Origin of the sequence: Xanthomonas fragariae (assembly GCF_900183975.1) — a bacterium.
Classification (GTDB): domain Bacteria; phylum Pseudomonadota; class Gammaproteobacteria; order Xanthomonadales; family Xanthomonadaceae; genus Xanthomonas; species Xanthomonas fragariae.
In genome coordinates, this window is record NZ_LT853882.1 from 794,786 (window position 1) to 1,025,471 (window position 230,686).

Below are 230,686 nucleotides of genomic sequence, written 5' to 3' on the forward strand. Positions count from 1 at the left end.
GGTCCTAGCGATCGGACAAAACGGTCCGCATCGTCAACAGACACAGGTAGCACGCGTCGATCGCGGCAAACTAGATGTGGACGTCGGCGAGCGCGATGCGTGTCGCAATGCATCCCATCCGGTACGGTTGTCGTCGCCGGCTACCCAAAACGTCGACATCCGAATGTCGCCAAGCCATCGCTGCGCGCGCTGCGTAGATCGCAAAGATCGTGCGATGCGGCGGATTGGGCCGCGGACGAGAAACTAGCGGGGTGCGCCAAAATGCGTAAAAAGCAGGAGCCCCGGTCTCCTGGATGCGGCCAGCGGTGGTACTTTGATGTGCAGGCGTCGCGGCAGCTGATGACCTCTGCCGGTTGTCTCGCAATTTGTCCCGTTGCTATACTTCCGCGGCTCGACGAGGCGCAACTGCGCTCCCCATTCATTCACACGTAGGTAACGGTAGTGCTGAACTCCGTTGACGCGGGTCGGCGGTTGATGCTGCGCGCTGCGGTATATCCGCTTGCCGCCGTAGCCATAACCAGTCTGGGGTTGCTGTTGGTCGGTCTCCGTTACTCTGCCGGTCTGGCGTTGGCCGGATTTGCAACGGTGCTGGGCGGCTGGATTGCGGCACGTACCGCGCTAGGTGGCGGTATCCAGGCAGTGGGCACTGCCATGGTCCGGTTGATTCTAGCGATGGTGCTGAAGTGGGTATTGGTTTTCGCGGCGCTGGCGCTTGGTTTCGGCCTGTTGCGACTGCCTCCTCTGGCTTTGTTGGCGGGTATCGCCATCGGGCTGATTTTTCAGGTTCTGGCTCTGGCCAGACGTTGATTCGAACTTAAAGGGCTCCAGACACATGGCGGGCGAGGCAGCAACCCCTACCTCCTACATCCAGCATCACTTGCAGAACCTCATCTATCCGGTTCGCGATGGTGGCGGTACGTTTTGGACCATCCACGTCGATACCCTGGTCATGGCAATGTTGACGGGTCTGGTCATGGTCTTCGCGTTCTGGACGGCGACCCGCAATGCCACAGCCGGCGTGCCGGGCAAGTGGCAGGCGTTCGTGGAAATCTGCCTGGAGTTCGTCGACCGGCAGGCCAAGGACACCTATCACGGCAGCAGCAAGCTGGTGACCCCGATCGCGATCACGATCTTCTTCTGGATCCTGTTGATGAATCTCATCAAGATGGTTCCGGCAGATTTCATCGCCATCCCGCTGGGTTGGGCAGGCATCCATTCCTGGAAGCCGGTGCCCACCGCCGACGTCAATGCCACCTTGGGCATGTCGATCAGCGTGTTCTTCCTGATGATCTTCTTCTCGCTGCGCTCCAAGGGCGTAGGCGGCATGACCAAGGAATTCCTGACGGCGCCGTTCGGCAAGTGGATGCTGCCGTTCAACCTGCTTTTGAACATCGTCGAGTGGCTGAGCAAGCCGATTTCGTTGGCGATGCGACTATTCGGCAACATGTTCGGCGGCGAGATCGTCTTCCTGCTGATCTGGGTGCTGGGCGGTGCGGGCATCGCCGGCATGGTTGCTGGCGGCGTATTCGGCCTTGGCTGGATGTTGTTCCACCTACTGGTGATTCCGTTGCAGGCTTTCATTTTCATGATGCTGTCGATCGTTTATCTGAGCCTTGCCGAAGACAGTCACTGAGTTTCGCTACACCCTTCATACATACGCTTCATCCCGATTCATCCATCACCCTTAGAAACTTTCGTTCGGAGATCACCATGTACCTCGCCGTCCTGACCAACCTCGCTCAAGTCCAGAGCTCCACCGTCCTCGCCGTCGGCATCATGATCGGCCTGGCCGCGCTGGGTGCCGGCCTCGGTCTGGCCATCATGGCTGGCAAGTTCCTGGAGTCGGCCGCGCGCCAACCGGAATTGATCCCGGTGCTGCAGGTGCGCATGTTCATCACCGCCGGCCTGATCGACGCCGCGTTCATCATCAGCGTCGCTGTCGGCCTGCTGTTCGCCTTCGCCAACCCGCTGGCCCAGGTGTTCATCGAGCGTCTGTCGCAGGCTGCCGGCTGATCCAGCGGTAGCAGGATGTGGAGGCAACCGCGCGCGGTTGCCTCCACGGATGAAGGTCGGAAAGCGTCGCCATGCGGTGGCGCTTTCACCCCTAAAGAGCGATTGAGCGACCCATGGACATCACCCTTACCATCTTTGCCCAGGCGCTGGCCTTCGCCGGTCTAATCTGGATCGTCGCGACCAAGATCTGGCCGCCGCTGTTGCGGGCGATCGAAGAGCGTCAGCAAAAGATCGCTGAAGGTCTGGCTGCGGCCGATCGTAGTCAGAAGGATCTGGCGCAGGCGCATGAAAAGGTCAACGAAGTACTGAAGGACGCACGCACCAAGGCCAACGAGATCATTGATCAGGCCCATGCGCGCGCCAACCAGATCATCGAAGCGGCCAAGCATGAGGCGATTGCCGAAGCCAACCGTCAAAAGGAGCTGGCGCAGACCGAAATTGACGCGGCCGCGACCCGTGCCCGCGAGGAACTACGCAAGCAGGTCTCCGTGCTGGCAGTCAGCGGTGCCGAAAAGCTGCTCAAGCGCGAAATCGATGCCAACGCCCACAAGGCGCTGCTCGACGAGCTGGCGGCGGAGATTTAATCGATGAGTCAGGCGCTCACACTTGCCCGTCCCTACGGCCGGGCCGCGTTTGCAATCGCGCGTGAGGGCGGCAACTTCGCGCCCTGGTCCGATGCGCTGGCGTTTTCGTCGCAGGTGGCCGGCGAGCCGCGCGTGGCCGCGCTGTTGCTCAACCCGGCCTTGAGCCAGGAACAGGCAGTAGCGTTGCTGGCCCCGCCGCAGGCGGGCGAAAACTATCTGCGTTTCCTCGGCCTGCTGGCCGATGCGCAGCGGCTGTCGCTGCTGCCGGAAGTCGCAGGGCTGTACGAGCAACTGCGTGCCGACGCCGAACACGTTGTCAAGGCGACGGTGACCTCGGCAACCGCAATGAATCGGACAGAGCTCGACACGATCGCTACTGCGCTGAAGAAGCGTTTCGGCCGCGAGGTGGACATCACCACCGCGGTGGACGCTTCGTTGATCGGCGGCGCGGTGATCGACACCGGCGACGTGGTCATCGACGGCTCGCTGAAGGGCAAGCTCGCGCGTCTGCAAAGCTCGCTCGCCCACTGAATTCACATAAACGCATGGCCCTCGCGGCCGGCATCTAGGACTGAACGATGGCAACCACGCTCAACCCCTCCGAAATCAGCGACCTGATCAAGACCCGCATCGAGGCGGTCAAGCTGTCCGCAGAGTCGCGCAACGAAGGCTCCGTGACCAGCGTGTCCGACGGCATCGTGCGCATCTTCGGCCTGGCCGACGTGATGCAGGGCGAAATGATCGAACTGCCGCCCGCTCCGGATGGCAGGCCCACCTTTGCCCTTGCGCTGAACCTGGAGCGCGATTCGGTCGGCGCCGTGGTGCTGGGCGATTACGAGAACCTGCGCGAAGGCGACGTGGCCAAGACCACCGGTCGCATTCTGGAAGTGCCGGTGGGTCCGGAGCTGTTGGGTCGCGTGGTCAACGCACTGGGCGAGCCGATCGATGGCAAGGGTCCGCTGGGCGCTACCCAGACCGCACCGGTGGAGCGTGTTGCGCCGGGCGTGATCTGGCGCAAGTCGGTCGACCAGCCGGTGCAGACCGGTTACAAGTCGGTCGATGCGATGATCCCGATCGGCCGTGGTCAGCGCGAGCTGGTCATCGGCGACCGTCAGACCGGCAAGACCGCGCTGGCGATCGATGCGGTGATCAACCAGAAGGGCACCGGCATCAAGTGCGTATACGTGGCGATTGGTCAGAAGGCCTCGACCGTTGCCAACATCGTGCGCAAGCTCGAAGAGAATGGCGCGCTGGCGCATACCGTGGTGGTGGCTGCGACCGCGTCCGAGTCGGCCGCGATGCAATACATCAGCCCGTACGCCGGCTGCACCATGGGCGAGTACTTCATGGACCGCGGCGAAGACGCGCTGATCGTGTATGACGATCTGTCCAAGCAGGCCGTGGCTTACCGTCAGATCTCGCTGCTGCTCAAGCGCCCGCCGGGTCGTGAAGCCTATCCGGGCGACGTGTTCTATCTGCATTCGCGTCTGCTCGAGCGCGCTGCGCGCGTCTCCGAGGAGTATGTGGAGAAGTTCACCAATGGTGCGGTGACCGGCAAGACCGGTTCGCTGACGGCCCTGCCGATCATCGAAACGCAGGCCGGTGACGTCTCCGCATTCGTGCCGACCAACGTGATCTCGATCACCGACGGCCAGATTTTCTTGGAGACCGACCTGTTCAACGCCGGTATCCGTCCGGCCGTCAACGCCGGTATCTCGGTGTCGCGCGTCGGTGGTGCTGCACAGACCAAGATCATCAAGAAGCTGTCCGGCGGCATCCGTATCTCGCTTGCGCAATACCGCGAGCTGGCTGCGTTCGCGCAGTTCGCTTCGGATCTGGACGAAGCCACCCGCAAGCAGCTCGAGCGCGGGCAGCGCGTCACCGAGCTGATGAAGCAGAAGCAGTACGCGCCCATGTCCATCGCCAACCAGGCGCTGTCGATCTATGCCGTCAACGAGGGTTACCTCGATGAAGTGCCGGTCAACAAGTTGTTGGCGTTCGAAGAAGGCTTGCACGCCCACTTCGCCAACACCCAGGGTGAGCTGATCAACAAGATCAACACCACCGGCGGTTGGGACAACGACATCGAAGCTGCCTTCAAGAAGGGCATCGAAGAGTTCAGGACCACGGGCACCTGGTAAGAGCCGGGATTCGGGATGGGGCATTCGGGATTTGTAAGAGCGGTGGTTCGGGGGGGGGCTGAGGCCCATCTCGAATCGCCACTCCCAAATCTTCAGATTCAGGTATTTCGGGGTTTGTAGGTGCGGTGAGTCAGGGGGCTTTAGCCAATCCCGAATCACCACTCCCGAATCCCACGAGCGGAGCGAGCAATGGCAGGCGGACGCGAAATCAAAACCAAGATCAAGAGCGTGCAGAACACCCGCAAGGTGACGCGCGCGCTCGAAATGGTCTCAGCCTCCAAGATCCGCAAGGCGCAGGACCGCATGAAGACCTCGCGCCCTTACGCCCAGGCGATGAAGCAGGTGATTGGTCATCTGGCGCAGGCCAGTACCGATTACCAGCATCCGTTCCTGGTCGAGCGTGAGCAGGTCAAGCGGGTCGGTTACATAGTGATCTCTTCGGACCGTGGCCTGGCCGGGGGTCTGAACAACAACCTGTTCCGCAAGATGCTGGGCGAAGTGCGTCCGTGGCAGGACACGGGTGCAGAGATCGACGTGGTGACCATCGGTCAGAAGGCGTCGGCATTCTTCCGGCGCATCAAGGTCAACATGGTCGGCAGCGTGACGCATCTGGGCGACAGCCCGCAGATCGATCAGCTGATCGGTGTGATCAAGGTGATGCTGGATGCATTCGTCGAGGGCAAGGTGGACCGCGTGTATCTGGTCTACAACCGCTTTGTAAATACGATGACTCAGAAGGCCAGCTTCGATCAGCTGTTGCCGCTGCCCGCCGCCGAGCACAAGGTGGCCCACCACGATTGGGATTACCTGTACGAACCCGATGCCGCGACCGTGCTGGAACACGTGATGACGCGTTACATCGAGTCGCTGGTGTACCAGGCCGTGCTGGAAAACGTGGCTTCCGAGCATGCCGCGCGCATGGTGGCGATGAAGGCTGCCAGCGACAACGCCAACAAGATGATCGGCACCTTGCAACTGGTCTACAACAAAGCGCGTCAGGCGGCGATTACCCAGGAAATTTCGGAGATCGTCAGCGGAGCCGCCGCCGTATGAGAACAGCCCGGATTGGGGATTCGGTATTGGCTGAAAGCGCATCAGACCGCGCTCTTACGAATCTCCCATCACGCATCCCAAATCACAAAATTCAACGAGCTGGCATCGGCCACTCGGACAGAGCAAAGCTAACCGGAGCAGCAAAATGAGTCAGGGCAAGATCGTTCAGATCATCGGCGCGGTCGTCGACGTCGAATTCCAGCGCAATGAAGTGCCGAAGGTCTATCACGCGTTGAAGGTCGAGGGCACCGCCATCACCCTGGAAGTGCAGCAGCAGCTCGGCGACGGCGTGGTGCGCACGATTGCGCTCGGCTCCACTGACGGCCTCAAGCGCAACCTGCTGGCCACCAACACCGAGCGCGCCATTTCGGTGCCGGTCGGTGCCGGTACGCTGGGCCGCATCATGGACGTGCTAGGTCGTCCGATCGACGAAGCCGGGGACGTGCAGGCGTCGGACCATTGGGAAATCCACCGCGCTGCACCGTCGTATGAAGACCAGTCCTCCAGCACCGAACTGCTGGAAACCGGCATCAAAGTCATCGACCTGATGTGCCCGTTCGCCAAGGGCGGCAAGGTTGGCCTGTTCGGCGGCGCTGGCGTCGGCAAGACCGTCAACATGATGGAATTGATCAACAACATCGCCAAGGCGCACTCGGGTTTGTCCGTGTTTGCCGGCGTGGGTGAACGTACCCGTGAGGGCAATGACTTCTACCACGAGATGAAAGACTCCAACGTGCTGGATAAGGTCGCGATGGTGTACGGCCAGATGAACGAGCCGCCGGGCAACCGTCTGCGGGTTGCGCTGACTGGCCTGACCATGGCCGAGTACTTCCGCGACGAGAAGGATGAAAACGGCAAGGGCAAGGACGTGCTGCTGTTCGTCGACAACATCTACCGCTACACGCTGGCCGGTACCGAAGTGTCCGCACTGCTCGGCCGTATGCCGTCGGCAGTGGGTTACCAGCCGACCCTGGCCGAGGAAATGGGCGTGTTGCAGGAGCGCATCACCTCGACCAAGAGCGGTTCGATCACCTCAATCCAGGCCGTCTACGTGCCTGCTGACGACCTGACCGACCCGTCGCCGGCGACCACGTTCGCCCACTTGGATTCGACCGTCACGCTGAGCCGCAACATCGCTTCGCTGGGTATCTACCCGGCCGTGGATCCGCTGGATTCCACCAGCCGCCAGATGGACCCGCTGGTGATCGGCAACGAGCATTACGACACCGCCCAGCGTGTCCAGCAGACCTTGCAGAAATACAAGGAACTGAAGGACATCATCGCCATCCTGGGCATGGACGAGCTGAGCGAAGACGACAAGCAGTCGGTCTCGCGCGCGCGCAAGATCGAGCGCTTCTTCAGCCAGCCGTTCCACGTGGCCGAGGTGTTCACCGGCTCGCCGGGCAAGTACGTCTCGCTGAAGGATACCATCCGCGGCTTCAAGGCGATCTGCGACGGCGAGTACGATCATCTGCCGGAACAGGCGTTCTACATGGTCGGCAGCATCGAAGAAGCCGTCGAGAAAGCCAACAAGATGAGCGCCAAGGCGTAAGAGCCGGGATTTGGAATTCGGTACGGCGGTGATCGGGAAATGTGGGCGAGGGGGGTGATGACGGCGAATGCCGCTGTTGCCGATCCCCGATCCCCGATCCCCAATCCCCGCCTCACAACGTGAGGCACCCACCATGAGCACTATCCGTTGCGACATCGTCAGCGCCGAGAAGGAAATCTTCCACGGTGAGGCGACCCTGGTCGTGGCCACCGGCGAGTTGGGCGAGCTGGGCATCGCGCCCAAGCACGCGCCGCTGATCACACGCTTGAAGCCGGGCAAGGTGGTGGTCACCACCGCCAGTGGCGAACAGTTGGACTTCGCCATCTCCGGCGGCATCCTGGAAGTTCAGCCGCAGGTAGTGACCGTGCTGGTCGACACCGCGGTGCGTGCGCAGGACATCGACGAGGCCGCCGTGCGCAAGGTCAAGGAAGAGGCCGAGCGTCTGCTGGCCAACCGTGGCGACACGGTGGACGTGGCCCAAGCGCAGCGCCAGCTGGCCGAGGCGACGGTGCAGTTGCAGGCGCTGGAACGTTTGCGTCGTACGCTGAAGCACTAAGTGCGATTGCGTGCGCCACTTTGGACGGCGCGCGCAAACGTGATAGCAGATGCACCGCCACACGCAGGTGTGGAGTGGAAACGCCGACCTCGTGTCGGCGTTTTCGTTTTTGGAGATGCACGTGCGTGGCGCGGCGCACGTACACTGTGGCAGTAGGCACACTGCCTGCCTTGCGCTGTGCCGACGTCTGAAGGCGGCTCAGCAGTCACTCATGCATGTTGAGGAATCCGCAATGACCCGCTTGATCGCTGGCATTCGCAGTTACGCGCTCACCGGCCTGCTCGCCGTCGCGCTGCTGGGTTGCGCGTTGCCTGCCCGCAGCCAGCCGCCGCTGGATCCGTTGCTGGATCGCATCGTGCAACGCAACGCGATCGGCGATGCAGTGGCGTTGAGCAAGTGGGACAGCGGCAAGCCGGTGCTGGACCAGACCCGCGAGGCGGCGGTGCTGCAGAGCGTGCGCGATCAGGCGCCTGCGCACGGGCTGGATGCCGACGATGCGGCGCGTTTCTTCGCTGCGCAGATCGAAGCAAACAAGTGGGTGCAGTACGCTTTGTTGAATCACTGGCGCGAACGCGGAAGCGCGCCGGACACCGCACGTCCGGATCTGGCCGCGCTGCGCGCACACCTGGATCAACTGCAGGGCGAATTGCTCGATGCATTGGCCGACGTTGCGACAGCACGCGCAGCGCCCGACTGTCCGACCAGCACCGCGCGTGTAGCAGCGCATTACGCCGCGCGATGGCAGTTGGACGCGCTGCATCGTGCTGCATTGGTACGCAGTCTTGGCGATTTCTGTCACTGAGTCGAGCGGGGCCCCATGACAGAAAACGATGGCAGCGACGCTGCTTCGGTTATTTGTCCGCGCGATGTGTTCGTTGCCGATTCTTCTATCAGCGATACACCACATGCCGGCCCAGAAAGAACGACACGATCGCCAGCCCGCCTTCGACCAGTGGCTTGGCCAGCCAGGCCTGACGCAGGCCGATTAGCTCGACCGTCATCGATAGCAGCCAGGTGCTGATCAACGTCAGCGCCAGCCACATCAGCGCGAAGCGTCGGAAGCGCTGCCATCCCAGACGCGCGCTGCCTTCCTGGGCAAAGGTGTAGCGGCCATTGAGCCAGAACCCGAGCATCGCGCCGCTGATGCGTCCTAGCAGATTGGCCGGCACTGCAGGCATGCCTGCAGCGGTGGCGGCGACGAAGATGCCACAGTCCACAGCCAACTGCAGGCCGCCAATCATCATGAACTGGCTGCCTTGGCGGAACAGACTCATGCGTGCCTGGTGATCGAGAGAGGGCGCTTATGCTAACGGCAGCAGCGCTTAAACGCGTCATCACCAAAAGACGGCCACGCGGTGACGACGCACCGCCGAGACAGCGACTAGAATTTGACCATCTATTCGCTTTGGAACGTTTCGATGACTTTGCCCCTGCATGTCGTGATCCTGGCCGCGGGCGAGGGCAAGCGCATGCGCTCGTCCCTGCCCAAGGTGCTGCAGCCGCTGGCCGGCCAGCCGATGCTGGCGCACGTGATTGCCACCGCGCGGCAACTGCAACCGGCCGCGATCCACGTGGTGTACGGACACGGCGGCGATCAGGTGCAGGCGGCGTTCGCAGCCCAGAGCGACCTGCACTGGGCTGGGCAACGCCAGCAACTGGGCACCGGGCATGCGGTGCAGCAGGCGATGCCTGCGATTCCGGATGCGGCGACGGTGCTGGTGTTGTACGGCGATGTGCCGCTGATCCAATCCGACGACTTGCTGCAACTGCTGCGCGCACCCGGACGTATGGCAGTGCTGGTGGCCGATGTGGCCAATCCCACCGGTTACGGGCGCATCTTGCGCGATGCGGAAGGCAAGGTTGCGGCGATCGTCGAGCAGAAGGATGCCAACGACGAGCAGCGCCGCATCCGCACCATCAATACCGGCATCCTAACCGCCGAATCCACCGCGCTGCGACGCTGGTTGGCGGGTTTGTCGAACCAAAATGCGCAGGGCGAGTTCTATCTTACCGACGTGTTTGCCAGCGCCGCCGCCGATTTCACCCCGGCCGACATGGTGCATGTGGCCGACCCGCAGGATGTGGAAGGCGCCAATGACACCTGGCAGCTCGCCCAGCTCGAACGTGCCTGGCAGGCGCGTGCGGCGCGTACGTTATGCCTGCAAGGCGTGCGCATGGCCGACCCGGCGCGCTTGGACCAGCGCGGCAGCGTGCAGGTGGGCCGCGATGTGCAGCTCGATATCGATGTGATTCTGGAAGGCGATGTGACGCTAGGCGATGGCGTGGTCATCGGCCCGTTCGTGCGGCTGCGCGACGTTACCCTGGGCGCCGGTACACAGGTGCGCGCGCATTGCGATCTGGAAGGCGTGGTGACCGAGGGCGCGGCAATGATCGGCCCGTTTGCGCGCTTGCGTTCCGGCACCGTGTTGGCCGATGGCGTGCATATCGGCAACTTCGTGGAGACCAAGAAACTCACCATGGGCGTGGGCAGCAAGGCCAACCATCTGACCTATCTGGGCGATGCGGTGATCGGCAGCAAGGTCAACATCGGCGCCGGCACCATCACCTGCAACTACGACGGCGTGAACAAGTCGCAGACCACTATCGGCGATGGCGCCTTTGTCGGCTCCAATAGCGCGCTGGTGGCACCGATCGAGATCGGCACCAATGCCACTATCGGTGCGGGGTCGGTGATCACCCGCGATGCACCGGCCGGCCAGCTCAGTGTGACGCGCCCGCGTCAGACCGTGATTGAAGGCTGGGAGCGACCTACCACGAAGTAACGCGGTTTGCCGCACTGTGCAGGACGTCGCAACGCGTGCTGCCCGGCCACGGCAAAATGAATGTTAGCGTCACGAGTGCTTAAGAGGTCCAGGATGAAAATGCGATGCTGCTCATTGCGGGCGACGCTGGTACTGACGTTGGCAGCGCTGCTGCCGGCTGCTGCATCTGCACAGACCTACCGGCTGTATCTGGCGCCCAATGGCAACGATGCTGCGGCAGGCACCAGCGCCTCGACAGCGCTGCGCAGTCTGGCTGCCGCGCAACAGCGCTTGTTCGAGCGGCAGCCTGCCGGCACGGTGGAAGTGGTGATCGCAGCAGGCACGTATCTCACGCAATCTGTGCAATGGACGTTCACCAACGGCGCGCCCATCCGCTTTAGCGCTGCCTCTGGTGTCGCCAGCCCACCGGTGTTCGATGGGCGCGGTGGCGCAACCTGGTTCACGCTGAAAGGCGGTCGGGATACCGCCACCCGCCTGACCTTCGAGGGCTTGAAGGTCAGCAATTACTGGATGGCGCTCGATCTGGGCAGCAGCAAGCGCAGCGACGACGGCAATAGCGGCAACGTCATCCGTGACATGACCTTCGAGCGCATCGGTGGCGTCTACGGCAGCAGCAGCGAGGCGGCCTATTCGTTTGCGGCGATCCGGCTGCAGAACTCGCGCGACAACCGCATCGAACACAACCGGTTCGTGTCGATAGAAAACGATACCAAGACATCTGGTTACATCCATGCGGTTTATCTGGCGCGTCACTCGTCCGGAAACCGGATCGAAGACAATACCTTCACCGACGTCAACGGCGATGTCGTGCGCACCCGCGATGCGTCGGACAACACCTACGTCGGCGACAACCGCTTCGTCAGGGCCGGCAAGTACGCGGCGTTTTCGGACTGGATAAAGCCCGAGGTCGAATGCCCTTCGCAGGGCGGGCAGTTTGTCGACAATACCGTGGGCAATGGCTATTACGGCACGATTGCCGCCACGCGCACCACCGGCGCAGACGATGCTTGCGGAGCCTTGAAAAAGCCGCGTATCCAGGAGCGCGGGACGTTTCGGCCCGAATAAAAGGACGGCCAAAACCGCTGTCGGTGATGCTGTATCAGCACTGCAAGGTGCTCGCCGCCGTAGCTTACGCACGCTCGGTCTGGGAGCGTGCCAAGTGAGTGTGTCAGCGATGCGCGTCGGCAAGTGCTGCGTTGCAGCAGACCCACCAGAGGTCATCGCGATGAACTAGGCCACCATTGCCGATGGCAGCGACAAGGTCATGCACAATCCGCCATGTTCGCGGTTGTGCAGCGAGATGCGTCCGCGATGGGGTTCGGCGACTTCGCGGGTCAGAGCAAGGCCCAGGTCGGTGCCACTGCGTTTGGTCGAGTAGAGCGGCATCAGTGCGTTGTGCAGCACCGCTTCGATCATGCCGTTGCCGCGATCGAGCACTTCGATGCGTAGCCACTGCGCCACACGCGTCACGGGCAGTGGACATCACTGTCGGTCGGGTGGCTGCGCTTCGCTGCGGGCTTCCTAGGCATTCTTGAGCAGATTGAGCAGATTGAGCAGAGCCTGTTAGAGCTGCGCGGCGTCGATCCGGGCACGTCGTCGCGATGCTGGCCTTCGAGCTTGCGGCCGTCGTGCAACAGTTTGCGTGCGAGGTTATTGGAAAAGCCGATGCGGCGGACGTCATCGCTAACGGCCACCATCAGCAGCATCGCCACCGGCGTGTTCTGCAACATGGTGTCGAGCATTAATTCGCGCCGCACCAGTTGCGCCAGTTCGTCGCTGCCGCGCCAGTACACACCGAAGATGGAACGGAGAACCTGGTCCTGGGCAGAGGTATCGCGCATCATGGCCGGCTGGCTCGGTGGCGTTACTGCAATCGAGCAGGACGCGTGCCAATCGCCAATTAGAGCGGCTAACAAAACGACTGCGCTCACCGCCAGGCGGGCGCGGCCGGTGCGCGGAATCGGCATGCACTACTCGTACACTGCGGTTCCTCCGCGCCGTCCGCACCCACCTGGCGATTGCTCGCTACGTCTTGTTAGCCACTCTTAGTTGAAATCGATGAGCTTTGTGCTCGTCAACGACTGTCCGCAGTGTCCGCCGACACGCTGTCCTGACACGGTCATGCGGCGGACAAGAGCGGACACGCTAAAATGACCTGCTTAATTCCTCAAGGGATGTTCTATGTGCGGCATTGTCGGAGCGATCGCCGGGCGCGACGTGGTCCCGGTCCTGATCGAAGGACTCAAGCGCCTGGAATACCGCGGCTACGATTCCTCCGGCATTGCGGTGCTCGATGGCGCGCAAGTGCGCCGTGTACGTCGTACCGGACGCGTGGTGGAGATGGCGCAGGCGGCGCAGGCGGCGCAGTTCGGCGCGACGCTGGGCATTGGCCACACCCGCTGGGCCACCCACGGGGGCGTCACCGAAGCCAACGCGCATCCGCACATCAGCGAAGGCGTGGCGCTGGTGCACAACGGCATCATCGAGAACCACGAACAGCAGCGCAAGAAACTGCGTGCGCTCGGCTACACCTTCGAGTCGCAGACCGATACCGAAGTCATCGCGCATTTGATCGATCACCATCTTGGCAGCGCAGGCGACCTGCTGATCGCACTGCAGCGCACCGTCAAGGAGCTCACCGGTGCCTACGCATTGGCGGTGATGAGCCAGGCCGAGCCGGAACGTTTTGTCTGTGCGCGCATGGGTTGCCCGTTGCTGATCGGTGTAGGCGAAGGCGAGAACTTCGTCGCCTCCGATGTCTCGGCGATCATTCAGGCCACCCGCCAGGTGATCTTCCTCGAAGAGGGCGACACGGCCGAACTGCGTCGCGATGGCATGCGCATCTTCGATACCAACGATGCGCCGGTCGAGCGTCCGCTGCATCTGTCGGATGTGTCGCTGGCATCGCTGGAACTGGGTCCGTTTCGCCACTTCATGCAGAAGGAAATCTACGAGCAGCCGCGCGCGCTTGCCGATACCATCGAAGCGGCGATCGATGCGAAGGGCTTCCCCGCGTCGTTGTTCGGGGCGAACGCCGAAGCGGTGTTGCGCGACATCGAAGGCGTGCAGATCCTGGCATGCGGTACCAGTTATTACGCCGGCATGACCGCACGTTACTGGATCGAAGCCATTGCCGGGCTGCCGTGCAGCGTGGAGATCGCCAGCGAATACCGCTACCGCGCCGCATACGCCAACCCCAAGCATCTGATCGTCACCATCTCCCAATCGGGCGAAACGCTGGACACGATGGAGGCGCTGAAATACGCCAAATCGCTGGGACATCTGCACACGCTGTCGATCTGCAACGTGCCGGAGAGCGCGATCCCGCGCGCCAGCGAACTGGTCTGCTACACGCGTGCCGGCGCCGAGATCGGTGTGGCCTCGACCAAGGCATTCACCACCCAGTTGGCGGTGTTGTTCCAGCTCACCATAGTGCTGGGCAAGTTGCAGGGTCGCATCAGCGAGACCGAAGAAGCGGACTATCTAGAGCAACTGCGCTTTCTACCTGGCAGTGTGCAGCACGCTTTGAATCTGGAGCCGCAGATCATGGCCTGGGCCGAGCGGTTTTCGGCCAAGGAGAACGCCCTGTTTCTCGGTCGCGGCCTGCATTATCCGATCGCGCTGGAAGGTGCGCTCAAGCTTAAGGAAATCTCTTATATCCACGCCGAAGCGTATCCGGCCGGCGAGTTGAAGCATGGCCCGCTAGCGCTGGTGGATTTAGCGATGCCGGTGGTGGTGATTGCGCCGAACGACCGGCTGCTGGAGAAGGTCAAATCCAATATGCAGGAAGTACGCGCACGTGGCGGCGAGTTGTTCGTGTTCGCCGATCAGGACAGCCACTTCAGCCAATCCGAAGGCGTGCACGTGATCCGCACCCCGCGCCACGCCGGCGTGCTGTCGCCGGTGATCCACACCATCCCTGTGCAGTTATTGGCGTATCACGCTGCATTGGCGCGCGGCACCGATGTGGACAAGCCGCGGAATCTTGCCAAATCGGTGACGGTGGAGTAGCCCTTGCATTATCCGGCGCTGATGACCGGCCTGTGCCTGTGTTTTTCTATGCGCTGATCGGCAAGCAACTCAAGGCAAAGCGACGTTTCCAGAAGCAATTGCTCGAACACGCATGTTCGCGAGTGGTGCCGCCTCCCGCTGCCGGCGAGGAGACTGACGTGGCAGCGTTACTGAGGTCGCTTCGGCGCTTTCGTGGAGTCGCCCAACAACCCGGTATTAGGGCTTTCGGCCACGAATGCGACGTGCAAGATGCCCTGCATGCGCTGTTGAATAGGCATTGCGCACGTGCTGCGGCCATGCAAGGGTGGCGATGCTGTCCCCTTGTCAAACGCTTGTCCGTTGGCCCGATTTATGCATGCGCTGTAGGCGAGGATTACACAACGCAGGAGGACGTATGCACGAGTCTTTCAAGCAAGGCGCGCCGGCCGAGGTGTGGCAGGCGCTGGTACGTGAGGCGGGGCAGCGGATTGCGCGGCCGCTGGACGAATCGCGCGAGCACTATCTGGTGTTTGTGTTGCTGCGTTTCCAGCGCGATGCGCATCTGCTCTCGCGCACGCAAGCGCTTGCGTGGCTGCATGCGCAGGAGCAGAGCGGCAGCGTGCGGGCCGATCTGCTGCGCGATGTCGGCGACGGCTGTCTGTTGATCGCGGGATTGTTCCCCGGCGTAGCGCAGCGCCGCAGGCTCAGCGTGGATTACTTCATCGACCTGGGACGTGGTGCGTATTCCGACGTGGCCGACAGCCGCTGCAGCGATGCCGGCCTGTTCGTACAATTGGCCGAAAGCTACCGCGACCTGGTGCGCACACTTGCCGCACTGCGCACGCCACGCGATTGGCGGCCGGGTGCGGGCGGGATCTTGCGTGCCTGACTGGTGCGTGCCGGGGCGGCCCCGACCCACGCGTCGGGGCCGCCCCGGCTGTCATGACCGCGTTGCGCACGCACACTATCCAGGCAAGTCGACCCTGGCAAGTCTGGACCGCAGCTGGCGTCGTTTTTGTAAGCGTCGCCAGGTGGCGCCAAGGGTTGTCGTCGGCCTTCGTGGGTTCGTGCAGATTGATATGGAGGGATCTCAATCATCCGCATCCTGACTCCCCAGCCCAGATGCCACGTGGGTAACGCCAGTTGTGTTGCCCGAGGCGTGTTCCAGGTCTGGGGCTTACGCTCGGTATCGACCTCGTCGCCTTTCTCGCTACCGCCAAACTCGCCAATGTTGGGTTCTATGCCTTGCAGCTTCCATGGCGTCCTGCTGCCAGGTTCGCTGGTCATAAAGGTGGCGTGCGCCGGGGTTGCCTTGGTATCCGGCGCGGGAAAGTGATTCTCGCGCTCGGCACCATTCATTGATTGGCAAATTCATAAGACAGAGCGCCATCAGCGTCCACATTGCTGATGAAGTACAACAGCACGCTGTGGGGGGCGGAATGGCTGCAATTGTTGGGTCGCATCCTGCATGCGAGAAGCGCCATTTTCTGAAGGTTTATCGGTAGCGGCTGTGGCCGTAGTCGGTGTTGCCAGCTTGGCAGCGGTATCCGGAGTGGCCGGCTTGCATGCGGCAATCGTTGCTGACGCAAGGAATGGACCAGTGAAATGTTCCATACAAGCATCGGATCGCATCCATCGCAAAGGTTAACGAAGAGTCTGTTTCAGCTCGATCGTGTTTCCGGTACTCGCGTAGTTACCTCGTCAGCTCCCTGGTGGAGGCCCGGTGCCGGGGGACAGTGCTCGCCATGTCCTTCGCCCGCATCTTTGACAGCGCTGCCTGCAAGAGCGCCAACAGGCAGCTTGGCCTCGCGTCGTTACGCCAGCGGTGTATTGGAAATGATCTCCACCCAATAGCCGTCCGGGTCCTTGATGAAGGCTAGGTGCTTCATGCGACCGTCTTCCAGGCGCTTCTGGTAGGGCACGTTAAGGGTGTCCCAGCGTGCGCAGGCGGCGTGGATGTCTGGGACCGAAATGCAGATGTGTCCGAAGCCGCGTGGCTCGCTGTTGCCGTCGTGGTAGGCCCGGCCGTCCTGGATTTCGGTGCCATGGTTGTGCGTGAGTTCCAGCACGCCCGGGATGCCGGCCATCCACAGGCGACGCTCGGCATCGTCATCGGGGATCGTGGTGTCTTCCGGCAGCAAGGCGAGAAAGTACAGGCTGAACTTCGCATCGACAAAGTCGCGTGCATCGAGCAGGCGGAAGCCGAGTATGCGCGTATAGAAATCCAGTGACTGTTTGGGGTCCTTGACGCGCAACATGGTGTGGTTGAATACGAAGCCGAGGGTCTCGGCCGGCGCGGCGGTGGCGCCGGGCACGTGTTGCAGATCGGTCAAAGGCATGATGGCTCCTTGATGGAATTGGGGCGCAGCTCTGGCTGCGTTGGGCGCTGATTTTAGCCAGGCAAGGGTGGTCGGTATGTCTGCACGACAAGAATCAGTAATCTTGCCGCTGTGTTTTGTCGTCGATCGCAAGAGGCAGAATGCCCGAGGTCAAGGTCGTGGCATGGGCCGAACGATCGGGCCATCGCGCACGCTGTTGTTGCCTCAGAACCATATACGCAGGCCAGTAACGAACCGGCTATCGCGCGGCGGCTCGTCGTCCATTAGGGCCCGTTGGGCGGTATCGCCGAACCTGCGGCTGTGCACCCAGCCGAGGTAAGGTGCGAAGCGGCGGGTGACTTCATAGCGTAGACGAATGCCGGCCTCGACCTGTTGCAATCCGCTTCCAACGCCACGCCGGTCGTCATCGGTCAGTGCAATGTTGGCTTCCACATGTGGTTGCAGGATCAGTCGGTTGGTGAACAGTACCTCATATTCGCCTTCCAGCCGCACTGCTGCGCGGCGACCGCTGCCGATGTAGAGCGTAGCTTCGGTCTCGACCTTGTACGGAGTCAGTCCTTGCAGGCCGAGGGCGGCCCAGCTGCGATGCTTCCCTGCGCCGATCTCCTGGCGTGCGCCCATCAGTAGATCCCACCATGGCGAGATGGCATGGCCGTAGAAGGCTTCTACTGCGGCGGGCTGAGCGCGTCCAGCCTGCCGCTCGCCTTCGCTGCGCAACCAGAGCCGGTCGATGTCGCCACCGATCCATGCACGTGCCTCCCACTCTTGACCACTGCCGCGATCAGTGCCGAAAGCTTCCAGGCGATCGAGCAGCACATAGTGGTTGATGCTCGTCGAATGCATCGCATGGTGCTGCAACGGCGCAAACGCGGCTGCAATGTCTTCGGCGGTGGGCGTGGGGAGCGGTTCGCGTGGCAGTGAAGTATTGGTCGGCGATGCAGGTGGTTGTATTTGTGCTTTAGCGGGCAGTGCGCGATCCATCTTCATGTGCTCCATCGGTGCGCGGTCCATTGCCCCGTGGTCCATGGCATGCCCGTGATCGTCATGCGCGGATGCATCCATCGCCTCATGCACATGCTCCTGCGCTCCGCTCGATGCGCTGACAAGCAGTGCGACCAGCAACACGTGTTGAGTGCGAAGTGCGCTCATACCTCCACCCGCACTTCGCGCATCATGCCCGCTTCCATGTGGTACAGCAGATGGCAGTGATAAGCCCAGCGGCCGAGTGCGTCGGCACGCACGCGATAGCTGCGGCGTGTGCCGGGCGGCATGTCGATGGTGTGCTTGCGCATCTGGAAATTACCGTCGGCGTCTTCCAGATCGCTCCACATACCGTGCAAGTGGATGGGGTGCTGCATCATGGTGTCGTTGACCAGCACGATGCGCAGCCGCTCGCCGTACCGCAGACGTATGGGTTCTGCCGAGGCGAAGGCGATACCGTCGAAGGACCAGGCAAACTTTTCCATATGCCCGGTCAAGTGCAGCTCGATCTCGCGCCCGGGCTCGCGCCCGTCCGGGTCGTCGAACACGCTGTGCAAATCGGCGTAGCAAAGCACGCGGCGGCCGTTGGCGCGTAGCCCGATACCGGGATCGTCCAGTCGCGGTGCAGCGGCATTGCTACGCATGTCGATCAAGGGATGGCCGTCTTCGCTTTCCGGATGGCGGGGTGTTTTGGTCTGCGGCGGTTCGCTTGCATGCCCGTGCATGTGCATTGCCGGTATCGGCATCGCGTGCGCTGCATGCGGATCGCTCTGCTCCCCATCATCCCCATGCATGGCGTGGCCCCCATGTGCCATGCCATCGCCATGTCCCATATCGCGCATGGTCAAGATCGCGCGTGGGTCCAATGCAGGAATCGGCGCCTGCAACCCATGTCGCACCGCCAGCGTGCCGCAGGCGAAACCAGTTCGTCCCATGTCCTGCGCAAACAACGTAAATGCATCCTGGCCGAGCGGTTCGACAATCACATCGAAGGTTTCGGCTGCAGCGATACGCAACTCGTCCACGCTGACCGGATGCACGTATTGGCCGTCGGCTGCCACCACGGTCATGCGCAGACCGGGAATGCGAATGTCGAAATACGTCATCGACGAACCGTTGATGAAACGCAGCAACACCTTCTCGCCGGGCTTGAACACCCCGGTCCAGTTGCCGGCCGGGGCAACGCCGTTGAGCAGGTAGGTGTAGGTATTGGCGTTGACGTCGGACAGGTCGGTCGGGGTCATGCGCATGCGCCCCCACATGCCGCGATCGGCCAGCGTGGCGCGCAAGCCGGCTTGGTGTGCATCGTGCAGGAAATCGCCCACCGTGCGTTGCGCGTCGTTGTCGTGGCTGGGCATCTGTTTGAGCCGGCGGAACAGCGTGGCCGGGTCCAGGTCGGTCCAGTCCGACAGCAGCACCACGTGCTCGCGATCGTGCCGATACGGCGGTGGTGTCAGCGGGTCGATGACGATCGCGCCGTATAGCCCGGCCTGCTCCTGAAACATCGAATGGCTGTGGTACCAGTACGTGCCGGATTGACGCAGCGCGAAGCGGTAGTGATATTCCTGGCCCGGCGAGATGCCGTCGAAGCTTATGCCCGGTACGCCATCCATGGTGGCCGGCAGCAGCAGGCCGTGCCAATGCACGGAGGTAGCTTGGTCGGTCAGCGCGTTGCATACGCGCACGCTCACCGTGTCGCCCTCGCGCCAACGCAGCGTGGGGGCGGGCAGGCTCTGGTTGACGGTGATGGCCGGACGCGTGCGCCCGGTGAAGTTGACCGGCATGCGGCCGATCTGCAGGGTCTGACCACTGCCGCGCAAGACCGGCGTGCTCACCGGATTGGACGCGCGCGCATCGCTGCGCCACAGGCCGGTGGTCGCGGCAACGCCGCCCAGGGCCAGGCCCTGCACAAAGCGGCGCCGGCTCAGGCCGCCGCTGGATGATGCATCGAAAAAGTGGGGATCGAAAGACATGACATCTCCGGCGCGCTCCGTTAACAGAGCGGGCGCAACGCACGACTAAAAGAACCCTCGCAATACGCACGCGGGGCCGCCGATGACGGCAAGGCCGTCAGCGCTCAGGCAATGGGAGGTCGAACCGGTTGTTCCGGCACCGGGCTGCTGCGCCCTTCGGCCCGGGTGGCGGGCAACGCCGCGTGACCGAGCAGGCCCGCGGGCACCGCAGGCAAGGTCGGCAAGGCGGGACTGCAGTGCTGTAGGCAGTCGCAGCTACCCAGTTTGCGGCAATCGGCCGCATGCGTGCGCCTGGTCTTGTCGGATAGCTGCATTGCCGCGTGCGGTAGCATGCCGTCATGGCACGGCAGCGCGGCCGGTATGGTCGCGTGCGCTGTTGACGCAGCCTGCGCCATCGCAGCCGATGCCACCTGTGGCATCGCCATGGCCACCGACGCCCACGCACCGATGGCCGTATTGGCGACTAGGCACAGGCACAGCAGCAGTCGGAGCAGGCAACGCAGCACAGGCGGTCGGGGTAGATGACAGGTGCGGCGAGCATATCATCGGCCTCCAGTTGTCCGCCCGATGACCTGGCCGCCGTGGGCGCGGGCCCGGCAGCGGTAGAATTGACGCTTCTTTCATAGCCCAGTCCTGCCATGTCGCAGCGCCAGTGGGTGGCCGCCGCCATCCAGAAGATCGAAGCCGATTTCAACCGCTCGGCCGACACCCATCTGATTCCGATGGACCTGCCGGGCTATCCGGGCATCGAACTGTACTTCAAGGACGAATCCAGCCACCCGACCGGCAGCCTCAAGCATCGGCTGGCGCGCTCGCTGTTTCTCTACGCACTCACCAATGGCTGGCTGCGCGCCGGGCGTCCGGTGATCGAAGCGTCCAGTGGCTCGACCGCGATTTCCGAAGCGTATTTCGCGCGTCTGCTGGGTGTGCCCTTCATTGCCGTGATGCCGGCGTCGACCTCACCGGAAAAGATCGCCGCGATCGAATTCCAGGGCGGCCGCTGCCACCTGGTCGAGCGCGCCTGCGACCTGGACAGCGCCTCGCACCAGCTCGCACGCGAGACCGGTGGGCACTTCATGGACCAGTTCACATACGCCGAGCGCGCCACCGACTGGCGCGCCAACAACAACATCGCCGAATCGATCTTCAAACAGTTGGCCGAGGAGCCGCATCCGATTCCCGATTGGATCGTGTGCAGCCCCGGCACCGGCGGCACCAGCGCCACGCTTGGCCGGTATGTGCGCTATCGGCGCCACGCCACCCGCATCCTGTGCGTGGACCCGGAAGTATCGGTGTTCTTCGACGGCTATTGCCGCGCGGTGGACGGGCAATGCCCCAGGGAGCTGGCCATCACCGGAGGCTCGCGCATCGAAGGCATCGGCCGCCCGCGGGTGGAGTCGAGCTTCATCGCCAGCTGCGTGGACGTGATGATCAAGGTGCCCGATGCCTTGAGTCTGGCGGCGATGCGCCATGTCAGCGCCACGCTTGGTCGCCGCGTCGGTGGCTCCACCGGCAGCAACTTCGTCGGTGTGCTGCAGGCCGCGCAGCGCATGCGCGACGCGGGCCGCCGAGGCTCCATCGTTACCATCCTGTGCGATGCCGGCGCACGTTACGCGCACAGCTATTACAACCCGGCCTGGTATGTGGAACGCCAGATCGATGTCACCGCCAGCGATGCTGCCATCGCCATTGCAGTGAATGGCGGCGACTTGCCGCAGCTGCCTTGTGCTGGGCTGGAATGACCGCCATCCCCTCGTAGGTGCCATCCAAACTGTTGCGCATCGCGACGTTTTGCCAGCCACTTTTTTGACTTCTTGATCCAGTCCACCGCCGGAACGTTCCATGACCAACCCGCTGCTCGACCTGTCCGGACTGCCGTCCTTCGATGCGATTCGCCCCGAGCACGTGGGCCCTGCGATCGATCAACTGCTCGCTGACGCCGAGGCGGCAGTGAAGGCGGCCGAACGGGTCAGCCCGGTGCGTTGGGACAGTTTTGTTGTGCCGCTGGACGATGCCACTGAGCGGCTGTGGCGCGCCTGGGGGCAGGTCGGGCATCTGCAGGCGGTGGTCAACACCCCCGAGCTGCGCGAGGCCTACAACAGCAACTTGCCCAAGGTGAGCCGCTTCGGCAGCGCGCTGGCGCAGAACCTGGCGCTGTATGCGCAATACAAGGCTTTGTCGGCATCGCCCGAAGCCGCGCACTACGACGACGCACGTCGCAAGGTGCTGGAAAACGCGCTGCGCGATTTCCGCCTCGGCGGTGCCGAGCTGGATGACACTTCAAAGGCGCGTTTTGCGCAGATCCAGGAAGAGTTGTCCGCGCTGGCAGCCAAGTTTTCGCAGAACGTACTCGACGCCACCGATGCGTGGTCGTATCTCACCGAAGACGAAACGCAATTGTCCGGTTTGCCGGCCGAAGTGGTCGCTGCCGCCCGCGCTGCTGCAGAAAAAGACGGCGTGGCAGGCTGGAAACTTACCTTGCAGATGCCGTGTTATCTGCCGGTGCAAAGCGATGCCGATAGCCGTGAGTTGCGCGCGCTGCTGTATCGCGCCAATGCCGAGCGTGCGTCCGAATTCGGCGACCCGGCCTTGGATAATAGCCCCAATATCGATCGCATTCTTGCCTTGCGCGCCGAGCTGGCGCAGCTGCTCGGGTTTGCCAATTACGCGGACTATTCGGTCGCCACCAAGATGGCGCAGAGCCCGGATGAAGTGATGGGCTTTCTGCGTGACCTGGCCGTGCGCGCAAAACCTCATGCGCAGCGCGATCGCGCAGAACTCGACGCCTTCGCACGCGACGAACTCGGCCTGGACGCACTCCAGGCCTGGGATCTGGCGTACGTCAGCGAAAAACTCAAGCAGGCGCGCTACAGCTTCTCCGAGCAGGAAGTGAAACAGTACTTCACCGAGCCCAAAGTGCTGGCCGGCCTGTTCGATGTGATCCACAGCCTCTACGGGCTCACCGTCAAACCCGACAGCGCGCCGGTCTGGCACCCGGATGTGCGGTTTTATCGCCTGGAAGATGCGCAAGGTGGGTTGGTCGGCCAGTTCTATCTGGACCTGTATGCGCGCGAAGGTAAGCGCGGTGGAGCGTGGATGGACGATTGCCGCAATCGCCGCGCCACTGCCAATGGCGTGCAGACCCCGCTGGTGTATCTGGTGTGCAATTTCGGCCGCGGCAGCGGCGATGCACCTGCCACGTTCCGGCATGGCGAAGTCACCACGCTGTTTCATGAAATGGGCCACGGCCTGCATCAGTTGCTGACGCGCATCGGCGAGCTCGGCGTAGCCGGCATCAATGGCGTGGAATGGGACGCGGTGGAGCTGCCGAGCCAGTTCATGGAGAACTTCTGCTGGGAATGGAAGCGCGTGCAGGCGATGACCGCGCACCTACAGACCGGCGAACCGCTGCCGCGCAACCTGTTCGATCGCCTGTTGGCCGCGCGCAATTTTCAGAGCGGCATGTTCACCGTGCGCCAGCTGGAATTTGCGCTGTTCGACATGCAACTGCACAGCAGCTTCGACCCGGCCCAGGACAGCGTGCTGCAGTTGATCGAACGTGTGCGCGACGAAGTGGCGGTCAATCGCCCGCCGGCATGGAATCGCTTCCCGCATCAGTTCAGCCATATCTTCGCCGGTGGTTACGCCGCTGGTTACTACAGCTACAAATGGGCCGAGGTGCTCAGCGCCGATGCGTATGCCGCCTTCGAAGAAGCGCCCGAGCAGGTGGCCGACATCGGCGCACGTTTCCGCCATGAAGTACTGGCGCGCGGCGGCAGCCGCAGCGCGGCAGAAAACTTCCGCGCTTTCCGTGGGCGGGCGCCGAAGATCGATGCATTGTTGCGCCATAACGGCATGGCGGGCTGAGCGTAAGGTCTGCTGTTTTCCTGTCGAGTCGACCGCCGTCGTGCGCGGCGGCGCTGACATGCAAGACTTCTTGCAGCCCGCTCAGATAATGGTCCAGGCGTGAGCACTGCAGCGTTGCACCGTCAAGTGCGCGGCGCAATATCAAGTTCGAACACGTAATGCACACGGGTCGATTCGCCGCTGCAGCAGCGAACGGTTGTCTGGCTCAGGTGCCCTGCTCATCCTCTGAAATCCGCAAGTCGCCGCACACTGCGTGGCGTTCGCCCACCTGTGGCAGTACGCCCGGAAATCCCAAGGCATAGGCGTTCAGGTCGACCCATGCCGGGTTCAGTGTCGCCACCAATCGCCGCTGCCAGGCGTGCGGCCAGCGACGCAGCTGTTTGGCGCGGGCGCTGGCAAACGCCGGATCGCTGCAAGGTTCGAACCACACCAACAGCAGCGGTACCATGCGTTTCTCGGGCAAGGTCGCCTGCTGCTGCAAAATGATGCGCCGGCGCGTTTTCTCGATGTCGCTCAGCCCAGTTGCCGTGTCGATGTAGAACGCCTCGCGCTGCGCATGTGCCAGCAGGTAAACCACGCACGGGCCATGTTGCAGGCCGTGCCAGTCGGCGTGTTCGAATGCTGCAAATTCCGCTCTGACCGGGGGGCGCGTATCAGCCATCTCCAGCACATCCCTCTCCAACAAAGCGGGTGTGCGCAGCCAGCGTCATCGCCGGTTCGGCCAGGTTCTGGTCGTTTTCTTCCTGCCGCGCCGTTGACGTCGGGCGGGTGTTCATCGCTTGCAGCGGTTCATTGGCGTCATCATGACTGGATTATCCCAGAACCGGTCCAGGCGCGGTCGGCCCATTCTGCCTTGCCTGCGCCATCGCTTCCTGTTGGTGACCACCACGGGGCAGGGCGGCAGCCTATAAGCGGCGAGCCGATGGTCGCCGTCAGCTGCCGTTATCCAACAGCTTGCGATGTAACACCCAATGCGCACCGCGCAGGTGCCGCACAGCTCACCCTAAAACAGCTCACCCTAAATCTGTGCGGCATCTGCAACGCGTCAGCCATCACACCCGGCCGAACACCAGTGCCGCGTTGGTGCCGCCGAAGCCGAAGCTGTTGGACATCACCGTGTTCAACGAGGCCTGATGCGTTTGGCGCAGGATCGGGAAGCCTTCCGCGCGCGGGTCGAGCCCATCGATATGCGCCGAGGCGGCCATAAAACCGTCGCGCAGCATCAGCAGGCTGTAGATCGCCTCGTGCACGCTGGCTGCGCCCAGCGAATGGCCGGACAGCGCCTTGGTCGAGGACAGCGGCGGTACGTTGTCGCCGAATACCTCGCGCACGGCACCCAGCTCGGTGACATCGCCCAACGGTGTGGAGGTGCCGTGGGTGTTGAGGTAGTCGATCGGCTGCGTAAGTCCTTGCATCGCCATGTGCATGCAGCGCACCGCGCCTTCGCCGCTGGGGGCGACCATGTCGGCGCCATCGGAGGTTACGCCATAGCCGAGCAGTTCGGCATGGATGCGCGCGCCGCGTGCGATGGCGTGGTCGTAATCTTCCAGTACCAACATGCCGCCGCCGCTGCCGATGACAAAGCCGTCGCGCTGCGCGTCGTATGGGCGAGATGCCACTGCGGGGCGATCGTTGAAGCTGGTGGACAGCGCGCCCATCGCATCGAACATCACGCTCATGGTCCAGTGCAAGTCTTCACCGCCGCCGGCGAACATCACGTCCTGCGCGCCATGCCGGATCAGATCGGCGGCCGCGCCGATGCAATGCGCCGAGGTCGCACACGCGGCCGACAACGAATAGCTCACGCCGCGAATCTTGAAGGCGGTCGCCAACGACGCAGACACTCCTGAACACATTGTGCGCGGCACCATGTACGGGCCGACCTTGCGCACGCCGCGGCCGCGTAGCAGATCGGCGGTTTCCACCTGCCATTGACTGGAGCCGCCACCCGAGCCGGCAATCACGCCGGTACGCAGGCTGCTGACCTGCTCGGCATCCAGCCCGGCATCGGCGATCGCATCGCGCATCGCCAGATACGCGTACGCCGAGGCATCGCCCATGAAGCGCTTGAGCTTGCGGTCGATCAGGCTGTCCAGATCCAATGCCACCGCCCCGCCCACCTGACTGCGCAGGCCGGCCTCGGCGTGATCGGGCAACGCGGTGATGCCGGAGCGGCTCTCTCGCAGCGCGCTGGAAACGGTGTCCAGGTCATTGCCTAGACACGAAGTGATGCCCATTCCAGTGACGACGACGCGGCGCATCAGAAGTTCTCCGTTGAAGTGAACATGCCCACGCGCAGATCCTTGGCGGTGTATATCTCGCGCCCGTCCACCCGCATGCGTGCGTCGGTCTGCGCCATCACCAGCTTGCGGTTGATCACGCGGCTGACGTCGATTTCGTAACTCACTAAAGCGGCGCTAGGCAGCACCTGGCCGGTGAACTTGACCTCGCCGCAGCCCAGCGCGCGGCCGCTGCCTGGCGCGCCGATCCAGGTCAGGAAGAAGCCGGTCAGCTGCCACATCGCATCCAGGCCAAGGCAGCCGGGCATCACCGGGTCGCCGATGAAGTGGCAGCCGAAGAACCACAGGTCCGGACGGATCTCCAGTTCGGCGCGAATCACGCCCTTGCCGTGTGCGCCGCCGGTGTCGCTGATCTCGGTGATGCGGTCGAACATCAGCATCGGATCGTTGGGCAGACGGCCGCTGTCGGGTCCAAACAATTCTCCACGCGCGCTGGCCAGCAATTGATCGCGCGAGTACGTATTTTGACGGGTCATGACAAACGTTTCCTGCACGGAGCGAAAGACGAGGCCGTGAAGGGTGCATGAGGTGGCGCGGTTCAATCAAACGTTTTATCCGTACGCATGCGTGCTGTTTTTAGCCGATTGCGCACTGCGGCAAGTGATCGGTGATGGCCAGATCAGGGGCGTTCACGCACCCGAAGCGCGTGGCCATTGCGTACGTGTGGCCGGAGCGCAGGAACTGTTATGCACACATGATCCGTGCCGATTGAGCGCCGGTTGCGCCCGTTTGCCGGCAGCGCCGTCATGTCGATTGCCGCGCAAGCTGTAAGACGCAGCTGACTTATCATGTGCGCACGCCTGTGGAGAGAAACCAGCTCGATGCGCAAGATCTTGCACGTGGACATGGATGCGTTCTACGCGTCCGTGGAGCAACGTGACGATCCGTCGTTGCGCGGCAAGCCGGTGGTGGTGGCCTGGCGAGGCGCACGCTCGGTGGTATGCGCAGCTTCGTACGAAGCGCGTACCTTCGGCATTCGTTCGGCGATGCCGGCCATGCGTGCCGAGCGCCTGTGTCCGGATGCGGTGTTCGTGCCGCCGGATTTTGCACGCTACAAGGCGGTGTCGCGGCAGGTGCGCGAGATTTTTCATCGTCACACCGATCTTGTCGAGCCGTTGTCGCTGGACGAGGCGTATCTGGATGTGACCGAAGCCAAGACCGGCATGCAGCTGGCCACCGAGATCGCGCAGCTGATCCGCACGCAGATCAGCGAAGAAACCCAACTCACCGCTTCGGCCGGCATCGCACCGAACAAATTCCTCGCCAAGATCGCCTCGGACTGGCGCAAGCCCGATGGCCAGTTTGTTATCGCACCGAGTCGTATCGATGCCTTTCTGTTGCCGCTTCCGGTCAATCGTATCCCCGGCGTCGGCAAGGTGATGGGCGGCAAGTTGGCCGCGTTGGGCATTGTCACCGTCAGCGATCTGCGGCTGCGTCCATTGGAAGAATTGCAGGCGCATTTCGGCACCTTCGGGCAGAGCCTGTATCGTCGCGCGCGCGGCATCGACGAGCGTCCGGTCGAACCGGATCAAGAGGCGCAATCGATCTCTTCGGAAGATACCTTCAGCGAAGACCTGGCCCTGGATGCGCTGGATCCGCATATTCTGCGTCTGGCCGAAAAAACCTGGCTCGCCACGCGCCGCACCGAGCGCATCGGGCGCACGGTGGTATTGAAGTTGAAGATGTCGAATTTTCGTATTTTGACGCGCTCCTACACACCCGATCCGCCGCCTGCGTCCTTGGAGGCGCTGGCAGAGATCGCATTGGCACTGACCCGGCGCGTGGAATTGCCCGCGCAGACGCGTTACCGCCTAGTCGGTGTCGGCCTGAGCGGTTTCAGCGATGTGGAGGAGGGCGCGGTGCAAGGGCAATTGTTCGGTGACGTGCCGCAGGCGGAGTGAGTGCGTAGTGCGTGCGTTGCTGCAGCACTACGCACGTGCCATGTCGAACGGCCTCTGTTCGGCGATGACGGTGACATGCCCCGAATCCTGCACTCCGTACACTGCGGCTTTCCCCCCGCATGAGGTCGTCCGAATGTTTCCGTATCCACTGGTAATTTTTGACCTGGACGGCACGCTGGTGGACAGCGCACCCAATATCGCCGAAGCACTCAACGGTACATTGCAGGAACTGGGGTTGCAGCAGTTCAGCCAATCCACGATACGCACCTGGATCGGCGAAGGCGTGCATGTGCTGCTTACCACCGCGCTACGCGAAGCCGGCAGCAACCGCGATGCCGTTGCGGAAATGCCGGTGATGATGCGTCATTATGAAATGAGCCTGCTGCACGACCCACAGCTGTATCCGGGTGTTGCCGAAGCGCTGGCAGGTTTGTGCGACGCAGGCGCCACGCTGGCGTTATGCACCAATAAACCGTCGCGTTTTATCGCACCACTGCTGGAGCATCTGGGCATCGCCGCGCATTTCAGCAGTGTGCTCGGTGGTGATTCGCTGCCGCAGCGCAAACCCGATCCAGCACCGTTGTTGCAGCTGGCCAAGCAGTTCCAGCACACACCGCAGCAGTGCTTGATGGTCGGCGATTCGGCCACCGATGCCGCGGCCGCACACGCCGCCGGCATGCCCTTGGCGATGGTGCGCGGCGGCTATCTGCGTGGTTTCGATGTGCAGAGCTCCGGTGCGGTGGCGATCATTGATGACATGCGGGAATTGCTTGCGTTGAAGTGAATCGCCCCGGCTTTCCTAGAGACCTTGCGGCCATAATTCACAGCAGCAATAGGGGTGTTTACGAGCAGCAAGCGATACACGCAAGAGTTCAAGGTCGAGGCGGTCAGGCAGGTCACTGAGCGTGGGCACTCGATAGCCGATGTGGCAAGTCGGCTCGGCATATCGATCCACAGTCTCTATGCCTAGGGAAGGTCTGAACGACGCACCAGACCTCTAAAATTCGAGCCTGCTGCGTGCCAATAGCGCACAGAGTTGATGCGTACGATACGATTTCTACGGTTTCTTGCGGCGTTGGCTGGCGCCAGACAGCATTATCCCCTGGCCGGCAGCAACTGCCGGCGCACCATCCACAGATTGGATAGTGCGAACAGGGTCAGCACATGCGCGGTGTTCTTGGCCAAGCCGCGATAGCGGACCTTGGTGTAGCCAAACTGGCGTTTGATCACGCGGAATGGATGCTCCACCTTCGCACGCACACTTGCTTTGAAGTATTCCCAACATTCTTCCTGACGGCGCTCGCGTTTGTTGCCAATGGCTTGAATCGTCGAACGCTTGGCGGCAATGAAAAAACCAGCCTTGCAGGTCTGCAGTTCTTCGCGTTTGTCCGCACCGGTGTAGCCGCTGTCGCCGAACACACTGTCTTCTTTGCCGTGCAGCAATGCGTGGGTCACCGTGACATCGGCCACATTGGCAGCCGTACAACGGACGTGGTGCACCAGCCCGGAAAACTCATCCACGCCGATGGGTGCCTTCATCCCGAAATACCACTGATTGCCTTTCTTGGTCTGATGCATTTCAGGGTCGCGCGCGCGGTCGGTGTTCTTGGTCGAACTGGGCGCAGCGATCAGGGTTGCATCGACGATCGTGCCGGACCGCAGGCTCTGACCCTTGCGCACCAGATCCGCGTTGACGGCCTCCAGCATCCGCGCTGCAAGGCCATGGGTTTCCAGCAAGCGGCGAAAGTTGAGAATCGTGGTCTCGTCGGGAACATTGTCCAAACCGCCGAGCCGGGCAAAACGGCGCAAGGTCGGGATCTGGTACAACGCTTCTTCCATCGCCGGATCGCTCAACGCATACCACTGCTGCAGCAAATGAATCCGCAACATCGTCGCCAGTGCGTACGGCTGTCGACCAGGCCGCCCCGACACCGGATAGTGCGGCGCGATCAGTCCGAGCAAATGCCTCCACGGAACCACCTGCTCCATCTCGGCCAGGAAGATCTCGCAGCGAGTCTGCTTGCGCTTGCCCAAACCTTCAGCGTCACCGAACGTCAGTTGCATGGATGACTCCTCAACGTAGGTGTGTAGTGTCGCGCATTTGAAGTGCGTTGTTCAGAGGTTCCCTAGAGCGTGTTATGAACTTTGAAAGAGGGTGGCTGCATTTCCAAGCATCAGGATCGTGAAGACGACGAAGTGCAAACCGGCCAAGGTTTCCGGCAATCGCTCGTAGTCGCGTGCCAGCCGTCTGAAACGATTGGCCCATCCGAAGCTGCGCTCGACAACCCAACGGCGCGGCAGCAAGACAAAGCCTTTTTTCGCTTCTTGCAGCTTGATCACTTGCAACTCAATGCCTTCTTCCGTGGCCGCCTGCGCCGGTTCTTGACCGGTGTAGCCCTGATCAACAAAGGCGATCTTGACCGTTTCACCGGTCACGTGTTGTACCTCTTGTGCCAACGATCGGACTTGCGCGCGCTCCTGCTCATTAGCCGGCGTCACCTGGACAGCGAGCAGATGTCCAAGCGTATCGACGGCCATGTGTACCTTGCTGCCTTTCTTGCGTTTATAGCCATCGTATCCAGCACGCGGCCCGCTTTCGCAGGTGGACTGCAGCGTGCGAGCATCGAAAATGACCGCGCTCGGCTGGCCTTTTTTCCCTTGCGCCACACGCAAGAGTGAGCGCAGATCACTGACCATGGCCTCAAAGCAGCCCGCTTGCAGCCAGCGCTGTGTTTGCTGATACACCGCTTCCCAGGGCGGAAAATCGTTGGGAAGCAATCGCCATGGTGCGCCGGCGCGCGCGATCCACCGCAGTGCGTTGAACATCGCGCGTAGCTCATACTTGCGCTGCGGTGCCTGCACGTCCATCAGCGTCAAATAGGGAGCCGCAAAGGCCCATTCTTCGTCGGAAATATCGGTGGAATAAGGCTTACGAGGCTTCATCCGTATACGTTAGCGTGACAAGGGCAAAGTTCATAACACGCTCTAGTGGAAGCTATGCTTGGCGGAAGCATGACACGACTCCATCACCCACGCATCCGGCGGCAATCGATCAGGCGTCCGAACTGCGACGGGTCAAGTCGGAGTTGCGGCGGGTCACCGAAGAGCGAGACATCCTGAAAAAGGCCGCAGCGTACTTTGCCAAGCTGTCCGGGTGAGGTACGCGTTTATGCTCGACCATGAGCGGGAATTCGGCCTTCGAAGCATGTGTAAGGTGTTTGGCCTGCACTCCAGCGGGTATTACTCCTGGCGGAGCGCGTGGGTGTCGACACGGGCCAACGATGACGCGCGTGTCCTGGGCCTGATCAAGCAGTCCTGGCTGGAAAGCGGCGGGGTATACGGTTACCGGAAGATCACCCTTGATCTGTGCGACTTGGGTGAAACGCAGTCGCCGCGAGCTTGTTCCAACTCCTCAAACTCGAGCGCATCAAACGCAGGATTTACGTGACTGGCGATGAAGCCAAGTCCGACGTCTTCAATTACATCGAGATTTTCTACAACACCAGACGTCAGCACGGATACAACAACGGTCTGTCTCCGGTAGAGTTCGAAAAGCAGCAATCAAAATGAGGCTTCAGAGTGTCTATAGAAACCGGGGCGTATCAAGACCCTGTCAGCCACTGGACGCGCAGGAATCAGCGGTTCCACCCGCTGCCAGAACTCATCGGTTACCACCCAGGACGCTACACGTTTGGCCATGATCTCGATCCAGCACCGCCCACCATGCGGCTCGAATCGATAGGTTACCTATTTACGGATATATTCTTAATCATCGCGCGTCTCGCCGGGTGTCGCATCGTCATCGGCCGTATCGATCATGTCGCTATGCGCATCGTCGTTGTCGGCACGCGCGAAATGCACGGTTTCCACCGACCCACCGATTGCGCGGCTGCGCACCGGCAACAGCGCATTGGCTGCTTCGTATTCGGCGAGTAATGCATGGCGTCGGGCTTCCGGCACTTTCTGCCAATGGCAATCGGCCAACGCGCCTTCCAGTGAGTACAGCAGATTGAGGCTGGGCTTGAAGCCGGCACGGCGCACTTTGACGAAGGCGTCCACCGCACCTACCGCCTGCAAATCCTGCTGCGTGCGCAGCCCAACCTGGCGCAGCCATGCCGCGCTCTTGGGGCCGATATTGCGCATCCGCTCGGTGGTCACGCTAAGGCGTCCACAAAGACCTGTGCAATCGCCTCCAGGCCGCGCTGGTCGTCCGCGTCGAAGCGGCCCAGCTCAGGGCTGTCCAGATCCAGTACACCGATCAGCGCATCGCCCTTGACCAGCGGAATCACCAGCTCCGAGCGCGATGCCGAATCGCAGGCGATGTGCCCGGGGAACGCATCCACATCGGCAATGCACTGGCTCTGCCGGGTGCTGGCGGCCGCGCCGCATACGCCGTTGTCCAACGGAATGCGCACGCACGCCGGCAAGCCCTGGAACGGCCCCACCACCAGTTCGAGGCCATCGTAGAAATAGAAGCCGGCCCAGTTGAGCGACGGCAACGAATGGAAGATCAGCGCGGCCAGATTGGCGGCATTGGCGACGAGATTCGGCTCGCCGTAGACCAGTGCCTGGGCCTGGGCGATGAGCTGGGCATAGTATTCCGGCTTGCTGCCGGTCAGCGAGGAGGTTGTGAACATCGGTAAAGTTTAGCAGTGGCCGTCCGCAGCGTTGCACCGGCGCTACCCATTGCCGTAGCAGGTCGAGAATACGGTCGATACCGCAAGCAGCCAACCGCAGGTAGCGGGAAATACGAAATCAAGTGCGGACGGGCAAGAATGGGGACGCTCGGCAGGGAGCATGCCAATTTCACACTTCGGTTTCGCGTACTGTGCACAGCGGCTCGCGCTCGGCCAATGCATTTGTCAGCCGTGCTCAGCCAAGCGTTCGGATGTGCACGCTATGCTGCGCGCCCTCAAGGCAATAGCGGCGCGGCCGCAGGAACGAACGCATGCAGCTTCCAGCGTTGTATGTTACCGGCACCGATACCGGCATCGGCAAGACCATGGGCAGCACCGCATTGCTGCACGCATTGCGCGCGCGCGGGCACACGGCCGTGGGCATGAAACCGGTCGCCAGCGGCTGCGAGCACACCCCGCACGGCTGGCGCAACGAAGACGCGTTGGCCCTGCAGGCCGCCAGCGACCCGCAGCCGGACTATGCCACCCTCAATCCCTATGCCTTGCCGGCACCGCTGGCGCCGGAGTTGGCCGCGGCCGATGTCGGCGTGACCCTGTCGCTCAAGCCGATCACCGGCGCCTTCGCGCAATTGCGCGCACAGGCCGAGGTGGTGGTAGTTGAAGGCGTCGGCGGCTGGGCCGCGCCACTGAGCGCCGATCTGGACCAAGCCGACCTGGTTCGCGCGCTGCAGCTTCCGGTGGTGCTGGTGGTCGGCATACGGCTGGGTTGTATCAACCATGCGCGCCTGACCGCCGCGGCGATCGCCGCCGATGGGCTGGAATGCATCGGCTGGATCGCCAATGAGGTCGATCCGCACATGGAGCGCGTCGATGAGAACATCGGCATGCTGCGCCAGCGTCTGGCGATGCCGTGCTGGGGCCGGATTCCTTGGCGGCCGGGTGCCGATGCAGCGATCCAGGCGCAGGGGCTGCAATTGCCGATCTGAGCAGAAGCGCTGGTCGGTAATGGCGTCGCCACCTAGAGAGTGGTCGGTAGCCGGATCGCACTGTCACGCATAGAGCACCACGCGCATGCCACCTGTGACAGGTGCGCGGTCCTTCGATCGACCACTGCAAACGCGCCTCCCTGTCGCGCTGACAAAGATTTGGCCAGCCAGGCAGGCCAAACAGCAGACAATAAAAAAGCCCGACAGAGGGAGGGATCTGTCGGGCCGGATTGCACGGGGGGAGGGACCCATGCAAAGACGCTGAATTGTGTTGGCCGTTACTTGCGCCTGGTCTTACCGGTACTGGATTGCTCGCTCTTGGCGTCGAACTGCCGCTTGGCCAGCTGGCCGAGTGCGTCCGATGCCTTCAAGCCCAGGCCGACTACTTCCTGATTGGCCGAGGCCAGACGTTCCAGATTGTCGTGGGCCAGTTGCAGTCTCTTCGGCCAGAGTGTCTTGTAGGCGTCCAAGCCGTGTGCCTGCGCAACCTCACCGAAAAAACTGGTGGTCGCGCTGACATTGCGTTCGAGCGTCTTCAACTGCAGGCCAAACGCGCTTTTCGCATGCTCCATCGCCAATTGGTTGGCACGTGCCGCTGCGGAAGCAAAGCTGCGGAAGCAAAGCTGCTGAAGCCATTTTCGAACTGCGCCGACATTGCGAATCCCTTAGGGAAGGCTGTGACCGTTGTTGCGTTGCAGCATACGCTAATAGTGTTGCGATGCAACACGTTTGCTGAAAATTTCCTAAACGGCTTCAAGCGCCTTTGTTCAAGCGCTTTTGCAAGTCAAAAGGTTACTTAACGTCGGAAATAACAAAGCCGCCCCAAAGGCGGCTTGGCATCACACGAGTGCGCCAGTCGATCAGCCGCGATAACGGCAGCCGGATGTGCAGGTCTCATGCACCACGATCTCGCTCAGGCTCGGCAGCGCCGGCTTGAGCTGCTGCCAGATCCAGATCGCCAGACGCTCGCTGGTCGGGTTTTCCAGCCCCTCGATATCGTTGAGGTAATGGTGATCCAGGCGGTCGTAGATTGGCCGAAACGCGGCCTTGATGTCGCCGAAGTCCATGATCCAGCCGGTCTCGGCGCCCGGTTCGCCGCTGACGTGCAGCTCGACCCGGAACGAGTGCCCATGTAGCCGGGCGCACTTATGGTCCGGTGGCACATTGGGAAGCCGGTGCGCGGCTTCGAGCGTAAAGACTTTGAAGATATCCATGGCGTGATGGGCAAACATCGAACGAGATTAAAGAAGGCGCCCAGGACGTGGCCAGGGCGCCGATGGACGTACACGACAAGGGCCGCATCGCGGCCCTTGTCGTCAACCGCCTGAGGTCAGACGCCGCAGCTGGCCGGCCGGCCACTGCCGCCACGCCCACCATCGCGACGGCCTGCACCCGCACCGGCGGCAACACCGGCCTGACGCGGCCCGCTGCTGCGCTGACCACCCGGCTTCTTCGGGCCGGCATGTGCATGCGCATAACGCGGTGCATCGCCATGCGGACGACGGGCGTGGCTCTTGCGCGGAGCGCGCTCGCCACCCGGCTGTTCGGCACGGCCCGGCGCACTGTTGCCCCAACGGATCGGGGTCTGCGGCTCGTAGCCCGGTACGTCGCGAATTTCGACATCGCGGCCCAGCATGCGCACGATCTGACGCAGCAGCTTGGCTTCGTCCTGCGCCACCAGCGAGATCGCTTCGCCGGTCGAGCCGTTACGGCCGGTGCGGCCGATGCGGTGCACATAATCCTCAGCCACCATCGGCAGGTCATAGTTGATGACCTTTGGCAGCTGGTCGATATCGATACCGCGCGCAGCGATATCGGTGGCCACCAGCACAGTCACGCGGCCGGCCTTGAAGTCGCTCAAGGCACGCATGCGCTGACCTTGACTTTTGTTGCCGTGGATCGCTGCGGTCTTGATGCCGGACTTCTCCAGGAACAGCGCCAGCTTGTCGCTGCCATGCTTGGTACGCGCAAACACCAGGGTCTGCTCGCGGCTGTCCTGCGCCAACAGGTGCAGCAGCAGATCGCGCTTGCGCGCGCCGTCGACCGGGTGCACGCGGTGGGTAATGCTCTCGGCCACGGTGTTGCTAGGTGTGACCTGGATCTGCATCGGGTTGCGCATGAACTCCAGCGCCAGCTGCTTAATGTTCTCTTCGAACGTGGCCGAGAACAGCAGGGTCTGACGGTCCTGGCGCGGCAGCTTGGTCAGGATGCGCTTGATCGACGGCAAAAAGCCCATGTCGAGCATGCGATCGGCTTCGTCCAGGATCAGCACTTCGATGCCGGACAGGTCCACGCTGCGACGCTCGATATGGTCGATGAGGCGGCCCGGACAGGCGATCAGCAGGTCCACGCCACGACGCAGCGCGTCGAGCTGGTTGCCCATGCCCACGCCGCCGTAGATCACCGCGCTCGGGATACGCAGGTATTTGCTGTAGCCGCGCAGGCTGTCATGTACCTGGGTGGCCAGCTCGCGGGTGGGGGTCAGGATAAGCGCGCGGGGCTTGCGCGGGGCGTTGACCGGCTGCGGCGAGGTGCCCAGATGCTGCAGCAGCGGCAGGCCGAACGCGGCGGTTTTGCCGGTACCGGTCTGCGCGCCGGCCAACAGGTCATGACCTGCCAACACCAGCGGAATCGCTTGCTGCTGGATTGCAGTGGGGGTTTCGTAGCCCTGCTCGGCCAACGCGCGCAGCAGGAAGGGCGCAAGGCCCAGGGATTCAAAAGACATCAGGAAGCTCCAAGGAAAGCGTCGCTGCCAGGACAGGCCCGGAGCGCAGACGCATTGCAGATGCAAAAAGGTGAGGCTCGGAGCGTTCCCGTGAACCGCGCTGCGAGATGGTGGATCGACCCAAGAAACGAGCGATGGGTTTGTCGGCACCACGAAAGGCGTCGGGTGGGGCGGGCGAGCGGATCAATCGATCCTAGTCTCGCCGGCTGTCCCTAAGGGAAACGGACGGCCGCATGCAGACCCGGTAAGCATACGCGCGTTTGGCGCGCTGCACAAAAGGCCAGGACTGCGGTTGGGCTCCGGGTCAGTTATTTCAGATGCAACCACTGGTGTGGCAGGCCGTACAATCGGCCGATCAGCCACAGCACAGGATGGTCATGAAGCTAGGTTCCCTGAAGGAAGGCGGCCGCGATGGCAGCCTGATCGTGGTCGCGCGCGATCTGCGTACGGCAGTCCGCGCCACCGGCATCGTGCCCACGCTGCAGCGCGCGCTAGAAGATTGGAGCAACTTCGCGCCGCGATTGAATGCCCTGTCCGCCTCGCTCAACGATGGCAGTGCCGATGGCGTGTTCGATTTGGATATGCAGGCGTTGGCCGCGCCGTTGCCGCGTGCCTATGAGTTCGTCGACGGCAGCGCCTACCTGCCGCATGTGGAACGGGTGCGTCGCGCGCGCAATGCCGAAGTGCCGGAAAGCTTCTACACCGACCCGCTGATGTACCAGGCCACCAGCGCCGGGTTCTACGGCCCGCGCGATGCGATCAAGGTGATCAGCGAAGACCACGGCATCGATCTGGAAGCCGAACTGGTAGTGATCACCGACGACGTGCCGATGGGCGCCTCGCCCGAGCAGGCGGCCGCGCATATCCAGTTGGTCGGCCTGGTCAACGACGTCTCGCTGCGCAATCTGATTCCGGCCGAGCTCGCCAAGGGCTTTGGTTTTGTGCAATCCAAGCCGCGCTCTGCGTTGTCGCCGGTATGCGTCACCCCCGACGAATTGGCCGATGCCTGGCGCGACAACAAGGTGCATTTGCCGCTGGTCACACACGTCAACGGCGTCTGGTTCGGCGCGCCCGAAGCGGGGCAGGACATGCAGTTCGACTTCGCCCAGCTGATTGCCCATGCCGCCAGGACGCGGCCGTTGTCGGCTGGAACGATCGTCGGCTCCGGCACCATCGCCAATCAGGACACCACGTTGGGTGCCTCGTGTTTTGCCGAACAGCGCGTGGTGGAAGCCCTGCGCGAGGGCACGCCAAGCACGCCGTTTATGTCCTTCGGCGACGTGGTACGGATCGAAATGTTAGATGCCTACGGCGCCAGCATCTTCGGTGCGATCGAACAACGCGTCGAACGCCAGCCGCTGCCATGAGCTATTCGGTAGCGTTGGCGAAAACTAACCTACAAGGCCGCGCATGAGCGCGCACCTGGAACTGTTTTCGTACTGGCGTTCCAGCGCCGCCTATCGTGTGCGCATCGGCCTGCAGTTGAAGTGGCTGGCCCACGTGACGCATCCGGTGCATCTGGCGCGCGCTGGTGGCGAGCAGCACGCATCGGCGTATGCGCAGCTCAATCCGCAGGAACTGGTGCCTACATTGCGGCATGGTGCGGTGGTGATTCCGCAGTCGCTGGCGATCCTGGAGTATCTGGAAGAAGCGTTTCCCGACACTACACATCTGCTCCCAGCAGCGCCGGCCGAACGCGCCCGCGTGCGCGCATTGGCGCAGGTCATCGCCTGCGATGTGCATCCGCTCAACAACCTGCGCATCACCCAGTTCTTTGAGCATGAATGGCAATTGGATGCTGCGCAACGCCAGGAGTGGACGCGTCACTGGATGCAGCGCGGTTTTGCGGCGCTGGAAGCGCAGTTGACTACCGATCCGCACACAGGCAGCTTCTGCCATGGCGACACGCCGGGCCTGGCCGATTGCGTGCTGATCCCGCAGCTCTACAACGCGCACCGTTTTGAGGTCGCCCTGACGCCGTATCCCACTCTGCAACGCATCGAACAGGCATGCCTGGCATTGCCGGCATTCGATGCGGCGCGACCAGAAACACAGCTGGATGCGCCGCCGAGCAGCTGATTGGTCGAACTAAGAGTGGCTAAAAAAACGTAGCGAGCAGTCGCCAGGTGGGTGCGGACGGCGCGGAGGAACCGAAGTGTGCGCGTGGTACATGCCGATTCCGAGCACCGGCCGCGTCCGCCTAGCGGTGAGCGCAGTCGTTTTGTTAGCCACTCTTAAAGTCAGTGGAACGTGCAGTGACGGCGGACTGCTCGGCACTGCGCACGTGATACGCGAGAGTGCAGGAGCGCGCCAGCGTGCACAAACCGCCTGACGATGTCCGAGCCGGTGCCCGCTGCTACGTAGAGCTCGCACAGAGCTGTGACTGCGGCGACGTTGGACGTGCTCAGGTGCGCACGGTGTCGCTTGCAGAACTACATACGCCAGACAGATCCGGCAGGCGCGCAGGCAATGACGCGCCTGCCGGCTCAAACCTCGCTTAGATAAACCCGTGACTGATCTTCGGCGCCGCTGCCGTTTCGTAATCCGCATACGGGTCGTGCTCGCCGGAGCCGCCTTCGGACAGGCGGAACTTCAGCGCCAGGCCATCGCGCGAGTCGGCTGCGCGCAGTGCTTCCTCCTGCTCGATTTCGCCAGATTTGACCATCCGGAACAGGCATTGGTCGAAGGTCTGCATGCCTTCTTCCAGAGATTCCTCCATCGCCTGTTTGACCTCGTGCACCTGGCCGCGACGCAGCAGGTCGCGAATCATCGGGGTGTTGAGCAGCACTTCGGTAGCGGGGCGGCGGCGTCCGTCCGCGCCCTTGACCAGCCGCTGAGAGACGACGGCGCGCAGATTCAGCGCCAGATTCATCAGCACATTCTTGTGCGCGCTTTCCTGGAAGAAATTGAGGATGCGCTCGATAGTCTGGTCGGCATTGTTGGAGTGCAGCGTCGCCAGACACAGGTGGCCGGTTTCGGCGAAGGCGATCGCCGCCTCCATGGTTTCGGCGTCCAGGATTTCGCCGATCAGGATCACGTCCGGCGCTTCACGCATCGCGTTCTTTAGCGCGCTTTGGAAGGTATGCGTATCCAGACCTACCTCGCGCTGATTCACGATCGACATCTTGTGCTTGTGCAAATATTCGATCGGGTCCTCGATAGTGAGGATGTGCCCGGTAATGGTGCTGTTGCGGTGGTCGATCATCGAAGCCAGCGAGGTCGACTTACCCGAGCCGGTCGAGCCGACCACCAGCACCAGCCCGCGCGGCGTCATGATGATGTCCTTGAGCACCTGCGGGAGATTGAGTTCTTCGATGCTTGGGATCCTGCTGCGGATGGCGCGGATCACCATCCCCACCTCGCCGCGCTGTTTGAACACGTTCACGCGGAAGCGCCCGGCGTCTTGCAGGGCGATGGCCATGTTGAATTCCAACTCGTGCTCGAACCGCCGCACTTGTTCTTCGTCCATCAACGAGTATGCGATTTTCCTGACTATTCCCGGTGGCAATCCCGTATTGCCGAGCGGGTAGAGCTTGCCTTCGATCTTGATGTACACCGGCGCGCCGGTGGTCAAGAACATGTCCGAGGCATTCTTTTCGGTCATCAGCTTCAGGAAGTAGCCGATATCCATGCGCAATGGTTCCCCAACAAACAGCAGCGTCTCGTTGCAAGTGCGCCGCAGGCTTCCGACAATGGCCGTGCTCGAGACCTCTCGCTACGGCTCCCCTAATGACGGCTAGCTTCGCATACTTGCGGCGATCCCTGTATGGCATCGCCTGTTTCATGGTTCTTTCTTCTCCTGTCGCCGCCCAGGTGGCACCGGAGCTCACCGCCGCCGAACAGGCCGTGCAACGCGCCACCCAGGCCGATGCCGACCAATATGCCCCTGATCTGGTCAACCTGGCCCGCCAGGAACTGATGCAGGCCCAGCAGGCGCAACTGGACAAGCGCCAGCGCAAGCAGGTGCCACAGATCGCCTTGCGCGCAGCCGCCAACGCCGATTTGGCCAAGGCACGCAGCGAAGAAGTGGTGGTCGCCGCCCAGCTGGAACAGCGCCGCAAAGAAGTTGCGCAGCTGCAGAACAGCCTTAATACCGGGGAGGGTGGCCGATGAAACTGCATCCACTTCTCTATCTCGGTGTATTGAGCTTGGCCGCACTGCCGCCGCTGGCGATGGCCGCGAAAGACGACCCGCAGGCCGACGCGCTTAACCGGCGCCTGGCTGCCTTGCAAAACGACCCGCAGGCCAACGAGTTGGCACGCTTCGAGCGGCTGCAGGCGCAACAGAGCGTGGCTGCCCTGGCCGAAGCCAAGCGCCGCGACCGTGACGAACTGGTGTTCCTGGCCGATCGCCGGGTCGAAATCGCCGAGCTCACCGCCCGCACCGCACTGGCACGACGCGAGCTGGAGCGGCTGGAAGGCACCCGCAACGATCTGCTGATTGAAGCCAGCCGCCGTGACGCCGCGCTTGCGCGTCAGGAGGCTGAGCGGTTGCGCGTGCAGGCGCAGATCCAGGCCGAGGAGGCCGAGCGCATGCGTCAGGCTGCCGAACAGGAAACGTTGGCCCGCCAGGACGCGGAGCTGGCGCTGACCAGCGTGGCCGGCAAGCAGACTGCCAAACTCAATACGGCCCAACAGAAGGCCATGCAGTTGGCGCACGAAGAAGCCGAACTGGTCTCCGGTGCCAAATTGCCGGCCACCAAGTTCGACAGCCGCGGCGAAGTGTTTTCGCTGAGCAGTGGTGCGTTCGGTGGCAAGGCTGCACTGTCCGGCGATGCGGCAGGGCAGGTCAAGGCGCTGGCCGAATATCTGAACATCGTCAAGAAAGGTCGGGTGAGCATCGTCGGCTTCGACAGCGATGCAGCCACTGCCAATAAGCGGGCCGAATCGGTCCGTGACGCTCTGGTCGCCGCTGGCGTTGCCAGTGCACGTCTACAGGTGATCGGTAGCAAGGCCGCCGCCAGCAAGACGCGCGCTGCCGATGTCGTTGTGTCGCCGTAACGCAAGTGCTTGGAAGTTAAGGTATTTTAACCCGGACATGACGCCTGGTTGAACCCCGGTCACTGATTGACGCAGCGGACGGCAAAAGTACCCGTTCTGGCCTTGAACCCCCTCCGCGACCGGCGTAGGGTCGTATTCCTGGGCAGTACACCGTTGCCTGGACGTACGGAGGGCCGGGCCAGTGACGCAAGCGCACGCATTCACGCAATTGGGTGAGAAAACCGGTGGTTCAGCCCGCGCGTATGCCGTTGTAGTTTTGGCTGTTGTGACGCCCGAGCCCTCCATCCCGAAGCAGCGCCCCGTCCCGCCAGCGGCCGGGGCGTTTTTGTTTTAAGTGTCAGGAGGTAACGCCATGTTCGAAGGGCAACCGCAGACCGAAATCGACGCGTTGGTCAAGTCCGATCCCGAGTTCAAGCAGCTGTACCAACGCCACAAGCTTTTGAACAAGAAATGCATGGATGCCGAACTTGGGGTGCTCCCCATCGATGACGTGACCTTGGGCCAGATGAAACGCGAAAAATTGCAGGCCAAAGAAAAGCTCACCCGGATGTACGACCAGCTCACACACTGATCTTTCCCCACCGTTAGAACAAGTTCACCGTCGCGGGCGGTGGCAGCCTCCTCGTCGGCTCGCCACCGTCCGCGTCTTTACTTTGTGCGGCTTTTCGAGCACTTGCTGAGTACGCTCGTTCATAGGTGGGCGCAATCGCTTCAAGTCTGAATGAGCATTCCCTAGCCGTTCGTCGGATAATGGGCGGCCTAGCCCTGTGCGACGCAGTGACGACATCCCGATGGCGATCCATTCCTCCGTACTCGAACTGATCGGCAACACGCCGATCGTCAAGGCACAGCACCTGGACACCGGCGTCTGCGAGCTGTTTCTCAAGCTGGAGGCGGCCAACCCCGGTGGATCGATCAAGGACCGTATCGGTCTGTCGATGATTGAAGCAGCCGAACAGCGCGGCGATCTTAAGCCCGGCACCACGCTGGTCGAAGGTACTGCCGGCAACACTGGCCTGGGTCTGGCGCTGGTCGCGCAGCAGAAGGGCTACCAGCTGATCCTGGTGGTGCCGGACAAAATGAGCCGCGAGAAGATCTTCAACCTCAAAGCCATGGGCGCCCAAGTGGTGATGACCCGTTCGGACGTGGCCAAGGGTCACCCAGAGTACTACCAGGATCTGGCCGCCAAGATTGCATCCGAAACGCCCGGCGCCTACTTCATCAACCAGTTCGGCAACCCGGACAACCCGGCCGCGCACCAATTCGGCACCGGCCCTGAGATCCTGGCGCAGATGGACGGTCAACTGGACGCGATCGTGTTCGGCTGTGGTAGTTCCGGCACCATGACCGGCCTGTCGCGCGCTTTCGCCACCGCTTCGCCGCACACCGAATTGGTATTGGCCGACCCGGTCGGCTCGATCCTGACCCATTACATCGAAGAAGGCACGGTCAGCGAAAAGTCCGGTAGCTGGCTGGTCGAAGGTATCGGTGAGGATTTCCTGCCGGATATCTCCGACTTCTCGCGAGTCAAGAAGGCGTATTCGATCAGCGACGCCGAGAGCTTCCACACCGCGCGCGCGCTGCTGGCCAAGGAGGGCATCCTCGGTGGCTCGTCCACCGGCACCCTGCTGGCTGCCGCGCTGAAGTATTGCCGCGAACAGACCACGCCCAAGCGCGTGCTTGTGTTCGTCTGCGATACCGGCAACAAGTACCTGTCCAAGATGTACAACGACTACTGGATGCTGGACAACGGCTTCCTGGAGCGCCCGCAGTACGGCGATCTGCGCGATCTAATTCTGCGCCCGTACAACAAACGCGACACCGTGGTGGTCGGCCCCAAGGATCTGCTGACCACCGCCTACCAGCGCATGAAGCTGTACGACGTCTCGCAACTGCCGGTGATCGACGACGGCGAGCTGGTCGGCATCGTCGACGAAAGCGATGTGCTGCTGCATGTGTACGGCGACGAGGCGCGCTTCCGCGACCCGATTTCCACCGCCATGGTCAGCAAGCTCGATCGTCTGGATCTCGCATCCCCGATCGAAGCGCTGCTGCCGGTGTTCGACCGCGGCCAGGTTGCCATCGTGATGGACGGCAATCAGTTTCTCGGTCTGATCACCCGCATCGACTTGCTCAACTACCTGCGCCGCCGCGTGCAGTGATCCTGCATCGCTGCTCGCGCGGATGAGACGCGCGGTACGGACATTCAGACCTGCTTGTTACAATCGGCCACCTTTTCCGGGAAGCTTCATGTCCAATCGCACCACTACCAGCCACGATGCCGAGCGCGACCTCTCGCTTGCAACGCTGGCGATCCACGGAGGGCAGTCGCCGGATCCCAGCACCGGGGCGGTGATGCCGCCGATCTACGCGACGTCCACCTATACGCAGTCCAGCCCGGGCAAGCATCAGGGGTTCGAGTATTCGCGTACCCACAATCCCACGCGCTTCGCCTACGAGCGATGCGTGGCCACGCTGGAAGGCGGCACGCGCGCGTTTGCGTTCGCTTCCGGCATGGCCGCCACCTCCACGGTGATGGAATTGCTGGACGCCGGTAGCCACGTGGTGGCGATGGACGACCTGTATGGCGGCACCGTTCGCCTGTTCGAGCGCGTACGCCGCCGCACCGCCGGCCTGGATTTCAGCTTCGTCGATCTCACCGACCCGGCCGCATTCGACGCCGCGATTCGCCCCGACACCAAGATGGTGTGGATCGAAACCCCGACCAACCCGATGCTCAAGCTGGTCGACATCGCCGCCATTGCCGCCATTGCGCGCAAGCACGGTCTGCTTATCGTGGTCGACAATACCTTCGCCTCGCCGATGCTGCAGCGCCCGCTCAGCCTGGGCGCCGACATCGTCGTGCACTCGGCCACCAAGTACCTCAACGGTCACTCGGACATGGTCGGTGGCATTGCAGTGGTGGGCGACAACGCCGAGCTGGCCGAACAACTGGCGTTCCTGCAGAACGCGATCGGTGGCGTCCAAGGCCCGTTCGACAGCTTCCTCGCCCTGCGCGGCCTCAAGACACTTCCCCTGCGTATGCGCGCGCATTGCGAGAATACGCTGGCGCTGGCGCAATGGCTGGAAACCCACCCCGCAATCGAACAGGTGATCTACCCCGGCCTCACTTCGCACCCGCAGCACGCACTTGCGAAGAGCCAGATGTCCGGCTTCGGGGGTATCGTCTCGATCGTTCTCAAGGGCGAGTTTGATGCGGCGAAGCGTTTTTGCGAACGCACCGAACTCTTCACCCTGGCCGAATCCCTCGGCGGCGTGGAAAGCCTGGTGAATCATCCCGCCGTTATGACCCATGCCTCCATTCCGGTCGACCGTCGCGCAAGGCTTGGTATCAGCGATGCGCTGGTGAGGCTGAGTGTTGGAATTGAGGATGTTAAGGATTTGCAGGGCGATCTGGAACGTGCGCTTGAGGCGTCCCGTTCTCCATGACGGCTTCTCCGCAACGTCAGGGCATCTTTGCTTCCTGGCGGACCGGGTTGGCTGTACTGCACCTGCAGTCATGGGTGCGACAGCAGCCTTGGCTGAAGCGTATCTATCGGTTGTTTCCGCACAGTTTGCGCGATCGCGTATCCGCAGTTCTGTCTGCCAGGTCTGTAGTCCAGACGCGCTTTCAGCGGACAGCGGCTTGGGAACAAGCCAAGAAAGAAGGCGACGTGTTTTTGCGGATCGGGAACGAGAGCGTCCCGCCCACGTTAGGTGCTTCAGTGGGAATAAATATCCTCGGTTATATTCGCGGCGAATTCGGGTTGGCAGAAAGTGCCAGGATGTATGCGCGTGCGCTCATCAATGCGGGGGTTCCGGTGTCGTTGTATGACCTGGATATGGGGCTGCCACACTCCTGGCAGGACCGGAGCATGGATGGCTTTATCGATCAGCGCATGCCGCATCGGGTCACCGTCGTCTTCGTGAATCCTGACCACCTGGAGGCCGCGTTAGAGCATGTCGGTCGCGCATGCATGGAAGGGCATTATGTGATCGCCTGTTGGTTCTGGGAACTTGAAGTGATCCCCCGGAGCTGGCTAAGCGCCATCGAGCTCGTGGACGAGATCATGGTCGCCTCACAGTTCATCGAAAACGCCTTTCGTCGCATTACAGATAAGCCGATTATGCGGCTGCCCCTACCATTGTCGGACCGGCGTGATAGTGGCCTGCAGAGGCATGACTTCGGGCTGGATCCGGACAATTTCATTTTTCTTTTCACTTTCGACTTTCATTCGTTCGTTAACAGGAAGAATCCCCAAGCCGTTGTACACGCGTTTCAACAAGCGTTCCCGAACGGTTGTGAGAACGTCGGTCTCGTTTTGAAGTCAAGCAACGGCCATATGTATCCTGAGCAGATGCGTGAGCTCCTCACACTTGTGGTGGGGGATTCCCGGATCCTGCTACGCGACGAGGTGATCGAAAAAATGCATGTCCGTGCACTTCAGCGATGCTGCGATGTATATGTTTCGCTTCACCGTGCTGAGGGCTTCGGACTAGGGCTGGCCGAGTGCATGTCGCTGGGTAAACCTGTAATCGCGACCGGATGGTCGGGCAACATGGAATTCATGACCGAGAGCAACTGCTGTCTTGTAGATTACGATCTGGTCCCCGTTGCAGGGGGGTATCCCGATTCTGATGGTGCTTACTGGGCCGAGCCGCGAGTTGCCAGTGCGGCTGATGCAATGCGTCTGCTTGCAAATGATCCTGAGCGCGCGCGGGCGCTCGGCGTGGTGGCAAGGGACAACATCTGCTTGCAACTTTCACCGAGCGGCGCGGCGCGGCGCCTGTTGGCGAGGGTTGCGGAAGTAACCGAGGCGATGAACTGACCGCACAGGCGACGTCGTGGCCTCGTCCAGGCACGCAGCGATTGGCGTACAACCGCTCAACAAAATAGTAAATAATTTCAGAGGTAGCAACGTTGGACATGATCCGGTCCGTATGGACCTTCCGTTACTTCATCCTGTCATCAATCAGGAACGACCTGCGTCTCCGTTTTGTACGGAGCAAGCTGGGCGCATTGTGGATGATCATCCATCCGCTCATGCAGGTACTTATCTTTGCGACGATCCTCTCTGAGGTTTTGGCGGCGAAGCTGCCCGGTGTCAATAACAAGTTTGCTTACGCACTGTACCTGATGGCCGGAACACTTTGCTGGACTCTGTTTGCCGAATGCATCGGGAAATGCGCCTCGTTGTTCGTGGATAACGGCAATCTCATGAAGAAGCAGGCTTTCCCGCGCATCTGTCTTCCGCTCATTGCCGGTGGCACCGTTCTGGTAAACAACCTTCTGCTGTTCTTGGCAATCTTCATCGTCTTCGCCGTGTTGGGTCACACCTTGGGCCCGGTGGCAAGCTGGCTGCCGTTATTGATGCTTCTGACGCTTGCATTCGCCATGTCGATAGGTCTGCTGCTGGGGGTCTTCAATGTTTTCGTACGCGACATCGGGCAGGTTGTGCCAGTCGTTCTGCAGGCTCTGTTCTGGTTGACTCCTGTCGTCTATACCATCGATATCCTCCCAAAGCAGACGCAGGAGCTATTCAAGCTCAACCCATTGTTTCCGCTTGTCAGCGCGTATCAGGGGGTTCTGCTCTACGGGCGTTCTCCTGAGTGGATTGATCTTGTGCCTTTGATGGTGGCGACGGTCGTGCTAGGTGCTATGTCGCTGGTCGTTTTCCGCCGTGCAAGCGCAGAAATGGTGGATGCACTATGAGCGCAATGCTGATAGTCGAAGGACTGGGAAAATCCTACCGTGTCTGGGGGAGCGAATGGCTGCGTGCCGCCAGTTGGTTCGGTGTGCAGGTCAAGCCACGGGAGGAGCATTGGGTTCTGAGAAATGTCGGGTTTTCGATTGCTCCTGGCGAGTCGATCGGGATTATGGGGCGCAATGGTGCTGGCAAGAGTACGCTGCTCAAGTTGATCACGGGAACTTCCCAACCTACCGAAGGACGAATCGTTCGTCGCGGGCGTATTGCCGCGATCCTGGAACTCGGTATGGGGTTCAATCCTGAGCTCAGTGGCCGGGAAAATGCACGCCACTCCGCGGGTCTGATGGGATACGCGCGCGATCAGATCGATGCAGTACTGCCGCAGATCCAGGATTTCGCTGAAATCGGAGAGTACTTTGACGAACCGGTGCGGACGTATTCCAGCGGTATGCAGGTGCGTGTCGCTTTTGCGGTCGCTACTGCTTTTCGCCCCGACATTCTGATTGTCGACGAGGCATTGTCGGTAGGTGATGCTTATTTCCAGGCCAAGTGTTTCAAACGCATCCAGTCATTTAAGGATGAGGGCACGACGCTTATCCTCGTTAGCCATTCGGCTGGGGATATCGTCAAGCATTGCGATCGCGCGATTTTAATCAAGGAGGGTCGAGTTTATGCCGACGGGCCCTCTCGCGATGTATCCAACCTCTATCTGGACGAGCTGTTCGGCCAGAAGCCTGCTTCACTCCAAGCCGATACCAATGACGCGACGCGAGCCATGGCCGACGGTAGCGAGGATGTCTTTCACACCCGGCCGTACTACAACGTAAACGAGCACCGTTGGGGACACGGCGGGGCGAGGATCCTCGATTACGTGGTTGTCAGCGAGGGGCAGGAGTTCCCACCACGTTTGGAAAGCGGCTCAAGGACGGCGTTTTATGTGAAGATCGCGTTTGATCAAGATTTCGACAATGTTGTTCCAGGCTTTCTCGTAAAGACGATCGAAGGATTGTTTTTGTATGGGACCAACTCTTTCCTGTCCAGCGAGGGCAGGGTAGGCATGTCAGTCAGGGCTGGCGAAGTGATCGTCTGCAAGTTCACCATGCCGCTAGACCTGAATGAAGCGAACTATCTGGTGTCGCTTGGCGTGTCCAGTGGCGACCCGCTGACCGAATTGAAGCCATTGGATAGACGGTATGACTCCATCGTTCTTGATGTCGCCAGAGGCATGTTGTTCTGGGGAATGATGGACCTCAAGGCCGATTTCGAGATCGTGGAGGCATCTAAGTGAGCCTCTGGCGTTCTCATATCAACTCAGAGACCAGAGAGTCATGACCGAATCAGAAAGTATCAGCGCGTTGGTGACGGCGCTGCCGGAAAAGTATCAGCCGATCTTTGGGCACCCAGAGCTTTCGGAGGGTAGCTCGAGGGGGTGCGAAGACCGGCTTACCCTGATTGCACAGTGCGCGAAGCGGATGCAGGATGCGCTCGGACGCCCACTCCGCGTGCTTGACCTCGGCTGTGCACAGGGCTTTTTCTCCTTGAGTTTGGCGGCGGATGGTCACCGGGTCCATGGTGTGGATTTCCTTGATCGGAACATTGCGCTGTGCCAGGCGCTCGTTCGCGACAACTCTGCACTTGAAGCCACCTTCGAACACGCAACGGTTGAGGAAGTGATCGAGCGGCTAGAAGACAGGGCATACGACCTGGTGCTGGGCCTGAGCGTGTTCCATCACCTCGTGCATGCCCAAGGCATTGCACGCGTCAACGGGCTGTGCCAGAAGCTTGCTGATTCCACCGAAGCGGGCATCTTCGAGATGGCCTTGCGCGAGGAGCCGCTCTATTGGGCCGGTTCTCTACCGAGCGAGCCAGCGGAACTGTTGGCAGGCTATGCCTTTACCCGGCTTTTGTCGCGCCAGACGACCCACCTGTCGGCGATCGCGCGGCCGCTGTACTTTGCGAGTAGCAGGTTCTGGTACGTGGACGAGGTCGTCGGGAAATTCGATTCCTGGTCGTCGGAGTCGCATGCCCATGGCATGGGCACTCACCAATACAGCAGGCGGTATTACTTCGGTGGCGGCGTCTTCGTGAAAAAGATGACGCTCGGTATGGGCGACCGCGCGCAGATCAATTTCAAAGAGTTCCGCAATGAGGTCGATTTCCTCCGAAACCCTCCCGATGGTTACGGCGCTCCTCGGCTGATCGCAGCGCTGGACGACCGCTTCGACCTTTTCCTGGCCAGGGAGATGATGAAAGGCCGCTTGCTTTCGGAGCTGATCGACGATGAGACGCTCTACGATGCCGACCGGGTCGTATCGGAGCTGTTGGATCAGCTAGTGGCGCTTGAGCGCGCACGGCTATATCACAACGATGTGCGCTGCTGGAACGTGCTCATGACCCAAGACGGGCATGCCGTGCTGATTGATTACGGTGCCATTTCCCCCGAGGCTACAGATAGTTCCTGGCTGGACGATCCGCTGCTGGCTTTCCTGATTACCGTGAAGGAGATTCTCGAACGCCGCATCGTGCCTACCAGCCCGAGCCGCGAACCGGCGCTGGATCTGATGTCGCTGCCTTTCCGATATCGGAATGCATTCGTTCGCTTGTTTGGGCGGGCACGGGCGCGCTGGACCTTTCAGGAACTGCAGGACAATCTGGCGTCGCCGGAGCCGGTGTCCGATGAAGTGCCGGAGTGGATGTCGATCTATCAGTACCTGCAGCAATCCCTGCGCACCTACAGCGGGCATGTGCGTGCGTTGTACATGCAGAGTGAACACGAACACGCTGCATTGATGGCAAGCGAGTCTTCGCTGGCGCGCGTCCGCGACGATGCGCAACAGGGTCAGGAAAAGTTTGTCGCGCTTCAGCTCGAGCTCGAGATGGCGGCTAACCGTTACCACGATCTGGAGGAAAATAGCCGTCGTATGGCGGAGTGGTCCAAAGAGCTCGAAGAGCACGCGAAGGATTTGGAACAAAGCGCCCGCCAGCTGAGTGAGCAGGCAGCGACACTGGAGGCCCGGGCTGTTGAGGCCGAGGCGAGCAGGAACGGGTTCCGCGAACAGGCCGCCGAACTCCAAGCGCGCGCCGCCAAGTTCGAGGCCAACAACCTGCAGCTGTCCGACCGCATCGCCGAGCTTGAGATTGAGCTGGAAGAACGACAGCGCGCTTGCGAGCTTGCAGAGTTGTTGGCGGCCAATGTCGGCAGACTGACTGCAGAGCGAGACCAGTTGCAGGAAGAAATAGCTCAAAAGCAGCTGTCCAATGGACGCTTGGAAGCCGACATTGCGGAGCTTCAATCCACTGTCGCCTCCCTCCTGCAGCGGATCGAGCGTTTCGAAACATCAGGCGAACACGACCGGCGTCGACTGAAGGAGCTGCAGGCAAATCTGTCGCAGCGCAATCAGGACGTGGAAACGGCGCGCGCCCGGGTCCGCGAGCTTGAGTACTCCGTCAGTGCGCTAGAGGAGCTCATTGCCGAGTTCTATACCAGCCGGTCTTGGCGCGTCACCGCGCCGCTCAGATGGGTTACCACCAAGGTTCTCAGGCGTGATAATCCTTCGGCACAGATAGTGCCAAGAAAGACGGAACCGGCCAATGCCATCGTTTATGGCGGAGACTTGCCAAGTCCTGCCGAGGCGGCGCTGGAGAAGCGGCTGGCCGCGCTCGACCAAATTGGGCGCCGAGTAAGGAAACCCGAGCAGTAATTGACGGAAGTCTTCGCAGCGGCAAGGGCAATATCGAAAGGGGACTCAGTTTTGAAAAGAATTATCGTACTCGGCGCGCAGGTGCCGTTTGTTCGCGGAGGCGCCGAGCTCCTCAATGAAGAGTTGGTGCGGCAGATCAATCTGTGGGGCATGCAGCGCCACGTCGTCGCTGAACTGGTGCAACTGCCCTACAAGTGGTATCCGGAAACCGAGATCCTCTCCGCGATGCTTTCCTGGCGACTGCTGGACCTCAACGAGAGCAACGGACAGAAGATTGACCTGTGCATCTGCACCAAGTTTCCAACGTACGCGGCGTCGCATGCCAACAAAACGCTGTGGCTTGTGCACCAGCACAGGGTGCTTTACGACCTCGCGCACACGCGCTTCGATCAGCCCTATCTGAGCAGCAGGGAGTCTGCTGTGCGCGATGCATTGCGTGTGTCGGATAAGGACATGCTGTCCGACATCCACTCGCGTTTCACAATTTCTCAGACAGTTACTGACCGGCTGACGCAGTATTGCGGCCTATCTTCGGAAGTGCTCTATCCGCCATCCAAGCTGGCGCCGCACATCAAGTCGGGCGAGTACGGGGATTTCGTGCTGTGCATCGGTCGTCTTGAATCGATCAAGCGGCCGGACCTGTTGATTCAGGCAGCCCAGCACGTACCGCATGCGAAGGTTGTCATCGCCGGAACCGGCGCAAGCGACTACGCACGCTCGCTGGCGCCGCTAGTGCGCGAGCTGGGCCTGGAAAAAAGGGTCGAGCTGGCTGGTTTCATCGAAGATGCCCGCTTGCTTGAGCTGATCGCCAATTGTCGCGCAGTGTTCTACTCGCCGGTCGACGAGGACTATGGCTTCGCGACTCTCGAGAGTTTCGCCGCGCATAAGCCGGTCATCACCGTCGATGACAGCGGCGAAGTGTGCCGTATCGTGCGGTCCACCGGCAGCGGCTGGGTGACCGGTCCGACCCCGGAGGCCATCGCCGAGAGCCTGTTGGACTGCTATGCCAAGACGCCCGCGCAGCTTCGCATGTTGGCTGAGGAAGGCCATCGCCTCAGCGAGACCATCACCTGGGACCGTGTGATCCGTCGCCTCGTGGAGAGCCGGCTTTGAGTGCTCCGTTCCGAGTCGCAATGGTCGGTCCCCAGCCGCCCGACCGGTCCGGCATTGCGGAGTACGCGGCTGGCCTAGTCGATATGTTGCGTGATTGTGGCTTGTCGGTTGATACAGTCACCGCCGCGGATGTCGAGCAGCAAGGCGCATCGCAGATCGTTGCCAGCCTCCGCACGGCGGATGCGGTCGTCTATCAAATGGGAAACCATCCGACGTTCCACGGCTGGATGCTGCCACTCATGGCTGCCGTGCCGGGCATCGTGCATTTGCATGATCTGGTGCTTCACCAGATGGCGGCTGGCGTGTTGAGCGATGCGGGTCGACTGGACAGCGCCAATTACGCCGGCTTGCTGGAAAAGTGGCATTCAACCTCACAGGTCAGAGCTGCAACGGTGGCCCTTCGTCTCGGCACGCCGATATGGAGCCGCGACCAAGTAGTTGATTACCCGCTTCATCAGATCGCAACCCAGTATGCGACTGAAATGGTCGTGCATTCCCAGTACTCTGCGGATCGGATAGCACGGGATTTTCCTTGGCTCCCCGTCACCGTGGTGCCCCAGCTTTATCCGCTCGTTGCACCCCATCGCGTTCGCGGCCAGCTGAATACCATCGCGCTTCTTGGCGGAGGTCAGGTGAACCGCCGCTTCGATTGGGTCGTGCAGGCGCTGGTCATGATCGACAAGGCTCTGGACGAGCCGCTCACGCTGGAGATCGCAGGGGAAGTCGAGCCCGCGGTGGCGCGCCAGCTCGAGGCGTTAACAAGGCTGCGCAACGTACGACTGATCAACCATGGCCGTGTCGACGACGAGAATTTCTGCAAGGTGTTCGAACGAGCCGACCTGATGATCGCCTTGCGGCAGCCCACCATGGGCGAAGCGTCTGCTGTGGTCTCCAAGGCCATGCAGGCCGGGCTTCCGACAATCGTGTCCGACCATGGCTGGTATGCCGAGCTTCCCGGCTGTGTGAAAAAGATCGCTCCCGATGGTGGCTGCGCAACCGCGTTGGCGGAACTGCTGCTGCACCTGGCGCAGTGTTCACAGTCGTATGGCCGCTGGGCGGAGGAATGTGCCGACTTGGCCGGCCGACCTTCGCTATCCCCCTTCGCGGCGGCGGAGCAGTATGCGCGGCTATTGCGCACCCATCGCGTCTTCTCCGATTTCCGCGACAGGGTGGCAGACGCGATAGCGAGCATGAGGGTGGACGCCGACTCCCCGCTCGGCAGCGAGCTGCAGCGGATCGACGTTCGCGCCGGCCTGAAGGGGGATCGCTGGGTGGATGTGGCGCTGGCAGTTCTTGACGACCAGAAGCTGGACTCGCATGCCCGGATCACCGGCGAAACGGTCGGGCCGTATCCTTATACAGAGCCCCTGCCTGACACGGCATTCCAGGGTTCCGCGGCCGTGGTTGACGCTGATCTCAGCGTTGTGGAGGCCTCGAACGTGATTCCCTTGCGCGTTCAGCTTACCAATGAGGGGGATTTCCCCTGGCTCAGCCCGTCTGACCGCACTATCAAGCCATTTGGAATATATCTGGGCTATTTCTGGCATTCGTCCGACCCTTCGCTGGAGCTGGTCGAGCAGGCTCGTCATTTTCTGGAGGATGTAGTACGCCCGTCGTCATCCGGTATCCATGAGATGATTATCCGTACGCCTGACGTTCCCGGGGAGTATCAGCTGGAAATTGATCTGGTCCAAGAATCCGTTTGCTGGTTCAAACACAGGGGCTTTATGCCTGCGCGTGCCAGCGTGCACGTAGAGGCGGGCTCGCCATGAAAAACTTATCCATTCATAAAAAGTCCTCAATCATGAAAAAAATGAAGAAATCCCGTCGTGTCGTTGGCGCAGCCATCGCGCTTGCTGCGGCGATCGTTGTCACTGGCTGCTCCAAATCCCCGAACAACAACGCCCAGCAGTCAGCCGACGCGCAGCAGTCTGCGGCGGCGGCTCCGGAAGTTGAAGGCATCTCGGCCCCAATCCCGCAGGACCAGGTGGGTGCTCGATACGCTGTATCGGCTGAGCCTGTGCTGTTTAAAAACGGTGAGATCCTGAAAGTTGTGGTCAATGTCACCAATACCGGAAAAGTCGCGGTTAACTCGAAAGGCAAGATGCCGGTCAACCTCGCCGTTTCGCTGGTTGATGGTGCCGGTGCGATGGTAAAACAGGAGTTCGTGCGCGTTCCGCTGCCGCCGCAGGGTATCCCTGCTGGCGGATCTGCTGACGTCGTCGCTGAGGTTCCGGCCCAGGCCGTGGCAGGCAACACGCTGCGCTTCGGTCTCGTACAGGAGGCGGTCGCATGGTACAGCGACTACAAGATCCAGCCGTTGGACTACGGCCCGTTTAATAGCTGCAAAGATCAGGGCAAGCCGACCCTTTGCGGCAAAGATGGAAAGCCGCTCACTATGCAGTGACGGTAACGCCATCGACGCGAGCCTGCTGCGCCAGGCTTGGAACTGGAACTATTTCGTAAATAAGAGACTGTGTTAATGAAGACTGCGTTGATTACTGGAATCTCTGGTCAGGACGGGGCTTACCTGGCCCAATTGCTCCTGGACAAGGGGTATCGTGTGTTCGGCACCTATCGCCGAACGAGTTCCGTCAATTTCTGGCGGATCGAGGAGCTGGGAATCGCAGCCCACCCGAACCTTCATCTGATCGAATACGATTTGACCGATCTGGGTTCAAGCATCCGCATGCTTGAAAGCGCTGGCGCCACAGAGGTCTACAATCTGGCTGCTCAGAGTTTCGTCGGTGTGTCGTTCGACCAGCCGACGACTACCGCGCAGATTACCGGTATCGGTCCGGTTCACCTGCTCGAAGCGATCCGCCAGGTTAATCGGGATATTCGTTTTTACCAGGCGTCGACTTCGGAAATGTTCGGCAAGGTGCAGGCGGTTCCGCAGATCGAGACCACGCCGTTCTATCCGCGTAGTCCTTATGGCGTGGCCAAGCTTTATGCGCACTGGATGACCGTTAATTACCGCGAAAGCTACGACATCTTCGGTTCGAGCGGCATCTTGTTCAATCACGAAAGCCCACTGCGTGGACGCGAGTTCGTGACGCGCAAGATCACCGACTCCGTCGCGAAGATCAAGCTCGGCCTGCTGGACTGCATGGAGCTGGGTAATCTCGACGCGAAGCGGGATTGGGGTTTTGCACGCGAGTATGTCGAAGGAATGTGGCGGATGCTTCAGGCAGACGAGCCGGACACATTTGTGCTTGCGACGAATCGCACCGAGACCGTGCGTGATTTTGTGAGCATGGCGTTCAAGGGCGCCGGGATCGATGTCGAGTTCCGCAACAGTGATGTGGACGAGATTGCTGTGGATGTGCAGACGGGTAAGACGGTGATGAAAATCAATCCGAAGTTCCATCGTCCTGCCGAGGTGGAATTACTCATCGGCAATCCAGAAAAGGCCGAGCGCGTACTGGGCTGGCGTCCTGAGACGAGCCTGGAGTCGCTTTGTCAAATGATGGTGGAAGCAGATCTGAAGAGGAACGAACGTGGTGCTTCCTTCTGATATTGCTGGAAAGCGGGTATTGGTCACTGGTGCGTCCGGTTTTACCGGCCGCTATGTGGCCGATGAACTAAAAAACCTGGGCTGCGAAGTGCTGGGGCTTGGCGGGTCGGATCAACCCGCGCCGCGCTGGGCCGGCGCCCTGGCGCCGGTTGACCGCCATTACCTGGCCGACCTGCGTAATCAGGACGCTTTGCGTGAGGCGCTGAAAGCGACCCGTCCGGACATCATCATCCACCTGGCCGCGCTTGCGTTCGTGGGGCACGGTAGTGCGGATGATTTCTACAATGTAAATCTGGTGGGTACGCGCCACTTGCTGCAGGCAGTGGACGAGGCTGCAATCTCTCCTCGACGCCTGCTTATCGCCAGCAGCGCCAACGTTTATGGCAACTCCTCGGAGGGACGCTTGGACGAGTCGGTGGTCCCGACGCCGGCAAACGATTACGCCATCAGCAAACTGAGCATGGAGTACGTGATTCGGCTTTGGCAGAGTCGGTTGCCCATCATCGTGGTCCGGCCGTTCAACTACACCGGCAGGGGGCAGTCGGAAAACTTCCTGATCCCCAAGATCGTCTCGCACTTTGTCAGGCGGGAGCCGCGGATCGAGTTGGGAAATCTGGATGTGTCGCGTGATTTCGGCGACGTCAGGGCGGTGGCATCCGCCTACGGCAAGCTGTTGCAGTCATCCGACGCCATCGGTCGTACGGTCAATGTGTGCTCCGGAACGGCCTATTCCCTTCGGGACGTGATCGACCTGTGCACACAGATCACTGGCCATTCGTTGGAAGTCTCGGTGAATCCGAAGTTCGTCCGTAGCAATGAAGTCAAGATGCTATGCGGCGATAACCGGTTGCTGCAGGAACTTGCAGGAAGTTGGACGTCTCCGCCGCTGCGCAAAACCCTGGAATGGATGCTGGAAGAGGGCTGAGCGAAGCTCGGCAGCTTGCTGGGCTTGGTGATCTATCTGCGCGTATGTACGGCGCAGACGCAGAGAAGCTTGAAGTAGGATGATTGATGCGGCCAGACGATTTGCGTCACGTTGAGTCTGACGTGACGCAGGCTGTTGATTGGTCGGCAGGCATACGACCAAATGGTTGACCTGGAAATTTCAATGCTCCACCGCGCGCGCTGTCAGCCACGTTCAGAGGCGCCCAACAACTACATCTAGTGAGTCAGGTGCAAGTGTACTTGGTGGCTTGCCCAACCATGGCCAGCGGCTACTAGGGCGTGCGGACTGCCAGCTGCAAAGACCTGAGTGAGATGCCCAGAGTACGCGTGTCCGAAGACAGTCCAAGTTCAACTGGGGAGGCGGGGCGATCGTAGTGCAGTTCGACGCTGACCTCATCGCCAGCCGCCAACGTTGGCAAGGCAACGCTGATCTGCTGCGGCTCTGGCGCGGATGCTGTCAGCGTTTGATGCTGCCAGTTTCCGCCATTGACGCGAATGCTGACCTCCATGGATTGGCGTTGCGGAGCCCATAGGCCGCCAACCTGCAAGACAAGCTGGGTGCCCGCTGCCGCCGATTTCTCGATTCGCACCAAAAGCCCCGAATCTTCGCCGATGGACCATACTCCGAATGGTTCATCGCTGGACCAGCCATTTGTCAAAAAGGGCCGCAAATCAGCAGGACCTACTGTCTTACCTGCCGAAAGCATGGCGGGTTTCATCGAAGCGGCATCCAGGGAAGACTCGGTCTCCCTCGCCGTACAGCCAGGAAGTAACACGCATAAGACGGCAGCCAGCACGGCAACCCTAATACCGTGGTTTGCGGTAATCATTTTGAATCCTGGCGGCTAATGATGTGGGAAGGAGTGCGCATGTCTTTTAGTTGGCCGACTCTATTGGCGCGACCTTGATCCAATCGAAAGCCATACCGATTCCGTAGGAGTGATTATCGACGGCGAGCAGGAAGGTAGCCCGATTGTCGCCATTCTTCAGGAAGGACGAGGGCAATTCCCCGTAAAATTCATTGGCATTGATCCAACGTAGTGGGATCACATGGTCGTTCACTGAAACGGCGAGCTGCTCGGGGTGTATCCCGGGCGCAATGGCCCTGACCTTTCCGCGAACCCGATACGTCCCGCCAGCGGGTTTAAGGCGGAATTGAAGCCATGGATTCTCCACCACGTTCCACGAGAACGAGGCACGTTCTGCGGAACCTTCGGGTTGCCACTGGGCATCCTGCCATCCTCGACCGGGTGCAGGCACGTCCAAATTCCACCAGCGGCCGAAATCCCATCTATAGCTCGGCTCTTGGTCCCTGTGGCGGAACTGATCGAAAGCAAGTAACCAGGGAGGCGGATCGAGCATGGCGCGATAACGTCGCGAAACGGTGTCGTTGCGCAACGAAAGCTCGTCTTTACGTGCATCGACCAGCGGCACGATGCCGTTTTCGGGAATGCGTACGACCTGCGTCGTGCTCTTGTCTGCGCGATACAGAACGCTTTGCGGCGGCGACGTATAGCCGGGCCCATCAACGGTTGCGCCTGAGCTGAACTCCCAGTGGTCGGGGTCCTCGGCACATTGGCCGGTGCGACCTCTTTCATCCGTGCGTTGCCAGTCGTTCTCAGGCTGATTGCAGATCTGCACCCGGTTGATCGGCTTCCCGTACAAGTACGTCAGCGCGTTCATCATGTTTTCCCGGAGCATCCAAACGCTATTGATCCGGTGGGAGCCATCGAGAATGAGGAGATCGCGCTCGTTGGCAATGTCCGGCAGGCTTACCGCCACGTTCTTGAGGACCTCGCGCTCTGTATCGGAGATCTGTTCGTAGTGATGGAACTGGAACATCTGCGCCGCCATGCCCAATACGATCAGCACGGTTCCCAACAGCACCGCCAAGGTTCGACGCCCTCCAGAGAAGAGCATGACCAGAGCCACAGTTGCCAGTGCCCCGCCTGGCGTAGCGAAAAGGAAGGTGCGTTGACTGATGCTGGTATGCGCTGGAGACGCAAGAAAGGGAAGATAACCGACGGCAGCAAACACCACGCCAGTGAAGAGCACCCGCAGCGACCAGAGTACGCCGATGTGCTTTCCCGACGTTGGCGTTGACGCAGGCTCGCGCACGTAGCGGAGCAGAGCCACTGCCATCAACGCAATGGCTGAGAGATACCAGAAGCTACGGTACTCGACGAAGAGAATCCGCGCCGCGTCGATCCAGCCGCCCACCACGCTGCGCCCGATGCCCGTGTAGAACATCACGTGGGCGCGGTCCTTGAGCAGGGCAATACCACCCGCCTGACCCTTCAACACGTCACCCTGGTAGGTCGAGCCGTGTTTGGCAACGTAGTAGATGTAAGCCGCACAAGCCAGGACGCCAATGCACCAGACCAGCGAAACGTGCCAGCGGCGTAACAGCACCCGGATCGTTTCCACCAACCCCAACCGACACCACAGTAACAGCAGAGGCAAAATCGCGTATCCCAATGCCAACTCGTAGATCAGCGTGGCGATAACGAACATGGCGGTGAACGCAAGCGACAACAGGATGGCCCTGGTCCTGCCGGCCATTTGCTCACTTTCATATGCGTGCACGATCCCAATCACGCCGGCCAAGGCCAACCCGACAGACCAATTGATATGGAAGGAACGGAACGACAGCTGCATTGTGTCGGCAGGATAGATGACCACCAGCAGCGCCAACAACACGGCATATAGCCGCGAGCGCAGCAGCCACCAGCCCATGATTCCGCCGCACACGCCCTTCAACACCAAGGCCAGCATCTGCAGCAGATGCATGGCGAAAAAGGAATCGGGGGATAGTTGGTGCGCGATCGCGTTCGGCAACAACATGAGGGGCCGCATGCGGTGGGTGGGAAGTGGCCCGCCCTCACCGACGACATAGAACACGCCGTGGCGCGTGAACAGGCTCAGAAGATCCCATTCCTCGATGTGTCCCATCATGTTGAAGCCGAAGGGAAGCCAAAGCAGCATCACGATCGCCATGGAGCAAGCGATGAACAACATGGTGCGTTGGAAAGCGTCGTTGCGGGTAAGGAGGTTGGGCATTCGATGGCTTGTTTGGTTGCAGTTGCGGCGTAGATTGGATTTAGATGTGACCGCGACGTCGGTTGCGCTTGAAGACCCAGAAGTTCATCACGAGAAATACCACGACGGGCACGACGACGGCCGAAAACGCAATGCCCCACGCGTAATGCAGGTGCAGGCTGTTCACAGCCACGTTCATTCCGATGATGGAGAGGGCGAGGTTGAAGCTGTGCAGCAAGATGAAGCGCAAGCCTTCAGAGCTCAGATGGCCAGAGGACACGAACGTAAAGCTGCGGTGCGCGACGAAATTGATTGGCACCAACACTACGTAGCAAAGCGCCGTCGCGATGGTCGGCTTCATACCGAGCTTTGACACAGCCAGCCAAGTGAGCGCACTGAAGGCGAGCGTACTGGTGCCGCCAACGATGCAAAAGCGAAGAAAGCGTGCGGCCAGGGCGTGATGGCGCTGCGGTATCACTGCACGCTCTCTTGCTCTGGGTCAACGTTGAGCTGCTGACCCTTTATGTATTGGGGACGATTGCTGACGTTCAGCAGCACACGGCCTACATACTCTCCCACAATGCCCAACGCGAGGAGCTGGATGCCGCCCATGATCAATACGGCGACGATCAATGAGGTCCAGCCGATCACGGTGTGTGGCCAAAGCAGCTTCTGAAAGATCAGCACGATGGCGCACAGGAAGCCGAGGCCGGAAGAGACGATTCCCGTCAGCGAGGCTACCCGCAATGGCGTAATCGAGAAGCTTGTCGCCATCTGCATCCAGAGCGAAATTGATTTGCGCAGACTGTATCCAGACTTGCCGTCGCTTCGGGCGTAGTGCTCCGCTTCTATGGTGGCGATGTTGTCGGTGCTTTGAACGATAAGCCCATCGATATAAACGAAGGGTCCGCCATAGCGCAATATCTGATCGCGCACCTCTCTGATCAGGCCGCGAAATGGCGAAAGATACAGTCCGCGAGGTTTGCAGAGCAGCCACGAAGCCATGCGGTCGTTGAACCGGCTGCCGAGGCGCTTCCAAAGAGCGTGTCGCCTGCTCTTGAACTGCACATAGCAGACATCCGCTCCACGACGCAATTCTTCCACGACGCGCCCGATGTCGGCTGGCGAATGCTGCAGATCGTCGTCCATGGTGACGATGTAGCGGCCGCGCGCCACACCGAATCCAGCCATTAACGCATTGTGTTGGCCCGCGTTCTTGCGCAGCCGGACTCCCTTTAGCCAGGGCCGGGAAGCGCAAAGCGCTGTTATGACCTGCCAGGAATTATCCGGACTGCAGTCGTACACCAGTACGACTTCGAACTTGTCGGTAAGCGACGTCAGCGACTCCTCGAGTTTCTCTGCAAGCGTGGGCAGGATGGTCGCGCTGCCGTAGACCGGGATGACGACGGAAATATCAAGTTGCATCACTCGTTCCGTAGTATTTGCGGATCAGCCTGGCGATGTATCCGGGAGAGGAATCAATGCCGGTGGCTTTTGCATAATGCACAAACGGTGCCGAATCAGGTGTGGCACCGCCCCCTCGGTCCACAAAATCGATCGTTGCTTTCCTGCCCAACGTGGCTTCCAGCAGCGAGACCAGCTCGAGCAAGGTGATGTTCTCTGGCGGAGCCAGATCGAGCACGGCATTGGTCTCGAGGCGGTTCTCAATCAGGTGATGGGTCAACCGGGAAACATCTTCCACGTCGATCAGGCAGCGCACTGCCTTGACCCATATGCGTAAAGGCGCCGCATTGCGGATACCACGGGCGAGGTAGTTGGACAAGGTGTGTGGGTTGTCGGTGCGGCCCACGACCTGAGGCAGGCGCAGAATCAGATACTCGCCCCGTTGCGTGATCAGCCGTTCCATTTCCAGCTTGTGGCGCACGTAGTGGGTTTCGGCGCGGTCGACGTCTGTCACGCTGCACGTGCTGAAGTAGACGAACCGGCCCTGAGCATCGTCCAGGGCCTTCACCAGTAGTCGTGCTTCCCTTTCGAATGCCACAGGATCGGTTTCAGACGAATTCGACACCCCAGAGGCGAATACCGTGGCATCGTGCTTAGCGAGCCGATCTACTTCGAAGGATCTGGCCAGCAGGCCGTTACCGATGATCACTTAATTACCAATTCCCATTTATCAACTTTGCCCGTACACAGCGCCGGACAACGACAAGGCCACCGGCGCTGTACGATCATTCCATATCAACACTCGCTCCGGCCGTAGCCTGCCCCATCAGGTGTGAATGCGGCGGGTAGTGCCATGGCTACGCTGACAACGCAGTATACCGTCCGCTGTGGCGGTCGTCGTAAACCCTGCGAGTAGCCGTTAGCCCAACGCCTTTTTCAGCTCCGGCAACAGCGCGAACAGATCTCCCACCAATCCAATATCGGCAATCTCGAAGATCGGCGATTCGGGATCCTTGTTGATCGCCACGATCGTGCCCGCGTCCTTGATGCCGGTCAGGTGCTGGATTGCGCCACTGATGCCGATGGCGACGTAGAGCTCGGGCGCGATGATCTTGCCGGTCTGGCCGACCTGCAGCTCATTGGGCACGTAGCCCGCGTCTACCGCGGCGCGCGAGGCACCGACGGCGGCGCCGAGTTTGTCCGCCAGGCTGTAGATATGCTGGAAATTCTCGGCCGAGCCGACCCCGCGACCGCCGGAGACCACGCGTTTGGCGCTCTGCAGGTCGGGACGGTCGGAGCTGCCTGCGGCCAGGCTGATGAAGCGGGAGTGTGTCGGCAGCGTTGCATCGACCGTGACTGGCTCTACCGCTGCATTCCCGCCAGTCGCCGCTTCCGGCCACGAGGCGCTGCGCACGGTCGCCACCACGATTTGGTCGGCCGGCGCCTGTACCGTGATGATCGCGTTGCCGGCGTAGATCGGGCGCTTGAAGGTATGCGCATCTTCGATCGACATCAGGTCGGAGACCTGGTTGACGCCCAGCAATGCTGCCACGACCGGCATCAGATCCTTGCCGAAGGTCGTAGAGGGACCGAAGACATGGCTGTAACCCTGACCGGCGAGCTGGGCAACCTGCGGGCCGAGCACCTGTGCGATGGCGTGTTCGTTGGCAGCATTGGCCACCGTCAGCACGCGTGCAACGCCCGCCAACTGCGCGGCCTGGGCGGCAACCGTGGCCGGATCTGCCGCCAGCACGACGACGTCGATGGATTCGGCCGACACCGCCAGTGCTGCGCTGAGGGTCTTGGCGGTGGCCGCATTGAGCTGGCCGTTGAGATGTTCGGCAACAACGAGAACCTTGGCCATTACAACAACCCCTTCTGCTTGAGTGCGGCCACCAGTTCGGCGGCGTCCTTGACCATCATGCCGCGGCTGCGCTTGGACGGCGCGGCGTAGTGCGTGGTGCTGAGGCTGTCATGCACAGCGACGCCAAGGTCGGCAAATGCCAACGTCTCCAGTGGCTTGCTCTTGGCCTTCATAATGTCAGGCAGCTTGATGAAGCGCGGTTCGTTCAGGCGCAAATCGGTGGTGATCACCGCCGGCAGATCCACTTCCAATGTTTCCAGGCCGGCGTCCACTTCGCGGGTCACCGTGGCTTTGCCACCGGCGACGACCAGCTTGCCGGCAAAGGTCGCCTGGGGGCGGCGCCACAGCGTGGCGAGCATCTGGCCGGTCTGGTTGGCATCATCGTCGATTGCCTGCTTGCCCAGGATAACGAGGTCCGGTTGTTCTTTCTCGACCAGCTTGAGCAACGTGTGCGCTGCGGTCAGCGGCTGGACGGCCGCGTCGGTGACCACATGGATGGCGCGATTGGCGCCCATGGCCAGGCCGTTACGCAGATGGGCGGCAGCGTCGGCCGGCGCCAGTGTGGCGACGACAACTTCGGTGGCGATACCGGCGTCGCGCAGGCGCAGCGCCTCTTCCAGTGCGATTTCGTCGAACGGATTGGGCGACAGCTTGACGCCGTCGGTGACCACACCGGAGCCGTCCGGCTTGACCTGAATGCGGACGTTGTAGTCCACCACGCGCTTGTAGGCGACGAGGATTTTCATCGTGTACGAGATCCTTCAACTATTGCGGGCAGGCCCGGCCGCGGTGGCGGGCCCGGGATTGCCGTCATTCTAACCGGGCAAGGTGCACCATGCGATGGCGTATGGATGCGGCGGCGGCGCACTTGGATGCGTCGTTGGGTCAATGCTTAGGCCCGATATTGCTCTGACCGTATATCCTGTGAGGCCTGAAAACGCAGCGCGGTTCGCGCGCGACCAAGAGGGTAGACAGTGGCGACTTGGCTAGTAACCGGCGGTGCCGGCTTCATCGGCGGCAATTTTGTTCTTGAGGCGGTGTCCCGCAGAATCCGCGTGGTCAATCTGGACGCGCTCACCTATGCAGGCAATCTGAACACGTTGGCACCGTTGGAGGGAAATCCCGGCCATGTCTTCGTCAAGGGCGATATCGGCGACGGTGCGCTCGTCACCCGCCTGCTGCAGGAGCATCAGCCGGACGCGGTGCTGAACTTCGCCGCCGAAAGCCATGTGGACCGCTCGATCGAAGGCCCTGGCGCGTTCATTCAGACCAACGTGGTCGGCACCTTGGCCTTGCTTGAGGCCGTGCGCGATTACTGGAAAGCACTGCCGGACGTGCGTCGTGATGCGTTCCGTTTCCTGCATGTGTCCACCGACGAGGTCTACGGCACGCTGGGAGAGACCGGCAAGTTCACCGAAACCACGCCGTACGCGCCAAATTCGCCGTATTCGGCATCCAAGGCGGCATCGGATCATCTGGTACGTGCGTTTCACCACACCTACGGGCTGCCGGTGCTGACTACCAACTGCTCGAACAACTACGGTCCGTACCACTTCCCTGAAAAACTCATCCCGCTGGTGATTGCCAAGGCGTTGGCAGGCGAGCCGCTGCCGGTGTACGGCGACGGCAAGCAAGTGCGCGACTGGCTGTTCGTCAGCGATCACTGCGAAGCGATCCGCACCGTGCTCGCGAAAGGCCGGATCGGCGAGACCTATAACGTGGGCGGCAACTCCGAGCGCCAGAATATCGAGGTCGTCCAGGCGATCTGCGCGCTGTTGGATCAGTATCGCCCGCGTGAAGACGGCAAGCCGCGCGCGAGCCAGATCACTTACGTCACTGACCGACCTGGACATGATCGCCGTTATGCAATCGATGCTTCCAAGTTGAAGAACGAATTGGGCTGGGAGCCGGCGTACACCTTCGAGCAGGGTATCGCGCAGACGGTGCAGTGGTATCTGGCCAACCAGGCTTGGGTGCAGGGCGTTCTGGATGGCAGCTATCGGCTGGAACGCATCGGCGCCGCGGCATAAGCGAGCCCCTCGCAAGCGTTTGTGCACTCGTGTGCGGGCTTTAACAGGAATACCTCATGACACAACGTAAAGGCATCATTTTGGCGGGCGGGTCTGGTACGCGCCTGTATCCGATCACCAAGGGCGTCAGCAAGCAGCTGCTGCCGGTGTACGACAAGCCGATGATTTATTACCCGCTGAGCGTGCTGATGCTTGCGGGCATTCGTGACATTTTGATCATCAACACGCCGCACGAGCAGGCGCTGTTCCAGTCGTTACTGGGCGACGGTGCGCAGTGGGGGGTCAATATCCAGTACGCCGTGCAACCGAGCCCGGACGGGTTGGCGCAGGCCTATCTGATCGGCCGCGATTTCGTCGACGGCAAGCCGAGCTGTCTGGTGTTAGGCGACAACATTTTCCATGGACACGGTTTGACCGATACCTTGCGTCGCGCCGATGCCCGCGAGCAAGGCGCAACGGTGTTCGGCTACTGGGTCAACGATCCTGAGCGCTATGGCGTTGCCGAATTCGATCAGCAAGGCAAGGTCATCGACATTGCCGAAAAGCCGGCGCAGCCGCGTTCCAATTATGCGGTTACCGGTCTGTATTTCTACGACGGAAAGGCCAGCGACTACGCCGCTGCCTTGAAACCGTCGCTACGCGGCGAGCTGGAAATCACCGATCTCAATCGTTGTTATCTCGATGCTGGCGACCTGCACCTTGAGCCCTTGGGGCGCGGATATGCGTGGCTGGATACCGGCACGCATCAGTCGTTGCACGAAGCGTCCAATTTCATCGAAACCATCCAGATGCGCCAGGGTCTGCAGGTGTGCTGCCCGGAGGAAATCGCATTCGGCCAGGGCTGGATCGATGCTGCGCAGTTGGAGCGGCTGGCAGCGCCACTGTCGAAAAATGACTATGGAAAATATCTAAATGCATTAGCCAAGCGCGGGGTCGTCCTTTGAAGGTGATTGAAACGACGTTGCCTGGCTGCGTCGTCATCGAGCCAGCAGTCTTTGGTGATGAGCGGGGGTGTTTTTTCGAAACCTGGAATGCGGAGCGCTTCGGACAGCACGGCCTCCCGACGAATTTTGTGCAAAGTAACGTCTCCACTTCCGCCAAGGGTGTGCTGCGCGGTCTTCACTATCAATGGCCTCGCCCGCAAGGCAAATTGGTAAGCGTGCTTGAAGGCGAGATATACGACGTTGCGGTGGATATCCGGAGTGGATCCCCCAACTTTGGACATTGGACTGCAGTCATACTAAGTGCAGAAAACCGACGTCAAGTCTGGATACCCGAAGGCTTTGCGCATGGCTTCGCAGTGCTCTCGGAGAAAGCACTGTTCAGCTATCTCTGCACTGACGTCTACGTCAAGGAAGCAGATGCCGGCGTACGTTGGGATGACGCTGCGATCGGTATCGATTGGCCGATCAGCGATCCGTTGCTGTCTGCAAAAGACGCCAATGCGCCGTTCCTGGGCGATGTGCCGGTCGATCGCTTGCCGGTGTATACGCCGTGACCACATTGGTGTTTGGTGCGAACGGGCAGGTTGGGACGGAACTGCTACGCGCACTGGCGGTCGAAGGCGCTGTGCAGGCAACCACCCGCAGTGGTCGGTTGCCTGATGGCAGCGCTTGCGAAACGGCAGACTTTGACGCGCCGCAAACGCTGACATCCTTGCTGGATCGGATTGGTCCGGCGTGTGTGGTCAACGCGGCTGCCTACACCGCAGTGGATCGCGCCGAGCAGGAGCGCGATGGCGCGATGCGTGCCAACGCGCAGGCGCCAGGCGTGATTGCAGTATGGTGTGCCGCTCACAACGTTCCACTGGTGCATTATTCAACCGACTACGTCTTCGATGGGCAGGGCACCGCGCCTTATCCGGAGGACGCGCAAACCTCGCCGCTGGGCGTGTATGGCGAAACAAAACTCGCTGGCGAACAAGCGATTCGTCGCTCCGGTGCGCAACATCTGATTCTGCGCACAGCTTGGGTCTACGCATCGCATGGTGCGAATTTCCTGCGCACCATGTTGCGGGTGGGTGCCGAGCGCGACGAGCTGCGCGTGGTCGCCGATCAGATCGGGACACCGACGCCTGCTGCACTGATTGCTGATATCACTGCGCAGTTGCTGCGCCAGCGCGCGCTCGAAACGTCGGGCACCTGGAACCTCACTGCTGCAGGGCAGACGAGCTGGCATGGCTTCGCCGAGACGATCTTCGAGCAGGCGGTCAATGCAGGCATGCTGCAGCGCGCGCCACGTGTGGTGCCGATCACCACCGCAGACTACCCGACACCGGCAAAACGCCCGGCCTATTCGCGGTTATCGATCGAAAAACTGCAGCGTGATTTCGATATCGTGCTGCCGGATTGGCGAGTCGGCTTGCAGCATGTGATTGCCGAACTGGCTGCTGCCAAGTAGTAACGTTGTAACTCAGGTGGGTGGCAACAACATTCCTCGCCGAGACAAATAAACGCCCTACACGCAAACAGCCGGGAATTCCCGGCTGTTTGCGTGTGTCGCAGCGTCCTGAAAGCGAACGATCAAGTGCGTCCGTAGGTATCTTCGAAGCGCACGATGTCGTCTTCCCCAAGGTAGCTGCCGGACTGCACTTCGATCAGTTCCAGCGGCAATTTGCCGGGGTTCTTCAGGCGATGGGTGACGCCCAGCGGGATGTAGGTACTCTGGTTTTCAGTCAGCAGCAGCACTTCATCGCCACGGGTGACTTCAGCCGTTCCGCTCACCACAATCCAGTGCTCGGCGCGGTGGTGATGCATTTGCAGGCTGAGCGTGGCGCCCGGCTTGACGGTGATGCGCTTGACCTGGAACCGCTGACCCATGTCGACCGCATGGTAGTGGCCCCACGGACGAGAGACCTTGCGGTGCCACGTCGCCTCGGAACGGCCGGCCGACTTGATCTGTCTGACAACTTCCTTGACGTCTTGAATGCGGTCTCGGTGTCCGACCAGCACCGCGTCGTCGGTTTCCACCACCACCACATTTTCCAGGCCGACCATGGCGATCAGGCGCGAGCCGTACGCGTAGGTGTTCTGGCAATCCAGCTGGATGACATCGCCGTGGTGCGCGTTACCCTGACCATCCTGCTCGGAAACGTCCAGCAGCGAGGACCAGGAGCCGACGTCGTTCCAGCCGGCATCCAATGGAACCACCACTGCATCAGCGGTCTTTTCCATCACCGCGTAGTCGATCGAATCCGACGGGCTGGCCGCGAACGCTTCTTTGTTCAGACGGATGAAATCGGCGTCGCGTTCGCCGCCTTCCCACGCCTTCTGGCAGGCATCGGCAATGGCAGGCTGGAACTTGCGCAGCTCTTCCAGGTAACGCGAGGCGCGGAATAGGAACATGCCGCTGTTCCAGTAGTATTCGCCGCTGGCCAAGTAGCCTTGCGCGGTGGCCAGATCGGGCTTTTCGACGAAGCGCTCAACCGTGGTCGCGCCCGTGCCGGCACCGCCCTTGATATAGCCGTAGCCGGTCTCGGGCGCGGTCGGCTTGATGCCGAAGGTGACCAGCTTGCCCTGTTCTGCCGCCGCCGCCGCAACGGTTACGGCCGCCTGGAAAGCGGCCTCGTCACGAATGACGTGATCGGACGGCAGTACCAGCAGCAGCGGGTCGCCGCCGTGACGGGTGGCTTCGAGCGCCGCAACAGCAATGGCCGGTGCAGTGTTGCGGCCCTTGGGCTCCAGCAAAATGGCCGAAGGCTTCACGCCCAACTGCTGCAACTGCTCGGCGACCATGAAACGGTGTTCTTCATTGGCAACCACGATGGGAGCGTGCGCAGCTACCGGGGCAGAACGCAGCCACGTCTCCTGCAGCATGCTGTGTTCGCCGACCAGCGGCAGGAACTGCTTCGGATAAGATTCGCGCGACAACGGCCACAGGCGTGTGCCGGAACCGCCGGATAGGACAATAGGTAGGACGTCGCTCATGGGCGGGGGAAACTCCAAAGTGCGTCTATGGGTGGGAAAGGGGATGAATCAACCGCGCAGCAGATCAGAAATTTCCTGCGTGCGTGTTTCCAACAGGGCGGCATCGCCGCGCGTTTCTACGTTCAGACGCAGCAGCGGCTCGGTGTTGGAGCTGCGCAGGTTGAAACGCCATTGGTCGAAATCCGCGCTGATGCCATCGGTGTAATCCAGTTCCGGCGACAGCGAGGCGTAGTGTTCCATCACACGGGCGACCGCTGCCTTGGCATCGTCCACCTTGAAATTGATCTCGCCGCTGCAAGGAAACTTCTGCATGCGTGCTTCGACCAGATCCGCCAGCGAACGACCGGACTGCGACACCAGCTCGGCAATCAATAACCATGGAATCATGCCGGAGTCGGCGTAAGCGAACTCGCGGAAGTAGTGGTGCGCGCTCATCTCGCCGCCATACACGGCGTTTTCGCTGCGCATCTTTTCCTTGATGAAGGCATGGCCGCTCTTGCACAGCACCGGAATGCCGCCGGCATCCTCGACCATCTCGACCGTATTCCAGGTCAGGCGCGGGTCGTGCACGACCTTGCTGCCCGGTTGCTTGGCAAGAATGGCCTGTGCCAGCAGACCGACCAAGTAATAGCCTTCGATAAAGCGGCCGGTGTGGTCGAAAAAGAAGCAACGGTCGAAGTCGCCATCCCACGCGATGCCAAAGTCGGCGCCGTGTTCCTTGACCGCCTTGGCGGTGGCATCGCGGTTTTCCGGAAGCAGTGGGTTGGGAATGCCGTTGGGAAAGTTGCCATCGGGCTCATGGAAGACGCGCACGAATTCGAACGGCAGATGCGGCGCGAGCAGATCGACGATCAAGCCGGCGCCACCGTTGCCGGCGTTGACCACCAACTTGAGCGGCTTGAGCGTGCTGCGGTCCACGTAGCTGAGCAGATGCTCCAGGTAGGCGGTCTTGTCGGTGCGGCTCTGCTCGCTGGCGGTGGGTTCGCCTGGCGCCGCCGTATCGGCCGCAACCGTGTCACGGATCGCAAAAAGGCCGGTGTCGGAACTGATCGGTCGCGCCTGCTCGCGCACCAGCTTCATGCCGTTATAATCCATCGGGTTGTGGCTGGCGGTGACCATCACGCCGCCAGCTGCCTTGAGGTAATCGGTCTGGAAATAGACCTCCTCGGTGCCGCACAGGCCGATGTCGATCACCTCGCGGCCGCTGGCGCGCAGGCCGGCCGAGAGCGCTTCCTGCAGCCCGGGGCTGGCCAGGCGCACGTCATGGCCCAAAATCACGGGCCCTTGATCCAGCTGTGCCGCCAGCGCCACGCCGATGCGGCGAGCCAAGTCCTCGTTGAGTTCATCCGGCACGCGGCCGCGAATATCGTAGGCCTTGAAGGCGGGTAGCGTCATGGGCAATTCCTGGAGTGGGGGACGGATGAGTTTAGCGGCTGCGCCGCGTCTTGGGGATGGCAGAATTGCGACCGAGGACAGGGAACAGTCAGCGGCTAGAATGAGCGCTTCACACCAGCGGGTGAGGGCAGTGATGCGCAATGATGCACGTGGCGCGGCAAGCGGTAAGCGCTATACCGATGCCAAAGCGGCGCTGGATGGGGTGCTGGCCGATGGTCAAACGTTGGCGGTCGGCGGTTTTGGATTGTGTGGAATCCCGGAGGCATTGATTGCAGCCGTACGCGCCAGTGGAATCAGCGGTCTGACGGTGATCTCCAACAACGCCGGCGTCGATGGCTTTGGGCTCGGTCAATTATTGGCCACCCGCCAAATCCGCAAGATGATTTCGTCCTACGTGGGCGAAAACAAGGAATTCGAGCGGCAATATCTGGCCGGCGAACTCGAACTGGAGTTCAACCCACAAGGCACATTGGCCGAACGCCTGCGCGCTGGCGGTGCCGGGATTCCAGCGTTCTACACAGCGACCGGCTACGGCACCATCGTTGCCAACGGTAAGGAAACCCGCGAATTCGACGGCAAGCATTACGTGCTGGAAACCGCTCTGCATGCCGACCTTGCACTGGTCAAAGCTTGGCGCGGCGATACGGCCGGCAATCTGGTGTTCCGCAAGACCGCGCGCAATTTCAATCCGGCCTGCGCCATGGCCGGTCGCGTCTGCATCGCCGAGGTCGAGGAAATCGTGGAGTTGGGCGCGATCGATCCCGATCAAGTTCATCTGCCAGGCATCTATGTCGACCGCCTGGTGCTCAACGCCACGCCGGAAAAACGCATCGAACAGCGCACCCTGCGCGAAGGACAGCAGTGATGGCCTGGACCAGAGATCAGATGGCCAAACGTGCGGCACGCGAACTGACCGATGGCGCTTACGTCAACTTGGGCATCGGCCTGCCGACGCTGGTGGCCAATCATATTCCCGATGGCGTGGACGTGTGGCTGCAATCGGAAAATGGCCTGCTTGGCATTGGCCCATTTCCCACTGAAGATGCAGTCGATGCTGACCTGATCAATGCCGGCAAGCAGACAGTCACTGCGCGCGCCGGTGCGAGTTATTTCGGTAGCCACGATTCGTTCGCGATGATCCGCGGCGGTCATATCGACCTGGCGATCCTCGGCGCGATGCAGGTCACCGAGCACGGCGATCTGGCCAACTGGATGGTGCCCGGCAAGATGGTCAAGGGCATGGGCGGTGCAATGGATCTCGTTGCCGGCGTCAAGCGCGTCGTGGTGTTGATGGAGCATGTCGCCAAAGACGGCAGCCACAAGATCCTGCGCGAATGCGACCTGCCGCTGACGGGCGTCGGCGTTGTCGACCGCATCATTACCGACCTTGCGGTGTTTGATGTCACCGGGACCGGTTTGATGCTGGTAGAGGCTGCGGAGGGGCTGGAACTGGAGGAGCTGCGTGCCAAAACCGGTGCTGCAATCCGAACGTCCGGAACATGAGCTTCACGCCGGATGGCCTTCTGGTCATCCGGCTGAAACTGCACCACGTCCAGTGAAGCGATCTTCGAGTTGCAATTCTGCCAGCCAAGGAGCCTGCCAGCGCCCTGATCCGATGCACTGCAGCGGGATCTGAATCGATACTTGATCGAGTTCCAACAGGAAGCTTTCGTCTTGCGCAACGTCGCAAAAGTTTTCAATAAACGCCAGGGCGCCTTCGTGCACTTGCGCGATCGTTGCCCACTGCGTTGCCGACACTTCTTGATCCGTATAAACGGCCTGATAGGCATCGGCCCCTGCTGTAAAGTGCGAAAACTGCGGCGATGGGGCAGTTAACAGAGTCTCAAGCAGAAGATCGTGTCGCAGAATGATTGACTGAGTCGGATCGCTCTCTGTGCGTCCGTCGAAATAGCGCGCTCCGGCCCAGCTTTCGGAAGTGATTTTTGTCGCGCGTTCAGTCAGTGCAAAGTAAGCGCCACCCAGCGGCTGGCCTATCAATCTGGTGAGATTGGCCTGAATGCTGCCGGAGTAGCCGATATCTGCAACCAATGCGGAGTTATCGCCTGTCATCTCCTTCCAGTAGCGCAGGTACGTTTGTCTTTCCTGACGGGCAAGTTCGAGGAGATCATCTGTAGCTGGAGCCATCAATTCCATGAGTTCACCGCGCATCTCGGGCAGATACACGTCGCGCCGCATCGTCAAAAGCCCCAATCGGCGCTCGAGTATTTCTGCTGCAGAAATTCCCAGGCGGGCCTCTATCAGGTCTTTCAAGGTGCCTGTATAGGTACTGTCCAATAGCAGGGCAAGATCGTCCAGCGTATGTAGAGACGGTGTTCCAGTTCCACGGCGCGATGCAAGCAGATACTTGCCGTGCAACCCGCTCAACGCCTGTGAGGTTTGCCTCAGTCGCTGGAATGCTTGTTCCAGCAGATAGCCTTCCCGACTCAAGAACAAGATCGTGTCGACATCGCGTTGTTTTGCCAGGCGAGTCAGCCAAGCAAGATAATCCAAAACCAGTGGGCCGAGAACTATGTAGCCGAGGCACGCGGGCGATAATGTGGGAAGCGGCGCAAGCGCTTCCGGTTTGCGGTCGGCAATATCGGCGAATCGATTGGCCAACAGGCCTAGCCATAACTGGTCTTGCCATCGTGTTGCCGAGCCGGACGGTGGCCTGAGCATACGCAAGGCGGGAATCACGTCAAACAACACTGAGGGCCGCAGCACATGTACCGGTGTCAGAAATTTATGCATCTGTGGACGTTGAATGTCGCTGTGTTCGTTGTCGCCTAGATGCAGCCACCGCGAGGGAGGCACAGTCTCTACCTCAGGCAGCTTTTCCCATGCGCTGTCATTATCTTTGCGCCAGCCGGTCTCGCATGACACGTACCACGCTGCCGGCAGAGCGGCGACTTCTGCAGGAAGGATTTGCCGCAGTGTGGAGCTGTCCAGGTACATGTCCGATAGCGCAACCATTCGGACACCGCGTCTTTGCAATTGTGCGACCGCTGCGATCACGCCTTGGCGTGGACGTAGCAGTTTGGCTTCGACTGCAATTTCCATCGCTTGCAGCGCGTTGATCGGGAGCGCCCGCGAACCGGGAAGGGTTGCAAGCGTGACGTAGATGGCCGACAAATCCACATCGGCACCGTGTTGGTGTCGTGCCTTGGATTCGGCAAGCCCACGCAGTTCAACAAAGTTCTCTATGCCGAAGTCGCGTGCGATCAAGTGTGCAAGGTAGGCGCGTGCGCCTTCCGGAAACAGAAACGGCCTGACCACCAAGGTGTCGAAGATGTCTAGCGATACCAGCCGAGCCTGGAGAGAGGAAAGCGTCAGTTGGGTAGCAAGCGGCGTATCGAATGCAGCCTGCCAGTTACGCTCACCTTCGCTACTAAGCGCCAGCGTGCCATCGGCAGGCAATACCCCTATGCGATAACGGTGCTGCCGTGCGATCGCAACGAATAAGCGCTCCATTGCATGATGCACTGTGCCATCGATCTGGCCGTGCTCTTCTGGAAAGTCTTGGAGCTCAAGGTCGAGTGCGTACAATGGCCGCAATGCGTCAACCTTCGCCCAGAACATCGATCCTGCCGGGAAGTCGATGTAGTCCGAAGGGTGAATATCGAATCCAAGTCGTTGCGCCAGTTCGCGGCAGACGTCGAAGTTACTGAGCCATGTATGTGCCCACAAGGGCACCCCTGCGTAACTCTCCGGGTAAAGCATTCCAAGCCGTGGCTCGGCCTGGAACATTCCTAATTGCCAGGCGATGCGCTCCGAGCTACCCATCAGCGACGAGATGAGATATCGCCGCCAATCGCCTTGTTCGCTGCCCGTGTACATTGATTTTTTTGTGTGCAGGTGGCCGACAATGTCCAACGCCAGTATCTGCTCGCGGAAAGTCACCAATAGCGGTGCAATGTCACGGCCACGATTGGGAACGATGCGCACGTCGAGTTGCTCAAGATGCGGTAGCCGGGAGAAGCGGTCACGTGCCCGACGGGCCGCTGCTTCATCCATCACTGACACCAGCAAGTCATAGCTGATCGGCATGTGCTTCAGAGCTTGCGCCAACTCATCGATCAGGTCGGGATAGAAGACGTGCACCATCACGCCAACCTTCAACTGCAAGTGCGAGAGCGGCACAGGTGTGACGAATACATATTCGTCAGATGGATGCGGCGCGGCTGACCGTCTGCTGCCCGCAAGCCGCACCCTTTGCAGGAACCCCCGCACTCCCAGGGCGCGAATCACCTTGAACACTCTGAGCGCGACGGCCATCGCACCTGAGACCCCGCCGCCATGGAGTGCGATCGAACGACGCGCCACAACCAGCAGTTTGGAAAAACGGCTGGTCATGCGGATTTCCGATGCCTGTTAGTCACAGATTCTGGTAGTTCGGGCCCGAACCACCCTCCGGTGTGACCCAGTTGATGATCTCGTAGGGGTCCTTGATGTCGCAGGTCTTGCAATGCACACAGTTGGCGGCGTTGATCTGCAGGCGTTTGCCGGAGGGGCTGGTGGCGTCTGCGACCATTTCGTAAACGTTGGCCGGGCAGAAGCGTGTGCAGGGGTTGTCATATTCGGCGACGCAGCGTGTGGCGCAGATCGTGGTGTCGAGAACCTGCAGATGCACGGGCTGGTCTTCATCGTGTTCGGTGGCGGCGAAGTAGACCGCTTGCAGACGATCGCGTGGTGCGAGCTCGCGTTGTCCGTAGTCGCGCTTGGGCTGCTCGTAGTCGCCGATCTTGTGCAGGGCCGACCAGTCGGGTTTGTTTTTCAGCGTCCACGGCGAGGCGCCCTTGAGCGCGGTTTCCCAGGCGGCATTTAGCAGGCCGAACCACAAGCCCTTCTTGAAGCCGGGCTTGATGTTGCGCACTTCCTTCAGCTCGGCCATTGCATCGGAGGCGCGCAGCGTGGCATCGAAGCCTTGCGCTGCCAGTTGCGATTGCACCAGATGCTCGGCCGCCAGCATGCCGCTGCGGATCGCCTGGTGGGTGCCCTTGATCTTAGGAACGTTGAGCAGGCCGGCGGTGTCGCCGATCAGCAAGGCGCCGGGCATCTCCACTTTCGGCAGCGACTGCCAACCGCCGGTGACGATTGCGCGAGCGCCGGCCGAGAGGATGCTGCCGCCTTCGAGCAGGGATTTGATCAGCGCATGGTTCTTCCATTGCTGGAAGGCCTCCCACGGCTGATATTTCGGGTCGCTGTAGTCCAGTCCGCTAACGTAGCCGAGCGCGATCTGGTTGTTGTCCAAGTGATACAGAAAGCTGCCGCCGTAGGTGCGGTTGTCGGCCGGCCAGCCGAGCGTGTGTACGATCTTGCCGGGGCTGACGCGGCCTTCGGGCACCTGCCACAGCTCCTTGATGCCGATCGAATAGCCCTGCGGGTCGGAGTCGGCAGTCAGGTCGAACCGCTTGAGCAGGCGCTTGGTCAGATGGCCGCGTGCGCCTTCGGCCAGCACGGTGACCCTGGCGCGGATGTCGATGCCGGCCGTGTAGCCAGGTTTGTGCGATCCATCCTTGGCCACGCCCATGTCGCCGATGCGCACGCCCACCACCTGACCGCTGTCGTCATGCAACGTTTCGGCGGCGGCAAAGCCGGGGTAGATTTCCACGCCCAGCGCTTCGGCCTTTGGCGCGAGCCACGCGCACATCGCACCCAAGCTGACGATGAAGTTACCGTGGTTGCGCATGCCCGGTGGCACCACCGGGAACTTGCGTGCGCTGTCCTTGCCGAGAAACCAGAATTCGTCGTCGGTGGCGGCCACGCAGATCGGCGGCGGGTTGTCGCGCCAGCCCGGCAACAAGGCATCCAGCGGGCCGGGCTCGATCACTGCGCCGGACAGGATATGCGCGCCGATGATGCTGGATTTTTCGATCACGCATACGCTGATGGTCGGATCGAGCTGCTTGAGCCGGATCGCAAAGGCCAGCCCGGCCGGGCCGGCGCCGACGGTGACGACGTCGTACTCCATCACGTCGCGCTCGACCGGCTCTGGCGCACGTGCGCCGACTCCTGCTTCCGACATTGTTCCGCTCCCGTTGGCTCGATGGCTGACAGGCATTTTCCGGGATTCGGTGTGATGGCGGCAAATCGCGGTGATTCATCCTCTGCCATCGGCACGGCTGAGCGCGCACGTGCTAGCGTTTCAGGCATGAAGATGCGCGTTGCACTGCCTGGGGCGGAGATCAGTTGGTGTCGCGGTTGGTTGCAGGGCACGCAGGCCGATGCACTGATGCAGGTGTTGCTGGCGCAGGTGCAATGGGACGTGCACCGCATCTGTATTTTTGGACGGCTCGTGGATTCGCCGCGCTTGAGCAGCTGGATCGGCGATCCGCAGGCGAGCTATCGCTATTCGGGCACGCAATTCGCGCCGCAGCCGTGGCTGGAGGTGCTGCAGCCATTACGTACGCGCCTGCAGAAGGAGACCGGGTATTGGTTCCAGCGTGCTGGTCAATCGCTACCGTGGCGGCAGCGATGCGATGGGCTGGCATAGCGACGACGAGCCGGAGCTGGGGCCGCAACCGCTGATTGCGTCATTGAGCCTGGGCGCGATGCGCCGCTTCGCGTTCAAACATCGCGACGATGCTACGTTGAAGCAGACGCTGGAGTTGGGGCATGGCGATCTATTGCTGATGGGCGGCGACACCCAGCGACATTACCGACATGCCTTGCCGCGCACCGCAAAGCCGATCGGCGAGCGCATCAATCTGACGTTTCGCCAGATTGCGCTGCGCGTCCCCGAGCGCTAGGTTGGCTCTCGCTGTTACAGCGAACGCGGCAAGCGTTCGGTGTCATGCTGCCCGGTAATCAAGGTCCAACCGACCAGTTCGGTCGTGACCTGCGTCATCGCCTGTTCGAATGCCGCCGCAACCGCAGCAATATCGGTGCCACTGGACGGGCGCGCGACCAGGAAGGTGCGCGAGGCCACCACGCGTTGATCGGAGGCGTGCAGCAGTTTGGCGTTGAGTTCGATGGTAGCCGACGGCAGCGACTGGCCGGCATAGTCGGACTCGAAGCGGCGCAGGTCGATCGCCAGCCTGTAGTCCGAGCGAATGCCGATGCCGATGCGCGCGACCGCGGCGATTTTGCCGGAATCCTCGAACGCGCGCACCACGCTGTCTTCCAGCATGTCGGTGGCCGGTTGTGCCCAGCCGGCGCCGTGATACACCTGCAACTCGCCCGGGGTCGGGCGCACATTGATGCGCGGGCTGTCGATGACGCGCGCCGAGCTGGGCTTGGAGACCGACAGCTGCCAGGTCACCTGCGGCCAGGCGGGATTCGGGGCGACCCGCACGTTGGGGGCGTAGATCGTGGCCGGTTTCTGGTCGCCGCCGGTCAGGGCCGAGCAGCCGCCCAGCGCCAGTAACGAGACGCTCAACAAGGGACGTAACAGGCGCATGGCAGTCATTTCGGTTCGAACTCCTTCGGTGCATCGCGGCCGAGCAGGTAGCGCGCAGGGTTGTTGTCCAGTTTGTCGCTGACCCGGCGCAGGTCGCGGATCAGGCCGCGCAATTCGGTAAGTGTGGGGCCGAGCTGGCCTAGTCCGTCATTGGCAAAACTATTGATGGCCGCGCGGTTCTCGCCAAGGATGTTGTCGGCGTTGCCGGCTGCAGAATCCAGCTTGACCAACGTGGCATCGAGCTTCTCCAAGATGCCCGGCAGCTGCTGTACCAGATTCTGATCCAGCCGCTTGATGGTGCCGTTGGTGGTGGTCAGGGTGGTGTCGAGATTGCGCGCGGCATTGCGCGCGCTGACGATCAGCGCCTGCATGCCCTCGTCACGATCGGCGATGCCGCCGCTGATCTTTTCCAGGTTCTGCAAGGTGGCAGTGATGCTGGCGACGTTTTTGTCCGACAGCATCTGATCCATGCGCTCGACGATGCGGTTAGCGATGTCGGTGATGTTTTGCAGCGCCGACGGCGTGGTCTGGATGATCGGTGCATCGCTTTTGTCGAGGGTGGTCAGCGACGGCGCTTCGGGCGTGCCGCCGGAGAGCTGGATGATCGACGGGCCAGTCAGGCTGGTGATCGCCAGCTTGGCGCGGGTGTCGCTCTTGATCGGCGTGGTGGAGTTGACCCGCACATGCGCGACTACTTGACGCGGGTCGTTCGGCGCCAGCGTCAGCTCGGTGATCGAGCCGACTGCGATGCCGTTGTATTGCACGGGGCTACCAACCGACAGGCCGGTCACCGCCTCTCGGAATACCACCCGGTATTGCTGCCAGGTGCGGTCGGAGGAGTATTTGGCCGCCCAAAGACCGAACAGCAGCAGGGCCAGGCCCGCTACGATGGTGAAGGCGCCGATCAGGACGTAATTGGCTTTGGTTTCCATGCTCAGGCGGTCTCGGTGGAGTCGATCTTGGCCGCGCGTGCGGCGCGCGCGCGCGGACCGTGGAAATATTCCTGGATCCAGGGGTGATCAATCTGTTCGACCTCGGCCAGCGGCGCGTTGGCGATGACCTTGCGATCGGCCAGCACCGCGATGCGGTCGCAGATGGCGTATAGCGTATCCAGGTCGTGGGTGATCAAGAACACGGTCAGGCCCAGTGCCTGCTGCAAGGTCCGGATCAACCGGTCGAAGGCGGCTGCGCCGATCGGGTCCAGCCCGGCGGTTGGCTCGTCCAGGAACAGCAGCGGCGGGTCCAGTGCCAGCGCACGCGCCAGGCCCGCACGTTTGCGCATGCCGCCGGACAATTGCGACGGCAGCTTGTCCAGCGCGTCGGCCGGCAAGCCTGCCAGCTTGATCTTCAGCAGCGCCAGCTCGAAATGCCAGCGCTCCGGGAACTCGCCGTGATGTTCTTTTAGCGGCACCTGCACGTTCTCACCGACCGTCATCGACGAGAACAACGCGCCGTCCTGAAACAGCACGCCGGTGTTGCGGGTGATGTGCTGGCGGTCGGCGAAGCGGCCGGAGCGCGCATCCGCACCCAGCACATAGATGCTGCCTGCATCAGGCTCGCGCAGGCCCAGGATGCTGCGCATCAACACCGACTTGCCGGTGCCCGAGCCGCCGACCACGCCGAGGATCTCGCCCTGGCGCACGTCCAGGTCCAGGTCCTCATGCACTGTCTGGCTGCCGAAGCGGTTGGTCAGCCCGCGCACGGAAATGGCCAGTTCGTCGTCGGTGTCGATCTCCGGATGGGTGATTGGGGATTCGGGATGAGTCACAGCGCATTCCCCATATGTCGGGGCACGGTGCACGCGCCCGCTTTGGCTAATCTCAGATTGCGAATGCCCAATCCCTCCCTCACCTCACCACCCCATCTTCATAAACCACAGCGCTGCGATCGCGTCGAGGATGATGACCAGGGAAATCGTCTGCACCACCGCCGAGGTGGTGCGCTCGCCGACCGACTGCGCGGTGCCACTGACCTTCAAACCTTCAAGGCAGCCGATCAGTCCGATCACCACCGCAAACAACGGTGCCTTCGACAAGCCGACCAGGAAATGTCGCAACTGGATGGTGTCGTTCATGCGCGCCAGATACATCTGCGGCGGAATATCCAGATCGAATGCGCCCACCGTCACGCCACCGGCCAGGCCGGCGATCATCGCGATGAAGGTCAGCAACGGAAGGGTCAGGATCAAGGCGAGCAAGCGCGGGATTACCAACAGGTCGATCGGGTCCAGGCCCAGGGTGCGGATCGCATCCACTTCCTCGCGCGATTTCATCGCACCGATTTGCGCAGTAAAGGCGCTAGCAGTTCGGCCGGCCAAGACAATTGCGGTCAGCAGCACGGCGAATTCGCGCAGGAAGGCGATGGAGACCAGTTCCACCACATAGATTTCCGCGCCGAAGTCGCGCAGGATGGTCGAGCCCAGGAACGCGATCACCGCGCCAACCAGATACGACAGCAGCACCACCAGCGGCACCGCATCCAGGCCGACTTGCTCCATGTGGTGCACGGTGGAGGTCAGGCGGAAGCGGCGCGGCTCGTGGATCAGCCGCATGATCTTGACCAGGTTCTCGCCTAGGAAACTGTTCAGTTCCAGGATGTCCTTGCCCACCCCATGGGTGGCGCGGCCCAGGCGATCCAGCGCGGCGACAAAGCCGTAATCGCGCTTAGGCTTGGGGCGCTCGTCGTTGAGTTCCTCGATGGTGCACACCAGTGCCTGGTGCTCATCGCGGAAATCGATCGCGTCTTCCTTCAAGCCCATACGGCTGGCGAAGCGCAGCAATTGCAGCACGCCGGCCGAATCCAGTTGCCTGATGCCACGCGCGTCGATGCGCCGAACGCCATCGGGCACGGCCTGCAGCAGCTCTGCCTGGGGCAGAGCGGTCGCAAGGACCCAACTGCCAGCGAGGCGGACCTGTGCGTGATCTTGCGAGTCTTGTTCGATGCGTGGAGGTTGCGGCTTGATCATTTGGGGCCTGTCCGTAGCTCCAGCATACAGCGGCTGGCGTGAGCAAATGTTGGGGGCGCTTCTCAGCCCGTGCGTTGTACTGCCATTCAGAACGCCGGCTGCGCGCGCAGCGGCATACACTGACAGTCTCGCCAGAAGGCGTTTCTCCGATCCGACTCGCCACGCATGTCCGCTGCCACCATCGTCCTCCAGTCCGTCAGCGCTACCTACGCCCAGCGCGTCGCCTTTGTCTCGGAAATCGCCGGGCGCCTGCATTCCTATGGCACCACCTCGCAGCGTCTTGAGGCCGCGGTGATCGGTTTGTCGCAGAAGCTGGGTCTGGACTGTGAGCCCTTGTCCAATCCCACCGGCATTATTTTGAGCTTCAGCGACCCGACCAAGGTGATCGGCTCCAGCGACATCACCCGCGTAATTCGGCTGGCCCCAGGCGAAAACGACCTTTACAAGCTCAGCGTGGCCGATTACGTGGCCGACAGTGTGGCCAATGGGCGCATGAGCATCGCGCAGGGCCACACCGCGCTGCGGCGGCTGGACGGCGAGCTAGATCGACGCGGCAAGACCATGCAGGTACTGGCATTCGGGCTGGCCGCAGCCGGCGTGGCCGGGTTATGGAAGCTACCATGGCTGGATATCGCCACCGCCGGTGCGATCGGCATGTCGATCGGCTTGCTGACCCAATACACCGACAAGCGCGCGGCGACCAGAGAGGCTGGTGAAGCACTGGCCGGCTTGCTGGCCGGTGTGGTGGCAGCGGTGGTGGCCTCGCTGCTCGGGCCGCTGAACCTCAATACGGTGATCATTGCCTCGCTGGTGGTGCTGCTGCCGGGCATGTCTTTGACCAATGCGTTCAACGAGTTGGCCAGCCAGCATTGGGTGTCCGGCACCGCGCGCTTGGCCGGTGCGGTGACCACAGTGCTCAAGCTCACCGTCGGCGCGGTGATTGCGGTGACGCTGACCCAATTGGTAGGCTTGCATCCGCAGGTAACCGCGTCGCGACCGCAGGCCGACTGGGTGGAATGGGCTTCGCTGCTAGTGGCCGCCTACGCGTTTGCTGTGTTGTTCAAAGCCAGTCGGCGCGATTATTTATGGGTAATGGCGGCGGCTATGTCCGGTTATGTCATTGCGCGTCATGCAGGACATGCCTGGGGTGGTCCGGCCGGTGTATTTGCCTCAGCCATGGCATTGACGGCCGCCGGGAATCTGTTTGGGCGGGTGGTGCACAAACCAGGTGCGCTGATCCGATTACCCGGCATCATCATGCTGGTTCCTGGTAGCGTCAGTCTGCGTGGCTTGTTGGCTCTGGTGCAGCAACAAGATGTCAGCGTCGGACAAAATGCGCTGTTGGCGGTCACCAATATTGTGATGGCGCTGATGGCCGGGTTGCTGTTTGGCAATCTGCTGATTCCGGCCCGTAAGAATTTATGACGGGCAGAAACAGAGCGCAATAAAGACGCCGGGATTGCCGGCGTTTTTATTGGTTTGAATCAAGCGGCCTTAGACTTCTTGGTGGCGCGCTTGGTGGCGGCTTTCCGCAGCGAGGTCTTCTTTGCCGGTGCCTTCTTGGCGCCAGCCTTGTTGATCAGAAAGTCTTCCACCTTCTTGCCGGCGGCGGTCAGCTCGGCCAGCCAGCGCGGCTGCTTGCCACGGCCGGTCCAGGCTTCCTGGGGATTGGCAGGGTTGCGATACTTCGGCGGAACCTTGCCCAGTTTGCGGCCAGCGCGCGGACCCGGCTTGCTGGCAGCGGGCGGACGACCCGGGCCTGCACTGGCGGAAGCGCCAAACAACTCTTCAATGGAATAACCCTGGGCTTTTGCAGCGCGGGTCAGCTGAGTGCGGACCTTGGCAATCGGGGTGCGCTTGGCAACCGCGGTCTGCTGCTTCTTTGCATTTTTGATCAATGCAACCAACTGCTTGGCCGACAGGCCGCTAAGATCGATCGACATCACTACTCCGGAAGATGAGGGGAAAAGAAAGCCGGTCCGTGGCACTGCTGACCATCATAATGTCAGAAAACCTGGGTGACAAATGCACCCAAATAATTCGGCGTGTTGTGTTCATCCAATTGAAGCGGCTCCAGGCGGTTTGATCAACGGCCCAAGCGGGAGAATAACCCGGCCTTATCCAGGTTTTCTGCCGTATCGGCGGTACGGGCGCGATATTCAAATGTGCCTGCCGCCACTCCGCGTTCTGAGACGACCACCCGATGCGGAATGCCCAACAGTTCCATATCGGCAAACATGGCGCCCGGGCGCAGCCCGCGGTCGTCCAGCGCCGCATCGATGCCGGCGGCGATCAATTCGTCCAGCAATGCCTGGGCCGCGGCAATCACCTGCGCGTCCTGCTTGGGGTTGATTACGCACACCACCAGCTGCCACGGCGCCATCGGCGCGGGCCAGACAATGCCGGCGTCATCGTGGTTTTGTTCGATAGCCGCAGCCACGATGCGCGAAATACCGATGCCGTAGCAGCCCATCTTCATCACCGCGACCTTGCCGTTCTCGTCGATCACGGTGGCCTGCAGCGCCTGCGCGTACTGGCTGCCGAGCTGGAACACATGGCCTACTTCGATGCCGCGGGCCAAGCGCAGTTCGCCGCCATCGGCCGCGCGCTCGCCTTCGACCACGTTGCGCACATCGGCCACGGTTTCCGGTTCCGGCAGGTCACGGCCCCAGTTGACGCCAACCAGATGCGCGCCGGACACATTGGCGCCAACCACGAAATCAGCCAACGCGGCGACATCGCGATCAGCGACCACGCGCACCGGGCGCGCGGTGTTCATCGGTCCCAAGAAGCCGGGTTCGCAACCCAGGTGCTCGCGGATTTCGGTTTCGTTGGCGAGGCGGTAGTCGGCCATGCCTGCGACCTTGCCCAGCTTGATCTCGTTGACTGCGTGATCGCCACGCACCAGCACCAGCACGAAGCCGGCCGCCGTCATTACCGCCACCGACTTGACCGTACGCTGCAGCGCGATGCCGAGCAGCTGGGCGACGTCTTCGCAGGTTTTCTGGGTGGGGGTTTCGACCTGACGCATTGTCTCGCCAGCATCCGGGCGCGCAGCAGGCGATGCAGCGCTGGCGGTTTCCACATTGGCCGCGTAATCGGAGCCGGTGGAGAACGCTAGCGAGTCTTCGCCGGATTCGGCAATGACGTGGAATTCCTGCGAGGCGTCGCCGCCGATCGCGCCGGAGTCGGCCTGCACAGCGCGGAAGTCCAGCCCCAGGCGGGTAAAGATGCGGTGGTAGGCCGCCTTCATGTTGTCGTATTCGCGCGCCATATCCGCATCGGTAAGATGAAACGAATAGGCGTCCTTCATCAGGAATTCGCGCGCGCGCATCACACCGAAGCGCGGGCGGATCTCATCGCGGAACTTCGTCTGGATCTGATAGAAGTTCAGCGGCAGCTGCTTGTAGCTGTTGATCTCCTGGCGCGCGAACTCGGCTGCGGCTTCTTCGGCGGTCGGGCTGTAGCAGAATTCCTGCTCCTTGCGGTCCTTGATCTTGAGCAGCTGCCCGCCGAACTTTTCCCAACGGCCGGTAGCGTCCCACAGCTCGCGCGGCTGGATGGTGGGGAACAGCACTTCCAGCGCCCCGGCGCGGTTCATCTCCTCGCGCACGATGGCCTCGACCTTACGCAGCACACGCAGGCCCAACGGCGACCAGGTGTATAGCCCTGAGGCCAGCTTGCGGATCATGCCCGCGCGCAGCATCAGACGGTGGCTGACCAGCTCGGCGTCGGCCGGGGTTTCCTTGGTGGTGTGCAGGTGGAACTGGGAAAGACGCATCGGGCTTCGCTTGGGCGGAAAGCTGCTAGTTTGCCAGTGTTGTGTCTTGCCGGTCATCGCCGACGGCGTTGCGCGGTCGCGGCAGGGCGGGAAGGGCCGGTGCGTGATCGGTCTGGCTAAGCACACGAAGGAAGCTTTGAACGACTCGTCCATGCGCCTTCGATCGACAACTGTGGCGAACGCCGCGACGGGTAAATGCTTAATTTTCAAGCATGGAAAATCGCCGCGTTTGAGCAACATTCCAAGTTCACTCGCTACGCCATGAATTGTTCAGAGGTTCCCTGACGCAACGACTGCATGGTCGGCGGTCTGGCGCGGCCGGTGCTGGAAACCGGCATGTACCACGTGTAGGCAGCAGTTCGTCCGCATCGTCCACCCACCACGGCTGCTCGCTACGTGTGGTTGGCCGCTTCGGACTCAGGTGGCCGGGCCACCGCCCTCCGCAGGCGTGCAATAGGCCTTGGCGGCAGCCTCGGCAAGATTGCGCTGGGCGGCGCGGGCCTCAGGATCCAGCGAGGCGCCCGGCTTGCCGTCGGTGCCGGGGCCAATGGTGACTTCGCCCTTGCCGCTGAGCAGTTCCAGGTTGCGGCGTGCGGTGAGGCAGTCGGCCGATTCGGGCGCGGCAGTCTCCGGCGTGGCTGCGGTGCCGGCTCGGGCGTCGATGCGGCGCGCTTCGTAACGCTGGCCTCTCGGCGGCGGGGTTTCGGTGTAGTGGGTCACGCCCTTGGCGTCTTTCCACTTATAGAGATCGGTCGCGCCGGCGGCGGCGCTGACCAGCATCAACAGGCCGCAAAGCCTGAACGACAACTGCATGTGGCTTCCCCTGGATGATTCCCCCGACAATTGCAGCATCCATGGCCTGCCCTGGCAAGTGATCTGGCGCTGTGGCACTGGAAGGATGAAGGGCGCGCTACCGCCGGACGGACCTCAGGCCCTACACTTGTCGCATGGATGAAATGAGACCGCCTCCGCGCTCGCGCACGATTTACCTGCTGCCGAACCTGTTCACCACCGCCGGGCTGTTTTCCGGTTTCTACGCCATCATTGCCGCCGCCAATGGGCAATTCGTCCAGGCGGCCATGGCGGTGTTCGTGGCTGCGGTGATGGACGGGCTGGACGGCCGGGTCGCGCGCCTGACCAATACCAGCAGCGAATTCGGCGTGCAGTACGACTCGCTGGCCGATCTGGTCAGCTTCGGCATGGCCCCGGCACTAGTGATGTACCACTGGTCGCTATCGGCGCTGAAGTACGACAGCAATGTGATGGGCCGGGTCGGTTGGTCGGCTGCCTTTTTGTATGCGGCCTGCGCGGCGCTGCGGCTGGCGCGTTTCAACACCCAGGTGGGAGTGGTCGACAAGCGTTGGTTCATCGGCCTGGCCAGCCCGGCTGCGGCCGGCTTGATGATGGCCTTCGTTTGGGCATTTGCCGACGACAGCCTGGGTTTCGATGGAGCACAGCTGCGCTACCTGGCGTTGGCAATCACAGTGGTGTCTGCCTTGCTGATGGTTAGCCGGATCCGTTTCTGGAGCTTCAAGGGCGGTGCGCGTGGTCCGCGCGCCGACCGCGTGCCGTTTCTTGCACTGGCCGTCGCTACGGTGGTGATCGCGCTGCTGGTGATCGATCTGGCCCGTTCGTTGCTGGTAATCGGCATGCTGTATGCGCTGTCCGGCCCGCTGATGTGGCTGTGGCGGCGCTGGCGGCGCACGCCCGAGTTGCCATGATCGGGCTGTCATGAGCGAGCTGTTATGAGCGAGTGGTCATGAGTGAGATGGCGTCCGAGCTGATGTGGTCCGATTTGCAGGTGTCGTATCTGCAAGCCTTGGGGCACACCGTGTATCTGGATCGCGATGCGGTCGATGCCTTGCCTGCACCTGTCGATGTGGTCGACAGCGCACCGGCATCCGCACCTGCACGGCTGGAACGAGTGCCGCACTCTGCGTCTGTCGCTGCCCCTGTCGTACGCCGCACGGCCCCGGCCCCGGCTGGGCGGGCCGGGGCGCCGCGTGCTGTCCATACGACTCAGGCTGCTGCGCCACAGCGGCGCAGTCGTGTCGGCATGCCGGATCGTCTGCAGATGGCGTTGCTTCGTGCCTCTGGCTGCAATCCGGGCGACCCGGACACCCAAGCCTTGATGGCGTCCTGGCCGCTGGCCGATCTGCGTGGTAATCCGGCCGCCAAGCGCGCGCTGTGGCCGCAGCTGCGTGCGCTGCGGCGCCGTTCGCATTCGGCGTGAGCGCATTGAACGTAACCCATCAGCCCACCGCACTGCGCGCACTGCGCGAGAGCGATCTGGATGTGGTGATGGAGATTGAGCATCGCGCCTATCCGTTTCCGTGGACGCGCAACATCTTTCGCGACTGTCTGCAGGCCGGCTATCCCGGCTGGGTGATGGAGCAGGACGGGCAGGTCATCGGCTATGGCGTGATCAGCATCGCCGCCGACGAGGCGCATGTGCTCAACGTCTGCATCGCACCGGAGGCGCAATCGCAAGGCCATGGTCGCGTGCTGTTGCGCGCGCTGATCAAGGGCGCCTGCGATCGCGGTGCACGGCGTGCGTTTCTGGAAGTGCGGCCATCCAATCCGTCGGCGATCGCGCTCTACCATTCCGAAGGCTTCAACGAAATCGGGCGGCGCCCGCGCTACTACCCATCTAACACCGGGCGCGAGGATGCGTTGGTGATGGCGATCGAATTGTTCTTCGAAGGGTTTTCTTGAGCGCAATCAGCATGTGCTGATGGGTGTGCTTTGGTGTAGTTGGTGCCATCTGTGCTGTGGTCTGCAATGGATCTCATCACAACGCGCGCATGTGCGGTGTCGCATCGATCGAATGAGCTGCTTGCCACCGACCTATAGCGTAATGTACCTGCATTCTCAATGGTGATTTTTCGCCATGTTCCATCGCGTGGTCTTCAGTTGTTCTGATCGCATAGCCTGATCGCACTGCATGCGGCTTGATGTCGATGCAGCTTAGTGCGACGGATATACGCGTCAAAAACACGCGTGCTTGTCATCGCAGTGGCACACAGTGCTCGACCTGCATCCATCTGTACTGCGTTCAAATCATGCCGCACTGCAGTGTCCTTCTCGCTGTCCCTGCGTGTCCTCGACGTCCCCCCGCCCTGAGTAGCGGCCGGGTTTAGAGTCCGGGCCTGATGATATCGGTGTTTGCCAGATGTTGGGCATAAGCGGCCGGCGTCATGCCGCCGATTGCTTTCTTGGGTCGGTCCTCGTTGTATCCGCGTCGCCATCGCTCGATCTCGGTGCGTGCATGCAGCAACGTCGGGAACCAGTGTTCGTTGAGGCATTCGTCGCGCGGCCGGCCGTTGAAGGATTCAACGTAGGCGTTCTGGTTCGGTTTGCCCGGCTGGATGAGCCGTAGCTGCACACCACGGGCGTGCGCCCAGGCGACCATCGCCATGCCGCAAAACTCCTTGCCGTTGTGCCCCGAGGGCAGGCTTCGCGCTCGGTGCGGATCATCTGCGGCAGGCCACGGCTGTGTGCCAGTCGGTCCAGCACGCGCGCAACGCCGTGTCCCGAGATCGCGCGCTCCACGTCGATGGCGACCGCTTCGTGGGTTGCGTCATCCACGATCACCAGACACTTGATCACCCGACCTTCCACAGTGCGGTCGAACACGAAGTCCATCGACCACACCTGGTTGGCCTGCGATGGCCGCAACAATGGTTGGCGCTCGCCCACCGGCACCTTCTTGCGCCTGCGGCGCCGGACCTGCAACTGCTGTTCGCGGTACAACCGCTCCACACGCTTGTAGTTCACGACGCGTCCTTCCTGTCGCAGTTTGAGATAGATCATCCCCACGCCATAGCGGCGATGGCGATGCGCCAGCGCAAGAATGCGCTCGCGTAGCTCAACGTTGCGGTCTTCGCGCGGGCGATAGCGCAGCGCACTGGCGCTCATGCCGATCGCCGCCAAGGCGCGACGCTCGCTGGCACCGCACCCGATCCACTCGCGCACCAGCGCACGACGCGCCGGTGCGCTCACCACTTTTTTCGCAGCGCATCCTTGATCAGGTCGTTCTCGAACAGCTGCTCGGCCAACAACTTCTTCAGCCGCGCGTTTTCGGACTCAAGGTCCTTGAGTCGCTTGGCATCGGGCACGCTCATTCCGCCGAACTTGCTGCGCCACAGGTAGTACGAGGCCTCACTGAAGCCATGGCGCCGGCACAGGTCTTTGATCGCCACGCCTGCTTCGGCCTCACGCAGGAAGCCAATGATCTGCTCTTCGGTAAAACGCTTCTTCACGTCCAATCTCCTCGGGGTAGGGAATTGGTCGCCCCTGAAAAACCCCAACCACCCAACGACCGCAAGGCCTTGATGTCTGCACCGGCGTGCCAAAACTACCGGTGTTCGCTACGCTGAAGGCTGGTTTCTGGCAATTTTTAGTCATGCGTACACGCCGTCCTGCTGCCGAGCACATGCTTGCCGACGAGTTGTTTCGTTCGCGGCTGGAGAACCAGATCGATCTGCGTCATCCGCTGGCGCGGCTGAGCCAACAGATGCCGTGGGCGGCGTTGGAGCAAGCACTTTCATCGCGCTTGCCGGCCACCCAGGCCGGTGGCGGTCGGCCGGCATTGCCGGTGCGGCTGATTGCCGGTTTGCTCTACCTCAAACACGCCTACGACCTGTCCGATGAAGCGGTGTGCGAGTGCTGGCTGGAAAATCCGTACTGGCAGTTCTTCACCGGTGAGGTCGTGTTCCAGACGCGTTTGCCGTGCGATGCCAGCTCGCTGACGCGCTGGCGGTAGCGCCTGGGTGAGGCCGGGATGGAAGAGCTGTTGGCGCACACCATCAACGCCGCGCATGCGATGCAGGCGGTGGACGCACGCGGTTGTCGCGGGTGATCGTGGACACCACGGTGCAGGAAAAGGCGATCGCCTATCCGACCGACAGCCGTTTGCTGGAGGTGGCACGCAAGAAGCTGGTGTTACTGGCCAAGCGGCACGGCATCGGATTGCGGCAGAGCTACGCGCGGCAAGGCCCGGCCCTGAGCCGCAAGGCAGGTCGGTATGCGCATGCGCGCCAGTTCAAGCGGATGCGGCGCGTCCTGCGACGTCAACGCACAGTGCTGGGACGGCTCATGCGCGACATCCAACGCAAACTCGATCAGGTAAACACCGGCGTGCGCGAGCGCATCGTTGTCTGGCTGGAACGTGCGCAACGGCTGTACACGCAGCGTCCGAAGGACAAACAAAAACTCTACGCATTGCATGCCCCGGAAGTGGAATGCATCGGCAAGGGCAAGGCGCGTCAAGCGTACGAATTCGGCGTCAAGGTCGGCATTGCGGTCACCGCCTGCAAGGGATTGGTCGTGGGTGCGCACAGCTTCCCGGGCAACCCGTACGACGGCGATACCTTGGCCGAGCAGTTGGAGCAGACACGCGGGTTGCTGCAGGATGTGAGCGTAGAACCGACGGTGGCGATCGTGGACCTGAGCGATCGCGGGCGCGAAGTCGATGGCGTGCAGGTCCTGCATCGCGGCAAGGCCAAGACGCTGACGCGACGGCAATGGCGCTGGATCAAGCGACGGCAGGCGGTGGAGCCGGTGATCGGACATCTGAAAGACGACTGCCGGTTGCGTCGCTGCAGGCTGAAAGGTGCCCAAGGCGATGCGCTGCACGTGCTCGGCTGCGCGGCCGGCTACAACCTGCGCTGGCTGCTGCGCTGGATCGCGTTTTTGCGTGCCTGGATGCGGGCGATGGGATGGTCATCCTTGAGTACCGCGCCGCTGTCACCGACGGCACTTGGCGCTTGAAGGGGATTTTTCAGGGACGACTAATGGGTAGCATGAGTATCCGCGAATGCCAAACCCGCTTGCGGTGCCAGCCAGCCGCCTGCCCGGGGCGTGGATGGAAGCGACGTTGGCAGCGTGCCCTGGCTCATCGTGCTTCCTTCCATTTGAGGGAAAAGATTGCACCATCAAAACCTGGGGTCAAACGCATTGGCGCCGTTGGCCACAGCGATGATGCTGTCGCCAACGGCGCTGATTTGCAGAGCTGCTAACGCTCAGGCGGCGTTGTGGTCGCGCACTTGCGGCGGTAGCAGGATCTGCGGCTGTTTGGCCGAGTGGGTCTGGCACAGGAACGTCATTAGATGCGCCGCTTCGGTGCTGCCGATCGGTCGGCTGTAGGCGTTCTTGCTGCGGACGTGTGGGGCAAAGGCGTGCTGGGCCTGCTCCAGAACCGCGGAGACAGGGTCTTGCGTAACGGTGGACGACGACATGAAACGCTCCTGGAACTCACGAACTGACCGTTGCTCGATGGAACGACGGGAATGTGCCGCTGCCGTGCGCCGGCGATCTGGCCTGGGATGGCATCGGTCCGAGACCACACAGATAGCGGAAGGTGCGCGGGCAGCGGACGTCCAGAGAGCGGCTGGCGCGGTGCGGTCTGAAGGGCCGCTGTTCCAATCCCGGTTGCTCCGACTGGTCTGGTTCACTTTCTGGTGAAGAATCCTGTCGATCCGCCAATGCGTCGCCGGCCAAAGACGACCCGACACCGCCCGGGACCGGGTGAGCGATACCTGTCTGGCTGCCTCTGGCCTTGCTCAGTTGCGCAGCGCGAGCTCGGCCATTTCGTCCAGGCGTTGCTTGGTGCGTCGCCAATCCGGCATATGGACATCGAGCAGGCGGTAAAAGACCTTGCCGTGATGGTGGACCTTCAGGTGACACAGCTCGTGCAAAATGACGTAATCGATGCACGCACCCGGAACGCGAATCAGGCCGAGATTCAGGCTGATCTTTCCCAAAGGCGAACAACTGCCCCATTGGCGCTGCATCCTCCGCAACGACAGGGCGGGTAACTGTTTAATCCAGCCGAGTTGGTGGGCCATGTCGGCCATGCGCTGCGGCAATACCACCCCGGCACGCTCGCGCTGCCAGTGTTCCAGCGCTGCGCGCACCGTTTCGGGCGCACGTGTCTGCACGCGCGTTTCGACGTGGCCGCCATGCAAGCGCACGCCGTACAGTCGGTCGTCAACGATCACCTTCAGGCGATAGCGTCGGCCCAGATACAGCACGGTTTCCCCGCTGACGTATTCGCGTGGGTTGATATGCCGCAGCCGGTTTTCGATTTCTACCAAGTGCAAGTGGATCCAGCGTGCGCGCTGCGTCAATGCCCGTCTGATCTGGGCGTCGGTCGCGTGCAGTGGGGCATCCAGCCTTACGCGGCCATCGGGTTCCACATGGATGGCCACGCGCTGGGTGTGCCGCAGTGCAGATCGGTGGATCTGGCAGCGGATGCGGCGCTCGCCGTAGGTCACCACCAGTTGGGCGTCGGTCTGAACTGGCGTCACGTGCGGCTGAGCCCAATGCGTGTGATCTGCACGACCTGCTCTACGATGGCCTTGGCAGTGTCCAGCCCGACCAGATCGAAAATGGGCGGAAGCAATGTCTGACGAATCTGCGACTCGATGCTGTGCAGGTTCAACGAGTTCTCGGCAATGGCGGTGCGCACTACGCCATCGATCGTCAGCGCCAGATCGGCTAGTTGCGTCACTTCGTCAGCGCTTGTGGCGTGCATGGACTCCTCGCCTAATTCCAGCAGGATCGTGCCGTAGTAGGCACTGGCGTGCGGGTTGTCGGTCAATTGCATAGGGATGCCTGGGGTCTGCCTGGCTTCCAGGCGCTGCTCGAAGGCCTTGAACACGGCGTATTGCTTCAACGGGTGATCGAACATGGCTTCTGCCTCGGCAATGGCTTCACGCAATAGTTCGCCGAAGACTTTTTGCGCGTACGGGTCGCTGGCCAACTCCTGCTCGATGGTCTTGCGCAGGCGGGTCTGGATCAGATCGGCCTCGTTGCGGGTCTTCTCCTCCGACCAGGTCTGCGGATCGTTGCGCTTGCCCAATTCATGCACGACGTACGCACCCGGCGATTCGCGCACCTCGCGGCCAATCACCTGTTTGTCCACCAGCTTGCGGATCTGTTCTTCGTAAATGTTGTAGTCCACGGTTTCCATCGCGTCCTGGCGTACGGTCCTGCGCAGCCCGGAGAAGAAGCGCAGGTCGCGCTTGTAGCGGTCGATCAAGGCATCCGGAAAGGCGGCATCTTCAAAGAAGCTGCGCGAGGAGAGTGCCGTCTGCAGGCATAGGCCGAACTCGGTCAGCGCGGCGGAGAAGTCGTCGCGCAGTGTCTGCCGCGCGTCGTAATCGGCGCCCTCTTCGTCGGAGACGAAGCGCGGGCTCAGGCGCTGCCGGAACTGCTCCGGATCGTCATGGCTGGCCAGCCCGTCGAAGAACGCCCATAGCCTGGCATTGAGCGCAGGCAAGCGCTTGTATTCGGTGCTGATCGCCTGGTACAGGCCCTCGATATCGGCCACGTCGAAGCCGCCTTGGGTACGTGTTTCCAGGTCCTGATACGCGCGTACCGCTGTGTCCAGTTCGGTCAGGATGCCGCGATAGTCCACCAGGATGCCGTAGCGCTTGGCGTCGTGCAGACGGTTCACGCGCGCCACTGCCTGGATCAGGTTGTGGCCCTTGAGCGGTTTGTCGATGTAGAGCACCGCGTTGCGCGGTTCATCGAAGCCGGTGAGCAGCTTGTCGACCACGATGAGCAACTCCGGGTCGCCGTCGCCACCGAAGTCGCGCACGGTCTGCCGCTCGTACTCCTGCGGATCCAGCCGTTGGTCGGTGATGGCCTGCTTCCACCATTTCTGTACGTCGGGCAGGGTGTCTTCATCAACGTCGCTGTTGCCCTCGCGGGTATCGGGCGGGGAGATCACCACCGCGCCTGTCACCAGGCCGGTCTCGTCCAGGGCGCGCTTGTAGCGGATGGCATCGAGTTTACTGTCGGTTGCCAGCTGCCCCTTCAGGCCCAACGGTTTGATGTTCTCGTTGAAATGCGCGGCAATGTCCCAGGCGATCAGTTCGATGCGGTTGGTCGCCCCATAAATGGCGCGCTTGCTGGCGAACTTCTTTTTCAGATCCGCGCTTTGCGCGTCCGAGAGCCCGGCGGTGATCTTGTCGAACCAGCGCGTGACCGCCGCCGCGTTGACCTCCAGCTCCGGCACGCGTTCTTCGTACAGCAGCGGGGCCACGGTCTGGTCTTCGACTGCCCGCTGCATGGTGTAGGCATGCACGATGGGGCCGAACTTGTTGGCGGCTTTCTCGTTCTTGAGCAACGGGGTGCCGGTGAACGCCAGATAGGCCGCATTGGGCAGCGCCTTGCGCATACGCTCGTGGGTTTCGCCGCCGTGGCTGCGGTGGCCTTCATCCACCAGCACGATTAAATCGGCCGAGGCGTTGTGGCACTCGGGCAGCTTGGCGGCTGTAGTGAACTTCTGCACCAGCGAGAAGGTGATGCGCTCGCTGCCCTGGCCGATGCGGCGCGCCAGATCGCGGCCGGTGGTGGCCTTGCTGCGCTCGCCCTCCTTTTTGCTACCGACGGCAGAGCCGAACGCGCCGCCGCTGATGAAGTTGCGCGACAGCTGCGCCTCCAGGTCGGTACGGTCGGTCACCACCAGCACCCGGCACTGGGTCAAGGCCGGATCCAACACCAGCGCCTTGGTCAGAAACACCATGGTGAAGCTCTTGCCCGAGCCGGTGGTGTGCCACAGCACGCCGCCCTGGCGTCCGCCGTCGGGGCGACGCGTGCGGATCTGCGCCAGCAACGCGCGGATGCCGAAGAACTGCTGGTAGCGCGCCACGATCTTGCCGACCTTGCGGTCGAACAGCACAAAGCCGCGCAGCACCTCCAGCAGCCTGGCCGGGGTGAGCAACCCGGCCAACAGCAGGTCCTGCTCGGTGGGCAGCATGGGCTTGGCCCACAACGCCTGGCAGTAGCCACGCAGCGGCGCCGGCTTGCCTGCCAGCAGGGCATCGCGGGTGGCCGCAGGCAGCGGCAGGTTCTTGAGGCGGCGCAGCTGCGCCTGGTCGAACTGCTCGTCGCGCCAGCGCGCCCAGAAGGTGGCCGGGGTGTGCGTGGTGCCGTAGCGCGCCTCGGTCAGGCTGATGGCCAGTAACAGTTGCGCATAGGCGAACAACTGCGGAATCTCTTCTGCCCGCTGGTTGCGCAATTGCTGGCTCACCGCTTCGGCCACCAGCGATTTGCCGGCATGCCCGGCATCGGCGCGCTTGGTTTCGATCACCACCAGCGGGATGCCGTTGATGTAGCCCACGATGTCGGGCGTGCGCGTATGCGTACCGTGGGTGGAGAGCACCTCGCACTCTTCGGTGATATCCCACAGGTTGTGGGCTGCATCGCCCCAGTCGATCACCGCAATGGTGGGCTGGTGCTTCTTGCCGTCGGGCATGAACTCGGTGACGGTAATGCCCAGCGTCAGCAGGTGATACAGCCGCTCATTGGCGGCCAGCAGCCCATCGCCCAGCGGCAGCGCCGACAGCTCGCGCACGATCTGGTCGATACCGCTCGGCGAGAGCGGGTAGGTCTGCCCCTTATAGTCGAAGCGACGGCTCTGCAGCACCTCGATCAGGCGCGGCAGCAACAGCACCTCGCGGGTGCTACCGCGCAGCGCCAGGCACTGCGCGGTACTGAGATAACGCCAGCCCAGGTTGCACAGCAGGTGCAACGCGGGCAGCTGCGCGCTGGCCTGTTCGCGGGTGTCCGGGGCGCTGTGGGTCATGCGGGTTCTGCCTCGTCGGCGGGCAGGCGCACGCGGCGTTTGCCGGTGAGGAGTTGGGACATCAGGGCGGATTTTTCCTGTCGCATCAGCGTGAGATGCCGTTCCTGAATCGAAACGGCGCTGAGCGCAGCCTCTATGGCATCAGCAATACGTGTTTGCTCTTTGAGACATGGTGTTGGAACGCAGATGCGTAACAAGTCCTTCGGATTGACACGCCGTGCCTTGCGGCCGCCGTTTGCCAAGCCTAAGTGGCCCGTGTAGAACGCCTCCCTGGAAACGTATTGCAAGAACCACCTGGGATCTATGCCTTCTAGGAAGTCGAAGGCGGGTAGGTCAAGCGTGCTCTCGTATCCGTCCAGTGATGCCGGAATCCGGCCAAATGCACCGTTCAAGAAATCGAGCTTGCTGTAGATGAACTGCCCGGAAGACCGGCGGTAATACTGCGTGGATTCGCTTCCGGCGCGCTTGTCAGACTTGCCGACAACACCTTTGCCATAGAGCTTGACTGTGATCTTTTTGGCTACATCACCACCCGATCCAACCACGCGGCTCTCGCAGATCATTTCAGACAATGGCTTGGACTGCCACGCAGCGTGACCATCAAATCTTTTACGGCCTGTCAGCAACGCATTGCTCAGAATCTCTACGCAATTGCGCGTGTTCGCGAGTAGCCGCTCCGTGGTGGCGATGGCTTGATCCCAGGTGGAGAGGATGTGGGCGATGCGGCGCTGTTCTACCAAAGTGGGCAGAATGACCGGAAATTCACATACGTTTTCGCGTGTGATGTTTGGGTCTTTTCTGCTGCTGGCAGCATAGTTCTTCCATGTCTCAACGCTTCCATTTAGCCAGTGTAAGACAAACTCTGGGTCCGCTTGGTCACGTTCAATATCAATTGCAGAGATCGCTTGATTGACAGCGCTTTTCTCTCGTAATAGTCCTGTGCGGCCGATTTGCTTGAAGCCTCCGTACATGGCGACCAACACCGTGCCGGCAGGGAAAAGCCTGCAAGAAGATTCCGCCAGCGCTGCATCGGTGATGACTTCGTCTGTTGTTAATATCTCTGAATTTGTGAGGTCCATGGTTTTAACCCATGGCCACTTTCCATCTACGAAATAGCGGTCATGTTGAGAGCGTGCGGGCGTGCTGCCAGATTTGACGGAGCCAATATCCCCAAGCGTTGTGCGTCGCCAGCCATCAGGAAGCATCACTTTTCCTAATTTTAGTTTTCAGCAACATGTTGGGCTGGTTGAGGTCAGCGCGTTCGACCATGCATTGCGCAGCGGTCTTCTGATCGTTGGCGTCAGTTGTCAGCTTTTCCTTGACAACTGACGTCCCGATTCGGACTCGTAATGCGGAGACCCAGTGCTGCAAGCCAGGCAAGGCGCTTGTCCGGATCGCCCTGGGAAGGGGGGGGTCAAATTGACCCCCCCCTTTCGGCAAGTGATTGATTTCCAAAGTGGCAAGGCGGCTGTTCATTTTTTGTCCTTGTCCTGACCCGGCGCCGGCTTGGCGTCCTTCTGCAGCCGCTTGATGCTGGTTTCCGGTGCAGGCAGGTTCTCCGGCAAGGTGCCGCCCAGTTCCTGAATGGTCTTGCGCACCGTTTGACCCACCTCGAAATGGGTGCGGTTTGCGGCCGTCTTGCCCTGCACGTTGTCGCGGCGCAGCTTTTCTTCGGCCTGCGTGGCACGGAACAGGTTGGCCGCCAGTTCGGTGCTGCCCATGTGGTCGAGGATCGTCTGGCTTTTCTTCAGGGCCTTGCGTGCATGGATATCCTTTGCGCCCAGGCCGCCATACAAGCCCTTGTAGCCGTGGTCCTGGAAGACGGCGTACTCCAGCGGCGTCTCCACGCCGGCCTGTTTGGCTGCAGCGGCCAGATCCTTGTTGTGCCGGCTCATCTGGTCGCGCAGGAACAGGCGCCGCTGGTTTTCGCTCAGTGCATCGAAATCGACGGCCTCTTCGCCCTGGAGACGTTCGTTGCCGATGCGCGCCAGCCAGCGCTTGAAGGGTTCGGCCTTGGGCGAGGGGATCGATTGAATGATGCGCAACGCGCCTTCCAGCGTGGTGCAGTTCAACAACTGCGGCCCGCCCGCCGTGGTGACGCGCAAGGGCATCACCAGGGCATCCCAACTGCCGGATAGCACCTCGTCGCGGCGACGCAAGTTGCGTAGATAGTTTTCCGGGCTCTGGGAGTCTGTGAGTGCGACGACCAGATCGATGACCGCAAACCACCATTGGCCTTGGTGCCATGTGCGCCGGACTGCGGCATTGTCCTGTGCCGGGAAGCCCGCGTCAGCCTGCGTGGCGATGTCGTTTTTTTCATCACTCATAGCCAAGCTCCTTGAGATAGGCGGCCATCTGCGTTTCGAGTGTTGCCAGCTCGCCCTTCAACTGCTCACGCTCGCGGCGCACCGCCATCAGGTCGATCTCTGCTTCTTCCTCGAAGGTATCCACGTAGCGCGGGATGTTGAGGTTGTAGTCGTTGCCGGCAATCTCTTCCGGGCTGGCCAGGTAGGCGTATTTGTCTACATTCTGGCGCGCCTGCACCGTGTCCAGAATGCGTTGCAGGTCGCTCTCGCGCAGCATGTTCTGGTTCTTGCCGTCGTGGTACTGGCGGCTGGCATCGATGAACAGCACTTTTTTGTCTTTCTTCTTGGCGCGGAAGATCAACACTGCTGCCGGGATGCCGGTGCCGTAAAACAGTTTCTCCGGCAGGCCGATCACCACGTCCAGCAGGTTCTCTTCGATCAATTTCTGGCGGATGCGGCCTTCCGCGGCGCCACGGAACAACACACCGTGCGGCACCACCACGGCCATGCGGCCGGTGCGCGGCTTCATGGTGGCGATCATGTGCAGGATGAAGGCGTAGTCGCCCTTGGTACGCGGCGGCAGGCCGCGACGGAAGCGGTCGTGGGGGTCGGTATCGGCGCTGTCGTGGCCCCACTTTTCCAGCGAGAACGGCGGGTTGGCCACCACGATGTCGAAGTCCTTGAGGTGGTTGCCGGCCAGCAGCTTGGGATTGCGAATGGTGTCGCCCCATTCGAGACGGTGGTTGTCCTCGCCATGCAGGAACATGTTCATCTTGGCCAGCGCCCAGGTACTGCCGATGGCCTCCTGGCCGTAGAGCGCGTACTTGCCGCTGCCGGTGCGCTCGCGGATCAGGCGGCCGCATTTGAGCAACAGCGAGCCGGAGCCGCAGGTGGGGTCGCAGATCTCGTCGCCTTGCTGCGGGTCCATCAGGCGCGCCATCAACGTGGAAACCTCTGGCGGGGTGTAGAACTCGCCTGCCTTTTTGCCGCTGCTGGAGGCGAAATTCTTGATCAGGTACTCGTAGGCATTGCCGATGATGTCGAGCTGGCCAATGCGTGAGGGGCGCAGGTTGAGTGCGGGCTTGGCGAAGTCTTCCAGCAGGTGGCGCAGCAGGTCGTTCTTCTGCTGCTCCTCGCCAAGTTTGTTGGCGTTGAAGCTGATGTCCTGGAACACGTCGCGCAGCTTGCCCAGGTTGGCGTCTTCGATGGCGTGCAGCGCGGTGTCGATGCGCTCGCCGTTGCCGGGGCGGTGGCGCTGGTCGTACAGGGTGTAGAAGTTGGCGCGGTGCGGCAGCACGAAGCGCTCGTTCTTGAGCAGCTCTTCGATCAGGCCGGGCTTGTCGCCGTGCTTGGCGGTGTAGTCGTCGTAATGGTCCTGCCAGACGTCGGAGACGTATTTCAGGAACAGCATGGTCAGCACGTAGTCCTTGTAGACGCTGGGGTCCACGGTGCCGCGGAAGGTGTCGCAGGCAGTCCAGACGGCGGCGTTGATGGTGTCCTGGGCGATATCGGTCTTGCTCATGGGGGTTTCCAAAGGCTTAGGAGAGGAGGCGCTCGGCGAGGATCGCCAGCTCGGTGTCGCGGTTGTCGATCAATGCGTGCAGGGCGGCGCGTTCGGCTTGCACTGCGTTGTCCAGGGCGATGGCTGCGTGTTGCAGCGGCAATGGGGGCAGGCGGACCGGGGTCATGTCCAACAGCGTGCGCCGGATGCTCAGCTGGTTGCTGCCTTCGGCCGATTGGCGCAGGTAGCGTTGTGCCGGTGCCTGATTGAGTTGCCAGGCCAGAAAGGCGGGCAGCAGCCGCTGTGGTGTTTTTACCCGGATCACGTAGATGTGCGGCGAGCAGAGCGTGCGCGGCGGCGGTGCCTCCACCAGCGCGGCGAAGGTATGGGCGCCGCGTGCGATGAAAAGGATGTCTTGATCCTGCAGCCAGTCTGGTTTTTTGCGGCGTTCGATCTCGGTGGTCAGCAGGGCGTCGTACGTGCGCAGGCCGGTACGGGCAAGGTCGCGGATCTGGACGATCCGCACGCTGCCGCCGCCAACTTCGGCAATCGAGCCGCGAAATGGGTAGCCCATCCGGATGACTGCAACATGGCCAAGTTGCGCCTGTTCTGCATCATTTTCCATGATGCGCACGGTAGTCGGCAGTGCAAACGTTGTCAATAAAAACGACAGCATGCTGGTTGATGCAATAATTCGTGTTAACGTGATCCCTGCCGCACGTACGATTGAATTCGTTGCAGTTTCAGTACAGAAGGAGCAGGCACATGAAGGATTGTTCCGTTGGTGGCGATGGCGTGCCGGGCTATTACCTGCCCGACCAAGCCCAGTACCGCCTGCAAAAGCTCTGCGAGCACATGCGCTTTTTGGCACGCATGGCTCAGCCGCGGACACGCGCAGAAGAACAAGCGCCGCAGCCGGCGATTCGCATGGACGAGTTAGCGGTCTGCCTGGAGTTGCTGGCAGACCAGGTGCATCTGGTGCTAGACGAGGTGAGTTGGCCGGCGACCTTGCATGCGCGTGTTTCTGATCAGGTTTGAGGCTTGGGCCAATTGTCTGAAGTGGCGTTGCATCGTGTAGCAGCAGCCTCTAGCGCACTAATGCGTCGCGAGCCGGTTTTGCAAGAGGCTGGGCAATGGGCGTCTGAGCGGGAGACCGGGACGGCTGTGTGCTGACGAGTATCAGCCTGTTGTCAGCGACTCCACAGCGCAGCGTTGCGCAAGGGCGTGCCACGCAGGACTGCACTGGCCGATATGTTTTCTTGCAATGTAAAAACGGCTGATTTTCTTCGCCACTCGCATTGATCATCAAACGGTCATCATGATGAAGTATTGCCGGTGCCACGGCAGGCACTATCAGTTATGTCGCAAATCAGGACGTCATTTTGCGCTTGGTGTGCAATCAAGTCATACCAACTTGGTTTAAATATATATCATTAACTCAATGAATATTGGAGGATCAAGTGAAGCCTGTAAGCCTGAGAAAAAGTGATGTTGCGCAATGCTCAACTGCCAATGCAGTCAGTCAACAGCCCCTGCTTCCTATAGGCAAGCATGGCCCGGCGCTGCCCGTTGATGCGCCGCGCCCGGAGTTACGGGTACTTAAGAGCGCGCCGCCCAAATCGAAAGACAAGGCAAAGCAACGCGACGGTGGGCAAGATGCGGTGACGTCTCCCCCCCAGCAGAGAGAGCCGACATTGGCGCAGCGGAAAATGCAGGAGCGTGATGCCGCTCGCAAGAGAAACTCTGAACCTGCTGCGGAGATAAAGCAGCTGTCGGTGTTGGATTGGGACGATTGCCTTCGCGACGAGAAAGGAATGACTTACCAGCTCCTGCATAATGCGTTGGCGATCACTGCCAACGAGTCCGAAGCGTCGCCATTAAAGCGGGCAGTAGCGCAATTGAACGAGCGTATGCAAAGCGGGCCGCCTGCAACTGACAGCGACCCGTTGCTGATGAAGACCCAGGAGGATTTCACCAAGCATCTGATGGTCAGACACCATATTTTCAGCCCCAAAATCGCTGAAGACTTCGTCGTTAAGATGCTGCCTGAGCTGGGCAAGGAAGAAGCGGCCTCGCTAGCCAAACGCATTCACACAAATTTTAAGGAACAATATTATAGATCGATAGGTAAGGGTGACCCGATTGAGAGCAACGGAGTTCCGTTTCCTCATTGCGAGCCCGAGCTATTGCCTGGCGCCAGAGAGTTATTAGATAAGATCTGTACTCCCGACTCACGTGTTGCTGTCATCAGCAACCGTGATCAAAAGGACTTGTCATACGAAGCAGAATATATGAATCTGCTGGACAAGGTCGACGTGATATCTGGCTCAACGCGACGAGAGGAAATGCCTGAAGATCTGCAGAAACGCATTGTTCCGGCACTGCGAGACGGCAATCGTGAGTTGGTTCGTCGCACGCTCATTGAAGCGCGATGCTATGCCCATCCTGAGTTTGATTCGAAATCGACAGGGCGTATGTACATAAAGCCGGATCCCACCCGGCTGAATCGGGTTTTGGAACAGCTGCAGATAGAAAAGGAGGTGCCGATTATTTCCTACGGCGACCAGCTCTCCGATGTGAAGCAGATGGCGGGATTGGCGAAGGAGGGTTGGAAAGTCAAGGGCGTGATCATCAATTCGCAAAACCCCGATGTCGGGAAAGATATCGATGTGGACGGAATTCCCACGACCGTGATCGACAGTATGGAGAAGATCGACTTGTAAATGACGTCAGAGCATCAGTGGAGATTTTTGATGTGATGACTCAAGCGTCAAGTGCGAGCCAGATACTGCCGGCGGTATTGCCTTACGAATCTGATCGCGCTTAAGAAGCAAGAGAAAGCCTGCCAATTGGCGGGCTTTCTCTTGCGGTCCATTGCGTCGATGGAGGTTGCATGGCGCAAAGTCGCGGCTGAACCCTTCAACGACGTTAGCCACTCTTGATCAGCCTGTGCTTGGCTCTGCCCGGTGGAGATTCGTCCAGCGTGTCGCCACGACGATGCTTAATCAGCTATGAGCTGGGTGATGAAGTGCACCGAGTGATCGTCACGGATGACGGCGCCAAACGGTGTATCCCCGCGGCGGTTGTCGCAGGTTTGGTCTAGCTCTACACGCACCTTGTTTCTATCGAACAGCTCACGCAATGCCCGCACCGTGTCTAACGAAGATGTGTTATCCGGCACGCCGCCGTGCATGGCAACCCGCAGTGTCAGCTGCTCCTGCCTGGTCTTGTCCACATAGCGTTGGATTGACTTCAGTGCCTCGCCTGGTACCAGGTCCTGTCGAGCAAACGGATAGACATGAAACACGCGGGCCTTGGCCCCTTTTTTGCGCATACCACTAGTCGGGTCGATGCGTTCAGCCGCACATGCAACGGCAATACATACGCCCATGCCATCGGTCATCACAGGCATATTGGGCTGGCTGGTCCCGGTACTATAGAGATGTGTGGTATCCGCGTTGTTTGGCTCGATGTAGTTGAAACCTGCCACTTTGACGGTTGTCGAATTGTCGATCTTGAATGCATCGTCGTGCGCTTCATCGGCGCCGCCAACCTCGATCAAAGGAAAAGCCGATCTGCTTCGGTCCTTGATGGGACGGCCCGGATGGGACCGTGCTGACTCATACAATCCGACAGGCACCATGGCGAGTGTGTCGCAGTTGGATGGCAGGCAATGATGCGAAACCTTGCACGGCCGGCTGCTCAATCCTTTAAATGCGCCATGATTGACCGGTGCGGCTGACTGGTCCGGAGAACTCGGCGCTGGCGTGTAACTTAGAAACGTGTTGTAGCTAGAACTATACCCGCCGCCGTGCGTGGCGGAGGTGCTCGAAAAACATGTACCCATGACGATCCTCGTTGAAAGTTGCACATCCACAACGATACTGCCGCGTCTGCCGAAATGCGCAAAGGAGCCAGAGGTTCTGTGCATCATCACGAACGACCTGTGCATCCCGGACGGGTTGGTGATCAGCATCCGCTACGCACCGCTCACCACCAACGTATCTCATCCCATAGTGCATAACATACTCTAATCAAGCCAGTTTTTTATAGGTTGCATGGACATGATTCCGTAGCGGAATCGTCGGGTCATTGATAAACGAGTCCAGCAGCAAATCCTCCGCCCTGGCACGACCATTGGCATCTATGGAAATCATGCGATTGAGAAAGCGGATGACTTCTCTTTTGCTTTCGAATGGCAGATTTTTTTTCAACGCTTCCATGAACGGGAATTTCTCCTCCGACGTTTCATTGAAAATCCCGATATAGCCCATCTGGTAATCGGGATGTTTCAAAAAATACACGAGGAGCTGGGCCACGCTGTAGACATCCCGCGCATGGCTCGCTGGTGAAGACATATCGATATATCCTGGCGTGCCGGCACGAGGGGGCTCTCCCTCCTCTCCACCTAGCCCCATATCGATCAGCCGGAACATTTTTCCGGGTTCGTCGTACATGACGTTGTTGTGCGAAATGTCCTGGTGCACGATTCCCATGTCTTCACAGCATGAGACAGCGATCAGAACATCGGCCATCAGTTGCCGTCCCACGGCGAGATAGTCTGACGCAGTGATCCTCCCTTGCTCCAATGCCGGGCCTGCGCGAGCAATAAAGTTGCCGACGGTGATGCCTTTGATCTTTTCCAGTAGTATTCCGAATACATTATCGATCTGCACTAGACCGTACGCGCGCATGACCCGAGACCCTGCATCCAGCGAGACCGTCATCTGATATTCCTTGTATATCTTGGCTTTTTCCAACGAGACCACCTCCTTTGGATTTGATATATCCTGCAGGTGCGAGGTATACAAGTCGCATGGAATCGGCTTTTGGGGATCCGGGCACAACATTGCTTTGAAGACGAAGTCCCGCCCGCAATTCTCTCCAGCACGCCAGAAATCTTCAGCCAGCCGCACAGCATAGGCCGACCCGGAAGCGCCACTGCCGATCGGCCGCATGCCCTGAAGGGTTCGAGGATCGCTGTCGTGGGCTCGCTCCAACCGCACAGGGAGGAAGCCGTTCTCGATTTCCAGCGCACCAGGTTTCAATGTCGACAGTCTTTCGATCACTTCTGGACGCTGAGACTTGGCGGCGAGAGACCTTACTGTGCGAGGACTGAGCACGACGTCCTGTTGAACGTAACGCAGGTCCCGCGTCCGCTGCCTTTCGTTTCGCAAGATGTCTGAAGCATGCGACAGACCCGACGGCGGGGAGTGAGACCTCGGTGTGGGTGGATCGAGCAGGGACGCCAGCGTCGGGAAACCTGGGTACCCGGTCGGCCTGCCGCTGAATCCGGAGCCTGGTGTCGTTGGCGCGTTGCTGCTACTGGAAAAGGAGCGCGAAATAAAGCGGTTCAAGCGCCCACTAATGGTTGGCACACTGATGTGCAAGCTCGGGTCTTCGCTAGAGGACTCGGCGGTTTTGCGGAGTCTTTTTTCCAGCAGGTTGAGCGGGTGATCCTGGGCGGGTTCGGCGACGTGCTGGTGTTCAGGCACCCGATCCATTGAGGTCTGGACCTGCTCGGCCTCCGCTTGCATGCCGATTCGAAAAGCCGGGGACGTGTCAGAGATCTTTTTCATGCAGAGAGACCTGTGAGTGGTTAACAAAACGTGGCGAGCGCTCGTCCGGCGAGAGTGGTCAGCGGCCGGGGTCAACGCGCATGCGTGATACCAATCACTGCCGGTGTGTGTTGAAGCGTAAGCGACGTTTGACTCTGGCAGGCAGTGCATCCAGTACCAATGTGCGAAGTCGTGCAAGTGTCGGCGAAACGGCGTGCAGATAGCGACCGCGTTCCCTGCAGCGATGTTAGCAATGAAAGGGCCGACTCGGCAGGCACGCAGGTAATGCGCGGACGATTGGCCCGGCGCTTCAACAAAACGATTGCGTAGCGACCGGGCGTGGGCGCGGCCGGTGCTCGGAATTGACATGTATAGCGCCATATACTGCGGGCTTGCCGCGGCGTGCGTATCTACCTGACGACTGCTCGCTATTCTTTTTTTGGCCACTCTTAATAAAATTTAAATTACTGGGAATTAACTGGGCTTACCTGAATATGATCGGTATGCTTTATTCGAAATGAATGATTTTTAATTTAAGCCCGATTGTTCGTTCCAAGACGGGCGCATTCGCAGTTGCATTGAGCCCTGCGGAAGGGAAGCGCAATATTTCCCGCACCTTATTATTCCGAATTGGTTATGCGCATCGAGCAGCACGCACGCAGTTCTGCCACCCCGTTTAAGTCATCTACCCCCGACGCGCCTGTCTCGACAAAAGATATGCCGGTCGCCGATGGCTGGCCCATGGGTTTGGAAAAGTTAAAGAGAAAGCCGCTTCAAAGAAAGCCGGGCTCCGACCACGCATCCAAGCGGCAAACCGGCGAAAATGTCATGGCCGAAATCCAGGAAGTCGAGGCAGCTTATGATGCTTTCGTTGTCGCCAAGTATCTTGCCGATCCATTGCATGGTACTGCAGACAAGACAGCCGAACTGATCGCTGAAGTACCCACGTCGGGCGAACCGGAACATTCCCCGGAGGCCGAGCAACCTGCCTATCCGAACGAGCACACGCCTGCCCATCACATGGCGGTGCCGGCACATCATCAGGCTCAGCCCGCTGCGCAGCCGGGGCAGCCCCAGGATCTGCATCTGGTCGAGCCTGCACCGCATGCGAGCATCCTGCACACTCTGGCTGAAGAGGGTGCGCCGCCAGGCGCTGCCGATCTGGCAATGAGTTTGAGCATCAGTGGTGCGATGCTGCCGCTATCGGGCCTTGCGATCTACGCCGCCTATAAGGAAACCCGTGAGGTAGCCGAACAACGCGGCGCCTTGCGGCAGCGCGAACTTTGGTTGCGGTCGGAAAAGAAGTCGGTGCAATCTGCGCTGGCGAGCGGTCCGCTCGCAGATGCAGCGGGTGCTCAGATCCATGCCTTGAGCGAGGCGATCGATACGGTCGCTTATCAACAACAGCGCAATGCACGGGATGGCGCCATTGCGGCGACTTCGATGGCGTCCGCCAGCGTGATCTTCACCAAAGCCACCAGTGAGCTCGGCATCCAGGGCGGGTTGGCAATCGGCGGCAAGAGCGCAAATGCGTTTGGCTTGATCGCCCACAGTACTGCTGCAGCAGGCGCAGCGTCTGCGGCCGGTATTGCCGGCACATTCGTATTGGCTCCGGTGGCAAGCGTCGCGGCCACGGCACTGGGCGGTACCTTTCTGCACCAGTCGCGCAATGAGAAAGCGCGCGTCGTGGCTGATGCGGCGCGCGTCGAACACTTTTTGCAACAGCTGGAGCCAGGCGATCTCAGCCCAGGTGCACAATGCTACCAGCACTTTTTGAGCACCAAGCTGAGCCAGCGCAGCGGCTTCGCTGGCAGCTTCAACAGCTGGAACAAGGGCTTTGTCGTCGGCGGCGCTACCTATACGGCGAGTACCTTGACGAAAGCCGGAGTCGGCACCGCCGTGTTGCTTGGTGCAGCCAGCGTGACCGGGCCGGTGGGCACTGGATTGGTTGTCGGTGCGGGGCTGCTGGGCGCGGTCACGATGGGTGTTGGCGGCCATCAATTCCTGCTGGCGCACGGCAAGCAGAAACGCTATCGCAACTACGACAGCGCGGACTTGCCCAACGTAGACCGCGCATTGCTTAGCGTTGCCGACCTGCTGCCCACTCCCGCGGCGAGCGTCGCGGCGGCACAGGAAGAGTCCAACCTGCATGGCGCACCCCGCCTCAGTCACAGTGCCCAGGAAACAGCGTCGGACACAGGTGTAACCAGCGGCGCTGGCGGTCAGCCGGCCTCTGACGATGTCATGCCCGACTCAACCGAACACGCGGTGGCTGCCCAATCGGTAGCGGCGAACCAGACATCGCCTGCAGCCAACGACGCGCCAGCCGCTGCCGTTCCGCAGCATGGATTCGAACTGCGCAGCGCGCTATACGCCTGTATCGACGGTCAGGAAAAAGCGCGGGAAGTCCTCTTGCAGAGCTGCGCCGAGGACATGAAAAAACACTATCGTGCCGTGCCTCGCTCTACCGACCAGAGCACGGCAGTTGGTCAACCGGCTCAACAGGCCTCGTTCAAGAAGCGGGCCAAGGCAGCGCTTTTTGCAGGTGCGACCTATGGGCGCGCCGTGCTGAGCGGCAAGCCCCGTGTCGCCGGCGAGAAAGCCGCGCGAAGCTACGCAAAACATACCGATACGTTGACCGAAACAGCACTGAGCCAGTGGCTGCAAACGCCGGGCTCGATCAAGCCGCAGATCGCTTACATGCAATGTTGCCTTGAGTTACAAAAGAAATATCTCAACTCCAAACTGAGCGCGCGGCTGGAACTGCCGGCGGTGGATGCTGCTAGTGGTCCGACCCCCGACACAGAAGCCACCAACACCACGGCCGAGCACGCACAGGCACGGCTGAGCACGCAATTGCGTGAAGCGCGTGAGCGCAACGAATTCCAGCTGCGATCTGTCAACTTGATGCTGGAAGAGTTGGGCATGGCAGAAGAAGAGCTGGACAGTTCAGACATGCGAAAAAATGAGCGTGCAAAAAACAGGATGCAAGGGCTGCAACAGCGACTGATCCGTGTGTTGACCTCCAATGCCATCGAGCCGCAGCCGGGCAGCGCGGGCTTCGCGCATTTCTGCATGAAACAGTCCCGCCAGCACACCACGGATGTGCGCGGGACGTTGCTGGCAACCGAAATGCAGGCAGCACGCATCCGCGAAGGTTCCAGTAGGGGCGCAACGTCCTTGTAGAGCGCAACGGCCGTTAGAGTTTGGGCCAATGGAATGAACACGCGTGCCGTGGTGCCTTAGAGTGGCTAACAAAACGTAGCAAGCAGTCGCCAAGTGGGTGCGGACGGCGCGGAGGAACCGAAATGTACGCTTGGTACATGGCGATTCCGAGCGCCGGCCGGGGCCGCCTGGCGGTGAGTGCAGTCGTTCTGTTAGTCACTCTTACTCCTTCGGCGTGATCCACACTTGCTGGTTCAGACCGCGCACGCTGGGCTTGGGGGTGCTGTCCAGGTCGAACACCACCACGGCGTTGTCGCCTTTGCGCTGCAATGGAGCCGGGAAGTACAGCGCACGCTGCGGGCCGATGGTCCAGTGGCGGCCGAGGTTGATGCCGTTGGCCCAGGTCACGCCCTTGCCGAACGCGCGCATGTCCAGGTAGGTGTCGGACGGGATGCCGATGCGCAGGGTGCCGCGGTGGAAGGCCGGGCCTTGGACGCTGTTGACGGTCCAGCCACGCAGGCTGTCGACAGAGCGCATCGGGAGCGGGAAGGCCTGCCAACCGGTGAGTAGCTGGTTGTCCAACAGTACCGGGTCGACCAGGCCGGCGCGGCCATCGGCCATGCGCGGGCCGTAGTTGATGCGGCCGCTGTTTTCGACCAGCACGTTGAGCGTGTGTTGGCCGGCCGGAATATCCACGTGGGTGGAGACTTGCTGCAGCCGACGTTCGACGCTACCCACCGGGTTTTGGTCGAGGTACACGCGCGCCACATCGCGCACTTGCCCCAGATACAGCGTGCCCTTGCGCGGGCCGGTGACGGTGGTGCGGTAGAGGATGTAGCCGTAATCCTGGCCGAAGTGCTCCATCGGTTGCGGGGTGTCGATGGCGATCGGCGCGGGCAGGTTGTCCCATAGCGAAGCGGATTCGCGCAACGGTATTTCCGGCAGGGCGACCGTGGCGATCGGCGTCGGCAACGCAGGCGGTTGCACGCCGGTGACGCAGGTGATGGCGTCGCGCATCAGTGCGAATTTCGGTGTGGGACGACCGGCTTCATCGAGGATGGCGTCGTAGTCGTAGCTGGTGGTCTGCGGTGCGTAATGGTCGCCGGGATTGCCCTGGAAATTGGCGCCATTCATGAAGCCGAAACTGGTGCCGCCGATGAACATGTAGAGGTTGGCGGAGTGGCCCTGGCGCAGGATCCACTCCAGTTCTTTGGTCTGTTGCCTGGCGTCGGTGCTGGCGTGCGGTTCGCCCCAGTGATCGAACCAGCCAGCCCAGTATTCGCCGGCCATGCGCGGTTGGTCGGGGCGGAACTTGATCAGTTTGTCGAATGCGCTTTTGGCTTCGCCTGGCGCAAAATTCACCACCGCCAAGGTATCTGGCAAGGTGCCGTTGGCGAGCATGTCGGCGCCATCGGAAGTGAACAGCAACGCGTCGTCGAAGCCGGCTTTGACGTACATGGCGCGGTTGTCGGCCATGTAGGCGTGGTCGTCGTCATAGGAGCCGTATTCGTTCTCGACCTGTACGGCGATGATCGGCCCGCCGTTGTGGTTGAGCAGCGGATGCACCTGCCTGGCCACCGCATGCAGATAAGCCTGGCTGGCGGCGAGAAAGCGCGGGTCGCGGCTGCGGACGCGGATGTTGTCCATGCCGAACAACCACGCGGGGTAGCCGCCGGCTTCCCACTCGGCGCAGGTGTATGGGCCGGGCCGCAGGATCACGTTGAGCCCTTGCGCGGCGGCTTCGCGTACGAACGCGGCGATGTCGTTGTTGGCGGTGAAATCGAAGCGACCTTGTTGTGGTTCGACCAGATTCCAGAACACGTAGGTCTCCACGGTGTTCAAGCCGAGTGCGCGTGCCTTCTGCAGGCGATCCTTCCAGTATTGGCGCGGAATACGCTGGAAATGGATGGCGCCGGAGAGGATCTGGTACGGCTTACCGTCACGCACGAACTGCGTGCCTTGGGTGCCAAAGCTTGGCCAGCTCTCGGCGGCGGCAGACGCAGCGGTGACAGGAAGCGCGAACGCGAGGGCCACAACGAGGGGGCGAAGGGTGATGCGCAACATGGGCGATTCTCGGCGGTGACGAGTGACGAGTCAGAAGTGGAAGTGGAAGTTAAAGTTAAAGAGAAACTGGATTTATGCGCGTCGAAGCAATGTCTTTGTCAGCGCATAGGATGTGCACACGCGCTCAGCCCTCGACATGCAAAACAATGTGCAGCGCGCTGCGACGACGGGCGATGGACGTTGCAAGCGCGAATAGCGAGTCGGAAGGTACGCGTCCATGCCTCGCAACATGTGTCCTGCGCCATACGCATGCATCAACTGAACGACGGTGGCAGGTCCTCACTGTTCGCACCGAAGGCCAGGTTCGGCGTCGCGCCCATGCTAAATTCCAGTGTGCCGCCTGCTGCAAGGTCTGCATGGCGTAGCCAGGCGCGGTTGATCGGTTTGCTGTTCCACTTCAGCGATTGCACGTAAACGTTCTGCGCGCTGGTGTCGTTGGCAACGATGCGCAGCGTGCGGCCGTTGCCGACATCCAGCTCGGCACGTTTGAATAGCGGGCTGCCGAGGATGTAGTTGCCGCTGACCGGGTCCACCGCGTACAGCCCCAGCGCACTGAGCACGAACCAGGCGCTCATCTGCCCGCAGTCTTCGTTGCCGGACAGGCCGTTGCGCGCGTCGTGGTACTGCTCGCGCAGCAAGCGGCGCACCATCGCCTGGGTTTTGTACGGCTGCCCGGCGTAGGCAAACAGATACGCCACGTGATGGCTGGGTTCGTTGCCGTGCGCGTACTGGCCGACCAGGCCGTCGATATCCGGTGGTGCATCGTCGGGGAGTTCGGAGCTGGTGGAAAACAACGCATCGAGCTTGGTCACGAAACCATCGCGGCCGCCGTACAGGTCCATGTAGCCGTATAGATCGTGCTGGTTGAGGAAGGTGGCCTGCCACGCATTGGATTCGGTGAAATCGCGCCACTTTTCCTTATGGCCCATGCGGCGCGGGTCGAACGGTTTGGCCCAACTGCCGTCCCGCAGACGCGGCTGCACGAAGCCGCTGTCGCGATTGAACACGTTGCGGTAATTGCGCGAACGCTCGCGCAGTGCGTGTGCATCGTCTGATGCCCCAGCAGCTTGCGCCAGATGCGCGCAGGCCCAGTCGTCGTAGGCGTATTCCAGCGTGCGGCTGACCGCTTCGTCCACCTCATCGGCGGGGATATAGCCCAGCTTGCGGTATTGGTCCAGGCCGTGGGTAGTGTCGTCCATTGCGCGTTTGCGATATGCCGGCCACGCGGCTTTGTAGTCGATGCCGGTGAAGCCCTTGGCATGCGCTTCGGCCAGCACCACCGCCGAGTGGTAGCCGATCATGCATCCGGTTTCCACGCCTTGCAGCGGCCAGATGCCGACGCCGTCCGGGCATTCGTTGGCGCCACGCACCAGGCATTGCACCAGATCCGGCACGCGCTCGGGCTGCACCAGCGTGAGCAGCGGATGCGCGGCGCGGTAGGTGTCCCACAGCGAATAGGTGCTGTAGTTGTGATAGCCCTTGGGTGCGGTGTGGACCTGCAGATCCATGCCGCGATAGCGGCCGTCCACGTCGCTGAAGAGCGTTGGCGCGAGCAGGCTGTGATACAGGCCGGTGTAGAAGATGCGGCGCTGCGCGTCGTCATCGCTGTCGATGCGCACGCGTGCCAGTTCTTTTTCCCATGTGGCCACGGCTTGCGCGTGCACGCGCGCAAAGTCGAAGTCGGGTAGCTCGGCATCGAGGTTGGCGAGCGCGTTGTCCGCGCTCACTGCCGAGATGCCGACCTTGATCAGCAGTGGTGCATCGGATGCGTCCGGGTAATGCAGTGCCGCCTTGAGATGCACGCCATCGATGCTGCGTGTGCCTGCGGCCAGTGGTTGGTCTTCGTTGTACAGCTGCACGTGTTCGAATGGCCGCGACACGCGCATGGCGAAGTAAATGTAGCGCCCCTGCGCCCATTGGTAGACGCGACGGCCGCCGGTGAGCGTGCGCTCGTCCACCACGCGCAGTTGCGCATCGCTGACACGGGTGCGGATGCGCGGCTTGTCCTGCATGCCGTGGCACAGGTCCAGCAGCACGTGCGCCGGCTTGCCCTTGGGGAAGTGGTAGCGGTGCAGGCCTGCGCGCGCGGTGGCGGTGAGTTCGGCATGCACGCCGCTGTCTTTGAGCCGCACGCGGTAGTAACCGGGTGAGGCGGCTTCGTCGGCGTGATCAAAGCGCGAGCGATAGCCGCTATCCGGTGCGTCGAGTGCGCCGGGCGCCAGCTTCACCTCGCCGGTGGCGGGCACCAGCAGCAAGTCCAGCATGTCGCCGATGCCGGTGCCGGACAGGTGCGTGTGCGAGAAGCCCATGATCGAGCCGTCGGAGGTGTGGTAGCCAGAGCATGAATCCCACACTGCGTTGTGAGTGTCCGGGCTCAGCTGCACCATGCCGAATGGCAGTGTTGCGCCGGGGAACGTGTGGCCGTGGCCACCGGTGCCGATGAAGACATCGACGTGGCGGGTGAGGTCGGCGTGGGTGCGTGCATCGGCCGGTAGTGCGTAGTTGCCTGCGCGTGCGCGGGCAAGTCCTGTTGCTGGAGCACCGCTACCCAAAAGTGCCGCTGCGATGGCGCCTTGGAGAAAACCGCGTCGTGTTGCCATGGTGTGTGCTCTCGGAAATCATGGGCCGATGCAGCAGCGCCCTCATCCGCCCTTGGGGCACCTTTTCCCGCATGCGGGAGAAGGACAGGAATCAGGCGCTGTGCACAGGAATCAGGCGCTGCGCAGTAGCTGGGGTTTGCGTTGGTGCAGGTCGATGATCAGTTCGCCGAACAAGGTGTTGGCCCAGGCGAACCAGTCGCGGGTGAACGTACTAGGGTTGTCCTTATGGAAGGACTCATGCATGAAGCCGGTGCCGGCATGCGTGGTTTTCAGCCATTGCAGGCATTGGCGCAGTTGTGCGTCGTCGTCGCTGACCAGCGCGTATTGGATGATCGACATTGGCCAGATCGTGCCCATGCCACTGTGCGGGCTGCCGACGCCTTCGGCCGCACTGCCGCGCGAAAAATACGGGTTGCGTTCGCTCCAGGCCAGTTGACGGGTGCGCAGGAACACCGGGTCGGCGCGATCGCAATAGCCCAGATAGGCCAGACTGAGCAGGCCGGGGGCATTGGCGTCGTCGATAAACAACTGGTTGCCATAACCGTCCACTTCGAATGCCCAATACGCTTGTCCATCGGCATCACGTTGCTGGCCGAACTTGCGCGTGGCCGCTTCCACCTCGTCGGCCAGCGCAGTGCAGCCGGCAGCGAAGTCGGTATCGCGATGCAGCTGCGTGCTCATCGTCGCCAGCTGACGCAGCGAAGTCACCGCGAACAGATTGGCCGGCACGAATAACGGATACACGCAGGCATCGTCGGACGGGCGGAACATCGAGTGAATCATGCCGTTGGGCCTGGTCGGCTGGCCGTAGCCTTCCAGCACCAGCGTTTCGGTTGCCAGCGGCGAAGGGCGTTGGAACACGTAAGGGCCGCGATGGTCCTTGCGCTGTTGCTCGCGGAAGGTTTTGACCACCACATGCATGGCCGCGCGCCAGTCGTCGTCGAACGGTGCGCTGTCGCCGGTGGCGCGCCAGTATGCGTGCGCAATGCGGATGGGATAACACAGCGAATCCACTTCCCATTTGCGCTCGCCTACGCCGGGTTTCATCTCGGTGATGTCGTTGAGCGACCACTTCAAGTGCTGGGTCTGGCCATCGGGCAGGAAGGCGTTGGCGTACGGGTCGAGCCGGATGCAGGCCGCCTGCCGCTGGATCAGGCCATGGAACATGCGCCGCAACGCGGGGTCGCGCCTGGCCAGCGGCAGGTATGCATGCACCTGCGCGGAGGAATCGCGCAGCCACATCGCGTGGATGTCGCCGGTGATGACGAAGGTGTCCGGCTTGCCGTTGCGGGTGCCGGTTTCTACCGTGGTGTCGAGCGTGTTGGGGTAGCAGTTCTCGAACAGCCAAGCCAGCTCCGGCGCGGCAATGTGCGCTTTGATCTGCGCGATCTGCTGCTCGACCGCCTTACTGATGAACCGGCGCTGCGCCTTGGGCGGGCGCTTGCTGACGAATGCGCCGCCGGCCGTGGAGGCACCGGCAACGGGCGTGGCGGCGAAGGCGGGCAGCGCACCGGCCAGCAAGCTGGCGCCCGCGCTGGCGCCGAGCAACTGAAGGATGTCGCGGCGGGTATGCATGACCTGGAGCTCCTTGGATGCGGCACGAGGCCTGCACAGCGGCGCGCTTCAGCAGCCGCGCGACGAGACGGCTGATGATGAGACCTATGCATGACCAATTTCCGATGACCATACAACGTGTGCGCCTAATGTGCATAGTGCGTCTGCACAATTGGACGCGGTACGCCCGACATTCGGCGAGGGCACAAAAACAGGCCGCAGAAATTATTTAGTCGTCCCTGAAAAATCCCCGTCAAGCGCCAAGTGCCGTCGGTGACAGCGGCACGGCACTCAAGGATGACCATCCCATCGCCCTCATCCAGGCACGCAAAAACGCGATCCAGCGCAGCAGCCAGCGCAGGTTGTAGCCGGCCGCGCAGCCGAGCACGTGCAGCGCATCGCCTTGGGCACCTTTCAGCCTGCAGCGACGCAACCGGCAGTCGTCTTTCAGATGTCCGAGCACCGGCTCCACCGCCTGTCGTCGCTTGATCCAGCGCCATTGCCGTCGCGTCAGCGTCTTGGCCTTGCCGCGATGCAGGACCTGCACGCCATCGACTTCGCGCCCGCGATCGCCCAGGTCCACGATCGCCACCGTCGGTTCTACGCTCACATCCTGCAGCAACCCGCGTGTCTGCTCCAGCTGCTCGGCCAAGGTATCGCCGTCGTACGGGTTGCCCGGGAAGCTGCGCGCACCCACGACCAATCCCTTGCAGGCGGTGACTGCAATGCCGACCTTGACGCCGAATTCGTACGCTTGACGCGCCTTGCCCTTGCCGATGCATTCCACTTCCGGGGCATGCAATGCGTACCGTTTTTGTTTGTCCTTCGGACGCTGCGTGTATAGCCGTTGCGCACGTTCCAGCCAGACAGCGATGCGCTCGCGCACGCCGGTGTCGACCTGATCGAGTTTGCGTTGGATGTCGCGCACGAGCCGTCCCAGCACTGTGCGTTGACGTCGCAGCACGCGCTGCATGCGCTTGAACTGGCGCGCATGCGCATACCGACCTGCCTTGCGGCTCAGGGCCGGGCCTTGCCGCGCGTAGCTCTGCCGCAATCCGATGCCGTGCCGCTTGGCCAGTAACACCAGCTTCTTGCGTGCCACCTCCAGCAAACGGCTGTCGGTCGGATAGGCGATCGCCTTTTCCTGCACCGTGGTGTCCACGATCACCCGCGACAACTCGCGTGCGTCCACCGCCTGCATCGCATGCGCGGCGTTGATGGTGTGCGCCAACAGCTCTTCCATCCCGGCCTCACCCAGGCGCTGCCGCCAGCGCGTCAGCGAGCTGGCATCGCACGGCAAACGCGTCTGGAACACGACCTCGTCAGTGAAGAACTGCCAGTACGGATTCTCCAGCCAGCGCTCGCACACCGCTTCATCGGACAGGTCGTAGGCGTGTTTGAGGTAGAGCAAACCGGCAATCAGCCGCACCAGCAATGCCGGCCGACCGCCACCGGCCTGGGTGGCCGGCAAGCGCGATGAAAGTGCTTGCTCCAACGCCGTCCACGGCATCCGTTGGCTCAGCCGCGCCAGCGGATGACGCAGATCGATCTGGTTCTCCAGCCGCGATCGAAACAACTCATCGGCAGGCATGTCTTCGGCAGCAGGACGGCGTGTACGCATGGGCGGAAATTGCAAGAAACCAGCCTTCAGCGTAGCGAACACTGGTAGTTTTGGCACGCCGGTGCAGACATCAAGGCCTTGCGGTCGTTGGGTGGTTGGGGGTTTTCAGGGGCGATTATGTAAATAGCTGATAGCAACTTCAGGCATTCCAGGTTGGCCTATGCCTAGCCGGGGACATCATCCGCGTGTGGCGATGTCCTTGAGCCGCCGCTGTCGCCTCGCTATGATCGGGTATCACGCGGGGTATCATTTTTGGATCACCCCATCCTGGGATAAGTTAGGAAAATCAATCGGTTGGCGTGGTGTGATTCTGTTCCCATCGCCCGCTCCAGAGCGGCCGCCATCGTCTGCAAGCGACTGAAATAGACGGGCTATTGGGTAAGACGGTTCCTGGAACTGATGTATCCCCGGATTTCTTTCAAATGGATCACTCACTCGCTCCACGGGCGCGTGGAGGAAAGTGTGCGCACGGCGGAATCCTCAAGGTGATGAAGCCAAAAAAGGTTGACGACCATGCGCGCCAGCCACTGATTGCAGACGTGCCTGCCCAATTCACTGCCCGGGGCGCATGCGTTGCGCGAACGCGCGTTGCTGCGTGCGGTTGAGGCGCTGTTGCACCAACGCAGGCTGACACTGATCGACAGCACACGTTCGTGGCCCGGCGCGACTCGGGTACCGCGCCGCTCAAGGCATCCGACCGCCTGCTGGGCGATTGCACGTTGCACGTTCGGCGATCGACCACGACATTGCGCACCGGTTGCTGCGCGGCGCACGGACTGAGTTCGCGATCCTGCCTGGTGCGTCGAGGGCAAGAGCCTGGAATGGGTGAACAAGCAAATTCCACATCCTCTTGCGTCGCGTGTAACGGACAAAGAGTACGGCGCCCTCCAACGCGCCCGAGGCGAACAACCGGTGCGCGGAGGGCGCGGCCACCGGGACGCAGCCCACGCTTTGCTGCGGCTGCTGGGCGAGCAGGTGCTCGACGTGTTCTTGGCTGTCCCGAGGCGAAGGCTCCAGCGCCAGCTCTTTGTAGATTCCGACTGAATGGATAGCTACATGCCATAGCGTTTAGTGCGCTGAAGGCCCATCGGGGCGCATACCTGTTAATTGGGCGCGCGGGCGCGGCGCGGAGTGCGTTTGCCGGCAGGCGTCCGGTTCGCATGGTGACGTAACGTTTTCGCTTCCGCGTCGCGATGGCCATAATTGGGAATTAGCCTTGGGTTTCAGGGACATGTTCAGTCCCGCTGAACCCGCCGAGCACAACGCCATGTTCAACAACTTCCGCAGCAATATGAACCGCCTCCGGCACTCTCGTCAGCAAACCGACGCCACCGAGCGCCCACCTGCCGAAAACGCCACGCAACGCGAATCTCCCGGTGCGCGGGAGGACATTCTCTCCCCGCTGACCACGCGGCGGCGGCCGCGACCGCGCGCGGACACGCCATCGGCAGACGGCGTGCCGCCCAGAGCTCCGGCAGCGCCGCGCTTAGACCGGGCACGGCCGATTTTGCCAATGCCTTCGGTCGCGACGGCTAGAACGTCTTCTGCCCCACCGGTCACCGTAGAGCAGGACATCGATAACTGGCTCGCGCGCAACCTGCCGGCGGCGGAAGAGGTGGGAAGAATCGCTGGCATCAACATGTACGACGCTCATAGAGGCGGTGATACCTCGAAGCAGACTCTGAGAGATGTGGCCACGTTGATCAAAGATACCGCCGCCGATAAACGCAATAAGCTTGAAATATCTGCAGGCCTTCCTGCCAAGACATTGCCCGATGCGATCGGTCAGATGCACGCCCTGCAAGAACTGTCGCTGTTCTGCACCTCGCTGACCTCACTGCCTGAAAGCTTGGGGCAGCTCGGTGAGCTGTGCAATCTTAGGGTGGCAACCTCGCCTGGGCTGAAAACGCTGCCATCGTCGTTGACGGCCCTACCCAAGCTGAAGAACCTGCAGTTGACGGGGCTGCCGCTGGAGCAATTGCCAGCCGACCTGGGAAACCTGAAAAGCCTGCGCGTGCTCACGCTGGGGCACGGGAAATATACGTGCCTGCCAGCCAGTGTGACGCAACTTAGGCGGTTGCGCGAGCTGACCGTGAGTACGTCGAAGTTGCAACAATTGCCTGAAGACATCGGCCAGATGAAGGGGCTCCGGTTATTGACCCTGCACTCGACGTCACTGGAGCGCATACCAGCCAGCTTGACCCAACTAGAAGAGTTGACAGAGCTCAACCTGTCCTCCAACGCCGGGCTGACGCAATTGCCAGAGGATATAGGGCAACTGAACAAGCTGGAAAAACTCAACCTGACCTCCAACCGCGAACTGGAGCAATTGCCAGCGAACATAGGGCAACTGCGCGAGCTGAAGAAACTGTCGCTGAAAAACTGCAAAAAGCTCACGGATTTGCCCGATAGCCTGGGAGACCTCTCGCAGTTGAAGTTCCTTGACCTGACCGGTACAGGTATGACTGACTCACGTATGATCAATTCAGGTACGCAGACCCTTCCACAGTGCCTGGCCCGGCTTCCCGCTGACTGCGAAATCGAGGTGCCGCCTCATATGAGGACACAGTTGTTTCGGCTCCGCTACCCCGAGCAGGCGCGGGCGCGGGCGCAGGCTGTGGACAATCTGCGTGCCGGCAGATTGCGGAGTCAGGCGGAACAGGGCGGGGCATCATGGAACCGAGTGCCTGAATTCAAGGACGCGCTAGCGCGCATCCGACCCGAAAACCCCGCTCTGGTGGAGTGCTTTGACAATTGGACGCAGGCTCTTGCGCAAGACGCTGTGAACTACGGCAGAGGAATGACATCTAGGGACATGCCGCTTCTGGACAAGGTGGTGGCCCATGCCATCGAATCCAGCTCATTCCGAAGCGTCTTCGAGGAGTTTTTGCGCAATCACACCAACAAGTACGTGAACTTGGATGGCATGACGCAGGTGGGCCGCGGCGGCGGCCGGCAGGCCGCGTTTGGTGACGTTAGAACGGCGTTCTCTAAAATGCTGGAGCACAAGCTCATGCATATGCATGAGCAGGTGAAGCTGCCGGTAGAGCAGCCGGTGGAGCATGTGGACGAGCTGCGGAACTTGGATAAGGAGCGGGAGCAGGCGCTAAGCGCGCTGCAGCAGGAGGCAGCGCTAAACCTGCTGCAGGAGGCAATCAAAGATCTAGGAATGTCGCGCCGAGATTTGCTCAACAGCACAAACGAGCTGACGTGGAAATCGCAAATGTGGCCGCCGCTGCGGGCCTACGTTTCCATGCACGATTTGGATGGGAGGGCAGCGCTGGAAGCCGCGTGTGCAATTGGCAGCGCCCGCTCCACGGAAGCAGAGGATGGCATCATCACCCAACAGGAAGTCCTGGACGTGTACAGACAGGAGGAAGCCCGCGCTAACGCGGCCATCGACAAGCGGGCCGAGGTGCTGGTGAGTAGCGAATGGCGCATCCCGTAGGGTTTAGCGTGCCGTGGCCCTCTGGCGAGCGCTCCAGCGCCATGTCACCGACCAAACGGTGACGGTGCCGTTCGCCGATCAGGGCAACACCGGGCAAGACCCTGCGCAAGCCAGCCAGGGACGAAGGCATCGAGCGGCACGTGATCACGCTGCAGGATGCCAAGCAAGGCGTTGTGTCGTTTCCATGTCGCTGGCTGCGCGCGCGCAGCCAGCGACTTAGGCCAGGACAACGATGCTCTGCGATTCAAACCGCAACGCAGGCTACCAGCGCAACTGCCTGCGGCAGGCTTGATGTTACGTCCAGGCGCTGCATGGCGTGGAAAGCCGCGATAATGCGTTTTTCCACGCACAGTCCTCGTCGTGAACGCAATGCACGCTCTCTCCGACTGGCTCGCCTACATCGAGCGTCAGCATCCGCAAACCATCGCCATGGGCCTGGAGCGCATGCGCGAAGTCGCTGCGCGCCTGCAGATCGAAGCGCCGGCCAGGCACGTCATCGTTGTGGGCGGCACCAATGGCAAGGGCTCCACCGTTGCCTTTATCGAAGCGATCGGGCGTGCCGCCGGTTGGAAGGTGGGCACCTACACCTCGCCGCATCTGCTGCGCTACAACGAGCGCGTGCGTATCGACGGTAACGAGGCCAGCGATGCGCAATTGATCGCTGCATTCGCGGCGGTCGAGGCGGCGCGTGGTGAGACCGCGCTGACCTATTTCGAGTACGGCACGCTGGCGGCGCTCTGGTTGTTGCAGCAATCTGAACTGGAGTTGGCGGTACTGGAAATCGGCCTGGGCGGACGCCTGGACGCGGTCAACATCATCGACGCCGATGTGGCGGTGATCACCACCGTCGATATCGATCACACCGATTGGTTGGGCGAAGACCGCGAGTCAATTGGCACTGAGAAGGCCGGCATCATCCGCGCCTGGAAGCCGGTGGTGCTGGGCGAGCTCGACCCGCCGTCGAGCGTGCTGCGGCGTGCTTACCAACTCGGCGCCAACGCGATCCGTGCCGGCAGCGATTACTTCTTCGAGCCGATCGACGCGCAGCAGTGGCGCTGGCGCGATATGGCGGTGACGCTGGAATTGCCGATGCCGGCCCTGCACGCACCTGTGCAACTGGCCAATGCCGCCGCGGCGATCGCTGCAATGCAGGCCTTGCCGGTAGATGTGCCCGATGCGGCCTGGGCGCAGGGCATCACCAACGCGCAGGTGGCCGGGCGTTTGCAGCGCATCGATGTCGGTGGCGTGCAGGTGTTGCTGGATGTCGGCCACAACCCGCAGGCCGCGCGCGCGCTGGTCGCTGCACTGGGCGCGCAAGCGCACGCTGGCAGCACGCATGCGATCTACGCCTCACTGGCGGACAAGGACGTGCTGGGCGTGGTGGAAGCGGTCGCCGCGCAGATCGACCACTGGGCGCTGGCAGGCTTGGCCGGCGCACGGGGGCAGTCGGCGGAGGCGCTGCAGGCGCGCTTGCGCGGCACTGCCGCGGCGCAGGCACTGTGCCATCACGACGTTGCCAGCGCGCTGCGCGCGGTGCTCGCTTCGGCCATATCCGGCGATCGGGTGCTGGTGTTCGGCTCGTTTCATACCGTGGCCGACGCATTGCAGGCACTTCATTCAGGCCACCAGGGTCAGTAGCCGGGCGGCGGCCTTATAATCGCCGCGGCACCCCGCCACGCCGCCTCTCGTCTCTTCCGTGGATACTGCTCTGAAACAGCGACTGATTGGCGCCATCGTTCTGGTGGCGCTTGCCGTGATCTTCCTGCCGATGCTGGTCAAAGGCCCCGCGCCGTCGAGCGGTGTGGCCGATGTGCCGCTCCAGGCCCCCGCAGCGCCGGCCAATGGCGCGTTCGAAACCCGCGAATTGCCGCTGGTCACCCCGGGCAACGCGCCCGCCGGCGGCGCGCTGGGCATGCGCGGTGCCACCACTGCGCCGGCAGCGGTGCAGGACAACCCCGATGCGGCCGATCTGGCCAACCCGTCCAGTGCGCCATCCGCGCCGGAAGTGGCAGCTGGCAACTACGCGGTGAATTTCGGCGCGTATGCTACCAGCGCCGATGCCGATGCGGTGATCGCGCGGCTCAAGCAGGCGCAGTTGCCGGGCTTCAGCGAAAAGGCCCAGATCAATGGTCGCCCGGCCTGGCGCGTGCGCGTTGGGCCGTATGTCGATCGGGCGCAGGCCGAGTCGGCGCGCCTGCAGGCAGTGAAGGTGCGTAGCGACGTCAACGCCCAGGTGGTGACCCTGGATGCGAATGCTGCCGTGCCTGCATCGGCAGCCGCACCGACGCCTGCCGCAAAGCCGAGCAGCGGCATCGCCGCCGCCAGCACGACCACGCCGACCAAGACCGAACGCCTGCCGCCGGAGCCGGCCAAGCCGGTAACCACCGCGCCCAAGCCGGCTGAAGCGCCTAAACCTGCCCCGGCCAAGCCGGACGTCGCGAAGGCGGAGCCGGCCAGGCCCGAACCTGCCAAGCCTGCCGCCGCCGCGGCGCCCACCGCGCCGTCAGCGCCAGCCGCCAGTGGGGTCGGCTTCGCGGTGCAGCTGGGTGCCTTTGGTCGCGCCGAAGACGCTGACGCGTTGCGCGACCGAGTGCGCGCCGCCGGCTTCAGTGCGTTTGTCGAGCAGGTCCACACCGATAAGGGTGCGCTCAATCGGGTGCGTGTCGGCCCGGTGGCCAATCGCGGCGATGCCGAACAGTTGCGTGCGCAGGTGGCCGCCAAGGTCGGCATTTCCGGCATGGTCCGTCCGCATCCGTAAGACGACTGTGTGGCGGTCAGGCAGCGCGGTTCGTGCTCAGGCGCAGGATCGTTCGTACGCTGTTGTGCTTGCGCACCGGCATGTCTGCGCTAGGTCCCGGCGGTACGCTGCCGGCAGCGGCTGGATTGCCGATCCGCCTCACACCGATGGAGAGGAGGCAATGAACACCGAGCCACGTTGGACCAACGGCGCGCGCGCCGCGCGGAGAAGTTGGCAATGATCGATATGGTGCTGGGCGTCATCATTTTGGTGTCGGCCCTGTTGGGCTTGCTGCGTGGCTTTGTCGCGATCGTGGTCGGCACGCTGTCTTGGTTGCTGGCCGGCTGGGCTGCGTTCCAGTTCGGCGGCTTGGCCGCGCGCTGGTTGGCTGATGGCAAGCATCCGTCGGCTACCGAGTCGTTCGGCGGCTACGCGATGGTCTTCGTCGGGGTGCTGGTCGCCGTGGCATTGATCGGCCTGGTGATCCGTGCCGGCGTTGATGCGGTCCGGCTCAGCGGTATGGACCGCATGCTCGGGTTCGGTCTGGGCGTGGTGCGCGGCGGATTTCTGGCCAGCGTGCTGGTATTGCTGATGGGCTTTACGCCGCTGCCGCGCGAGCCGTCCTGGCGCCAGTCGGTACTGCTGCCGATGCTGTCGCCGGGCGCGGGATGGATGCGGGCGCAACTGCCCGCCTGGCGGATGCCGTCGATGGAGATGCCACAGATGGAACTTGGCAACTTGCCAACGGAGTTGGGGAAGTTGCCCTCGGCAGGCGATACTACGGGTCTGGGCAAGGCGCTTGCGGGTTCCGGTCTGAGCGACACCATCACGCATGCGCTTGGCAAGTCCGGCAAAGCTGCAAGCGACGAACGCAATCCGGCGCAAACCATGCCGGCCACTATCGATCCGGCGCAGGTTCGCGGCGGAGAAAGCGACCCGGCTCGGGTCGAATCCCAAGGCCGGGCACGGCCACATTCACAGTAACGGCGCAAGCCGAAGCGGAGAACGCGCAGCATGTGTGGCATCGTCGGTATTGTCGGCAACCAGAACGTCGCCGGGCAGCTTTATGACGGCCTGACCGTCCTCCAGCATCGTGGCCAGGACGCCGCAGGGATCGCCACGGCCGATGGCACGCGTCTGCGTGTGCAGAAGGCTAACGGGCTGGTGCGCGATGTCTTCGACGAAAAGAAGATGGCGGTGCTGGAAGGCCGCGTCGGCATCGCGCATTGCCGCTATCCGACCGCAGGCTCGGAAGGCATGGACGAGGCGCAACCGTTCTACGTCAACTCGCCCTACGGCATCGCGCTGGCGCACAACGGCAACCTGATCAACACCGAGGCCCTGCGCCAACAGGTGTTCGAGGCCGACCGCCGCAACATCAACACCGATTCCGACAGCGAAGTGCTGTTGAACGTATTTGCCTACGAGCTGGACGCGCAGCGCATGCTCACCCCCGAGGCGGCGATCCGCGCGGTGGCCGGCGTGCACCGTCGCTGCAAGGGGGGCTATGCGGTCGTCAGCGTGGTGCTGGGCTTGGGCCTGGTGGCGTTCCGCGACCCGCATGGCATCCGTCCGCTGGTGCTGGGCAAGCGCGAGCACGCCGAAGGCACCGAATACATCGTGTCCTCCGAATCGGCGGCGCTGGATATTCTTGGCTATCAGCGCGTGCGCGATGTACGCCCGGGCGAAGCGCTGGTGATCACTGCGCGCGGCGAGCTGTTTTCGGAAATCTGCGCCGCACCGACCGACCACGCACCATGCATCTTCGAGTACGTCTATTTCGCACGTCCCGATTCGATGATCGACAACATCTCGGTGCACAAAGCGCGCATGCGCATGGGCTTGAAGCTGGGTGACAAGATCCTGCGCCTGCGCCCCGATCACGATATCGACACCATCATTCCGATCCCGGACACCTCGCGCGATGTGGCGTTGGAGATGTCCAACGTGCTCGGGGTGAAGTACCGCGAGGGCTTCGTCAAGAATCGCTACGTGGGCCGCACCTTCATCATGCAGGGGCAGGGCGAACGGCAGAAATCGGTGCGTCGCAAGCTCAATCCGATCCATCTGGAATTTCGCAACCGCGTGGTGCTGCTGGTCGACGATTCGATCGTGCGCGGCACCACCAGCCGGCAGATCGTGCAGATGGCGCGCGATGCCGGCGCGCGAAAGGTGTATCTGGCCTCGGCCGCGCCGCCGGTGCGTTACCCCAACATCTATGGCATCGATATGCCGGCTGCCGAAGAGCTCATCGCGCATGGCCGCAGCGAGCTGGAAATTCAGGAATTTCTCGGCTGCGATTGGCTGATCTACCAGGACCTGGAAGATCTGGAAGTGGCCGTGCGCGAGGGTAATCCGGATATCAAGCAGTTCGATTCCTCGTGCTTCAACGGCCAGTACATCACCGGCATCGAGCCGGGCTATTTCGAACGCATCCAGCAACTGCGCTCAGACGATGCCAAGAAGCGCCGTCGCGCTTGAGGTTGTGCGGCAGCGTTGCGCACTCGCGCTGCCGCGTTCTGATCGCCGCGCTGGTCTGGCGCATCGGTGAGCGTGTTGGGAGTTGCTGCGATGAAGTATCGCTTGCCCGGTCGCGCGGGTGGAGCCTCGCCCGATCCCGCAGTCGACATGCCTTACGTGACTGCTGGAAAGTGGCGCATGCACGCCAGACAGCTGCGTAGTGGTCATGATCGCGGCCCTTGGTCGACACGCGATACGCAGGTTAGTGGCGATTTTGCGGCGAACAGAAACATCGGAGCGATGGAGTGACAATGGATCTTCTGCAAGCTGCACACGCCTGCCTGCGAGCGGTCGATCCGCTGGAGAAGGTCGCGCTGACGCAGCGGTATGCAGCAGCGTTTCGCGCCGACACGCTGCCGTTGCCCTCGCCGCAGGCTGCGCCGCCCGAGCCGATCTGCATGCCGGGCCGCCCGGCCGCGCCGGTGTTGGTGCATCCACGCGCGTTGCCGCGACGCGGATTGGGAACGCCGGAAGGACGCGCCGCCTTCATCCATGCCATCGCGCATATCGAACTCAATGCGATCGATCTGGCCTGGGATGCGGTGTATCGCTTCCGCGGATTGCCGGATGCGTTCTATGCCGATTGGGTAACGGTGGCTGACGACGAATCGCGCCACTTCATGCTGTTGCGCGCGCGACTGCAGGCGTACGATCATCACTACGGCGACTTCGCCGCGCACAACGGCCTGTGGGAAATGTGCGAGAAAACCGCGCATGACGGTCTCGCACGCATGGCGCTAGTACCGCGTGTGCTTGAAGCGCGTGGCCTGGATGTGACGCCGGCGATGATCGTCAAACTGTGCTCGCTCGGCGATGCCGCCACCGCAGAAGTACTAGAAATCATCTTGCGCGAAGAGGTTGTGCATGTGGCCGCCGGCTCACGCTGGTACCGTTGGTATTGCGAGCAGGCCGGCGTCGAGCCGCGCGCGCGCTTCAAGACACTGTTGCGTGAATACGCTGGCGGTTATCTGCATGGGCCCTTCAATGTCCAAGCGCGGCTGCTTGCCGGTTTCGATGAGGACGAACTGGCCGATCTGGTAGAGCAGGCTGGCTGAGCAGTGGGCAGATGCCTGCGCGATCTTCAAAGTGGCTAACAAAACGTAGCAAGCAGTCGCCAGCTGGGTGCAGACGGCGCGGAGGAACCGCAGTGTACGAGTGGTGCATACCGATCCGAGCACCGGCCGCGCCCGCCTGGCGATTGCGCAGTCGTTTTGTTAGCCACTCTTATTCCGCAATTTGTCGATGACTGCTTGATCGCAGATCGAAGCTGCCAATATCGACGCGGCGCGTCATGGTCTTCCGCAACGTTGGTCGTGAAGCAATCAGCTGATTGTCTGACTGAAGCAATCGCGTCGAAACATTTCGATTCGTGCGAGTGGCACATCGCATCGCGACATGGCATCTGAACGCGTCTGTCGCAGCACGCCATGCGCACGCACCCATGCGCTCCTACGACAGGAAAAGTGCGTTGTTTCCTTCTGCACAGCCGCCAGAATCGAATAAATTCATAGGTAAACATCACAAAACTAAAATTATTTCGTATAACAACTTGCAATTGGTACGACCCGTCGCGCCCTAATGGCGTACCGGGGGCAGGGGCCAGGTGTTTCACATCCGTAACTTCCATGTCTAACGAGAGAGAGACGATGAAGTCGAAGTCGATGTGCACTATGGTGGGCCTGATCGCCATGTGTCTGGCCGGTTCGGACGCCGCTGCCGGCAAGCCGCTGTATCAATTGGGCCCTGCGCTAAACCGCAGCGTAGCTGCCATAGCCGCTACCGAACCCGCGCTGCAAGGCTTGTTGAGCGCACCGTCCACTGTCACCGCGCAAGTGGTCCAGCTCGATGCCGGCGCGGTCACCGCGTCGGAAAAACTGCTGGAATTGCAGTTGGACGGTCAGACCATCACTGCCACCCAGGCCAGGGTCGATGCGTTAGAAGGCGGCGAAAGCGTGTGGTACGGCAATCTCGGCCCGCGTGCCAGCACCCGCGCACACACGCTATCGGGCGTGGATCCCTTGAATTCGGCCATCCTGGTGCTTAGCGGCGACACCATCACCGGCACCATTCGCTACGCCGGCAAACTGTATCGCCTACGCCCGCTTGCCGATGGCCGCCATGTGCTGGTGCAGGTGGAAGAAAGCCGCTTGCCGCAGGAGCATCCGGCCGAATACAGCCTGTTGCCGAAGATCGAGATGCCCAGCGACGGACGCGTCACCGCCGCCGCGGCATCGTCCGGCAGCCCGGCCACCACCCGCGTGCTGGTGGTCGCCACCAAGCAGGCGGTGACCGCGTACGGCGGCAACATGCAATCGCTGGTGCAACTGGCGGTGGCCGAGGCCAACCAGGGCTACATCAACAGCAACGTCGGCATCACCTTGCAGCTGGCGCGCTATGAGACCACCAGCTACACCGAAACCGGCAACTTCACCACCGACCTGCAGCGCTTCCGCGTGACCAACGACGGCTACATGGACAGCATCCACACCAGCCGCAATACCTATACCGCCGATGTTGGCGTGATCGTGTTGAACAACAGCAGCTACTGCGGCCTGGCCTCGGGAATCGGCTCTACGGCCGCAACCGCATTCGCATCGGTGTACTGGGATTGCGCTACCGGCTATTACAGCTTTGCGCATGAAATCGGCCATCTGCAGAGCACACGCCACGATGCCACCAACGATCCAGGCACCTCGCCGTACGCTTATGGTCACGGCTATCGTTACGGCAATAGCTGGCGCACCATCATGGCCTACGACTGCACCAGCGGCTGCCCGCGCTTGAACTACTGGTCCAACCCCAACATCAGCTACAACCGCGTGCCTATGGGCAATGCCAGCACCGCCGACAATCAGCGCGTGCTGGTCAACACCAAGGCGACGATCGCCGGCTTCCGCTGATGTTTCATTGATCGTTAGTAGTCGGCCCGGCACTGCATGCGCCGGGCCTTTTACCGCTACACCCGCGCGCGTTGATCGCGCAGACTAGGCGCACCGCCGGCAGTGGCCGGCCCTGTCTTGTCGAGCGGAGCACTTATGTCTACGTCCCTGCGTTATGCGGTTCTGTGCCTGGCCGCGCTAGCGGTTGCTGGATGCAAACAGGGGCCCGCCGACCCCGGTGCCACGCAACCCAAACCCGCGGTTGCCGTGCCCGCGCCGAACACCAGCAACGACGCTGAAGCACGAGCGCTGCATGTGCTCGAAGCACGCTTGCAGAGCGACCATTTTTATCCGGACAGCTGCATCAGCATCCTGTCCGAACAGAGCGATGCGCCCACGCCGGACGCCTTCGAATTTGCGGTGCACGAGCGCCATGGCAGCGGTTGCCCCGGTGATCCGCAGACCAGCCCGGTGCGCGACCGCTTCCGCGTGCAGGCCGGTGGCAAGGTGCTCTGGTACGACGTGGTCAATGCCGATTTTGTTGACTACACCGAACATACGCGTAGCGCGCAGTAACGTGCTTCGGTCGCAAACGGCGCGCATTAGTTGGAAGGTGGCGAGCAGTCGTCAGGTGGGTGTGGACGGTGCTCAGAACCGAAGTGATACCTGCCGCGCCCGCCTGGCGGTGAGCGCATTCGTTTTGTTAGCCGTTCTAAAGCGCTAATTGCTCCAGCGACACGCCATCGGCTTCGACGCGCAACACCGAGCCTTGTTCGTACCAGTCGCCCAGCACAATGCGTGTGCAGGTCTGGCCGCCGGCTTGCAGGGTGTGGATCGCAGGGCGATGGGTATGGCCGTGGATCAGACGGTCCAAACCGTAATGCACGAAGGTCGCTTCCACTTCGGCCGGGGTGACGTCGGTGATGGTTTCAAAGCGCGACTGGTCGCCTTGCTTGAGTTCTGCATGACGCGCCTGGCTCGCAGCACGTGCCTGCTGCGCGAATGCCACCCGTGCCGCTAGCGGCTGCGCCAGAAACTGCGCCTGAAACAGCGGGTCGCGGGTCTGCGCACGGAACGCCTGATACGCGGTGTCGTCGGTGCACAGCAAATCGCCGTGCATCAGCAGTGTCGGGTGCCCGTACAGATCGATAACGGTGGGGTCGGGCAGGATGCGGAAGGCCGCGCGCTGCGCGTATGCCTCGCCAACTAGAAAGTCACGATTGCCCGGCATGAAGAACACCGGCACGCCGCTATCTGCCACTGCGTGCAGCGCCACGGCAACCGCATCGGCAGCAGTGGAGGGCGTGTCATCGCCAATCCAGGCTTCGAACAGATCGCCGAGGATGTAGAGCGCGTCGCTACTGGGCGCCTGCGTGTGCAGGAAGTCCAGAAACAACTCGGTGATCGCCGGCCGGGCCGGATCCAGATGCAGGTCGGAAATGAGCAGTGTCGTCATTGCGCCATTGTACGGCGGGAGCGCGGGACGGGAGCCGGGCCGCGCTCCTGCCGGGATTCGGTAGTAGGCATTCGGGATTCGACGAAGCGTTGGATCGGCACCGCAACTGTCGTGCGCAAAGATGCCGCACCTACGGCGTCAAGTATTGGTAATGCATCCGGGGGCCAGAAATCCTGGCCGCCAGAGGTGGCCTGCTGGCGACAACCTCTTTCAATGCGCAGGTTCTCTCAGCAGCCAGGCCTTTCCTCGCTCCTGCGGGACCTTCGCCCCATAAAGGGGCCAATGTCCCGACGGGAGAAGGGGCCGGTGCGGACGCTTGCCTTTGCGTCAGGCGGGCCATTCGGCCGCCGATCAATTCATCAGCCCAACATCACCGGCAGGCCCCACAGCGATAGACCGGCCAGCAACACCCCGATCACCGTGGCGGCCAGCACATCGCTTGGATAATGCAGCCCCAGCACCACGCGGGAGAGCGCCACGCAGGCCGAAAACGGCACCAGCAGCGGTGCAAGCCACGGGTAGTAGGCCAACGCCACGATGCTGAAAGACACCGCGTGCAAGGTGTGGCCAGAGGGGAAACTGAACTCGTCCAGCGGCGCGACCCAGGCGCGAATGCGCACGTCGGCTGCGTACGGGCGGGGGCGACGGGTCCAGCGTTTAAGCGCTTTGTATAACGTCAGTGCCAGCACGCCGCTGGCGGCCATGTGTGCGGACGCACGCACACCGTCCATGCCGTCGACTACCACCAGCAAGCCCATCAGGCCGTACCAGAACACGCCGTCGCCCAGGCGACTGATCGTGGCGAATGCGCGACGTACCGGATTGCGCCGGCAACAGTGGTTGGCGCGTCGGCACCAACGCGCTTCGTGACCGCGCAACACCTCAAGCCGCGTTGACGACATAACGCCCCCGTGCAGCGGTGATGCCAAGCAGCACGGCTTCGAAATCGGAGACCACATTGTCAGGATGCAATTTCTTCATCGCCTGCGCGGCCGCAGTACCCATGCGCTGGCGCAGCGCGTCGTCTTCTGCCAGAGCGATAGTGGCCTGGATGAAGGCCTCATCGGTGTCCACCGCTGCACCAGTCTGGCCATTGCGCAGATACTCGCGTGCGGCGCCGTAATCGAAGGCGACAGTGGCCACGCCACTGGCCATCGCTTCCAAAGTCACGTTGCCGAAGGTTTCGCTGCGGCTGGGAAACAGGAACAGATCGCCGCTGGCAAAGTGGCGCGCCAACGTATCGCCGCGCTGGATGCCGCAGAAGATGAAGTCCGGGTTGTCGTGGGCGATTTTTTCGCGTGCAGGACCATCGCCGACCTACACGAAGCGCGCCTTCGGTCGGATCTGCTGCAGCTTGCGGAATGCGCGAATCGCCAGCGGTAAATTCTTTTCGTTGGCGATCCGCCCGACATAGATCGCCGCGAAGCCTTGGCCTTCGATGCCCCACTGGGCGCGCAATGCAAGGTCGCGGTGGTTTGGATCGAACTTCTGGCTGTCCACCGCGCGCGCCAGCAACTGCACACGCTCGAAGCCGCCGTCGCGCAGAAATTGTTGCAGCTCGTGCGTCGGTACCAACGTGGCGTCGGCATGGTTGTGGAAGCGTCGCATCCAGCGCAACGCAGCGCCTTGCAGCCAGGCGGCGCCGTATTCGGGCAGATATTCGTCGAAACGCGTGTGGAAGCCGGTGGCGACCGGAATGCCGAGGCAACGTGCCGCGCGCGCATCGCCGACCAGCCCAAGGGGCCTTCCGTGGCCACGTAGATCGCATCCGGTTGCCTCGTTCGCCAATGACGGATGAGATGTTGCGTGGCCGGCAGGCCGAATTTCAACCCCGGGTAACGCGGCAGCGACGCACCACGCACCAGCAGCGCGGTGGCCGTGTCGGTATCGCTGCCCTGGCGTGGGCGCACGACGTCCACCTGGTGTCCGCGTGCGCGCAGGCCGGTTTCTAGGCCATGCACGGTCAGCGCAACACCGTTGACTTCGGGGGGTAGGTTTCGGCAACGATCGCGTAGCGCATGCTCGTTCTCCCGTTTTCGCTAGCTTCCGGGAGCGCGATGGCATTGATATTGCGCCGCCAAGACGTGTCGGTGACAAGGGCGACGGGAGTGGGAATTCGAGATTGGAGAGTCGCAAAAGTGGTTTCCACGCATCTCGGCGATCACGTAACGCATCACGTGTCGCGATCGACGAATCGCGAATCCCTACTCCCGAATTCCGCCTGAGGCCGCCGGGATCAGGCGACAAATGGTTTGAACGCGATCCCCAGGCCGGCCATGCTTTCGACTTCGCCGATCAGATCGGCGCGTAGCAACGGGCGTGAGTCGATCCAGCTTTGCGACAGAATCAATGACAATTGCACGTCATCGGCGGTAAGTTCCAGGGTCGGGATCGGGTCGGTCTCGTGCGCGCGGTGCAGCAGCACCGCCAAGCGCAGCAGGGCGGCCTTGCGGCGAGTCGGCAACAGCAGCCGATCCGGCAGCGCCTCGAACGCGGTCTTTGGCACATTGCGCCGATGCGTGCGCACCAGCGATGCCAGCACCTGTTGCTCCTGCCGCGAGAAACCGGCGATATCCGAGTGTTCCAGGATGTAGCTGCCATGCACGTGGTATTGGCTGTGCGCGATGATCAGGCCCAGCTCGTGCAGGCGTGCAGCGCGGCGCAACACCTGCGCATCATCGCCATCCAGTTGCCAGGATTCGCAAACCTGGTCGAATAGGCGGCATGCGGTGGCTTCCACACGCTGCGCCTGTACTTCCTCGATGCCGTAGCGTTGCACCAGCGAGGCCACCGAGCTGTCGCGCGGGTCGTTTTCGCCGCCGCGGCCGAGCATGTCATACAGGATGCCTTCGCGCATCGCCGCCTTGCTGACCATCAGCTTCTCCAGGCCCAGGGCTTGGAATGCGGCCTCAAGCACCAAAATCCCGCCGGCAATGATCGAGCGGCGCTCAGCGGCCAGGCCAGGCAACTGGATGTCTTCGATGCGCTTGGCCTTGAGCAGTTCTTCACGCAGCGCCGGTAGCGCCTCGGCGGTGATCGCGCCCTTGGTGAGCTTCATTGCCGCACAGATTTCGCCGATGGCTTTGTGCGTGCCGGATGAGCCGATCGCCTCATGCCAACCCAGCGCTTTGTACTGGTTGGCGAACTGCTGGAACTCGGCACCGATCTCGGTCAGCGCGTCCTTCCATTTTTTTTTCGACAGCTTGCCACCAGGGAAAAAGCGCCGCGTGCTGGCGATGCAGCCGGCCTGCAGACTTTCGCGTTCCAGCGTCTGAAAACCGCGGCCGATGATGAATTCGGTCGAGCCGCCACCAATATCGATCACCAGCCGGCGTTGATCGGGCTTGGGCGGTTGCGCATGTGCCACGCCCAGGTAGATCAGGCGCGCTTCCTCGCGCCCGCTGACTACTTCGATCGCGTGCCCGAGCGCGGTTTCAGCCGGCATCAAAAACGCCTGTGGCGAGCGCAGCTGACGAACTGTGTTGGTGGCCAATGCGCGCACCCGCAAGGAGGGCACTTCGCGGATGCGCTGACCGAAACGCGCCAGGCATTCGAGCGCGCGCTCACGCGCTTCGTCGGAGATGCCACCTTTGCCATCCAGACCGTCGGCCATGCGCACGGTCTCGCGCAGGCGGTCGACGACGCGCAGCTGACCCATCAAGTAGCGCGCAATGACCATGTGGAAACTGTTGGACCCTAAGTCGATGGCGGCAAGCAAATCGCCATCGCACACGGGCGGTATCGTAGGGGAGGGCATTAGCATTGCCGCATGGTAGCCGATGGGCCGTTGCCCCGTGAGAGGCTATCAAAGCGATGGCGTTCGCCATCAAGAGGGCTGTCCGCTGCTGGGTGTCGCATGTAGCACTCGTCCACTACAGTTCCAAACGCGCATCCGCACCTACCGGACGGTCGTTAGTTTTCTCAGCCGCTCTCAGAGCCGATCGAGCAAGGTCATCTGCGCCGAATGCGCCGGCTCGCCCGGACCCGGTGTGCGCTTGTGGTACACGCCCTCGACATCCAGCTCCCAGGCGCTGACGTTGTCGTCCAAATAGTTCTGTAGCACTTCGCGGTAGGCGCGCTTGGCCAGGTCCGGGTTCAGGATCGGGAAGCAGGTTTCCACACGCCGCAGCAGGTTGCGTTCTAGCCAGTCGGCGCTGGCGCAATACAGTTCTGCCGCGCCATCGTTGCCGAACCAGTACACGCGACTATGTTCCAGAAAACGCCCCACGATCGACCGCACGCGGATGTTGTCGGAAACGCCCGGCACGCCCGGCCGCAACGTGCAGGCGCCGCGCACGATCAGGTCGATCTGCACGCCCGCTTGCGAGGCCGTATACAACGCGCGCACTACCTGCGGTTCGTTGAGCGCGTTCATCTTGGCGATGATGCGGCCGGGGCGACCATTGCGGGCCAGCCGGGTTTCGCGTTCGATCCGTTTCAGCACGCCGGCATGCAGCGTAAACGGCGATTGCAGCAACTGTTCCAGCTTCATGCGCGGCGCAAGCCCGGACAATTGCTGGAAGAGCATATGCACGTCGTTGCCGATTTCCACATCCGCGGTGATCAGGCTAATGTCGGTATACAGGCGCGCGGTGCCGCTGTGGTAGTTGCCGGTGCCCAGATGCACATAGCGTTTGAGCTTGCGCCCCTCGCGCCGCACGATCAGCAGCATCTTGGCGTGAGTCTTGAAGCCAACGACGCCGTAGACCACTTGCACGCCGGCTTCCTGCAATTTGTCGGCCAGGCCCAGGTTGGCTTCTTCGTCGAAACGCGCGCGCAGCTCCACCACCACGGTGACGTCCTTGCCGTTGCGCGCGGCCAAGATCAACGCATCGACAATCAGCGAATCCTTGCCGGTGCGGTAAAGCGTCTGCTTGATCGCCAGCACGTTCGGGTCGACCGCGGCCTGGCGGATTACGTCCAGGACCGTAGTGAAGGCATCGAAAGGATGATGCAGCATGACATCGCCCTTGCTGACGATCTCGAAGATGCCTTCGCTGTCGCGCAAGGTGCGCGGATTGAACGAGGGATACTTGAGTTCGGGGCGCTGCACCATGTCGTAGACCTGGGTGACGCGGCTCAGATTGACCGGCCCGACGATGCGGTACATGGCGTTTTCGTTCAGCCCGAAATTCTGCAGCAAGGTACGCATGATCGGCGCCGGGCAATCATGCGCGATCTCCAGACGCACCGCCGGCCGGTAGCCACGCGTGACCAATTCGTCGCGCAAGGCCAGTGCAAGATTTTCGACTTCTTCCTCGTCCACCACCAGTTCGGAATTGCGGGTGACACGGAACTGGTAAGAGCCCTTGACATGCATGCCCGGGAACAATTCGTCGATAAATTCGGACAGCACCGAAGACAGGAACACGAAGCTCTGCGTTCCGTCCGGCGACAAACTCGCCGGCAACTGGATGATGCGCGGCAACGACCGCGGTGCGCGCACGATGGCCAGGTGGCCGGCGCGACCGAATGCGTCCTGGCCTTCGAGCACCACCACAATGTTCAACGTCTTGTTGAGAATCTTCGGGAACGGATGTGCCGGGTCCAGACCCAAAGGCGACAGCACCGGCATGATCTCGTTGCGAAAGTACGCACGCAGCCAACGCTTCTGGCGCGAATTCCACACCGTGCGGCTGAGTACTGCCACGCCTGCCGACTCCATCGCTGGGCGCAGCACTTCGTTCCAAGCGTGATACTGCTGCTCGACCAACTTCGCCGCACGATCATGTACGGCGTTGAGGATGGCCATCGGGCTCAATCCATCTGGTGCGGGTGGCAGACCGAACTCCTGCGCATGCCGCACGGTGGCCGCCCGGATCTCGAAGAACTCGTCCAGGTTGGTGCAGGAAATGCACAGGAAGCGCAGCCGTTCCAGCAACGGCACCTGCTCATCCAGCGCTTGCGCCAGGACTCGGAAATTGAAGTCCAGTTGCGAGAGCTCCCGATTGATGTAGAACGCCGGATCGCGCAACGGATCGGTGGCGATGTCTTCGGACGGTGTTACGTCGTGCAAGTGTTTGGCGTGGCCCATGGAGTCGGTCATCAAGACGGAGATAGTGTGCGTCGTTACTGCGCACGACATGCAGCGTAGGCAATGCAGCGCGCGTTGTGCGGGCGCATCGCACCGCATTGCGGCGCGCACTTACTACATATCACGCCGAGCGTGTCAGTGGCAGTGACTGCTCGCGCTGCACCACGCGTGCAGCCACGAAGTGACACGAGAATTCGCTGCCGCGCCCCACCTCGCTTTCGATCTCCAGACGCGCCTGATGCAGCCCCAGGATATGCTTGACGATCGATAAGCCAAGTCCGGTGCCGCCGCTCTCACGTGAGCGGCTGCTGGATACGCGATAAAAGCGTTCGGTGATGCGCGGCAGATGCGAGGCGGGAATGCCGTAGCCAGTGTCGCGCACTGCCAGTGCCGCGCCATCGCCTTCGCACACAAAACGGATCGTCACTGTGCCGCCGCAGGGCGTATAGCGCACCGCGTTGGTGACCAGATTGGAAAACGCGCTGTGCAATTCCTTGTTGGAGCCGAGCAGGTCCACGCCGGCCTCATCGAACACCTCCACCGTGTGACGGCCCTGGCTGTGTGCCTCGGCCTCGCGACGCAAGGTCGAGAGCATCGGCGCCATCGCTACGTGTTCCTCGCCCAGTTCTTCCTGAGATTCCAGTCGCGACAGCGTCAATAGATCTTCGACCAGCTGCGCCATGCGCTGCGATTGCTTGCGCATTTCCGCCAGCATTGGGCCCGAATCGGGGAAGTCTCCCGGATCGAGCATGTCCAGATAACCGTGCACCACCGTCAGCGGCGTGCGCAATTCGTGTGAGACGTTGGCCACGAAGTCGCGGCGCACCTGTTCCAGCCGCAGCAGCTTGCTGACATCGCGCGCCACCAACAGCCAGTAATCGTCGGAGTAGGGGATCAGGCGCAGATTCAGGCGCAGATCCGGGTCGACCGGCGAGGCGGCATCGAGCATTGGCTCGGCATTTCGACCGGCCGCCAGCCAATGCGCCAGCGGTAACGGCTGCAGCCTCTCCACCACCGACACGCCCATGTCGCCGGGATGATGCAGACCGAGCAATCCACTGGCGGCCTTGTTGAACCACTGCACATGCTGGCTGTTGCGATCCACCACCACCACCGCGTCGGGCAACGCCTGCGCGGCGGCGCGATAGGTACGCAACATGTCGACCAGGCGGCGCTTGCGCCCGCGCATTTCGGCTTGGCTGCGATACAGCAACCGGTCCAGTTCGTTCCAGGCGCCGACACCGGCCGCCGGCTCGGCACGCTGACGTGCAGTCAGGCGGCGCAGCACCTGACGCAGCCGCCAGTAATGCCAGGCCAGCACACCCAATGCAGTGAGCGTCAGCGCCATCCATACGTGCCCGATCAGCACGCCCGCCAGCACGGCAGCGCCCAACAACAGCGCAAGGGTGCCGAGCGTCTTGAGCCAGGCGGAACGGATGTGTTGGGGCATGGAAGGCGTTACCACGAAGCGTCAAATAGGCATGCGACCTGGCCAACCTGCGGCCGGGCCGGCTTTGCGGCACGTACTAGGTTGCCGAAGAAAAACGATAGCCCGAGCCACGCACAGTCTGCACCATGTTTTCCAGGCCGAACGGTTCCAGCGTCTTGCGCAGGCGGCGGATATGCACGTCGATGGTGCGCTCCTCCACATACACACTGCCACCCCAGACATGATCCAGCAGCTGGGTGCGCGTATACACGCGCTCCGGATGGGTCATGAAGAAGTGCAGCAAGCGGTATTCGGTTGGGCCGATCGGCACTGGCGCATCGCCAGCGAACACCCGATGTGCAGCGCCATCGATGCGCAGCCGCCCCACCGCCACGCTGCCGTCTTCGTCGTCTTCGCGGGTACGGCGCATCACCGCACGGATACGTGCCAGCAACTCACGCGCTGAGAACGGCTTGACCACGTAATCGTCGACGCCGGCTTCCAGTCCACCGACGCGGTCGTTCTCTTCACCGCGTGCAGTCAGCATGATGATCGGAATCTCGCGGGTCAGCTGCTCTTTGCGCCAGCGGCGTGCAAGGTCCAGCCCGCTGGTGCCCGGCAACATCCAGTCCAGCAGGATCAGATCCGGCACGCGGTCGGCGATGGCGGTCTGCGCCTCGCGGGCGTCGCCGGCATGGATGGGTTCGAACTCGCCTTTGCGCAGCGCGAACGCCACCATGTCGCGGATCGCGGGTTCGTCGTCGACGATCAGAATGCGTTTCTGCACGCGGGGCTTACCGTCTTGCTTTGGTTGATCGCCAGTAGACTACGGTTTTGTGACTTTAATGTGACATTCGGGGCGCATGCCACATGGATCGAGGCGTTACGAAGCGGGCTGTGCCGCGCTCAACCAGTACATGCAGCGTTCTATTTGCACTGGAGAGACGCTGACACAGCGCAGCGCTTCGCAGGCATTAGCGCGTCGATAAATCCGGGTCGCGGATCCCTTGGCGACGCAGCTCCAGCACGGTCGGGGTAATCGCTGCAATGCGCGCATCCACACGTGCCCGTGTCACATAGTCGAGATCTTTCTTTTTCAGCGCTTCCAGCTGGATCAAAGCCTGCTCGGGGCGACCGTTCAAATACGCTGATTCCGCATACGCCTCGCTGGCGCGCAGATAATCGTCGGACAGCTCGCAGGCGCGGGCGTAGGTCTGCTGCAGCAACGGGTCTTCGCTATTGCGGTGCAGCAGCGGCTCCAGTACTTGGCGCGCGCGCTGGCCGGATTCCTTGCCGGCCTGCTCATTGAGTGCGCCGGCGTAGGTCAACGCCACTGCGCGATTGTTCGGCAATTGCTTGAGTAGCGCGTCGAAGCGCGCATTGGCCACCTCGCGCTGGCCGACGCGCGCCTGCGCCTCGCTCAGGCCCAGCGCCAGCCATGCGTTATCCGGATGCGCTTTGAGCAAGCTGGCCAGCTCGGCCAGCGGTTCGCCCGGCCGGCCACCGCTGTTACGCAGCCGCGCCAGCGCCAGCCCGTAGCGCTGCGCATCGGTCAGCCCCTGCTTGGCACTGCGACGCAGGTTTTCGTATTCGCGAATGGCTGCATCCGGCGTGGTCGCGCTGAGAACACGCAGGCGCTCCTTGGCCCAGTCGAAGCCCTGCTGATCGCCGCTCCGGCTGAGCGCATCCACCGGCAGCCGCAGCGCATACGGAAGCAGCGCATTGCCGCTAGGGCTGAGCCGCTCGGACAGCGACGGGTTGGCCGGGTCCACGCGTTCCTGACGGGTCTCGCCCGGCACCGAAGTAGTCACTACCACGGTGTTCTTTTTCATCTGCTCGGCGTGCGCCTTGGCTTCGCTGATGCGATTGCTGGTGACCGGGTGGGTCTGCAGGAAGTCCGGCGCGCTGTAGCCGCCTTCGTTGGCGCGCATCGCCACCGATATGCGCTCAAAGAAGCCGGCCATCGCGTCTACGTCGTAGCCGCTGCGCACCAGCGTGCGGATGCCCAGCCGGTCGGCTTCGGATTCGTTGGAGCGGGTGTAGTCGATCTGCCGCTGCTGCATCAGCCCCATCGCACTGGTGATGGTGGCCATGGTGGCGTCACCCTTGGAATTGCCGCCGGCCTGTTGCGCCGCGACCACCGCTGCCAGCATGCCGAGCAGAATCGGAATCTGGTCGCGCTGCGCACGCTCCACCCCGCGCAGCACGTGCTGTTGGGTGACGTGGGCGATTTCGTGCGACAGCACCGCGGCCACTTCGTCCTCACGCTCGGCGGTCAATACCAGCCCCGCATTGACCGCGACATAGCCGCCCAGGGTGGCGAACGCATTGATCTGGCGGTCGCGCAGCATAAAAAACGTAAACGGCTGCTGTGGTTGGTCGCTGTTGGCGCCTAGCCGGGTTCCCATGGCCTGCAGCCAATCGGTGATCAGCGGGTCGTCCAGCACGTAGTCGTAGTTGCGCAACTCGGCCAGCATCATCTTGCCGTACTCGGCCTGGCGCGCCGGGGTCAGCAACTCGCCGGCCGAGGAGCCGATATCGGGCAGGCGGCTTTCCTGCGCAGGTGCCACACCCATGGCGACGGCCAGCGTGAGGGCGGTGGCGAGCGGTAGCAGGCGCAAGTGGAACTCCCAGTTGGTGCGCTGAGCATGCGGGCAGCACGGCGCAATGGCGTGAATCGATAATATGAAGAGCCACAATCTAAGATTACTGCGCGTCCGCCAGGTGGACGCGGCCGGTATTCGGTGCGGCAGGTATCGTGTACACCGCGGCTTTCGCGCGCCGTCCGCACCCAGCCGATGACCGCTCGCTAGGGTTTGGTCGCCTCATCTGATCCACAGTGTTGCGGCGACGAGATGGAAATTCCAGTCGGCCGGTACCATGTGTCAGACCTCAGACCAACCACAGAGTTTCCCGTGAGCCAAGACCATACCGATCAGGACGCAGCCACCGGCCCGCAGATCACCCTGTATTCCTCCGCCATCTGCCCGTATTGCGTGGCCACCAAGAACTTCCTCAAGAGCAAGGGGCGGACCTGGACCGAGGTACGCATCGATCTCGACCCGACCGAGCGCAACAAGATGGTTGCGCTCGCCAAGCGCAGCAGCGTGCCGCAGATCTTTGTCGGCGACGTCCATGTGGGCGGCTACGACGACATGATGGCCATGCACCGCGCCGGCAAGCTCGAACCGTTGCTGGCCGGCACCGCGAGCGGTCAAGCATGAGTGGTGACGAAAGCGGCACGGAAGACCAACTGCGCGAGTTCACCGAATTTCGCCAGCGCACGAACCAGCGCATCCTGGCCGAGCCGAATCAGGTGGTGCGCCGCTTCTTCGCGCTGGACACGCAGACCTATCAGGCCGGCGCCCTGGACGTGAAGACCAAGGAGCTGCTCGGCCTGGTCGCCTCGATGGTGCTGCGTTGCGACGACTGCATCAGCTACCACGTCGCCCAGTGCAAAGAAGCCGGCGTGACCCGCGAGGAGTTCTTCGAGACCTTCTCGGTCGGCTTGGTGGTCGGCGGCTCCATCGTGATCCCGCATCTGCGCCGCGCGGTGGATTTTCTCGACCAGCTCGAAGGCGGCGCACAGGCACCGGCGCAACACGCGTACGACTGACGCAGGCCTGATCGCCTGCCAGGCATGACTCCAATGCGCCGCCCACCGAGGCGGCGCATTGCGTTGGGGCGGTTGCTGATCGTCTTTAGACTAACGTCGGTTTGGGCGCCTTCACCGGCATCGGGCATAATTGTTGGTGAAACCTCATTGCGCCGATCTGCCGGGTTTCCGGCTGGCGCTCCCCCCTTAAGTTCGGAAACCCAACGTTATGACGCAGACAATCACGGTCATCCGCGGCGACGGTATTGGCCCGGAGATCATGGATGCCACGCTGTTCGTGCTCGACGCGCTGCAAGCTGGCCTGACCTACGAATATGCCGACGCCGGCCTGGTCGCACTGGAAAAGCAAGGCGATCTGCTGCCCGAGTCCACTCTGGCCTCGATCACCAAGAACAAGGTCGCCTTGAAAAGCCCGCTGACCACGCCGGTCGGCGAGGGCTTTAGCTCCATCAACGTGGCCATGCGTCGCAAGTTCGACCTGTACGCCAACGTGCGTCCGGCCAAATCGTTTCCCAACACCAAGTCACGCTTTGCCGATGGCGTGGACCTGATCACGGTCCGTGAGAACACCGAAGGCGCCTATCTGAGCGAAGGCCAGGAAGTGTCGGCCGATGGGGAAGTCGCCGTCTCCGGCGCCCGCGTCACCCGCAAGGGCTCCGAGCGCATCGTGCGCTACGCCTTCGACCTGGCGCGCGCCACCGGCCGCAAGAAGGTCACCGCGGTGCACAAGGCCAACATCATCAAATCAACCTCTGGCCTGTTTTTGAAGGTGGCACGTGACGTGGCAGCGCACTACCCGGAAATCGAATTCCAGGAAATGATCGTCGACAACACCTGCATGCAGCTGGTAATGCGTCCGGAACAATTCGACATCATCGTGACCACCAACCTGTTCGGCGACATCATCTCCGACCTGTGCGCCGGTCTGGTCGGCGGCCTGGGCCTGGCTCCGGGCGCAAACATCGGCGTGGATGCGGCGATTTTCGAAGCCGTGCACGGCTCAGCGCCGGACATCGCAGGGCAGGGCAAGGCCAATCCGTGCGCGCTGCTGCTTGGCGCCGCGCAGATGCTCGACCACATCGGCCAGCCGCAGAATGCCGAGCGCCTGCGCGAGGCCATCGTGGCCACCCTGGAAGCCAAGGACTCGCTGACCCCCGACTTGGGCGGCACCGGCAACACCATGGGCTTTGCCAAAGCCATCGCCAGCCGCCTCTAAGCAAGCTCTGAATAACGCTTTCATGTGCTTTCGAGCAGCAACTGAGGCAATCGCCGCTATGCGTAAGTGATTAAGTTTTATCGTGGAAGATCGTCGCGATTGAGCGAAATTCCAAGTTCACTCACCACGTCGTGCGTTGTTCGCAAAGTCCTGAGCGACACCGCGACAGCAAAAAAGAAAGGGCGCCGAGGCCCCCTTTACTTTTTGTTTGAAACCATAGCGCGCAAGAAATCCACTTTTTACGATTCCCCATTCCTCGCTTAGTTAGTCGTCCCTGAAAAATCCCCGTCAAGCGCCAAGTGCCGTCGGTGACAGCGGCACGGCGCTCAAGGATGACCATCCCATCGCCCGCATCCAGGCACGCAAAAACGCGATCCAGCGCAGCAGCCAGCGCAGGTTGTAGCCGGCGGTGCAGCCGAGCACGTGCAGCGCATCGCCTTGGGCACCTTTCAGCCTGCAGCGACGCAACCTGCAGTCGTCTTTCAGATGTCCGAGCACCGGCTCCACCGCCTGTCGTCGCTTGATCCAGCGCCATTGCCGTCGCGTCAGCGTCTTGGCCTTGCCGCGATGCAGGACCTGCACGCCATCGACTTCGCGCCCGCGATAGCCCAGGTCCACGATCGCCACCGTCGGTTCTACGCTCACATCCTGCAGCAACCCGCGTGTCTGCTCCAGCTGCTCGGCCAAGGTATCGCCGTCGTACGGGTTGCCCGGGAAGCTGCGCGCACCCACGACCAATCCCTTGCAGGCGGTGACTGCAATGCCGACCTTGACGCCGAATTCGTACGCTTGACGCGCCTTGCCCTTGCCGATGCATTCCACTTCCGGGGCATGCAATGCGTAGAGTTTTTGTTTGTCCTTCGGACGCTGCGTGTACAGCCGTTGCGCACGTTCCAGCCAGACAGCGATGCGCTCGCGCACGCCGGTGTTTACCTGATCGAGTTTGCGTTGGATGTCGCGCACGAGCCGTCCCAGCACTGTGCGTTGACGTCGCAGCACGCGCTGCATGCGCTTGAACTGGCGCGCATGCGCATACCGACCTGCCTTGCGGCTCAGGGCCGGGCCTTGCCGCGCGTAGCTCTGCCGCAATCCGATGCCGTGCCGCTTGGCCAGTAACACCAGCTTCTTGCGTGCCACCTCCAGCAAACGGCTGTCGGTCGGATAGGCGATCGCCTTTTCCTGCACCGTGGTGTCCACGATCACCCGCGACAACTCGCGTGCGTCCACCGCCTGCATCGCATGTGCGGCGTTGATGGTGTGCGCCAGCAGCTCTTCCATCCCGGCCTCACCCAGGCGCTGCCGCCAGCGCGTCAGCGAGCTGGCATCGCACGGCAAACGCGTCTGGAACACGACCTCGCCGGTGAAGAACTGCCAGTACGGATTCTCCAGCCAACGCTCGCACACCGCTTCATCGGACAGGTCGTAGGCGTGTTTGAGGTAGAGCAAACCGGCAATCAGCCGCACCGGCAATGCCGGCCGACCGCCACCGGCCTGGGTGGCCGGCAAGCGCGATGAAAGTGCTTGCTCCAACGCCGTCCACGGCATCCGTTGGCTCAGCCGCGCCAGCGGATGACGCAGATCGATCTGGTTCTCCAGCCGCGAACGAAACAACTCGTCGGCGGGTCTGTCTTCGGCAGCAGGACGGCGTGTACGCATGAGTGAAAATTGCCAGAAACCAGCCTTCAGCGTAGCGAACACCGGTAGTTTTGGCACGCCGGTGCAGACATCAAGGCCTTGCGGTCGTTGGGTGGTTGGGGTTTTTCAGGGGCGACTAGTTACGCGACTGCAGCTTCGACAACAACCGCAGAAACTCAATGTACAGCCACACCAGCGTGACCATCAGGCCGAACGCGCCGTACCACTCCATGTGCTTGGGCGCCCCCTGTTCCACGACACTTTCGATAAAGTCGAAATCCAGCACCAGGTTCAGTGCGGCAACGACCACCACGAACAGGCTGAAGCCGATCCCGATCAGGCCAGAATCGTGGATGAAAGGTATACGCACACCAAAAAAGCCCAGCACGATGGTGGCCAGATAGACCAACGCAATGCCGCCGGTTGCTGCGACCACACCCAGCTTGAAGTTCTCGGTGGCCTTGATCATGCCGCTGCGATACGCGAACAGCAGTGCGAACATCGTGCCGAAGGTCAGCAGCACCGCCTGGAACACGATGCCGTTGAAACGCGTTTCATAGACCGCCGAGATCGAACCCAGGAAGAAGCCTTCCACGAGTGCGTAAAGCGGCGCGGTGATCGGTGCCCAGCTCGGCTTGAAGCTGGTGGCCAGAGCGAACACCAGGCCACCGATCGCACCGGCAATCATGCACAGCTTGGCCGCAGGCAGCGGCATGCCGTCGGCACCGATCGACCGCGACCAGGCAAACGCTGCGGTGAGCACAGCCATCAACAACAGCGCTCCCGTTTTGTTGACGGTGCCATTGAGGGTCATCGCCTGACCATCGCGCGTGACCACCGAGCCGGAGCCGAGGTCGAGAAACGTGGATTCCCGAAGGGCCGGGTTACCGCTACGCATGCGTGTTCTCCTTGAAATGTAGGTGCTTGCCGAGTTGACGAGCGTTGTTGCGAGGATACCGGATTATCTAATTTACACACGGTGATTGACAGCGAGGCCAATCGTTCTCAAAATAGCCGACCTTTCGAGCCTTCGGGATTTGAAAGGTCCCGCCGGGGTATAGCGCAGTCTGGTAGCGCGCCTGCTTTGGGAGCAGGATGTCGGGGGTTCGAATCCCTCTACCCCGACCATTCCCGATGCTTTTGGCAGCGTGGGAATGCGAAGTTCGGTCAGGGCGTCCGTAGCTCAACCGGATAGAGCACCGGCCTTCTAAGCCGGCGGTTACAGGTTCGAGTCCTGTCGGGCGCGCCATCGGTAGTATGTTAAGGAAACAGGTTTTCAGTGGTGGCTGTAGCTCAGCTGGTTAGAGTACTGGATTGTGATTCCAGATGTCGGGGGTTCGAGTCCCCTCAGCCACCCCATTGATTGCAGGTGATTGCAGGAAAGTTGTACACGATGCCTCGCGGAGTGTTGCAACGAAGCAGAAATGCATGCACAATGTGCGATCAGTTTCAGGGCCGTTAGCTCAGTTGGTAGAGCAGTTGACTCTTAATCAATAGGTCCAAGGTTCGAATCCTTGACGGCCCACCAATTAAATCAGCCACTTAGCGCAAGCCAAGTGGCTGTTTTTCTTTGTCTCGGGAAAAATCTCGGGAAAATAACGCGAGGGGAGGGGAGCTCATGAAGAAAATCAAGGACCGATGGCGGGGCCTAGCGAGAGCGAGGGCGCAGTGGCCCGAAGGACTCGAAGGGCCTATGTACTTGGGAGGCGTCGCGAAGAGCACCGACAGCCTGACTTCACGATCGATGAGGGCATCGCTATTGTGGCCCCGGTTGAGTTTGCTTTGGAAAATCACAACCATGACTTGGTCGTCTACTTTCTTCAGCAACTATGCAAAGCAGCAATTTCTTTCCAACAGTCAGGTCAAGCGCTGGTCATCGATTTCCGGCGGACGACGCTGATGGTGGCTAGTGCGACCCTCCTCTTTTTCTCAGAGTTGCAGAGGCTGCGGTCGATTTATCCCGGCCTTGGTCTCAGATGCATACCTCCAAAAGACCCAGCGGTCGCGGAGGTACTCCAGCATTTGAAGATATTTCAGCTACTGGGATACGAGAGCTCAGTGGTGCCTTCACGTCCGGATGTGATCTCTTGGCGCGTTGCGTCATCGTCTATGGTGGACGGCGTGCAGGTTGGCTCACTCATCGAGACGTACAGGTCACTTGGTAGTGAGCGCGCCAAACATCTGTTCCGCGGCGTTTCAGAGGCCATGGGTAATGCTGTCAACCATGCCTACATTGCTCCGCGAGGCGACGGCTTGCCTGCACCCCCTGCTGATAAATGGTGGATGTTCTGCCGGCAAGACGAGGACAATCTGGTGGTCGCAGTCTGCGACCTGGGGATTGGCATTCCTAAATCTTTACCTATGCTTTACCCAGAGGAGGCGTTCGTGCGCCTCCTGGATTTCGGGACTAGAGGGCGCATCCGATCTGACGCGTGGATGATCGAGGCAGCGATGCAGATCGAGAGGACAAGGACCTCTGCACGCGGGCGCGGTAAGGGTCTTGGGGACACGCGAAGGCTTGTTGACGAAGTCCCAGGCGGGCGCTTGGTAATCTTGAGTAATCGTGGACAGCTGCAATATAGAGGAGGTGCCTACGAGCGGAAAAATTATGAACAGTCGATTAAGGGGACAGTGGTCCTTTGGGTGGTTCCTCTGAATGGTGGCGGTCATGGTGAGTCCAATTAGTCGTCCCTGAAAAATCCCCTTCAAGCGCCAAGTGCCGTCGGTGACAGCGGCACGGTACTCAAGGATGACCATCTCATCGCCCGCATCCAGGCACGCAAAAACGCGATCCAGCGCAGCAGCCAGCGCAGGTTGTAGCCAGCGGCGCAGCCGAGCACGTGCAGCGCATCGCCTTGGGCACCTTTCAGCCTGCAGCGACGCAACCGGCAGTCGTCTTTCAGATGTCCGATCACCGGCTCCACCGCCTGCCGTCGCTTGATCCAGCGCCATTGCCGTCGCGTCAGCGTCTTGGCCTTGCCGCGATGCAGGACCTGCACGCCATCGACTTCGCGCCCGCGATCGCCCAGGTCCACGATCGCCACCGTCGGTTCTACGCTCACATCCTGCAGCAACCCGCGTGTCTGCTCCAGCTGCTCGGCCAAGGTATCGCCGTCGTACGGGTTGCCCGGGAAGCTGCGCGCACCCACGACCAATCCCTTGCAGGCGGTGACCGCAATGCCGACCTTGACGCCGAATTCGTACGCTTGACGCGCCTTGCCCTTGCCGATGCATTCCACTTCCGGGGCATGCAATGCGTAGAGTTTTTGTTTGTCCTTCGGACGCTGCGTGTACAGCCGTTGCGCACGTTCCAGCCAGACAGCGATGCGCTCGCGCACGCCGGTGTTTACCTGATCGAGTTTGCGTTGGATGTCGCGCACGAGCCGTCCCAGCACTGTGCGTTGACGTCGCAGCACGCGCCGCATCCGCTTGAACTGGCGCGCATGCGCATACCGACCTGCCTTGCGGCTCAGGGCCGGGCCTTGCCGCGCGTAGCTCTGCCGCAATCCGATGCCGTGCCGCTTGGCCAGTAACACCAGCTTCTTGCGTGCCACCTCCAGCAAACGGCTGTCGGTCGGATAGGCGATCGCCTTTTCCTGCACCGTGGTGTCCACGATCACCCGCGACAACTCGCGTGCGTCCACCGCCTGCATCGCATGCGCGGCGTTGATGGTGTGCGCCAGCAGCTCTTCCATCCCGGCCTCACCCAGGCGCTGCCGCCAGCGCGTCAGCGAGCTGGCATCGCACGGCAAGCGCGTCTGGAACACGACCTCGCCAGTGAAGAACTGCCAGTACGGATTCTCCAGCCAACGCTCGCACACCGCTTCATCGGACAGGTCGTAGGCGTGTTTGAGGTAGAGCAAACCGGCAATCAGCCGCACCGGCAATGCCGGCCGACCGCCACCGGCCTGGGTGGCCGGCAAGCGCGATGAAAGTGCTTGCTCCAACGCCGTCCACGGCATCTGTTGGCTCAGCCGCGCCAGCGGATGACGCAGATCGATCTGGTTCTCCAGCCGCGAACGAAACAACTCATCGGCAGGCATCTCTTCGGCAGCAGGACGGCGTGTACGCATGAGTGAAAATTGCAAGAAACCAGCCTTCAGCGTAGCGAACACTGGTAGTTCTGGCACGCCGGTGCAGACATCAAGGCCTTGCGGTCGTTGGGTGGTTGGGGTTTTTCAGGGGCGACTAGTTATCCAGTGTGTTGCGTATATCCGTGCTCGTGATCGATGATATTGTCTTATCTTCCACAACTGCGAGCATGATGCCAAGGGTCTGCTCACTCGATTGAATATGTGTCAGTGTAACTTTCCTTCGTTTTAGATCGGAGATGTAGCCTTCAATTTCTTCGGACAACAGGTGGGTTTGGAGAGATGGCTTGCCCTCCGAAGAGCCTGGGCCTTTACGGTCGTGCTCTTCTGGTAAGTGTTTTAAGCACCTTGTCAAAGCATTGAGCCGCATCTACGCCCTCCACCGTAATTTCGCCGATGATGGTGTTTCCAATAGGTAGATTTCTGATAGTGCAGCGGCAAGTCGTGCTTTGTTTTACGTTATTGGGCATGGAATATCCTTCTGCGTCCGACACTAACGTCGAGCAGATGGCTGTCAATAGCTATGTCAAAAATGCGATTTTTGATGCAGTTTGTTTTGTTGCGCTAAATCGCAGAACCCTGGCAATATAAGGGTGCGCCAACAATGTTATATAAGTGGGTTAGATTTGTTGCGCTATCAAAACTACTTCAGAATGCCGGCTTCCAAGAGCGCGCTTAGCTCTTTATCGCTAATCAGGCCATCGACATAGAGTTGTGATAGGTGCTTCACGCGCTTAGGCGGGCGAACTTTGTTGGCTTTGAGGACTTTATAAGTTGTTTCTACCATTTTAGTCCGGAACGCGCGCTCTTCTTCGTCAACGAGATGCTTGGTAAGATGATACTCAGTCGGTGTCGTTTTTTTTCCCATGCCAGATTTATAATGCGGAATCAACTCTAGTCAAGGTGATTCCCGAGCCCATACAGGAATCGCCTGAAAATGGCGCTGCACGACTTGATTAGTCAATATGGGGATGGTGGTCCCTTTCCAAATATGCCTCGATCGGCGATTCCAATAAAAAAGCCCCTTGCGGGGCTTTGGAACGAAATTATTCGCACTTATTTTAAAACGTGCGGCTCACTGTCCCCACCACTTTGTATTTCCCGTCGATCTTGGCAAAGGTAAAAACACCCTTGAAATCTTGGTCGAAATTGCCGCCCATCGCAACGATATGCGATTCAACCGGGCAGTTGTAGCCACCATTATCAGATTTCGAACACTCCCCAAGCTTAAAGCTGGTGAGCTTGGCATCCTCAGAACCATTAGCCTTGGCATAGGCAAGCATAGCTTCCTCAGCCTTGGACTCAGATGGACCAGATGAGCAAGCAGCCAGAGTGGCAACCATCAGGCCAATGGTGATCAGGCGAACCTTAGACATGCGCGTTCCTTGATTAAAAGAGCGAAGAGAGAAGGGCATAGACACCCATCCAGAGCAGGCCAACCCCGGTTGATCCAAGCCAGGCAGCCAGGACCAGGCGTAAGCCCCCAGAGGTGTTGCCTTTGACGATGGCCAAGACGCCATGGATCAGCGCAACGATCGAGAGCACCACCAGAAAGAAGAAACCTGATACGCCCAGGGTTTCCTAGACATCTCAAGGCCATGGAAAATGGTCAATTCGGAGGTGTCCATGAGCAGCAAGCGGTATACGGATGAATTCAAGATCGAGGCGGTCCGGCAAGTGACCAATCGTGGTTTCAAGGTGGCAGAAGTCGCGGAGCGACTGGGTGTCACCACGCACAGCCTCTACGCCTGGCTGCGCAAGTTCGGCAAGCCTGGCGTGGTGCAGCGCGCCGAGGTGGACCAGAGCGCCGAGGTTCGGCGGCTGAAGGCAGAGTTGCGTCGAGTGACCGAGGAGCGCGACATCCTAAAAAAGGCCGCCGCGTACTTTGCCAAGGGGTAAGGGCAAAGTACGCCTTCATGCAAGCCCACTGTGGGGAATTCAGGGTGTGTGCGATGTGCCGGGTATTGCGGGTCAACCGGTCGGGCTATTACGCCTGGTTGTGCTCGCCCAACAGTGAGCGCGCCAAGGAAGATGGGCGCTTGCTTGGACTGATCAAGCACCACTGGCTGGCCAGCGGCAGTGTCTATGGGCATCGCAAGATCACCAGGGATCTGCGCGATCTGGGTGAGCGTTGCAGTCGCCATCGGGTGCATCGGCTGATGCGCACCGAGGGACTGCGTGCCCAGGTGGGCTATGGTCGCAAACCGCGCTTCCATGGAGGAATGCAGTGCAAGGCGGCGGCCAACCTGCTTGACCGACAGTTCGACGTGACTGAGCCGGACACGGCCTGGGCGAGCGATTTCACCTTCATCCGCACGCATGAAGGCTGGATGTACCTGGCTGTTGTGATCGATCTGTTTTCCCGGCAGGTCGTCGGCTGGGCGATGCGCGATCGGGCCGACACCGAGTTGGTCGTGCAGGCCTTGTTGTCTGCGGTGTGGCGGCGCAAACCCAACGCTGGTTGCCTGGTTCATTCGGACCAAGGGTCTGTCTACACCAGCGATGACTGGCGCAGTTTCCTGGCGTCCCATGGCGTGGTGTGCAACATGAGTCGGCGTGGCAACTGCCACGACAACGCACCCGTGGAGAGCTTCTTCGGCCTGCTCAAACGCGAGCGGATCAGGCGGCGGACCTATTCCACCAAGGACGCCGCTCGCGCCGAGGTATTCGACTACATCGAGATGTTCTACAACCCCAACCGCCGCCACGGTTCAACTGGCGACCTGTCCCCTGTAGAGTTTAAACGGCGCTACGCGCAACGAGGGTCTTGAGTGTCTACGGAACCCTGGGCGTATCAATCCCAGGTAATTCGCCGGCTCCAAGAAGGTAATGTCATTGATGTATAAGGAATTTTTTCAATGGTCCAATTACCTGCCAAAAAGTAATCACATTACCTGCGCATTACCCTCTTATTACCTTTGAAAAATTGAAATAAGTATTTGATATAGTTGGAGATATGGCGCTTCAAAATGGCGCATTACCTCAATTACCTCTTCCCGATGGTCACCTCAAAATTCGGGCGATAGATGCCTGTCGGGGGCCTGTCCCACCGCGCCCGCCTTGCTAGACTCGGCCGCATCGTCCAGTCCGCCGTGTTGCGACTGGCGTCACCTGCAAGGAGCTTATATGGACCCAGTCGCCACCGTTCTTTCCGCCCTGGCTGCGCCGGGCCAGCAAGAACGCCTGCTACGGCTGCACACCCCGCTGGGCCCCGACGTGCTGGTCGCCGAGACCCTGGACGGCCGCGAGTCGGTCGACGGCGGCGGCTTCCATTTCGAAGTGAGCGCGCTATCGGCCAACGCCGGCCTGCCGCTGGACGACCTGCTCTGCCAGCCGGTGCTGCTGGAACTGCTCACCGCCGAATCGCGCACCACGCTGCGCCCGTTCCACGGCCACGTCACCGCGTTTGAGCGGCTCGGCAGCAACGGCGGGCTGGCGCGTTACCGGCTGACGATCGAGCCGTGGCTGGCGCTGCTGGGCCAGCGTGTGGACAGCTACGTGTTCCAGGACCTGAGCGTGGTGGAGATTGTCGAGAGCGTGTTCGCCGACTACGCCGAGCAGGGCGCGCTGGCGCCGGCCTGGCGCTGGGAGCTGGCCGACCGCCGCGTGTACGCCAAGCGCAGCCTGACCACGCAGTATGAGGAGACCGACCTGGCCTTCGTGCAGCGGCTGCTGGCCGAGGAAGGGATCTATGTCTGGTTCGCGCATGCCGGCGATGCCGGCAGCGAGTGCCTGGGCAGCCACACCCTGGTGCTGTCGGACCACAACCACGCCTTCGCCGAGCTGGGCACGGTGCGCTATCACCGCACCGACGTGACCGAGCAGCAGGACAGCGTGCAGCAGTGGGTGCGGTCGTGTCGCTGGCGCCCGACCACGCTGTCGCGGGCCAGCTGGGACTACCGCAGCCGCAGCCTGCGCCCGGCCGGCGCCGACGCCACGCCGCTGGGCGACATCGGCGCCGAGGACGTGGACACCGCCGGCCCCTATGGCTGGCAGGACAGCACGCGCGGCCAGCGCCGCGCGCAGCAGCAGCTCGATGCGCAGCAGGTGGCGGCGCAGACCATCCAGGGCCAGGGCAGCTGGCGCCAACTGGCGCCGGGCACGCGTTTCGGGCTGCGCCAGCATGCGAGCGTGGCTGCCGATGCGCGGTTCCTGTGCCTGCAGGTGCGGCACCAGGCGCGCAACAACCTGGGCGCGGACGTATTCGATGCGCTGGAGCAGTCGCTGGGCGCGGTGGCGGTGGCCGGCGCGCCGCTGCCGCCGGCGTTGGCGGGCCTGGGCGGCGGGTATGCGCCGGCGCAGGACGCCGCTGAGGTGGCGTTCTATCGCAACCAGTTCACCGCGTTGCCGGCGACGGCGACGTACCGGCCGCAGACCGAGGACGGCCATGGCGTGCGCCTGCATCCCAAGCCGACGGTGGCCGGCACGCTGAGCGCGATCGTGGTCAGCGACGGCGACCCGGTGCAGTCCGACCGCGACCACCGGATCAAGGTGCAGTTCCCGTTCCAGCGCGGTGCCGACGCCAGCAGCGCGCTGGCGCATCCGGGGGGCGAGGACAACGCGCCGGGCAGCGCGCCGGGCAGCGCGTCGGCGTGGACCTGGGTGCGGGTGATGACGCCATGGGCCGGCGACAACTGGGGCGGGGTGGTGCTGCCGCGCAAGGGCCAGGAAGTGCTGGTGGGGTTCCTGGAAGGGGACATCGACCGGCCGGTGGTGATCGGCAGCGTGTACAACGGGCGCGGCCAGGACGAGGCGGCGCACAACCAGGTCGGCGGCGGCGGGGCCGGGGCCACCGGCAATGCGCCGGCGTGGTTCCAGGGCAACGCGCACGGCGCGGTGTTCACCGGGTTCAAGAGCCAGGCGCTGGCGCAAAGCCAGGACGGCACCGGCGGTTACCAGCAGCTGCGTCTGGACGACACCCCCGGCCAGGGCCGCGCGCAGCTGTCGACCACCCAGCACGCCAGCACCTTGACCCTGGGCCACCTGAAGGGCGGCAGCGACAACCTGCGCGAAGGCGAGCGCGGCTACGGGGTGGAACTGTCCACCCAGGCCTACGGCGCGGTGCGCGCCGGCCAGGGCCTGCTGCTGAGCAGCGAGCCGGGCCAGCAGCAGCTGGCGGCCAGCCAGGCGCTGGCGCAGCTGGCACAGGGCGAGCAGCTGCTGCAGGGGCTGGCCGACGCGGCCCGGCAGCAGCAGGCGCAGCTGCCCAATGACCCGGACCGCCTCCCCGCCCAGGACGGGCTCAAGACCCTGCAGGCCAGCCTGAAGGCGACGCAGGGTGGCAGCGCCGACGGCCAGGCGCCGGGCTGGAGCCGCCCGGCGCTGCTGGGCAGCGGCAGCGCGGGCGTGATGAGCCTGACCCCGGCCGACCAGGTATGGGTGTCGGGCACGCAGACCACGCTGCTGGCCGGCACCGCCTTGAACTGGGCCAGCCAGGCGCAGCTGGTGCTGGCGGTGGCCGGCGGGCTGGTGCTGTACACCCAGGGCAGCGCCCCGGTCGCCGGCAGCCCCAACCAGGAGCGCGGCATCGCCCTGCACGCCGCGCAAGGCACGCTCAGCGCCCGCGCGCACAAGAACCTGGCCAAGCTCGCCGCCAAGACCCAGGTCCGCATCGTCAGCACCACCGCCGACGTCCAGATCGCCGCCCCGACCAAGCACCTGCTGGCCACGGCGGCCGGCGCCTACATCAAGCTGGACGGCGACGACATCGAACTGGGCGCGCCGGGGACGATCGAGTTCAAGGGCGGGAATCGGGTGTGGACGGGGCCGCAGGGGGGGAGCGTTTCGACTGAAATCCCGAAAGGCAATTTCAAGGGCTGCGAGCCTAGCGTTATGAATGCTTTGGCTCGCTACGACGCCACTGCGAAGATCGAGTAGTAGGCAATGTCGAGCACCCACCCCTCAGAGCCGTCGAATGCCGCCAAAGAGATTGCTGAATCTTTGGCCGAAGAAATCCAGGGTCTATTGAAAGGCGTGCCCGATGCGCAATGCCATCTGCTGTTGCAGCCCCCTCAGCAAAGCGATAGTTCATGGTCCACATTGCAGCAGATAATTAAAAATGAAGGCTTGTCCGTAACACCGATAAGGATCGAGAAAATACCTGGGAACCTTTGGCCTTGCTTGCTTACGCTGAATCTTGATCGAGGAATGCATGCTTATATTTCGGCGCTCGCCGCCGAGATGGCCTGCGAGAATGCCCAGTTGGGGCAGTTGAGACGCGGGCGAACGCAAAGCGTTGCAGCGTGGATATTCAGCAAGAAGGCAGCGCCGGAGGTGGCGTGTAACATCTCCAGGCTCGCGCTCACGCGCTTCACCGGCGAAACGTCTCGTCGATGGATCCGCTACTACGATCCATTGATCACCGATTTGGTCTGGGAAATATGTAGCGAAGAGCAGCGGGCGTCCTGGCTTAGACAGATAGATACATGGGCGTATCGGGATCGCCGAGGCAATCTCACCGTACTCAGGAGCCAGGACTTTTCTCATGAAAGCCAGGAAGCCGCGTCTCGGCCGCCATGCTTCCAGTTCGGGCCAGATGTGCTGCCGAAGCTGCAGACCATCGGTTCTTTGAATCAAGCATGGATTCGCGCATCGCGTAGCGGGCGAGAGCCTTCCAGGCAACAGTTGAGCGCAGCCAGTCGTGCAATGACGGTCGCTTGGAGTGCAGGTTTGCGAAGTACCGCAGACCTTGATCTCTTCGCTTGGCATGCGATCAGTCTAGGTGGCGAGTTTCATATGCATCCGACGGTCCAGGAAATACTTGCTCGGGTGCATGCCGGAACAGAAACGTACTGCGGATTGGCGCAGCATTGCGATATTGGTCAATGGCAGGGATCAGCTGAGAGGCTTAGCTCGGAAGCCTCTTGTGGATAAGGAGCCGGAAAATGAGCGGTAACGATTACACCTCTTCGTCGCTTGGAACGCCCGGCGGACCAGGAGACGCACAAGTGGGGGTCAATACGCGCGACGCGAGAGGAGCGCCGGTCACTGAACTGCCATCGATGACGGTCAGGCCCGAAGCGGGAAACGATGTTCCCTGCGATGTCTGTAGGAGTACCGGCCTGGCTATCGTTCCTGTACGGCATGCCGTTGTGCCGGCGTCGTGTCCAGGCGCAGGCATAAGCCCTCTGGAAAAGGGGCGTGGCTGCTCGGTGAACGTGTCCGGCGCAGGCTACGACTATGCCTTGCGCACCCTCCGGCAAGGCATGGTGTATGTCTACTACGAGCAGAGCGGCCCGTATGGTCCCGATTTCTGGGAGTGCTATGCGGTTGCGGAGAACGGAACGCTCTGGCGCCAACCCTCGGCGGACGCAGCGCAGCCGATCGTCGGCGGTGGGCTGCCTGCCTGCAAGCGCGAATCCCACCAGGCGCGCCGGATGGAATTCATCGTTATCCAGAGGCCGGAACTGTGTGGGAATGTCTGGATCGCCTTCTCCCAGCATCGCTTGACACCCGACACGTTGGACCGCTACGCCAGCGACACCAGCCTGCGTGGCGAGCGGATGCAGCGCATCGAACCAAAGAAGTGGGTCGCCAGCCCTGCTGCTTCGGGCGACACCGCACCGGTCAGCGGCCCGCAGACGCTGAAGTCCGTCATGGAATATCGGTCCTTTGCGTTGAACATGAGCGAGCCATCGGAGCTTCCGCATCATGCGAAACCCAGGCCGATCAGCACCAAGAACGGTAGCAACTACGGCTATTCCGCCGCGGTTCTGTCCAGCAATGCGACCCGCTATCCATGGTCGCTGCGCAATGTGCAACAACAGGGCGACGCCACGCCAGACATGGCATTGCAGGATGCCTACGATCATCTGCTTGGGGCCAGTCACAGTGGCGGCTCGAAACAGAACAGGAAGCAGTACACGCCGATGCTGTTGGCCCTATGGGACGCCGTGGGCATCGTGCACGAACTCAACGGCTATCGAAACGACGTGCTTGGCCATATGGCCCGTTATAATCAGGAGCGGGCCTTTGAATTCAATGCGCTTGAGCACATCGAAGAAATCGATGTATTGCTGCAGCACAACGCGGGCGTACTTTCGGCACGTTACGCGCAGGCTGGGCGCGATCGGCTGAACGAGATCCTGGAGGAAAACGCCGGTAGCAACCATCCGGGCGTAGAGGTCCTGCGGAGTTTAGACAGCGACGCGCTATGGAATGGCCTGCCCCGTGCGATGTTGGGTGCCTATCAGCGTGATGCGACAAAGCAATGGAATGAGAAATACAAGCCGAAAATCGACTGGGACCGGTTGAACGCCTTCAAGGCCGCCTCCCAGCAATTCGCTACCGCCGCCGTGCAGCTTCTGGAAAAGAGGTCGCTCGCGTTGAAGGACTGGTTGAACTCCCCGCTTCTCCAGGCCACCTTGGAAGACTACGACGGCAAGTCGCTCTCCTGCGGCATCGCGTTCGAGAACGTGATCACCGATGCAGTTGAGGGGCTGGCGATGGATGCCCAGGGACGCATCGTTCTGGTCGAATTCGCACGCAATCTGGACGTGACCAGCCGCGGGTGTCTGCTATGGCGCACCGTGGCGCTGAACCAGACCGATGCACGCGAGGAGCTAAAAGATGTGCTCAGCGAGGCGGAAACCCAGCTCAACGCTGTATTGGCTGGCGCCGGAGCGGCGTGGACGACCTTCACCCAGGTTGCCTCGAAGCTCAAGAAGTTCCTGGGCTATTACAAGCAAATGGAGAAGGTGGCAAAGGAAGTCGTTCCCACTTCGGCGATCAACAGAAAGTTCCAGGAATCCGGCGTAGATCGCTTTATGGTCAGCACCGGCGCCTTTTTGCTCAACCGGTTTCCGCTCAAGGGCGTGCAAGACACCATCGGCAATGCCCTGGCACGTTATGTGCTGAAAGTGCGCGCGTTGATGGACCCGGCAGAAGCCAGCAATCTGATCCAGTTGGAAGCGAGTCAGGCACCGGAGGTTAGGCGGTATTTCGCCGAGCGGGTCGCGTATTACCAAAGCCAGCCAAGGCAGCAGAACTCGGCGATGACGCTGGCGTTGGCGGACATCGAGACCCACAAGGGCCGCCAGATGCTGGTAGCGCGTTGGCAAAACGCAGCGGAGAAAAGCAGCAATGCCGTGCGCATGGCCGGTTTGACTGGCTTCTTGGAGTTGATCAATTTCATCAACCTGATGGCGAAACAGGACAAGCAGGCAAAGGACTATGGAAGCCTAATCGCGTCCGGCGCGTCGCTGGCATCGACTTACGTGAGTGTTGCCTCCGTGGTTGGTGAAGATTTCTATGGAGACATAAGTCGTACGGTGGCGAAAACAAAAGCCCTTGGAGGATGGCTCGGTGGCTTTGGTACATACATTGGAGTTTATTACGACTTCTCTGATGTAGCTGTTAATTCAAAAAAAGGAAACCTTGCTTTGGCGACACTTGGACTATTCAAAGGAATCGCCGGTGTGTTTACGGGCGGAGCGCAATTTGTCACTGCGCTGGCATATTCCGCTCCAGTCGTGCAGCGTGTGTTAGGACGAGGGCGTGTAGTTACAGCACTGGAGGGGATCCAAGCTGGTATTCGAGTTGCAGCACAAGAGGTATCAAAAAAAGCAGTTGGCGAGGTACTTGGTCATAGTGAGCGTGTCTTAGCTACCCAGGGAATGAGGCGGCTTGGACTTTTGATCTTGCGCCTGGGTGCTTTGGAAGTAACCTTAGTGCTCTCTGCCATTGAAGTACTTGTGTGGGCTCTTACGCCGAACGCTCTGGAAAAGTGGTGCGAAGCAAACTGTTTTGGAAGAGTGCAAGAGGGATCTTTCTTGGGGTTCGGCGCTAGCGAGCCGCAGTACAAAACCAAGAAAGAACAGGAGGACGCTTTTCAGCAATCGCTCGGAGAAATAGGGGTGGGTGTGGCATGAATGATCAATTCAGCACGGCGAAAGTGTTGCGCGGAACGATAAGTAACCTTGTATTAGAAGATGCCACGATCGAGACTTTTATTAGCCACTCAGATCAGGAACGTATGGCATCTGCAGGTGTCATGGCGGCCGCCTTGGGCCTCAGCGGGCAGGCAGCTGGAATGGTGGCGATGTCGATGGAGGAGGTGCGTGAGCCGGTAGTGAAGGCAAGTTTCGATTTAGACGACCAGCACGTCGAGGCTTTGTTGTGGAACTTTCCTTATTCGGAAGGAACTAACGTGCAAGTAGTAGTGGACGGGGTGACTGATAGCGGAGCTCACATGGGGTTCGCGGTCCTAGCCCCAGAGGAAGGTACGGGAGTTTTCTATCCGCATGTGTCTGCTGGACGAGCCGCCCATCGATTTAACGTATTGAAATGGTCGGTAATAGGGGGCGGTGGTGTAACGCTTCTTGGAGCCTGCGTAGGACTCTTGCTTTTCTTCTTTGCTGGCGGAGCTAGAGGCGAATTTTTCTTGCAGCTGCTGTCGGTCACATTTATGGGGGGCACCCTATTTTTCCTTGCTTCTTTAATCATAGGGTATAGAATCGGAGCGAAATTTAATATATTTGTAAATATGGCCGAGCGAATTTTTTCGGCGCTTGGATGGAAGGACGTACAGCGAATTGACCTTCGCAAGGTTACCAAACAGAAGCGCAAGCCAACCGACCCGCCTGCCCTCGGCGACACGTTCTTCCGTTATTGAGCTACTAGAGGTGAATAGTCTTTCAACTAATGCTGAAGCCCGTGTTTTGCGTGGGAAGCTGCGCAATTTGGTATTGGAAGACACAACGATTGAGACCTTCATCAGTCAGTCGGATCAGGCTGGCATGGCATCTGCAGGCGTAATGGCGGCGGCATTGGGACTCAGCGGGCAAGCTGCCGGTATGGTGGCCATGTCGATGGAGGAAATACGTGAGCCGGTAGTGAAAGCCACGTTCACTGTGGACGATCAGCCCGTGGAGGCGTTGCTTTGGAATTTTCCATATTATGAGGGTACACAAGTCGATGTGGTTGTAGACGGTGTTACAGAGAGTGGGGCGAATATTGGATTTGCCGTCATTTCACCCGAAGAAGGTACCGGAGTTTTTTACCCTCATGTTTCTGCTGGTCGAAAGGCGCATCGTTGGAATGTACTAAAGTGGTCGATTATTGGTGGTGGCGGCGCCTTTATTTTCGGATTTCTTGTGGGAGCATTTTTATTCTTCTTTGCGGGCGGCGCGAGGGGGGAGTTTTTGATCAAGTCAGTTTTGTATCTTGTGCTAGGTTGCCTAATCTTTTTCTTGATTTCTCTTGTGATTGGATTCCGGATGGGAAGGAGGTTCGGAGTATTTGTTAGTATGGCCGAGCGAATTTTCACTGCACTTGGGTGGAATCGGGTGGAGCATATCGATTTGCGAAAAATCACAAAAGAGAAACGTAAGCCTACCGATCCACCCGCTCTCGGCGATACTTTCTTTCGCTATTGATGAGTCGTGATCCGCCGGAAAACGCTCGATGAGCAAATCGCAGAACAACCAGTGGCGCTATCGGCCAACGCCGGCCTGCCCCTGGACGACCTGCTTGGCCAGCCGGTCCTGCTGGAACTGCTCACCGCCGAGTCGCGCACCGCGCTGCGCCCGTTCCACGGCCACGTCACCGCGTTCGAGCGCCTCGGCAGCAACGGCGGGCTGGCGCGTTACCGGCTGACGATCGAGCCGTGGCTGGCGCTGCTGGGCCAGCGTGTGGACAGCTACGTGTTCCAGGACCTGAGCGTGGTGGAGATTGTCGAGAGCGTGTTCGCCGACTACGCCGAGCAGGGCGCGCTGGCGCCGGCCTGGCGCTGGGAGCTGGCCGACCGCCGCGTGTACGCCAGGCGCAGCCTGACCACGCAGTATGAAGAGACCGACCTGGCCTTCGTGCAGCGGCTGCTGGCCGAGGAAGGGATCTATGTCTGGTTCGCGCATGCCGGCGATGCCGGCAGCGAGCGCCTGGGCAGCCACACCCTGGTGCTGTCGGACCACAACCACGCCTTCGCCGAGCTGGGCACGGTGCGCTATCACCGCACCGACGTGACCGAGCAGCAGGACAGCGTGCAGCAGTGGGTGCGGTCGTGTCGCTGGCGCCCGACCACGCTGTCGCGGGCCAGCTGGGACTACCGCAGCCGCAGCCTGCGCCCGGCCGGCGCCGACGCCACGCCGCTGGGCGACATCGGCGCCGAGGACGTGGACACCGCCGGCCCCTATGGCTGGCAGGACAGCACGCGCGGCCAGCGCCGCGCGCAGCAGCAGCTCGATGCGCAGCAGGTGGCGGCGCAGACCATCCAGGGCCAGGGCAGCTGGCGCCAACTGGCGCCGGGCACGCGTTTCGGGCTGCGCCAGCATGCGAGCGTGGCTGCCGATGCGCGGTTCCTGTGCCTGCAGGTGCGGCACCAGGCGCGCAACAACCTGGGCGCGGACGTATTCGATGCGCTGGAGCAGTCGCTGGGCGCGGTGGCGGTGGCCGGCGCGCCGCTGCCGCCGGCGTTGGCGGGCCTGGGCGGCGGGTATGCGCCGGCGCAGGACGCCGCTGAGGTGGCGTTCTATCGCAACCAGTTCACCGCGTTGCCGGCCACGGCGACGTACCGGCCGCAGACCGAGGACGGCCATGGCGTGCGCCTGCATCCCAAGCCGACGGTGGCCGGCACGCTGAGCGCGATCGTGGTCAGCGACGGCGACCCGGTGCAGTCCGACCGCGACCACCGGATCAAGGTGCAGTTCCCGTTCCAGCGCGGTGCCGACGCCAGCAGCGCGCTGGCGCATCCGGGGGGCGAGGACAACGCGCCGGGCCGCGCGTCGGCCTGGACCTGGGTGCGGGTGATGACGCCATGGGCCGGCGACAACTGGGGCGGGGTGGTGCTGCCGCGCAAGGGCCAGGAAGTGCTGGTGGGGTTCCTGGAAGGGGACATCGACCGGCCGGTGGTGATCGGCAGCGTCTACAACGGGCGCGGCCAGGCCGATGCGGCGCACAACCAGGTCGGTGGCGGTGGGGCCGGGGCCACCGGCAATGCGCCGGCGTGGTTCCAGGGCAACGCGCACGGCGCGGTGTTCACCGGGTTCAAGAGCCAGGCGCTGGCGCAAAGCCAGGACGGCACCGGCGGTTACCAGCAGCTGCGTCTGGACGACACCCCCGGCCAGGGCCGCGCGCAGCTGTCGACCACCCAGCACGCCAGCACCTTGACCCTGGGCCACCTGAAGGGCGGCAGCGACAACCTGCGCGAAGGCGAGCGCGGCTACGGGGTGGAACTGTCCACCCAGGCCTACGGCGCGGTGCGCGCCGGCCAGGGCCTGCTGCTGAGCAGCGAGCCGGGCCAGCAGCAGCTGGCGGCCAGCCAGGCGCTGTCGCAGCTGGAACAGGGCGAGCAGCTGCTGCAGGCGCTGGCCGACGCGGCCCGGCAGCAGCAGGCGCAGCTGCCCAATGACCCGGACCGCCTCCCCGCCCAGGACGGGCTCAAGACCCTGCAGGCCAGCCTGAAGGCGACGCAGGGTGGAAGCGCCGACGGCCAGGCGCCGGGCTGGAGCCGCCCGGCGCTGCTGGGCAGCGGCAGCGCGGGCGTGATGAGCCTGACCCCGGCCGACCAGGTGTGGGTGTCGGGCACGCAGACCACGCTGCTGGCCGGCACCGCCTTGAACTGGGCCAGCCAGGCGCAGCTGGTGCTGGCGGTGGCCGGCGGGCTGGTGCTATACACTCAGGGCAGCGCCCCGGTCGCCGGCAGCCCCAACCAGGAGCGCGGCATCGCCCTGCACGCCGCGCAAGGCACGCTCAGCGCCCGCGCGCACAAGAACCTGGCCAAGCTCGCCGCCAAGACCCAGGTCCGCATCGTCAGCACCACCGCCGACCTCCAGATCGCCGCCCCGACCAAGCACCTGCTGGCCACGGCGGCCGGCGCCTACATCAAGCTGGAAGGCGACGACATCGAACTGGGCGCGCCGGGGACGATCGAGTTCAAGGGCGGCAACCGGGTGTTGACGGGGCCGCAGGGCAGCAGCGCGTCGGTGTCCATCCCGCAGACGCAGTTCAAGGGCTGCGATCCGACATTGGTCAATGCGCAGCTTCGCTCCGAAGCCGCCGCAGACGTAGGGTGAGACCTCTCATGGAAGTGAACGAACGCCTCTACGCACTGGCCAGGCAATCGGGCGGTGCGCGTCGTTACCTGCTGATGCAGACGAGCGATGCGGCCGACGCGGACGGCGATCGCTTCCAGCAGATGCTGGCCGAGGTTGGCCTTGCGCCGATGCCGGTCAAGATCCACAAGCTGCCGGCGCCGTTCTGGCCGGTGCTGATCGCGTTGGATCTCGACCAGGGCACGCACTCGGCGCTATCCGCGCTGGCAGTGGACATGGCGATCGCCGATACCGCGCCGCAGGCGATGGAGCACGGGCAGATCCAACGCACTTGCGCGTGGATCTTCTCCGATGCCCCGATCAGCGAACTCGCGCGCCATCTGGCGACCACCGCGATTGCGCGCCACCCGCCCTCGCACAAGGCGCGTTGGCTGCGCTACTACGACCCGCTGGTGGCCGATCTGTTCTGGCAGACCTGCGCGCCGGAACAGCTGGCCTATTTCTTGCGCGATATCGCCTGCCTGGCCTACATCGATCGCTGGCAGACGCTGCAGGTCGTGCGCCCGCCCGATTCCTGCGTGCCAGGGGCTGCGCTCCCCGCAACGGCGTGGGAGCGTCTAGACGGCATCGGGGCGCTGAACCAGGCCTGGGCACGTGCCCGCTGCGAGGGGATGGACATCGCCCCGGCGCAGTTTTCGGCCGCCGCCGCCGCCGTGCAACACGGCTGCCGCCAGGGCGTGCGGCCTGGTCCGGGCCTGGATCTGTTCGCGTGGCAGGCGCTGCATCTTGGCCCAGCCTTTTACAGGCACCGGCAGGTGCAGACCCTGTTGGACCAGCTCAGCGCCGGCCGGGACTACGCCGAACTGGCGCATGAGATGGACGATGCCCACTGGCATCGGATCGGAATGGAAGCGGGCGGCCTGCACGCCCCGTCGACTCAGGAACGCATCTGACCATGACACAGAACGACACTTCGACGCCGTGCGAGGTCTGCAACAGCAGCGGCCTGGCCATTCTGCCGGTGCGCTACACCGTGGTGCCGGCGTCCTGTCCGGGGGCCGGACTGGGGCCGTTCCCCAAGGGGCGTGGCAGCAAGGAAGACGTCTCGCCCGCCGGCTACGACTACGCCGTGCGCACCTTGCGCCAGGGCATGCTCTATCTGTACTACGAACAGTCCGGCCCATATGGTGCCAGGCAATGGGAAGCCTATGCGGTGGCCGAGAACGGCACGCTGTGGCGGCAGGTTTCCGGATACGCAGCGCGGCGCATTGCCGGTGGCGTGCCGTCCTGCTCGCGCCCGGTGCACAACGCCGAGCGCATGGAGTTCATCACCCTGCGCTACCCGCATATGTGCGGCACGGTGTGGGTGATGTTTTCCGAGCATCTGTTGACGCCTGCGACCCTCAAGCGCTACGCGGCCGACGCCACCTTGCGCGCCGAGCGTATGCAGCCCATCACCCCCAAGCAATGGATCGGCGCGCCGCAGGCCAAGGGCGATACGGTGCCGCTGTCCAGCGCCGACGACTTGAAGGCGGTGCTGGAATATCGTGGGTTCGCCGGAGAGGTCAGCGAGCCGGCGCAGCTGCCGTACCTGCGTCAGCCCAGGGCGATCAGCGGCAAGGACGGCAGCTACACGGCCGATGTGCTGCGGGCCAACGCCACCCGCTACCCGTGGTCGCTGCGCACGCATGCGGCCGGCGGCGCGTCGGAGGCGGCCGCCCTGCAGCAACGCTATGCGCTCATGTGCGCGGCCAGCCACAACGGCAAACAGGGCGATCAGCGGCAGACCTACACGCCGATGCTGCTGGGCCTGTGGGACGCAGTAGGCGTGGTGCACGAACTCAACGGCTACCGGCACGACGTGGTCGGGGCGATGGCGCGCTACAAGGAAGAGCGTGCGCTGGAATTCAACGCAATGGAGCACATTGAGGAAATCGACACGCTGCTGCAGCGCAATGCGGCGGTGCTGTCGGACCAGTACGCCCAGGCCAGCCGTGCGCGGATGGAGGAGATCGAGCAGGAACAATCCGGCGGCAATGCGCTCAAGCAACCAGGCATGGACGCGCTGCGCGCGCACGGGATCGCGTCCTCCAACGAGGGCACGTGGGACGGGCTGTCCAAGGCGCTGCTGCCGGTGTACCAGCGGCAGGCGCGGGAGACCTGGGAAAAGACGTATCGGCCACGGATCGACGAGGCCGCGTACGCGGCGTTCAAGGCCAACGCGCAGCGGTTCGGTCAGGCGGCGTTGGAGTTGCTGACGCAGCGCACGCAGGTGCTGGGCAAGTGGCTGTCCAATGCGCTGTTTTTGGCCACATTGGAGGACTACGACGGCACCTCACCGGTCTGCGGGGTCCGCTTCGAGGAGGTGGTGACCACCGCCATCGAAGGGCTGGGGATGGACCCGGACGGTCGGCGACTACTGCAGGACCTGGCTGGCAATCTGGATGTGACAAGCCGCAGCTGCCTGCTGTGGCGAGTGGTGGCGCAAAACCAGACCGAGGTACGGCAGGAACTGGAACAGGCGCTGACCCAGGCGGATCAGCAAAAGAACATGGTGCTGTCGGCGGCCGGCGCCGGTTGGAGTGTGTTTGTCACGACGAGCAAGACGCTGAAGAAGTTCTTGAGCGTCTACAAGGGCTTCGAGGCAGCGCAAAAGCAGGCCGCGCCCCTGACGGCCACGGACCGGATCTTGCGCGAAAGCGGGGTGGACCGGTTCGTGACCACGGCCGGTGCGTTCCTGCTCGATCGCTTCCCGCTCAACGGCGTGCAGGACAAGGTGGGCAATGCGCTGGTGCGCTTCGTATTGATGACGCGCGCGCTCTTGGATGAGGCCGAGGTCTCCGAGCTGATCAGCCAGGAGGCCAGCACCGGGGTGAGCGTCAAGCTGTACTTTGCGGAGCGGGTGGCGTACTACCGCAGCCAGCCACCGAGCAGCGGCACGCCGATGCTGTACGCCCTGCGCGACGTGGAGCGGCACAAGGGCGCCGCGCTGATGCGCGAGCGCTGGGCGCGCGCCGCCGAGAGCAGCCGCAACGCGGTACGGCTGGGAGCGCTGACCGGTGTGCTGGAACTGGTGAATTTCATCAACCTGCTGGCCAAGTCGGACAAGCAGGCGCGCGACTACGGCAGCCTGGTGGCCTCGGGCGCCTCGCTGGTGTCGGTGTACAGCAGCATGGCCGAGAAGTTGAGCAAGGAGTTCTTCGGCGAGGCCAGCCGCAGCGTGGGCAAGATGAAGGCAATCGGTGGGTGGCTGGGTGGGTTCGGTACGTATGTTGGGGTTTATTATGATTTTGGTGAATATTTGAAGTCAAAAAATTCCGGAAATTCGGGTCTTGCCTTGGCTTACTTAGGTAAATCCGGCACTGGATTTTTAATTGGTGGCACCCAATTTCTCACTGCATTAGCTTATTCCGCTCCGGTATTAGAGAAAGCGATCGGCCGCAAAGGCGTGGTGATTTGGCTAGATGGACTAAGAGCTGGTCTACAAGCTGCAGCAGCTAAAGAGGGCGAGCAGGTGCTGGCGAAAGCCTCGATGAAGCGTATGGCGGGCTGGATGCTGCGGCTTGGTGGATGGGAAGTGACGGTCGTCTTACTGGCAATCGATGTGCTGGTCTATACAATTGAGCCAAATGCGCTCGAAAAATGGTGCGAAAGCAACCGATTTGGGAAGATCAGTGAGGGCGGTTGGTTTGGCTTTGGTGCGAGTGGGCCTCAATATAAAACAGCAAAAGATCAAGACGAGGCCTTCCTGAAGGCGATTGGGCAAGTCACAGTGCGCCATGTTTGATTCGTGCCACCACATATTAAAGAGAAATCATGACACAAGATCCGAATGCGCACACCCAAGTCATTGGCGGCACGCTGAGAAATGTAAGGCTAAAGAACACTACAGCAGAAGTATTCTTCCGCGCAGGTGACCGTGAGGGTATGGCGGCTACAGGTGTAGCAGCAGCAGCGCTTGGCTTGAGCGGTGCCGCCGCAGGAATGGTGACCATGTCAATGGAGGAGATGAGCGAGCCGGTATCGCAAGTTAGTTTTGATTTGGATGGAAAGCACGTGGAAGCGCTGCTGTGGAACTGGCCATTCAAGGATGGAGACGAGGTACAGGCAGTGGTGGAGCCAGCGCCGGATGGCGGATATACCGGATTTGCGGTATTAGATCCTAAGGAAAAGATCATTGTGCTGTATCCGCATGTCTCGGCAGGCGTGCGTGCGCACTGGAAGAACGTTTTTAAATTTTCTTTTTTTGCTGGAGCCGCGTTTGCATTATTTATGATCTCTGCTGCAATTTTGGGGGGGCGTTTAGCGAGCTTTTCTAATGCCAATTCCTCTCTCTCCTTCTATCTTTTAGCATTTTTGATGTTTGTTTCTATGTTTTTATGGATCGGCTACCGTATGGGTCGCCGCTTTACGCCGTTTATCTTGATGGCAGAGCCGATCTTCACCGTGTTGGGCTGGAAGGATGTCAAGAACATCAATCTTCGCAAGACGACCAAGGCCAAGAAAAAGCCAACCGACCCGCCTGCAATGGGCGACAGCTACTTCCGCTATTAACTGACATCAGCCCCAGCGCCGAGCACATGCAGCCGATCACGCCCAGGCAGTGGATCGACGCGCCGCAGTCAAAGGGCGATACGGTGTCGCTGTCGAGCGTGGAGGGCTTGAAGGCCGTGATGGAGTATCGCGGGTTCGAAGGGGGGCTCGGTGAGCCGACGCAACTGCCGCATGTGCAAACGCCCAAAGCGATCAGCAACCCGGACGGCAGTTGCAAGGCAGAGGTGCTACAGAGCAGCGCGACACGCTACCCATGGTCGCTGCGGACCCATGCCACTGGCGGCGCTTGCGCCGAAGCGGCTTTGCAGCAACGCTATGCGCAGATGTGCGCGTCAAGCCACAACGGGCAAGCCGGTGAGCGGCGACAGACCTACACGCCGATGCTGCTAGGCCTATGGGATGCAGTGGGGGTGGTGCACGAACTCAACGGCTACCGGCACGACGTGGTCGGGGCGATGGCGCGCTACAAGGACGAGCGGGCGCTGGAATTCAACGCGATGGAGCACATCGAGGAGATCGACACGCTGCTGCAGCGCAATGCGGCGGTGCTGTCGGACCAATACGCCCAGGCCAGCCGTGCGCGGATGGAGGAGATCGAGCAGGAACAATCCGGCGGCAATGCGCTCACGCAACCAGGCATGGACGCGCTGCGCGCGCACGGGATCGCGTCCTCCAACGAGGGCACGTGGGACGGGCTGTTCAAGGCGTTGCTGCCGGTGCGACGTCCCCCCGCCCTGAGTAGCGGTTGGGTTCAGAGTCCGGGGGGACGTCGGCCGTCGCCGCTGACGTGGCGACCACCGACTTCTAAAAACACCTATAAAAACCTGCCTGTTTTGGCGTCATAGGGTCCGAGAAGACAGCGGTGGCCCTGCGATGAACAGCTTGCTTGCCGGACACGAACGCGCGTCCAAGCGCCAGCAGATGGGCGATCCACTGGCATTGCTATCGCGTCATATCGATTTCGCGGCGATCACCAAGACGGTGGATGTGAAGCTGTCCTTGGGAACAGGCGAGCGCACTGGCCGAACGCCTCGGGTTGGTTGAACGCGGCCAGATCGGTTTGGACGTGGTGGTGTCAGTGCCGCATCCACGCACACCGGGGGCGCTGGCGCTGCCAGCGATCCAGGCGCAGCTGCTGTCGCGCCTGCTGGGGACGGCACAGGTAGCAGCGTCAGCGCGCCGGGGATGTTGATGGAATCGGGATATTGCTGCGCGTGCCGGCTCGTCGCTGCGGCGTCTCGTCTAGCGCGCTGCGCGCGTGGGTTTGCGTCGGGGCCCGTGGCAACGCGCGACACGCGCACCGCACAGCCCCACACGAGCAGCGTGAGCCGGTCTCATCGCCCTGCGCTAGCACGTCCCGCATTCGCCACACCTTGAAACCCTGCACAGCAGCCGCATCTGCACGGTATCGCCGGATCTGCCGGCCACCAGTTCAGAGGATTTCCCATGCGGATGGACAAGCTCACCTCGCGGTTTCAGCAGGCACTGGCCGACGCGCAGTCGCTGGCTGTGGGTCGCGATCACAACATTATCGAACCGGTGCACGTGCTCGCCGCGTTGCTCGACCAGAGCGGCGGCAGCACGCGCCCATTGCTGTCGCAGGCCGGCGTCAACGTGCCGTTGCTGCGCGAGCGGCTGGGCGAGGCGCTGGACACGCTGCCCAAGGTCTCCGGGCAGGAAGGCAACCTGTCGATCGGCAACGATCTCAACCGCCTGCTCAACCAGACCGACAAACTGGCCCAGCAGCATGGCGATGCCTTCATCGCCAGCGAGTGGTTCGTTCTGGCCGCTGCCGACGATGCCAGTGCGCTGGGCTTGGCGTTGCGCGCGGCCGGTGGCGACAAGAAGAAGATCGAAGCTGCTATCGACAAGTTGCGCGGCGGCGAAACCGTGCAATCGGAAAACGCCGAAGAACAGCGCGAGGCGCTGGAGAAATACACCATCGATCTGACCGCGCGTGCGGAGAGCGGCAAGCTCGATCCGGTGATCGGCCGCGATGAAGAAATTCGCCGCACCATCCAGGTCTTGCAGCGTCGCACCAAAAACAACCCGGTGCTGATCGGCGAACCCGGCGTGGGCAAGACCGCCATCGTCGAAGGTCTGGCGCAGCGCATCATCAACGGTGAAGTGCCCGAAGGCCTGCGCGGCAGGCGCGTGCTGTCGCTGGACATGGGCGCGCTGATTGCCGGTGCCAAGTTCCGTGGCGAGTTCGAAGAACGCTTGAAGGCGGTGCTCAGCGATCTGTCTAAGAACGAAGGTCAGATCATCCTGTTCATCGACGAACTTCACACCATGGTCGGTGCAGGCAAGGCCGATGGCGCGATGGACGCCGGCAACATGCTCAAGCCGGCGCTGGCACGTGGCGAGCTGCATTGCATCGGCGCCACCACGCTGGACGAATACCGCAAGTACATCGAAAAAGATGCGGCATTGGAGCGGCGTTTCCAGAAGGTATTCGTGGGCGAGCCAACGGTGGAAGACACCATCGCGATCCTGCGCGGCTTGAAGGAGCGCTACGCTGTGCACCACGGCGTGGAGATCACCGACCCGGCAATCGTCGCGGCCGCTACGCTGTCCAATCGCTACATCACCGACCGCCAATTGCCGGACAAAGCCATCGACTTGATGGACGAAGCAGCATCGCGCATCCGCATGGAGATCGACTCCAAGCCGGAAGAGCTCGACCGCCTGGAGCGCCGCCTGATCCAGCTCAAGATCCAGCGCGAGATGTTGAAGAAGGAAAAGGACGACGCCTCGCGTCAGCGCCTGGCCGATCTGGAAAACGACATCGGCAAGCTCGAGCGCGAGTTCTACGACCTCAACGAGCTGTGGAAGTCGGAAAAGGCCGCGTTGCAGGGCACCACCATGATCAAGGAACAGATCGAGCACGCCAAGCTGGAACTGGAGGCCGCACAGCGTCGCCAGGATTACGCCAAGATGAGCGAGATCCAGTACGGCGTGCTGCCGCAGCTGGAAAAGCAGATGACGATGGCCAACGAGGTCGAACATCACGACTTAAAGCTGGTGCAGGACCGCGTCACTGCCGAGGAAATCGCTGAAGTGGTTTCGCGTTGGACCGGTATTCCGGTCAACAAGATGCTTGAAGGCGAGCGCGACAAACTGTTGCGCATGGAAGACGAGCTGCATCATCGCGTTGTCGGCCAGAACGAGGCGATCAAATTGGTCTCCGATGCGGTGCGGCGCTCGCGCGCCGGGCTTTCCGATCCCAATCGCCCGAGTGGCTCGTTCCTGTTCCTGGGTCCGACCGGCGTAGGCAAGACCGAGTTGTGCAAGGCCCTGGCGGATTTCCTGTTCGACAGCACCGAAGCGATGATCCGTATCGACATGAGCGAGTTTATGGAGAAGCATTCGGTCTCGCGTCTGATCGGTGCGCCTCCGGGGTATGTGGGCTACGAAGAGGGCGGTTATCTCACCGAGGCTGTGCGTCGGCGCCCGTATTCGTTGATCCTGTTGGACGAAGTAGAAAAGGCGCATGCCGATGTCTTCAACATCCTGCTGCAGGTGCTCGACGATGGTCGCCTGACCGATGGTCAGGGCCGCACCGTGGATTTCCGCAATACCGTCATCGTGATGACCTCCAACCTGGGTTCGCACCAGATCCAGGAGCTCGGTGGCGACGGTAGCGCCGAGGCCTACACGCAGATGAAGGCCGCGGTGATGGGCGTGGTGCAGGGTCATTTCCGCCCGGAATTCATCAACCGGCTGGACGACATCGTGGTGTTCCATCCGCTGGACAAGGCGCAGATCAAATCGATTGCGCGCATCCAGTTGCATGGTCTGGAGAAACGTTTGTCCGAGCGCGGCCTCAAGCTGGATCTGGACGATGCCGCGCTGGAATTGCTGGGCAACGTCGGTTTCGACCCGGTGTACGGCGCGCGCCCGCTCAAGCGTGCGATCCAGTCGCAGGTGGAAAACCCGCTGGCTCAGCAGATCCTCTCCGGCCAGTACCTCAGCGGCGACACCGTGCGCGTGCGTGCGCAGGGCGGGCAGCTAGAGTTCGGCAAAGATTGATTGTCGAGTCCTGAGTGCCGATTGGTCGGCCGCGGTCCTCGCGGCTGAGCGCTCTACTGTTTTGCTGTTCGGAGCGATTGGGCGGTTTCGAGATGGAGCTCGGATAAGGCAAAGCACTCTTCAGGTAGGGTTGGGGCGACGAGGATGCGGTGATGCCTCACCGGGGTCCCGAGTTTTGTTGGCAGCTCTAATGGCCTTTCGAAGGGGAGGAATAATGAAAAAGATCGCATCGAGCGGTTGGCAGTCTGTCAGCAGTTCCGATCCCGTACCTTCCGACCCTTGTTCCTGACGATCCGTCAAATCGCACAGGTCCGCCGGCACAGGCCGCATGGGAAGGCTTGCCGAGCCGGCGTGCCGCCGGGTCTTTGAAAAGGGCAGCTGTGAGGCTGCAGGCAGCGACGCGCGGCCGCCAGGTGCGCCGGCAGGTCCGGATCGCTAGCCAAAGCCAGGGCGTTGTCTCCACGACAATCCGTGCTCCCCGTGATCCGCTGTCATTGTCTGTCGCACCGGGAACTTTCGTGTCGGATATCCAGCAGCACATGCAGCCAGCCGCGACTTTCACCCGGGTGTCGGTGCCGGATGGAATGCTTGACATCCATGGAACGCACGATGGTAAAGCCCCACGTGCACACCAGGAACTGGCCCAGAGTGCTGCTCCGGGCGCTGCGGTGATAAATGGCGGCTATTTTGTCCACAAGCCCGGATTGCAAACGGACTGTGGCGAGACCATCGAGAGTATCGGTTGTCCGGTCGGACAGGTCGCCGGACGGCAGGATTTCATAGCGATTCCAGGACCTTGGGTGTCCGACTACGGCACGATCACGGCTAATGGAGCGCCCGTATTGAGTGGTGCACCTTTACTCGCGCTCGAAGGAAGGTCCCGGCCGATCGAGGACGCAGACAGGTTTCAGTACTTCATCGACGGCAAGGATGACCCGCTCAATCGCCTCGCAGGCGCGCTGACGCATTCCAGTAATGCCAATGAGCGCGCTGCTGTCAGCCTGCTGCCTACCCGCTTGTCCGGAGCCACTAAAGTGGTCCTGCAAACATTGACAACGGGCGGAAACCGGAAGGCTGGCGTTACCATGGCCCAATGGCAAACCATCGCTGAGCTCGCGGCGCAAAGCGTGGCGGACGCATTGCGACCAGGGCATACGGGTGCTGGCGCATCGACATTGAACCTCGACGGTGGCGGCTCTGTCTTTCTGGGCATTCGGCAAATCGATGGTGTCAAGATGTTGGCGCGCGGGGGCTTGCCGGACCAATCCGTGCGGCCAGTTGCCAACGTTATGATTTCCGAAGCGGGCGTCGCTGGCCCCGTGCCTGGCATACGACCGTACAGCCGCTAGCTCGGGTCTTCTGCCATCACGCATCCAGGTGCCGGGCAATATCTACAGCCGCATCATGAATCCGGCCAACGATGTGCTGGCGCAACGCGTCGCCGCGCTGGAAAGCGGCATCGGCGCGTTGGCGCTGGCGTTAGGGCAGGCGGCGGTGACCTATGCGATCCAGCCATCGCCGAGGCTGGCGACATAAGAGGCGCGCCGGCCAATCCTGATACCATGCGTGCCCTTGAGGTGATTGCCGGTTAGCCATTCTTAAACGGGAATCCGGTGCGTGGATCGTCTTGGCGAGACGCAATTCCGGAGCAGCCCGCGCAACGGTGGACGAGGTCAGATGCCGCAACACGCCACTGCGCGCACGCATGGGAAGGCGCGGCATCGGAGGCGCAACCTTCCACTCGCGAGCCCGGAAACCGGCCTGAGGGATTTACCCGGCACGCGGTGGGCGTGGCCTTGATCGTGTGGCGCTGCTGCGTCGACCGTCTGGCCCGTTGCTGCTTGTCGCCCCATTGCCCCCGCGCGGGTAGGCGCGGTTCCAGGAGCAGCAGCCGATGTCCTTTTCTTCAGTTTTGCCGCCTCGTGCCGTGTTGGCCGTGGGCCTGTCGTTGTGCTTTGCCAACCGGGCGCAGGCCGAGGCTGCCATCGATCTCGATGAGGTCGTGGTCACCGCCTCGCGTACTGCGCAAACCCAGGACCAGACGCTGGCGCCGGTCACCGTGATTGACCGCGCGCAGATCGAGCGTCGCCAGGCGAACGCGCTGCAGGATCTGCTGCGCGGCGAAGCCGGCGTGTCGCTGGCTAATAATGGTGGTCCAGGCAAGGCGAGCTCGCTGTTCCTGCGCGGTACCGGGTCCGATCATGTGGTGGTGCTGATCGACGGTGTGCGCATCGGCTCGGCCACCTCCGGCGGTGCGGCGTTGCAGGATTTGCCGATCGAGCAGATGGAGCGCATCGAAATCGTGCGCGGTCCGTTCTCCAGTCTCTACGGTTCCGAAGCGCTGGGCGGCGTGATCCAGATCTTTACCCGTCGCCCGCACGGCAGCTTCGTGCCGACCTTCAGCGCCGCGGCCGGCAGCGACAACGCACGCCGCTACAGCGCGGGCGTGGCCGGGCGCAGTGAGGGCGATCTGAGCGAGACCGGCGGTTGGTATTCGGCCAATGCGGTGCACGACCAAACCGATGGCATCAATGCGTACCTGGACACCAGCTCCAGCGACTACGATCCGGATCGCGACGGCTATCGCAACGATTCGTTGAGCGTGCAAGGCGGCTGGCGCTTCAATCGCCAGTGGGATGCCGACGTGCACGCCTTGCGTGCGCGCAGCCGCAACGAATACGACGGTTCGGCGTTCGGCGGCACTGTGTCCAAGGGCGTGCAGCAGGCGGTCGGTGGCCGGGTGCGTTACGCGCCGACCGATGCGTTCACGCTCACCGCCAGCGTCGGCAGCAGCACCGATCTGGGCGATGCGTATTATGAAGGTGCATATGTGTCCACCTACGACACCCGTCGCAAGCAGAGCGCGTTGCAGGCCGATATCAATGCAGGCCCGGGTCTGCTCACGGTTGGCTTCGATTGGCAGCGCGATGAGATCGCCAGCAGCGACACCTACGATGCCGATAGCCGCAGCGATCGTGCTGCCTTTGCGCAGTGGCAGCAGACATTCGGCACGCAGTCGTTGCAGGCCAGCCTGCGCCGCAACGACAACAGCCAGTTCGGCGGCAAAACCACCGGCAGCCTGTTGTGGGGATGGGATTTTGCCCAGCATCTGCGCCTGACCGCCAGCTACGGCACCGCGTTCAAGGCACCGACCTTCAACGAGTTGTATTACCCAGACTACGGCAACCCCTTGCTGCGGCCGGAAACCTCCAAAAGCGCCGAGCTCGGCCTGCGCGGCAATGGCGATTGGGGCACCTGGACGCTGAGCGCGTTCCAGACCCGCATCGACGATCTGATTGCCGGCGACGCGTCGCTGGTGGATGCACTGCATCCGTTCGGGCAGCCGAACAATATCGATCAGGCACGCATCCGCGGCGTGGAAGCCGGTTACGACACCGAGCTGGCCGGCTGGACCGTGCGCAGCGCGTTGACATGGCTGCAGCCGCAGGCCGATGGCGAGGTCAACCATGGCAACTGGCTGCCGCGGCGTGCGGGTCAGAGCGGTCGCATCGATGCCGATCGCAGCTTCGGTGCGTTGGGCGTGGGCGCAAGCCTGTTCGGGTCTGGCAAGCGTTTCGACGACCTGATCAACACCGAGCGTTTGGCCGGTTATGGCCTGCTCGATCTGCGCGTGAGTTATGCGATCAACGCCGATTGGACCATCCTGCTCACCGCCAACAACGTGTTCGACCGCCACTACGAAACCGCACGCTGGTACGCGCAGCCAGGGCGCAATTATCTGCTTACCTTCCGCTACCAACCGGCGCAGTAACAGCAGCGATCGCACCGACTGGGCTCAAGGAAAAAACACCATCTGCGGCGGCGGATGCATCAGGAATTGTTGATGCGAAATATTCCACGCATACGCACCGGCCAAGGGGAAGGCCAAACAGTCGCCCGGTGCCAGCGCCGCGACGTGCTGATTGCGTGCCAGTACGTCCTTGGGCGTGCACAACTGGCCAACCAGCGTGACCGGCGTGTTGCGCAGCACCGGCGCGCGATCGCCACGCAGCACACGGAACGGATGATCGTGCGCTTGCGCGGCCGGGGTGCGGAAGTGATGGGTGCCGCCGCGGGCGATCGCAAACCACGCGCCGTGGCTGCGTTTGAGATCCAGCACTTCCATCAAGTACCAGCCGCAGCTGGCGCTGACATAGCGGCCCGGTTCCAGACGTAGACGAAGATCGGTGCCGTGTTCGCGTAGTAGTGCAGGAAGCCCGGCGCAGAAGCTGGCCCAATCGAACGACGACTGCGGCGACAGATAATCCACACCGAAGCCGCCACCTGCATTCACCCGCAACGGTCCAAGTCCATAGGTCCGCCGCCACTGCTGCACGGTGCGCAGGTAGGCGGCGACCAGATGCAATTGCGCGCCAGCGTCGCGCTGGTGCGACATCAGGTGGAAATGAAAGCCTTCCAGACACAGCGACGGGCTGGCACGCAGCTGCCGCATTGCCGCGTCCAGATCCTCCGGGTCCAAACCGAAGGGTGATGGTTGCCCACCCATCATCAAACGCGTGCTCTGTGCGCCGGGCACGGCGATATTCATGCGCACAAACACTGGCACGCAGCGGCCGGCCTGCGCCGCAATGGCGGCCAGACGTTCCAGTTCGTCCAGGCTTTCCACATGCACGGTGCAGTTGGGCAGCGCGGCGGCCTGGGTAAGCTCGGTATCGAGCTTGCCTGGTCCACCGAACAACAACGCGGCCTGCGGTTGCTGCGCATGCAGCCAGGCGAGTTCGCCGCCGGATGCAGCCTCCAAGCCCTGCACATGCGGCGCGAGCGTACGCAGGATCGGCGGCTCCGCATTGGCTTTTGCCGCATAGAAAAACTCGCATTGCGCCGGCAGCTGCGCGCGCATCCATGCTGCATGCGCGTCCAAGGCAGCTAAGTCGTAAACATACGCGCAGATCGGGCCATCGCTGCGTTCGCGCACGCGTGGCAGTGCATCCATCAATGCAGCGGTGTCGATGCCCAGGCTCATGCCGCCACCTGCCGTGCTGCTGTGATCGGTGGAATGGGATTGGGCAGCGCGGTGTAATCGGATTGACGATCCGCGCGTTGCCACAGCCGCGTGCCCAGGTTGTTCTTGCCGGGCAGTGGTGCGCCGTCGATCAAGCCCTGCAACGCGGCTTGCGCGCCATGGCGTCGCTGCCAGTGTGCAGCGATCTCGCCCACGCATTCCCACAGGCGCGCTTCGAGCGCGGCATCGCCCTCGGTGAGGTGGAAGATCGCTTCGGCCAGATTGTTGACCAGTGCGCAATACGCCACGCGATTCCAGCCTTGTTCCGGCGTGTAGGACAGCGATTGCCGTGCACGCTCGCTAACGTCCTGCAAGCGGGTGGTGGGCCAGTGGTGTGCGAGCAGCTTGGTGCCTTCCAGATCGCGGATCCACACACGCGTCGGCCAGCCATCAGCAAAACCGATCACCGTGTTCTGCAGATGCGGCTCCAATGCGATGCCGTGCTGGAACAACGCACTCCACACGCCATCCAGCAGCAGCCCGGCATAGGCGCGGAACCACCGCAGCGTGGCGGTGTGGCGATCCAGCTGCACGCTGCTCAGCGCCTGCATGCGTGCTGCACACACGCTGTTGCCATGCGCATCGCAGGTGAACAACGCGGCAGCGACCTGCGGCTGCCAACACGCCCGTTGTGCCGCCGGAATGGCCTGCCGATACAAGATGCCGAAGCTTTCCGACAATGCACGCGCCGCCAGCGGGTCGGCGTCATGCAAGGCGGGATCGACCTGGGCAATATCCAACGACGTGGCCGCCGGCTCCAGCATCACATCGAAGCCGGGCACCTGCGTGGCCAGCGCGCGCCAGCTGGGTGCTAGCAGCTCGGTGAGCGCGACTGCGCTTTCCAACTCGTACCACGCATTCTTGCGCACGCAGTTGGTCAGCCGCACATGCACCGAACACTTGAGAAAATAGTCCAGCTCCGGGTGATACAGCGTGCGCACCGAGGAGGTCGGCCGCAGTGCATCACCGAGCACGCCAATCGGTTGGATCAAGCCACGCAACTGCAGCGTGCGTAGCAGCGGGTTCTCGCGCAGACGCTGCGCTTCCCAGGGATGGCATGGGTACAAATCGTCACTGCCGGAGAGTTGCCGCAAGCTCGCACGCACATCGCGGCCCTGCATGCGCAACAGCCGCGGATCGATGCGGAACCAGTACAGCTGAAACGCCGCGCGTGCTTCCGGTGCGCAGGCCAGCACGTGCGCAAGATCGATGCCTTCGCGGCTTTTCGGCGTGGGATGCAGCGCATGTCCCCACAGCATCGATTGTTCGGCATCGATCATCGCCTCACCGGTCGGCGCAGCGGTCTGCGCGTGTCGCAATAACGCAGCAGTGATCGCCACGCTATTGGCGCTTTGCGCGAGCAGCTCCGGGTTGACCGCCTGCATGCTACCGAGCGACTGCACCAGGCAGCGTGCCAACGCGTGCGTATCCAGGCTCTGCCACGGTTGGCCGGCGATCTTGAGAAATGGCGTGGAGGCCAAGCGGCAACGGCCCAGGCGATCGGCATAGGCAATGCGCACGCACAGTGCGCCGGTTTGGCCCAGATCGATACGTAGCCAACGCTGCTCGGCCACGCGCGGACCGGGGCGATCCAACCCGCGATAATCGAAGTGCACCGTCTGCTGCGGAATCGCGAATTCGCGCAGATAGCAGTTCAACCAGCAAGTGCAGGCCTGCGCGTCGGCCATGCTGTCGTACCAGGGGTCATGCATCGTGTGCGGCGACATCGGCAGATCTCCTCGAAGGGAAGCGCACCATGACGGTGAGCGCAGCGGCTGCCGCAGCCAATGCGGCAGCCAGGAAAGGGACGGCCGGGCCGGCGGCCTGTGCCAACGCGCCGGCGGCAGCACCGGCGAACACGCCGGCCCATTTGCCACAGGCATCGAAGCGGCCGAACAAGCGCCCGGCGCCATGTCCGCTAGCGACCAGCGCCAGGCTGCGGTTGAGCCCACGCAGGCCGAACAACATGCCAAACCCGAACAGCACACGCGCAACCGCCAATGCGATGGCGTCGTGCAATAGCGCCTGCCACACGCAGGCAAGTGCGAACACCAGCAGGCCAGGCACCAGCCACGCTTGGCCATCGCCGCGTCGCCACCACGGCAGTACCACCAGATAGACCAGGTGCGGCAGGCTATATAGCAGGCCGGCCAGTGCATCATGGCCGGCGCCACGCGCCAACGCATACGGGATGAAGTAGGGGAACGTCACTACCATCGCAAAGCAGAACAGGAATTGCGCGATCAGCAGTGCGGGCCACAGCGCTGAGGTGGCTGTTGGAGTCGATAGGGGCGGTACACCTGTGTGCTGGGAGGGCGTTGACGCTGTAATGGACGGCCTCGGTCGAGCGGCTGGTCGATCTGCCGGCAAACGCCACGTCAGCGCAAATGCCAGCAGCGGCAATACCGCAAGCGCGCGATACAGCGACTGCGCCGGGCCTAGTGGCAATGCAAGACCCAACAATGCAGGCGCACTGACCATCGCCAGACGTGCCGAATATTGCGTCCAGTCGAGCGCGCGCGCCAACGTGCCGGCCTGCGGCTGGCTGGCCAGATACGCATTGGCCGCCGCCAGCGAGCCGCCGCAGGCGCCTTGCACAATCAGCCCGATTACCAGCCAGGTCAGCGACGGCGCAAAGCCGGCCATCGCAAAGCCCAGCGCCAGCCCGAGTTGCGCGCGCAGCAGCGAGCGCTTGCGTCCATAGCGATCGGCCAAGCGTCCCCAGGCGCTGGCCGTCAACGCTGTGCACAGCGTCGGCAGCACATACAGCACGCCGCTCCAGCCTACCGCGGCCGATGGCGCCAATTCGGCCAATACCTGCGGCAGAAACAACGGCATGCCCAACGCGGTGAAGGCCGCCAGATAATGCGCCGCCAGCACGGGGCCTAAAACGCGCTTCATCGCTGATCGCCTGCCTGCCGACGCGGCGCGTGATGGGTGTTGGCGAACGCATCGCCAAACGGATTGGGCGCACTATCGCCGTAGAACTTGTTGATGTCCCTCGCACCGGTGAGCTGCTTGCTCAGCAGGCTGCCGGCGCTGAGCAGATATTTCACTGGCAGCCTTGGCGCGGCCAGCAATTGGCGTGCGGGTGCGGTGTCGATGCCGTCGACATCCAGCTGCGCCAGCGTCAACGCCAATTGCGCTTGCAACTGCGTGTACAGCGGCGCACGCAGTGCGGGCTGCCAGTCGGCCAGACCTTCCAGCACCGCTTGCAGGTCCAGTTGCAGCACGATGGTGCAGAACATCTGCGCCAGTGCCTGCGAATCGTCCACCGCGATACGCGCATCGTGCAGCGGGCCCAGCGCATCTAACTCCGGCAGCTGCGCACGCAACTGCGGCATGGCGATGCGCGCGGCATCGTTGTCCTTCATCAACAGTCGCGTTGGTTGGCCGTCGGCATAGACCAGCACGCTGTTCTGCTGGTTGGCTTCCAGCGCGATGCCGTAGCGCAGCCACAAGCGCAGATGCACGGCGAGCAGAAGCTCGGTGTAGTCGCGCCACCAACTGAGTACATCGCCATGTGCGAACCGCTCGGTCAGATGGATCGCCATCGGGCGGCCATCCGGCAACAGCGCACACAGCGCGGCAACCGGCACCAGCGTGGCGTCGTCCAGCGGCGGATAACTTCGCACCAGATAGGCCAGATGGCGGGTGTCACCGAGGTGCCCGCCATGCGACTCGTCCACGTACACGCAGCGGCCGTGCAGTGCCGGGTCCAGCGTATCGATGCGCCGTAGCGCGCGCTCCAACCAATGGCCGTCGTATAGCGTGGATGGCTTGATCAGACGCAGATTGAGCGCGCCCAGCGTGCGCATCGGGATCGGCAACTTGAGATGCAACTGCGGATGCTGCAACGGCACCAATGTGCGCACCGATAGCGTAGGGCGTACGTCCAGCCATGCATGCGGTGCACGCAAGGTGCCTGCGGGAAGCGCGAAGTCCTCCTGCTCCAGGCGTGCCCATACCAGCGGATGCACCGGCCAGGCGACATGCGTGTCGGCCAGTTCGGATGGCAGCCCCAGTGTGGCGAAATCCGGCCATAGCGCGGCTGGCGGCGTGCTGGTGCAGGTGACCGACGTACGCGCGATCGCCAGCCAGCGCAGCGCGAAGGTAGGCGCGAATTCTGGCGCGTAATCGCGCAATTGCGCTGCATCCAGCCCGACCTTGGCGCGTGCAGTCGGATAGAACGGATGGTCGCGGTAGCTTGCCAATTGATCGCAGCGATACGCACGCTCGGCAGCATCGACATGCTGCAAGGCGGTGATCAGCGCAGGCGCTTGTTCGTCATACGCCTGACGCGCCAGGCAACGGTGCGCGGCGGCGCATTCGGCTTCCTCGGCATAGGCGCGATGCAGCAGCTGCGTCTGTCTGTCGAGCCGGGCACTGATGCGCTGCAACCATTCCTGCGCACCGCGTTCTACGATCGCGCCATCGGCAGTCTGCACGATCCAGCTGTCGCCGCAGGCGCTGATGTCCTGCAGATAACCTTGCCGATGAATCGGCAACCACAGCATTCCGTTGGGCAAGTGCGCGATGCGCCACCAGCCTTCCGCCGGGCTTGGGTCGGTCCATGCCGCCAGAACCGTTGCGTCGGGTGTTGCAGCACTGCCGTGCGTGGCAATCCCGCGCAGGTCTTCGCGCAGGCACGCGTCGATGATGCGGGTGGCGATATAACGGTGGTCGGCCGTGCTGCTCATACGCGCAGCTCCGCGCTTTCGATCCGCCATTGCAAGCCCGCTTCGGCATGCACCACCGCTTGTTCCAGCGTCTGCGCGTCGCTGGCCAGCGCGCTCAGTACGCCCAGGTAATCCTTGTTGGAATGGCTAAGCCGGATGCGCTCGCCCGGCATGCGCATGCGCCGGTACTGCACATCGCTGTGCGCATCGTGATGACGACGGTCTTCGCTGGCAGTCACCAGTTCGCCGTCATGCTCTGCGATGTAGTAACGCAGCAATGCATGTGCACGATCGCTGTGCAGCTGCGGCAGCGGCAAGCCCAGGTGCGGTGCCAGTGCAGCAGTGAACCACTGCTTGCCGAACATCTCGTCGAGCAGGACTTCGCGGCGGTCGCCGATGCTGCGGTAGTTGATCTCTACCAGCACCGGGCCGTCGGCGGTGAGGATGAATTCGCTATGGCACAGCCCGAAGCCAACGCCGAAGGCACGCAGTTGTTGCAGCGCCTGTGCAATCACCGGCGTGTTCACGCGTGCATCCCAGTGCGCTTCGCATTCGACAAAATGCGGCGGTGGCGACAGCCGCACCTTGAAACCGCCCAGCGCCTGCAACCTGTGGCCATCGCCCAACGTTTCCAGCGTAAACAACTCACCTTCGAGCATGCCTTCCAGCAACACGGTGCGCTGCGGATGGCGCTGCCACACATCGTCAAGATACCGCTGCAATTGCGTGGCATCGGCGCAGTGGCGCACGTCCAGGCTGGCGACGCCTTCACGCGGTTTGGCGACCACCGGCCACGGAATACCGGCCGGCAGCGCGGCACCTGGCGCCAGCGTGCAGAACCACGGCGATGGCAGTCCACGCGCACGCAAACGCTGGCGCATTGCCGCCTTGTTCTTGGCCGCGTAGCACACCTGCCAGTCCTTGCCCGGTAGGCTAAGACCTGCAGCGACCAATGCGGTGCTGGTCTGCAGATGATCGCTGTTGCTGAACACTGCGCGCGGCGATGCATCGGCGTCGTGCAGCACATCCAGCACGCCGAGCGGATTGAATACATCACATTCGATCACCCGCTGCGGCGCATGCGTCGGGTGCTCGCGAAAATGGCTGAGGTGATCGAGTCGATGATCGGTCAGCAGCCACACCGGCAGGCCCAGCGCGTGCGCGGCTGGCAGAAAGCCTTCGGTGATGGCCGGATGGCAGACATGGGTGAGGATCACCAACGGTGTAGCGGATGTCGCAGTCATGGCAGCTCTCATTCAACAGGACGTTGGAAAAACCGTTATTGAAACGGGCTGCCTTGCGCTGCGTGCGGCAGCGCTGGGTGGCCTGCGACGTCGTAATCGCATCGCCGCGTTGCGGCGTCAGGCGCGCATCGTGCGCGACGTTACAGCTGCGGTGGTCGATGCGATCACCGGGTTTATCTCAGAACGTGTATTCCAGCCCTGCTGTGAACGTGCGCGCAGGTGCGGCCTGACGTCCCCACGGGCTGGTATCCACACCGCGGAACCAGTACTGCCGATCGAACAGATTATTGATCGCCAGCGATGCGCTGAACTTTTGTCCGTTGCGTTCCAACAAGATATGGCTCACCTGTGTGTTCCACACCCAGTACGACGGCAATTCACCGACCGAGGCGATGGCGTTTTCTTGCACGGTGTTGGCCGCATCGCTGTAGACCTTGCTGAAGTAGTCGCTCGACAGTGCGACAGTGGTGCGACCGAACACGTAATTGCCGCTCAGGGTGATCTGATTGCGCGAGGTGTAGGGCACGCGCAAGCCGCGGAAGGCGCCCGATTCCTGGCTGGCATCCAGATAGGCGTAGCCGGCGTTGAGCGTCAGTGCGCGTAGCTGCTCCGGGCTCCACTGCAGTTCCAGCTCGCCGCCTTGATGACGGGTCTTGCCGAGATTGCCGAATGCGCGCGTGGTGTTGTCCAGCTGGATCTGCTGATTGAAATCGATCAGATACGCACCGAGCTGGATGCGGGTGCGATCGTTGGGCTGATAACGCGCGCCGGCTTCGTAATTCCAGGCCAGTTCGGCATCCAGATTGTTGCCGAAGATGATCTGGGTGACCTGTGGCGCGCGCATCGAACGCTGCCCATCCGCATAGAAAAACCAGTGTTCGTCGGCTTGAAACCCGACTGTCAAACCCGGCAATACATCGCGGGTCTGGTTGAGCGTGCGCACGCCGGTGGCACGATTGAAATAGTGCGAATCCAAGCGTTCGTAACGCAGGCCCGGGGTGATGGTCACGCGTTCGTCGGGCAGCGTGATCGCGTTGCTGACATAGGCCGCCAGTGCGCGGTCTTCGAACCGCCAGTCGCGCACGGTGGTGAATAACCCATCGCGCAGACGCAGGTTGCCGACCAGAAAATCGATGTCCTCACGCACCGCACGCGCACCGGCACTCCACTGCTGACGCACGCCACCGGCATCGCCCATGCTCCAGGTTAGCTGCGGTTCGCTGCCGACTACACGGAAGTTGCGCGGTGCGGTCTGGCGCAGTTGCGGCGGCAGATCCGAGCGCCAGGTTTCGGTGGCTGCCTGACGCATGCCGACGATGAAATTGCGGCTGCTACGCGCGCTGAAAGTGGTCCAGTTCAGGCGCACATCCTTCATCGGACCCCAATCGCCCAGCAACTGTTCGTAGCCCAGCGACGCACGCGTGGTGCGGCCGTTGAAGCTGTCCAGCGGGCGCGTGGACTGGCGCGGGTCGCCACGGTAGGCGTCAGGGCTCAACGCACCGGCCAGATCCATGTCGACCAGATAGCGCTGCACGCTAGCCTTCAGCAATTTGGTGCCGTCCAGCCACCATTCGGCACGCACGCGCAGATTGCTGATGTCGGTATCGCTATGCGCGCGCCAATACGCGCCGTCGGTGCGATTAGCATCGACCTGCATGCCGAAGTTGTTGGCGAGATAGCCGCCGCTACTGAGCGCGCTGTCCTGCAGAAAATGGCCCTGGCCGCCTGCGGTGATCTTGTGCGCCAGCGTGGTGCTCCATTCGCTGGGGATCTGCTTGCTGATCAGATTGATCACCCCGCCAACGTTGTTCGGCCCGTACTGCACGGCCGCGCCGCCGCGCACGATGTCGATGCGATCGATCTGATTCAGACCCACCGGAAACAGCGACAAGCTGGTCTGCCCGTAAGATGCCAATGCAAGCGCAATGCCGTCTTCCAGCACCTGCACACGGCCGCTGCGGCTTTCGTACAGACCACGCAGCATCAGCTGCGGCAGCGCGCCGGTACCGGTCTCATCGAAGATCTTGATGCCCGGCACGCGCTGCAACGCATCGTCCAGCGAACGGTTGCCACCGTTGCGCAGTTGTTCGCGATCGATCACCTGGCGGCTACCGGCATAACGCTGCACATCGTCAGGGCTGGAGCGACCGAGCAGGCTGCCTTCTACCTGGATCGCGTCCAGCCTAAGGATCGGCGTGGTGCCATCAGTGGTATCGGCATCCGGCGTATCGACTGCGAACGCCGACAGCGGCATGGTTGCAGTGGCCGCAGCGATGGCGATGGCCAGGGCTTGGAAACGCAACGTCGACATCTACGGCGTGCTCCTGCGGGCGGGGAGTGACGTGGGCGCGGCAAACGTGGCCAAGTGGCTGCGCAGTGCGCGTTGAATTAAGGCACGATCTTCCCCGGCGAGCAGCCAGCGCAGCTCCGGCTGTCGCAGCCAGTGCGCACGCTGCGCATCGGTGCGCGGGTTAGGGCAGAACGGCACATCGGCGGCACGGCATTGCGCATGTAGTTGCAGCAGTAGTTCCCACACCTGCGGATGGGTGGGGTGCGGTCCAAGGCCCAGGTCCAGCGCAAGATCCAACGCGCCTTCCATCACCAGCGCCACGCCGGGCACCGCAAGCATTTTGGGCAATGCGGCAATGCCGGCTGCGCTTTCGATCATCGGCACGATGCGGATATCGCGATTTGCCTGTGCGATATAAGTGGGCAGATCGACGTCGCCGAAGCCAGTGACGCGGCCACCGGTGATTCCACGCCGGCCCAGCGGCGGGAAGCGTGCGGCGGCGATGGCGTTAGCGAGTTGCGCCGCCGATTCGCTACGCGGAATCACGATCCCACGCGCACCAGCATCGAGTACGCGGCCGATCAGCTTTTCGTCCACCTCAGGCACACGCACCCAGGCCTCGCAGCCGGAGAGCTCGCACGCGCGGATGGCGTGTTCCAGCGCGTCTGGCGCACGCAGCACATGCTCCAGATCGATCACCACAAAGCCATAGCCGATGCGGCCCAACAGCTCGCAGACCTGCACGCTTGGGACTGCATTGAGAACGCCAACCGCGAACGCCATGTAAGGGGCCGCCCAAGGGAAGTGGCGATCATCCTGCACTTGATGGGAATGATTATCAAGTGTGTTGCCGGGGGGGGGGGGCTAACCTTGTGCCACTTCACTGTTTCCATATCCGAATTCGACTGGGATGCACTGGATGAAGTGGATGGTTTTCAGCCGCCGCCTCAAAGCGACTTGGATTTCGAGACACTTGCGGATGAGTTGATGGCACCTTCGTGGTTGGCCCAGCCCGAGGCGTCGAGTTCCAACTTTGCATTCGACCGGGATGCAGTGCATCAAGCGGGTGGTTTGCCGCAGGCGCATGAAAGCGGCTGGAATCTCGAGACACTTACGCAGGAGGAGATGGGGCCTTCGTGGTCGGCCCAGTCCGGAGCGTCGATTTACGACTTTGCATTCGACTGGAATGCGCTGCATCCGGAAAATGCAGTGCCGCGCCGCACCACCGCTATGCCGCAAGCGTCATTAGCCGTCCCTGAAAAATCCCCTTCAAGTGCCAAGTGCCGTCGGTGACAGCGGCACGGCACTCAAGGATGACCATCCCATCGCCCGCATCCAGGCACGCAAAAACGCGATCCAGCGCAGCAGCCAGCGCAGGTTGTAGCCAGCGGCGCAGCCGAGCACGTGCAGCGCATCGCCTTGGGCACCTTTCAGCCTGCAGCGACGCAACCGGCAGTCGTCTTTCAGATGTCCGATCACCGGCTCCACCGCCTGCCGTCGCTTGATCCAGCGCCATTGCCGTCGCGTCAGCGTCTTGGCCTTGCCGCGATGCAGGACCTGCACGCCATCGACCGCGCGCCCGCGATCGCCCAGGTCCACGATCGCCACCGTCGGTTCTACGCTCACATCCTGCAGCAACCCGCGTGTCTGCTCCAGCTGCTCGGCCAAGGTATCGCCGTCGTACGGGTTGCCCGGGAAGCTGCGCGCACCCACGACCAATCCCTTGCAGGCGGTGACTGCAATGCCGACCTTGACGCCGAATTCGTACGCTTGACGCGCCTTGCCCTTGCCGATGCATTCCACTTCCGGGGCATGCAATGCGTACAGTTTTTGTTTGTCCTTCGGACGCTGCGTGTACAGCCGTTGCGTACGTTCCAGCCAGACAGCGATGCGCTCGCGCACGCCGGTGTTTACCTGATCGAGTTTGCGTTGGATGTCGCGCACGAGCCGTCCCAGCACTGTGCGTTGACGTCGCAGGACGCGCCGCATGCGCTTGAACTGGCGCGCATTGCCTTGCGGCTCAGGGCCGGGCCTTGCCGCGCGTAGCTCTGCCGCAATCCGATGCCGTGCCGCTTGGCCAGTAACACCAGCTTCTTGCGTGCCACCTCCAGCAAACGGCTGTCGGTCGGATAGGCGATCGCCTTCTCTTGCACCGTGGTGTCCACGATCACCCGCGACAACTCGCGTGCGTCCACCGCCTGCATCGCATGCGCGGCGTTGATGGTGTGCGCCAGCAGCTCTTCCATCCCGGCCTCACCCAGGCGCTGCCGCCAGCGCGTCAGCGAGCTGGCATCGCACGGCAAACGCGTCTGGAACACGACCTCGCCAGTGAAAAACTGCCAGTACGGATTCTCCAGCCAACGCTCGCACACCGTTTCATCGGACAGGTCGTAGGCGTGTTTGAGGTAGAGCAAACCGGCAATCAGCCGCACCGGCAATGCCGGCCGACCGCCACCGGCCTGGGTGGCCGGCAAGCGCGATGAAAGTGCTTGCTCCAACGCCGTCCACGGCATCCGTTGGCTCAGCCGCGCCAGCGGATGACGCAGATCGATCTGGTTCTCCAGCCGCGAACGAAACAACTCATCGTCAGGCATGTCTTCGGCAGCAGGACGGCGTGTACGCATGAGTGAAAATTGCCAGAAACCAGCCTTCAGCGTAGCGAACACTGGTAGTTTTGGCACGCCGGTGCAGACATCAAGGCCTTGCGGTCGTTGGGTGGTTTGGGGTTTTTCAGGTGCGACTCGTTACCTCGGCATTCGCAAGCCTCAGCCTGGGAAAGCCGGAAACTTCTCATCCGGGTGCTTGGCTTTCCACTCTTTGTAAGAAGCACTGCCCTGCCAAATGGTGAAGGGCTTAGGCGTTCGGCCGCGACCCGGCCAAGTCTCTTGCGTATGAGGCAGCCAGTATTTGGGGCGCCCCCCCTTCTTTGAAGGAGCTGCCCTCTTGGGCTCTGCCGCTCCGTGAATGTCAAAGCCCGCAATTTCCGAACGCTGCTGAGTATTGAAGTGCTTGGCAAAATTTCCAAGTAGCTTGACCACCTCATTGAAAGCTTCGACAGCCTGATCTTGCCGCAATTTGTTTTCTTGCCCTTCCAATTTGCAAAGCTCTTCAATCAATCTTGCCTTTGCGGACGTGATGGATTACAACGCGGCTTTTGTCATTCCAGAAAATCCTTAAAGAAGATTTTTGATTGAGCTTTTAACGAATATGTTTAAATTGCACTTAATTAAGAGGTGACTTGACAAAATAAAATACACACTTATATTTAGAACCAACGCAATCCAACCTCGCAGCATAAAAAGGTCAACAGGTGATTTTATTTTTGTCCATAGCCTTAGGCTACTCTTCCCTCATTTTTGAAACCTTAAGATGCGAGCTAGATTCTCCCTGCGACGAATGCAACAAAGCTAACACACAGGAAAGCAAGCAGGAAAATGGCTAGGTACAAGCCGAATAAAAACTGCCTCAACTGAAAAGTGGATTGAATGCGGATCAAAAACCAGTCATAGACTATTACGCCTGCGCGACCTGCAAACAGCACATAAATTACACCCGCCGCGCCAAACATCCAGCCAATCGATGAATAAATTGTCCAAGCATAGTATGCGAAAGCAGCCGTTCCAGCAAAAACAGCACTTAGAGTGGATAACAAAACGTAGCGAGCAGCCGCCAGGTGGGTGCGGACGGCGCGTAGGAACCGAAGTGTACGCGTGGCACATGCCGATTCCGAGCACCGGCCGCGCCCGCCTGATGGTGAGCGCAGTCGTTTTGTCAGCCACTCTTAGAGTGGCTAACAAAACCCAGGAAGAAGCCGTAAGCAGATGATGGAGCAAGCAAGCGAGAGCAACGCCAAGTGGAGATCGATGCGGCGTTCAAAGCGGATGCGCAGTTTGCCCATGCCTGCGAACCAGGCATGGGTGCGCTCGACGACCCAGCGATGGCGGCCCAACCGGTCGTTGCGCGCGATCCCCTTGCGTGCGATCCGCGCAATGATGCCGCGCTGCTTGAGGAAGGCGCGACAGTGGTCGATGTCGTAAGCCTTGTCGGCGTGCAATTTGTCTGGCCAACGTCGCGGGCGCCCTGGTTTGCCACCAATTGGCGGCAAGGCGTCGATCAACTCCTCGAACACGACCGAGTCGTGCCGATTGGCGCCGGTGACGCACACCGCCAAGGGGATGCCGTTGCGATCGACGATCAGATGCCGTTTGCTGCCGCGTTTGCCGCGATCGGTCGGGTTCGGCCCGGTATATAGGCCCCCCGGGGGGAGGCTACGCTAGCGGCGTCCAGACCAGCTCGGCTCAGGTCCAGCGTCTGAGCGCGACGTAGCTCGGCCAGCAACACCTGATGCAGACGATGCCACACACTGGCGGCCTGCCAATCACGCAACCGGCGCCAGCAGGTCATGCCGCTGCCATAACCGAGTTCCACAGGCAGGTCTTCCTTCCAACGGCACGCCCGTGCGCAGGACACAGACAATGCCGTTGAGGGCTTGCTGATCACTGATACGCGGCCGTCCACCTTTGGGCGAACGCTTCACTTGCGGAATCAGCGGCTCGATGCGCTTCCACAGCGCAATGGGGATCTCTTTGCGACGTGTCATGTCCGCAATTTTGCCACCGGCGAGACAAGATTCAAGGGGGTTTTGTTAGACGCTCTAAACCCTACCGGTGCGGCGGTGGATGCCAAGGCCACACCGGCTGCGGCTAATGCGGCCAATGTGGTCAACCAGCCGTGCTGAGCAAGAAGGTAGGCAAGCCGATCGTGTGTGCGGCGTATCATGGCGCTGCGTGCGTGGTGCTGTGTCGATAGCGCGCGGAGTGTCTGGCTGCGCCTTTCCCGATCCCGAGTCCATTGCCTTGTATGAATCCTCCCGCATGAAGAGCATCGATCCTGCCGATCTGGAAGCGTTGTTCGATGCCGTGCCGGACGTATTGCTCTTCGTCAAGGATCGCGAGGGCCGCTACACCCACGTCAACCAGACCATGCTGCGACGCCTGGGGCTGAAGTCGCGCAAGGAACTGATCGGCAAGCGCGTGGCCGAGGTGTATCCGAGCGGCTTGGGCGCCAACTACGCCAATCAGGATGAGCAGGTGCTGGCTGGTGCAGTCATCGACAACGTGCTGGAGCTGCACCTGTTCGCCAACCGCGAACCGGGCTGGTGTCTCACCTGCAAACGGCCGCTGCTGGTAGATAACAAGGTGCAGGGCATCATCGGCATTTCGCGCGATCTGGGGCCGCAGGACGGGCACGAATCGCATTACGAAAAACTGCGGCTTGCGCTGGCCTACCTCAACGCCAATTACGCGCAGAACGTGCGTATGCAGGCGCTGGTAGAGATCACCGGTTTTTCGATGTCCAAGCTGCAGCGCTCGTTTCGCAAAGTGTTCCAGCTCACTCCGCAACAAGTGCTGGCCAAGCTGCGTCTGCAGATGGCGATGCATCTATTGCACGGAAGCAAGAGCGTGACCGAAATTGGACATGCCTGCGGTTTCAGCGATCAAAGCGCGTTTACGCGGCAGTTCAAGGCTGCGGCGGGGATGACGCCGCGTGAGTACCGCATGTTGGTCAATACGGTGCAGCTGCCCGTAGAAGCTTCTTAGAGCGTGTTATGAACTTTGAAAGAGGGTGGCTGCATTTCCAAGCATCAGGATCGTGAAGACGACGAAGTGCAAACCGGCCAAGGTTTCCGGCAATCGCTCGTAGTCGCGTGCCAGCCGTCTGAAACGATTGGCCCATCCGAAGCTGCGCTCGACAACCCAACGGCGCGGCAGCAAGACAAAGCCTTTTTTCGCTTCTTGCAGCTTGATCACTTGCAACTCAATGCCTTCTTCCGTGGCCGCCTGCGCCGGTTCTTGACCGGTGTAGCCCTGATCAACAAAGGCGATCTTGACCGTTTCACCGGTCACGTGTTGTACCTCTTGTGCCAACGATCGGACTTGCGCGCGCTCCTGCTCATTAGCCGGCGTCACCTGGACAGCGAGCAGATGTCCAAGCGTATCGACGGCCATGTGTACCTTGCTGCCTTTCTTGCGTTTATAGCCATCGTATCCAGCACGCGGCCCGCTTTCGCAGGTGGACTGCAGCGTGCGAGCATCGAAAATGACCGCGCTCGGCTGGCCTTTTTTCCCTTGCGCCACACGCAAGAGTGAGCGCAGATCACTGACCATGGCCTCAAAGCAGCCCGCTTGCAGCCAGCGCTGTGTTTGCTGATACACCGCTTCCCAGGGCGGAAAATCGTTGGGAAGCAATCGCCATGGTGCGCCGGCGCGCGCGATCCACCGCAGTGCGTTGAACATCGCGCGTAGCTCATACTTGCGCTGCGGTGCCTGCACGTCCATCAGCGTCAAATAGGGAGCCGCAAAGGCCCATTCTTCGTCGGAAATATCGGTGGAATAAGGCTTACGAGGCTTCATCCGTATACGTTAGCGTGACAAGGGCAAAGTTCATAACACGCTCTAGGGCAGTGCAGATGCTTGCGCGGCGTTTCGCGCTTGCAGTCTGTCGTATACGGAACGCGTCTACTGCGCACTTGCTAACTGATGGGCAGTCGCCTGCTATTTTCTATTTGCCCGCGCTCAAAAATACCTTGGGCGTGGGACGACCCTGCGTCAGTCGCTCGCGCTGATGCGGTTACGCCAGCATGCGCACCTTCGGCTCGCGTGCCCACTGGCGGGTTTTGGCCGCGGCGATAAACGCCTTGGTATCGGCTGCCGGGATCACGCCGGCGTCCTTACCGACGTTACCGGCGTTCAGCAGCAGCTGCGCGCCATCGTCGAAGGCGATCGCCTTCAGATGCGCCCAGGCGTGACTGACGAAATCCAGTGCAGCCGATTCGCGCGTCAGCAATGTCGCCGCTTCCGAAGACAGCAGTACCGCCACTGCATCGAAGACGACCGATGGTGTGCCTGCCAACTGACCATCGGCTGCCAGCTGTTTGCCGTCGCTGAGCTTGGCACCACCGAGCTTGGGCGCGACGATTTTGACGGTAGCGCCCTCAGCTTCTGCCGCTTTGCGAATCGCCTTGATCGCAGCTGCATCGGAGCCATCGTGAATCAGAATGCCGACCGTGCGTCCCTGAAGTGTGTCTTTCATCTTGCCGATCAGCTGCAAGGCTGGCGACAACGGCATGTCGGTGGGCGCCACTGCTGCCGGTGGTGCCGGCGGCAAGGTGGTCATGCCCATGCCATCGGCCACGCGCTGTGCCAGTGCCGGGTCGATATGACGCAGGTGGCCGACGATGGCCTCGCGCACGTGTGCGGTTTCTACCTTCGACAATTCGAACACCAGCGCCGATGCGATGTGCGCCTGTTCCGGTGCGGTCTGGCTACGGTAGAACAGCCGTGCCTGGCTGTAGTGATCGGCAAAGCTTTCCGCGCGCACGCGGCCCTTTGCGCCGTCTTCGGCCGGCGTTGCATGGCTGCGGAATCCACGCAGCGCCTCACGCGGCGTATCGGCTTGTAGTGAGCTAGGTTCGTAAGCGACACGGCCCTTGGGCACACCCATCTGCATATGACCGTCGCGCTGATTGTTGGCAAACGGACACTTGGGTGCATTGATCGGGATCTGATGGAAATTCGGCCCGCCCAGACGGCTTAGCTGCGTATCCAGATACGAGAACAGGCGGCCCTGCAGCAGCGGATCGTTGCTGAAGTCGATGCCGGGCACGATGTTGGCTGCGCAGTAGGCGACCTGTTCGGTCTCTGCGAAGAAATTATCCGGCCAGCGGTCCAGTACCATGCGGCCGACGATCTGCAGCGGTATCAGTTCTTCGGGAATGACCTTGGTCGAATCCAGATGGTCGAAGGGGAATGCGTCGGCATGCGCTTCGGTAAACAACTGCACGCCGAGCTCCCATTCCGGGAAGTTGCCGCGCTGGATTGCTTCGAATAGATCGCGGCGATGAAAGTCCTGATCGGCACCGGCAATCTTCACTGCTTCGTCCCAGATGGTGGACTGCAAGCCGAGCTTGGGGCGCCAATGGAATTTGACGAAGGTGCTCTCGCCGTTCTCGTTGAGGAAACGGAAGCTGTGAACGCCGAAGCCTTCGATCATGCGCAGCGAGCGCGGGATGGTGCGATCGCTCATCGCCCACATCACCATATGCATCGACTCGGGCGTTAGCGAAATGAAATCCCAGAACGTGTCGTGTGCGCTGGCCGCTTGCGGAAAGCCGCGGTCCGGCTCCATCTTCACCGCATGAATGAGGTCGGGAAACTTGATCGCATCCTGGATGAAGAATACCGGGATGTTGTTGCCTACCAGATCCCAATTACCTTCCTTGGTATAGAACTTCACCGCGAATCCGCGCACATCGCGCGGCGTATCCACCGAGCCGGCACCGCCTGCGACAGTGGAGAAGCGGGTAAATAGCGGGGTTTTTTCGCCGACCTCGGTAAAGATCTTGGCGGTGGTGTACTGGCTCAACGATTTTGTCAGTTCGAAGTAGCCGTGCGCTGCACTGCCGCGCGCATGCACGATGCGCTCGGGGATACGTTCGTGATCGAAGTGGGTGATCTTCTCGCGCAGGATGAAGTCTTCCAGCAACGTCGGGCCGCGCGGCGTGGCGCGTAGCGAGTTCTGATTGTCGTCAACCGCAATGCCTTGGTTGGTGGTCAGTTGCCGATGCGTTCGGCCTGCCTTTTGGTGCAACTCATCGCCGCTACCGCGCAACACATCGGAGGTGGCGCTTGCCGCGGCGATGGCAGACAGTTGCTCGGGTTTGCTGGGGGACTTGGGCATGGAACTGCACCTCGCGGGCTTGGGATGCTGGCTGATCCGCAAAGCCTGGGAGTGGCGCTGTTAATTGCATGTGTCTGCATGCGAACGAATACTCTTATGCATATGGAAGTTTGCGATCCATCGCATTTGCTTGTTGCCTCTGTCAAGCGATGCGGCAATACACCGCTGCGTGAAGCGCAACGAGCTCGACTATTGCGCGGTGTTACAGCTCACTAGCGTGTGTTGGCCACTCTAATGTGCCGGTAGATGCGTAATGCGCCGGTAGATGCGCTGACGTTGACATAGCGTGGGCGCAGCCATCCCACAACGCACAGCGATGATGCTGCACGAAGTCGGGCGTTGCGCCGATCCTGCCTGCGCGGCGGTGGCGCTTACGCCTCTACGTCGCCCTTATACGCATCGACCGGGATACAGGTGCACATCACGTTCTTGTCGCCGTAGACGTTGTCCACGCGTGCCACCGGCGGCCAGTACTTGTGCTGCTTGAGGCTGAGCAGCGGGAAGGCAGCCAGTTCGCGCGGGTAGGCGTGGGGCCACTCATTGGCCGACACTTGCGTTGCGGTGTGCGGTGCGTGCTTGAGCGGGTTGTCTTGGCGGTCCAGGCGGCCGTCTTCGATCGCGCGGATTTCTTCGCGGACCTGGATCATCGCGTCGATGAAGCGGTCCAGTTCGTGCTGCGATTCGCTTTCGGTCGGTTCGACCATCAGCGTGCCGGCCACCGGGAAGCTCAACGTCGGCGCGTGGAAGCCGAAGTCGATCAAACGCTTGGCGATATCCTCGGCACCGATGCCGCTGGTCTTTTCCAGCGGGCGGATATCGAGGATGCACTCGTGCGCTACCAAGCCATTACGGCCGGTGTATAGCGTCTTGTAATGCGGCGCTAGATGCTTGGCGATGTAGTTAGCGTTGAGCAGCGCTACCTGGGTCGCCTTGCGCAGCCCGGCGCTGCCCATCATGGTCACGTACATCCAGCTGATTGGCAGGATCGAGGCCGAGCCATAGCTGGCTGCGCTTACCATGCCGACGTCGCCTTCGCTCCCCAAAGTTCTGGGAAGGAAGGGCGCCAGATGCGACTTCACCGCACATGGCCCCACTCCTGGGCCACCGCCGCCATGCGGAATGCAGAAGGTCTTGTGCAGATTGAGATGCGACACGTCCGAGCCCCACTTGCCGGGCTTGGCCACGCCGACCAGTGCGTTCATGTTGGCGCCGTCGGTGTAGACCTGGCCGCCATGCGCATGCACGGCTTCGCAGATCGCCACCACGTCTTCTTCAAACACGCCATGCGTGGACGGGTAGGTGATCATCAGCGCAGCCAGACGCTCGGAATATTTTTCTGCCTTGGCGCGAATGTCTTCGACATCGACGTTGCCGTTGGCATCGCACTTGGTGACCACTACGGTCATGCCGCACATCTGCGCGGAGGCCGGGTTGGTGCCGTGCGCGGATTCGGGAATCAGGCAGATATCGCGGCGCGCTTGGCCCCGCGAGCGGTGATAGGCGCGAATCGCCAGCAAGCCGGCATATTCGCCCTGCGCGCCGGAATTGGGTTGCAGGCTCACCGCATCGTAGCCGGTGCACTCGACCAGCATCGCTTCCAGTTCGTCGATCAACTGCGCGTAGCCGGCCGACTGTTCGGCCGGTGCCAGCGGATGGATCGCGCCGAACTCGGGCCAGGTGACCGGGATCATTTCGGCGGTGGCATTGAGCTTCATGGTGCAGCTGCCGAGCGGGATCATGGTGCGATCCATCGCCAGATCCTTGTCGGCCAGCGAGCGCATATAGCGCAGCAGTTCGTGCTCGCTGTGGTGGGTATTGAACACCGGGTGCCTCAGGAACGCGCTGGTGCGCAGCAGACCTTGCGGCAAGGCATCGGTGGTGGCGGCGTCGAGCGCATCGATGGTCACTCCCGGCATCCTGCCTCCCGCGACACTCGCACCTGCTTGTGCATCGTCCAGCTGCACGCCGAACAATGCAGCCAGCGCAACCACATCGGCGCGGGTGGTGGTTTCATCCAGGCTGATGCCGACCGCTTCGCTGTCGATTGCACGCAGGTTGATGCCGGCGGCACGCGCCTTGGCGTGAATCGCCTCGGCATCGATCGCCTTGACATGCAGCGTGTCGAAGAAATGCTCGCCCACCTTGACACCGGCATGACGCAGTGCGGCGGCCAAAATCGCGGCCAGACGATGCGTGCGTCGCGCGATGCGGGTCAGGCCGTCGGGGCCGTGGTAGACCGCATACATCGAGGCCATTACCGCCAGCAGCACCTGCGCTGTACAGATGTTGGAGGTCGCCTTTTCGCGGCGGATATGTTGTTCGCGCGTTTGCAAGGTGAGGCGATAGGCCGGATTGCCGGCGGCATCGATCGACACGCCGATCAGACGGCCCGGCATCGAGCGCTTGTAGGCATCGCGGCAGGCCATGAAGGCCGCATGCGGACCGCCGAAACCGAACGGCACGCCAAAGCGCTGCGCATTGCCGACCACGATATCTGCGCCCCATTCTCCAGGTGCAGCGATCAGGGTCAGTGCGAGCAGATCGGTGGCCACCGCGACCAGGCCGCCTTGCGCATGCACCGTATCGGCAAGTGCGGCGTGGTCGCCGATGTTTCCGAAGCTATCGGGATACTGCAGCAGCACGCCAAAGCACTCAGCCTGCAACGCTTCTTCCGGCGTGCCCACGCGCAGCACGATGCCCAGCGGCTCGCTGCGGGTGCGCAGCAGTTCCAGCGTCTGCGGATGCACCGCGTCGTGCACGAAGAACGTCTCGGACTTCGACCTGGCCGAACGCTTGGCCAGCGTCATCGCTTCGGCCGCGGCGGTGGCTTCGTCCAGCAACGAGGCGTTGGCGATCTGCATGCCGGTCAGGTCGGCGCACAAGGTCTGGAAGTTGATCAGCGCTTCCATGCGGCCCTGCGAAATTTCTGCCTGGTATGGCGTGTAGGCGGTGTACCAGGCCGGGTTTTCCAGAATGTTGCGCAGGATCACCTTCGGCGTATGGGTGCCGTAATAGCCCTGGCCGATAAACGTCCGCTGCACCTGGTTCTTGCTGGCGATGGCGGCAATCTTGGCCAGCGCCGCTTCTTCGGTGATCGCGTCGGGCAACGCCAGCGTAGCCGGCGACTTGATGTTGCCGGGCACGATGGCGTCGGTCAGCGCATCCAATGAGGCGTGGCCGACCACGCTCAGCATCTGCGCGATTTCCGCGTCGCTTGGGCCGATATGGCGTTCGACGAACGCGTTGTGGTGTTCGAGGTCGCGCAGGGAAGAGGAAGTCTGGGACATGGCGGGCATCCTGGGCAGTGGGCGTACGAATGGTCGACAAGCACCGCGACCGGCCTGACGCGCAAAGCGCATTACGACCTGCCGCAGCGACGGTCTTCCTCGTGCCCCTCTGTCCTTTTGCCTGAGAGTTTAAAAACGCGGCATGGCGCTTGGCCTGCCTGCGTTCCGTGCCCCTTCGGCGCCGGCATCGGCCGGTCTCTCCAGAGTTGTACTGCGGATGGTATCGGGCCTGAGCGATTACGGGCTGTTGCGCCTTCGGCAGCGGCAGTGCCGCTTCTCCCACCGTGTTGCCCGCTGATTATAGCGTGCATGCGCGCCGCCCGGCGCGTCTGCAGTGGCCCTGGCGGCAAGCCCGCCGCACCTGGTGCACGGGCCGCTGTCCGATGCCTGGGGCCGCAGACGGGTGATGCGGGGTGGACTGGCGCTGTTCATTGCCGGCTCGGTGGGCTACACCCGGTCGGTGGCGCAGATCGCCCTGCCGTGGGCGGTGCTGCCGATTTTCCTGGCCTGCGTGGGCATGGCCCTGATCTTCCCGATCCAGGTGCTGGCGGTGCTGGATATGTACCTGCAATAGCGCGGCCTGGCGTCTTCGCTGCAGGCCTTCACCCAGTTGATGACCAATACGGTGGTGGCCGGGGTGCTGTCGCCGTTGCTGAGTGAACCTCCGCACTATCTGGCGCTCGGTATGACCGGTTTTTTCTTGCTGGGCTGGCTATTCTGGCGCTGGGAGCACCGCAGCGGCCGCCGTTTGCGGCGCCGCCAGGCCCAGGAGGTATTGCCTCTGGAGCCGGCCGACCATCTCTGACCTCACAGGAGCCTGCATGTCCATCGATTCCAAGCTGCGCCGCGACGCCCGCAAGCGCGCCGCCGAGCGCCAGCGCAACCAGGCCGCCGCCGAGGTCACCGCCGACTCGCCGATCGAGCCGCATGCCGAACTGCGCGACCAGCAACGTATGCTGCTGGCCGGCATCGTCCGCCGCGATGGCGAATGGGTGCTGGACATGGACGGCCGCATCGCCGGCGAAAGCACCAGCGCCGCGCAGGTGCTGGCCTTGATCATGCGCGCCGCCGAATTGCACGAACGCCAGGGCACGCCGGTGCGGCTGACCTATTCAGATGCGCTAAAGGACGCTGCGCATGCCGAGGCGCAGGCCGATGGCATGGAGTTCGAGCAGTTCAAGACCAAACTCAGCGAACGCTTGCAGGGCCGCGCCAAGCTCAATTGAGCTGGCGCCTGCGTAGCGTATCAGCGCCTGAGTGCCGGAGTTGTTGGGGCTGCACAACTGATGGCGTTGCCACCGGTTGGATTGGTGGGGAAGTCGCAATCGCCTGCCACCCACACAACTGCCCCTGATTCTGCTGCTTCAACCACTCATTCATCGGTGCGAAATACTCCAGCATCGGGCCGGCATCCAGGCGGTCGTAGCCGGTGAGTTCCTTCAGCGTGGTTTGCCACGGTTGGCTTGCGCCACGCTGCAGCATCGACCAGAACTTTTGTCCGGCGTCCTTGTTACCATAGAAGCTGCACGCGTACAGCGGGCCCTGATGGCGAGCGGCTTCGCACAGGCCCTTGTAGAACTGGAATTGCAGGATATGCGCGAGAAAATAGCGCGTGTAGGGCGTGTTGCCGGGCACGTGGTATTTGGCACCTGCATCGAAGAACGCTTCGCCGCGTGGACTCACCGGTGCCACGCCCTGGTACTTGGCTTTCAGGTCCCACCAGGCCTGGTTGTAATGCTCAGGGGTGATCGAGCCGTCGAACACGCCCCAGCGCCAGCGGTCGATCATCAGCCCGAACGGCAGGAACGCGATCTTGCTTAGGGCCATGCGCATCTGCGAATTGATCAATGCTTCGCGACCGGCCTGCTGTTCGCCGACCATGCCGATCGACTGCAGATATTTGGGCGTCATCGCCAACACGATGGTGTCGCCGATCGCTTCGTGGAAGCCGTCGTTGGCGCCGTTCTGGAATAGTGGCGGCAGTGGGTTATAGGCCAGGTCGTAGTAGATGTGGCCAAGCTCGTGATAGATGGTGGTGAAGTCTGCTTCGGTTGGCTTGATGCACATTTTGGTGCGCACATCCGCGCCGATGTTCTGATTCGGTGCCCCGCCCATGTTCATATCCCACGCGCTGGCATGGCAGACCACATCGCGATCCAGCGGTTTGATGAACTGCGAGCGTTGCCAATAGGTGTCGGGAAGCGTGGGCATGCCGAGTGAGGTGTAGAAGCCCTGCGCGCGCTCGGTCATCTGTTTGGCAGTGCGCAGCTGTGCCTCGCGCTCGGCATTGAAGCGTGCAGCGGCACCACCATCGCTGCCGCTGCCATTATTAGCGACGTTGCGCGCCAGCACTGCAGTGAGATTGCCCTGGTACTGCTTTTCCAGCGCCGAGGTGATGTCCAGATCGCCAGCACCCGGATACGGCTGTAGCAGATCCCACAGATTGCTCCAGTCCTGCTGCCACATATTACCCATCAGATGCGCTGGCAGCATGCCGCCTGCGACTTCACTCTTGCCCTTGCCGTACTGCGTCGCGAGCTTACCGCGCGCGTAGCACTGCAGCTGTGCGTACAGGGGTTTGACCTGTTCCCACAGACGGTCGGTTTCGCTGGCCAGTTGCGCTGGCGGCATGTCGTAACCGCTGCGCCACAGTACACCGACATCGGCAACTCCCAAGCCGCGCGCGCCCTCGTTGGCAAGCTCGACAAACCGCTGATAGTCCTTGCGCATCGGCTGTGCGGTGCCATGCCAGCCCTGCCAGGCGTCGAGTTGTTCGTTGTAATCGCGGCTGTTAGCCAATACCTGTTCCAACTCGCCGAGCTGGCGGCAGCGACGCTGCTCGCCATCGCCCACGCAATAACTCCCTGCGCTGTAATCGCCTTCCATCTTCGCCGCGATCCGGGTCAGCTCGGCCAGCTTGGCCGGGTCGCGCGGTGCGGGCAGGGCGCTCATCAATTTCAGCAATCGCAGCGCACGCGCGCTGTCGGCCGACAGCGGCGTGCCTGCGTATTGCTTGGATTGTTCGATCCAGCGCTGCAACTGCGCCAGCGAGCGCTCGTTGGCCTTGGCCACCAGCAATTGCGAGTCGCCGTTGATGTAGGTCGACGATAGCCATTGCGCAGCGGTGAGTTCGGGATACGCCGCCTTGTACTCGGCATTGATGCGCGCCACGAACTGGTCGGCGCTTTCATCAGGCGCGGGCTTGGTCGCGACCGGTTTGGCCGGCGGTGCCGCATTCGGACGGCAGGCCGATAACGACACGGTGCCGGCAATCGCGGCAAGTGTCAGCAACAGCGAACGAGGATTCACGGTTGGTCCTTACGGTGACGTCCGGCGAAGGCTAGAGCGCGCCGTGTTTCAGGGCAAGTGGCGCCGCACATGCGCGACGCGGCGACAGTCACTCCACGCTTGGCCGATCAGCGCAGTGCGCGGCCTGCGCACTGTGCAAACAGATCGCGCTCAGGTGCGTAGACGCTGCTCTTGACCTGCATCAGTCCCAGCACCGAGGGGAACAACGCATCGTGATCGGTGTATTGATTGGCACGATGGCGCAGGCAGGCTTGGTCCAGACCGCGGTCGCGCGCGAACTCCGGAGAAAACCACATCACCATCGGCACGTGGGTCTGCTCTTTGGGCGCGATTGCATATGGAATTCCATGCAGATACAGGCCCTTTTCGCCAAGCGATTCGCCGTGATCGGAGACATAGATCATCGCCGTGTCGTAGTCCTGCAACCCGCGTAGCGTGTGGATGGCCTGGTTGAGAAAATGATCGGTATAGGTGATCGAGTTGTCGTAAGCGTTGACGATATCCTGACGACTGCAGCTGCCCAGATCGGCGGTCTTGCACACGGGTTTCAAGCGTTCGAACTGCGCCCGATAGCGTTCGAAGTAACTCGGTCCATGGCTGCCCAACTGGTGCAGTACCACGACGCGATCACCGGGTTTGGCACGTACGTGTGTGGCCAGATCGCTCAGCAGGATGTCGTCCATGCAGCGGCCATCGGCGCACAGGTCGGGCGTGGTGGCATCGTCCAGGTTCTGGATGTCCAAGCCATCGCACACGCCCTTGCAACCGGATTGGTTGTCGCGCCACAGCGTGGAAATGCCCGCGTGTTCGAGCACATGCAGCAGCGATTGATGGCGGCCGATCTTGTCTTCGTTGTAATCGCGCCGGCCATACGGGGAGAACATGCAGGGCACCGAAACTTCAGTACTGGTGCCGCACGAATGCATGTCCGGAAAATTGATCACACCGGCCTGCGCCAACTCCGGAGTGGTCTGGCGTGCATAGCCATTGAGGCCCCAGTTCTGCGCGCGTGCGGTTTCGCCCAGCACCACCAGCAACAGGCGCGGGCGGCTTCCCGGCGCACGCGGTGTGGCCATGGCATCGTGTTCGATCGGCTGCTTGGGTGCGTGCTTGATCGGCGAATTGAATGTGAGATTCTGCCGCAGTGCCACGATGTAGTTGATTGGCGTGGCCAGGTAACGTACCTCGCGATGGTTGCGCATCAATGCCGAAATATCCTGGAACGACAGCATCGTGCCTGCTGCACCCACCACCGCCACCGCCAGCAAAAATCCAACGCGGACGAGCAGCGACTTGCCGATGCTGCGCGCGCGCAAACGCGTGCGCCATACCAGGGTCGTGGGGATCAGAAAGTCGCACACCAGCGGAAAAATCAAACCGGGCGTCAGCAGTTCGCGCGATTCCTTGTGGTCGGTATGCAGCACGTTGCGCAACATGTCCGTATCCAGATAGACGTTGTAGCTGTCCATGTAGTGCGCGGCCAATGCGGTGGTGAACAGCAGTAGCGTCAGCAGCGGCTTGGCGTTCCAGCGCCACACCAGCAGGCCCAGCAGCAGGGCATGCACGGCGACCAATAGTGCCATCAGCGACATCGCGAACCCGATGCTGCCGGGGTGCGTCGCCATTGCCGTGCGCCAGAACAACTGGTTGCAAACCAGTGCGAAAAACAGGCTCGATAACAACACCAGCGCTTCGGTCGACAGCGTCGGCCGCGTACTCCATGTCGGCGCGTGCAGGCCACGATGCCCACGCGGTTCCGGTAACCAGGTACTCATGCTGCATCCCCCGATTGCAACATCACACCAAACGCGTGGCGCGGCCGCGCCAGCATCATGCAGTACAGCGCAAGTGCGCTCACCCAACACACCGCTAACGACCACAGGTCGTGCGATAGAAAATGCGCGCCGCGCAATTGCTGCGCAATACCGAAAATGAGACCTGCTACTAAACCTGCAAACAAACCTGCAAAGCGCCATGCAGGACGGAGAGACAGCGCACAAAAATACAGCGCCACCCACGCATAACCGGCACTGGCATGGCCTGCAGGAAAACAACCGGATGCGGCAATGCCATGGCGCGATTCAAACAGCCCGATCATCGCTTGGGTGCCGCCATAACGGCTCAAATCCCATGGACAATCCATCGCAGTCCACGACTTGAGCAGCGAGACCAGCGAAGTCGATAGTGCGACCGAGGTGGCCAGATAGGTCAGTGGCCAACGCAGATTGCGCAAGCGCGGCTTGCACAAGCGCGGCTTGCACCATGCAACGACCGCCAGCACCAGCACGCCGACAGCAGTCGCCGTGCTCAACCATTTGCCGTGGTGATGAATCACGCGATTGGTAAACCAGTGCTCCTTGAATAGCCAGTGCCCGCCTTCCAGCCGATACAACGCATCGGCAATCCGCTGGTCGCCACCGGCGCCCATCAGCACTGCGCTGGCCAACACCGCACATGCCAGCGGGACCCAGAAATGCCAGATAAAAAAACGTGGTTGCGTCACAGTGGCAGTGCGCGCCGGGACAGGCGCGTATGCGGGAAGCATGGTCATCGAAGCATCGGGCCGGTCGTCGTCGTCAATGTCTGGCATCTTCGACAGCGGCATGTCGGAAAGTGGTCGGACCCAGGTTGTATAGAATTTAAATTATACTAGATATGTAAATTTGCGTCGTAATCCAGGCTTGTCTGTTCAGCTGTCGAGTGTGCGGAGACGCATCCTGCATGCCACGCCGTCCCCGGCAGCAGCTGCCATTGATTGCCATTGGACTGGCCGATATCGATGCGTTGCGCTGGCTCGGTGCAGGCCGGTACAGCCTGCTTGAGCACGAACAGCCAGTGCGTCTGCGGCGCTTGCGCCAGCCATGGACCGGCCTTGGCCCACCGCTCCTGCCAACTTGCTGTGAAGCCGAAGCCGAAGCCGGCCGTCGGGCGATCGGCTTGCAGCAGGTTTTGTTCGCGCCAGGCCAGCATGCCCAGCCCGGCATCCGGGCCGATGCGTTGCCCCACGCGTTGCATCAAGTGCGCAGACGAGCTGTAAGGATCCAGCGCCTGTATCAACCCCAGGCCGTACGCCGTCCAAAGCGCTGTGTTCACACGACCACTGCAATGCCGGCGCGCCTGCTACGCGGCCATGCAACCGCAGCCAGGCTATGCATGCCCAAACCGATCAACCACAGACCAGCCGACTGCATCGAGACGAGGTCCATTTCGCGTTTCAACGCGATGTTTTCGGCCCAATGCAGATGCAGCGAGATGCCGCCGCCCAGCGCCACGCCGGCAGCAACCAGGGCAACAACAGACAGCCAGGTAACCACAGCGTGGCGATCACCTGCAGGTAGTACCAGAACGGCTTCACGTGATGCCAGGCGTGTGCGTAACGCGTGCTGGTCTGCTTGAACAACAATCTCGTGCGCTAGGCATGCAACTGCGGGTCATTGCTCTGCAGCAACGCGATGCCCAGCGGGCCCGCCACACGGCGGTACCGGCTACAAAAAAAGCAGGCAGCAGCAACAACCAGCGATGTCCGGCCCGCGCAGCACATGCCGCAGCAAGTCCCGCAACGACAGCGTGGTCAGCGCGCCAGCAGCGAAGGTAAGAGAAAAACCACGCTGCAGTGCGGCACCAACGCCCCGGTGGCCGCCTGCAACCACATAAAGACCGGTGGCTTTTCCGCACACAACTCGGCGCCACGGTGCGGCAGCAACCACTGACCGGTCTGGACCATGGTGCGCGCGGCCAGCACAAAGCGCGGCTCGTCCGGTGGATTGGGTTGGTGCAGATCCAGGCCAGCAAGCAGGCTGGCAACCATCAGCAGCAACGCGGCACGCAGCGCGCGCTGGCGGGACGTGGAGGCAGAGATGGCAGGCGACACGCGCACGCTCTGATTCAATGGGGCGGCACACTGTCTGGCCAGCAGGTCGGAAAATTGTCGCAGTCATGATAACGGTCGCGTTTGGCCAGGCTCGGTTAGGATGCGCACACCGTCCCCGCTGGACCACCTGGAACCTCCGCGCATGCGGCTGCTGGTCATCGAAGACAACCGCAACATGGTTGCCAACCTGTTCGACTACTTCGAAGTGCGCGGGCACATCCTGGACGCAGCGCCCGACGGCATCACGGGCCTGCATCTGGCCACCACCCAGCCCTACGACGTGCTGGTGCTGGACTGGACGATGCCGCGCATGGACGGACCGGAAGTGCTGCGCCGCCTGCGCGAGCAGCACCAGTGCGAATTGCCGGTGATCATGCTTACCGCGCGCGACGCATTGCCCGACAAGATCGCCGGCTTCCGCGCCGGCGCCGACGACTACCTGACCAAACCGTTCGCGCTGCCCGAGCTCGAGGTCCGCATCGAGGCATTGCTGGCGCGTGCGCACGGCCGCCGTCGCGGTAAGCTGTTGCAGGTCGCCGACCTGCGTTTGGACCTGGCCACGTTGGAAGCAACCCGCGCCGGCCAGGTGCTGCACCTGTATCCGGCCTGCCGCAAGTTGCTGGAAGTGCTGATGCAGGCCAGTCCTGCGGCGGCGACAAGGCAACGATTAGAGCAATCGCTATGGGGCGACGACCCGCCCGATGGCGACATGCTGCGCTCGCATATCTACGAATTGCGCCGCAGCGTGGATGGCCCGTTTGCCCAGAAGCTGATCCACACCTTGCCGCGTCTTGGCTATCGGCTGGCAGTGCTGGATGTCGCGAGCGAACAGGTCACCGGCGACTGCAGCGATGGCTAAACAGCGCCCATTGGGCCGGCGCGTGCTGGTGTGGTTGTTCGGCTACACACTATTGATGACGCTAGCCGTGTTCGGCACCGCGCAGTACCTGCACGAACGCGCCGAGCACGGCGTCTGGCGTTCGCTCCTAAACTCGGAGCTGGACAGCATTTTAGACCGCAGCGCGCAGAATCAGAATTACCACTGGCAGGATTCGGACACCTTGCGGCTGTATCGCGTCGATGGCAGTGCGGGTGTGCCGCCGGTGCTACGTACGCTGCATCCGGGCCTGCATGACGAACTGGAAATCGCCGGCCGCCAGAGCGTGGTGATGGTGCGTGACACCGCACATGCTGGCCGCCTGGCGCTGGTGCTGGACATCACCGATTTCGAAGCGCTCGAAAAATTCCTCACCCGCTGGATGCTCGTAGCCGGCATCGCGCTGATCGGTATCACCTTGTCGATGGGCACTTACGCGATGGCGCGGCTGGTGCGCCCGCTGGTTGAACTGGCGCGCGACATCGGTGCGCTGCGCCCGGAGCAGCCTGCACAGCAGATTGCGGTGGGGCCGCAGGGCAGTGCCGAGCTATACGTGATTGCCGACGCGCTCAACGATTATCTCGAGCGCAACAGCCAGTTCGTCGAACGCGAACGCGCTTTTATCGACAGCGCCAGCCACGAACTGCGCACACCGATCGCGGTGATCGGCAATGCGGTGGAATTGGCGCTGGAACAACCCGGCACACCGCCCGCAGTCCGTCACCAGTTGGAACGCATCGCGCAGACCAGCGCTGCGGTGGAACAGCTGATCACCTTGTTGCTGGTGCTCGCCAAGGACCCCGGTCGGCTGGTGCGCAGCAGCGATACGCTGCGGCTGGATCAGTTGCTGCCGGACATCGTTGCCGACCACGCGCATCTGTGTGCCGATAAAGATTTGCAGGTGGTCATGGATCCGCTGCCGCTATGCAGCCTGACCGCACCGGTGGCGATCGTGCAGACCGCCATCGGCAACCTGCTGCGCAATGCGATCGAGAACAGCGACCGCGGCATCATTCGCGTCTCGCTCAGCGCACCCGGCGTGGTGCGCATTGCCGACCCCGGCCACGGCATGGCGCCGGAGGAAATCAGCGCGATCTACACGCGCCTGGCACGCGGCAACGCACGTCAAGGCAACGGCATCGGCCTGGAACTGATCGGGCGCTTATGCGAGCACCTGGGCTGGCATCTGAGCCTGGATTCCACCGCAGGGCAGGGCACGGCGGCGACGCTGGATCTGTCCGGCGCGATGGCTGCGGCGGGGCAGGTGCAGGGATAAGGCGTTGTTGTGGGCGTTACGCGCAGTCCCGCAATCACACGGCGATGGCTCCTTCCCGACATCGCAAAGTGCACGCATGTATGACAGTTCGACTGTCAGCGCTTGCGGTCTTTTCGTCACTTGGGGGCTCACCACAAATACTGATTGCAGCGTCTCTACATCACTCAGCGCGATTCAGCGCGAATCAAACCGGCATCAATCCGCGATCGCTCAACCAATTGCGCGCGTTTTCTGCATCCTGCTCGAACCAGGCGCGCGTGGACCCTAATCGATACGTGTAGCCCCAGCTGTCCATGTCGGCCATCAAACGTGCGCTGCCTATACCGGGCAATTCCTCGGCCAACAGAATCTGCAGATAGCAGGTGGCGTCTTCTTCGTCCACCGAATCGGTGGCGTCGGTATGCACCGCGGCGCGTTTGTCTGCCGGCAACACAATCAAATGCCCGGCCTCGTGCAGCATCGAATGTACCGGTGTGTCGTCGCGCACATAGACATCGCAGCCGATGATGCCGGCTTCCGGTTCGCCCCAGAAACTGCCGGGAATCGGCGCGCTATCATCCACGCGATGCAGGTGCAGGCCATAGCGGGCGAGTAAGGCGGCGGGAGCGTTCAGGCCGATATCACCCACGCACACCACAGTGGCGGAGTCGGATGCGGAAGAAGAATCGATGGTCACGCGGGAGGGCTCGCGGTCGGGTCAGATCTTAAAACGGCACCGTGCGAACACAGTGCCGTCGAGATGATTTGGAGCGGCTGGCAGCACGTAGCGAGCAGCCTTGACGGTGAGCGCAGTCGTTTTTGCTGGTCGCTCCTACTTGTCGCCGTCTTCGGGCAAGGCGACCGAGATATCCAGCACGTCGTGCTCGCCATCCTTGACCAGATCAACCCGCACCGCACCTGCATCGATGTTGACGTACTTCTTGATCACTTCCAGCAACTCGCGCTGCAGCAGTGGCAGGTAATCCGGCCCACCGCGGTGGTTGCGCTCCTGCGCAATGATGATCTGCAGGCGGTTCTTGGCCGTCTCGGCGGTGTTCTTCTTGCTCTTGAGAAAATCGAGCAGGCCCATGCTTACCCTCCGAACAGCTTGCTGAAGAAGCCTTTCTTCTCCACGGATATGAATCGCATCGGGCGCTCTTCGCCCATAATGCGGGCGACCGCGTCGTCGTAAGCCTGGCCGGCTGGGGACTCGACATCCAGGATCACCGGCTCGCCTTTGTTGGAGGCATTCAGCACGTCGCCGGATTCGGGAATCACACCGATGGCTTTGAGGCCGAGCACTTCTTCCACGTCGGTGATGCTGAGCATCTCGCCACCTTCCACGCGGCCAGGGCTGTAGCGGGTCAGCAGCAGGAACGCGGGCACGGTCTTGCCTTCCTCGGCCTTGCGGGTCTTGGAATCGAGCAGGCCGATGATGCGGTCCGAGTCGCGCACCGACGAGACTTCGGGGTTGACCACCACGACCGCGCGGTCGGCGAAGTACATCGACAGGAACGCACCCTTTTCGATGCCGGCCGGCGAATCGCATACGATGTATTCGAAGCCGTCGGCGGCCAAGTCCTTGAGCACCTTCTCCACGCCGTCCTGGGTCAGCGCGTCCTTGTCGCGGGTCTGCGAGGCAGCCAGCACGTACAGATTGTCGAACCGCTTGTCCTTGATCAGCGACTGCTTGAGCGTTGCTTCGCCATGCACGACGTTCACGAAGTCGTACACCACGCGCCGCTCGCAGCCCATGATCAGGTCCAGGTTGCGCAAACCGACGTCGAAGTCGATGACGGCGACCTTCTTGCCGCGCCGCGCCAGCCCGCAGGCCAGACTTGCGCTGGTGGTGGTCTTGCCGACGCCGCCCTTGCCGGAGGTGACTACGATGATTTCAGCCAAAAGGATTTCTCCGAAATATTTCTGTGGTTGGGCTGCGTCAGTCCAGCGCAGCGATCTTGATCTGATCCTGCTCCAGCCAGACCTGGACGGCCTTGCCACGCAGGTCCATGGGAACATCGTCCAGCACCTTGTAGTGGCCAGCGATGGCGACCAGTTCGGCGTGGAAGTCGCGGCAGAAGATGCGCGCGTCAGGGTTGCCCTGAGCGCCGGCCAAAGCGCGGCCGCGCAGAGTACCGTAGATATGGATGCTGCCGTCGGCGATGACCTCCGCCCCGGCGCCTACCGTACTGAGTACGGTCAGGTCGCAGTTCTCCGCATACAGCTGCTGGCCCGAGCGCACCGCGTTGCGTTGCATGCGGCCAGGCGCCGGCCGCGCGGCCGGCGCTGCAGGTTCGGCACGCGCGGGCGGCGGCGGTGGCGGGCTGACTGCAACCGGCTCGTATTGCGCACGGAACTTGGCCAGCAACGGCACGCCGAGCTGCTGCGACAGCAGATCGATCTCGCTGGTGCCATAGGCCAGTGCCACCGGCAGCACACCGGCATCGCGCAGGCCATCCAGCAGTGCCTTGGCCGTGGCCACGTCCGGCACTTGAGCCAGCCCGCCAAAGTCCAGGATCACCGCCGCACGTCCGAACAACTTCGGCGCGCGGGTCACGCGCTCGCGCATTTCGCGCACCAGCCGCGGCACGTCCAGCGTGCGCACACGCAGATTGGCGATGCCCACCTGGCCGATCTTCAGTTCGCCCGCCTGTTCAAAATCCACATTCACGCTTGACACTGCTCAGATCCCCGTCGATGGGTGGTTGGTGGCGGCTGCATGGCGCGGCCTGCCAACCCACGGCAAGTCTTCGGGCAACTTGCCGCCATAGGTCTCCTTGACCCACGGATAGCTGCACATGTCTTTCATCAGCATGCTAGCGCGCACTTCCGCGTCGGCCATGGTGTTCTGGCCAACCTCGCGGAAGCCGAAACTGCCATGGAACAGCAACGCCGCATCGGCGCCGTGGTCCAGGAACACCTCGCAGGCCAACTGCGGGTAGCGCAGCTCGGTGTAGCTCTGCACATCGGCATAGAAAGCACGCCCGACGCCACCGCCGCGACGGCGGCTGGCGACCACGATGCGGTCGATATAGAAGAATTCCGGATGACGGTCCCGGAACCAGGCGAAATTGCTGCTGTCATGGGCACTGCCACTACCGAACCCGACCAGAAACCCGGCCAGATTGCCGTCGCGCTCGGCGACGCGGAAATACTCGGCCTGCTCGTAGAAACGCTGCAGTTTGGTTGAATCCAGCGGCAGGATCGCCAGTCCGGCATTGTTGTTCAGGGCCAGGACGGAATCTAGCTCGTGCTCGCGCACGTCGCGGATGACGATCGACATTAGGACTCCGTGGGGGGTAACGCTCTCGATCCGAAATCGGATCTGCGTCGGATTATTACACGCGTGGCCCGAAGCGGCGACCTGAGGCGCGCGATCCCGGTGGCGACAGGGGCGAAGCGAGCTGCCGACGCAGTGGCACACAACGCGCCTACGCCGGGGGGCGCGAACGCCCGGGCATGCAGGTAAGCAGGTAACAAGCCGCATGCATGACTTCCGGCAAGAGGGCAGCGGCGCGGGTTACGCCTAAGATGCCCCCATGTTGGGATACCTCAGTCATACGCGCGTCCTGCGCTTCGCCGGCCTGTTCACCTGGGCGATGATCGCCATGCCGTTGGTTTACACCTACTGGCCGCCGGCCGAGGAGGGCGACCGCCGCAGCGTGGCGGAAGCGCTGATGATGTCGGCGTTCTTCATCGGCTTCGGCGCCAGCTACTTCTGGCTGGCCCGCGGTTTGAACAGTGGCGGCCATGCGCACTGGTACGACCGGCTGATCCTGTTGCTGCTGACCGTCTGCGCCCTGGCGGTCAGCTATCTGAGCGGAACTGGGCTGGGCAGCATCCTGATGATGGTGGCGGCCGGAGTAATCCCGTGGTTGCTGCCGCTGCATGTCGGTGTGGCTTGGCTGGTGCTCAGCCAGCTGGCGGTGCTGCCGGTGTTCTACTACCTGCGCCGGGACTTCACCCTGTTCGCTGCGCTGATGCAGTCGCTGTTGTACGGCGGCTTTTCGATGTTCATCTTCGTGACCAGCCTGGTTGCGCGCCAGCAGACCGATGCGCGCGAGGAGCAGCGCCGGCTCAATGCCGAACTGCGCGCCACCCGCGCGCTGCTGGCCGACAGCGCGCGCATCAACGAGCGCACCCGCATTTCGCGCGAACTCCACGATCTGCTAGGCCACCACCTGACCGCGCTGAGCCTCAACCTGGAAGTGGCCGGGCATATCACCGAAGGCCAGGCCCAGGAGCACGTGCGCCAGGCGCATAGCTTGGCCAAGTTGCTGCTCACCGACGTGCGCGAGGCGGTCAGCCAGTTGCGCGACAGCGGCGCGATCGATCTAGAAGCGGCGTTGCGCCCGCTGGTCACCCAGGTGCCGTCGCTGGACATCCATCTGGACATCGCCCAGCCGCTGACCCTGGACGACCCCGAGCGCGCCCACGTGCTGCTGCGCTGTACCCAGGAAATCATCACTAATGCGGTGCGCCACGCCGGCGCGCGCAATCTATGGATCCAGGTCCGCCGCGATGCCGAGACCGTGCTGCTCGACGCCCGCGACGATGGCCACGGCGCCGATGCGGTGGCGCCTGGCAACGGGCTACGTGGCATGCGTGAACGGCTCAACCAGTATGGTGGCCAGCTCGAGATTCAAACCCGGCGGGGGGGCGGCTTCGGCCTGCGCATCGCCGTTCCAGGCGCGCCGGCACTGATGCCTGCGGCCGTTACCCAAGGAGTGTTGTGATGATCCGTGTGTGCCTGGTCGATGATCAAACCCTGGTACGTCAGGGCATCCGCTCGCTCTTGGCGCTGGATAACGGCATCGAAGTGGTGGCAGAGTCCGCGGATGGCAAGCAGGCGGTCGAGCAGATTCCGCAGATCCAGCCGGATGTTGTGCTGATGGACATGCGCATGCCGGTGATGTCCGGCCTGGAGGCGCTGCAGATGCTTTCGCGCAACGGCACGCTGCCGCCGACGATCATCCTGACCACCTTCGACGACGACCAGCTGGTGTTGGCCGGCCTCAAGGCTGGCGCCAAGGGCTACCTGCTCAAGGATGTCTCGCTGGAACAATTGGTCGGCGCGATCCGCACCGTCGCCGACGGCGGCTCGCTGGTGCAGCCGGCGGTCACCCAGCGTCTGCTGTCGGGCCTGGAACACATGCGCAACGCGTTCGTCAGCCTGGATCGGCCGGATCCGCTGACCGACCGAGAGACCGAAATCCTGCGGCTGATGGCCAGCGGTTTTTCGAACAAGGAGATCGCCAATTCGCTGGGCGTGGCCGAGGGCACCATCAAGAATCATGTCTCCAACATTCTGTCCAAGCTTGGCGTGCGCGATCGCACCCGCGCGGTGCTGAAGGCCTTCGAATTGCAATTGGTCTGATCGGCATCGCCCGGCAGCGTGCAGGTTCGGGCGCGCTCCGCTACACCGGCGTGCGGGATTCGATTCACTGCGGTTCGGTCCGGGCGCCGCCACGCGATGTAGTCAGGGGAGAACAGCGCAAGCGGCTCTTGCAGCAATCGCATCACACACACGCGGCGCGCGCTGCGCATGATGTAGCGGCGCGAAATCCGCTCAAACCCTTGTGCAGGTAGGGATTGCGCAGTCCCCCAAACACCGTGTTGCGCGCTGAATGACACTGTCAGACCGCGCTACCCGTCGCACAACTGACCATCTTTCTCGAAGCCTGCTACGATGGCGGCTTGGCTTCACTCAACCCGGCCGTGGGATCGGCCCCGGAGACCTTCTGAATGACCCGTATTATCGAGTTCCTGATCGCCTTAGGGATTGTGGCTGGCCTGTTTGTCGTGGTGGGCTTGGTGTTGCCCTCGGAGCGGCACATGTCCGAGAGTGTTGAGACAAACCGCAGAATGACGATTGTTTACGACACCGTGAACAGCTTCCGTCGTTTCAAGGATTGGAACCCGCTTGTGCTGCGTGACCCGAAGATCCAGCTGAAGCTGACCGGCCCGGAAGAGGGCAAGGGTGCACGCGTCGAATACAGTTCCGAAGAGGGCTATATCGGCAAGGGCAGCTGGGCAATCAAAAACACCGTCAAGAACGAGCGTGTTGAGATCGCGATCGAAGACCCCACCAAGGGCTACGACAAGGTCACCAATTTCACCCTGGCACCGACCGGCAAAAATAACAAGAACGTCAAGATCACCCAGGACTACAGCGTCAAGTACGGCTGGAACCTGCTCGGTCGTTATGCCGGCTTGTACGTCAGCCGCCACGTGGGCGACGACCTGAAGTTGGGTCTGGCGCGCCTGGCAACTGCACTGGCCACCGTGCCGAATTTCGACTACCGCGCCGAACTGGATGGCAAGCCGGTGTTGAGCGATCTCAAGATCGTCGATGTGCCGGCTGAGGACCTGTTGGTCGTCACCGCAGGCAACATCGATCGTGACAATGAGACGATCAAGAAGTCGATCAAGGACAATCAGGAGTGGATCAAGCGTGTGATGGACTCCAACGGCCTTGAGGCTGCGGGTCCGGTTCGCATCGTGACCACCGACTTCGCCAGCGACAAGTACGCCTTCGACGTCGTGCAGCCGGTCCGCAAGCGTGCCGGTGGCGCGCCGAAGGCCGGTGGCAAGGCCGATACCGCCAAGGCTGACGCCAAGAAGGACGACGCAGCTACGGCCGCACCCGTGGATGCGACCCCGGTGGCTGCAACGGGCGAAGAGTTGAAGGTCAACATCCCGTCCGAAGCACCGGTGAAGTACGAGCGGACCAAGGCACACCGTTCCGCCTTTGCAAGCTACGCAGGCCACATGGCCGGCCTGGATGCAGTGCGTAACTCGCTGCGCGCCTGGGCTGCCACGAGCGGCAACGATGTGACCGAGCGTCCGTACGAGTCGTGGAAGGGCGGCGTGGACAAGGCTTTTACGCCGGACGGTACCTACGACGTCTACTGGGCCATCAAGTAATCGTTCCACGACGATGATGTGATCCAGACGAAAACGCGCCGCAGTCTTGCGGCGCGTTTTTTTTTTGCGCCGCTGCGTTGTAAAGAGAACTTCCCTGCATGTCCTTGCTCGATCGCCGTAAGAAACACCCCTCGCTGCTCGCGTTTTGCGGCGCATTGCTGGCCGCCGTTGCGGTTGGCCTGTCGGCGTACGCCTCGCATGGCGTGTCCGATGCGTTGGTGCAATCGCGGCTGCAGTTAGCGTCGTTGTATGCCTTCGGCCACGGCGCGGTATTGACCGTTCTGGCCACCACCGAAACGCGTGCGCTTGGACGAGTCGGTCTGTCTCTGTTGTTGCTCGGCACGCTGCTGTTTGCCGGCAGTCTGGTTGGCGGCGCCTTGCCGCAGTGGCCGACCAGCCTGGCGCCGATCGGCGGGTTCAGCCTGATGCTGGGCTGGGTGGTGCTGGCGATCGGCGCATTGAGGCGCTGAGCATGCCGCGCCACGCCCGCGGATTCGATGTAGAGGCAGCATTCGCGCATCTGAGTCGGCGCGATCGTGCATTGGGTGTGTGGATGAAACGCATCGGCCCGATCGCCCCGCAATCGGGCTGGCGCAAACCGTTCGACCCGGTGGATGCGCTAGCACGCGCGGTTCTGTTTCAGCAACTCAACGGCAAGGCGGCGTCGACGATCGTGGCGCGGGTGGAAGTGGCGATCGGTGCGCAGCGGTTGCATGCCGACACGCTCGGCCGTATCGACGACGCGGCGTTGCGTGCGTGCGGCGTCTCAGGCAACAAAGCGCTCGCACTGCGCGATCTTGCACGCCGCGCGCTGGAAGGAAAAATTCCCTCGTTGCGCAGACTTGCCTTCATGGAAGACGAGGCCATCGTCGAGGCGCTGGTGCCGGTGCGCGGCATCGGTCGCTGGACGGTGGAAATGATGCTGATGTTTCGCCTGGGCCGCCCGGATCTGCTGCCCATCGACGACCTGGGCGTGCGCAAGGGTACCCAACGCGTGGACAAGCAGGAACAGATGCCCACACCGAAGGAGCTGGCCGTGCGCGGCGAACGCTGGGGACCGTATCGCACCTACGCCGCGTTCTATCTGTGGAAGATCGCCGACTTCAGCGTGGCGACCAAGGTGCCGACACCCCGCTCGCAAGAGTAGCCATTCGTGCCGATGTGCATGTGGATTGCCGCTCGCATTACGCCGCCGACCAACGCCAATGCCACGGTTCGTAGATGATGTCGTACGGGTTGTCGCGTGGATAACTCAGGCGATAACCGAATCGCTGCGCATTGGCGCTCAGCCAGGCAAAAGCGGGCGTGGTTTCGAACGATTCCTCCACCGGTGGCTGCCCCGGCGTGCCGATATCCAGCGCATCGCCGCTATGGTGTTCGCTGAAACCGGGCGCGGTGTTGACCGCCACTATCTGCGCCACCGTCATACCGCGCGCGAGCTTGCGTTCGAAGATTGCCAGTTGGTAATCGTGGCTGCGATAACCGGACAATGCATCGAGCAGGATGCAGGCGCGCGCGGCATCGGCCCGCATGTTTCGCCACGCACGGCTTGCGCCAGCGCTGAGCCACAGCGGCCGTGAGAAGCGATCGCGCCCGGCAAAGTGCAAGGCAGCAGGTTCGGGTACCAGGCGCAGCCCGGTCTGACGCGGATACGCGTCCATGTCGATGGCCAGTTGCGCCAATCGATGTTGCACGCCATTGACGGGCAGCAGCGTATTGGTGCGATCCGGCCCACGCCTGTGGAGCGTCTCCAACAGCGTCAGCGCCTCATCCAGCCCAGACTCTTGCGCAAGTCGCGGGATCAGCGGCATCACGCCCTGTGGTAGATGTGCAGCCAGATAGCGCCCGTCGCGCTTGCGTCGCATCACCCAATCCGAGTGCGCCAACACGCGCGCATCCGCGTTACCACGCGCACGCAGCAGATCCGCGGGCCACAGTTCGATGTCGCGGGTATTGAATAGCAGGCGTGGGGAATTGCGCATGCATACAGCTTAGCGGGCGCTGCGTGAGGGCTGCCAATCCGGTGAGACGCGAATGCTTGCGTGCGCCTAGATGTGTTACGCACCTCGCGCTCCCCCCCAACGTACATAACACGCTCTAAGAGCCTGTTCACGATCTTTTGACTAGAAGCGCCAAGAAGGCCAGATGGATGAACTGCAAGCTGGTGTTGAGTTTGCGCTCGCAGTTCTTCCACAGCCTTCGGTTTTTCTCCAGCCAGGCAAAACTGCGCTCGACGATCCAGCGCTTGGGCATGACCTTGAAGGTGTGCAGTTCGCTGCGCTTGGCAATCTGCACCGTGAGCTGCTCGCCTAGAATCTCTCGCACGCCTTCGGCAAACGGTACTCCGGTGTAACCACTGTCGCACAGCAGGCTTTGTACATGCGTCAAGTTTGACTGACAGCGCTCCAGCGCCCGCAGCGCACCTTTGCGGTCGGTCACCTCCGCCGTCGTCACCGCGATGGCATGGGGCAACCCCTGGGTATCAACAGCGATATGCCGCTTGATGCCCGACACCTTTTTGCCCGCGTCATATCCCTTTTGCCCGGCTGTGTCCGTGTTCTTGACGCTCTGCGCGTCCACGATCAAGAACCTGCTGAAGATGTTGCGCTCCTGTTTCTGGCGGGCCACGCCAACCTGATTTTTTGAGCGCCCGCTCCAGCAGGCTCACTCCTTCATCGTCGCACTCGCCCCACTTGGCAAAGTACGCGTGCACGGTCCGCCACTTCGGAAAGTCGCTGGGTAGCGCTCGCCATTGGCAACCGGTTCGCAGCACGTACAACACTGCGCACCACACCTCATACATATCCACTCGGCGTGGCTTGGTGCGCTTGCGCGCTTGTTCCAGGATCGGGAGGATGTGTTCGAAACGCTCCCGGCTCATGTCGCTCGGATAGGTTTTTTGGCGCATCCGCAGAGTCTGCACCAATCAGGAAAGATCGTGAACAGGTTCTAAGAGTGGCTAACAAAACGACTGCGCACCCACCTGGCGAATGCTCGCTACGTTTGTTAGCCGCTCTAAATAGGCGACATGTTGATCAGCAATGGCGCGAACATATGCAAAACGATAGCGGCGCTGAAGTGCGCCAACAACGCCATCTCCATGCAGCACATGCATTCATTGATCCTTGAGCGTGACTTGGCGGGCGCGGTTTTTTATCGAATGGGCGCAGAGCCGTTCCGGCGATCAATCACACCTGCTTCTTGTTCAAGCACCTGGCTCTTTGTCTCCCTGCGGCTTCGGCAAGCGCCCGGCCTTGCGCAGTGCATCGCGCAACACGTATTCGATCTGCGCGTTGAGGCTGCGCAGTTCGTCGTCCGCCCAACGTTGCGCGGCGGCCAGAACATCGGCGTTGATGCGCAGCGGGTAAGCCTTCTTTTCGCTCACGCGTTATTTCCCACTGCCGCTGTGGCGGCGCAGGTGCATGACCACCGAGACGATCAACACGTTGACGCCGATGATCATGCCAATCACCACCGCGTAGATGCCGGCGCGGTTGTCGCCGGCCCAATACAGGCATGCGGCGCCGACCAGAATGACCAGGCTGATCAAGGCCCAGCGCAGGCCCAGGCCGCGTGCGCGGTCGTGATCGTCGGCCCCAATGGCGGCCGCGATCGCCAGCGCCGGCAAACCGGAAAGAGCGACGACCAGCGGCACCATGGCATTCCTCAATACAGCGAGCCGGCGTTGACCACCGGTTGGGTACCGCGATCAGAACACAACACGGTGAGCAGATTTGAGACCATGTGCGCTTTGCGCTCTTCGTCCAATTGCACCACACCGTTCTTTTGCAGCTCGGCCAGCGCCATCTCAACCATGCCGACCGCACCGGCGACGATGCGCGTGCGTGCGGCGATCACCGCATTGGCCTGCTGACGTTGCAGCATGGCCTGGGCGATTTCCGGTGCATAGGCGAGGTGGCTGATGCGCGCTTCGATCACATCCACACCAGCCTGGGTCAGGCGCTCGTCCAGATGCCGCTTGAGCTGCTCACTGATTTCGGCCGGATGGCTGCGCAGCGAGATCTGATCATCCTTGTGCTGGTCGTAGGGGTAGCTGGTGGCCATCGCGCGCAGCGCCGCTTCGGACTGGATATGCACGAAGCTTTCGTAATCGTCCACGTTGTACACGGCCTCCGAGGCATCCAACACCTGCCACACGATCACCGCAGCGATCTCGATCGGGCTGCCATCGAGTTCGTTGACCTTGAGCCGGCCACTTTCGAAATTACGTACGCGCTGGCTGACGCGGCGCTTGGAGTAGAAGGGGCTGTTCCAACGCAGGCCCGGGTCTTTGACCGTGCCGACATACTTGCCGAACAGGCTCAGCACCGCGGCCTGATTCGGTTCCAGCGTGTACAGGCCGGCCAGCATGAAAATGCCCAGCGCCACCACCAGCAGCGAAGTGAGGAACCCACTCGGCGTCAAGCTGATGGCGGCCATTGTGGCGAGCATGAACCAAGCTGTGCCCGCGAACGCCGCGCCGGCTGCAAGAATGACAGGGATGCCCCGCAGCGAGCTGATCGGCTTCTCTTTCATGGTGCGAGTCTCCTTGGGTAGGTTCAAAAAAGATATCAAAGTGATATCTTTTTTTGCAAGGCCTTTGGTCCGTGGTTGTGGAGAGGGCCCGTTAGAATGGCCGCCTCCTTCTGATCTGGACCGCGCTCAATGACTACTCTCGGCACGCCGTTGTCGCCTTCCGCCACTCGCGTGTTGTTGCTGGGCTCGGGAGAACTGGGCAAGGAAGTAGCGATCGAACTGCAGCGCTTCGGCGTGGAAGTGATCGCCGCCGATCGCTACGCCAACGCACCGGCAATGCAGGTCGCGCACCGCTCGCATGTGCTGGACATGCTCGACCCCGAGGCGTTGCGTGCGCTGATTGCCAAGGAACAGCCACATCTGATCGTGCCGGAGATCGAGGCGATCCATACCCAGACCCTGGTTGTGCTGGAGCGTGAGCAGGGTCAGAAGGTCATCCCGACCGCACGCGCCGCGCGCCTGACCATGGACCGCGAAGGCATCCGTCGCCTGGCTGCCGAAACGCTGGGCTTGCCGACCTCGCCGTATCGCTTTGTCGATAGTGCAGCCGAGTACCGCGATGCGATCGCCGCAGTCGGTCTGCCGTGCGTGGTCAAGCCCGTGATGTCGTCCTCGGGTAAGGGCCAGAGCACCTTGCGTAACGAAGCGGACATCGATGCGGCGTGGGAATATGCGCAGACCGGCGGGCGCGCCGGTGCGGGGCGCTGCATCGTCGAAGGCTTCATCGACTTCGAGTACGAAATCACCTTGCTGACCGTGCGGCATGCCGGCGGCACCTCCTTCTGCGACCCGATCGGGCATTGGCAAAAGGACGGCGACTACCGCGAGAGCTGGCAGCCGCAGCCGATGTCGCTGGCTGCATTGCAGGGTTCGCAAGAGATCGCGCAGGCCATCACCGATGAACTCGGCGGCTGGGGCTTGTTCGGTGTGGAGTTATTCGTCAAAGGCGACGAGGTGTGGTTCAGCGAGGTCTCGCCGCGCCCGCACGACACCGGCCTGGTCACGCTGGTGTCGCAGGAATTAAGCGAATTCGCGCTGCATGCCCGCGCTATCCTCGGCCTGCCGGTTGGCGCCGAACACGGTGGCGTGATTCGTCAGAGCGGCCCGTCCGCATCATGTGCGCTGCTCGCGCATGGTCACGGCGTCCCAGTGTTCGACAACGTCGCCGATGCATTGCGCGACCCGGACACCGCACTGCGATTGTTCGGCAAACCGCGCGTGGACGGTCACCGCCGTGTCGGCGTCACGCTGGCACGCGCCGACAGCATCGATGCCGCGCGCGCGAAGGCGCGCATGGCCGCTGCGGCATTGCAGATTCAACTGAGCGCCTGAACACAGCGATCGGCATAGGTGCGCCCTAGGAGACAAACATAAACTCCCACTCCAGCGATATGGGCTTTGAGGATGCACCTTCAGTCATGGGGCCGAACCGCACGACGGGGAGCCTGCCTCTTTGCAGGACGCTTAGCTGGCCAGGGTGGGTAAATTATTTCGGCGACCAGGCAACAAACGAGTCGATGATCGTCAACATGAAAGAGCGTCGGATCGGTCTGGTCCTGCTTTCCAATGAAGAACAGCCAACCCTTCATCTTTGTCGCCCTTTTTCTTCGCCGCCATATATTCCAACCTGGCGATCTCGATTTCTCGGGAAACATAGGTGCACTTCGCTGCGCTCTAGTCCTTCCAATCCATCCTCACCCGGTATGGGCGCTTGAGGTTACGCTCTTCCCACGACGTCCCCCCGATTTTGAGTAGCGCCTCAGTTTGGAGTCCAATTCCCTACCCCGAGGAGATTGGACGTGAAGAAGCGTTTTACCGAAGAGCAGATCATTGGCTTCCTGCGCGAAGCCGAAGCAGGCGTGGCGATCAAAGACCTGTGCTGGCGCCATGGCTTCAGTGAGGCCTCGTACTCCCTGTGGCGCAGCAAGTTCGGCGGAATGAGCGTGCCCGATGCCAAGCGACTCAAGGACCTTGAGTCCGAAAACGCGCGGCTGAAGAAGTTGCTGGCCGAGCAGCTGTTCGAGAACGACCTGATCAAGGATGCGCTGCGAAAAAAGTGGTGAGCGCACCCGCGCGTCGTGCGCTGGTGCGCGAGTGGATCGGGTGCGGTGCCAGCGAGCGTCGCGCCTTGGCGGCGATCGGCATGAGCGCCAGTGCGCTGCGCTACTGCCCGCGCGAAGACCGCAACGTTGAGCTACGCGAGCGCATTCTTGCGCTGGCGCATCGCCATCGCCGCTATGGCGTGGGGATGATCTATCTCAAACTGCGACAGGAAGGACGCGTCGTGAACTACAAGCGTGTGGAGCGGTTGTACCGCGAACAGCAGTTGCAGGTCCGGCGCCGCAGGCGCAAGAAGGTGCCGGTGGGCGAGCGCCAACCATTGTTGCGGCCATCGCAGGCCAACCAGGTGTGGTCGATGGACTTCGTGTTCGACCGCACCGCCGAAGGCCGGGTGATCAAGTGTCTGGTGATCGTGGACGACGCAACCCACGAAGCGGTCGCCATCGACGTGGAGCGCGCGATCTCGGGACACGGCGTTGCGCGCGTGCTGGACCGACTGGCACACAGCCGTGGCCTGCCGCAGGTGATCCGCACCGAGCGCGAAGCCTGCCCTCGGGGCACAACAGCAAGGAGTTTTGCGGCAGGGCGATGGTCGCCTGGGCGCACGCCCGTGGTGTGCAGCTACGGCTCATCCAGCCGGGCAAACCGAACCAGAACGCCTACGTCGAATCGTTCAACGGCCGACTACGCGACGAATGCCTCAACGAGCACTGGTTCCCAACACTGCTGCACGCGCGCACCGAGATCGAACGCTGGCGACGCGAATACAACGAGGACCGACCCAAGAAAGCAATCGGCGGCATGACGCCGGCCGCTTATGCCCAACATCTGACAAACACCGATATCATCAGGCCCGGACTCTAAACCCGGCCGCTACTCAGGGCGGGGGGACGTCGCCCATTCGCCGTAGCTCAACTGGATTTCGATCTGGTTATCGTCTTCGATTGGCGCCTTCCAACTGATAGGGGCGTAGAAAAGACGTTGCTCGGAGTACTGGATGACTTGATCTCTCTTTAAGGAACGAAAGACGCGCTGGTAGGTATCAACTGCGACCCCAGGCACTGCCAAAGGGAGGTCACGGTCGAACGGGTAATTTATGAAAGTGCGGCAAATCGGCCGAATGGTCTGAGCTGCCCATTGACGATCACGAAGCGTCTGGCTCGATCCATTCGCGCCGTTTCGGCGTCTTTCACTGCCTGTCGGAACCGTCAAAGACCCATCCGAGTCGGCCACAGGATGAGTGTCACGGAGCACTAGGCGGTTTGGGAACCTGCCGGAGAAGCCCTCCATGGTTGTTACCCGTTGCCTCTGTGCGCGCTGCACCAATTCGCCCTCGCCCTTGACGTCGCACCCAATCTCGTGCCCATCGTAGGCTCTGAAATAGGGACGGACCTTGTTCTCCGGCCAATACGAGCAAGGAGTTACTTGGGCACTGCAACCCCGACACTCATAGCCCAGCTTATCGACCGGATTGATCATCCACAGCTGTTCGGCGTCGACGATCTGTCCCGTGCGCTTGTCGCGTGCTGACTGTCCCGTGCGCTCGTCGCGTGCTGATGTCATGTCGCTTCTCCGGCTTGCCTGTCAGGCCGCTATTTGAGTTGGCGGCGATTGTGGTTCACAACGTTGGTGTAATTCGTCGCCCCTGAAAAACCCCAACCACCCAACCACCCAACCACCCAACCACCCAACCACCCAACCACCCAACCACCCAACCACCCAACCACCCAACCACCCAACCACCCAACCACCCAACGACCGCAAGGCCTTGATGTCTGCACCGGCGTGCCAAAACTACCAGTGTTCGCTACGCTGAAGGCTGGTTTCTTGCAATTTGCGCCCATGCGTACACGCCGTCCTGCTGCCGAAGACAGACCCGCCGACGAGTTGTTTCGTTCGCGGCTGGAGAACTAGATCGATCTGCGTCATCCGCTGGCGCGGCTGAGCCAACGGATGCCGTGGACGGCGTTGGAGCAAGCACTTTCATCGCGCTTGCCGGCCACCCAGGCCGGTGGCGGTCGGCCGGCATTGCCGGTGCGGCTGATTGCCGGTTTGCTCTACCTCAAACACGCTTACGACCTGTCCGATGAAGCGGTGTGCGAGCGCTGGCTGGAGAATCCGTACTGGCAGTTCTTCACCGGCGAGGTCGTGTTCCAGACGCGTTTGCCGTGCGATGCCAGCTCGCTGACGCGCTGGCGGCAGCGCCTGGGTGAGGCCGGGATGGAAGAGCTGCTGGCGCACACCATCAACGCCGCGCACGCGATGCAGGCGGTGGACGCACGCGAGTTGTCGCGGGTGATCGTGGACACCACGGTGCAGGAAAAGGCGATCGCCTATCCGACCGACAGCCGTTTGCTGGAGGTGGCACGCAAGAAGCTGGTGTTACTGGCCAAGCGGCACAGCATCGGATTGCGGCAGAGCTACGCGCGGCAAGGCCCGGCCCTGAGCCGCAAGGCAGGTCGGTATGCGCATGCGCGCCAGTTCAAGCGGATGCGGCGCGTGCTGCGACGTCAACGCACAGTGCTGGGACGGCTCGTGCGCGACATCCAACGCAAACTCGATCAGGTAAACACCGGCGTGCGCGAGCGCATCGCTGTCTGGCTGGAACGTGCGCAACGGCTGTGCACGCAGCGTCCGAAGGACAAACAAAAACCCTACGCATTGCATGCCCCGGAAGTGGAATGCATCGGCAAGGGCAAGGCGCGTCAAGCGTACGAATTTGGCGTCAAGGTCGGCATTGCGGTCACCGCCTGCAAGGGATTGGTCGTGGGTGCGCGCAGCTTCCCGGGCAACCCGTACGACGGCGATACCTTGGCCGAGCAGCTGGAGCAGACACGCGGGTTGCTGCAGGATGTGAGCGTAGAACCGACGGTGGCGATCGTGGACCTGGGCTATCGCGGGCGCGCGGTCGATGGCGTGCAGGTCCTGCATCGCGGCAAGGCCAAGACGCTGACGCGACGGCAATGGCGCTGGATCAAGCGACGGCAGGCGGTGGAGCCGGTGATCGGACATCTGAAAGACGACTGCAGGTTGCGTCGCTGCAGGCTGAAAGGTGCCCAAGGCGATGCGCTGCACGTGCTCGGCTGCGCGGCCGGCTACAACCTGCGCTGGCTGCTGCGCTGGATCGCGTTTTTGCGTGCCTGGATGCGGGCGATGGGATGGTCATCCTTGAGTACCGTGCCGCTGTCACCGACGGCACTTGGCGCTTGAAGGGGATTTTTCAGGGGCGACTAATTCTTCGCAAAGCGGTCAGACCGAACAACCCTGGTTCGAGGTCGCCCGCGCTTGCGCGGCTAGCATCGTTGAACCAATAGCTCGCCGACGGATTCGATCATGTCGCAGCCATCAAGCGACTACGGTGCCGCCGTTTCAGGCGTCACCTTCATGGCGTTGCGCATAGAAGTCTGCCGCCGTCTCGATCAGGTAGGTGTGCGCGTAGCTGGCTTGGTACTGCGCCAGCCGGGCCGGTGCCAGCACGCTCTGTGTGCCAGTGAGGTTGGTGCCGCTTTGATCGCCCAGGCGCATCGCCAGCAGCGGATTGGGCGGCGCAGCGCCGGGGTTGGCGCCGGATCGCCGGCCAGCACGTAATTGATCACCGCGATGCCGCTTTGCGGCACGTAGTGAGTCAGATTCGCAGCGCCGTAGCCATTGAAGGTGGCGCCGCGCAGGCCGAATTCTGCCGCCTCGATCTGTGCGTGATCGCATCACCGAAGGAGTGGCCAGCGAGGGTGATCAAGAAGAAACGAGGATCGGAAAATACAGTCTCATTTGATCTTCCTTGTGACGCCTGTCCGCCGGAGAGTGTAAGACTGCCGTCTGAATCCGTACCAGCCCACCCTAGCTGTCTGGGTAAACCTTGGCTGATCCCTGCCTCGGTAATTTCCGGGAAGAACGCGCAGCGCTGCCACGGCTTTGGGCTGCGGCGGTGCGGTCAAGTCGACCCGTTTCTTGCTTTTTGCTGAGCTGCCAGGCGTGGCAGTCGACGCCGGGCTCCGTGCATGACATCCCGTGGTCTATGCGATTGCTTATTTCCCGGCGATATCCACCCATACCGCATGATGGTCGCTGCCGTCGGCGATCGCCGCTTCCGGGGCGGTACTGGCTGGCCAGAAGACGCCACTGCCGATCAGCGTGAACTGGCGCGATGGCAGGACATAGTCCAGACGCATGGTGCCTGCCTGCGGACCAAAATCACCGGTGACCTGATGCGGGTCGCCCGTGTGCGCAGTGCCTAGCGCGGCGTATTCGGCAGTTTTTTCCGGGCCGCCGTCGCTGTGCGGGGTGGGGTACTGCAACACCCGCGGGTGGTTGATCAGTGCGCGGATTGCATCGTGGCGACCGGCGCCATCGACCGGGTCGTTATTGAGATCGCCAAGGATCACAAAGCGCGCATCCGCCGGTAGCCCACCGCATCTTCTCTGGTCGTCGCACAGCCACGCGGCGTCCTTGGCATTGTTTAAATACTCGCGCCATAGCCGCAATTCGTCGTGATTGCGTGCGGCATTGCGCTTTTCCGCACCGTCGAATACTGGCGGAGTGGGATGCGACACCAACGCGTGCACCACGCCCAGCGGTGTGCGCACCGGTACGTCCCAATGCGACTTGGACGATAGCCGTAGTTGTGCCCAGATTGCATCGCGATAGAACGGTTTTTTGGTGGACGGATCAATCGGTCGCAATGCACCGGGCAGTGCGCTCCATTTCAGCAACTGGAAACTACGCACGGCCTGCGCATCGATGGGGTAACGCGACAGCACCAGCATGCCGTATTGGCCGGGGTGCAAGCCATAACCCCAGGCATCGTTGCCGCGCGCACGGCCGTCGCCACCGATGGTGCCGTTGTTGTCCAGATCCAGACCGCTCGGCACGCCGGTATTGACCGGTGCGAGATATCGGTATGGATAGCGCAGCGCTTGGCCACCGTTTGGCTGGGCCACTTCTAGATAACGTTGCTGGAACAGATCGGCGGCGCGCTGTTGCGGGTCGAAGTCAAATTCGTTGAGCAGCACCAGATCCGGGCGCACCCGCTGCAGCACTGCAGCGATTTTGCGCGCATGCGCGCTGTCGCCTTGCAGTTCGTGCACCAGGCCACCGGCTTGGTCGGAATACAGCGAGGTGTTGTAGGTTGCGATGCGCAGCTGGGCCGGCGTGGGCGTGGTGGTGGAAGCGCCGGACGTGGTTTTGGACGAGGTAAAGCGATGGGCGCAAGCAGTGCATAAGGCAGTCAGCGCGAGCAGCAAGAGAGGTTTGATCATCGCGGAATTTTCGCATGTGGGATGCGACAAACCGACGTTCCAATCCGGCGGTTCAAGGTGCCGGTGCATGAGCGGGCAGTCCGCGCCACTGGCGGCCGTCGTAGGCCTCCAGTGCGTTGAAACGGCGCTTGTAATTCATCTTTGCGTGGCCCTCGATCCAATAACCCAGATACACATGCGCGCGTCGCTCGCGTTGCGCCCATTGGATCTGCTGCAGGATCGCGAATGTGCCAAGACTGCGCGCGGCAGCTTCCGGCGCATAAAACGTGTAGACCGCCGACAACGCATGCTCGGTGACGTCGGTGACTGCAACAGCGAGCAGGCGGCCAGGCGCGTGGGCGACGGCCGGTTCGCGGATTTCCAGAAAGCGTCCATGCGACCAGGCGCCGATCAGGAACTGGTCGAACTCGGTGGCGCCATGCTCGTCCATGCCGCCGCCGGGGTGCCGATGCTTGAGGTACTGGCGATACAGCGCGAGTTGTTCGGCGTTGCGCTCGGCGGCGACCACGCGCACCACCAGGTCTTCGTTGCGCGCCAGACAACGGCGCTGACTGCGATCAGGGCGGAACGCATCCACGGCAATGCGCACGGGCACGCAGGCGCGGCAACGTTCGCAATGCGGCCGGTAGACCAGATCGCCGGAGCGACGGAATCCCCACGCCAATGCTTGCGGATAGATCGCGCCCAGACGCGGGTCTTGCGGATCCAGCACCAGGTCGCGCGCCTGGCGGTCGGACCAGTAGCCACAGGCATGCTCGCCAGTCTGGAGCAGGCGCAGGTCGTCGTGAGTGTCGGCATGGATGGCCATGGCCGCAGGATAACGCCTGCGCGTCGCAGCAGTGGCGACTGTCCGCCGGATGAATACGGCCAACGGTCACGTCAACGCGCGTGCCGGTGGCTCGTTGATGTGGGTGTTGGTGGCAGCGCACGGGAGATCCGGATGCGCCACCCACGCGATGCGGCCCATGCAGGTGCCGCGTGTAGTTCTCACACCTCAGGAGTTTCCCATGACGTCCCGCAAACCTTTCTTCGCACTGGCCGTGCTGGCTGCTCTGTCCAGCAGCGCGGTATTCGCCGCCCCGCCTGCCGTTGGCGATGCGCCGCGTCCTGCCAAGCTCGACAAGAACGGCGATGGCCTGATCGATCGCAGCGAAGCGGCGGCCGACCCAATGCTGGCCGCGCAGTTCGACACGCTGGACACCGACAAGGACGGCAAGCTCTCGCGCGAGGAGCGCCCGCATCATCGCGGCCCGGGTCCTGACGAACACGGTGAACGCGGCGAATGGCTGAGCAAGCTCGATACCAACAAGGACGACCGCATCGGCCGCGAAGAAGCCAGGGCCGACCCGAAGTTCGCTGCGCGTTTCGATGAGATGGACGTCAACAAGGACGGCTTTGTCGATCGCGCCGACCGTGAACTGCGCATGCAGCAGCATCGCGATGCATGGTTTGCCAAGGCCGATACCGACAAGGATGGCAAGTTGAGCAAGGCCGAGTTCGATGCGTCATCCGAGCAACGTGGCGAACACGGCCCAGGTGGCCCAGGTGAGCACGGTAAGCACGGTGAGCACGGTGAGCACGGCGATCACGGCAAGCGTACGATGCCGGCCAAGCCCGCCGCGGGCAACTGAGTTTTTCTAGTCGCTAGAGCACTCTCCGGTCGCACTGCTGCGGCCGGGGCAGCACTGTCGTCATACGCAGCAAGTAAATAGCAGCATGCAACAAGGCGCCGATCGACTGACGGCCTCCCGCGCAAGTGGGAGGCCGTTTTTTATGGCTACTTGTGCTTTTCGGTTGGAGCTATTGCGTCAACCATCAGGTCACAGCATTCCCAGCTTCATGGAGCGATGAAGGATGGGCAGCATGACTGCCACCGTGTTCGCCAGCATCGCACCCGGACCCAACATGCAGCGGTAAAGCAACGGCGCACGTGTAGTGCCGCGTCGTTGCGCATTGCGTTTCAGCAGGGGTGCATAACACGTGGCAGGATCCTGAGGGTTGATAGTTGAGCACTGCAATGCCTGCGCACAGCACCAGCATTGATGCCGATGCACCGGCATTAATGCTGGTGCTGTACAGGCGTGCTGCTACAAACCAAGGCGGCTGCCAGTGTGACCATACGAGTAAAACGACGTGCCGCAACGCCGCTGGGCGCATTGCCATGGGCGAACTCGCCGAAAACGCTTCCTGCGCGATGTCTTTGCTGGCCGCGGGATCGCGAATGATCGCCATGGCGATGGCGCTCACTGTGTTCTCTCAGGCGCGCACTATGCGGTCATACGCCTGCTTGTAGCCGGTGCGTCTGCTATACCCGCTGATGCCCAAAGGCAAGCGTGCGCGCACAGATGGCTGCGGCAGTGTTGTCAGCCGCGCTCAGCGCGCTGGCTGAATCCGCACACGCACTTGTTCATCTTCTACCGCCGGCTGCGCTGAATTCTGCACGGGTGCTTGCTGCAAAGCCGGCTGGGTCGCCGGTGCAACCGGTGCAGGCGCACTGCGATGGCGCATCACCACGAACATGGCGACCGCGCCGATCACCGACAGCAGCACCAGACGGATGCGCCAGGCCCAACTGCGCGCGTTGGCGCTTGAGCCGTTTTCGCCCTCGCGGAAGGTGTATTCCACGTTCGGCAGATCGCGGCGGGTGGTGTCCAGCAGGCGTGCGTCACGCAGCAGATCGCGTGCGCGTGGCTGGTCGTCGGCGTGCACGATCCACACGGTGGGATAGGCCTGCACGTTGCCCTGTTCGAGATAGCTGAACTGGCCGGTGCGTTTGCTTTCGTAGGAGCGGCCATTGCTCATGCGCACGTCGATGCCGGCTTCGCGCAAGAGACTGGCCACGCCTTCTGCGGTTTCGATACGTTGACTGCTGAAAATCTTGCGCATGCTTAGGGTGTGCCAGCGATTCCCGAACCAGCTGCGCCGTGATTGCGCATGGTCGAGATAAAAAAGAAGAATGGCGAAGATGTCGGGCGCACGCCTAGTCCTTGGTTGGCGCGGGTATCGGGCTGCCGTCGGGCACCACACGGATCAATCCTTCCTGGGTGGTGCTGACGACCAACACGCCATCGCGAGTGAAGAACTGGCCGCGCGCCAGGCCGCGCGACCCTTGCGCGGTGGGGCTGTCAAGCGAATACAGCAGCCAATCGTCGGTGCGGAACGGGCGGTGGAACCACAGCGCATGATCGAGCGAGGCCATCTGCACGTTCGGCGTGTAATAGCTGATGCCATGCGGAAACGTCGACGTCCCCAGCAACTGGAAATCCGACGCGTATGCGAGCAGCACTTGATGCAGGCCGACATCGTCGCCGATCGGATCGTTCAAGCGCAGCCACATCTGCTGGAACGGTGGCCGCTTGGGCGGCTTGAGTTCGTCGCGCGGGAACACGTGACGAAATTCGAACGGGCCGCCGCGCGAGAGCCAGCGTTGTACCTTGGCTGGCAGGTTCGCCAACACCTCAGGTGCCAGCGGCGTGCCGGGTTCGATGTCTTCCGGCGGCGGCACCACCGGCATCGGCGACTGATGCTCGGCGCCGTCTTCGCGTTCCTGAAATGAGGCCGCGCAGAAAAAGATTACCTTGCCGTGCTGGATCGCGGTGACCCGGCGCACCGAAAAACTGCCGCCATCGCGGGTGCGATCGACGTCGTAGATGATCGGCTGATCGATATTGCCGGCGCGCAAAAAATACGCGTGCAACGAGTGCGCCTGCCGGCCGTTTTCGACCGTGGCCTGCGCTGCCGACAGCGCCTGGCCAAGCACCTGTCCACCGAACACGTACTTGGTGCCGATGTCGCGGCTCTGGCCGCGAAACAGGTTGTCTTCCAGGCGCTCCAGCGACAGCAGGCTGATCAGTTCGGAGACAACGGGTTCGGCAGTGGCGGACAAGGTGCTGGCCTGGGCGTGCGACGGACCAGGATTATAGCGGCCCGCCCGGTGCTTACCGTGCCGACAGCGTGCTCAGGCCTTGTGCAGACGTGCGACCAGACCATGCAGTGCGGCTTGCGCATCCGGCGCATACCAGCCGTCGATGAAGCGCTCCAGCTGGATCAGCTCGGGCACCAGCGCCGCGCGCAGATCGGCGCGGGCAATCGCGCGCGTAGTCAGCATCGGCTGGCGCGGCAGCTGCTGCAGTTCCTGCAGCCACGCCACCGCACGCGCGGTGACCAAGCCGCCATCGACCAACTCATCGACCAGGCCGATTTTGACCGCCTGTTCGGCCGGCAGCAGCTGCCCGGAAATTAGCAAGCGCTCGGCACGGTGCGCACCGACCACGCGGCGCAACAGGCGCTGGATGCCTTCTGGCGCGACCAAGCCGACCTGCACTTCGCTCAAGCCGATCGCATAGGGTTCGGCGGTATCGGCGCTGCGCGCCATCACCCGGTAGTCGCAGCACAGCGCCAGCACGCAGCCGCCGGCCGGGGCGTGCCCGCCGATGGCCGCAACCACCGGAACGCGGCTATTGGCCAGCGTTTGCGCGGCCTCGAAGAATACCGTCCAACTGGCGAGCAGTGCGGCGCGGTCGGTGCCGTGCGACAGCAGGTGCGGCACATCCATGCCACCGGAAAAAATCCGCTCGCTGCCCGACAGCACGATGCCATCGGTCTCATCGCCGGCCTGCTGCACCGCAACGCTCAACGCTTGGTACAGCGCGTTGTCCAGCGCATTGACCGGCGGACGCGCCAGACGGATTTCTCGAAGACGGCCATGGTCTAAGATCTGGATGCTCATTCGGGGCTCCTGGAGGTCGGATCATGATAGACGGCAGTCAAAGCAGGCGGCGTATGTGCGCACGCGTGGTGTTGGGTGTGTTGGCGGTGGTGGCAAGTACGAGTGTCCCGGCGCAATGCTTGCCGGATTTCAAGAATGGCTGGATCCGTATCCCACCACCCGGTGGCATGGGCATGGCCGCAGGATTCGGGCAGTTCCACAACGGCTGCGCGCAGCCGCTCAAGGTCACCGCGGCCCAGAGCAGCGCGTTCGCCGATGTGTCCCTCCACCAGACCACGCAGAGCAATGGCGTCAGTGGCATGCGTGCGGTGCCCGAGCTGGCGTTGCCGGCGGGTAAGTCGGTGGCGCTGGCGCCCGGCGGCCTGCATCTGATGTTGATGGAGGCGAGCGCGCCGCTGCAGGAAGGCGTGCAAGTGCCCGTGACCTTCACCTTGCAGGATGGCCGTGAGATCAAGGCGACGTTGGAAGCGCGCAAGCGCGCACCGGGTTCTTGATGGAGGACCAGCTGCAGCATGGATGATGCAGCTGGCGGCAGCGCTGTTTGATCCAACGATCCTGGCCAAGCAGTCGTCTGGCGCGCAGAAGGCGCTGCCGTATCAGTCTGCGGTGTCCGGCTCATCATGCTGCAGGCGTGCAACAGTACGAAGTAGCGTAATCACACCGTCGTTCAAAACAAAAAACGGCGGCTCCCGAGAGAGCCGCCGATCTTTAGCGCTGAGAAAAACGCAGCAGCCGGGTCGATAAAACTCAGCGACTGGCCGTGCGCACTGCATCCGGCAACGACGCGCTCTTGCCGGTTTGCGTATCGATCCACACCACCACCACGTTGCCATCCGAATACAGCACGCCCTCATCTTTCTGGTCGAGGATGCGATGGCCGATTGTGATGCTGCTGCTGCCCAAACGCTCGACGAACAACTCTACCAATATGTCGTTTGGCCACACTAGCGGGCGCTTGTAGTTGACGTTGGTGGCGGCAACCACCGGCGCGATCCGATCGGTCATCGCCACACCTTCCACGCCGAGCATCCAGCGCACGCGCGCTTCTTCCAGATAGGAAATGTATTTGGCGTTGTTGACGTGGCCCATGCTGTCCATATCACGCCAGCGCACGCTGATAGGAATGCGTGCCAGAATCTTGCGTTCGCTCATCAGCTTGCCTTCTTTTTTGCAGTTTTGTGGGTGGCTGACTTGGCGACCTTGGCCACCTTTTCCGGTTTGACCTTGCGCGGCGGGCGTGCATCGGGCTTGTTGGCCATCGCGGCCGGGCGCGCCTGGCGTGCCTGTACCGATGGCAGCATCTTGGCCAGGAATTGCCCGGTGTAGGACGCCTTGTGCGCGGCCACATCTTCCGGCGTGCCGGAGACCAGAATGCTGCCACCGCGATGGCCGCCTTCCGGGCCCAGATCCACGATCCAGTCGGCGGTCTTGATCACATCCAGGTTGTGTTCGATTACCACCACCGTGTTGCCTTCGTCGCGCAGCTTGTGCAGTACGCCGAGCAGCGCCTCGATGTCGTGAAAGTGCAGGCCGGTAGTCGGCTCGTCGAGGATGTACAAGGTGCGCCCGGTATCGCGACGCGAAAGTTCCTTCGACAGCTTGACGCGCTGCGCTTCACCACCGGACAGCGTGGTCGCGCTCTGGCCCAGCTTGATGTAGCTCAAGCCGACATCGATCAGAGTTTCCAACTTGCGCGCGATCGACGGCACCGGCTCGAACAAGCGCAGCGCATCTTCAACGGTCATCTGCAACACGTCGCTGATATTGAAGCCCTTATAGCGGATCTCCAGCGTTTCGCGGTTGTAGCGCTTGCCGTGGCAGACATCGCATGGCACGTAGACGTCGGGCAGAAAGTGCATCTCCACCTTGATCAAGCCATCGCCCTGACAGGCCTCGCAGCGCCCACCGCGTACGTTGAAACTGAAACGTCCCGGCGAATAGCCGCGCGCGCGCGATTCCGGTACCTGTGCGAACAGTTCGCGCAGAGGCGTAAACATGCCGGTGTAGGTCGCCGGGTTGGAGCGCGGCGTGCGCCCGATCGGCGACTGGTCGATATCCACGACCTTGTCGAACAGATCAAGATTGTGGACCTCGCGATGCGCGGCCACCGGATGCGATGCGCCGTTGATTTCGTTGGCGGCCAACGAAAACAACGTATCGTTGATCAGCGTGGATTTGCCCGACCCGGACACGCCGGTAATGCAGGTCAACAGGCCGGCGGGAATGTCCAGATCGACATTCTTCAAATTGTTGCCGGTCGCCCCGCGCAGATGCAGCATCATCTTCGGGTTGGGCTTGTGGCGCTGCTTGGGAATCTCGATGCGGCGCTTGCCCGACAGGTATTGACCGGTCAACGAGCGGGGCGCATCCAGGATGTCCTGCAGCGTACCTTGGGCGCAGATTTCGCCGCCATGCACACCGGCGCCGGGGCCGATATCCAGCACATAGTCGGCCAGACGGATCGCGTCTTCGTCATGCTCGACCACGATCACGGTGTTGCCCAGATCGCGCAGCCGCGTCAGCGTACCGAGCAGGCGTTCGTTGTCGCGCTGATGCAGGCCTATCGACGGCTCGTCCAGCACGTACATCACACCGACCAGGCCGGCACCGATCTGGCTGGCCAACCGGATGCGCTGCGCCTCACCACCAGACAAGGTGTCGGCCTTGCGCTCCAGGGTCAGATAATCCAGGCCCACATCGACCAGGAAGCCCAGCCGCTCGCCGATTTCCTTGACGATCTTGCCGGCGATCTCGCCGCGCCAACCTGGCAACGACAAACCACGGAAAAAGCGCAGTGCCTCGTTGACCGGCAACACCACCAACTCGGGCAGCGGGCGATCGGCCACGAACACGTTGCGCGCGGCGCGATTCAGACGCGTGCCATTGCACGCAGGGCAGGGCTGCTGGCTGACGTACTTGGTCAGCTCTTCGCGCACGGCCGGCGATTCGGTCTCGCGGTAGCGGCGTTCCAGATTCGGCAGGATGCCTTCGAAACGGTGCTTACGCGAGGTGCGCCCGCCCGCATCGGTAAAGTAGGTGAAGCTGATCACTTCATCGCCGCTGCCGAACAACACGGCTTTGCGCACCTTGGCCGGCAAGGTATTCCACCCTGCATCGACGTCGAATTTGTAGTGCTTGGCCAGCGAGGCGATCAGCTGGAAATAATAGGCATTGCGTCGATCCCAACCACGTACCGCACCGGCCGACAACGATAGCTCCGGATGCACCACGACGCGATCGGGGTCGAAGAACTCGGCCACGCCCAGGCCATCGCAACTTGGGCAGGCGCCTACCGGTGCGTTGAACGAAAACAGGCGCGGTTCCAGTTCGGGAAGCGAGTAATCGCAGACCGGGCAGCTGTACTTGGACGAGAACAACTGCGGCGCGGCAGCCGGATCGTCCAGCGACTGCACTACCACCATGCCTTCGCCGAGCTTGAGTGCTGTTTCGAAGCTTTCCGCCAATCGTTGCTTGATGTCTTCGCGCGGGCGGAAGCGATCGATCACCGCTTCGATGGTGTGCTTCTGACGCAGCGCCAATGGCGGCACCGCATCGATCTCGTACAACTCGCCATCCACGCGCACGCGCACGAAACCCTGTGCACGCAGTTGCTCGAACACCTGCCCATGCTCGCCCTTGCGGTCGCGGATTACCGGCGCCAGCAGCATGTAGCGCTGCTCGGCATCCAGCGTGAGCATATGGTCGACCATCTGACTGACGGTCTGCGCTTCCAGCGGGAAGCCGTGGTCCGGGCAACGTGGTTGACCGACGCGCGCGTAAAGCAGACGCAGGTAGTCGTAAATCTCGGTGATCGTGCCGACCGTTGAGCGCGGGT

At 61.9% G+C, this 230,686-nt stretch carries 186 protein-coding genes, 4 tRNA genes, 6 other RNA genes, 19 pseudogenes and 2 riboswitches (1 of these 217 only partly in view); of the genes and pseudogenes, 104 read left to right on the forward strand and 111 right to left on the reverse strand.

The features are described 5' to 3' along the window. Nucleotides 1-441 precede the first annotated feature (441 nt). The 10 genes from PD885_RS03625 to PD885_RS03670 all read left to right on the forward strand — a co-directional run bounded on the left by PD885_RS03625 (nt 442) and on the right by PD885_RS03670 (nt 8,701). Nucleotides 442-807 (forward strand): hypothetical protein, encoded by a 366-nt coding sequence (locus tag PD885_RS03625; RefSeq protein ID WP_087946523.1) that lies wholly within the window; start codon nt 442-444, stop codon nt 805-807. A gap of 25 nt (nt 808-832) precedes the next feature. Continuing rightward, complete coding sequence (gene atpB / locus PD885_RS03630; protein WP_002814108.1) at nt 833-1,633, forward strand: F0F1 ATP synthase subunit A; 801 nt, start codon at nt 833-835, stop codon at nt 1,631-1,633. Nucleotides 1,634-1,710: 77 nt separating this feature from the next. Further along, nucleotides 1,711-2,013, forward strand: coding sequence for a F0F1 ATP synthase subunit C (gene atpE / locus PD885_RS03635; protein WP_002814105.1), 303 nt, complete (start codon nt 1,711-1,713; stop codon nt 2,011-2,013). Nucleotides 2,014-2,126: 113 nt separating this feature from the next. Then, entirely contained in the window at nt 2,127-2,597 is a 471-nt protein-coding gene (locus PD885_RS03640) for a F0F1 ATP synthase subunit B (RefSeq protein ID WP_002814093.1), read from the forward strand. A 3-nt stretch (nt 2,598-2,600) separates the two neighbouring features. Next, a complete protein-coding gene (locus PD885_RS03645; RefSeq protein ID WP_002814091.1) occupies nt 2,601-3,128 on the forward strand; it encodes a F0F1 ATP synthase subunit delta in 528 nt (175 codons plus the stop codon). Nucleotides 3,129-3,175: 47 nt separating this feature from the next. Then, entirely contained in the window at nt 3,176-4,738 is a 1,563-nt protein-coding gene (gene atpA / locus PD885_RS03650) for a F0F1 ATP synthase subunit alpha (protein ID WP_002814090.1), read from the forward strand. Nucleotides 4,739-4,927: 189 nt separating this feature from the next. Next, a complete protein-coding gene (gene atpG / locus PD885_RS03655; protein ID WP_002814088.1) occupies nt 4,928-5,791 on the forward strand; it encodes a F0F1 ATP synthase subunit gamma in 864 nt (287 codons plus the stop codon). A gap of 145 nt (nt 5,792-5,936) precedes the next feature. Then, on the forward strand, nt 5,937-7,343 hold the full coding sequence (gene atpD, locus PD885_RS03660; RefSeq protein ID WP_002814086.1) for a F0F1 ATP synthase subunit beta: 1,407 nt from the start codon (nt 5,937-5,939) through the stop codon (nt 7,341-7,343). Nucleotides 7,344-7,476: 133 nt separating this feature from the next. Continuing rightward, entirely contained in the window at nt 7,477-7,899 is a 423-nt protein-coding gene (locus tag PD885_RS03665; RefSeq protein WP_002814084.1) for a F0F1 ATP synthase subunit epsilon, read from the forward strand. 232 nt (nt 7,900-8,131) lie between these two features. After that, on the forward strand, nt 8,132-8,701 hold the full coding sequence (locus PD885_RS03670; protein ID WP_002814083.1) for a chorismate mutase: 570 nt from the start codon (nt 8,132-8,134) through the stop codon (nt 8,699-8,701). Nucleotides 8,702-8,789: 88 nt separating this feature from the next. On the opposite strand, the gene PD885_RS03675 is transcribed toward PD885_RS03670, so the two are convergent. Continuing rightward, nucleotides 8,790-9,173 (reverse strand): GtrA family protein, encoded by a 384-nt coding sequence (locus PD885_RS03675; protein ID WP_002814082.1) that lies wholly within the window; start codon nt 9,171-9,173, stop codon nt 8,790-8,792. 144 nt (nt 9,174-9,317) lie between these two features. Between PD885_RS03675 and glmU the strand changes: the two genes are divergently transcribed. Together glmU and PD885_RS03685 are read left to right on the forward strand one after the other, a co-directional pair. Continuing rightward, nucleotides 9,318-10,682, forward strand: a complete 1,365-nt coding sequence (gene glmU / locus PD885_RS03680; protein ID WP_002814081.1) for a bifunctional UDP-N-acetylglucosamine diphosphorylase/glucosamine-1-phosphate N-acetyltransferase GlmU — start codon at nt 9,318-9,320, stop codon at nt 10,680-10,682. 93 nt (nt 10,683-10,775) lie between these two features. Then, nucleotides 10,776-11,747: a right-handed parallel beta-helix repeat-containing protein gene (locus tag PD885_RS03685; protein WP_040763016.1), complete on the forward strand. Its 972-nt coding sequence runs from the start codon at nt 10,776-10,778 to the stop codon at nt 11,745-11,747. A gap of 165 nt (nt 11,748-11,912) precedes the next feature. Here the strand turns inward: PD885_RS03685 and PD885_RS22625 are convergent. Together PD885_RS22625 and PD885_RS22630 are read right to left on the reverse strand one after the other, a co-directional pair. Further along, nucleotides 11,913-12,178: pseudogene (locus PD885_RS22625) on the reverse strand (ATP-binding protein); the annotation flags it as partial. A 93-nt stretch (nt 12,179-12,271) separates the two neighbouring features. After that, nucleotides 12,272-12,484: pseudogene (locus tag PD885_RS22630) on the reverse strand (ATP-binding protein); the annotation flags it as partial. A 163-nt stretch (nt 12,485-12,647) separates the two neighbouring features. On the opposite strand from PD885_RS22630, the gene PD885_RS03695 reads away from it, so the two are divergent. From PD885_RS03695 to PD885_RS03705, 3 genes are all read left to right on the forward strand, one after another. Beyond that, nucleotides 12,648-12,723, forward strand: a non-coding RNA gene (locus PD885_RS03695) — sX9 sRNA. 140 nt (nt 12,724-12,863) lie between these two features. Continuing rightward, entirely contained in the window at nt 12,864-14,693 is a 1,830-nt protein-coding gene (glmS, locus tag PD885_RS03700; protein WP_002814078.1) for a glutamine--fructose-6-phosphate transaminase (isomerizing), read from the forward strand. Between the two features lie 394 nt (nt 14,694-15,087). Beyond that, nucleotides 15,088-15,561: a hypothetical protein gene (locus PD885_RS03705; RefSeq protein WP_002814076.1), complete on the forward strand. Its 474-nt coding sequence runs from the start codon at nt 15,088-15,090 to the stop codon at nt 15,559-15,561. A 211-nt stretch (nt 15,562-15,772) separates the two neighbouring features. On the opposite strand, the pseudogene PD885_RS22635 reads toward PD885_RS03705, so the two are convergent. The 6 genes and pseudogenes from PD885_RS22635 to PD885_RS03725 all read right to left on the reverse strand — a co-directional run. Further along, nucleotides 15,773-16,025 (reverse strand): annotated as a pseudogene (locus tag PD885_RS22635) (hypothetical protein); the annotation flags it as partial. 8 nt (nt 16,026-16,033) lie between these two features. Further along, a pseudogene (locus PD885_RS22640) lies at nt 16,034-16,286 on the reverse strand (hypothetical protein); the annotation flags it as partial. A 200-nt stretch (nt 16,287-16,486) separates the two neighbouring features. After that, nucleotides 16,487-17,011, reverse strand: a complete 525-nt coding sequence (gene gloA, locus PD885_RS03710; protein WP_002814075.1) for a lactoylglutathione lyase — start codon at nt 17,009-17,011, stop codon at nt 16,487-16,489. Between the two features lie 204 nt (nt 17,012-17,215). Then, on the reverse strand, nt 17,216-18,160 hold the full coding sequence (locus tag PD885_RS03715) for a copper resistance protein B (RefSeq protein WP_002814074.1): 945 nt from the start codon (nt 18,158-18,160) through the stop codon (nt 17,216-17,218). Then, the gene (locus PD885_RS03720; RefSeq protein ID WP_088056660.1) at nt 18,157-19,965 is read right to left on the reverse strand and encodes a copper resistance system multicopper oxidase; all 1,809 of its coding nucleotides are present in this window, start codon (nt 19,963-19,965) and stop codon (nt 18,157-18,159) included. Before PD885_RS03720 ends, PD885_RS03715 begins: the two co-directional genes overlap by 4 nt. A gap of 104 nt (nt 19,966-20,069) precedes the next feature. Beyond that, nucleotides 20,070-20,471, reverse strand: coding sequence for a CopL family metal-binding regulatory protein (locus PD885_RS03725; RefSeq protein ID WP_002814072.1), 402 nt, complete (start codon nt 20,469-20,471; stop codon nt 20,070-20,072). 132 nt (nt 20,472-20,603) lie between these two features. Here PD885_RS03725 and PD885_RS03730 point away from each other — a divergent pair, with 132 nt between their 5' ends. Then, nucleotides 20,604-21,707, forward strand: coding sequence for a PLP-dependent cysteine synthase family protein (locus PD885_RS03730; protein WP_002814071.1), 1,104 nt, complete (start codon nt 20,604-20,606; stop codon nt 21,705-21,707). Between the two features lie 100 nt (nt 21,708-21,807). Further along, on the forward strand, nt 21,808-23,832 hold the full coding sequence (locus PD885_RS03735) for a M3 family metallopeptidase (RefSeq protein ID WP_088056661.1): 2,025 nt from the start codon (nt 21,808-21,810) through the stop codon (nt 23,830-23,832). A 205-nt stretch (nt 23,833-24,037) separates the two neighbouring features. Here the strand turns inward: PD885_RS03735 and PD885_RS03740 are convergent, their stop codons facing one another. The 4 genes from PD885_RS03740 to fabA all read right to left on the reverse strand — a co-directional run bounded on the left by PD885_RS03740 (nt 24,038) and on the right by fabA (nt 26,608). Continuing rightward, a complete protein-coding gene (locus tag PD885_RS03740) occupies nt 24,038-24,493 on the reverse strand; it encodes a GIY-YIG nuclease family protein (RefSeq protein ID WP_108772794.1) in 456 nt (151 codons plus the stop codon). Then, the gene (locus tag PD885_RS22385; RefSeq protein ID WP_257784592.1) at nt 24,486-24,608 is read right to left on the reverse strand and encodes a hypothetical protein; all 123 of its coding nucleotides are present in this window, start codon (nt 24,606-24,608) and stop codon (nt 24,486-24,488) included. Before PD885_RS22385 ends, PD885_RS03740 begins: the two co-directional genes overlap by 8 nt. 276 nt (nt 24,609-24,884) lie before the next feature. Then, nucleotides 24,885-26,093, reverse strand: a complete 1,209-nt coding sequence (gene fabB, locus PD885_RS03745; RefSeq protein WP_088056662.1) for a beta-ketoacyl-ACP synthase I — start codon at nt 26,091-26,093, stop codon at nt 24,885-24,887. Beyond that, nucleotides 26,093-26,608, reverse strand: a complete 516-nt coding sequence (gene fabA, locus PD885_RS03750) for a 3-hydroxyacyl-[acyl-carrier-protein] dehydratase FabA (RefSeq protein ID WP_002814061.1) — start codon at nt 26,606-26,608, stop codon at nt 26,093-26,095. The genes fabB and fabA overlap by 1 nt, the downstream gene beginning before the upstream one ends. Nucleotides 26,609-26,953: 345 nt before the next feature. Between fabA and dinB the strand changes: the two genes are divergently transcribed. From dinB to PD885_RS03770, 3 genes and pseudogenes are all read left to right on the forward strand, one after another. Further along, the gene (dinB, locus tag PD885_RS03760) at nt 26,954-28,033 is read left to right on the forward strand and encodes a DNA polymerase IV (protein WP_002814058.1); all 1,080 of its coding nucleotides are present in this window, start codon (nt 26,954-26,956) and stop codon (nt 28,031-28,033) included. 133 nt (nt 28,034-28,166) lie between these two features. Further along, nucleotides 28,167-28,817, forward strand: a complete 651-nt coding sequence (gene gph / locus PD885_RS03765; RefSeq protein WP_002814056.1) for a phosphoglycolate phosphatase — start codon at nt 28,167-28,169, stop codon at nt 28,815-28,817. A gap of 54 nt (nt 28,818-28,871) precedes the next feature. Beyond that, nucleotides 28,872-29,000: pseudogene (locus PD885_RS03770) on the forward strand (IS3 family transposase); the annotation flags it as partial. Between the two features lie 128 nt (nt 29,001-29,128). On the opposite strand, the gene PD885_RS03775 reads toward PD885_RS03770, so the two are convergent. Continuing rightward, nucleotides 29,129-30,097, reverse strand: coding sequence for an IS5 family transposase (locus PD885_RS03775; RefSeq protein WP_088056665.1), 969 nt, complete (start codon nt 30,095-30,097; stop codon nt 29,129-29,131). A 72-nt stretch (nt 30,098-30,169) separates the two neighbouring features. Beyond that, entirely contained in the window at nt 30,170-30,976 is an 807-nt protein-coding gene (locus PD885_RS03780) for an IS5 family transposase (RefSeq protein ID WP_002802516.1), read from the reverse strand. A gap of 438 nt (nt 30,977-31,414) precedes the next feature. Here PD885_RS03780 and PD885_RS22645 point away from each other — a divergent pair. After that, a pseudogene (locus PD885_RS22645) lies at nt 31,415-31,603 on the forward strand (IS3 family transposase); the annotation flags it as partial. 195 nt (nt 31,604-31,798) lie between these two features. On the opposite strand, the gene PD885_RS03795 reads toward PD885_RS22645, so the two are convergent. Continuing rightward, nucleotides 31,799-32,191 carry a TfoX/Sxy family protein gene (locus PD885_RS03795; protein WP_002814048.1) on the reverse strand — a complete coding sequence of 131 codons (393 nt, stop codon included), beginning with the start codon at nt 32,189-32,191 and terminating at the stop codon, nt 31,799-31,801. Next, on the reverse strand, nt 32,188-32,670 hold the full coding sequence (locus PD885_RS03800) for a GAF domain-containing protein (RefSeq protein WP_088056666.1): 483 nt from the start codon (nt 32,668-32,670) through the stop codon (nt 32,188-32,190). Before PD885_RS03800 ends, PD885_RS03795 begins: the two co-directional genes overlap by 4 nt. Before the next feature lie 311 nt (nt 32,671-32,981). Between PD885_RS03800 and bioD the strand changes: the two genes are divergently transcribed. Continuing rightward, a complete protein-coding gene (gene bioD / locus PD885_RS03805; RefSeq protein ID WP_002814046.1) occupies nt 32,982-33,656 on the forward strand; it encodes a dethiobiotin synthase in 675 nt (224 codons plus the stop codon). Nucleotides 33,657-33,934: 278 nt separating this feature from the next. On the opposite strand, the pseudogene PD885_RS03810 reads toward bioD, so the two are convergent. From PD885_RS03810 to PD885_RS03820, 3 genes and pseudogenes are all read right to left on the reverse strand, one after another. Continuing rightward, a pseudogene (locus PD885_RS03810) lies at nt 33,935-34,311 on the reverse strand (phasin family protein). A gap of 205 nt (nt 34,312-34,516) precedes the next feature. Beyond that, the gene (gene queD / locus PD885_RS03815; protein WP_002814044.1) at nt 34,517-34,870 is read right to left on the reverse strand and encodes a 6-carboxytetrahydropterin synthase QueD; all 354 of its coding nucleotides are present in this window, start codon (nt 34,868-34,870) and stop codon (nt 34,517-34,519) included. Between the two features lie 116 nt (nt 34,871-34,986). Continuing rightward, entirely contained in the window at nt 34,987-36,381 is a 1,395-nt protein-coding gene (locus tag PD885_RS03820) for a DEAD/DEAH box helicase (RefSeq protein WP_002814042.1), read from the reverse strand. Between the two features lie 377 nt (nt 36,382-36,758). Between PD885_RS03820 and PD885_RS03830 the strand changes: the two genes are divergently transcribed. Next, complete coding sequence (locus PD885_RS03830) at nt 36,759-37,748, forward strand: fumarylacetoacetate hydrolase family protein (protein ID WP_002814041.1); 990 nt, start codon at nt 36,759-36,761, stop codon at nt 37,746-37,748. A 43-nt stretch (nt 37,749-37,791) separates the two neighbouring features. Further along, nucleotides 37,792-38,460 carry a maleylacetoacetate isomerase gene (maiA, locus tag PD885_RS03835; RefSeq protein ID WP_002814039.1) on the forward strand — a complete coding sequence of 223 codons (669 nt, stop codon included), beginning with the start codon at nt 37,792-37,794 and terminating at the stop codon, nt 38,458-38,460. A gap of 17 nt (nt 38,461-38,477) precedes the next feature. Here the strand turns inward: maiA and PD885_RS03840 are convergent. Both PD885_RS03840 and PD885_RS03845 read right to left on the reverse strand, forming a co-directional pair. Next, nucleotides 38,478-38,553: non-coding RNA, sX9 sRNA (locus PD885_RS03840), on the reverse strand. 325 nt (nt 38,554-38,878) lie between these two features. After that, nucleotides 38,879-40,012, reverse strand: coding sequence for a PilT/PilU family type 4a pilus ATPase (locus PD885_RS03845; protein ID WP_002814037.1), 1,134 nt, complete (start codon nt 40,010-40,012; stop codon nt 38,879-38,881). Nucleotides 40,013-40,110: 98 nt separating this feature from the next. Here PD885_RS03845 and PD885_RS03850 point away from each other — a divergent pair, with 98 nt between their 5' ends. The 14 genes from PD885_RS03850 to PD885_RS03915 all read left to right on the forward strand — a co-directional run bounded on the left by PD885_RS03850 (nt 40,111) and on the right by PD885_RS03915 (nt 56,345). Beyond that, nucleotides 40,111-40,494 (forward strand): DUF4398 domain-containing protein, encoded by a 384-nt coding sequence (locus PD885_RS03850; protein ID WP_002814036.1) that lies wholly within the window; start codon nt 40,111-40,113, stop codon nt 40,492-40,494. Beyond that, on the forward strand, nt 40,491-41,381 hold the full coding sequence (locus PD885_RS03855; RefSeq protein ID WP_002814035.1) for an OmpA family protein: 891 nt from the start codon (nt 40,491-40,493) through the stop codon (nt 41,379-41,381). Before PD885_RS03850 ends, PD885_RS03855 begins: the two co-directional genes overlap by 4 nt. A 352-nt stretch (nt 41,382-41,733) precedes the next feature. Then, nucleotides 41,734-41,952, forward strand: coding sequence for an HP1242/YdcH family protein (locus PD885_RS03860; protein WP_002814034.1), 219 nt, complete (start codon nt 41,734-41,736; stop codon nt 41,950-41,952). A gap of 220 nt (nt 41,953-42,172) precedes the next feature. Next, the gene (locus PD885_RS03865; protein ID WP_002814032.1) at nt 42,173-43,543 is read left to right on the forward strand and encodes a pyridoxal-phosphate dependent enzyme; all 1,371 of its coding nucleotides are present in this window, start codon (nt 42,173-42,175) and stop codon (nt 43,541-43,543) included. A gap of 88 nt (nt 43,544-43,631) precedes the next feature. Further along, the gene (locus PD885_RS03870; protein WP_002814030.1) at nt 43,632-44,831 is read left to right on the forward strand and encodes a cystathionine gamma-synthase; all 1,200 of its coding nucleotides are present in this window, start codon (nt 43,632-43,634) and stop codon (nt 44,829-44,831) included. Next, nucleotides 44,828-46,210 (forward strand): glycosyltransferase family 4 protein, encoded by a 1,383-nt coding sequence (locus tag PD885_RS03875; protein WP_002814029.1) that lies wholly within the window; start codon nt 44,828-44,830, stop codon nt 46,208-46,210. Before PD885_RS03870 ends, PD885_RS03875 begins: the two co-directional genes overlap by 4 nt. Nucleotides 46,211-46,308: 98 nt before the next feature. Further along, the gene (locus PD885_RS03880; protein WP_002814028.1) at nt 46,309-47,094 is read left to right on the forward strand and encodes an ABC transporter permease; all 786 of its coding nucleotides are present in this window, start codon (nt 46,309-46,311) and stop codon (nt 47,092-47,094) included. Then, on the forward strand, nt 47,091-48,377 hold the full coding sequence (locus tag PD885_RS03885; RefSeq protein WP_002814027.1) for an ABC transporter ATP-binding protein: 1,287 nt from the start codon (nt 47,091-47,093) through the stop codon (nt 48,375-48,377). Before PD885_RS03880 ends, PD885_RS03885 begins: the two co-directional genes overlap by 4 nt. 40 nt (nt 48,378-48,417) lie before the next feature. Beyond that, nucleotides 48,418-50,790 carry a class I SAM-dependent methyltransferase gene (locus tag PD885_RS03890; RefSeq protein ID WP_002814026.1) on the forward strand — a complete coding sequence of 791 codons (2,373 nt, stop codon included), beginning with the start codon at nt 48,418-48,420 and terminating at the stop codon, nt 50,788-50,790. 51 nt (nt 50,791-50,841) lie between these two features. Further along, nucleotides 50,842-51,903 carry a glycosyltransferase family 4 protein gene (locus PD885_RS03895; protein WP_040763015.1) on the forward strand — a complete coding sequence of 354 codons (1,062 nt, stop codon included), beginning with the start codon at nt 50,842-50,844 and terminating at the stop codon, nt 51,901-51,903. Between the two features lie 20 nt (nt 51,904-51,923). Further along, a complete protein-coding gene (locus PD885_RS03900; protein WP_002814022.1) occupies nt 51,924-53,675 on the forward strand; it encodes a glycosyltransferase in 1,752 nt (583 codons plus the stop codon). Then, complete coding sequence (locus tag PD885_RS03905) at nt 53,672-54,310, forward strand: hypothetical protein (protein WP_002814019.1); 639 nt, start codon at nt 53,672-53,674, stop codon at nt 54,308-54,310. Before PD885_RS03900 ends, PD885_RS03905 begins: the two co-directional genes overlap by 4 nt. Nucleotides 54,311-54,385: 75 nt before the next feature. Further along, a complete protein-coding gene (gmd, locus tag PD885_RS03910; protein WP_002814017.1) occupies nt 54,386-55,420 on the forward strand; it encodes a GDP-mannose 4,6-dehydratase in 1,035 nt (344 codons plus the stop codon). Continuing rightward, entirely contained in the window at nt 55,404-56,345 is a 942-nt protein-coding gene (locus PD885_RS03915) for an NAD-dependent epimerase/dehydratase family protein (RefSeq protein WP_108772754.1), read from the forward strand. The genes gmd and PD885_RS03915 overlap by 17 nt, the downstream gene beginning before the upstream one ends. Nucleotides 56,346-56,637: 292 nt before the next feature. Here PD885_RS03915 and PD885_RS03920 read toward each other — a convergent pair whose 3' ends face one another. The 7 genes from PD885_RS03920 to PD885_RS03950 all read right to left on the reverse strand — a co-directional run bounded on the left by PD885_RS03920 (nt 56,638) and on the right by PD885_RS03950 (nt 63,418). Beyond that, a complete protein-coding gene (locus tag PD885_RS03920; protein ID WP_002814008.1) occupies nt 56,638-57,195 on the reverse strand; it encodes a hypothetical protein in 558 nt (185 codons plus the stop codon). A gap of 46 nt (nt 57,196-57,241) precedes the next feature. Beyond that, complete coding sequence (locus PD885_RS03925; protein ID WP_002814006.1) at nt 57,242-59,425, reverse strand: hypothetical protein; 2,184 nt, start codon at nt 59,423-59,425, stop codon at nt 57,242-57,244. A gap of 40 nt (nt 59,426-59,465) precedes the next feature. Then, a complete protein-coding gene (locus tag PD885_RS03930; protein ID WP_002814002.1) occupies nt 59,466-59,882 on the reverse strand; it encodes a GtrA family protein in 417 nt (138 codons plus the stop codon). Beyond that, nucleotides 59,879-60,829 (reverse strand): glycosyltransferase family 2 protein, encoded by a 951-nt coding sequence (locus tag PD885_RS03935; RefSeq protein WP_002814001.1) that lies wholly within the window; start codon nt 60,827-60,829, stop codon nt 59,879-59,881. Before PD885_RS03935 ends, PD885_RS03930 begins: the two co-directional genes overlap by 4 nt. After that, nucleotides 60,819-61,517, reverse strand: coding sequence for an NAD-dependent epimerase/dehydratase family protein (locus PD885_RS03940; protein ID WP_002813999.1), 699 nt, complete (start codon nt 61,515-61,517; stop codon nt 60,819-60,821). Before PD885_RS03940 ends, PD885_RS03935 begins: the two co-directional genes overlap by 11 nt. Nucleotides 61,518-61,727: 210 nt before the next feature. After that, on the reverse strand, nt 61,728-62,672 hold the full coding sequence (locus PD885_RS03945; RefSeq protein WP_002813997.1) for an electron transfer flavoprotein subunit alpha/FixB family protein: 945 nt from the start codon (nt 62,670-62,672) through the stop codon (nt 61,728-61,730). Beyond that, complete coding sequence (locus PD885_RS03950) at nt 62,672-63,418, reverse strand: electron transfer flavoprotein subunit beta/FixA family protein (RefSeq protein WP_002813995.1); 747 nt, start codon at nt 63,416-63,418, stop codon at nt 62,672-62,674. The genes PD885_RS03945 and PD885_RS03950 overlap by 1 nt, the downstream gene beginning before the upstream one ends. A 228-nt stretch (nt 63,419-63,646) precedes the next feature. Here PD885_RS03950 and rfbB point away from each other — a divergent pair, with 228 nt between their 5' ends. The 4 genes from rfbB to rfbD are packed head-to-tail and all read left to right on the forward strand — an operon-like array spanning nt 63,647 to nt 67,102. Continuing rightward, nucleotides 63,647-64,702 (forward strand): dTDP-glucose 4,6-dehydratase, encoded by a 1,056-nt coding sequence (gene rfbB, locus PD885_RS03955; protein ID WP_002813993.1) that lies wholly within the window; start codon nt 63,647-63,649, stop codon nt 64,700-64,702. Nucleotides 64,703-64,758: 56 nt separating this feature from the next. Next, nucleotides 64,759-65,646: a glucose-1-phosphate thymidylyltransferase RfbA gene (rfbA, locus tag PD885_RS03960; RefSeq protein ID WP_002813991.1), complete on the forward strand. Its 888-nt coding sequence runs from the start codon at nt 64,759-64,761 to the stop codon at nt 65,644-65,646. Continuing rightward, complete coding sequence (rfbC, locus tag PD885_RS03965) at nt 65,643-66,200, forward strand: dTDP-4-dehydrorhamnose 3,5-epimerase (RefSeq protein WP_002813989.1); 558 nt, start codon at nt 65,643-65,645, stop codon at nt 66,198-66,200. The genes rfbA and rfbC overlap by 4 nt, the downstream gene beginning before the upstream one ends. After that, nucleotides 66,197-67,102, forward strand: a complete 906-nt coding sequence (gene rfbD / locus PD885_RS03970; protein ID WP_002813988.1) for a dTDP-4-dehydrorhamnose reductase — start codon at nt 66,197-66,199, stop codon at nt 67,100-67,102. The genes rfbC and rfbD overlap by 4 nt, the downstream gene beginning before the upstream one ends. A gap of 122 nt (nt 67,103-67,224) precedes the next feature. On the opposite strand, the gene PD885_RS03975 is transcribed toward rfbD, so the two are convergent. Together PD885_RS03975 and PD885_RS03980 are read right to left on the reverse strand one after the other, a co-directional pair. Next, nucleotides 67,225-68,628: a mannose-1-phosphate guanylyltransferase/mannose-6-phosphate isomerase gene (locus PD885_RS03975; RefSeq protein WP_002813986.1), complete on the reverse strand. Its 1,404-nt coding sequence runs from the start codon at nt 68,626-68,628 to the stop codon at nt 67,225-67,227. Nucleotides 68,629-68,676: 48 nt separating this feature from the next. After that, a complete protein-coding gene (locus PD885_RS03980; RefSeq protein WP_002813980.1) occupies nt 68,677-70,023 on the reverse strand; it encodes a phosphohexomutase domain-containing protein in 1,347 nt (448 codons plus the stop codon). A gap of 133 nt (nt 70,024-70,156) precedes the next feature. Between PD885_RS03980 and PD885_RS03985 the strand changes: the two genes are divergently transcribed. Together PD885_RS03985 and PD885_RS03990 are read left to right on the forward strand one after the other, a co-directional pair. Continuing rightward, nucleotides 70,157-70,888: a CoA transferase subunit A gene (locus PD885_RS03985; RefSeq protein WP_002813977.1), complete on the forward strand. Its 732-nt coding sequence runs from the start codon at nt 70,157-70,159 to the stop codon at nt 70,886-70,888. After that, nucleotides 70,888-71,526, forward strand: coding sequence for a 3-oxoacid CoA-transferase subunit B (locus tag PD885_RS03990; protein ID WP_002813974.1), 639 nt, complete (start codon nt 70,888-70,890; stop codon nt 71,524-71,526). Before PD885_RS03985 ends, PD885_RS03990 begins: the two co-directional genes overlap by 1 nt. A 24-nt stretch (nt 71,527-71,550) precedes the next feature. Here PD885_RS03990 and PD885_RS03995 read toward each other — a convergent pair whose 3' ends face one another. Beyond that, nucleotides 71,551-74,376 (reverse strand): rhamnan synthesis F family protein, encoded by a 2,826-nt coding sequence (locus PD885_RS03995; RefSeq protein WP_002813972.1) that lies wholly within the window; start codon nt 74,374-74,376, stop codon nt 71,551-71,553. Nucleotides 74,377-74,398: 22 nt separating this feature from the next. Next, on the reverse strand, nt 74,399-76,048 hold the full coding sequence (locus tag PD885_RS04000) for an electron transfer flavoprotein-ubiquinone oxidoreductase (protein ID WP_002813971.1): 1,650 nt from the start codon (nt 76,046-76,048) through the stop codon (nt 74,399-74,401). 126 nt (nt 76,049-76,174) lie between these two features. Here PD885_RS04000 and PD885_RS04005 point away from each other — a divergent pair. After that, nucleotides 76,175-76,772: pseudogene (locus PD885_RS04005) on the forward strand (alpha-ketoglutarate-dependent dioxygenase AlkB family protein). Nucleotides 76,773-76,786: 14 nt separating this feature from the next. On the opposite strand, the gene PD885_RS04010 reads toward PD885_RS04005, so the two are convergent. The 4 genes from PD885_RS04010 to PD885_RS04025 form a co-directional block, all read right to left on the reverse strand. Next, on the reverse strand, nt 76,787-77,431 hold the full coding sequence (locus tag PD885_RS04010) for an ABC-type transport auxiliary lipoprotein family protein (protein WP_002813970.1): 645 nt from the start codon (nt 77,429-77,431) through the stop codon (nt 76,787-76,789). Then, nucleotides 77,428-78,354 carry an MlaD family protein gene (locus tag PD885_RS04015; RefSeq protein WP_002813968.1) on the reverse strand — a complete coding sequence of 309 codons (927 nt, stop codon included), beginning with the start codon at nt 78,352-78,354 and terminating at the stop codon, nt 77,428-77,430. Before PD885_RS04015 ends, PD885_RS04010 begins: the two co-directional genes overlap by 4 nt. Before the next feature lie 2 nt (nt 78,355-78,356). After that, nucleotides 78,357-79,190, reverse strand: a complete 834-nt coding sequence (locus tag PD885_RS04020) for an ABC transporter ATP-binding protein (RefSeq protein ID WP_002813966.1) — start codon at nt 79,188-79,190, stop codon at nt 78,357-78,359. An 84-nt stretch (nt 79,191-79,274) separates the two neighbouring features. Next, nucleotides 79,275-80,387: an MlaE family ABC transporter permease gene (locus tag PD885_RS04025; protein ID WP_002813964.1), complete on the reverse strand. Its 1,113-nt coding sequence runs from the start codon at nt 80,385-80,387 to the stop codon at nt 79,275-79,277. A gap of 165 nt (nt 80,388-80,552) precedes the next feature. Here PD885_RS04025 and PD885_RS04030 point away from each other — a divergent pair, with 165 nt between their 5' ends. Further along, nucleotides 80,553-81,812: a threonine/serine exporter family protein gene (locus tag PD885_RS04030; RefSeq protein WP_002813957.1), complete on the forward strand. Its 1,260-nt coding sequence runs from the start codon at nt 80,553-80,555 to the stop codon at nt 81,810-81,812. Between the two features lie 59 nt (nt 81,813-81,871). On the opposite strand, the gene PD885_RS04035 is transcribed toward PD885_RS04030, so the two are convergent. From PD885_RS04035 to PD885_RS04045, 3 genes are all read right to left on the reverse strand, one after another. After that, a complete protein-coding gene (locus PD885_RS04035) occupies nt 81,872-82,330 on the reverse strand; it encodes an H-NS histone family protein (RefSeq protein ID WP_002813955.1) in 459 nt (152 codons plus the stop codon). A gap of 143 nt (nt 82,331-82,473) precedes the next feature. Further along, a complete protein-coding gene (locus tag PD885_RS04040; RefSeq protein WP_002813953.1) occupies nt 82,474-84,168 on the reverse strand; it encodes a proline--tRNA ligase in 1,695 nt (564 codons plus the stop codon). A gap of 417 nt (nt 84,169-84,585) precedes the next feature. Continuing rightward, nucleotides 84,586-84,981, reverse strand: a complete 396-nt coding sequence (locus PD885_RS04045; protein ID WP_002813950.1) for a DUF4124 domain-containing protein — start codon at nt 84,979-84,981, stop codon at nt 84,586-84,588. Nucleotides 84,982-85,115: 134 nt separating this feature from the next. Between PD885_RS04045 and pssA the strand changes: the two genes are divergently transcribed. From pssA to rimI, 3 genes are read left to right on the forward strand one after another with little or no spacing between them, the layout of a single operon-like run. Then, nucleotides 85,116-85,889 (forward strand): CDP-diacylglycerol--serine O-phosphatidyltransferase, encoded by a 774-nt coding sequence (gene pssA / locus PD885_RS04050; protein WP_002813948.1) that lies wholly within the window; start codon nt 85,116-85,118, stop codon nt 85,887-85,889. A 38-nt stretch (nt 85,890-85,927) separates the two neighbouring features. Then, the gene (locus tag PD885_RS04055; protein ID WP_040763014.1) at nt 85,928-86,401 is read left to right on the forward strand and encodes an alanine acetyltransferase; all 474 of its coding nucleotides are present in this window, start codon (nt 85,928-85,930) and stop codon (nt 86,399-86,401) included. Then, entirely contained in the window at nt 86,398-86,883 is a 486-nt protein-coding gene (gene rimI / locus PD885_RS04060) for a ribosomal protein S18-alanine N-acetyltransferase (RefSeq protein WP_002813943.1), read from the forward strand. Before PD885_RS04055 ends, rimI begins: the two co-directional genes overlap by 4 nt. A gap of 421 nt (nt 86,884-87,304) precedes the next feature. Here rimI and PD885_RS22465 read toward each other — a convergent pair whose 3' ends face one another. The 3 genes and pseudogenes from PD885_RS22465 to PD885_RS22475 all read right to left on the reverse strand — a co-directional run. Then, nucleotides 87,305-87,586, reverse strand: coding sequence for an integrase core domain-containing protein (locus PD885_RS22465; RefSeq protein ID WP_338063600.1), 282 nt, complete (start codon nt 87,584-87,586; stop codon nt 87,305-87,307). Nucleotides 87,587-87,597: 11 nt separating this feature from the next. After that, nucleotides 87,598-88,086 (reverse strand): annotated as a pseudogene (locus tag PD885_RS22470) (DDE-type integrase/transposase/recombinase); the annotation flags it as partial. A gap of 127 nt (nt 88,087-88,213) precedes the next feature. After that, nucleotides 88,214-88,430 (reverse strand): annotated as a pseudogene (locus tag PD885_RS22475) (transposase); the annotation flags it as partial. A gap of 143 nt (nt 88,431-88,573) precedes the next feature. Here PD885_RS22475 and PD885_RS04070 point away from each other — a divergent pair. Continuing rightward, a pseudogene (locus PD885_RS04070) lies at nt 88,574-89,940 on the forward strand (IS5 family transposase). Between the two features lie 251 nt (nt 89,941-90,191). On the opposite strand, the gene PD885_RS04075 reads toward PD885_RS04070, so the two are convergent. The 8 genes from PD885_RS04075 to PD885_RS04110 form a co-directional block, all read right to left on the reverse strand. Continuing rightward, entirely contained in the window at nt 90,192-90,407 is a 216-nt protein-coding gene (locus tag PD885_RS04075; protein ID WP_002813940.1) for a hypothetical protein, read from the reverse strand. Between the two features lie 324 nt (nt 90,408-90,731). Next, a complete protein-coding gene (locus PD885_RS04080) occupies nt 90,732-91,478 on the reverse strand; it encodes a M48 family metallopeptidase (protein ID WP_002813938.1) in 747 nt (248 codons plus the stop codon). Continuing rightward, the gene (locus PD885_RS04085; protein ID WP_002813936.1) at nt 91,475-94,765 is read right to left on the reverse strand and encodes a type I restriction endonuclease subunit R; all 3,291 of its coding nucleotides are present in this window, start codon (nt 94,763-94,765) and stop codon (nt 91,475-91,477) included. The genes PD885_RS04080 and PD885_RS04085 overlap by 4 nt, the downstream gene beginning before the upstream one ends. Continuing rightward, nucleotides 94,762-95,970, reverse strand: coding sequence for a restriction endonuclease subunit S (locus PD885_RS04090; protein WP_040763013.1), 1,209 nt, complete (start codon nt 95,968-95,970; stop codon nt 94,762-94,764). The genes PD885_RS04085 and PD885_RS04090 overlap by 4 nt, the downstream gene beginning before the upstream one ends. Continuing rightward, nucleotides 95,960-96,241, reverse strand: coding sequence for a hypothetical protein (locus tag PD885_RS04095; RefSeq protein ID WP_002813929.1), 282 nt, complete (start codon nt 96,239-96,241; stop codon nt 95,960-95,962). The genes PD885_RS04090 and PD885_RS04095 overlap by 11 nt, the downstream gene beginning before the upstream one ends. Continuing rightward, nucleotides 96,238-97,092: a BRO family protein gene (locus tag PD885_RS04100; protein WP_002813927.1), complete on the reverse strand. Its 855-nt coding sequence runs from the start codon at nt 97,090-97,092 to the stop codon at nt 96,238-96,240. The genes PD885_RS04095 and PD885_RS04100 overlap by 4 nt, the downstream gene beginning before the upstream one ends. Further along, a complete protein-coding gene (locus tag PD885_RS04105) occupies nt 97,085-98,593 on the reverse strand; it encodes a type I restriction-modification system subunit M (RefSeq protein WP_002813925.1) in 1,509 nt (502 codons plus the stop codon). The genes PD885_RS04100 and PD885_RS04105 overlap by 8 nt, the downstream gene beginning before the upstream one ends. A 16-nt stretch (nt 98,594-98,609) precedes the next feature. After that, entirely contained in the window at nt 98,610-99,197 is a 588-nt protein-coding gene (locus PD885_RS04110) for a restriction endonuclease subunit S (RefSeq protein ID WP_040763023.1), read from the reverse strand. 140 nt (nt 99,198-99,337) lie between these two features. Between PD885_RS04110 and PD885_RS04115 the strand changes: the two genes are divergently transcribed. Next, on the forward strand, nt 99,338-99,610 hold the full coding sequence (locus PD885_RS04115) for an XAC0095 family protein (protein ID WP_002813920.1): 273 nt from the start codon (nt 99,338-99,340) through the stop codon (nt 99,608-99,610). A 422-nt stretch (nt 99,611-100,032) separates the two neighbouring features. Further along, nucleotides 100,033-101,295: a hypothetical protein gene (locus PD885_RS21695; RefSeq protein WP_197493698.1), complete on the forward strand. Its 1,263-nt coding sequence runs from the start codon at nt 100,033-100,035 to the stop codon at nt 101,293-101,295. Nucleotides 101,296-101,573: 278 nt separating this feature from the next. On the opposite strand, the gene xopAF is transcribed toward PD885_RS21695, so the two are convergent. Then, complete coding sequence (gene xopAF / locus PD885_RS04125; protein ID WP_231892678.1) at nt 101,574-102,548, reverse strand: XopAF/AvrXv3 family type III secretion system effector; 975 nt, start codon at nt 102,546-102,548, stop codon at nt 101,574-101,576. Nucleotides 102,549-102,606: 58 nt separating this feature from the next. Beyond that, on the reverse strand, nt 102,607-104,151 hold the full coding sequence (gene xopAU / locus PD885_RS04135; RefSeq protein ID WP_002813913.1) for a serine/threonine protein kinase: 1,545 nt from the start codon (nt 104,149-104,151) through the stop codon (nt 102,607-102,609). Between the two features lie 615 nt (nt 104,152-104,766). On the opposite strand from xopAU, the gene xopK reads away from it, so the two are divergent. Next, complete coding sequence (gene xopK, locus PD885_RS04140; protein WP_234410034.1) at nt 104,767-107,316, forward strand: type III secretion system effector XopK; 2,550 nt, start codon at nt 104,767-104,769, stop codon at nt 107,314-107,316. A gap of 63 nt (nt 107,317-107,379) precedes the next feature. On the opposite strand, the gene PD885_RS04145 is transcribed toward xopK, so the two are convergent. The 5 genes from PD885_RS04145 to PD885_RS04165 all read right to left on the reverse strand — a co-directional run bounded on the left by PD885_RS04145 (nt 107,380) and on the right by PD885_RS04165 (nt 115,134). Further along, nucleotides 107,380-107,455, reverse strand: a non-coding RNA gene (locus tag PD885_RS04145) — sX9 sRNA. A 62-nt stretch (nt 107,456-107,517) separates the two neighbouring features. Beyond that, nucleotides 107,518-109,359, reverse strand: a complete 1,842-nt coding sequence (locus PD885_RS04150) for a glycoside hydrolase family 35 protein (RefSeq protein ID WP_002813909.1) — start codon at nt 109,357-109,359, stop codon at nt 107,518-107,520. Nucleotides 109,360-109,613: 254 nt separating this feature from the next. Continuing rightward, a complete protein-coding gene (locus PD885_RS04155; RefSeq protein ID WP_002813907.1) occupies nt 109,614-111,959 on the reverse strand; it encodes a GH92 family glycosyl hydrolase in 2,346 nt (781 codons plus the stop codon). A gap of 111 nt (nt 111,960-112,070) precedes the next feature. Next, nucleotides 112,071-113,534: a glycoside hydrolase family 125 protein gene (locus tag PD885_RS04160; protein ID WP_002813906.1), complete on the reverse strand. Its 1,464-nt coding sequence runs from the start codon at nt 113,532-113,534 to the stop codon at nt 112,071-112,073. Between the two features lie 232 nt (nt 113,535-113,766). After that, entirely contained in the window at nt 113,767-115,134 is a 1,368-nt protein-coding gene (locus PD885_RS04165; RefSeq protein WP_065975384.1) for an IS5 family transposase, read from the reverse strand. Between the two features lie 531 nt (nt 115,135-115,665). On the opposite strand from PD885_RS04165, the pseudogene PD885_RS04170 reads away from it, so the two are divergent. The 7 genes and pseudogenes from PD885_RS04170 to PD885_RS04205 form a co-directional block, all read left to right on the forward strand. Continuing rightward, nucleotides 115,666-115,903: pseudogene (locus PD885_RS04170) on the forward strand (IS4 family transposase); the annotation flags it as partial. 462 nt (nt 115,904-116,365) lie between these two features. Then, nucleotides 116,366-118,582, forward strand: a complete 2,217-nt coding sequence (locus PD885_RS04180; RefSeq protein WP_231895767.1) for a leucine-rich repeat domain-containing protein — start codon at nt 116,366-116,368, stop codon at nt 118,580-118,582. Between the two features lie 360 nt (nt 118,583-118,942). After that, nucleotides 118,943-120,220 (forward strand): bifunctional tetrahydrofolate synthase/dihydrofolate synthase, encoded by a 1,278-nt coding sequence (gene folC, locus PD885_RS04185; RefSeq protein WP_040762554.1) that lies wholly within the window; start codon nt 118,943-118,945, stop codon nt 120,218-120,220. Between the two features lie 58 nt (nt 120,221-120,278). Then, the gene (locus tag PD885_RS04190) at nt 120,279-121,340 is read left to right on the forward strand and encodes an SPOR domain-containing protein (protein WP_002806594.1); all 1,062 of its coding nucleotides are present in this window, start codon (nt 120,279-120,281) and stop codon (nt 121,338-121,340) included. Between the two features lie 216 nt (nt 121,341-121,556). Continuing rightward, nucleotides 121,557-122,303 carry a CvpA family protein gene (locus tag PD885_RS04195; RefSeq protein ID WP_002806596.1) on the forward strand — a complete coding sequence of 249 codons (747 nt, stop codon included), beginning with the start codon at nt 121,557-121,559 and terminating at the stop codon, nt 122,301-122,303. 30 nt (nt 122,304-122,333) lie between these two features. After that, entirely contained in the window at nt 122,334-123,800 is a 1,467-nt protein-coding gene (gene purF, locus PD885_RS04200) for an amidophosphoribosyltransferase (protein WP_002806604.1), read from the forward strand. Nucleotides 123,801-124,090: 290 nt separating this feature from the next. Then, the gene (locus PD885_RS04205; RefSeq protein WP_002806608.1) at nt 124,091-124,894 is read left to right on the forward strand and encodes a ferritin-like domain-containing protein; all 804 of its coding nucleotides are present in this window, start codon (nt 124,091-124,093) and stop codon (nt 124,892-124,894) included. 33 nt (nt 124,895-124,927) lie between these two features. Here the strand turns inward: PD885_RS04205 and PD885_RS04210 are convergent. Next, nucleotides 124,928-125,003, reverse strand: a non-coding RNA gene (locus PD885_RS04210) — sX9 sRNA. A gap of 482 nt (nt 125,004-125,485) precedes the next feature. Between PD885_RS04210 and PD885_RS04215 the strand changes: the two genes are divergently transcribed. Both PD885_RS04215 and PD885_RS04220 read left to right on the forward strand, forming a co-directional pair. Next, nucleotides 125,486-126,739: a zinc-dependent metalloprotease gene (locus PD885_RS04215; RefSeq protein WP_088056667.1), complete on the forward strand. Its 1,254-nt coding sequence runs from the start codon at nt 125,486-125,488 to the stop codon at nt 126,737-126,739. A gap of 135 nt (nt 126,740-126,874) precedes the next feature. Continuing rightward, nucleotides 126,875-127,294 (forward strand): hypothetical protein, encoded by a 420-nt coding sequence (locus PD885_RS04220; protein WP_002806612.1) that lies wholly within the window; start codon nt 126,875-126,877, stop codon nt 127,292-127,294. A 136-nt stretch (nt 127,295-127,430) separates the two neighbouring features. Here the strand turns inward: PD885_RS04220 and lpxH are convergent, their stop codons facing one another. From lpxH to PD885_RS04260, 8 genes and pseudogenes are all read right to left on the reverse strand, one after another. After that, entirely contained in the window at nt 127,431-128,174 is a 744-nt protein-coding gene (gene lpxH / locus PD885_RS04225; RefSeq protein ID WP_002806613.1) for a UDP-2,3-diacylglucosamine diphosphatase, read from the reverse strand. Nucleotides 128,175-128,533: 359 nt separating this feature from the next. Beyond that, nucleotides 128,534-129,076: a phosphatase PAP2 family protein gene (locus PD885_RS04230; RefSeq protein ID WP_002806616.1), complete on the reverse strand. Its 543-nt coding sequence runs from the start codon at nt 129,074-129,076 to the stop codon at nt 128,534-128,536. After that, nucleotides 129,057-130,194, reverse strand: a pseudogene (locus tag PD885_RS04235) (glycosyltransferase family 4 protein). The gene PD885_RS04230 and the pseudogene PD885_RS04235 overlap by 20 nt, the downstream one beginning before the upstream one ends. A gap of 216 nt (nt 130,195-130,410) precedes the next feature. Continuing rightward, complete coding sequence (gene ppx, locus PD885_RS04240; RefSeq protein WP_040762556.1) at nt 130,411-131,931, reverse strand: exopolyphosphatase; 1,521 nt, start codon at nt 131,929-131,931, stop codon at nt 130,411-130,413. A 174-nt stretch (nt 131,932-132,105) separates the two neighbouring features. Next, entirely contained in the window at nt 132,106-134,208 is a 2,103-nt protein-coding gene (ppk1, locus tag PD885_RS04245; RefSeq protein WP_002806625.1) for a polyphosphate kinase 1, read from the reverse strand. Between the two features lie 121 nt (nt 134,209-134,329). Next, a complete protein-coding gene (gene phoR / locus PD885_RS04250; RefSeq protein ID WP_002806627.1) occupies nt 134,330-135,658 on the reverse strand; it encodes a phosphate regulon sensor histidine kinase PhoR in 1,329 nt (442 codons plus the stop codon). Nucleotides 135,659-135,734: 76 nt separating this feature from the next. Then, a complete protein-coding gene (gene phoB, locus PD885_RS04255) occupies nt 135,735-136,424 on the reverse strand; it encodes a phosphate regulon transcriptional regulator PhoB (RefSeq protein ID WP_002806631.1) in 690 nt (229 codons plus the stop codon). A 187-nt stretch (nt 136,425-136,611) separates the two neighbouring features. After that, complete coding sequence (locus tag PD885_RS04260; protein WP_040762557.1) at nt 136,612-138,258, reverse strand: M48 family metalloprotease; 1,647 nt, start codon at nt 138,256-138,258, stop codon at nt 136,612-136,614. Nucleotides 138,259-138,388: 130 nt separating this feature from the next. Between PD885_RS04260 and PD885_RS04265 the strand changes: the two genes are divergently transcribed. The 4 genes from PD885_RS04265 (at nt 138,389) to PD885_RS04280 (ending at nt 140,469) form a co-directional block, all read left to right on the forward strand. Further along, nucleotides 138,389-138,462, forward strand: a non-coding RNA gene (locus PD885_RS04265) — sX9 sRNA. Nucleotides 138,463-138,552: 90 nt separating this feature from the next. Next, on the forward strand, nt 138,553-138,861 hold the full coding sequence (grxC, locus tag PD885_RS04270) for a glutaredoxin 3 (protein WP_002806636.1): 309 nt from the start codon (nt 138,553-138,555) through the stop codon (nt 138,859-138,861). After that, the gene (locus tag PD885_RS04275) at nt 138,858-139,253 is read left to right on the forward strand and encodes a carboxymuconolactone decarboxylase family protein (RefSeq protein WP_002806638.1); all 396 of its coding nucleotides are present in this window, start codon (nt 138,858-138,860) and stop codon (nt 139,251-139,253) included. Before grxC ends, PD885_RS04275 begins: the two co-directional genes overlap by 4 nt. A gap of 208 nt (nt 139,254-139,461) precedes the next feature. Beyond that, a complete protein-coding gene (locus PD885_RS04280) occupies nt 139,462-140,469 on the forward strand; it encodes an isocitrate dehydrogenase (RefSeq protein WP_002806639.1) in 1,008 nt (335 codons plus the stop codon). Nucleotides 140,470-140,757: 288 nt separating this feature from the next. Here PD885_RS04280 and PD885_RS04285 read toward each other — a convergent pair whose 3' ends face one another. Then, nucleotides 140,758-142,125 (reverse strand): IS5 family transposase, encoded by a 1,368-nt coding sequence (locus tag PD885_RS04285; protein WP_088056668.1) that lies wholly within the window; start codon nt 142,123-142,125, stop codon nt 140,758-140,760. 115 nt (nt 142,126-142,240) lie between these two features. Next, nucleotides 142,241-143,002: a Bax inhibitor-1/YccA family protein gene (locus tag PD885_RS04290; RefSeq protein ID WP_002806643.1), complete on the reverse strand. Its 762-nt coding sequence runs from the start codon at nt 143,000-143,002 to the stop codon at nt 142,241-142,243. Between the two features lie 153 nt (nt 143,003-143,155). Here PD885_RS04290 and PD885_RS04295 point away from each other — a divergent pair. From PD885_RS04295 to PD885_RS04315, 5 genes are all read left to right on the forward strand, one after another. Next, nucleotides 143,156-143,232 (forward strand) — tRNA-Pro (locus PD885_RS04295). Nucleotides 143,233-143,276: 44 nt separating this feature from the next. After that, a tRNA-Arg gene (locus PD885_RS04300) sits at nt 143,277-143,353 on the forward strand. A gap of 33 nt (nt 143,354-143,386) precedes the next feature. Beyond that, nucleotides 143,387-143,463: transfer RNA gene (locus tag PD885_RS04305), tRNA-His, on the forward strand. A gap of 93 nt (nt 143,464-143,556) precedes the next feature. Beyond that, nucleotides 143,557-143,632: transfer RNA gene (locus PD885_RS04310), tRNA-Lys, on the forward strand. A 254-nt stretch (nt 143,633-143,886) separates the two neighbouring features. After that, the gene (locus PD885_RS04315) at nt 143,887-144,789 is read left to right on the forward strand and encodes an ATP-binding protein (protein WP_145954071.1); all 903 of its coding nucleotides are present in this window, start codon (nt 143,887-143,889) and stop codon (nt 144,787-144,789) included. Between the two features lie 20 nt (nt 144,790-144,809). Here the strand turns inward: PD885_RS04315 and PD885_RS04320 are convergent, their stop codons facing one another. The 3 genes from PD885_RS04320 to PD885_RS04335 all read right to left on the reverse strand — a co-directional run bounded on the left by PD885_RS04320 (nt 144,810) and on the right by PD885_RS04335 (nt 147,571). Then, nucleotides 144,810-146,177, reverse strand: coding sequence for an IS5 family transposase (locus PD885_RS04320; RefSeq protein ID WP_065975382.1), 1,368 nt, complete (start codon nt 146,175-146,177; stop codon nt 144,810-144,812). A gap of 661 nt (nt 146,178-146,838) precedes the next feature. Continuing rightward, complete coding sequence (locus PD885_RS04330) at nt 146,839-147,063, reverse strand: hypothetical protein (protein WP_002806648.1); 225 nt, start codon at nt 147,061-147,063, stop codon at nt 146,839-146,841. 193 nt (nt 147,064-147,256) lie between these two features. Beyond that, a complete protein-coding gene (locus PD885_RS04335; protein ID WP_002806651.1) occupies nt 147,257-147,571 on the reverse strand; it encodes a hypothetical protein in 315 nt (104 codons plus the stop codon). A 250-nt stretch (nt 147,572-147,821) separates the two neighbouring features. Between PD885_RS04335 and PD885_RS04340 the strand changes: the two genes are divergently transcribed. The 16 genes and pseudogenes from PD885_RS04340 to btuB all read left to right on the forward strand — a co-directional run bounded on the left by PD885_RS04340 (nt 147,822) and on the right by btuB (nt 172,541). Beyond that, a protein-coding gene (locus PD885_RS04340; protein ID WP_088057099.1) for an IS3 family transposase occupies nt 147,822-148,966 on the forward strand; the annotation gives its coding sequence in 2 pieces (ribosomal slippage) (nt 147,822-148,059 and nt 148,059-148,966; 1,146 coding nt in all). A gap of 355 nt (nt 148,967-149,321) precedes the next feature. Continuing rightward, nucleotides 149,322-152,072: a type VI secretion system Vgr family protein gene (locus PD885_RS04345; protein ID WP_088056669.1), complete on the forward strand. Its 2,751-nt coding sequence runs from the start codon at nt 149,322-149,324 to the stop codon at nt 152,070-152,072. A gap of 6 nt (nt 152,073-152,078) precedes the next feature. Further along, complete coding sequence (locus PD885_RS04350; protein WP_002807733.1) at nt 152,079-153,068, forward strand: DUF4123 domain-containing protein; 990 nt, start codon at nt 152,079-152,081, stop codon at nt 153,066-153,068. Between the two features lie 11 nt (nt 153,069-153,079). Beyond that, nucleotides 153,080-156,064, forward strand: a complete 2,985-nt coding sequence (locus tag PD885_RS04355) for a T6SS effector BTH_I2691 family protein (protein ID WP_082244253.1) — start codon at nt 153,080-153,082, stop codon at nt 156,062-156,064. Beyond that, the gene (locus PD885_RS04360) at nt 156,061-156,807 is read left to right on the forward strand and encodes a putative type VI secretion system effector (RefSeq protein WP_002807738.1); all 747 of its coding nucleotides are present in this window, start codon (nt 156,061-156,063) and stop codon (nt 156,805-156,807) included. Before PD885_RS04355 ends, PD885_RS04360 begins: the two co-directional genes overlap by 4 nt. A 10-nt stretch (nt 156,808-156,817) precedes the next feature. Next, nucleotides 156,818-157,570, forward strand: a complete 753-nt coding sequence (locus tag PD885_RS04365) for a putative type VI secretion system effector (RefSeq protein ID WP_040762589.1) — start codon at nt 156,818-156,820, stop codon at nt 157,568-157,570. A gap of 6 nt (nt 157,571-157,576) precedes the next feature. Next, entirely contained in the window at nt 157,577-160,204 is a 2,628-nt protein-coding gene (locus PD885_RS04370; RefSeq protein ID WP_231895768.1) for a type VI secretion system Vgr family protein, read from the forward strand. An 8-nt stretch (nt 160,205-160,212) separates the two neighbouring features. Further along, the gene (locus PD885_RS04375) at nt 160,213-161,136 is read left to right on the forward strand and encodes a DUF4123 domain-containing protein (RefSeq protein WP_002807748.1); all 924 of its coding nucleotides are present in this window, start codon (nt 160,213-160,215) and stop codon (nt 161,134-161,136) included. A gap of 2 nt (nt 161,137-161,138) precedes the next feature. Then, entirely contained in the window at nt 161,139-163,970 is a 2,832-nt protein-coding gene (locus PD885_RS04380; RefSeq protein WP_040762590.1) for a T6SS effector BTH_I2691 family protein, read from the forward strand. A 29-nt stretch (nt 163,971-163,999) separates the two neighbouring features. Next, entirely contained in the window at nt 164,000-164,737 is a 738-nt protein-coding gene (locus PD885_RS04385; protein ID WP_040762591.1) for a putative type VI secretion system effector, read from the forward strand. Between the two features lie 26 nt (nt 164,738-164,763). Further along, entirely contained in the window at nt 164,764-165,582 is an 819-nt protein-coding gene (locus PD885_RS04390; RefSeq protein WP_002807754.1) for a hypothetical protein, read from the forward strand. A 28-nt stretch (nt 165,583-165,610) separates the two neighbouring features. Then, nucleotides 165,611-165,781, forward strand: a complete 171-nt coding sequence (locus tag PD885_RS20460; protein ID WP_002807757.1) for a hypothetical protein — start codon at nt 165,611-165,613, stop codon at nt 165,779-165,781. 402 nt (nt 165,782-166,183) lie between these two features. Continuing rightward, the gene (gene clpB, locus PD885_RS04395; RefSeq protein ID WP_088056670.1) at nt 166,184-168,769 is read left to right on the forward strand and encodes an ATP-dependent chaperone ClpB; all 2,586 of its coding nucleotides are present in this window, start codon (nt 166,184-166,186) and stop codon (nt 168,767-168,769) included. 518 nt (nt 168,770-169,287) lie between these two features. Next, on the forward strand, nt 169,288-170,118 hold the full coding sequence (locus tag PD885_RS04400; protein ID WP_040762592.1) for a hypothetical protein: 831 nt from the start codon (nt 169,288-169,290) through the stop codon (nt 170,116-170,118). Nucleotides 170,119-170,152: 34 nt separating this feature from the next. Continuing rightward, a pseudogene (locus tag PD885_RS20465) lies at nt 170,153-170,301 on the forward strand (PLP-dependent transferase); the annotation flags it as partial. Nucleotides 170,302-170,327: 26 nt separating this feature from the next. Then, a riboswitch (cobalamin riboswitch) is annotated at nt 170,328-170,548 on the forward strand. Nucleotides 170,549-170,663: 115 nt separating this feature from the next. After that, nucleotides 170,664-172,541 carry a TonB-dependent vitamin B12 receptor gene (btuB, locus tag PD885_RS04405; protein ID WP_002807761.1) on the forward strand — a complete coding sequence of 626 codons (1,878 nt, stop codon included), beginning with the start codon at nt 170,664-170,666 and terminating at the stop codon, nt 172,539-172,541. A gap of 24 nt (nt 172,542-172,565) precedes the next feature. Here the strand turns inward: btuB and PD885_RS04410 are convergent, their stop codons facing one another. The 7 genes from PD885_RS04410 to PD885_RS04440 form a co-directional block, all read right to left on the reverse strand. Continuing rightward, a complete protein-coding gene (locus PD885_RS04410) occupies nt 172,566-173,753 on the reverse strand; it encodes a type III PLP-dependent enzyme (RefSeq protein WP_002807763.1) in 1,188 nt (395 codons plus the stop codon). Further along, nucleotides 173,750-175,519 (reverse strand): IucA/IucC family protein, encoded by a 1,770-nt coding sequence (locus tag PD885_RS04415; RefSeq protein WP_088056671.1) that lies wholly within the window; start codon nt 175,517-175,519, stop codon nt 173,750-173,752. The genes PD885_RS04410 and PD885_RS04415 overlap by 4 nt, the downstream gene beginning before the upstream one ends. Next, entirely contained in the window at nt 175,497-176,693 is a 1,197-nt protein-coding gene (locus PD885_RS04420; protein ID WP_002807767.1) for an MFS transporter, read from the reverse strand. Before PD885_RS04420 ends, PD885_RS04415 begins: the two co-directional genes overlap by 23 nt. Continuing rightward, the gene (locus PD885_RS04425; RefSeq protein WP_002807769.1) at nt 176,690-178,492 is read right to left on the reverse strand and encodes an IucA/IucC family siderophore biosynthesis protein; all 1,803 of its coding nucleotides are present in this window, start codon (nt 178,490-178,492) and stop codon (nt 176,690-176,692) included. Before PD885_RS04425 ends, PD885_RS04420 begins: the two co-directional genes overlap by 4 nt. Beyond that, on the reverse strand, nt 178,489-179,715 hold the full coding sequence (locus PD885_RS04430; protein WP_002807771.1) for a siderophore biosynthesis protein PvsA: 1,227 nt from the start codon (nt 179,713-179,715) through the stop codon (nt 178,489-178,491). Before PD885_RS04430 ends, PD885_RS04425 begins: the two co-directional genes overlap by 4 nt. Before the next feature lie 178 nt (nt 179,716-179,893). Next, nucleotides 179,894-182,026, reverse strand: a complete 2,133-nt coding sequence (locus tag PD885_RS04435) for a TonB-dependent receptor family protein (protein WP_002807774.1) — start codon at nt 182,024-182,026, stop codon at nt 179,894-179,896. Next, nucleotides 182,027-182,788 carry an HpcH/HpaI aldolase family protein gene (locus tag PD885_RS04440; protein WP_002807776.1) on the reverse strand — a complete coding sequence of 254 codons (762 nt, stop codon included), beginning with the start codon at nt 182,786-182,788 and terminating at the stop codon, nt 182,027-182,029. Nucleotides 182,789-182,809: 21 nt separating this feature from the next. Here PD885_RS04440 and PD885_RS04445 point away from each other — a divergent pair, with 21 nt between their 5' ends. Next, nucleotides 182,810-183,298: a hypothetical protein gene (locus PD885_RS04445; RefSeq protein WP_088056672.1), complete on the forward strand. Its 489-nt coding sequence runs from the start codon at nt 182,810-182,812 to the stop codon at nt 183,296-183,298. Here PD885_RS04445 and PD885_RS04450 read toward each other — a convergent pair. The 4 genes and pseudogenes from PD885_RS04450 to PD885_RS04470 form a co-directional block, all read right to left on the reverse strand. Beyond that, nucleotides 183,275-184,629: pseudogene (locus tag PD885_RS04450) on the reverse strand (IS5 family transposase). The gene PD885_RS04445 and the pseudogene PD885_RS04450 sit on opposite strands and share 24 nt — an antisense overlap. A 141-nt stretch (nt 184,630-184,770) precedes the next feature. Then, nucleotides 184,771-185,121 (reverse strand): H-NS family nucleoid-associated regulatory protein, encoded by a 351-nt coding sequence (locus PD885_RS04455; protein ID WP_002807779.1) that lies wholly within the window; start codon nt 185,119-185,121, stop codon nt 184,771-184,773. A 527-nt stretch (nt 185,122-185,648) separates the two neighbouring features. After that, nucleotides 185,649-185,724, reverse strand: a non-coding RNA gene (locus PD885_RS04465) — sX9 sRNA. A gap of 71 nt (nt 185,725-185,795) precedes the next feature. Beyond that, nucleotides 185,796-186,605, reverse strand: a pseudogene (locus PD885_RS04470) (IS5 family transposase). Nucleotides 186,606-186,879: 274 nt separating this feature from the next. On the opposite strand from PD885_RS04470, the gene PD885_RS04475 reads away from it, so the two are divergent. Further along, the gene (locus tag PD885_RS04475) at nt 186,880-187,605 is read left to right on the forward strand and encodes an AraC family transcriptional regulator (RefSeq protein ID WP_002807787.1); all 726 of its coding nucleotides are present in this window, start codon (nt 186,880-186,882) and stop codon (nt 187,603-187,605) included. Nucleotides 187,606-187,611: 6 nt separating this feature from the next. Here the strand turns inward: PD885_RS04475 and PD885_RS04480 are convergent, their stop codons facing one another. From PD885_RS04480 to gcvP, 3 genes are all read right to left on the reverse strand, one after another. After that, nucleotides 187,612-188,418, reverse strand: coding sequence for an IS5 family transposase (locus PD885_RS04480; protein ID WP_002802516.1), 807 nt, complete (start codon nt 188,416-188,418; stop codon nt 187,612-187,614). A gap of 217 nt (nt 188,419-188,635) precedes the next feature. Continuing rightward, complete coding sequence (locus tag PD885_RS04485; RefSeq protein ID WP_002807788.1) at nt 188,636-190,744, reverse strand: catalase; 2,109 nt, start codon at nt 190,742-190,744, stop codon at nt 188,636-188,638. 371 nt (nt 190,745-191,115) lie between these two features. Then, on the reverse strand, nt 191,116-194,040 hold the full coding sequence (gcvP, locus tag PD885_RS04490; protein ID WP_082244254.1) for an aminomethyl-transferring glycine dehydrogenase: 2,925 nt from the start codon (nt 194,038-194,040) through the stop codon (nt 191,116-191,118). A 90-nt stretch (nt 194,041-194,130) separates the two neighbouring features. Continuing rightward, nucleotides 194,131-194,245, reverse strand: a riboswitch (glycine riboswitch). 234 nt (nt 194,246-194,479) lie between these two features. Here gcvP and PD885_RS04495 point away from each other — a divergent pair. Both PD885_RS04495 and PD885_RS04500 read left to right on the forward strand, forming a co-directional pair. Beyond that, a pseudogene (locus tag PD885_RS04495) lies at nt 194,480-194,836 on the forward strand (Bcr/CflA family drug resistance efflux transporter); the annotation flags it as partial. 16 nt (nt 194,837-194,852) lie between these two features. Further along, nucleotides 194,853-195,257 (forward strand): hypothetical protein, encoded by a 405-nt coding sequence (locus PD885_RS04500; RefSeq protein ID WP_002807792.1) that lies wholly within the window; start codon nt 194,853-194,855, stop codon nt 195,255-195,257. Here the strand turns inward: PD885_RS04500 and PD885_RS04505 are convergent. From PD885_RS04505 to PD885_RS04520, 4 genes and pseudogenes are all read right to left on the reverse strand, one after another. Continuing rightward, nucleotides 195,250-197,340, reverse strand: a complete 2,091-nt coding sequence (locus tag PD885_RS04505; RefSeq protein WP_002807793.1) for a M2 family metallopeptidase — start codon at nt 197,338-197,340, stop codon at nt 195,250-195,252. The genes PD885_RS04500 and PD885_RS04505 overlap by 8 nt on opposite strands. A 107-nt stretch (nt 197,341-197,447) precedes the next feature. Further along, complete coding sequence (locus tag PD885_RS04510) at nt 197,448-199,115, reverse strand: phosphoethanolamine transferase (RefSeq protein ID WP_002807794.1); 1,668 nt, start codon at nt 199,113-199,115, stop codon at nt 197,448-197,450. Beyond that, nucleotides 199,112-199,891, reverse strand: a complete 780-nt coding sequence (locus tag PD885_RS04515; RefSeq protein WP_002807796.1) for a phosphatase PAP2 family protein — start codon at nt 199,889-199,891, stop codon at nt 199,112-199,114. The genes PD885_RS04510 and PD885_RS04515 overlap by 4 nt, the downstream gene beginning before the upstream one ends. Before the next feature lie 98 nt (nt 199,892-199,989). Next, nucleotides 199,990-201,148, reverse strand: a pseudogene (locus PD885_RS04520) (ArnT family glycosyltransferase). Between the two features lie 205 nt (nt 201,149-201,353). Here PD885_RS04520 and PD885_RS04525 point away from each other — a divergent pair. Both PD885_RS04525 and PD885_RS04530 read left to right on the forward strand, forming a co-directional pair. After that, nucleotides 201,354-202,070, forward strand: a complete 717-nt coding sequence (locus PD885_RS04525; RefSeq protein ID WP_002807797.1) for a response regulator transcription factor — start codon at nt 201,354-201,356, stop codon at nt 202,068-202,070. Next, on the forward strand, nt 202,063-203,364 hold the full coding sequence (locus tag PD885_RS04530) for a sensor histidine kinase (RefSeq protein WP_002807799.1): 1,302 nt from the start codon (nt 202,063-202,065) through the stop codon (nt 203,362-203,364). Before PD885_RS04525 ends, PD885_RS04530 begins: the two co-directional genes overlap by 8 nt. 184 nt (nt 203,365-203,548) lie before the next feature. On the opposite strand, the gene PD885_RS04535 is transcribed toward PD885_RS04530, so the two are convergent. The 5 genes from PD885_RS04535 to PD885_RS04555 all read right to left on the reverse strand — a co-directional run bounded on the left by PD885_RS04535 (nt 203,549) and on the right by PD885_RS04555 (nt 206,626). Then, nucleotides 203,549-204,040 (reverse strand): hypothetical protein, encoded by a 492-nt coding sequence (locus tag PD885_RS04535; RefSeq protein WP_002807800.1) that lies wholly within the window; start codon nt 204,038-204,040, stop codon nt 203,549-203,551. A 135-nt stretch (nt 204,041-204,175) separates the two neighbouring features. Next, nucleotides 204,176-204,433, reverse strand: a complete 258-nt coding sequence (gene minE / locus PD885_RS04540; protein WP_002807801.1) for a cell division topological specificity factor MinE — start codon at nt 204,431-204,433, stop codon at nt 204,176-204,178. A gap of 2 nt (nt 204,434-204,435) precedes the next feature. Next, nucleotides 204,436-205,245, reverse strand: coding sequence for a septum site-determining protein MinD (gene minD / locus PD885_RS04545; RefSeq protein ID WP_002807802.1), 810 nt, complete (start codon nt 205,243-205,245; stop codon nt 204,436-204,438). A gap of 37 nt (nt 205,246-205,282) precedes the next feature. Further along, nucleotides 205,283-206,023, reverse strand: coding sequence for a septum site-determining protein MinC (minC, locus tag PD885_RS04550; RefSeq protein ID WP_002807803.1), 741 nt, complete (start codon nt 206,021-206,023; stop codon nt 205,283-205,285). Between the two features lie 3 nt (nt 206,024-206,026). Then, a complete protein-coding gene (locus tag PD885_RS04555) occupies nt 206,027-206,626 on the reverse strand; it encodes a GNAT family N-acetyltransferase (protein ID WP_002807805.1) in 600 nt (199 codons plus the stop codon). Between the two features lie 256 nt (nt 206,627-206,882). On the opposite strand from PD885_RS04555, the gene PD885_RS04560 reads away from it, so the two are divergent. From PD885_RS04560 to PD885_RS04580, 5 genes are all read left to right on the forward strand, one after another. After that, the gene (locus PD885_RS04560; RefSeq protein ID WP_002807807.1) at nt 206,883-208,079 is read left to right on the forward strand and encodes a sensor histidine kinase; all 1,197 of its coding nucleotides are present in this window, start codon (nt 206,883-206,885) and stop codon (nt 208,077-208,079) included. Further along, nucleotides 208,079-208,720, forward strand: a complete 642-nt coding sequence (locus PD885_RS04565) for a response regulator (RefSeq protein WP_002807809.1) — start codon at nt 208,079-208,081, stop codon at nt 208,718-208,720. The genes PD885_RS04560 and PD885_RS04565 overlap by 1 nt, the downstream gene beginning before the upstream one ends. Before the next feature lie 368 nt (nt 208,721-209,088). After that, nucleotides 209,089-210,270 carry a polyketide cyclase gene (locus PD885_RS04570; protein WP_002807811.1) on the forward strand — a complete coding sequence of 394 codons (1,182 nt, stop codon included), beginning with the start codon at nt 209,089-209,091 and terminating at the stop codon, nt 210,268-210,270. 98 nt (nt 210,271-210,368) lie between these two features. After that, complete coding sequence (locus PD885_RS04575) at nt 210,369-210,740, forward strand: DUF423 domain-containing protein (protein ID WP_002807818.1); 372 nt, start codon at nt 210,369-210,371, stop codon at nt 210,738-210,740. 2 nt (nt 210,741-210,742) lie between these two features. Then, nucleotides 210,743-211,417: a DNA-3-methyladenine glycosylase family protein gene (locus tag PD885_RS04580; protein ID WP_002807819.1), complete on the forward strand. Its 675-nt coding sequence runs from the start codon at nt 210,743-210,745 to the stop codon at nt 211,415-211,417. 37 nt (nt 211,418-211,454) lie between these two features. On the opposite strand, the gene PD885_RS04585 is transcribed toward PD885_RS04580, so the two are convergent. The 6 genes from PD885_RS04585 to PD885_RS04605 form a co-directional block, all read right to left on the reverse strand. After that, a complete protein-coding gene (locus PD885_RS04585; RefSeq protein ID WP_040762594.1) occupies nt 211,455-212,252 on the reverse strand; it encodes a M15 family metallopeptidase in 798 nt (265 codons plus the stop codon). A gap of 127 nt (nt 212,253-212,379) precedes the next feature. Beyond that, a protein-coding gene (locus PD885_RS04590) for an IS5 family transposase (RefSeq protein WP_088056673.1) occupies nt 212,380-213,178 on the reverse strand; the annotation gives its coding sequence in 2 pieces (ribosomal slippage) (nt 212,380-212,908 and nt 212,907-213,178; 801 coding nt in all). A gap of 51 nt (nt 213,179-213,229) precedes the next feature. Further along, nucleotides 213,230-213,385 carry a hypothetical protein gene (locus PD885_RS21305; RefSeq protein ID WP_156775368.1) on the reverse strand — a complete coding sequence of 52 codons (156 nt, stop codon included), beginning with the start codon at nt 213,383-213,385 and terminating at the stop codon, nt 213,230-213,232. A 90-nt stretch (nt 213,386-213,475) separates the two neighbouring features. After that, nucleotides 213,476-213,655 (reverse strand): type II toxin-antitoxin system antitoxin, encoded by a 180-nt coding sequence (locus tag PD885_RS04595; protein WP_002807824.1) that lies wholly within the window; start codon nt 213,653-213,655, stop codon nt 213,476-213,478. Between the two features lie 3 nt (nt 213,656-213,658). Beyond that, nucleotides 213,659-213,928, reverse strand: a complete 270-nt coding sequence (locus PD885_RS04600) for a hypothetical protein (protein ID WP_002807825.1) — start codon at nt 213,926-213,928, stop codon at nt 213,659-213,661. An 8-nt stretch (nt 213,929-213,936) separates the two neighbouring features. Beyond that, entirely contained in the window at nt 213,937-214,806 is an 870-nt protein-coding gene (locus PD885_RS04605; protein WP_002807826.1) for an SPFH domain-containing protein, read from the reverse strand. Nucleotides 214,807-214,935: 129 nt separating this feature from the next. On the opposite strand from PD885_RS04605, the gene purT reads away from it, so the two are divergent. Next, complete coding sequence (gene purT, locus PD885_RS04610) at nt 214,936-216,138, forward strand: formate-dependent phosphoribosylglycinamide formyltransferase (RefSeq protein ID WP_002807827.1); 1,203 nt, start codon at nt 214,936-214,938, stop codon at nt 216,136-216,138. 467 nt (nt 216,139-216,605) lie between these two features. Next, nucleotides 216,606-217,731, forward strand: a pseudogene (locus PD885_RS04615) (IS3 family transposase). 9 nt (nt 217,732-217,740) lie between these two features. On the opposite strand, the gene PD885_RS04620 reads toward PD885_RS04615, so the two are convergent. Further along, entirely contained in the window at nt 217,741-218,430 is a 690-nt protein-coding gene (locus tag PD885_RS04620; protein WP_002807829.1) for a hypothetical protein, read from the reverse strand. A gap of 222 nt (nt 218,431-218,652) precedes the next feature. Between PD885_RS04620 and PD885_RS22390 the strand changes: the two genes are divergently transcribed. Together PD885_RS22390 and PD885_RS04625 are read left to right on the forward strand one after the other, a co-directional pair. Then, on the forward strand, nt 218,653-218,781 hold the full coding sequence (locus PD885_RS22390; protein WP_276526628.1) for a hypothetical protein: 129 nt from the start codon (nt 218,653-218,655) through the stop codon (nt 218,779-218,781). Continuing rightward, nucleotides 218,782-220,077: an IS5 family transposase gene (locus tag PD885_RS04625; protein WP_231892760.1), complete on the forward strand. Its 1,296-nt coding sequence runs from the start codon at nt 218,782-218,784 to the stop codon at nt 220,075-220,077. A 159-nt stretch (nt 220,078-220,236) separates the two neighbouring features. Here the strand turns inward: PD885_RS04625 and PD885_RS21310 are convergent, their stop codons facing one another. The 3 genes from PD885_RS21310 to PD885_RS04635 all read right to left on the reverse strand — a co-directional run bounded on the left by PD885_RS21310 (nt 220,237) and on the right by PD885_RS04635 (nt 222,993). Next, a complete protein-coding gene (locus PD885_RS21310; protein WP_002807859.1) occupies nt 220,237-220,392 on the reverse strand; it encodes a hypothetical protein in 156 nt (51 codons plus the stop codon). A 500-nt stretch (nt 220,393-220,892) separates the two neighbouring features. Further along, nucleotides 220,893-222,191 (reverse strand): endonuclease/exonuclease/phosphatase family protein, encoded by a 1,299-nt coding sequence (locus PD885_RS04630; RefSeq protein WP_082244258.1) that lies wholly within the window; start codon nt 222,189-222,191, stop codon nt 220,893-220,895. Next, a complete protein-coding gene (locus PD885_RS04635) occupies nt 222,175-222,993 on the reverse strand; it encodes an arginyltransferase (protein WP_286027249.1) in 819 nt (272 codons plus the stop codon). Before PD885_RS04635 ends, PD885_RS04630 begins: the two co-directional genes overlap by 17 nt. Before the next feature lie 136 nt (nt 222,994-223,129). On the opposite strand from PD885_RS04635, the gene PD885_RS04640 reads away from it, so the two are divergent. Continuing rightward, the gene (locus PD885_RS04640) at nt 223,130-223,753 is read left to right on the forward strand and encodes an EF-hand domain-containing protein (RefSeq protein ID WP_088056674.1); all 624 of its coding nucleotides are present in this window, start codon (nt 223,130-223,132) and stop codon (nt 223,751-223,753) included. A gap of 184 nt (nt 223,754-223,937) precedes the next feature. On the opposite strand, the gene PD885_RS22480 is transcribed toward PD885_RS04640, so the two are convergent. The 4 genes from PD885_RS22480 to PD885_RS04660 all read right to left on the reverse strand — a co-directional run bounded on the left by PD885_RS22480 (nt 223,938) and on the right by PD885_RS04660 (nt 226,851). Then, nucleotides 223,938-224,369 (reverse strand): hypothetical protein, encoded by a 432-nt coding sequence (locus tag PD885_RS22480; RefSeq protein ID WP_162138787.1) that lies wholly within the window; start codon nt 224,367-224,369, stop codon nt 223,938-223,940. Between the two features lie 126 nt (nt 224,370-224,495). Then, nucleotides 224,496-225,008 (reverse strand): putative signal transducing protein, encoded by a 513-nt coding sequence (locus PD885_RS04650; protein ID WP_002807865.1) that lies wholly within the window; start codon nt 225,006-225,008, stop codon nt 224,496-224,498. A 94-nt stretch (nt 225,009-225,102) separates the two neighbouring features. After that, complete coding sequence (tesB, locus tag PD885_RS04655; protein ID WP_002807866.1) at nt 225,103-226,008, reverse strand: acyl-CoA thioesterase II; 906 nt, start codon at nt 226,006-226,008, stop codon at nt 225,103-225,105. A gap of 72 nt (nt 226,009-226,080) precedes the next feature. Next, nucleotides 226,081-226,851: an enoyl-CoA hydratase/isomerase family protein gene (locus PD885_RS04660; RefSeq protein WP_002807868.1), complete on the reverse strand. Its 771-nt coding sequence runs from the start codon at nt 226,849-226,851 to the stop codon at nt 226,081-226,083. Between the two features lie 65 nt (nt 226,852-226,916). Here PD885_RS04660 and PD885_RS04665 point away from each other — a divergent pair, with 65 nt between their 5' ends. Further along, complete coding sequence (locus PD885_RS04665; RefSeq protein ID WP_040762646.1) at nt 226,917-227,345, forward strand: copper chaperone PCu(A)C; 429 nt, start codon at nt 226,917-226,919, stop codon at nt 227,343-227,345. 253 nt (nt 227,346-227,598) lie between these two features. On the opposite strand, the gene PD885_RS04670 is transcribed toward PD885_RS04665, so the two are convergent. Together PD885_RS04670 and uvrA are read right to left on the reverse strand one after the other, a co-directional pair. Then, the gene (locus tag PD885_RS04670; RefSeq protein ID WP_002807872.1) at nt 227,599-228,003 is read right to left on the reverse strand and encodes an acyl-CoA thioesterase; all 405 of its coding nucleotides are present in this window, start codon (nt 228,001-228,003) and stop codon (nt 227,599-227,601) included. Next, a protein-coding gene (uvrA, locus tag PD885_RS04675; RefSeq protein WP_002807874.1) for an excinuclease ABC subunit UvrA crosses the window boundary here: on the reverse strand, nt 228,003-230,686 show its 3' portion. Its footprint extends 283 nt past the window's final position; the window shows 2,684 of its 2,967 coding nt (coding positions 284-2,967); its start codon lies beyond the right edge, outside the window — the gene reads right to left on this strand; its stop codon occupies nt 228,003-228,005. Before uvrA ends, PD885_RS04670 begins: the two co-directional genes overlap by 1 nt.

Bases quoted from the DNA above. Each gene is read 5' to 3' on its own strand.
- PD885_RS04110 (WP_040763023.1), bottom strand. From the start codon at position 99,197: ATGGAAAATGATGCAGAACAGGCGCAACTTGGCCATGTTGCAGTCATC.
- PD885_RS04220 (WP_002806612.1), top strand. From the start codon at position 126,875: ATGTCTACGTCCCTGCGTTATGCGGTTCTGTGCCTGGCCGCGCTAGCG.
- PD885_RS03675 (WP_002814082.1), bottom strand. From the start codon at position 9,173: ATGAGTCTGTTCCGCCAAGGCAGCCAGTTCATGATGATTGGCGGCCTG.
- PD885_RS04055 (WP_040763014.1), top strand. From the start codon at position 85,928: ATGAGTGAGATGGCGTCCGAGCTGATGTGGTCCGATTTGCAGGTGTCG.
- PD885_RS04410 (WP_002807763.1), bottom strand. From the start codon at position 173,753: ATGAGCCTGGGCATCGACACCGCTGCATTGATGGATGCACTGCCACGC.
- PD885_RS03985 (WP_002813977.1), top strand. From the start codon at position 70,157: ATGCGCAATGATGCACGTGGCGCGGCAAGCGGTAAGCGCTATACCGAT.
- PD885_RS04075 (WP_002813940.1), bottom strand. From the start codon at position 90,407: ATGTCGTCGTCCACCGTTACGCAAGACCCTGTCTCCGCGGTTCTGGAG.
- fabA (WP_002814061.1), bottom strand. From the start codon at position 26,608: ATGACCCGTCAAAATACGTACTCGCGCGATCAATTGCTGGCCAGCGCG.
- PD885_RS03820 (WP_002814042.1), bottom strand. From the start codon at position 36,381: ATGTCTTTTGAATCCCTGGGCCTTGCGCCCTTCCTGCTGCGCGCGTTG.
- PD885_RS04275 (WP_002806638.1), top strand. From the start codon at position 138,858: ATGAGTGGTGACGAAAGCGGCACGGAAGACCAACTGCGCGAGTTCACC.
- PD885_RS03980 (WP_002813980.1), bottom strand. From the start codon at position 70,023: ATGACGCTACCCGCCTTCAAGGCCTACGATATTCGCGGCCGCGTGCCG.
- rfbA (WP_002813991.1), top strand. From the start codon at position 64,759: ATGACACAACGTAAAGGCATCATTTTGGCGGGCGGGTCTGGTACGCGC.
- PD885_RS04565 (WP_002807809.1), top strand. From the start codon at position 208,079: ATGATCCGTGTGTGCCTGGTCGATGATCAAACCCTGGTACGTCAGGGC.
- PD885_RS22385 (WP_257784592.1), bottom strand. From the start codon at position 24,608: ATGAACACCCGCCCGACGTCAACGGCGCGGCAGGAAGAAAACGACCAG.
- PD885_RS03685 (WP_040763016.1), top strand. From the start codon at position 10,776: ATGAAAATGCGATGCTGCTCATTGCGGGCGACGCTGGTACTGACGTTG.
- PD885_RS04600 (WP_002807825.1), bottom strand. From the start codon at position 213,928: ATGGTGCCGCTGGTCGTCGCTCTTTCCGGTTTGCCGGCGCTGGCGATC.
- PD885_RS04330 (WP_002806648.1), bottom strand. From the start codon at position 147,063: ATGGGAAAAAAAACGACACCGACTGAGTATCATCTTACCAAGCATCTC.
- PD885_RS04415 (WP_088056671.1), bottom strand. From the start codon at position 175,519: ATGTCGCCGCACACGATGCATGACCCCTGGTACGACAGCATGGCCGAC.
- PD885_RS03990 (WP_002813974.1), top strand. From the start codon at position 70,888: ATGGCCTGGACCAGAGATCAGATGGCCAAACGTGCGGCACGCGAACTG.
- PD885_RS03645 (WP_002814091.1), top strand. From the start codon at position 2,601: ATGAGTCAGGCGCTCACACTTGCCCGTCCCTACGGCCGGGCCGCGTTT.
- PD885_RS04430 (WP_002807771.1), bottom strand. From the start codon at position 179,715: ATGACTGCGACATCCGCTACACCGTTGGTGATCCTCACCCATGTCTGC.
- PD885_RS03845 (WP_002814037.1), bottom strand. From the start codon at position 40,012: ATGGATATCGGCTACTTCCTGAAGCTGATGACCGAAAAGAATGCCTCG.
- pssA (WP_002813948.1), top strand. From the start codon at position 85,116: ATGGATGAAATGAGACCGCCTCCGCGCTCGCGCACGATTTACCTGCTG.
- PD885_RS04180 (WP_231895767.1), top strand. From the start codon at position 116,366: ATGTTCAGTCCCGCTGAACCCGCCGAGCACAACGCCATGTTCAACAAC.
- PD885_RS04660 (WP_002807868.1), bottom strand. From the start codon at position 226,851: ATGAGCATCCAGATCTTAGACCATGGCCGTCTTCGAGAAATCCGTCTG.
- PD885_RS03875 (WP_002814029.1), top strand. From the start codon at position 44,828: ATGACGGCTTCTCCGCAACGTCAGGGCATCTTTGCTTCCTGGCGGACC.
- PD885_RS04530 (WP_002807799.1), top strand. From the start codon at position 202,063: ATGGCTAAACAGCGCCCATTGGGCCGGCGCGTGCTGGTGTGGTTGTTC.
- lpxH (WP_002806613.1), bottom strand. From the start codon at position 128,174: ATGACGACACTGCTCATTTCCGACCTGCATCTGGATCCGGCCCGGCCG.
- PD885_RS04580 (WP_002807819.1), top strand. From the start codon at position 210,743: ATGCCGCGCCACGCCCGCGGATTCGATGTAGAGGCAGCATTCGCGCAT.
- glmS (WP_002814078.1), top strand. From the start codon at position 12,864: ATGTGCGGCATTGTCGGAGCGATCGCCGGGCGCGACGTGGTCCCGGTC.
- PD885_RS03830 (WP_002814041.1), top strand. From the start codon at position 36,759: ATGAAGCTAGGTTCCCTGAAGGAAGGCGGCCGCGATGGCAGCCTGATC.
- PD885_RS03945 (WP_002813997.1), bottom strand. From the start codon at position 62,672: ATGGCCAAGGTTCTCGTTGTTGCCGAACATCTCAACGGCCAGCTCAAT.
- purF (WP_002806604.1), top strand. From the start codon at position 122,334: ATGTGTGGCATCGTCGGTATTGTCGGCAACCAGAACGTCGCCGGGCAG.
- PD885_RS03800 (WP_088056666.1), bottom strand. From the start codon at position 32,670: ATGTTCACAACCTCCTCGCTGACCGGCAGCAAGCCGGAATACTATGCC.
- PD885_RS03900 (WP_002814022.1), top strand. From the start codon at position 51,924: ATGGTCGGTCCCCAGCCGCCCGACCGGTCCGGCATTGCGGAGTACGCG.
- PD885_RS04085 (WP_002813936.1), bottom strand. From the start codon at position 94,765: ATGACCCACAGCGCCCCGGACACCCGCGAACAGGCCAGCGCGCAGCTG.
- maiA (WP_002814039.1), top strand. From the start codon at position 37,792: ATGAGCGCGCACCTGGAACTGTTTTCGTACTGGCGTTCCAGCGCCGCC.
- atpG (WP_002814088.1), top strand. From the start codon at position 4,928: ATGGCAGGCGGACGCGAAATCAAAACCAAGATCAAGAGCGTGCAGAAC.
- PD885_RS03880 (WP_002814028.1), top strand. From the start codon at position 46,309: ATGATCCGGTCCGTATGGACCTTCCGTTACTTCATCCTGTCATCAATC.
- PD885_RS04515 (WP_002807796.1), bottom strand. From the start codon at position 199,891: ATGACCATGCTTCCCGCATACGCGCCTGTCCCGGCGCGCACTGCCACT.
- bioD (WP_002814046.1), top strand. From the start codon at position 32,982: ATGCAGCTTCCAGCGTTGTATGTTACCGGCACCGATACCGGCATCGGC.
- PD885_RS04435 (WP_002807774.1), bottom strand. From the start codon at position 182,026: ATGTCGACGTTGCGTTTCCAAGCCCTGGCCATCGCCATCGCTGCGGCC.
- dinB (WP_002814058.1), top strand. From the start codon at position 26,954: ATGCGCAAGATCTTGCACGTGGACATGGATGCGTTCTACGCGTCCGTG.
- PD885_RS04480 (WP_002802516.1), bottom strand. From the start codon at position 188,418: ATGAAGCCTCGTAAGCCTTATTCCACCGATATTTCCGACGAAGAATGG.
- gmd (WP_002814017.1), top strand. From the start codon at position 54,386: ATGAAGACTGCGTTGATTACTGGAATCTCTGGTCAGGACGGGGCTTAC.
- PD885_RS03665 (WP_002814084.1), top strand. From the start codon at position 7,477: ATGAGCACTATCCGTTGCGACATCGTCAGCGCCGAGAAGGAAATCTTC.
- PD885_RS03705 (WP_002814076.1), top strand. From the start codon at position 15,088: ATGCACGAGTCTTTCAAGCAAGGCGCGCCGGCCGAGGTGTGGCAGGCG.
- PD885_RS03885 (WP_002814027.1), top strand. From the start codon at position 47,091: ATGAGCGCAATGCTGATAGTCGAAGGACTGGGAAAATCCTACCGTGTC.
- PD885_RS04670 (WP_002807872.1), bottom strand. From the start codon at position 228,003: ATGAGCGAACGCAAGATTCTGGCACGCATTCCTATCAGCGTGCGCTGG.
- PD885_RS03870 (WP_002814030.1), top strand. From the start codon at position 43,632: ATGTCCAATCGCACCACTACCAGCCACGATGCCGAGCGCGACCTCTCG.
- PD885_RS03640 (WP_002814093.1), top strand. From the start codon at position 2,127: ATGGACATCACCCTTACCATCTTTGCCCAGGCGCTGGCCTTCGCCGGT.
- PD885_RS04285 (WP_088056668.1), bottom strand. From the start codon at position 142,125: ATGCGTACACGCCGTCCTGCTGCCGAAGACAGACCCGCCGACGAGTTG.
- PD885_RS04390 (WP_002807754.1), top strand. From the start codon at position 164,764: ATGCAGCCGATCACGCCCAGGCAGTGGATCGACGCGCCGCAGTCAAAG.
- PD885_RS04105 (WP_002813925.1), bottom strand. From the start codon at position 98,593: ATGAGCAAGACCGATATCGCCCAGGACACCATCAACGCCGCCGTCTGG.
- ppx (WP_040762556.1), bottom strand. From the start codon at position 131,931: ATGCCCTCCCCTACGATACCGCCCGTGTGCGATGGCGATTTGCTTGCC.
- atpB (WP_002814108.1), top strand. From the start codon at position 833: ATGGCGGGCGAGGCAGCAACCCCTACCTCCTACATCCAGCATCACTTG.
- PD885_RS03920 (WP_002814008.1), bottom strand. From the start codon at position 57,195: ATGATTACCGCAAACCACGGTATTAGGGTTGCCGTGCTGGCTGCCGTC.
- PD885_RS22465 (WP_338063600.1), bottom strand. From the start codon at position 87,586: ATGGCGATGGTCGCCTGGGCGCACGCCCGTGGTGTGCAGCTACGGCTC.
- PD885_RS04320 (WP_065975382.1), bottom strand. From the start codon at position 146,177: ATGCGTACACGCCGTCCTGCTGCCGAAGAGATGCCTGCCGATGAGTTG.
- PD885_RS03715 (WP_002814074.1), bottom strand. From the start codon at position 18,160: ATGAGCGCACTTCGCACTCAACACGTGTTGCTGGTCGCACTGCTTGTC.
- PD885_RS04155 (WP_002813907.1), bottom strand. From the start codon at position 111,959: ATGGCAACACGACGCGGTTTTCTCCAAGGCGCCATCGCAGCGGCACTT.
- gph (WP_002814056.1), top strand. From the start codon at position 28,167: ATGTTTCCGTATCCACTGGTAATTTTTGACCTGGACGGCACGCTGGTG.
- purT (WP_002807827.1), top strand. From the start codon at position 214,936: ATGACTACTCTCGGCACGCCGTTGTCGCCTTCCGCCACTCGCGTGTTG.
- PD885_RS04440 (WP_002807776.1), bottom strand. From the start codon at position 182,788: ATGGCGTTCGCGGTTGGCGTTCTCAATGCAGTCCCAAGCGTGCAGGTC.
- PD885_RS04010 (WP_002813970.1), bottom strand. From the start codon at position 77,431: ATGACTGCCATGCGCCTGTTACGTCCCTTGTTGAGCGTCTCGTTACTG.
- PD885_RS04630 (WP_082244258.1), bottom strand. From the start codon at position 222,191: ATGCACCGGCACCTTGAACCGCCGGATTGGAACGTCGGTTTGTCGCAT.
- atpE (WP_002814105.1), top strand. From the start codon at position 1,711: ATGTACCTCGCCGTCCTGACCAACCTCGCTCAAGTCCAGAGCTCCACC.
- gloA (WP_002814075.1), bottom strand. From the start codon at position 17,011: ATGCCTTTGACCGATCTGCAACACGTGCCCGGCGCCACCGCCGCGCCG.
- PD885_RS04095 (WP_002813929.1), bottom strand. From the start codon at position 96,241: ATGAACAGCCGCCTTGCCACTTTGGAAATCAATCACTTGCCGAAAGGG.
- PD885_RS04280 (WP_002806639.1), top strand. From the start codon at position 139,462: ATGACGCAGACAATCACGGTCATCCGCGGCGACGGTATTGGCCCGGAG.
- PD885_RS04640 (WP_088056674.1), top strand. From the start codon at position 223,130: ATGACGTCCCGCAAACCTTTCTTCGCACTGGCCGTGCTGGCTGCTCTG.
- PD885_RS04045 (WP_002813950.1), bottom strand. From the start codon at position 84,981: ATGCAGTTGTCGTTCAGGCTTTGCGGCCTGTTGATGCTGGTCAGCGCC.
- PD885_RS04115 (WP_002813920.1), top strand. From the start codon at position 99,338: ATGAAGGATTGTTCCGTTGGTGGCGATGGCGTGCCGGGCTATTACCTG.
- PD885_RS04570 (WP_002807811.1), top strand. From the start codon at position 209,089: ATGACCCGTATTATCGAGTTCCTGATCGCCTTAGGGATTGTGGCTGGC.
- PD885_RS21305 (WP_156775368.1), bottom strand. From the start codon at position 213,385: ATGCATGTGCTGCATGGAGATGGCGTTGTTGGCGCACTTCAGCGCCGC.
- gcvP (WP_082244254.1), bottom strand. From the start codon at position 194,040: ATGCCCGCCATGTCCCAGACTTCCTCTTCCCTGCGCGACCTCGAACAC.
- PD885_RS03905 (WP_002814019.1), top strand. From the start codon at position 53,672: ATGAAAAACTTATCCATTCATAAAAAGTCCTCAATCATGAAAAAAATG.
- PD885_RS03860 (WP_002814034.1), top strand. From the start codon at position 41,734: ATGTTCGAAGGGCAACCGCAGACCGAAATCGACGCGTTGGTCAAGTCC.
- PD885_RS04205 (WP_002806608.1), top strand. From the start codon at position 124,091: ATGGATCTTCTGCAAGCTGCACACGCCTGCCTGCGAGCGGTCGATCCG.
- PD885_RS03735 (WP_088056661.1), top strand. From the start codon at position 21,808: ATGACCAACCCGCTGCTCGACCTGTCCGGACTGCCGTCCTTCGATGCG.
- PD885_RS04335 (WP_002806651.1), bottom strand. From the start codon at position 147,571: ATGTCTAAGGTTCGCCTGATCACCATTGGCCTGATGGTTGCCACTCTG.
- PD885_RS04555 (WP_002807805.1), bottom strand. From the start codon at position 206,626: ATGTCGATCGTCATCCGCGACGTGCGCGAGCACGAGCTAGATTCCGTC.
- PD885_RS04150 (WP_002813909.1), bottom strand. From the start codon at position 109,359: ATGTTGCGCATCACCCTTCGCCCCCTCGTTGTGGCCCTCGCGTTCGCG.
- PD885_RS04345 (WP_088056669.1), top strand. From the start codon at position 149,322: ATGGACCCAGTCGCCACCGTTCTTTCCGCCCTGGCTGCGCCGGGCCAG.
- xopAF (WP_231892678.1), bottom strand. From the start codon at position 102,548: ATGCTGATCACCAACCCGTCCGGGATGCACAGGTCGTTCGTGATGATG.
- fabB (WP_088056662.1), bottom strand. From the start codon at position 26,093: ATGCGCCGCGTCGTCGTCACTGGAATGGGCATCACTTCGTGTCTAGGC.
- PD885_RS03925 (WP_002814006.1), bottom strand. From the start codon at position 59,425: ATGCCCAACCTCCTTACCCGCAACGACGCTTTCCAACGCACCATGTTG.
- atpD (WP_002814086.1), top strand. From the start codon at position 5,937: ATGAGTCAGGGCAAGATCGTTCAGATCATCGGCGCGGTCGTCGACGTC.
- PD885_RS04510 (WP_002807794.1), bottom strand. From the start codon at position 199,115: ATGAGTACCTGGTTACCGGAACCGCGTGGGCATCGTGGCCTGCACGCG.
- PD885_RS04000 (WP_002813971.1), bottom strand. From the start codon at position 76,048: ATGTCGGAAGCAGGAGTCGGCGCACGTGCGCCAGAGCCGGTCGAGCGC.
- minE (WP_002807801.1), bottom strand. From the start codon at position 204,433: ATGGGCCTGCTCGATTTTCTCAAGAGCAAGAAGAACACCGCCGAGACG.
- PD885_RS04035 (WP_002813955.1), bottom strand. From the start codon at position 82,330: ATGTCGATCGATCTTAGCGGCCTGTCGGCCAAGCAGTTGGTTGCATTG.
- PD885_RS04420 (WP_002807767.1), bottom strand. From the start codon at position 176,693: ATGAAGCGCGTTTTAGGCCCCGTGCTGGCGGCGCATTATCTGGCGGCC.
- PD885_RS03720 (WP_088056660.1), bottom strand. From the start codon at position 19,965: ATGTCTTTCGATCCCCACTTTTTCGATGCATCATCCAGCGGCGGCCTG.
- PD885_RS03950 (WP_002813995.1), bottom strand. From the start codon at position 63,418: ATGAAAATCCTCGTCGCCTACAAGCGCGTGGTGGACTACAACGTCCGC.
- PD885_RS03740 (WP_108772794.1), bottom strand. From the start codon at position 24,493: ATGGCTGATACGCGCCCCCCGGTCAGAGCGGAATTTGCAGCATTCGAA.
- btuB (WP_002807761.1), top strand. From the start codon at position 170,664: ATGTCCTTTTCTTCAGTTTTGCCGCCTCGTGCCGTGTTGGCCGTGGGC.
- PD885_RS03935 (WP_002814001.1), bottom strand. From the start codon at position 60,829: ATGCAACTTGATATTTCCGTCGTCATCCCGGTCTACGGCAGCGCGACC.
- PD885_RS04355 (WP_082244253.1), top strand. From the start codon at position 153,080: ATGAGCGGTAACGATTACACCTCTTCGTCGCTTGGAACGCCCGGCGGA.
- PD885_RS03775 (WP_088056665.1), bottom strand. From the start codon at position 30,097: ATGCAACTGACGTTCGGTGACGCTGAAGGTTTGGGCAAGCGCAAGCAG.
- PD885_RS20460 (WP_002807757.1), top strand. From the start codon at position 165,611: ATGAACAGCTTGCTTGCCGGACACGAACGCGCGTCCAAGCGCCAGCAG.
- PD885_RS03730 (WP_002814071.1), top strand. From the start codon at position 20,604: ATGTCGCAGCGCCAGTGGGTGGCCGCCGCCATCCAGAAGATCGAAGCC.
- PD885_RS04475 (WP_002807787.1), top strand. From the start codon at position 186,880: ATGAAGAGCATCGATCCTGCCGATCTGGAAGCGTTGTTCGATGCCGTG.
- PD885_RS04025 (WP_002813964.1), bottom strand. From the start codon at position 80,387: ATGATCAAGCCGCAACCTCCACGCATCGAACAAGACTCGCAAGATCAC.
- xopAU (WP_002813913.1), bottom strand. From the start codon at position 104,151: ATGAAAAAGATCTCTGACACGTCCCCGGCTTTTCGAATCGGCATGCAA.
- PD885_RS04030 (WP_002813957.1), top strand. From the start codon at position 80,553: ATGTCCGCTGCCACCATCGTCCTCCAGTCCGTCAGCGCTACCTACGCC.
- PD885_RS03670 (WP_002814083.1), top strand. From the start codon at position 8,132: ATGACCCGCTTGATCGCTGGCATTCGCAGTTACGCGCTCACCGGCCTG.
- PD885_RS03855 (WP_002814035.1), top strand. From the start codon at position 40,491: ATGAAACTGCATCCACTTCTCTATCTCGGTGTATTGAGCTTGGCCGCA.
- atpA (WP_002814090.1), top strand. From the start codon at position 3,176: ATGGCAACCACGCTCAACCCCTCCGAAATCAGCGACCTGATCAAGACC.
- PD885_RS04425 (WP_002807769.1), bottom strand. From the start codon at position 178,492: ATGAGCAGCACGGCCGACCACCGTTATATCGCCACCCGCATCATCGAC.
- xopK (WP_234410034.1), top strand. From the start codon at position 104,767: ATGCGCATCGAGCAGCACGCACGCAGTTCTGCCACCCCGTTTAAGTCA.
- PD885_RS04560 (WP_002807807.1), top strand. From the start codon at position 206,883: ATGTTGGGATACCTCAGTCATACGCGCGTCCTGCGCTTCGCCGGCCTG.
- PD885_RS04650 (WP_002807865.1), bottom strand. From the start codon at position 225,008: ATGCGCAAGATTTTCAGCAGTCAACGTATCGAAACCGCAGAAGGCGTG.
- PD885_RS03975 (WP_002813986.1), bottom strand. From the start codon at position 68,628: ATGAGCGACGTCCTACCTATTGTCCTATCCGGCGGTTCCGGCACACGC.
- PD885_RS04230 (WP_002806616.1), bottom strand. From the start codon at position 129,076: ATGTCGTCAACGCGGCTTGAGGTGTTGCGCGGTCACGAAGCGCGTTGG.
- ppk1 (WP_002806625.1), bottom strand. From the start codon at position 134,208: ATGGGCCACGCCAAACACTTGCACGACGTAACACCGTCCGAAGACATC.
- PD885_RS04485 (WP_002807788.1), bottom strand. From the start codon at position 190,744: ATGCCCAAGTCCCCCAGCAAACCCGAGCAACTGTCTGCCATCGCCGCG.
- PD885_RS04360 (WP_002807738.1), top strand. From the start codon at position 156,061: ATGAATGATCAATTCAGCACGGCGAAAGTGTTGCGCGGAACGATAAGT.
- PD885_RS04620 (WP_002807829.1), bottom strand. From the start codon at position 218,430: ATGACATCAGCACGCGACGAGCGCACGGGACAGTCAGCACGCGACAAG.
- queD (WP_002814044.1), bottom strand. From the start codon at position 34,870: ATGGATATCTTCAAAGTCTTTACGCTCGAAGCCGCGCACCGGCTTCCC.
- PD885_RS04090 (WP_040763013.1), bottom strand. From the start codon at position 95,970: ATGCTTCCTGATGGCTGGCGACGCACAACGCTTGGGGATATTGGCTCC.
- PD885_RS04380 (WP_040762590.1), top strand. From the start codon at position 161,139: ATGACACAGAACGACACTTCGACGCCGTGCGAGGTCTGCAACAGCAGC.
- PD885_RS04195 (WP_002806596.1), top strand. From the start codon at position 121,557: ATGATCGATATGGTGCTGGGCGTCATCATTTTGGTGTCGGCCCTGTTG.
- PD885_RS04375 (WP_002807748.1), top strand. From the start codon at position 160,213: ATGGAAGTGAACGAACGCCTCTACGCACTGGCCAGGCAATCGGGCGGT.
- PD885_RS04015 (WP_002813968.1), bottom strand. From the start codon at position 78,354: ATGGAAACCAAAGCCAATTACGTCCTGATCGGCGCCTTCACCATCGTA.
- PD885_RS04160 (WP_002813906.1), bottom strand. From the start codon at position 113,534: ATGCATACCCGCCGCGACATCCTTCAGTTGCTCGGCGCCAGCGCGGGC.
- glmU (WP_002814081.1), top strand. From the start codon at position 9,318: ATGACTTTGCCCCTGCATGTCGTGATCCTGGCCGCGGGCGAGGGCAAG.
- PD885_RS04385 (WP_040762591.1), top strand. From the start codon at position 164,000: ATGACACAAGATCCGAATGCGCACACCCAAGTCATTGGCGGCACGCTG.
- PD885_RS04525 (WP_002807797.1), top strand. From the start codon at position 201,354: ATGCGGCTGCTGGTCATCGAAGACAACCGCAACATGGTTGCCAACCTG.
- PD885_RS04040 (WP_002813953.1), bottom strand. From the start codon at position 84,168: ATGCGTCTTTCCCAGTTCCACCTGCACACCACCAAGGAAACCCCGGCC.
- PD885_RS04290 (WP_002806643.1), bottom strand. From the start codon at position 143,002: ATGCGTAGCGGTAACCCGGCCCTTCGGGAATCCACGTTTCTCGACCTC.
- PD885_RS21310 (WP_002807859.1), bottom strand. From the start codon at position 220,392: ATGCGCCTGGGCGATCAAAGCGGCACCAACCTCACTGGCACACAGAGC.
- PD885_RS03850 (WP_002814036.1), top strand. From the start codon at position 40,111: ATGACGGCTAGCTTCGCATACTTGCGGCGATCCCTGTATGGCATCGCC.
- PD885_RS04575 (WP_002807818.1), top strand. From the start codon at position 210,369: ATGTCCTTGCTCGATCGCCGTAAGAAACACCCCTCGCTGCTCGCGTTT.
- phoR (WP_002806627.1), bottom strand. From the start codon at position 135,658: ATGCCCCAACACATCCGTTCCGCCTGGCTCAAGACGCTCGGCACCCTT.
- PD885_RS04500 (WP_002807792.1), top strand. From the start codon at position 194,853: ATGTCCATCGATTCCAAGCTGCGCCGCGACGCCCGCAAGCGCGCCGCC.
- PD885_RS04350 (WP_002807733.1), top strand. From the start codon at position 152,079: ATGTCGAGCACCCACCCCTCAGAGCCGTCGAATGCCGCCAAAGAGATT.
- PD885_RS04585 (WP_040762594.1), bottom strand. From the start codon at position 212,252: ATGCGCAATTCCCCACGCCTGCTATTCAATACCCGCGACATCGAACTG.
- PD885_RS03865 (WP_002814032.1), top strand. From the start codon at position 42,173: ATGGCGATCCATTCCTCCGTACTCGAACTGATCGGCAACACGCCGATC.
- PD885_RS03780 (WP_002802516.1), bottom strand. From the start codon at position 30,976: ATGAAGCCTCGTAAGCCTTATTCCACCGATATTTCCGACGAAGAATGG.
- PD885_RS04165 (WP_065975384.1), bottom strand. From the start codon at position 115,134: ATGCGTACACGCCGTCCTGCTGCCGAAGACATGCCTGCCGATGAGTTG.
- PD885_RS03890 (WP_002814026.1), top strand. From the start codon at position 48,418: ATGACCGAATCAGAAAGTATCAGCGCGTTGGTGACGGCGCTGCCGGAA.
- PD885_RS04605 (WP_002807826.1), bottom strand. From the start codon at position 214,806: ATGAAAGAGAAGCCGATCAGCTCGCTGCGGGGCATCCCTGTCATTCTT.
- PD885_RS04100 (WP_002813927.1), bottom strand. From the start codon at position 97,092: ATGAGTGATGAAAAAAACGACATCGCCACGCAGGCTGACGCGGGCTTC.
- PD885_RS03995 (WP_002813972.1), bottom strand. From the start codon at position 74,376: ATGACCAGCCGTTTTTCCAAACTGCTGGTTGTGGCGCGTCGTTCGATC.
- PD885_RS04215 (WP_088056667.1), top strand. From the start codon at position 125,486: ATGAAGTCGAAGTCGATGTGCACTATGGTGGGCCTGATCGCCATGTGT.
- clpB (WP_088056670.1), top strand. From the start codon at position 166,184: ATGCGGATGGACAAGCTCACCTCGCGGTTTCAGCAGGCACTGGCCGAC.